Annotated in this window: 191 protein-coding genes and 2 tRNA genes (1 of these 193 cut by a window edge); 129 read left to right on the forward strand and 64 right to left on the reverse strand. The window is 45.8% G+C overall.

The window, feature by feature from the left end:
- The first annotated feature begins 128 nt into the window (after positions 1-128).
- A complete protein-coding gene (locus U1F02_RS03965) occupies positions 129-797 on the forward strand; it encodes a TorF family putative porin (protein ID WP_409989063.1) in 669 nt (222 codons plus the stop codon).
- A 141-nt stretch (positions 798-938) separates the two neighbouring features.
- Entirely contained in the window at positions 939-2,000 is a 1,062-nt protein-coding gene (gene galE / locus U1F02_RS03970; RefSeq protein WP_409989064.1) for a UDP-glucose 4-epimerase GalE, read from the forward strand.
- Between the two features lie 46 nt (positions 2,001-2,046).
- Here galE and U1F02_RS03975 read toward each other — a convergent pair whose 3' ends face one another.
- On the reverse strand, positions 2,047-4,011 hold the full coding sequence (locus U1F02_RS03975; RefSeq protein WP_409989065.1) for a type IV secretion system DNA-binding domain-containing protein: 1,965 nt from the start codon (positions 4,009-4,011) through the stop codon (positions 2,047-2,049).
- A gap of 352 nt (positions 4,012-4,363) precedes the next feature.
- Between U1F02_RS03975 and U1F02_RS03980 the strand changes: the two genes are divergently transcribed.
- From U1F02_RS03980 to U1F02_RS04090, 23 genes are all read left to right on the forward strand, one after another.
- Positions 4,364-4,786 (forward strand): lytic transglycosylase domain-containing protein, encoded by a 423-nt coding sequence (locus tag U1F02_RS03980; protein ID WP_409989066.1) that lies wholly within the window; start codon positions 4,364-4,366, stop codon positions 4,784-4,786.
- The gene (locus tag U1F02_RS03985) at positions 4,731-5,351 is read left to right on the forward strand and encodes an OmpA family protein (protein ID WP_409989067.1); all 621 of its coding nucleotides are present in this window, start codon (positions 4,731-4,733) and stop codon (positions 5,349-5,351) included. Before U1F02_RS03980 ends, U1F02_RS03985 begins: the two co-directional genes overlap by 56 nt.
- A 714-nt stretch (positions 5,352-6,065) precedes the next feature.
- Positions 6,066-6,392, forward strand: coding sequence for a TrbC/VirB2 family protein (locus U1F02_RS03990; protein WP_409989068.1), 327 nt, complete (start codon positions 6,066-6,068; stop codon positions 6,390-6,392).
- A 54-nt stretch (positions 6,393-6,446) separates the two neighbouring features.
- Complete coding sequence (gene traL, locus U1F02_RS03995) at positions 6,447-6,734, forward strand: type IV conjugative transfer system protein TraL (protein ID WP_409989069.1); 288 nt, start codon at positions 6,447-6,449, stop codon at positions 6,732-6,734.
- On the forward strand, positions 6,727-7,413 hold the full coding sequence (gene traE / locus U1F02_RS04000) for a type IV conjugative transfer system protein TraE (protein WP_409989070.1): 687 nt from the start codon (positions 6,727-6,729) through the stop codon (positions 7,411-7,413). The genes traL and traE overlap by 8 nt, the downstream gene beginning before the upstream one ends.
- Entirely contained in the window at positions 7,406-8,146 is a 741-nt protein-coding gene (locus U1F02_RS04005) for a type-F conjugative transfer system secretin TraK (RefSeq protein ID WP_409989071.1), read from the forward strand. The genes traE and U1F02_RS04005 overlap by 8 nt, the downstream gene beginning before the upstream one ends.
- Positions 8,147-8,205: 59 nt before the next feature.
- Positions 8,206-9,357, forward strand: a complete 1,152-nt coding sequence (locus tag U1F02_RS04010; protein WP_409989072.1) for a TraB/VirB10 family protein — start codon at positions 8,206-8,208, stop codon at positions 9,355-9,357.
- Positions 9,354-9,755, forward strand: coding sequence for a TraV family lipoprotein (locus U1F02_RS04015; protein WP_409989073.1), 402 nt, complete (start codon positions 9,354-9,356; stop codon positions 9,753-9,755). Before U1F02_RS04010 ends, U1F02_RS04015 begins: the two co-directional genes overlap by 4 nt.
- Positions 9,737-12,337, forward strand: a complete 2,601-nt coding sequence (gene traC / locus U1F02_RS04020; RefSeq protein ID WP_409989074.1) for a type IV secretion system protein TraC — start codon at positions 9,737-9,739, stop codon at positions 12,335-12,337. The genes U1F02_RS04015 and traC overlap by 19 nt, the downstream gene beginning before the upstream one ends.
- Before the next feature lie 37 nt (positions 12,338-12,374).
- Positions 12,375-12,794, forward strand: a complete 420-nt coding sequence (locus tag U1F02_RS04025) for a TrbI F-type domain-containing protein (protein WP_409989075.1) — start codon at positions 12,375-12,377, stop codon at positions 12,792-12,794.
- Positions 12,791-13,324 (forward strand): S26 family signal peptidase, encoded by a 534-nt coding sequence (locus U1F02_RS04030; RefSeq protein WP_409989076.1) that lies wholly within the window; start codon positions 12,791-12,793, stop codon positions 13,322-13,324. Before U1F02_RS04025 ends, U1F02_RS04030 begins: the two co-directional genes overlap by 4 nt.
- Positions 13,284-13,892: a type-F conjugative transfer system protein TraW gene (gene traW, locus U1F02_RS04035; protein ID WP_409989077.1), complete on the forward strand. Its 609-nt coding sequence runs from the start codon at positions 13,284-13,286 to the stop codon at positions 13,890-13,892. Before U1F02_RS04030 ends, traW begins: the two co-directional genes overlap by 41 nt.
- On the forward strand, positions 13,867-14,916 hold the full coding sequence (locus tag U1F02_RS04040) for a TraU family protein (protein WP_409989078.1): 1,050 nt from the start codon (positions 13,867-13,869) through the stop codon (positions 14,914-14,916). The genes traW and U1F02_RS04040 overlap by 26 nt, the downstream gene beginning before the upstream one ends.
- Positions 14,917-14,919: 3 nt before the next feature.
- Positions 14,920-15,684: a type-F conjugative transfer system pilin assembly protein TrbC gene (gene trbC, locus U1F02_RS04045; protein WP_409989079.1), complete on the forward strand. Its 765-nt coding sequence runs from the start codon at positions 14,920-14,922 to the stop codon at positions 15,682-15,684.
- Entirely contained in the window at positions 15,657-17,705 is a 2,049-nt protein-coding gene (gene traN / locus U1F02_RS04050) for a conjugal transfer protein TraN (RefSeq protein WP_409989080.1), read from the forward strand. The genes trbC and traN overlap by 28 nt, the downstream gene beginning before the upstream one ends.
- Positions 17,702-18,667, forward strand: a complete 966-nt coding sequence (locus tag U1F02_RS04055) for a conjugal transfer protein TraF (RefSeq protein ID WP_409989081.1) — start codon at positions 17,702-17,704, stop codon at positions 18,665-18,667. Before traN ends, U1F02_RS04055 begins: the two co-directional genes overlap by 4 nt.
- Positions 18,664-20,061, forward strand: a complete 1,398-nt coding sequence (locus U1F02_RS04060; RefSeq protein WP_409989082.1) for a conjugal transfer protein TraH — start codon at positions 18,664-18,666, stop codon at positions 20,059-20,061. Before U1F02_RS04055 ends, U1F02_RS04060 begins: the two co-directional genes overlap by 4 nt.
- 5 nt (positions 20,062-20,066) lie before the next feature.
- On the forward strand, positions 20,067-22,766 hold the full coding sequence (locus U1F02_RS04065; protein WP_409989083.1) for a conjugal transfer protein TraG N-terminal domain-containing protein: 2,700 nt from the start codon (positions 20,067-20,069) through the stop codon (positions 22,764-22,766).
- Between the two features lie 115 nt (positions 22,767-22,881).
- Entirely contained in the window at positions 22,882-23,478 is a 597-nt protein-coding gene (locus tag U1F02_RS04070; RefSeq protein WP_409989084.1) for a hypothetical protein, read from the forward strand.
- Between the two features lie 1,214 nt (positions 23,479-24,692).
- The gene (locus U1F02_RS04075) at positions 24,693-25,247 is read left to right on the forward strand and encodes a hypothetical protein (protein WP_409989085.1); all 555 of its coding nucleotides are present in this window, start codon (positions 24,693-24,695) and stop codon (positions 25,245-25,247) included.
- 685 nt (positions 25,248-25,932) lie between these two features.
- Positions 25,933-26,382 (forward strand): hypothetical protein, encoded by a 450-nt coding sequence (locus tag U1F02_RS04080; protein WP_409989086.1) that lies wholly within the window; start codon positions 25,933-25,935, stop codon positions 26,380-26,382.
- 333 nt (positions 26,383-26,715) lie between these two features.
- A complete protein-coding gene (locus U1F02_RS04085; protein WP_409989087.1) occupies positions 26,716-27,312 on the forward strand; it encodes a hypothetical protein in 597 nt (198 codons plus the stop codon).
- Between the two features lie 226 nt (positions 27,313-27,538).
- Positions 27,539-27,868 (forward strand): hypothetical protein, encoded by a 330-nt coding sequence (locus U1F02_RS04090; RefSeq protein ID WP_409989088.1) that lies wholly within the window; start codon positions 27,539-27,541, stop codon positions 27,866-27,868.
- Positions 27,869-28,025: 157 nt separating this feature from the next.
- Here U1F02_RS04090 and U1F02_RS04095 read toward each other — a convergent pair whose 3' ends face one another.
- The 5 genes from U1F02_RS04095 to U1F02_RS04115 all read right to left on the reverse strand — a co-directional run bounded on the left by U1F02_RS04095 (position 28,026) and on the right by U1F02_RS04115 (position 32,751).
- Positions 28,026-28,973 carry a DegV family protein gene (locus U1F02_RS04095; RefSeq protein WP_409989089.1) on the reverse strand — a complete coding sequence of 316 codons (948 nt, stop codon included), beginning with the start codon at positions 28,971-28,973 and terminating at the stop codon, positions 28,026-28,028.
- A gap of 220 nt (positions 28,974-29,193) precedes the next feature.
- Positions 29,194-30,585: an ATP-binding protein gene (locus U1F02_RS04100; RefSeq protein ID WP_409989090.1), complete on the reverse strand. Its 1,392-nt coding sequence runs from the start codon at positions 30,583-30,585 to the stop codon at positions 29,194-29,196.
- Positions 30,586-30,599: 14 nt separating this feature from the next.
- On the reverse strand, positions 30,600-31,277 hold the full coding sequence (locus U1F02_RS04105) for a response regulator transcription factor (RefSeq protein WP_409989091.1): 678 nt from the start codon (positions 31,275-31,277) through the stop codon (positions 30,600-30,602).
- A gap of 53 nt (positions 31,278-31,330) precedes the next feature.
- Positions 31,331-31,990, reverse strand: a complete 660-nt coding sequence (locus U1F02_RS04110; protein ID WP_409989092.1) for a PepSY domain-containing protein — start codon at positions 31,988-31,990, stop codon at positions 31,331-31,333.
- 191 nt (positions 31,991-32,181) lie between these two features.
- A complete protein-coding gene (locus tag U1F02_RS04115) occupies positions 32,182-32,751 on the reverse strand; it encodes a glycine zipper 2TM domain-containing protein (RefSeq protein ID WP_409989093.1) in 570 nt (189 codons plus the stop codon).
- Positions 32,752-32,973: 222 nt separating this feature from the next.
- On the opposite strand from U1F02_RS04115, the gene U1F02_RS04120 reads away from it, so the two are divergent.
- From U1F02_RS04120 to U1F02_RS04180, 13 genes are all read left to right on the forward strand, one after another.
- A complete protein-coding gene (locus U1F02_RS04120) occupies positions 32,974-34,239 on the forward strand; it encodes a glutamate-5-semialdehyde dehydrogenase (protein WP_409989094.1) in 1,266 nt (421 codons plus the stop codon).
- A 115-nt stretch (positions 34,240-34,354) separates the two neighbouring features.
- Positions 34,355-34,990, forward strand: a complete 636-nt coding sequence (nadD, locus tag U1F02_RS04125; protein WP_409989095.1) for a nicotinate-nucleotide adenylyltransferase — start codon at positions 34,355-34,357, stop codon at positions 34,988-34,990.
- A gap of 61 nt (positions 34,991-35,051) precedes the next feature.
- Positions 35,052-35,387: a ribosome silencing factor gene (gene rsfS / locus U1F02_RS04130; RefSeq protein ID WP_409989096.1), complete on the forward strand. Its 336-nt coding sequence runs from the start codon at positions 35,052-35,054 to the stop codon at positions 35,385-35,387.
- Positions 35,388-35,432: 45 nt separating this feature from the next.
- Entirely contained in the window at positions 35,433-35,900 is a 468-nt protein-coding gene (gene rlmH, locus U1F02_RS04135) for a 23S rRNA (pseudouridine(1915)-N(3))-methyltransferase RlmH (RefSeq protein ID WP_409989097.1), read from the forward strand.
- A 155-nt stretch (positions 35,901-36,055) separates the two neighbouring features.
- Positions 36,056-38,074 (forward strand): penicillin-binding protein 2, encoded by a 2,019-nt coding sequence (gene mrdA / locus U1F02_RS04140; RefSeq protein WP_409989098.1) that lies wholly within the window; start codon positions 36,056-36,058, stop codon positions 38,072-38,074.
- 22 nt (positions 38,075-38,096) lie between these two features.
- A complete protein-coding gene (gene rodA / locus U1F02_RS04145) occupies positions 38,097-39,251 on the forward strand; it encodes a rod shape-determining protein RodA (protein ID WP_409989099.1) in 1,155 nt (384 codons plus the stop codon).
- Between the two features lie 58 nt (positions 39,252-39,309).
- Positions 39,310-40,305, forward strand: a complete 996-nt coding sequence (gene mltB / locus U1F02_RS04150) for a lytic murein transglycosylase B (RefSeq protein ID WP_409989100.1) — start codon at positions 39,310-39,312, stop codon at positions 40,303-40,305.
- Positions 40,305-41,243, forward strand: a complete 939-nt coding sequence (locus U1F02_RS04155; RefSeq protein ID WP_409989101.1) for a septal ring lytic transglycosylase RlpA family protein — start codon at positions 40,305-40,307, stop codon at positions 41,241-41,243. The genes mltB and U1F02_RS04155 overlap by 1 nt, the downstream gene beginning before the upstream one ends.
- Positions 41,244-41,335: 92 nt before the next feature.
- Positions 41,336-42,592 (forward strand): D-alanyl-D-alanine carboxypeptidase family protein, encoded by a 1,257-nt coding sequence (locus tag U1F02_RS04160; RefSeq protein ID WP_409989102.1) that lies wholly within the window; start codon positions 41,336-41,338, stop codon positions 42,590-42,592.
- Between the two features lie 47 nt (positions 42,593-42,639).
- A complete protein-coding gene (locus U1F02_RS04165) occupies positions 42,640-42,924 on the forward strand; it encodes a YbeD family protein (RefSeq protein WP_409989103.1) in 285 nt (94 codons plus the stop codon).
- A 1-nt stretch (position 42,925) separates the two neighbouring features.
- Positions 42,926-43,585: a lipoyl(octanoyl) transferase LipB gene (gene lipB / locus U1F02_RS04170; RefSeq protein ID WP_409989104.1), complete on the forward strand. Its 660-nt coding sequence runs from the start codon at positions 42,926-42,928 to the stop codon at positions 43,583-43,585.
- Between the two features lie 66 nt (positions 43,586-43,651).
- Positions 43,652-44,680, forward strand: coding sequence for a lipoyl synthase (gene lipA, locus U1F02_RS04175; protein WP_409989105.1), 1,029 nt, complete (start codon positions 43,652-43,654; stop codon positions 44,678-44,680).
- A gap of 64 nt (positions 44,681-44,744) precedes the next feature.
- Entirely contained in the window at positions 44,745-45,293 is a 549-nt protein-coding gene (locus U1F02_RS04180; RefSeq protein ID WP_409989106.1) for a GNAT family N-acetyltransferase, read from the forward strand.
- A gap of 30 nt (positions 45,294-45,323) precedes the next feature.
- Here the strand turns inward: U1F02_RS04180 and U1F02_RS04185 are convergent, their stop codons facing one another.
- From U1F02_RS04185 to U1F02_RS04205, 5 genes are all read right to left on the reverse strand, one after another.
- Positions 45,324-45,782 carry a hypothetical protein gene (locus tag U1F02_RS04185; RefSeq protein WP_409989107.1) on the reverse strand — a complete coding sequence of 153 codons (459 nt, stop codon included), beginning with the start codon at positions 45,780-45,782 and terminating at the stop codon, positions 45,324-45,326.
- A gap of 522 nt (positions 45,783-46,304) precedes the next feature.
- Positions 46,305-48,455 carry a hypothetical protein gene (locus tag U1F02_RS04190; RefSeq protein WP_409989108.1) on the reverse strand — a complete coding sequence of 717 codons (2,151 nt, stop codon included), beginning with the start codon at positions 48,453-48,455 and terminating at the stop codon, positions 46,305-46,307.
- A 247-nt stretch (positions 48,456-48,702) separates the two neighbouring features.
- Positions 48,703-49,566, reverse strand: coding sequence for a sugar phosphate isomerase/epimerase family protein (locus U1F02_RS04195; protein WP_409989109.1), 864 nt, complete (start codon positions 49,564-49,566; stop codon positions 48,703-48,705).
- Positions 49,567-49,622: 56 nt separating this feature from the next.
- Positions 49,623-51,359: a GMC oxidoreductase gene (locus U1F02_RS04200; RefSeq protein WP_409989110.1), complete on the reverse strand. Its 1,737-nt coding sequence runs from the start codon at positions 51,357-51,359 to the stop codon at positions 49,623-49,625.
- Positions 51,360-51,385: 26 nt separating this feature from the next.
- Entirely contained in the window at positions 51,386-51,994 is a 609-nt protein-coding gene (locus tag U1F02_RS04205; RefSeq protein ID WP_409989111.1) for a gluconate 2-dehydrogenase subunit 3 family protein, read from the reverse strand.
- Positions 51,995-52,192: 198 nt separating this feature from the next.
- On the opposite strand from U1F02_RS04205, the gene U1F02_RS04210 reads away from it, so the two are divergent.
- Positions 52,193-52,333 (forward strand): hypothetical protein, encoded by a 141-nt coding sequence (locus U1F02_RS04210; RefSeq protein ID WP_409989112.1) that lies wholly within the window; start codon positions 52,193-52,195, stop codon positions 52,331-52,333.
- Positions 52,334-52,414: 81 nt separating this feature from the next.
- On the opposite strand, the gene U1F02_RS04215 is transcribed toward U1F02_RS04210, so the two are convergent.
- The 6 genes from U1F02_RS04215 to queG all read right to left on the reverse strand — a co-directional run bounded on the left by U1F02_RS04215 (position 52,415) and on the right by queG (position 61,466).
- Positions 52,415-53,725, reverse strand: a complete 1,311-nt coding sequence (locus tag U1F02_RS04215; RefSeq protein WP_409989113.1) for a GntP family permease — start codon at positions 53,723-53,725, stop codon at positions 52,415-52,417.
- A 179-nt stretch (positions 53,726-53,904) separates the two neighbouring features.
- The gene (locus tag U1F02_RS04220; RefSeq protein ID WP_409989114.1) at positions 53,905-54,741 is read right to left on the reverse strand and encodes a fumarylacetoacetate hydrolase family protein; all 837 of its coding nucleotides are present in this window, start codon (positions 54,739-54,741) and stop codon (positions 53,905-53,907) included.
- A gap of 233 nt (positions 54,742-54,974) precedes the next feature.
- A complete protein-coding gene (locus tag U1F02_RS04225) occupies positions 54,975-56,696 on the reverse strand; it encodes an IlvD/Edd family dehydratase (protein WP_409989115.1) in 1,722 nt (573 codons plus the stop codon).
- 91 nt (positions 56,697-56,787) lie between these two features.
- The gene (locus U1F02_RS04230) at positions 56,788-58,383 is read right to left on the reverse strand and encodes an aldehyde dehydrogenase (NADP(+)) (RefSeq protein WP_409989116.1); all 1,596 of its coding nucleotides are present in this window, start codon (positions 58,381-58,383) and stop codon (positions 56,788-56,790) included.
- 218 nt (positions 58,384-58,601) lie between these two features.
- Positions 58,602-60,056, reverse strand: coding sequence for a decarboxylating NADP(+)-dependent phosphogluconate dehydrogenase (gene gnd / locus U1F02_RS04235; protein WP_409989117.1), 1,455 nt, complete (start codon positions 60,054-60,056; stop codon positions 58,602-58,604).
- A gap of 282 nt (positions 60,057-60,338) precedes the next feature.
- Entirely contained in the window at positions 60,339-61,466 is a 1,128-nt protein-coding gene (queG, locus tag U1F02_RS04240) for a tRNA epoxyqueuosine(34) reductase QueG (RefSeq protein WP_409989118.1), read from the reverse strand.
- A gap of 150 nt (positions 61,467-61,616) precedes the next feature.
- Between queG and U1F02_RS04245 the strand changes: the two genes are divergently transcribed.
- Positions 61,617-62,351 (forward strand): SIMPL domain-containing protein, encoded by a 735-nt coding sequence (locus U1F02_RS04245; protein WP_409989119.1) that lies wholly within the window; start codon positions 61,617-61,619, stop codon positions 62,349-62,351.
- 3 nt (positions 62,352-62,354) lie between these two features.
- Here the strand turns inward: U1F02_RS04245 and U1F02_RS04250 are convergent, their stop codons facing one another.
- The 4 genes from U1F02_RS04250 to U1F02_RS04265 form a co-directional block, all read right to left on the reverse strand.
- Complete coding sequence (locus U1F02_RS04250; RefSeq protein WP_409989120.1) at positions 62,355-63,074, reverse strand: LytR/AlgR family response regulator transcription factor; 720 nt, start codon at positions 63,072-63,074, stop codon at positions 62,355-62,357.
- A complete protein-coding gene (locus U1F02_RS04255; protein WP_409989121.1) occupies positions 63,071-64,117 on the reverse strand; it encodes a sensor histidine kinase in 1,047 nt (348 codons plus the stop codon). The genes U1F02_RS04250 and U1F02_RS04255 overlap by 4 nt, the downstream gene beginning before the upstream one ends.
- Positions 64,118-64,210: 93 nt before the next feature.
- A complete protein-coding gene (locus U1F02_RS04260; protein ID WP_409989122.1) occupies positions 64,211-65,107 on the reverse strand; it encodes an alpha/beta fold hydrolase in 897 nt (298 codons plus the stop codon).
- A gap of 144 nt (positions 65,108-65,251) precedes the next feature.
- On the reverse strand, positions 65,252-66,127 hold the full coding sequence (locus U1F02_RS04265) for an alpha/beta hydrolase family protein (RefSeq protein ID WP_409989123.1): 876 nt from the start codon (positions 66,125-66,127) through the stop codon (positions 65,252-65,254).
- A gap of 102 nt (positions 66,128-66,229) precedes the next feature.
- Here U1F02_RS04265 and U1F02_RS04270 point away from each other — a divergent pair, with 102 nt between their 5' ends.
- Genes U1F02_RS04270 through U1F02_RS04280 form a run of 3 tightly spaced genes read left to right on the forward strand, consistent with a single transcriptional unit; the run spans position 66,230 to position 72,872 of the window.
- Positions 66,230-67,852, forward strand: a complete 1,623-nt coding sequence (locus U1F02_RS04270; RefSeq protein ID WP_409989124.1) for a caspase family protein — start codon at positions 66,230-66,232, stop codon at positions 67,850-67,852.
- Positions 67,853-67,908: 56 nt separating this feature from the next.
- Entirely contained in the window at positions 67,909-69,408 is a 1,500-nt protein-coding gene (locus U1F02_RS04275; RefSeq protein WP_409989125.1) for an autotransporter outer membrane beta-barrel domain-containing protein, read from the forward strand.
- Between the two features lie 38 nt (positions 69,409-69,446).
- Entirely contained in the window at positions 69,447-72,872 is a 3,426-nt protein-coding gene (locus tag U1F02_RS04280; RefSeq protein ID WP_409989552.1) for an Ig-like domain-containing protein, read from the forward strand.
- Here U1F02_RS04280 and U1F02_RS04285 read toward each other — a convergent pair.
- The gene (locus U1F02_RS04285; RefSeq protein WP_409989126.1) at positions 72,869-74,233 is read right to left on the reverse strand and encodes a serine/threonine-protein kinase; all 1,365 of its coding nucleotides are present in this window, start codon (positions 74,231-74,233) and stop codon (positions 72,869-72,871) included. The genes U1F02_RS04280 and U1F02_RS04285 overlap by 4 nt on opposite strands.
- Positions 74,234-74,409: 176 nt before the next feature.
- On the opposite strand from U1F02_RS04285, the gene U1F02_RS04290 reads away from it, so the two are divergent.
- Positions 74,410-75,909 carry an NAD(P)H-hydrate dehydratase gene (locus U1F02_RS04290; protein ID WP_409989127.1) on the forward strand — a complete coding sequence of 500 codons (1,500 nt, stop codon included), beginning with the start codon at positions 74,410-74,412 and terminating at the stop codon, positions 75,907-75,909.
- Position 75,910: 1 nt separating this feature from the next.
- Positions 75,911-76,360 carry a tRNA (adenosine(37)-N6)-threonylcarbamoyltransferase complex ATPase subunit type 1 TsaE gene (gene tsaE / locus U1F02_RS04295; RefSeq protein WP_409989128.1) on the forward strand — a complete coding sequence of 150 codons (450 nt, stop codon included), beginning with the start codon at positions 75,911-75,913 and terminating at the stop codon, positions 76,358-76,360.
- An 18-nt stretch (positions 76,361-76,378) separates the two neighbouring features.
- Here the strand turns inward: tsaE and U1F02_RS04300 are convergent, their stop codons facing one another.
- Positions 76,379-79,414 carry an EAL domain-containing protein gene (locus tag U1F02_RS04300; protein WP_409989129.1) on the reverse strand — a complete coding sequence of 1,012 codons (3,036 nt, stop codon included), beginning with the start codon at positions 79,412-79,414 and terminating at the stop codon, positions 76,379-76,381.
- 209 nt (positions 79,415-79,623) lie between these two features.
- On the opposite strand from U1F02_RS04300, the gene U1F02_RS04305 reads away from it, so the two are divergent.
- Complete coding sequence (locus tag U1F02_RS04305; RefSeq protein WP_409989130.1) at positions 79,624-80,088, forward strand: hypothetical protein; 465 nt, start codon at positions 79,624-79,626, stop codon at positions 80,086-80,088.
- A 64-nt stretch (positions 80,089-80,152) separates the two neighbouring features.
- Here the strand turns inward: U1F02_RS04305 and gcvH are convergent, their stop codons facing one another.
- The 3 genes from gcvH to U1F02_RS04320 all read right to left on the reverse strand — a co-directional run bounded on the left by gcvH (position 80,153) and on the right by U1F02_RS04320 (position 82,739).
- Complete coding sequence (gene gcvH, locus U1F02_RS04310; RefSeq protein WP_409989131.1) at positions 80,153-80,545, reverse strand: glycine cleavage system protein GcvH; 393 nt, start codon at positions 80,543-80,545, stop codon at positions 80,153-80,155.
- Positions 80,546-80,589: 44 nt separating this feature from the next.
- Entirely contained in the window at positions 80,590-81,690 is a 1,101-nt protein-coding gene (gcvT, locus tag U1F02_RS04315; RefSeq protein ID WP_409989132.1) for a glycine cleavage system aminomethyltransferase GcvT, read from the reverse strand.
- Between the two features lie 107 nt (positions 81,691-81,797).
- The gene (locus U1F02_RS04320) at positions 81,798-82,739 is read right to left on the reverse strand and encodes a hypothetical protein (protein ID WP_409989133.1); all 942 of its coding nucleotides are present in this window, start codon (positions 82,737-82,739) and stop codon (positions 81,798-81,800) included.
- A gap of 216 nt (positions 82,740-82,955) precedes the next feature.
- On the opposite strand from U1F02_RS04320, the gene U1F02_RS04325 reads away from it, so the two are divergent.
- From U1F02_RS04325 to U1F02_RS04375, 11 genes are all read left to right on the forward strand, one after another.
- Positions 82,956-85,142: an AsmA family protein gene (locus tag U1F02_RS04325; RefSeq protein ID WP_409989134.1), complete on the forward strand. Its 2,187-nt coding sequence runs from the start codon at positions 82,956-82,958 to the stop codon at positions 85,140-85,142.
- Complete coding sequence (mutY, locus tag U1F02_RS04330) at positions 85,132-86,187, forward strand: A/G-specific adenine glycosylase (RefSeq protein WP_409989135.1); 1,056 nt, start codon at positions 85,132-85,134, stop codon at positions 86,185-86,187. The genes U1F02_RS04325 and mutY overlap by 11 nt, the downstream gene beginning before the upstream one ends.
- A 159-nt stretch (positions 86,188-86,346) precedes the next feature.
- Positions 86,347-86,622 (forward strand): oxidative damage protection protein, encoded by a 276-nt coding sequence (locus U1F02_RS04335; protein ID WP_409989136.1) that lies wholly within the window; start codon positions 86,347-86,349, stop codon positions 86,620-86,622.
- 180 nt (positions 86,623-86,802) lie between these two features.
- Positions 86,803-86,878, forward strand: a tRNA-Phe gene (locus tag U1F02_RS04340).
- 202 nt (positions 86,879-87,080) lie between these two features.
- On the forward strand, positions 87,081-90,581 hold the full coding sequence (hsdR, locus tag U1F02_RS04345) for a type I restriction-modification system endonuclease (RefSeq protein WP_409989137.1): 3,501 nt from the start codon (positions 87,081-87,083) through the stop codon (positions 90,579-90,581).
- A 302-nt stretch (positions 90,582-90,883) separates the two neighbouring features.
- Entirely contained in the window at positions 90,884-91,960 is a 1,077-nt protein-coding gene (locus U1F02_RS04350) for a Fic family protein (protein ID WP_409989138.1), read from the forward strand.
- Positions 91,961-92,212: 252 nt separating this feature from the next.
- Complete coding sequence (locus U1F02_RS04355; RefSeq protein WP_409989139.1) at positions 92,213-93,820, forward strand: N-6 DNA methylase; 1,608 nt, start codon at positions 92,213-92,215, stop codon at positions 93,818-93,820.
- A complete protein-coding gene (locus tag U1F02_RS04360) occupies positions 93,817-95,271 on the forward strand; it encodes a restriction endonuclease subunit S (protein ID WP_409989140.1) in 1,455 nt (484 codons plus the stop codon). Before U1F02_RS04355 ends, U1F02_RS04360 begins: the two co-directional genes overlap by 4 nt.
- A 263-nt stretch (positions 95,272-95,534) precedes the next feature.
- Positions 95,535-95,891, forward strand: coding sequence for an endonuclease domain-containing protein (locus U1F02_RS04365; protein ID WP_409989141.1), 357 nt, complete (start codon positions 95,535-95,537; stop codon positions 95,889-95,891).
- Positions 95,892-95,929: 38 nt separating this feature from the next.
- Positions 95,930-96,388, forward strand: coding sequence for a GNAT family N-acetyltransferase (locus U1F02_RS04370; protein WP_409989142.1), 459 nt, complete (start codon positions 95,930-95,932; stop codon positions 96,386-96,388).
- Positions 96,389-96,486: 98 nt separating this feature from the next.
- Positions 96,487-96,987 (forward strand): hypothetical protein, encoded by a 501-nt coding sequence (locus tag U1F02_RS04375; protein WP_409989143.1) that lies wholly within the window; start codon positions 96,487-96,489, stop codon positions 96,985-96,987.
- A 78-nt stretch (positions 96,988-97,065) separates the two neighbouring features.
- On the opposite strand, the gene U1F02_RS04380 is transcribed toward U1F02_RS04375, so the two are convergent.
- Positions 97,066-98,118 carry a hypothetical protein gene (locus tag U1F02_RS04380; RefSeq protein WP_409989144.1) on the reverse strand — a complete coding sequence of 351 codons (1,053 nt, stop codon included), beginning with the start codon at positions 98,116-98,118 and terminating at the stop codon, positions 97,066-97,068.
- Positions 98,119-98,308: 190 nt separating this feature from the next.
- On the opposite strand from U1F02_RS04380, the gene U1F02_RS04385 reads away from it, so the two are divergent.
- From U1F02_RS04385 to U1F02_RS04395, 3 genes are all read left to right on the forward strand, one after another.
- The gene (locus tag U1F02_RS04385; RefSeq protein WP_409989145.1) at positions 98,309-99,310 is read left to right on the forward strand and encodes an alpha/beta hydrolase; all 1,002 of its coding nucleotides are present in this window, start codon (positions 98,309-98,311) and stop codon (positions 99,308-99,310) included.
- Between the two features lie 138 nt (positions 99,311-99,448).
- On the forward strand, positions 99,449-99,898 hold the full coding sequence (locus tag U1F02_RS04390; RefSeq protein WP_409989146.1) for a GyrI-like domain-containing protein: 450 nt from the start codon (positions 99,449-99,451) through the stop codon (positions 99,896-99,898).
- 51 nt (positions 99,899-99,949) lie between these two features.
- Entirely contained in the window at positions 99,950-100,357 is a 408-nt protein-coding gene (locus U1F02_RS04395; protein ID WP_409989147.1) for an SRPBCC family protein, read from the forward strand.
- Positions 100,358-100,370: 13 nt separating this feature from the next.
- On the opposite strand, the gene nhaA is transcribed toward U1F02_RS04395, so the two are convergent.
- Positions 100,371-101,531 (reverse strand): Na+/H+ antiporter NhaA, encoded by a 1,161-nt coding sequence (nhaA, locus tag U1F02_RS04400; RefSeq protein WP_409989148.1) that lies wholly within the window; start codon positions 101,529-101,531, stop codon positions 100,371-100,373.
- Positions 101,532-101,822: 291 nt separating this feature from the next.
- Between nhaA and U1F02_RS04405 the strand changes: the two genes are divergently transcribed.
- The 3 genes from U1F02_RS04405 to U1F02_RS04415 all read left to right on the forward strand — a co-directional run bounded on the left by U1F02_RS04405 (position 101,823) and on the right by U1F02_RS04415 (position 106,486).
- A complete protein-coding gene (locus U1F02_RS04405; RefSeq protein WP_409989149.1) occupies positions 101,823-102,938 on the forward strand; it encodes an outer membrane beta-barrel protein in 1,116 nt (371 codons plus the stop codon).
- Between the two features lie 212 nt (positions 102,939-103,150).
- On the forward strand, positions 103,151-105,346 hold the full coding sequence (locus tag U1F02_RS04410) for a putative bifunctional diguanylate cyclase/phosphodiesterase (RefSeq protein WP_409989150.1): 2,196 nt from the start codon (positions 103,151-103,153) through the stop codon (positions 105,344-105,346).
- Positions 105,347-105,556: 210 nt separating this feature from the next.
- Positions 105,557-106,486, forward strand: a complete 930-nt coding sequence (locus tag U1F02_RS04415; RefSeq protein WP_409989151.1) for an alpha/beta hydrolase — start codon at positions 105,557-105,559, stop codon at positions 106,484-106,486.
- 113 nt (positions 106,487-106,599) lie between these two features.
- On the opposite strand, the gene U1F02_RS04420 is transcribed toward U1F02_RS04415, so the two are convergent.
- Complete coding sequence (locus U1F02_RS04420; protein WP_409989152.1) at positions 106,600-107,373, reverse strand: ThuA domain-containing protein; 774 nt, start codon at positions 107,371-107,373, stop codon at positions 106,600-106,602.
- A gap of 295 nt (positions 107,374-107,668) precedes the next feature.
- On the opposite strand from U1F02_RS04420, the gene U1F02_RS04425 reads away from it, so the two are divergent.
- The gene (locus tag U1F02_RS04425) at positions 107,669-108,616 is read left to right on the forward strand and encodes an alpha/beta fold hydrolase (protein WP_409989153.1); all 948 of its coding nucleotides are present in this window, start codon (positions 107,669-107,671) and stop codon (positions 108,614-108,616) included.
- Between the two features lie 16 nt (positions 108,617-108,632).
- Here U1F02_RS04425 and U1F02_RS04430 read toward each other — a convergent pair whose 3' ends face one another.
- Positions 108,633-109,550, reverse strand: a complete 918-nt coding sequence (locus U1F02_RS04430; RefSeq protein ID WP_409989154.1) for a LysR family transcriptional regulator — start codon at positions 109,548-109,550, stop codon at positions 108,633-108,635.
- Positions 109,551-109,693: 143 nt separating this feature from the next.
- Between U1F02_RS04430 and U1F02_RS04435 the strand changes: the two genes are divergently transcribed.
- On the forward strand, positions 109,694-110,374 hold the full coding sequence (locus U1F02_RS04435; protein WP_409989155.1) for a hypothetical protein: 681 nt from the start codon (positions 109,694-109,696) through the stop codon (positions 110,372-110,374).
- A gap of 39 nt (positions 110,375-110,413) precedes the next feature.
- Here the strand turns inward: U1F02_RS04435 and U1F02_RS04440 are convergent, their stop codons facing one another.
- Both U1F02_RS04440 and U1F02_RS04445 read right to left on the reverse strand, forming a co-directional pair.
- Entirely contained in the window at positions 110,414-110,851 is a 438-nt protein-coding gene (locus tag U1F02_RS04440) for a hypothetical protein (protein WP_409989156.1), read from the reverse strand.
- A gap of 43 nt (positions 110,852-110,894) precedes the next feature.
- Positions 110,895-113,252, reverse strand: a complete 2,358-nt coding sequence (locus tag U1F02_RS04445; protein WP_409989157.1) for a Tex family protein — start codon at positions 113,250-113,252, stop codon at positions 110,895-110,897.
- A gap of 196 nt (positions 113,253-113,448) precedes the next feature.
- Here U1F02_RS04445 and U1F02_RS04450 point away from each other — a divergent pair, with 196 nt between their 5' ends.
- From U1F02_RS04450 to U1F02_RS04530, 17 genes are all read left to right on the forward strand, one after another.
- The gene (locus U1F02_RS04450; protein ID WP_409989158.1) at positions 113,449-114,249 is read left to right on the forward strand and encodes a GIN domain-containing protein; all 801 of its coding nucleotides are present in this window, start codon (positions 113,449-113,451) and stop codon (positions 114,247-114,249) included.
- Positions 114,250-114,391: 142 nt separating this feature from the next.
- Entirely contained in the window at positions 114,392-115,708 is a 1,317-nt protein-coding gene (locus U1F02_RS04455) for a hypothetical protein (protein ID WP_409989159.1), read from the forward strand.
- Between the two features lie 109 nt (positions 115,709-115,817).
- Positions 115,818-116,840 (forward strand): TraB/GumN family protein, encoded by a 1,023-nt coding sequence (locus U1F02_RS04460; protein ID WP_409989160.1) that lies wholly within the window; start codon positions 115,818-115,820, stop codon positions 116,838-116,840.
- Between the two features lie 216 nt (positions 116,841-117,056).
- Complete coding sequence (locus U1F02_RS04465; protein ID WP_409989161.1) at positions 117,057-117,605, forward strand: RNA polymerase sigma factor; 549 nt, start codon at positions 117,057-117,059, stop codon at positions 117,603-117,605.
- A 55-nt stretch (positions 117,606-117,660) separates the two neighbouring features.
- Positions 117,661-118,032 (forward strand): GntR family transcriptional regulator, encoded by a 372-nt coding sequence (locus tag U1F02_RS04470; protein ID WP_409989162.1) that lies wholly within the window; start codon positions 117,661-117,663, stop codon positions 118,030-118,032.
- Positions 118,033-118,893, forward strand: coding sequence for an ABC transporter ATP-binding protein (locus tag U1F02_RS04475; protein ID WP_409989163.1), 861 nt, complete (start codon positions 118,033-118,035; stop codon positions 118,891-118,893).
- Positions 118,894-118,903: 10 nt separating this feature from the next.
- Entirely contained in the window at positions 118,904-119,887 is a 984-nt protein-coding gene (locus U1F02_RS04480; RefSeq protein WP_409989164.1) for a hypothetical protein, read from the forward strand.
- A 119-nt stretch (positions 119,888-120,006) separates the two neighbouring features.
- On the forward strand, positions 120,007-120,198 hold the full coding sequence (locus U1F02_RS04485; RefSeq protein ID WP_409989553.1) for a PspC domain-containing protein: 192 nt from the start codon (positions 120,007-120,009) through the stop codon (positions 120,196-120,198).
- Positions 120,199-120,371: 173 nt separating this feature from the next.
- Positions 120,372-123,230 (forward strand): insulinase family protein, encoded by a 2,859-nt coding sequence (locus tag U1F02_RS04490; RefSeq protein ID WP_409989165.1) that lies wholly within the window; start codon positions 120,372-120,374, stop codon positions 123,228-123,230.
- A 71-nt stretch (positions 123,231-123,301) separates the two neighbouring features.
- Complete coding sequence (locus tag U1F02_RS04495; RefSeq protein WP_409989166.1) at positions 123,302-123,607, forward strand: DUF3144 domain-containing protein; 306 nt, start codon at positions 123,302-123,304, stop codon at positions 123,605-123,607.
- Between the two features lie 145 nt (positions 123,608-123,752).
- Complete coding sequence (locus tag U1F02_RS04500; RefSeq protein WP_409989167.1) at positions 123,753-125,678, forward strand: sialate O-acetylesterase; 1,926 nt, start codon at positions 123,753-123,755, stop codon at positions 125,676-125,678.
- Between the two features lie 39 nt (positions 125,679-125,717).
- Positions 125,718-126,989, forward strand: a complete 1,272-nt coding sequence (locus tag U1F02_RS04505) for a TIGR03862 family flavoprotein (RefSeq protein WP_409989168.1) — start codon at positions 125,718-125,720, stop codon at positions 126,987-126,989.
- Complete coding sequence (locus U1F02_RS04510; protein WP_409989169.1) at positions 126,982-128,268, forward strand: glycosyltransferase; 1,287 nt, start codon at positions 126,982-126,984, stop codon at positions 128,266-128,268. Before U1F02_RS04505 ends, U1F02_RS04510 begins: the two co-directional genes overlap by 8 nt.
- A 127-nt stretch (positions 128,269-128,395) precedes the next feature.
- The gene (locus tag U1F02_RS04515) at positions 128,396-128,869 is read left to right on the forward strand and encodes a DUF2799 domain-containing protein (protein ID WP_409989170.1); all 474 of its coding nucleotides are present in this window, start codon (positions 128,396-128,398) and stop codon (positions 128,867-128,869) included.
- A gap of 253 nt (positions 128,870-129,122) precedes the next feature.
- Positions 129,123-129,470: a hypothetical protein gene (locus U1F02_RS04520; protein WP_409989171.1), complete on the forward strand. Its 348-nt coding sequence runs from the start codon at positions 129,123-129,125 to the stop codon at positions 129,468-129,470.
- Between the two features lie 292 nt (positions 129,471-129,762).
- Complete coding sequence (locus U1F02_RS04525) at positions 129,763-130,635, forward strand: alpha/beta hydrolase (protein WP_409989172.1); 873 nt, start codon at positions 129,763-129,765, stop codon at positions 130,633-130,635.
- Between the two features lie 185 nt (positions 130,636-130,820).
- Complete coding sequence (locus U1F02_RS04530; protein ID WP_409989173.1) at positions 130,821-132,689, forward strand: hypothetical protein; 1,869 nt, start codon at positions 130,821-130,823, stop codon at positions 132,687-132,689.
- A 55-nt stretch (positions 132,690-132,744) separates the two neighbouring features.
- Here U1F02_RS04530 and U1F02_RS04535 read toward each other — a convergent pair whose 3' ends face one another.
- Positions 132,745-133,614, reverse strand: coding sequence for a diguanylate cyclase (locus U1F02_RS04535; RefSeq protein WP_409989174.1), 870 nt, complete (start codon positions 133,612-133,614; stop codon positions 132,745-132,747).
- A 209-nt stretch (positions 133,615-133,823) separates the two neighbouring features.
- Between U1F02_RS04535 and U1F02_RS04540 the strand changes: the two genes are divergently transcribed.
- Together U1F02_RS04540 and clpB are read left to right on the forward strand one after the other, a co-directional pair.
- Complete coding sequence (locus U1F02_RS04540; RefSeq protein WP_409989175.1) at positions 133,824-135,413, forward strand: ABC-F family ATPase; 1,590 nt, start codon at positions 133,824-133,826, stop codon at positions 135,411-135,413.
- Positions 135,414-135,625: 212 nt separating this feature from the next.
- Positions 135,626-138,283 (forward strand): ATP-dependent chaperone ClpB, encoded by a 2,658-nt coding sequence (gene clpB, locus U1F02_RS04545; RefSeq protein ID WP_409989176.1) that lies wholly within the window; start codon positions 135,626-135,628, stop codon positions 138,281-138,283.
- A gap of 50 nt (positions 138,284-138,333) precedes the next feature.
- Here the strand turns inward: clpB and U1F02_RS04550 are convergent, their stop codons facing one another.
- The gene (locus tag U1F02_RS04550; protein WP_409989177.1) at positions 138,334-138,747 is read right to left on the reverse strand and encodes a DUF4124 domain-containing protein; all 414 of its coding nucleotides are present in this window, start codon (positions 138,745-138,747) and stop codon (positions 138,334-138,336) included.
- A gap of 382 nt (positions 138,748-139,129) precedes the next feature.
- Here U1F02_RS04550 and U1F02_RS04555 point away from each other — a divergent pair, with 382 nt between their 5' ends.
- The 6 genes from U1F02_RS04555 (at position 139,130) to U1F02_RS04580 (ending at position 150,348) form a co-directional block, all read left to right on the forward strand.
- On the forward strand, positions 139,130-142,654 hold the full coding sequence (locus U1F02_RS04555) for a TonB-dependent receptor (RefSeq protein ID WP_409989178.1): 3,525 nt from the start codon (positions 139,130-139,132) through the stop codon (positions 142,652-142,654).
- 153 nt (positions 142,655-142,807) lie between these two features.
- Complete coding sequence (locus U1F02_RS04560) at positions 142,808-144,361, forward strand: tryptophan halogenase family protein (protein WP_409989179.1); 1,554 nt, start codon at positions 142,808-142,810, stop codon at positions 144,359-144,361.
- Positions 144,358-145,815 carry a tryptophan 7-halogenase gene (locus tag U1F02_RS04565; protein ID WP_409989180.1) on the forward strand — a complete coding sequence of 486 codons (1,458 nt, stop codon included), beginning with the start codon at positions 144,358-144,360 and terminating at the stop codon, positions 145,813-145,815. The genes U1F02_RS04560 and U1F02_RS04565 overlap by 4 nt, the downstream gene beginning before the upstream one ends.
- Before the next feature lie 27 nt (positions 145,816-145,842).
- The gene (locus U1F02_RS04570; RefSeq protein WP_409989181.1) at positions 145,843-147,357 is read left to right on the forward strand and encodes a tryptophan halogenase family protein; all 1,515 of its coding nucleotides are present in this window, start codon (positions 145,843-145,845) and stop codon (positions 147,355-147,357) included.
- 2 nt (positions 147,358-147,359) lie between these two features.
- Positions 147,360-148,811: a tryptophan 7-halogenase gene (locus tag U1F02_RS04575; protein ID WP_409989182.1), complete on the forward strand. Its 1,452-nt coding sequence runs from the start codon at positions 147,360-147,362 to the stop codon at positions 148,809-148,811.
- Between the two features lie 19 nt (positions 148,812-148,830).
- Positions 148,831-150,348: a tryptophan halogenase family protein gene (locus U1F02_RS04580; RefSeq protein WP_409989183.1), complete on the forward strand. Its 1,518-nt coding sequence runs from the start codon at positions 148,831-148,833 to the stop codon at positions 150,346-150,348.
- A gap of 75 nt (positions 150,349-150,423) precedes the next feature.
- Here the strand turns inward: U1F02_RS04580 and U1F02_RS04585 are convergent, their stop codons facing one another.
- From U1F02_RS04585 to U1F02_RS04610, 6 genes are all read right to left on the reverse strand, one after another.
- The gene (locus tag U1F02_RS04585) at positions 150,424-151,089 is read right to left on the reverse strand and encodes a putative glycoside hydrolase (protein ID WP_409989184.1); all 666 of its coding nucleotides are present in this window, start codon (positions 151,087-151,089) and stop codon (positions 150,424-150,426) included.
- Between the two features lie 201 nt (positions 151,090-151,290).
- Positions 151,291-152,499: a D-mannonate dehydratase ManD gene (gene manD / locus U1F02_RS04590; RefSeq protein ID WP_409989185.1), complete on the reverse strand. Its 1,209-nt coding sequence runs from the start codon at positions 152,497-152,499 to the stop codon at positions 151,291-151,293.
- A 356-nt stretch (positions 152,500-152,855) separates the two neighbouring features.
- Positions 152,856-154,544: a glycoside hydrolase family 43 protein gene (locus U1F02_RS04595; protein ID WP_409989186.1), complete on the reverse strand. Its 1,689-nt coding sequence runs from the start codon at positions 154,542-154,544 to the stop codon at positions 152,856-152,858.
- Between the two features lie 93 nt (positions 154,545-154,637).
- A complete protein-coding gene (locus U1F02_RS04600; RefSeq protein ID WP_409989187.1) occupies positions 154,638-156,467 on the reverse strand; it encodes an endo-1,4-beta-xylanase in 1,830 nt (609 codons plus the stop codon).
- 213 nt (positions 156,468-156,680) lie between these two features.
- Positions 156,681-158,123: a sugar porter family MFS transporter gene (locus U1F02_RS04605; RefSeq protein ID WP_409989188.1), complete on the reverse strand. Its 1,443-nt coding sequence runs from the start codon at positions 158,121-158,123 to the stop codon at positions 156,681-156,683.
- 288 nt (positions 158,124-158,411) lie between these two features.
- Complete coding sequence (locus U1F02_RS04610) at positions 158,412-159,140, reverse strand: NUDIX hydrolase (RefSeq protein WP_409989189.1); 729 nt, start codon at positions 159,138-159,140, stop codon at positions 158,412-158,414.
- A gap of 324 nt (positions 159,141-159,464) precedes the next feature.
- On the opposite strand from U1F02_RS04610, the gene U1F02_RS04615 reads away from it, so the two are divergent.
- From U1F02_RS04615 to U1F02_RS04625, 3 genes are all read left to right on the forward strand, one after another.
- Complete coding sequence (locus U1F02_RS04615; RefSeq protein WP_409989190.1) at positions 159,465-160,952, forward strand: xylulokinase; 1,488 nt, start codon at positions 159,465-159,467, stop codon at positions 160,950-160,952.
- Positions 160,953-161,055: 103 nt separating this feature from the next.
- Complete coding sequence (gene xylA / locus U1F02_RS04620; protein WP_409989191.1) at positions 161,056-162,387, forward strand: xylose isomerase; 1,332 nt, start codon at positions 161,056-161,058, stop codon at positions 162,385-162,387.
- 271 nt (positions 162,388-162,658) lie between these two features.
- Positions 162,659-165,127, forward strand: coding sequence for a glycoside hydrolase family 3 N-terminal domain-containing protein (locus U1F02_RS04625; protein ID WP_409989192.1), 2,469 nt, complete (start codon positions 162,659-162,661; stop codon positions 165,125-165,127).
- 83 nt (positions 165,128-165,210) lie between these two features.
- Here U1F02_RS04625 and U1F02_RS04630 read toward each other — a convergent pair whose 3' ends face one another.
- Positions 165,211-166,101 carry a DMT family transporter gene (locus tag U1F02_RS04630; protein WP_409989193.1) on the reverse strand — a complete coding sequence of 297 codons (891 nt, stop codon included), beginning with the start codon at positions 166,099-166,101 and terminating at the stop codon, positions 165,211-165,213.
- A 133-nt stretch (positions 166,102-166,234) separates the two neighbouring features.
- Here U1F02_RS04630 and U1F02_RS04635 point away from each other — a divergent pair, with 133 nt between their 5' ends.
- The 4 genes from U1F02_RS04635 to U1F02_RS04650 all read left to right on the forward strand — a co-directional run bounded on the left by U1F02_RS04635 (position 166,235) and on the right by U1F02_RS04650 (position 170,751).
- Positions 166,235-167,005 carry an arylamine N-acetyltransferase family protein gene (locus U1F02_RS04635; RefSeq protein WP_409989194.1) on the forward strand — a complete coding sequence of 257 codons (771 nt, stop codon included), beginning with the start codon at positions 166,235-166,237 and terminating at the stop codon, positions 167,003-167,005.
- A 16-nt stretch (positions 167,006-167,021) separates the two neighbouring features.
- Positions 167,022-167,555, forward strand: a complete 534-nt coding sequence (locus U1F02_RS04640) for a sugar O-acetyltransferase (protein WP_409989195.1) — start codon at positions 167,022-167,024, stop codon at positions 167,553-167,555.
- 143 nt (positions 167,556-167,698) lie between these two features.
- Positions 167,699-169,900: an alpha-glucuronidase family glycosyl hydrolase gene (locus tag U1F02_RS04645; protein ID WP_409989196.1), complete on the forward strand. Its 2,202-nt coding sequence runs from the start codon at positions 167,699-167,701 to the stop codon at positions 169,898-169,900.
- Between the two features lie 35 nt (positions 169,901-169,935).
- Positions 169,936-170,751 (forward strand): polysaccharide deacetylase family protein, encoded by an 816-nt coding sequence (locus U1F02_RS04650; RefSeq protein WP_409989197.1) that lies wholly within the window; start codon positions 169,936-169,938, stop codon positions 170,749-170,751.
- Between the two features lie 42 nt (positions 170,752-170,793).
- On the opposite strand, the gene U1F02_RS04655 is transcribed toward U1F02_RS04650, so the two are convergent.
- The 3 genes from U1F02_RS04655 to U1F02_RS04665 are packed head-to-tail and all read right to left on the reverse strand — an operon-like array spanning position 170,794 to position 175,340.
- A complete protein-coding gene (locus U1F02_RS04655) occupies positions 170,794-171,711 on the reverse strand; it encodes a response regulator (RefSeq protein ID WP_409989198.1) in 918 nt (305 codons plus the stop codon).
- Positions 171,712-171,747: 36 nt separating this feature from the next.
- On the reverse strand, positions 171,748-175,191 hold the full coding sequence (locus tag U1F02_RS04660) for an ATP-binding protein (protein WP_409989199.1): 3,444 nt from the start codon (positions 175,189-175,191) through the stop codon (positions 171,748-171,750).
- A complete protein-coding gene (locus U1F02_RS04665; protein WP_409989200.1) occupies positions 175,188-175,340 on the reverse strand; it encodes a hypothetical protein in 153 nt (50 codons plus the stop codon). The genes U1F02_RS04660 and U1F02_RS04665 overlap by 4 nt, the downstream gene beginning before the upstream one ends.
- Positions 175,341-175,639: 299 nt before the next feature.
- Here U1F02_RS04665 and urtA point away from each other — a divergent pair, with 299 nt between their 5' ends.
- The 5 genes from urtA (at position 175,640) to urtE (ending at position 180,621) form a co-directional block, all read left to right on the forward strand.
- Positions 175,640-176,899, forward strand: a complete 1,260-nt coding sequence (urtA, locus tag U1F02_RS04670; RefSeq protein ID WP_409989201.1) for an urea ABC transporter substrate-binding protein — start codon at positions 175,640-175,642, stop codon at positions 176,897-176,899.
- 108 nt (positions 176,900-177,007) lie between these two features.
- Positions 177,008-177,934, forward strand: a complete 927-nt coding sequence (urtB, locus tag U1F02_RS04675; protein ID WP_409989202.1) for an urea ABC transporter permease subunit UrtB — start codon at positions 177,008-177,010, stop codon at positions 177,932-177,934.
- Between the two features lie 10 nt (positions 177,935-177,944).
- On the forward strand, positions 177,945-179,168 hold the full coding sequence (gene urtC, locus U1F02_RS04680; protein WP_409989203.1) for an urea ABC transporter permease subunit UrtC: 1,224 nt from the start codon (positions 177,945-177,947) through the stop codon (positions 179,166-179,168).
- On the forward strand, positions 179,161-179,907 hold the full coding sequence (gene urtD / locus U1F02_RS04685) for an urea ABC transporter ATP-binding protein UrtD (RefSeq protein ID WP_409989204.1): 747 nt from the start codon (positions 179,161-179,163) through the stop codon (positions 179,905-179,907). Before urtC ends, urtD begins: the two co-directional genes overlap by 8 nt.
- A 24-nt stretch (positions 179,908-179,931) precedes the next feature.
- Positions 179,932-180,621, forward strand: coding sequence for an urea ABC transporter ATP-binding subunit UrtE (gene urtE / locus U1F02_RS04690; protein ID WP_409989205.1), 690 nt, complete (start codon positions 179,932-179,934; stop codon positions 180,619-180,621).
- A 149-nt stretch (positions 180,622-180,770) separates the two neighbouring features.
- Here the strand turns inward: urtE and U1F02_RS04695 are convergent, their stop codons facing one another.
- Positions 180,771-181,310, reverse strand: coding sequence for a glycine zipper 2TM domain-containing protein (locus U1F02_RS04695; RefSeq protein ID WP_409989206.1), 540 nt, complete (start codon positions 181,308-181,310; stop codon positions 180,771-180,773).
- A 382-nt stretch (positions 181,311-181,692) separates the two neighbouring features.
- Between U1F02_RS04695 and fmdA the strand changes: the two genes are divergently transcribed.
- Both fmdA and U1F02_RS04705 read left to right on the forward strand, forming a co-directional pair.
- Positions 181,693-182,922 (forward strand): formamidase, encoded by a 1,230-nt coding sequence (gene fmdA, locus U1F02_RS04700; protein WP_409989207.1) that lies wholly within the window; start codon positions 181,693-181,695, stop codon positions 182,920-182,922.
- A 331-nt stretch (positions 182,923-183,253) separates the two neighbouring features.
- Positions 183,254-183,622 (forward strand): zinc ribbon domain-containing protein, encoded by a 369-nt coding sequence (locus tag U1F02_RS04705; RefSeq protein WP_409989208.1) that lies wholly within the window; start codon positions 183,254-183,256, stop codon positions 183,620-183,622.
- Positions 183,623-183,624: 2 nt separating this feature from the next.
- Here U1F02_RS04705 and U1F02_RS04710 read toward each other — a convergent pair whose 3' ends face one another.
- Positions 183,625-184,161, reverse strand: a complete 537-nt coding sequence (locus tag U1F02_RS04710) for a lipocalin family protein (protein ID WP_409989209.1) — start codon at positions 184,159-184,161, stop codon at positions 183,625-183,627.
- Between the two features lie 119 nt (positions 184,162-184,280).
- On the reverse strand, positions 184,281-186,464 hold the full coding sequence (locus U1F02_RS04715; protein WP_409989210.1) for a lipopolysaccharide kinase InaA family protein: 2,184 nt from the start codon (positions 186,462-186,464) through the stop codon (positions 184,281-184,283).
- 153 nt (positions 186,465-186,617) lie between these two features.
- Between U1F02_RS04715 and U1F02_RS04720 the strand changes: the two genes are divergently transcribed.
- The 6 genes from U1F02_RS04720 to U1F02_RS04745 all read left to right on the forward strand — a co-directional run bounded on the left by U1F02_RS04720 (position 186,618) and on the right by U1F02_RS04745 (position 196,257).
- Positions 186,618-188,630, forward strand: a complete 2,013-nt coding sequence (locus U1F02_RS04720) for an LTA synthase family protein (protein WP_409989211.1) — start codon at positions 186,618-186,620, stop codon at positions 188,628-188,630.
- A gap of 11 nt (positions 188,631-188,641) precedes the next feature.
- Positions 188,642-189,553 (forward strand): cation diffusion facilitator family transporter, encoded by a 912-nt coding sequence (locus U1F02_RS04725; RefSeq protein ID WP_409989212.1) that lies wholly within the window; start codon positions 188,642-188,644, stop codon positions 189,551-189,553.
- 97 nt (positions 189,554-189,650) lie between these two features.
- On the forward strand, positions 189,651-191,987 hold the full coding sequence (locus U1F02_RS04730; protein WP_409989213.1) for a YfiR/HmsC family protein: 2,337 nt from the start codon (positions 189,651-189,653) through the stop codon (positions 191,985-191,987).
- Positions 191,988-192,329: 342 nt separating this feature from the next.
- Entirely contained in the window at positions 192,330-194,525 is a 2,196-nt protein-coding gene (locus tag U1F02_RS04735; protein ID WP_409989214.1) for a TonB-dependent receptor plug domain-containing protein, read from the forward strand.
- Positions 194,526-194,564: 39 nt separating this feature from the next.
- A complete protein-coding gene (locus U1F02_RS04740) occupies positions 194,565-195,410 on the forward strand; it encodes a citrate synthase (RefSeq protein WP_409989215.1) in 846 nt (281 codons plus the stop codon).
- On the forward strand, positions 195,394-196,257 hold the full coding sequence (locus U1F02_RS04745; RefSeq protein ID WP_409989216.1) for a hypothetical protein: 864 nt from the start codon (positions 195,394-195,396) through the stop codon (positions 196,255-196,257). Before U1F02_RS04740 ends, U1F02_RS04745 begins: the two co-directional genes overlap by 17 nt.
- Positions 196,258-196,297: 40 nt before the next feature.
- On the opposite strand, the gene U1F02_RS04750 is transcribed toward U1F02_RS04745, so the two are convergent.
- The 4 genes from U1F02_RS04750 to U1F02_RS04765 all read right to left on the reverse strand — a co-directional run bounded on the left by U1F02_RS04750 (position 196,298) and on the right by U1F02_RS04765 (position 203,303).
- Positions 196,298-198,823, reverse strand: a complete 2,526-nt coding sequence (locus U1F02_RS04750) for a putative bifunctional diguanylate cyclase/phosphodiesterase (protein ID WP_409989217.1) — start codon at positions 198,821-198,823, stop codon at positions 196,298-196,300.
- A 123-nt stretch (positions 198,824-198,946) separates the two neighbouring features.
- Positions 198,947-200,743 carry a thiamine pyrophosphate-binding protein gene (locus U1F02_RS04755; RefSeq protein ID WP_409989218.1) on the reverse strand — a complete coding sequence of 599 codons (1,797 nt, stop codon included), beginning with the start codon at positions 200,741-200,743 and terminating at the stop codon, positions 198,947-198,949.
- Between the two features lie 123 nt (positions 200,744-200,866).
- A complete protein-coding gene (locus tag U1F02_RS04760) occupies positions 200,867-201,790 on the reverse strand; it encodes a lysophospholipid acyltransferase family protein (RefSeq protein WP_409989219.1) in 924 nt (307 codons plus the stop codon).
- A gap of 295 nt (positions 201,791-202,085) precedes the next feature.
- Positions 202,086-203,303: a multidrug effflux MFS transporter gene (locus tag U1F02_RS04765; RefSeq protein ID WP_409989220.1), complete on the reverse strand. Its 1,218-nt coding sequence runs from the start codon at positions 203,301-203,303 to the stop codon at positions 202,086-202,088.
- A gap of 230 nt (positions 203,304-203,533) precedes the next feature.
- Here U1F02_RS04765 and U1F02_RS04770 point away from each other — a divergent pair, with 230 nt between their 5' ends.
- Positions 203,534-203,827, forward strand: a complete 294-nt coding sequence (locus U1F02_RS04770; protein ID WP_409989221.1) for a hypothetical protein — start codon at positions 203,534-203,536, stop codon at positions 203,825-203,827.
- A 6-nt stretch (positions 203,828-203,833) separates the two neighbouring features.
- Here the strand turns inward: U1F02_RS04770 and U1F02_RS04775 are convergent, their stop codons facing one another.
- The 4 genes from U1F02_RS04775 to U1F02_RS04790 are packed head-to-tail and all read right to left on the reverse strand — an operon-like array spanning position 203,834 to position 205,437.
- On the reverse strand, positions 203,834-204,286 hold the full coding sequence (locus U1F02_RS04775; RefSeq protein WP_409989222.1) for a glycine zipper 2TM domain-containing protein: 453 nt from the start codon (positions 204,284-204,286) through the stop codon (positions 203,834-203,836).
- A gap of 14 nt (positions 204,287-204,300) precedes the next feature.
- The gene (locus U1F02_RS04780; protein WP_409989223.1) at positions 204,301-204,618 is read right to left on the reverse strand and encodes a hypothetical protein; all 318 of its coding nucleotides are present in this window, start codon (positions 204,616-204,618) and stop codon (positions 204,301-204,303) included.
- Between the two features lie 20 nt (positions 204,619-204,638).
- Positions 204,639-205,061: a phage holin family protein gene (locus U1F02_RS04785; protein WP_409989224.1), complete on the reverse strand. Its 423-nt coding sequence runs from the start codon at positions 205,059-205,061 to the stop codon at positions 204,639-204,641.
- A 19-nt stretch (positions 205,062-205,080) separates the two neighbouring features.
- Positions 205,081-205,437 (reverse strand): YqjD family protein, encoded by a 357-nt coding sequence (locus tag U1F02_RS04790; RefSeq protein WP_409989225.1) that lies wholly within the window; start codon positions 205,435-205,437, stop codon positions 205,081-205,083.
- Between the two features lie 361 nt (positions 205,438-205,798).
- Here U1F02_RS04790 and U1F02_RS04795 point away from each other — a divergent pair, with 361 nt between their 5' ends.
- From U1F02_RS04795 to U1F02_RS04815, 5 genes are all read left to right on the forward strand, one after another.
- Positions 205,799-206,194 carry a DUF4398 domain-containing protein gene (locus U1F02_RS04795; RefSeq protein WP_409989226.1) on the forward strand — a complete coding sequence of 132 codons (396 nt, stop codon included), beginning with the start codon at positions 205,799-205,801 and terminating at the stop codon, positions 206,192-206,194.
- On the forward strand, positions 206,194-207,018 hold the full coding sequence (locus U1F02_RS04800) for an OmpA family protein (protein ID WP_409989227.1): 825 nt from the start codon (positions 206,194-206,196) through the stop codon (positions 207,016-207,018). Before U1F02_RS04795 ends, U1F02_RS04800 begins: the two co-directional genes overlap by 1 nt.
- A 15-nt stretch (positions 207,019-207,033) precedes the next feature.
- A complete protein-coding gene (locus U1F02_RS04805) occupies positions 207,034-207,192 on the forward strand; it encodes a DUF3309 family protein (RefSeq protein WP_409989228.1) in 159 nt (52 codons plus the stop codon).
- A 366-nt stretch (positions 207,193-207,558) separates the two neighbouring features.
- Positions 207,559-207,714 (forward strand): hypothetical protein, encoded by a 156-nt coding sequence (locus tag U1F02_RS04810; RefSeq protein WP_409989229.1) that lies wholly within the window; start codon positions 207,559-207,561, stop codon positions 207,712-207,714.
- Positions 207,715-207,792: 78 nt separating this feature from the next.
- Complete coding sequence (locus tag U1F02_RS04815) at positions 207,793-208,257, forward strand: OmpA family protein (protein WP_409989230.1); 465 nt, start codon at positions 207,793-207,795, stop codon at positions 208,255-208,257.
- A gap of 168 nt (positions 208,258-208,425) precedes the next feature.
- Here the strand turns inward: U1F02_RS04815 and U1F02_RS04820 are convergent, their stop codons facing one another.
- Both U1F02_RS04820 and U1F02_RS04825 read right to left on the reverse strand, forming a co-directional pair.
- Positions 208,426-209,796 carry a class II fumarate hydratase gene (locus U1F02_RS04820; RefSeq protein WP_409989231.1) on the reverse strand — a complete coding sequence of 457 codons (1,371 nt, stop codon included), beginning with the start codon at positions 209,794-209,796 and terminating at the stop codon, positions 208,426-208,428.
- Between the two features lie 173 nt (positions 209,797-209,969).
- Positions 209,970-210,054: transfer RNA gene (locus tag U1F02_RS04825), tRNA-Leu, on the reverse strand.
- Between the two features lie 193 nt (positions 210,055-210,247).
- Here U1F02_RS04825 and rnr point away from each other — a divergent pair.
- Positions 210,248-213,103 carry a ribonuclease R gene (gene rnr, locus U1F02_RS04830; RefSeq protein ID WP_409989232.1) on the forward strand — a complete coding sequence of 952 codons (2,856 nt, stop codon included), beginning with the start codon at positions 210,248-210,250 and terminating at the stop codon, positions 213,101-213,103.
- A gap of 64 nt (positions 213,104-213,167) precedes the next feature.
- Positions 213,168-213,908 carry a 23S rRNA (guanosine(2251)-2'-O)-methyltransferase RlmB gene (rlmB, locus tag U1F02_RS04835; RefSeq protein ID WP_409989233.1) on the forward strand — a complete coding sequence of 247 codons (741 nt, stop codon included), beginning with the start codon at positions 213,168-213,170 and terminating at the stop codon, positions 213,906-213,908.
- Between the two features lie 62 nt (positions 213,909-213,970).
- On the opposite strand, the gene U1F02_RS04840 is transcribed toward rlmB, so the two are convergent.
- Both U1F02_RS04840 and U1F02_RS04845 read right to left on the reverse strand, forming a co-directional pair.
- Positions 213,971-214,399 carry a DUF2141 domain-containing protein gene (locus U1F02_RS04840; RefSeq protein WP_409989234.1) on the reverse strand — a complete coding sequence of 143 codons (429 nt, stop codon included), beginning with the start codon at positions 214,397-214,399 and terminating at the stop codon, positions 213,971-213,973.
- A gap of 49 nt (positions 214,400-214,448) precedes the next feature.
- Entirely contained in the window at positions 214,449-215,042 is a 594-nt protein-coding gene (locus U1F02_RS04845; protein ID WP_409989235.1) for a hypothetical protein, read from the reverse strand.
- A 121-nt stretch (positions 215,043-215,163) separates the two neighbouring features.
- Here U1F02_RS04845 and U1F02_RS04850 point away from each other — a divergent pair, with 121 nt between their 5' ends.
- The 3 genes from U1F02_RS04850 to U1F02_RS04860 all read left to right on the forward strand — a co-directional run bounded on the left by U1F02_RS04850 (position 215,164) and on the right by U1F02_RS04860 (position 218,310).
- Positions 215,164-216,078, forward strand: a complete 915-nt coding sequence (locus U1F02_RS04850) for a LysR family transcriptional regulator (RefSeq protein ID WP_409989236.1) — start codon at positions 215,164-215,166, stop codon at positions 216,076-216,078.
- 211 nt (positions 216,079-216,289) lie between these two features.
- Positions 216,290-216,874, forward strand: a complete 585-nt coding sequence (locus U1F02_RS04855; RefSeq protein WP_409989237.1) for a TetR family transcriptional regulator C-terminal domain-containing protein — start codon at positions 216,290-216,292, stop codon at positions 216,872-216,874.
- 92 nt (positions 216,875-216,966) lie between these two features.
- Positions 216,967-218,310 carry a lipid A deacylase LpxR family protein gene (locus U1F02_RS04860; protein ID WP_409989238.1) on the forward strand — a complete coding sequence of 448 codons (1,344 nt, stop codon included), beginning with the start codon at positions 216,967-216,969 and terminating at the stop codon, positions 218,308-218,310.
- Positions 218,311-218,350: 40 nt separating this feature from the next.
- Here U1F02_RS04860 and U1F02_RS04865 read toward each other — a convergent pair whose 3' ends face one another.
- The 3 genes from U1F02_RS04865 to U1F02_RS04875 all read right to left on the reverse strand — a co-directional run bounded on the left by U1F02_RS04865 (position 218,351) and on the right by U1F02_RS04875 (position 220,164).
- The gene (locus U1F02_RS04865) at positions 218,351-218,647 is read right to left on the reverse strand and encodes a hypothetical protein (RefSeq protein ID WP_409989239.1); all 297 of its coding nucleotides are present in this window, start codon (positions 218,645-218,647) and stop codon (positions 218,351-218,353) included.
- A 29-nt stretch (positions 218,648-218,676) separates the two neighbouring features.
- Positions 218,677-219,372 carry a hypothetical protein gene (locus U1F02_RS04870; protein ID WP_409989240.1) on the reverse strand — a complete coding sequence of 232 codons (696 nt, stop codon included), beginning with the start codon at positions 219,370-219,372 and terminating at the stop codon, positions 218,677-218,679.
- Between the two features lie 159 nt (positions 219,373-219,531).
- Positions 219,532-220,164: a TetR family transcriptional regulator gene (locus tag U1F02_RS04875; protein WP_409989241.1), complete on the reverse strand. Its 633-nt coding sequence runs from the start codon at positions 220,162-220,164 to the stop codon at positions 219,532-219,534.
- 310 nt (positions 220,165-220,474) lie between these two features.
- On the opposite strand from U1F02_RS04875, the gene U1F02_RS04880 reads away from it, so the two are divergent.
- From U1F02_RS04880 to U1F02_RS04915, 8 genes are all read left to right on the forward strand, one after another.
- On the forward strand, positions 220,475-221,620 hold the full coding sequence (locus U1F02_RS04880) for an efflux RND transporter periplasmic adaptor subunit (RefSeq protein ID WP_409989242.1): 1,146 nt from the start codon (positions 220,475-220,477) through the stop codon (positions 221,618-221,620).
- 5 nt (positions 221,621-221,625) lie between these two features.
- Positions 221,626-224,742 (forward strand): efflux RND transporter permease subunit, encoded by a 3,117-nt coding sequence (locus U1F02_RS04885; protein WP_409989243.1) that lies wholly within the window; start codon positions 221,626-221,628, stop codon positions 224,740-224,742.
- Between the two features lie 337 nt (positions 224,743-225,079).
- A complete protein-coding gene (gene rpsF / locus U1F02_RS04890; protein WP_409989244.1) occupies positions 225,080-225,523 on the forward strand; it encodes a 30S ribosomal protein S6 in 444 nt (147 codons plus the stop codon).
- 2 nt (positions 225,524-225,525) lie between these two features.
- A complete protein-coding gene (rpsR, locus tag U1F02_RS04895) occupies positions 225,526-225,753 on the forward strand; it encodes a 30S ribosomal protein S18 (RefSeq protein WP_189418788.1) in 228 nt (75 codons plus the stop codon).
- A 12-nt stretch (positions 225,754-225,765) separates the two neighbouring features.
- Positions 225,766-226,212, forward strand: a complete 447-nt coding sequence (gene rplI, locus U1F02_RS04900) for a 50S ribosomal protein L9 (RefSeq protein ID WP_409989245.1) — start codon at positions 225,766-225,768, stop codon at positions 226,210-226,212.
- A gap of 128 nt (positions 226,213-226,340) precedes the next feature.
- Positions 226,341-227,732, forward strand: a complete 1,392-nt coding sequence (dnaB, locus tag U1F02_RS04905) for a replicative DNA helicase (protein ID WP_409989246.1) — start codon at positions 226,341-226,343, stop codon at positions 227,730-227,732.
- Between the two features lie 46 nt (positions 227,733-227,778).
- On the forward strand, positions 227,779-228,213 hold the full coding sequence (locus U1F02_RS04910) for a GNAT family N-acetyltransferase (protein ID WP_409989247.1): 435 nt from the start codon (positions 227,779-227,781) through the stop codon (positions 228,211-228,213).
- A gap of 53 nt (positions 228,214-228,266) precedes the next feature.
- Complete coding sequence (locus U1F02_RS04915; protein ID WP_409989248.1) at positions 228,267-228,806, forward strand: MOSC domain-containing protein; 540 nt, start codon at positions 228,267-228,269, stop codon at positions 228,804-228,806.
- A gap of 31 nt (positions 228,807-228,837) precedes the next feature.
- Here U1F02_RS04915 and U1F02_RS04920 read toward each other — a convergent pair whose 3' ends face one another.
- Complete coding sequence (locus tag U1F02_RS04920) at positions 228,838-230,403, reverse strand: DHA2 family efflux MFS transporter permease subunit (RefSeq protein ID WP_409989249.1); 1,566 nt, start codon at positions 230,401-230,403, stop codon at positions 228,838-228,840.
- Positions 230,403-230,686, reverse strand: partial view of an HlyD family efflux transporter periplasmic adaptor subunit gene (locus U1F02_RS04925; protein WP_409989250.1) — the final stretch only. Its footprint extends 904 nt past the window's final position; 284 of the gene's 1,188 nt are visible here — the last part of the coding sequence; its start codon lies beyond the right edge, outside the window — the gene reads right to left on this strand; the stop codon is at positions 230,403-230,405. Before U1F02_RS04925 ends, U1F02_RS04920 begins: the two co-directional genes overlap by 1 nt.

Genomic DNA, 230,686 nt, shown 5'->3' on the forward strand with positions numbered 1-230,686 from the left:
GTTTAAGTGAATGATAAACAAAGGAAATATAAAGTTGGCTTGCTAACTGCAATATCTCAGTCATGTCGTTCTAGTTGGTTCGGCTACCTCAAAAACTAAATGTAGAAACATACTGAGAGGATTTACTCATGAAGATGAAAAAGTTAGTTGCTGTTAGTGCCGCCCTGTCTGCCTTAGCTGGTTTTGCAGTTCCTGCTGCTCACGCTGAAGTTGCCGCATCTGTAAGTGCATCAAACATGTACTACTGGCGTGGTTTTGATTTGGGTGGTGGTGCAGCACTCGTAGCTGACGTACATGTTAGCGAAGCCGGCTTCTACACAGGTCTTTGGGCTTCTTCTGGTGATAAGGCTAACGGCACTGAATACGATTGGTACGCAGGTTACAACTTTGATTTAGGTGCGTTAAACGTTGACCTCAACTACACCACCTATATGTACCCGACACTCGCTAAGCCTTTAGGTTTTGATGACGTATCAGACGTTGCTATTACTCTGGGCTACAAAGTGTCAGACGATTTGTCATTCAAGGCAATGTTCCGTAACGGTGTAGGCGATGTATTGGCCGATGATAATTACACCTATACCACTTTGAGTGCGACCTATGGCAAGTTCACTGCGTTGGTAGGTAGACACTCTGATGACAGCGGCGCTCTTGATGGTGTGACCCACTTGGATCTTAGCTATGCGTACAGCGACAAGTTGTCATTCACTTTGGGTAAAGTAGTTGATAAAGGAACAGCTGACGCTGCAAACGACGAATTGAAATTCATCGCTACATTGTCACTGCCAATCAAATAAGTTTGAATTGCGAATTGAAAAGGCAAGCTTCGGCTTGCCTTTTTCATTTTGGGGTAAACGCACTCTAGGATTAATTTCCTGTGTAGGAGAAACAGGTATACTGCGCGCTCGCTCAGTGTCTCAGTATGCAAGGATATTCCCATGTCTCACCCCGATTTTTCTAAACGCCCAGCCATTTTAGTTACTGGTGGTGCGGGCTTTATTGGTAGTCACGTCTGTGTAGAACTGACTGACAGCGGTTACCTCCCCATCGTCGTCGATAACCTGTGTAACTCCAAAGAAGAATCACTAAAGCGTGTTGCGCGTATTACAGGTGTCGAGCCCGTTTTTTACCAAGTTGATATCAACGACAAAGACGCACTGCGCAAAGTGTTTGCCGCACACAAAATCGAAGCGGTAATGCACTTTGCTGGATTGAAAGCGGTGGGTGAGTCCAACCAAATTCCGCTGAAATATTATCGCTACAACGTTGCAGGTACCTTGAGCTTGGCTGAGGTGATGGAAGAATTTAAGGTTTGGAAACTGATATTCAGCTCATCTGCCACGGTTTATGGTGATCCGGTTAGTGTGCCCATCGACGAAAGTTTTGCGACTTCAGCGACCAACCCTTACGGCCGCAGCAAACTCATCGTGGAAGATATTTTGCGTGATGTCGCCAAAGCACCCGGTAATCAGTGGAACATTTCCCTATTGCGCTACTTCAACCCCGTTGGTGCGCACGAAAGCGGCTTAATTGGCGAAGATCCTGCCGGTATCCCTAACAATTTACTGCCTTATATTGCGCAGGTGGCGATTGGAAAACTGCCGCAACTGTCAGTGTTTGGCAATGACTACAACACACCAGATGGCACAGGCGTGCGCGACTATATCCACGTTGTCGATTTGGCCTTGGGTCACGTAGCAGCGCTAAAAGGGCTGGATAAAGTGGGCGCTGGATGCCGTGCCTACAATTTGGGCACAGGTACGGGCTACTCAGTACTCGAGATGGTAAAAGCCTTTGAGGATGCCAGTGGCCGTAAAGTGCCGTTCAAAATTTCCCCGCGTCGCCCCGGCGATATCGCCAGCTGCTATGCCAATGCAGACTTGGCGAAATCAGAGTTGGGGTGGGAAGCAAAATTCGGCTTGGAGCGCATGATGCAAGATGCTTGGCGCTGGCAGTCGCAAAATCCGAATGGATATGAATCATACGTTGGAGACCTTTAAAAAAGGTTTAGAAAAATTTTGCACGTTATTTATGTATAACGAAATTTTAAGGTAGTGAATTTTCCGTTTCGTTTTTATCTTGATCGGCTGTCATCATATTTTTCCTGTTTTCAATTAAAGAAACGATATTGTCTAGTGTTCTTTCGTCTGACTTTTCTTGGCGGTTATTTTTTTGAGTAGCATTTTTTTTGGGCAATTGCTGTATGTGCTTTTTAAAATTCTTTTGTTGCGGATTCTCATTTTGTTTAATCGGGTTAATATTCTCCTTGAGTGAGGGCGGCTCAAGTGTATCGGATTTTCTGGATGAATAAATTTGCTTCTTATGTTCAATGTATGTCTCTAAAGAGGATGTGTCCTTAACGGGCACAAAGGCTGTATAGTTAATTGATGCAATTTTGCGCGGTTGAATAAATACGCAAACTCTCGGTGGTAGCGTCAAAATAGTATTTTTATTTATGAAATTTTCCTCAACTGAACCTACGGATCTGGTGCCTTCCCAAATCTCCCCGCCGGCTTTGCTAATTTCAGCCCTTTCCATTTTGGTGACTTCTTTGATAATTGTTCCAGATAGATTGGAAGCCCATTCTGCAGTTTCAAAATCGGCGCCACCATAAACGGCCTTTAATTGACAGTTCACGTTGATGCTTTGATGGATATAGTTACCATTTACGGAGTTATCATCTAAATTTAACAGATCATTCTGCGATTGATAGGCAAGTACAAAATTGATATTAAATCCCAGCGATGTTGCGAGTGATTGAGCTAGATCTTTAGAAACGAGAAAGCTAACTTCGTCGATTGCAACTGTAAGATGATTTTTTCGCTCTTTATGCATATTCATAGCTTCTTGAACTAGCTCGACTATGAATATTTTTGTTGCAGTCCGGAGTACGGCATCTTTCAGATGTCCTTGAATATATACAACTGCATTTTCTTTGATTGCTTTTTGAATGCTAAATCCAGAACCATTCTTTGGTACAAGGCTTTTCACTCTAGACCAGCGAGCTAGTTCTGCGTTAATTCTATTGGCATCTGTTTCTTTTAACAGATTTTTTAATGACTCTATGTTCCTGGTTTGTGCGAAGGCTTTTTGAAACTCTTTAAGTTCCTGGGACTTGTAGTAATCGGTTCCTGGATCGCCAGTGAACTCAAGGCCAAAAGCAATTTCTGCTCGAACTAGTGCGTCTCCGTCTGATCCGCCTGCAAATGGTGCCCAGCTTCCAATATCATCATCATGTAATGCGACATAATAAAACTTACGGTTATTTAACTTTGCAGCCTGATACATGATATGCGGTGCAAAAGCATCTTTTTTAGGGTCAATATAAAACACGCAATCGTCTTGGCGAATAATTTGATCCAGAATATTCCCAATAATTACACCTTTACCGTAACGTGTAGGCCCAATAATTTGCATATTAGCTTCTCGCCACAAATCAATTGGAATTAGATTTGGTCCATTGTGTTCATTCAGTCCCACAAAAATAAATCCGGGTTTGTAATGCTTTTCAGGGAGATAATCTTTTGCTCTCAGTCGGCTACTTTCTTTTCTGATATCACTAAGTTCATCGCTAGTTCGTTTGTTGGAAATTTTCCTAAGAACTGAAGAGTACAAGGGGAGTGCGTAGCGACTGAAAGAGAATCTGAGCAACCAGCCGGATAGGCAGGCGACAGCGACAAAATAAAAATGTCTGTTTGCCAAATGAGTAAACCAATCCCAATAGGCTGTGGTGGTGTTTAATGAAGCATCTGTTCCCGTGATTTCATACAAAAAGCCTGATATCGGCGGTGCTAATAAGAGCAAGAAAAACAATCCGAGCAGCGCTTTTCGTATATAAATAAACAGCAGCTGATGAAATAGATGGTCCTTGTCGTATTTGAGCGGCGTCATTCCGATTAACGATCCAATAAAAAAAATAATAGATGCAGATTGCCAATACCAATTGTTCATTATTGCCATCAATGAGTAGTTAAGTCCTGCTACCCACTCCAGAAAAAAATTCTGCGTCATCAGTATGCCTCTCGGGTACCTAATTGGTTAAAAAATGAGATCCGCGTCAAGATTTGTAATTGTCGCATTTTACATCAATGGATGATTGCGCTAACGTTATTCCTCCCAAAATTTTCATACTGTTAATCTGTTAGCAAAAACAAACAGAATAAGACCTTTGTTAACACAAAATGATTTTTTTGGTTGTTTTTTGTGTGTATTTGACGTTTTTTATTCGTTAATTTTGAATTTTTTGATGAGCCGCAATCCTGCTTCGTGGAATGCGACGGCGTAATTTCGTCAAAATTTGATTGCGCAACCTTTTGAATAGAAGGTTTCTATGGGCATCGGGCGGTTATCTTGGGCGCTTTTGGTGAGTAGTTTTTGCTGTGTAGCGGAGTCAAATTGCTGGCAGGAGGCTGGTGCCCGCTACTCTGTTGATCCGTGGTTGCTCTATGCAATAGCTCAGCAGGAAAGTGGATTGAATCCACAGGCAGTACACAGAAACACAAACGGAACTACTGATATGGGTTTAATGCAAATTAACTCAAATTGGCTTCCTTCGCTTAAGGCCTATGGAATTACAGAGCAGAAGCTCTATGAGCCATGCATCAATATACATGTCGGTGCTTGGGTGTTGGCTCAGTCCATACAGTATTTTGGAAATAATTGGCGCGCTGTAGGTGCGTATAACGCGGGAACCGGTAATGCGGAGAAAAACGAGAGTTTGCGGCAACGTTATGCCGCTGATGTGCATAGGCGCTATCGTGCTTTTAGTGAGCGCATGCGCCGCTAAGCAGCATCGTGAGCCGTACATAGAAATGGATGTGATGCAGGCGCATGCTGACTCTGACTCAGCGAAAGAAGGGGAATATATATATTGCGATGTTGGTGGGCTTGGTGCTGCTGCATGTAAAAAAAATACACCGAAAACGACAGTAAATGTAATTGACAGTAGTAATGAGAACGGCGCAGTGCTGTCTGGAGAGTCGATCAATTTGAGTGCAAAAAATGCAATTGCTTCTGCGATGAAAAGAGAAAAAATCGCCAGTGTTTTATTTGATTTTGACAGCGCTGTCTTTAAGGAGGAGCAAAAGCAGTATTTAAAAGGTGCGTTACATGGATATTCGGGTGGACAGTTGTTAGCAATTGGTTATACGGATTCGTTTGGCGCAAAAGATTTAAACGCACGGTTATCAAAAAAGCGTGCTGAGAATGTGAAAGATTTTTTGATGAAGTTATTGGGTGATGCAGGAAAAATAGAGTCGAATGGGAAAGAGTTATGTTGCTATCTCGTTCCATTTGGCGGAATTAAGGAGCAGCAATCTAATCGGCGTGTAGAAGTTTATTTGGTTCACTAAAAGAAAATAAATATGGCTGGTGGGTGGTGCCAAGGATATTTCCTTTGGGGGGAAGGTAGGCAGGTTTGTAACAACTACTCGTTATAAATTGACAGCGCTGTCTAATCGATGGGCAAAGGCACACAAAGATGTCGCGAAAATTTTTGGTTCCCAAGAGTGCAACGCGGGCTTGTCAAATGATGCGCCTAAAAATGTAAAGTTTTTTTTGATGTCATTGTATGGGTGACATTAAAAAAGAAGCTCAAATGGATGTGGGTTGAGTTGCGTTGCTATCTCGTTTTGGCTGGCGGGATTAAGGGGCGGCGACTATATCGGCGTGTAGAAGTTTATTTGGTTCACTAAAAGCAAATATGGCTGGTGGGTGGTGCCAAGGATATTTCCTTTGGGGGAAGGCAGGCAGGTTTGTAACAGCTACTCGTTACAAATTGACAGCGCTGTCTAATCGATGGGCAAAGGCACAAAGAGATGTCGCGAAAATTTTTTGGTTCCCAAGAGTGCAATGCGGGCTTGTTAAATGGTGTGCATAAAAATGTAAAGTTTTTTTTGATGTCATTGTATGGGTGGCATTAAAAAACAGCTCAAATGGATGTGAGTTGAGTTGCGTTGCTATCTCGTTTTAGCTAGCGGGATTAAGGGGCGGCGACTATATCGGCGAGTGGAAATGTATATAGCCAATTAGAACATTAACTTTAACTCAAAAATTTAGGAAATCTTATGACTAATTTATTTAGAAAAAGCTTTACTCGAGAAGAAAAAGGCAGGCTATTAATCTTGGTATCCCTAATTGTATTTTTTGCTCTTCCTGAGTATGCGTTGGCTGCAACTTCAGGTGATTCATTTAAAGCTGTTTACACATTTGTGTACGATGCCGCCACAGGGTATCTCGGGCGTTCCATCGCGATTATAGGTGGCATCATCGGCATGGGATACGCTGCGGCCAGTGGCAAAGTGTTACCGGCAATCGTCGGTGTAATGCTGGCAATTTTTGGCAGTCTGGGGCCAGCAATTATCAATTCACTGTTTGCTAGTGCACTCATATAAAAATGTGAGAGGGATTTACTCCCTCTCAATTCATTGATTAAAGGGTTGTTTCAAATGCATAGCGCGTACTGGATTCCCAGAACTTTAGACGATCCACCTCTTATGTTTGTGTGGAACATGGATAGCTTTATGCTCGTCACTTTTTGGGTACTGATGGGGGCGATGATGAATATGTTTATCTTGGGTGTGGTAATGGCTGTAATTTTTGGGCGGGGCTATGCACGTCTGCGCGAAGAAGGTGGTAGAGGGTTGATCATAAAAATAATATTTTGGTATGGACCGTCAGATGTTTGGCTTTCGCCCCACTTGGCCTCTTGCAATAGGGAGTATGTCGGTGGATAAAAATAAATACGCGTCTTATTTTGTAAATGTATCCGCCCAAAATAAATTTTGGCTGCTGATGTCATGTGGGTTGCTAATAAGTAATTTGTTGCTGTCGATCACTTTACTTTTTATAGATAAGACCCAAAAAGTTGTTGTAACCCCGCCTGATTTCGATCGACCATTTTGGATAAAAGGTGGCGAAGCGAGTGCAGAATATATTGAAAGCATGGCTAGATACTTTTCGCAATTAATGCTTAGTTATAATAAAGAAAGTGCGAAGAGTCAATTTGAAATATTTTTAAAGTTTGCTAACCCAGAAGTGTATGGGCTGTTGAAAAATAAGTTGTATGACGATGTCGACCGAATCAAATTAAAAGAGATTAGTAGTGCTTTTTACTTGATGTCTATCCATGTAAAAAAGCAAACAGCTATTGTGGGTGGCGAACAGGTTACCATGATGGGGTCACAAATAGTGGCACGAAGTCAAAAGTATTATGAATTTAAAATGCAGTACACCTCTGCGGGAATAAGTGTTCTCGGATTTTCTGAGGTTAAGCCAACTAGTGATAAATCTGACGACTATCAAAATGTGGATTATAAAAGTGAAATGCTCCTTGAAACGCAACAGACGGCCACCACCGCCGAATCTCAAGGTGTGCATAGTGAAAGTAGTGAGAGTTCTGCGCATCATGAATAATATACAGTTGTTGTCAAAGTGGCTTGTGTTACTAACAATTTTTAGTGCTGGCTCTCCGGCTCTCGCAGTACAAGAGTTCAGGGCAAAAGATGGTGCGACTCTGAGCATTACAATTTCAAAAAATGACTTGACGCGTATTGCTATTCAAAATGGCGTAACAATAGAACGCGTTTGGCAAACACAAGGTGCTCTTGATATTCAGCCGGACAAAAAACGTGGTGAAATATTTGTTAAACCGCGTCTGGGATCAGCAGAGGTAGTTAGCTTTTTTGTGCGTGACACCGCGGGAGCAACTTATACCATAATTGCAAAACAGAGTGATATTCCTTCCGAAACGGTGCTGATTACACCTTTGACGTTGTCTTCTGGAAAAGCAGGCAAAGCTGATGTGACAAAGCTGAAAAGTCAGCCTTATGTGGAGTCCATTAAGGCTCTAATGAAAGCAATGGCGCTAATAACGCCTCTGGATAGTTATGCGACCCTCGAAGTCAACAAAAATGTTTCATTGTGGACAGAGGCGGATATCGTATTAACGACACAGTATAAAAATAATTATCTGGCGGGTGAGGTGTATCGTATTACTAATAAAACTGAACAGGATATGCAGCTTGATGAGCGTGAATTTACAAAATTTGGCGATTCAGTTGCTGCGGTAGCTATAGAGAATCAGTTGCTTCGTAGTGGTGAGTCGACACGATTTTTTATTGTGCGAAAAATAGGAGAAGTTCGTTAATGGATTCCCTACGCCAGATCAAGCTCAAGCAGAGAATATTTCTCTTTGGTGGGCTCGGGTTGTTTTTAATTGTTATGGTATTTGGTATGTGGATGAGTGACCCTAACAAGGGGAAGCCATCAGTAATTGAGGTGAATCGCGAAAAAGCGAAGGAGCTAAAAAAGAACTTCGCTACAGATTCAAAATCATTAGTGTCCGCTGAAGAAGTTTGGATTCAAATGTCTGAAAAGAAAATGGCCAATCTGCAAGCTCGAAATGCTGATCTAGAAAAAACAATTGATCAGCTGAAGCTCCGCTTGGATGCGCACGATGAAGCTCAAAAGAAATCGAAAGAACAAGCACCGACTATGGCAACGCCAGTCGATCTCAAGGAGTCTTTGCCTCCACCACCCGTTCGTCAGCTAAACGAATCTAGCGGAGCATTGCGCACAAGCGAACAATCAGTGCCGCCGCCACCAGTAGGTGCGCCTCTAAAACAGGAAGACAAAATTGAAGTAATAGAATTTGACTCAAAAGAGGAGGGTGAAAAGGATGCACCTGAAAAATCGTCAAAGAACATATCACACTACTTGCCAACTGGATCTTTTGGAACAGCTGTTCTTTTGTCCGGTGTCGATGCCCCTACTGGTGGGCAAGGGAAATCAAATCCTATGCCTGTACTTTTGCGTTTGATGGATAAAGGCCAGTTACCGAATTATTTTAACTCTGATATCAGAGATTGCCATGTAATTGGTGCTACCTATGGGGATCTATCAAGTGAGCGGGCCTACGTTCGTTTGGAAACATTGACCTGCGTGCTGGCAAATGGCGATGTAATTGAGGAGAGCGTGAAGGGTTATGTTGCTGGAGAAGACGGAAAGGCGGGTTTAAGAGGCAAGTTGGTAAGTAAGCAGGGTTCCGTTATTGCCAAATCAATGTTGGCGGGTATGGCGTCTGGTGCGGCAGATGTCTTAAAGCAACAAAACCAAACGGTATCAACTTCACCTTTAGGTCAGCTTACTACATTTGACCCCAACAAAACCGGACAAACCGCGTTAGCGAGTGGGACTGCAAATGCGCTCGAAAAAATATCCGATTTTTATATCGCAAGAGCAAATGAGATGTATCCCATCATTGAGGTAGATGCTAATCGAATTGGTGAAATAATCCTGACTGGTGGAACGGATTTAAAGCGTGACTTGGTCGGAAGTGCAAAAGAGATAAAACAATGAAAATTATTCCTATTACTTTATTGCTTGCGTTATTAATGAGCTGCTCCTCGAACTACTCATGTGGAATGTTTCCCCACACTGGTTGTAAACCCGTGTCCCGGGTGTATGCGGAAAACAGCAAAGGCTTGAATGACTATAGAGGTAGTCTTACAGAGAGCAATAATAAATCTGATCATGGTTTGGATTCGAAAGCGTCTGCTGAATCAAAAGAAATCAATATAAATATTGCACCAGTCAATAGCATCCTTGAACCTGTTCGTTCAGGCACTCCGTTGTTGTCGAAACCGTTAATCATGCGCGTATATTTAACTCCTTGGGAAGATAATGACAGAGATCTTAATATGGGTAGCTTTGTGTATGTTCGAGTGAGAGATGCAGAATGGCAGCTTCCCCAGTAGATTTATTAAGAACTTCATTACGCAAGTGCACTGAATATGTTCGTAGCGCACTAGTAAACGATAATCCTCCAGGAAAACGATTGGATGAAGGAGATGTTCCGCCTACCGTTGCGGAGTTTAGATCCCTATCTGAACGACATACGCTTGCGTCACTATTTCCCTATGAGTCCTATGATCCAGACACTGGTGTTTATTACAACAAAGATACGGTAGGTTTTATGCTTGTTGCTTCACCAGCAACGGGGTTGGGGGAAATAGAATTAAATGTATTGAATGGCATTTTTAATCAGTCGCATAGGGCTAATACCGTCATCCAAGTGAGTATAATTTCAGACACAAATATCGAATATATTTTAGAAAATTGGCAGGAAGGGAAAAGCAATGTGGATGATGCTGATATCGCAAAGATATTCAGGCTCCTCGCAAAAAACAGAGTAGATTACTTACAAAAGAGTAAGTGGGACTCTCTATTTAGAGATCAGGCTTTTTTGCTTAAAAATTTTCACTTGGTTGTTTCCTACGTTATTCCAGTGCCAGCTGGTATGAATCCAATCGATGTGCACAAGGACGATATAGATTTCCTGGAAAGAACTCGAGAGTCCATGGTTGGAACCTTGAGGTCTGCAAAGATCTTCGCGCAAAATATGTGGCCGGAATTGTTCATTAATATAATGAATTCAATAGTAAATCCCGGACGCAGTAAAGCTCCGGCTCTCGTATATGACGAAAAGCAGTTAATAAACAGTCAGATAGTTGATGCAGATACAATGGCTCTATTTGACTCAGGAACGTCGAGCTTGATACATAAGGGAGAATCGTTTTCGCTTATCCCCTTTCATGTAAGGCAATTTCCATCGCAGTGGGCCGGATTCAACAACGGAAGCCTAATTGGTTCCTTTACGAATAATATTCTACGTATACCTTGTCCTTTTATCGCAACTCTAACTGTAAATGTTCCAGACCAACTCTCGGCTCGTGGCATGGTAATGCGAAAATCCGCTCGTGCTACGCAGATGGCTGACTCTCCTATTGCCAAATATGCAACTCAATGGAGAGATAGAAAAATTGATTGGGATTACACATCGAAAAAAGTAGATGACGGAAATAAATTAACCGATGCATTTTACCAAATTTTATTGATAACACCGCAAGGAAAAGAAAAAGAATCTGAGCAAGCGTTAATTTCTACGTACGGATCACTAGGATGGGTTTTGTCTCGCAGTCGCTATACTCCCGTGCATAGTTTTTTGGGTGCCTTGCCTATGGGGATGTGTCAAGAAACAAATCGAGCGCTCAAATTGTTTGGACACTACAGATCGATGCTTTCTTGGAACTGTACAAATGTCGCGCCTTGGGTTGGTGAATGGAAGGGAACTCGTACGCCTATGATGATTTTTACAGGTAGGCGTGGACAGATTACCTATTTTGATCCCTTTGATAACGATAAGGGAAACTACAATCTCTCCTGTTGTGCAACATCCGGTTCAGGTAAATCCTTTTTAACACAAGAGTGGGTATTTAGTTGCCTAGGGTCAGGTGGACGAGCATTCATTATTGATGCAGGGCACAGTTACAAGAATCTCTGTAAATTACTTAAAGGGACCTATTTAGAGTTTGGTAGCGAGGCGGGACAAATCTGTTTAAACCCGTTTAGCAGCATTAACGATGGTGATCCAAAATATTTTAAAGAACAACTTCCTTTGTTAAAAATGTTAATCGCCCAGATGGCTTCCCCTGAAACTCCTCTGAGTGCGAAGCAACGAGCAGTATTGGAAAAAGCAATTCTTTCAGCGTGGGAAGTGCATAAAAATAAAGCAACAATTTCTAAGGTAGTTGATGCGTTGCTGGCAGATCAGTCGGATGATGGTCCGATGCACGCAACCGCAAAAGACTTGGCTGTAATGCTTCATTCATATACTCGAGGCGGAATGTTTAGCGAGTATTTTGAAGGTGAATCAAATGTGGATTTAAATAATAGATTTGTTGTGCTGGAACTTGATGCTCTCAATACTATGCCTGATTTGCAATCGGTAGTCCTGCTGATTTTGATGATGAGGATTACACAGGTTATGTATTTGTCCGGCAATAAAAAGCAAAGGAAGCTTTGTATTATTGATGAAGCCTGGCGGTTGTTGGGGCGGGGTCGGGCAGGATCATTCATCGAAGAGGGCTACCGTGTAGCACGTAAACATGGTGGCAGCTTTATGACCATCACTCAAAAGATATCGGACTACTACTCTTCGGAAACGGCGAAAGCGGCATACATGAATTCTGATTTTGCAATTTTTCTGAGACAGAAACCCGAGGAATTACAAAGCGCGGAGTTTAATGGGCACATCGATAATTCAGACGGAAAAGTAGATGTGCTGAAATCTCTTGAAACGGTGCAGGGGAAATATTCGGAGTTGGCAATTAGCTCGCCAGATGGTCTATCTGTTCTACGGTTTGTTGTAGATCCTATAACAGAAAAACTCTATTCGACTAAAGCAGATGAGGTTGATTATATTCGAGATGCCGAAGCAAGAGGCATCGATATTTTTGATGCGGTGCAAGACCTGATTAAAGCGACAAAATCGCGATAGTTAAGTTATTAAATAGCGGCTTTTAAAAGGTGGGAATATGAGCAACTCGACTGAAGACGATGGTGTAGTGAAATCCGACATACATTTTTCTGCTATTGGCGGCAATTCATTATTTAAAAAAAATGACTTTAAAAACGTCCTTATCTCATTTGTTTCGGGCTTAATGGGAGCCATGATTTTTGTTGTGTTGCAAAACCATATTTACGCCAAAACCTATGGTGTTGTTCAGCTGAACAACTTACTTACTCAGCATATCAAAGAGTATTCAGAAAAAAATATGGATAAGGAAAAAATTGCTGAAGTTACCGCCAAGTACGCTGCCGCACTTGAACAATCTATCAAGGATCTAGAGTCGAAGAATATTGTGTTGTTAGTGGATGCTGCCGTAATCACTAAGCTGCCGGATTATACCGATTATTTAAAGGCTGAAATAGATCGAAAGCTGGGGGCACAATGATCGCTAACCGTAGTTTTACCTCCCAAATTTCCGCAGACGAATCTAAACAATCTCTGAAGAGATTTAGAAGAAATTTTCTATTTTCGATAGTTGGAATTTTGTTAGTAATTTTAATTGTATACATCATATCCCCAGTAGCGATTATTGGAATAAGAACAACTGAAAGCGTCCCGGGTTATGTATTCCTCATTATTAAAAATAGAATGCCGATGCGAGATGATTACGTTGCATTTATGCCGCCACCCAATAAATATTACAAAAATATTAGGTTCATAAAATATTTGGGTGGAATGCCTGGAGATAAGGTGACGCAGGAAGGCCGACATTTTTTTATAAACGGTAAATACATTGGTTATGCAAAAGAAACGGCAATGAGCGGAGACTCGCTAGAAGTAAGTGGCTCAGGAGTAATTCCCGAGAAAAAATATTTCGTTAGGGGAACGCATCCAGATAGTTTCGATAGTCGTTACAAAGACATTGGGTTGATTGATGAAAAAAATATTCTTGGCACTGCTTATCGTATCTTTTAGCACAAATGCTAAAGATTACGGTGTCATAGGTGTAGCTTATCCAATTGCAGAGCGAGATATGATCGAACTGATGCAGGAGCGTATGCGTCAAAAAGTGGAGTCAGGAGAGGTTGCTGCAACGCAAAGGGATATGGTTGATAGAGCAAGAAAAATGGTAGCTAGACCGCAAGGAATTAAATTGCCTCGTGCACAAGTTTATAAGTCTTTCGAGATGGGGGTTTCCTACAAGCTTCCAAACAACATTCTTGATTCGTCAGGTAAAGTGCTTTTTTGGGCTGGGACTACAATAAATCCTCTCGATGTAAAAAGCCTCACGCAAGCATTTTGTTTTGTTGATGGCGATGATGATCTACAAATTAGCTGGTTAAGAAATAATTGTGCTGATCCATCGCGATATCGCGTTGTATTGGTCAATGGAAATTATTTGGACGTATCAGCTCGCTTGGGTCGACGAATTTATTTTGATCAAAGGTCGTATTTAACAAATCGATTTGGATTGCAGGCATTGCCAACCATAGTTAGCCAAAAAGGTAAATCGCTCAATGTGGAAGAAATTGCAATTAAATAGAAGGCTTTTTTTTCTTACATTGTTAAGTATAAGTCTTGAATCGAATGCACAGCTCTGTAACGGAAGGTTCCCAAATCCTATAACAGATGTCTGCTGGACCTGCATGTTCCCAATAAAAATTGGCAGTATCTCTATTTCTACTGGGCAGAGAGATAATGGTGATTCATCTCCTCCGCTTATTTGCAGCTGCTATCGTCCTCCGATTCCAGTAAAAATTCCCGGTGTTGGAGTTTCTTATTGGGAACCGGCTCGTGTCGCAGAAGTTGTCAGGGAGCCAATGTGCTCCCCAACATTAGGTGGAGTGAATTTAGGTGGATCTGGAGATTCTAGTGCAGGTTCAAATTCAGGGTCAGGCTCAAGCGGAAAGCTAATAGCACCTCGTGGAACAAATAGAGCTGGGGTTAATGAGGAAAATGATGCGTTTTATCACGTTCATTGGATTCAATTTCCAGTTCTCAATTGGTTGGGAATGGTGATGGGATCTGGCTGTGGAAAGGGGGAGACATTCGATATGGCTTATATGTCGGAACTTGATCCCTTATGGGATAGTGATGAAGCGTCTTTTGTTTTAAATCCAGATGCCGTCCTATTTGCTAACCCAGTTGCGCAATTAGCTTGCGTGCCTGACAGCTTGAAGGCCCTTACAACTAATTTTGGAATCGACTCTTTATTTTGGTGTTCAGGTTCGCATGGATCTGTATTCCCTCTTACTGGAAATACTTCGGGTCATTTGGGTGGACTGGAAACAACGTTAGCTCTAGCGCATCGCATGGTTTTTAAATTGCACCGCGAAGGTTTGGGTATGGATACATCAACACCTGCCGCAATTTGTTATAACTTGCCACAGCCGGTTTTAAGAAAGAACCAGTATAAAGAACACATTCTTTATCCTATTCCTCTCACATCAAAAGCATTTGGATTTGGAGTATCCACGGGCTTATGGGGGGCGGGTAGAGAGTTTCCCTACAAAGGTGAAGATTTTACCTACATGATTTGGAGAAAGGTTCGCTGCTGCGAGCTTTAAAATATGTATATCCGATTTAAGCCGACAACCTATATCTATACGATCTTAATAAGTTTAATTCTGATTGTTGCTAATTCCTACGCTGAAAAATATATAGAGCCTGACGCGAATATTTTGGAACAGCAAAAGAAAATGGCTCAAGACGTGTTTAAAAAGGTAGAAACACCGGCGGAAAAAAAAGAGATAGATAACGTATTCGGCGCTGAAAAAAAATCTATTGATTCTGTATCGGTGCCGGATACGAATAATTCAATAAATTTTCCTGAGGCGCGAGGTTTAACTTCAAATGAATGGAAAAAATTTGAAGCGGACTCTTTCACCGCAAAAAGTAACGTAGAGAAAAAAGAACAACGTGAAAAGTACCCAATTATATTTGTGAGCTTTTCAATGCCAGAGCAACAAATAAAAGCGCTAATTGAGGAGGCGCCGCATTATGGTGCTGCTGTTGTTATCCGAGGGCTTATTAAAGATGACTTCAAAGTCACGGTATCGAAATTGCGCCAGCTCGCGGGAACACCAGAACGTGCCAGCGGCATATTAATTGACCCAACACTGTTCAAAATGTTCGATATATCTACTGTTCCAAGCTTTGTGTTACCGCTGTCTGAATTTGATGCCTGTACTCCCGGTTCATGCGCTCCACCACAACACGTTAAGTTGGCAGGTTCGGCGACCTTAGCTTATGTATTAGATTTGATTTCTCGTACGGGTTCGGCAAGAGAAAAACAAGAAGCAAACTTTTGGCTAAATCAGAAAAGCGACAAATGAATATAAATAAACACATACTACTAATTTCTTTGTTGTTAATAGGCATTGCGACAGATGCTGCCAATTTAAGTGAGAAGCAAAAGTCTGCAAATGATGAAGGTAAGTCATTAGGGTTAACCTCTAGCGCGCAATATTTAGAGGGGATGAAAAACTATGACCCCAATAAGGAAGTTCCTGGCTACGCAAAAATGGAAAAAGATAAAGCAGACGGAAAAGTTAGCTCGCCCGAGCAATATTACGACTCTGGTCAAGATTTAAGGGATGTAGGCTATCAAAAATCAGGCTCTGATGAGACGGGAAAATACTATGCGGAGTCAGCGAAATCGAGAGCTAAATCGAATATAGATCCTGTTCACGACCCACTCTTTAAACGGCAGGATGAAATCGTAAACAAATCGGCATCGTTGGTAAAAAATAGCTATTCAGGATGTGTAGATTTACCTGTAGGTACCAAGGATATAAAAACTGAAACTCCTAAGTCTTGTGGGGTAACGAGTAGTTATGTCAAACATTCGGCAGAGTGTAATACTACAGTTACGGCCGTTTGCCAAAATGGCGGCGCTTATAACCAAGCTAAAATTGAATATAAAACGATTAATATATCCTCGCGTGGGCGAGATAAGCTAGCTATTGAATACCACATGACCGACCACACATGGGAAGTGATTGCTCCGTCTGATGCGCATTTGAATTCCCCTTGGGATGGTTTTTATTCGCCTAATTCGACTCAAAAAAGCACACTCTATGCGGTGCAAGCAAATTTTCCCGCAATGGATTATGACTATTACTGCGTAAAAAACACTACGACTGTAAAGAGTTATAACGAAAGTACAGATTGGGCCGCATGGTGGGAGGGGCCTGGTTTGGTTGGCTCACAATATGCTGACGGAAGTGGCGATCACTCCTATATTGATGCATTACCTACGTGTGAAAATAATTTTCGAGTTAAGTTGCGCGAGGAAGACGGAAATCAAGGAAAAAAATATTGGTATGACACTAAATATAATTTGGGAGGAAAGTTTACATTTGTATTTACGGTAACGCCTAAATGCAACCCTTCGTTCACAGAATCAACATCCTGTAGTGTGGGAGCGGGCTATCCTGATAGTCAATTAGTGTCCTCGCAGTGTCTTGAGTCAGGCGTAAAAATAATTAATGGATTTTCAATAGCTCGGCCGTGTTGGAATACACAAAAAAAATACGAGTATCAGGAGTTGATAACTGCCCCCTCAGCTGAATGTGAAAATTTGAAAGCGCAAGGGTGCATCTACAGTAATTCGGTTTGCCTAAATAAGTCACCTTTAGGAGGGTGCTTAAATGAACAACAGAATTTCACTTGCTTTGGTCTGAAGGCGGAAAGCAGTGTTAGTTTGTGTGGCAGTCAATTAATTTGCGAGGATGGGAATTGCTCGAAAGAAATAGGCCAAACTCAAGATACAAACCCAGAGGACTTCAAACGCGCAGCCGCTAGTACTGCTGTAGCGAACGAGTTAATTAAAACTATAAAGCCAGATTCAATTGAAATTTTTAGAGGTGAACGACATGCCTGTAAAATAGGAAGTCTGAGTAACTGCTGTACAGATTCTGGACTCTTGAATAAGTTAAATCTGGACGGGTGTACTCAAGAGGAAAAGGATCTGGCAGTTGCGATAGTCCAAGGGCGAACACATAAGTTCGATGATTACCAAAAAAAATCATCGGGAGTCGTGAGCGGGGCTTTGGGGGCCAAATCTACCTTTAAACCATTCTGTGTATACCCATCAAAAATTGCGCGCATTGTTGCGGAACAAGGTAGGCCGCAAATAGGTTTTCCGTTGGGAGATGGTAAGCCTGACAGCACAGATTGCTCTGGTTTCTCGATCAGTCAATTGGAGCAATTGGATTTCGATGCGATTGACTTCAAGGACTTGTACGATGAAGTTCTACAAAGGGCAATGAACGGGACTACACCTTCAGCAGCAGAAGCACTTGAGCGCGTGTCGGAAACGCTCAAAGCTAAATCAAGTGGTGCTACGCCGTGAAGTCACTTTACCTACTCTGCATCCTTCATCTTCTTTTCTATCCGACGCTCGCAGTTGCGGATGTAGATTCGATTTTGTCGAGCGCGTTCGAGGGTGATGCTGACACTGTAAGCGACGATGATATTGATGAGCAAAAAAATAGCCCACAATTCAATACTCGGAATAAAAAAGTACTCGCGGCTGACGTGATTGAATCGCCATCAATGAATAACCAGCAAAAGCAATATTATCAAGACCGTGAGCGCGGTTGGTTTTGGTATGAGACGGAAAAACAACCAGAGAAAAAAAAGAAGCCTACTAAGAAGGCAGAACCAAGCCCAGTGGAGCCCATGCCACAGCTAACTGCCAAAGAAATATTACGAGAGCAAGGTAAAAAAATGGAGGAGGCTTTGGCAACGGCCATGCTAAACCCTACTCGTGAAAATTACTTAGAATACATGCGGCAGATGAATGCAATCCAGGAGCGATCTATGCAGTTTGCCAACGGCTTTACTCAGGTGCTATGGAGTGCACCTCAATACGATAGGAATATTCAGGCTCCTTCCTCCCCGCAAGCGCGTTTTGTGGCAGAGCAACAGTCTAGCGAGAAAAAGGCTGCGAGTTTAATCGAGATATCAAAAAAGAATGGGTTGCTGTTTTTCTTTAGAAGTGACTGTCCCTTTTGCCACAAATTTGCACCAATCTTGGCGGACTTGGCCAAAGACTTTGGGTTCGATGTTGTGCCCGTTTCTTTGGATGGTGGGGGCTTACCTGAGTTTCCAAATCCAAAGGTTAACAACGAAATGGGACGAAAGCTTAATGTCCAGTCTGTTCCAGCTTTGTATTTGGTTGACCCCAAAAATAATAGTGTCTCAGCAGTAAGTTATGGTTTTAACAATAGAGTTGCGGTGATGGACAAAATAATTGCCGCGGCATCGCAATTTTCAGTAAGTGAAACAAAGAGATTGGGAGATGTGAGATGAGGAAATTCCTAATAGTGATTGGTCTTAGTATTGCCTCACAGAATCTTAATGCGAGCGTGGGAAGTCAGCTTGATTCCTGGTTTGATAATTCTAATGTCACCAATCCTGGTGTTTATCAAGGGCAGTCGGCGCGACAGTTATCCTTAGGTGGATTCTCTGCTCGTACACCAGTGGACCAAGTGTTTCATTTTGTAGACGTAACTTCCCCAAAAATGAGCGCTGGATGCGGCGGCATAGATTTTTATGCAGGTGGAGTCTCGGGGTTAGATGCTGATGCATTCATTCAATCATTGAGAAACATTGGGCAAAACGCCAAAGGTTTAGTCTTCATGCTAGGAATTAGCATTGTCTCCCCAACCTTAAAAAATGTCATGGCACAAATGAAAGGGTATGCCGACCAAATAAACCAACTGTCTAGTGATTCATGCGAGGCGGCAGTTAGGCTTGTTGGTGGCGCGATGGAGGGAATGGGTAAAGAAGACAGTACCTGTATTGTAAGAGAAATGAATGCGGGAGGGTTAACCTGGGATCAAGCCAAAGCAATATGCCCTAAAGCACCAAAAGAATCGCCCAAATCGGGCGACGCAAATTTCGCGTTTACGGAAGGAAATTTGGTGTGGGGTGTATTAATGGAAAATGACTATTTTAAAAATGAAAAGCAGCTAGCTGAAATTGTGATGAACATTACTGGAACTCTCATTATAACTAGGCCGAATGTAGATGATAAAGATTCACCATTGACCTTTCGGTATATAACGCCTTCTCTCGGGAGTAATGGTGGCAATAAACATTTTGAGAATATAAAAAACGCCATTCTTTTTGGTAAAAATGCACCGGACGCGCTCGTGATAAGGGAGTGTGCTGACACAGATAAAAAAATATGTATCCCTGTATCAGAGCTAAAGAGCGTGACCCCCACATGGGAAGGCCTTGAAGCAAAAGTTAATGCTCAGTTAAAAAGCATTGCAGCAAAAATAAAAAATGACGAAGCACTTTCAGACTCAGAAAAGGGGTTAATTGCCTTTTCTCGGTTACCAATTTATAGATTCATTGCAGCGGCTAGTGCAGCCAATTCAGTGGTTGATTTAAATACAATGGTAAATAAATACAGTTATTTGATTGCTGAGGATATTTTGTACAGTTATTTAGATGGCTTGCTAATGACTACCAATATGGGCGTAAGAAATTTGCGTGGTGGAGCGAGCGGCGATCCTGCAGTGAAAGAATTTTCGAAAAGTTTAGATGAATCGATTGATGGTTTGGCTAGCTTACAGCGTGATGTGAATCAAAAAGCCGATGATATGGAGAAAATGGTAATTAATATTCGCAATTATGAATCACAGCTCATTGCTAGAATATCTCCTCCATTACAACGCGCAGCGATGTATAGGTAAGCACAATGGCAACTACAGCGTTTGACGTAATTACTTATGGTAATGGCGATTTCCTCCGTATGGTGTTTAACGGGGTAGCGGCACTTTTCGGTGAGGATGATTATTTCATCGCGATGAAGACCGCTGTGTTATCGGGTTTTTTGGTAATTCTGTTTAAGGCAGCGTTTGGTCGGCAGATGTTGGCAAACTTCACTGCTTTTATTGGCACAATTGCTTTTTATATGGCGGTAGTTGTACCCAAAGTAGATGTTCAAGTAGTGGATCGAATCACAGGTGAAACTTTTAATGTAAATAATGTTCCCATTGGGCTTGGTGCTACAGCCAGTATTTTTTCTATAACAGGAGATTACCTTACTAAAAAATTTGAAACCATATTCTCGCTGCCCAATGGAATCAATTACAGTCAGGCTGGCATGCTATTTCCGCAATCTACGTTGCGATCTATGCAAGATCTAAAAATTAGCGACCCTGAGCTGCGAGAAAATATGCAAAAGTATTTACTCAATTGTGTATATTTTGATGGATTGGGACAAAATAGGTTTTCCCCAACTGATTTAATCCAATCTACTGATTTGATGGATTTCTTTGAGAAAAATACCAGTAAAAATGTTACGCAGTTTATTTATACGGAGGGTGGTGTTCCCAAAGCGCCGGTAACATGCTCGAAAGCAATAACGAATTATTTTAAGGATAAACTGAATAACAAAGACCAAATTAAAAAAATGATTGCCGAGTCTGGAGCAAGCTTTGCGGGGCGATCAGATTTTAGCGATGATGCTGTAGTAGCGGCGTACAAAGCTAAGAGTGAAACGGCTCTCAAGGATCAGTATTCTGCGAATCAGAAATTCGACTCTCTCGCAATACAGTTTGGGTTAATAAACGAGTTACAACCTGTAATGGAGCGATTTGGCCAAGAAGCTGGTGATCTTGGTTATATATTTAAGAAGGCAAAAGAAGAGCGGCGGCTCAAAAACACTACTGCGTTTGCAGAGGCGCTATGGACTCTGCCGAAAATGCGAGATTTATATGAGGCATTTCTGTATGCAATTTTTCCAGTGGTTGTGCTTATATCACTAGTTATGCCATCAAAGGTTCCCGTACCTTACATTTCGATGTTGGTTTGGATAAATTTGTGGGCTCCCATATATTCTATTATCCATTTTGCTATCAGTTATTGGACGCGTATTTCAATGGCGAACAGCGGAATGAATGTCGGTGGGTTTAGTGCGTTAAATGGTCCGCAAGTGGCAGAGCACGCCGCTGACATGGCAAACATTGCTGCATGGCTTGCTGCAAGCACACCAGTAATTGCTTATATGATTGTGTCACGTTCTGGCGCAATGATGGCGCAATTAACAACACGTGCAATGCAAGGTTATGAACAAGCGGCGGCTAAAGCCAGTGATGAAATTATTACAGGTAAGGGCATGTATCATGGACAAGGTTGGCAAACGGCTCAAACTAGTGCCAATACGGGCATGACTCCAGGAAACTCAGTATCTCAAGGCTTAAATACATCTGGTTCTATGATAACGCACGCGCCTGATGGGCATGCTTATTTCCAGGCAGCCAAATCAGATTTTGGTTCTGTATCTATTTCCAGCACACAAAAAGATACGGAAACTTTAAAGCACTCCTATAACAACGCGGTTAAAAATGAGCAGGAACGCGCCAGTGAGTTAGCAAATGCAAACATATCTGCTTTAAAAGCCGTAAGTGGAGCTATGCATCAGTTAGCTGCATCTGACAGCAAAGAGTCGGGCGTGTCCGGAGCTCAAACTCGTAGTGATGAGAAGATTTTCAATACGATAAAAGCTGCAGCAGAACAGTGGGGAAAGAATCAGTCTGTTAGCCAAATTAAAGATTATGCTACACAGATTGCGCAAAAAATTTCGGCTAGTTTTGGGCTCGGTGTGGGAGCTTCTGGGGTCGGAGTAAATGCGGGTGCCGGTGTGAGTGTAGAAAACAACTATACAAGAACCGATAAAGAGTCAGTATCAATTAGTGATACTGAAATGAATAACTTTATGAAATCAAGTCAGTTTTCAGAGGCGATTAAAAGTGTAGGGCAGCACGTGTTGGCTGACGCCTCGAAGAGCGGTCTGCAATATAATAATACAACAGTAGATAATCTTCAGAGAGGGTTGGATAAGATTACCCAATCCCAAGAATCCTTTAAAATGGCGACGAAGGAAGCTGAAGAGGCTAAAAGAGAGCTATCTAATGCGTCAGAAAAATCAGATATTAAACAAATAGATTTTGCTCAACGCTTACTTGATAAGGCTGGTGCTGGCAGGGTGCAAGAAATAGTCAATGGATTAAATTCCGAAGACCCAATCCGAAGAGATCAGGCGAATAAAGCGCTGAATGAACTGAAAATCGATGCGGGGGTGAGCCGCGTGGCACCTGCGAACGACAATGAATTCAACGCAATGCTGCAGCAATATAGAGTGACGGGGTCAGCAAATATCGATCGTTTTGCAAACGAAGCGAGAGACAGAGTTGATGCAGCAGATACCACACATATAAATGAAACTGGTTCAGTGGATTACCACGCGGTTGCAAAGCTAAAACGCGACGTGCAGCAATCTCATGAAGAGGAAAAGCACAATCAGCGCAGCGTCAAAAATCACGTAGAAGTTGATGGAGATGAACTCCAGCCGAAGGTTCATAAAACATCAGGAGCGGGAGTCTTTAAACGGTAGGGGTTAAAGCTAAAGAATTGCGGCATGTGCATCTTTAGTGGAACGGATAATTTTTTGTATCAACGAGTGATCTAAGAATTGCTCTTTTTGATTGCGTATTATGTGGGCTAATTGAATGCAGAATAATTCAATAAAAACAGAAATATCTACCTACGCAGGCCGATATTGGGCTGCGATTAAAGATAACGAAATTGTTAATTTGGTGGCCATGAATAATCCACAGTCGGGAGACTTTGATGAATATCGTGCGCGTGCTATTGAATTTCTGAGCTTGCTAGGAACACCCAAGGCGGGGGTCATCGAAATTCGCAACGGAAAGCGTTTTTTCCTGCAAAGGTTAACGCACGTGAATCGCGGTAAGCACCCGCGGGAACCCAAAATATTTCCGGTTTATGATCGGCTGACTATATTAGATAGTGATTTGGCTTTGCTGGGCGATTATTGGGGGGCTGTTAGAGGAAAATCAGTAATGGCAATAATTTCGGCTGATGCCCCCGTTGGGGTGGATAAAATAGAATTCGAATGTAAGGCAAAGGCATGCTTAGGGCTTCAGGGGACGGTTATTAAAGGCGATTTGATTGAAGAAAAAGGTGCGCACTTTTTAGTTTCGAATTCGTTATCAAAAAATTCACAAAGTAGATCCGAAAAATATGTGGTAGTAAAACCTAGAAAAACATTTCTGTTGGCCTCAGTCGAGAATGAGAGGAGTTGATTGGTTTGCATGTGATTTCATTTTTCGCGTGTAACGTCTGTCACAAATTTGAGTAAATTAATTCGGCTATTCATATTGTTGTTGAATTTAAATATTTTTTTTCACAAAATGCTACTGCACATACAAGTTCGATTTATTTGAATTTGTAGTGATTCAACTTCTTTGGGTTGGGTTCCGATAACTATTTCTCGGAGCCCTCTCCGAGAATTTGACCAGGTGACATTTGTGAAGAAATTTTTTCATAAAATGTGGAAATCTTGGGCTGAAGCGACTTTTCAGGAATCTCGTCTTGCAGACTTGACTCCTATGGAAAGAGGTATGGCTCAGCTCGTGATGTTTCAACTGCTATAACAAGTTTGTGGTAGTTGAGTTTTCGCACGAGGCTTAGTTCGCCTTGTGTTCACCTGCAAGGCACTCCTTAGGGAGTGTCTTTTTTTTATGGGAAGCAGTCTTTTTGGGGCTCTAAGTCCATGCTGAGGTGCCAGCATTGTAGGCTTTAGATGAAGTTATTTTTCGATCGTGTGTTTTTGCTCAGTTACCAATATCTCCGCAGTTCAAATTTTTTCAATCATCAATTGCGACCCCTGCTTTTTTTCGATAAATTCGTCGAGCGGTTTTAATCCGTAAGCTCCAACTTTGAATAGGGTTGGTCAAGTGACTAGACAGCTAGTCGCTTGACTGGCTGTATACATAAGAGGAACCTATGGAAGGTTATGATAACGCTGCGTACCTGAATTTAATCGTAAGACCAAATGTTTTTATGATTAAAGAATTGGTGCTGTCCAACGAGTCATGCTCGCATCCGTTTGCGGAAATATTGCATGTTGCATTATTGAAGCATATAAAAGAGTCTGGGGCGCAATACAGGCGTCTTAGAGCATCTTGCGGTTGTGGTCTTATTGTAACTCGTGAGCATGTATTTGTTTCCTACCCCTTACCGCCAAAGGTAAGGTGTTTGGAAATTATTACAAGTGTTAACTTTTATAAGCCTAACAAAACACGTGTTTTTGTTAGGTGATACCGCAACCACCTTTCGGGGTGGTTTTTTTTGCCTAAAATTATATTTCTTCTCTATCAAATTACCTGTAATGAAATTAATATAGGGATGCAAGATTATTCTTGCGCAAACTAGTTGGCAGAGGAATCTGCAAACTCCATGACTGTGTGAAGCCAGTCATGGAGTGACTGGTTGTGCACCTCCTAACAGGGGTTTTATGAGTATTCAAATTAATTTTGCGCCCAACACCAGAGAGCGGAGTTTTTTGCTTAATGGTGGTTCCAGAGAGTTGTTGCTCCTTGCGGAACAATATCTCGAGGAAGTTGATTCAGTTTCACTAATGCTCTACAAGGGTTATGTGTTTTCATATGCTCAAGGCGAAAGGGTAGTTGTTTATACATCCATTGAGAACTTGAGGATTGCACTAAATTTCGTTAAAAATTTAGATGTAGTTTATGTGGAGCTCATAACAAAAAGCAGGCAATACCTATTGACCTGCGAAATGAGATTGGTGGTTCGGGATGATGCTTTGATCAAGCAAGTTCCAATCGCGAAGTACATGCCGTTATTTTTGGCGGCGGAATTTGGTGGTTGGATTAATGGTGATGTTCGAAAGAAAAACTGGGAAACATTGCGATTAGGTTTTGGACCTTTTCGTACGGTACTTATTGCGAAAGGGTGTGTCATTACATTTAACTGTTTCATACGATCAGGTAAGATTAATGGTGCGTCAATTTCTTTGAGTAGAAAATCTAGGCCGACGCTGAGATAGCGTTTTCCTCTAAAGCCACTCTTCGGAGTGGCTTTTTTATTGTCACCCCAAAAGCACCTCTATGGAGGTGCGGTTAGCTACTCTTTGCTGTGTCTGAAAGGTGTCTATGCTAAAGATGCGCAATCGTTTTTTGCCAGCAAATGATCTGTAGTAAGAATCATGAGTAGATATGAATTTGCATCACACCTTTCTATCGCTATCAGCATCGCGTTATTTGGACACCAAAATATAGGTTCAATATACTGACTCTGCATATAAGAAAAGAAATGTATCGAAGTATTTATGTGTTATGTGTAATGAAAATTATAAGGTTGTTGAGTTGGCTGTGTAGGTTGATCATGCGCATTTAGTGGTAATGATGCCATCGAGCCTAAGTGAATCGGAGTTGGGTTGAGCGGACGAAGACAAGCAGTCGAGATAGAAAGAGGTGTGCCAGCTGGGGCTATAGGCAACGGTGTTTGCATCATAGTTCTTTGTTCAAACTTTTTTAGTTCGGTGAAATCTGTCTCAGCTTTGTGATGGGTTGATTTGGCCTGATTATAAGAAAAATAATTAATTTGTGTTAGCATATGAAAACGAGAATAAAATCTCGTAAATCGAAGCATTGTTTCGGCAGTGTAATGTTCTTGGTCGGCGAGCCGATCAAGAACATTGATCGGTGGCGCCTCTTGTTATGGGGCAATTTATGAAAATATACGATGCAACTGTGAAGGAAATTATCGGCTTTTTATGGGATCACCTTCCTGAGTCTAATGAGGAAACGTTACTCCATTTCATTTCCACCAGCGAAAAGGGATTCGTTATTAATGGTTCCCTGTATTCATTAAGTGAGCTTTTGTTGCTTGGTGATGATGTAACCTGTCAGGCTGAGTCTTTTGGTTTGACTGAGAGATTCTGTCCGCCAATCATTGAAGTTGAGGGTGGGTTAAATCTTGCAGAGTACATTACTGGTAATGTCAGGGAGTTCGTATCAAAAGTGTATCTCAAGGTGGGTGGAATGCTTGATCCAGTTGACGTTGAGGCAAACCGGGACACGCCGGTCTGGCTATCACGCTTTCCAGCTGGAAATGATCGCTATCTATGTATTGCTGGTGATAATAAAAAAGCTACCATCACGGTTGAACCTTTCTCATAGTAGATTGTGTTCAAGACAGGCCACCCTTTGGGGTGGCTTTTTTATTGGCCAATCTATCAAGCATAATGAAATTTTTTGTCTGGTTTTCCGTGAGTCATCGGTCTGCCGATGCAAACCACATAATAGTAGGCTCATGAATTTATGAGTTTTTGTAAATATGTGTGATCTAGGCATCATTGCTAGGATTGTGAATAACTAATAAATAACTATAATTTTGTGCGCGAGCTCCTTTGTGTGTTTGCAATAACTGGTCGTGCAGTAGCGCGATTTTTTTGATCAGCAAAAACTGATCAAGAAAATCGATCAGTTTTTGCAACTCCTTATGGGGATACTATGAAAACATTTAAATTGAAGGCATCGTCAACAGCTCTCGTAAAAGATAAGCGTCTTTCGAACCTTGGTAATATTGATATCGACCAGCTCCATGAAGTGGCGACCTCGTTACTTCATAGGGGAATGGTGGGGTCTTGGTCAAATGCTAAGGATGGAGAAGCTGTATTTTATTTGGAGGGTAAAGAGTATTTTACCCGCTATGACTTTATAGAAGCTGCTCGGTCGTTACCGGACGGTAATCATCTGGTAATTATAGAGGTATTCTCAAAAAGAATTAGCGTGTCTCTAGAGAATATAAACGACAATAAAATTTCAATTGAAAATCGGACGATCATGGATGATATAAGTTTGCAGAAATATATTCGGCGCTTATTGGCGCTGGATTATTCTGGAAATGTTGATATTTCCCAAAAGGAAAATAACTGGAGGTTCTATGAGCGCCAACTTTTTAATTCCAGAGGTGGTGCGTCTCTTGATCCTTTTGTTTGTGTAGTCAAAGATTGGGGTCTGAGTATTGAGCTCAAACTTGATTGGATATTGGACGGTACTTACAGTTTGAATGTAATTGCCAAGCCAGATTCAGATTCTCAATTGTAGAAGTTGAATCTAAAAATCTCACTCAGCTTTGCTGAGTGAGATTTTTTTTGCCTATTTTTTGTGAATAGGTTTGCTTTTTTTATTTTCATAAGGCATGCCTGTTGTGTTAATCTTTTTTGGCGGGATTTATCCTGTAGAACCGATATATTGCAATGCAATGTATTATCTTGATCGGCTCACCGATCAAGATAATTGATCGGTGGCGCCTCCTTTTTAGGGGCTATATATGAAAATCTTAGATGCAACACCTGCTAAACTTTTGGAATTATTCTGGAAGGCAAATCCAAAAACAATCAACGGAACCTTATTAGACTTTATTTCTAATAATAATTTTGGTTTGATTGCTGATGGATGTTTTTACTCTGTTTCAGAAGTAATGAAGCTCAGTGATGAGGTGCCCCACTTTGTGGAGCGTTTTTCGCTGGAGCGTAAGTACTCAGGAGCTATAAATATTGAAGGTAATTTGGCTATCCATGATTACATCGATTGTAGTGTCAGGACTTTGTATCAAAGGTGTTTCATAAGGTCGGTGGCGTGCTTCGTCCTGAAGAGGTAGAGGCAAATCGGGATGGGCCGAATTGGCTTTCGCGATTTATAGCAGATCCAAACACTTATTTAGTGATAGAGGGTGATTGCTCTGCTATAACCATCAAGTGTGAACCTATTTCATCGTAAAATATGTTCATATCAAGCCACCTAAGGGTGGCTTTTTTTTAAGCTAAATTCTTATCTGTCGCGAAGGACAATGCAAAAGATTTTGGCCCCACATTAATCGCACCCGTCATACTCATCATGGATAGCATGGTTTTAATATCATGCTCCTTGCAAAATTCGCGGAATTCCGCCAACACGGGCTCGTCTTTAATCTCCTCCAGTAAACCGCCGTAGCTCATGGCGATCACATCGCTCGTTAAACCCTGGGTAATTTGTTTGCGAACATGGGCAAACAACTTTTCCAGTGCACCCAAAAAGCCTTTGCCAGTATCAATCTTGTCGGTTTTGCCGCGATGCAACTGCACTATAGGGCGCAAATTTAAGGCGCTCGCCAATTTAAAATTGATCCACGAAATGTTGTTGTCGCCCTTACGCAAATGGCGGCGGTCACGCATGTAAGAAAGATCGTTGGGAATCAAATAGCCGTAAACCTGGTCGCGCATGTTGTCGATTGCGCGAATAGATTTGTTCAGCGGCATATTTTCCACATGGATTTTCTTCACTAATTCATAAACCAACAAGGCGTGACCGGTGAACATGGACATGCTGTCGTACAAACGAATTCTAAAGGGCGCGCGTCCTTCGCTTTTTTCCATCTCGCGAAACTTAGGTTCGTTTACCAGAGCGGCCTCTGATACGCGTTTGTAAACATCGCTCTTTTTGCTGTTGATGGTTACAACCTGTACTAAATCGTAATTCGGCAAAAGGCGTTCCTTCAAAATATGCGTCATATCGCTGACCGATAGCGGATCAGATTGCGCCAAACCAAACTGCTCTTTTGAGTGATTTTTGTAAAAATCCAGCATGGTTTGTGGATCGCGATAATCCAGCGCCTGGCCGCCGTCATAGTTGATATAAATAGGCAGCACTTCAATGTTGTGTTGTTGGATAAATTTAGCGGGCAGATCGCAAGTTGAATCTACCGCAATGCAAGTTCTTGATGTCATGGTGTCTTCTCCGTGATCTGATCTCTCAACAGGATCTAAAACGTTTGCGCAGCCATCGAAGATTCCTTGGTGGCTTGCTGTGTTGCCATTATTGGCTTGAAGCCGCTAATTCAATAGTCGCTAAAGCGGAGTTTTGTGTAAGGAAGATGACCGACGTCGTGTAAGACATATCGCACAAGCGGCGGAATTCAGGAGGTTTTGGTTAAAGCAGATACAGGCGTTAGCTGGCGAGCGGCAAACTCAATTCAAATTGGGCGCCGCCAAAGGCTGATTGGTTTACGGTCAATTTGCCGCCATAGCTGTGAATAATATCGGCGGCTACGGCGAGGCCAATTCCTTGGCCGGGCAAGCTGGTATCGAGCCGGTGGCCGCGCTCTAAAATTCGGGTTTGTTGCTCTGGCGGAACGCCGGGGCCGTCATCGCCAATGCTAATCAGCAGATGTTTGTCTTTCGTTTGGCTGCGCAAATGTACGCGGGATTTACCGTACTTGAACGCGTTTTCGGTGATGTTGCCGATCACTTCCATCAGGTCTTGTTCGTCGCCAGCAAAAATGGAGTGAGGCGCGAGCTCGTAATCAGCGTGAATGTTTTTATCGGCATAAACTTTTTGCAGAGCGTTAAACAGGCGATGAACAATTGGCTCCAAATCGGCGCGTTGATGGCTGCCAAGCTGCTGGCTAGAAACAGCGCGTTGTAATTGATAGGTGACGACTTGATTCATGCGCGCAACTTGTTCAGCTGCCAGTTGTTGCAATTCTTCATCTGCAGATGAATGGCTGAGTTTTGCTTGCATGACTGCGAGCGGCGTTTTCAAACTGTGGGCAAGATCGCTCAAACTGTTGCGATAACGCTGCCGCAAAGCTTGTTCGCGCGCGAGCACTTGGTTGAGGTTGTCGACAATATCTTGCAGCTCGTCCGGGTGGTCGCCTTGAATGTCGCTCGTGTCGCCGCTTTGCATGGCTTTCAGTGCTACTGCTAATTTTTTCAGCGGGTTCAAACCCCAACGCAAAATAGCGGTTTGTGCAATCAGTAGCAAAACACCCACCGCGCCCAGCCATTGCCAAAGTTGATTGCGATAGGCATTGCGTTCTGCAATAAAGTCTTCGCTGTCATGCACGGCCACAAAGCGAAAAGGTACTTCGCGGTTCTTGGCAACTTCCCAAAAAATATCGGAGTAGGCGATAAAATAATTTTCGTTTTCAAACTCAAAAATAATCTCTGCTGATTGATCGGCATTGAGCTTGGGTGAAATTTGGTCGTAAGTAGGCGGCGTTTGCAGTGATGTAGAGTTGGATTGCCAGATGAGTTCTTTTTTGTCGTTAAACAAATAAGCATACAAGCCTGAATTGATGCGTTCGAAATCCTTATCACGCAACTCTTTTGGCATCACCAAGCGCGGCTTTTCATTTTTTCTGAGCGGTTTGGTGGGGAGATCGGCTGCGCTGTAGAGTAAATAGATATTGCGTTCCAGCCGTGTTTTTTCCGCAGTAATTAAGCTGGTTTGAAAGGCGCGATCCAGAAAAAATCCGGTCACGCCCAAAAATATAGGCAGTAAGAGTGCCGACGCAAAAAACAGCCGCGCCCGAATCGAAGTCAGTTTTTTGCTTAGCACAAAAGGCTGCCCGCTTAGTCTTTACTTGCGTTGAATCGGTAACCCAAACCGCGCTGGGTGCTAATCAAATTCAAGCTGCCATCCGGGTCGAGTTTTTTGCGCAGGCGGCCGACGAACACCTCAATAACGTTGCTGTCGCGATCATAATCTTGCGCGTATAAGTGCTCGGTTAATTCGGTTTTGGAAATATTTTTTCCGGCGTGCATCGCCAAATAAGTCAGTGTGTTGTACTCAAAACTGGTGAGTTCCACTTCCTGATCGTTGCGGTGCACGCGGCGTGCGCTGGTGTCAATGGAAACAGGGCCGTAACGCAAAACCGGAGCGGCGTGGCCGCTGGCGCGGCGCAAAAGTGCATGCAGGCGAGCGCGGAGCTCTTCCGGGTGAAAAGGTTTGGTGAGGTAGTCATCTGCGCCCGCTTCCAAGCCTTCCACTTTATCCTGCCAGTTGCCGCGTGCGGTTAAAATCAAAATAGGGAAGTTGCGATCTTTTGCGCGTAGTTGTTTGATGAGTTGGGTTCCATCGAGCAAGGGCAGGCCGAGATCAATGATGGCGAGATCGTAATCGTATTCGCTGCCCAGAAATAAACCTTCACGTCCATCAGCGGCGGTGTCGCACGCGTATTTTTCGCTGACAACAATTTGCTCGATTTGCTCGCGTAAACTTTTTTCATCTTCAACAATTAATAAACGCATGATGCAATTTCCTTGTGTGTGCAATTCGCCATTATTGTGGCGTGGCTTCTACATTACTGTGGCGTGGGTTCTAGGGGTGAATCTTCAATCAGCGTGCCGCTCACCGCATCCAAATTAATGGTTTTCATGCGGCCATTTTTTTGCAGCAACTTCACCGCGTAGCGTGGTTTGTCTTCTTCTACATATTTGCGCACGTTAATGACTTGGCCTTCCGCCAAGGCTTGCGCACGCTGCGCAGCTTCCGTAGCGCTAATAGTTGGCACTTTAATCTCTTCGCTTGAGTTTGCATTTTCGCCGTTCAGTGTTTCTGTGGGTTGCGGTACAGAAGCGGCTTCTTTTTTGGTGGACTTTTTATTGTTGCCAAATAAGTCGTCTTTCGCTTCCGCTAGATTGGATTTGAAACGGGAAAATTGTTGCTCGAGGTAAGAGGGCGGTTTTTCGGCCCCTTTTGCTTTGGGTTTTGCTTTGGGTTTTGCTTCAGCAGCTTCTTTCTCTTTGTTATCGATTGTATGTTCGGCGTTTTGATTGTGAATGGATTCGGATGATACCGAGCTGCTGGAACTGGCAACCAATTGTTCAGTATGTGGTGCTTGTTTTGAGCTGGGATCATCGCCAAACAAGTCCTTTTTGGCAAAAACCTCAGGCGCAGCCAACAGCAGAGCCACCGCGATTAGCGATAGCAGGGCTTTTCCTGATTTTTGGGAAACTTGCATAGGATTCCTCGCAACTCTTTATATCTCTTAACCGCGCTGGTTATCTTTTGGCTGCACCGGAAACTGGTCATCTTCCTGTGCAGTTTTACTTCATGCATCACGCTACCGCCGCGGGCGAGTTTGCAGAACACTATCGCTTCCAAACCGCTAAAATTCAATCGCCATTTTGCGAAAAATAATAGCGCGGCAAATTAATCATCCCTTGAGCGTACTGCAACAGATACGGGGATGCGGTCGCCCGGATGGCGGTCGGTACGGGTTTGGTAAGTTCGACCGTTGTAACGGTAAGTCACATCATAGCCAACGATACGGTTTTCATATTCGGTGCGGTACTGAGTGCGGCACACTTCCTCATCGCGGTAACTTACACGACGATCGCTGGCTGCGTCGTTGCCGATGCTTGCACCAATCAATCCGCCCACAGCCGTAGCTCCACCGCGACCATTACCGATTTCGTGGCCAATAGCGGCACCCACTAAACCACCGACCACTGTGCCGGCGAAAGAGTCTCCGCTGCGGCGTTCGTGAGCAACGGTTCTTACGCGGCAAGATTCGCGCGGAACATCAATCGCAACCTGGCGATAGATCGGGCGGGCGTCTACCACTCGGCCATAGTCGCCATAATCGTAGGCGTCATAAGTCGAATACACGTAATCGTCGTGGTAATGGCGTCTGTAGCCGTGGTCGGCAGAGGCGCAGCCAGCAACGAACATGCTCATGCTTATGGCCAAGATACTGCGAGCAAACAGACGATTTTTCATGATGGTTTTCCTTGAACAAAGACGTTAACAAGAAACTAACTACCGCTTTTTAAAGCTCACTTGCAGATTAAGTCTGTGAAGCTGAATCTTTGCTGAAACCCGGCGGGACTTTTTATTGTTTTTGGATAATAAATACACAGCAATAGCCCCAAACCCGACGCTTATTCAGGGTATAATCGCCGCCCTGTTAACTTTATATTTTTGGAAGTGGATTTGCGGGTTATGGCAGAAGTAGCGAACGTAAAAGAGTATATGGCTCAGCTGGGGCGTAACGCCCGTGCGGCTTCCCGCGCAATTGCAGCAGCCTCTACTGGCGTGAAAAACAAAGCCTTATTGGCGATTGCGGATGCGTTGGACAACAACCGCATCACCCTGGTGGCAGAAAACCAAAAAGATTTGGCAGCAGCCAAGGCAAATGGTTTGGAGCCGGCCATGGTGGATCGTCTTGCCGTAAAACCCGCCACTATAGACGCCATGATCGAAGGTTTGCGTCAAGTGGCCGCTTTGCCAGACCCATGCGGTGCTATCACCGATATGAATTACCGCCCAACCGGCATTCAGGTGGGAAAAATGCGCGTGCCACTCGGCGTGGTAGGCATTATTTACGAATCTCGTCCTAACGTGACGATTGATGCGGCGAGCCTTTGCCTGAAATCGGGCAACGCAGCCATTTTGCGTGGCGGCAGCGAATCCATCCACTCAAACCGTGCCATTGCGGCTTGTTTGGCGGAAGGCTTGAAGGTGGCTGGCTTGCCAGCATCGGTTGTGCAAATCGTGGAAACGACTGATCGCGCTGCGGTGGGTGAGCTTATTGCTATGCCTGAATTTGTGGACGTCATTGTTCCTCGCGGAGGCAAAAGCTTGATTGAGCGCATCAGCAAAGACGCCAAAGTGCCTGTTATCAAGCATTTGGATGGTATCTGCCATGTGTTTATCGACAGCAAAGCTGATTTAGACAAAGCCTTTGATATCGCCATGAACGCCAAAACCCATCGTTACGGCGTGTGTAACGCTATGGAAACGCTCTTGGTTGATGAACAGGTTGCTGCTCAGATATTGCCTCGCCTTGCGGCAGCTTATGCAGAAAAAGGTGTGGAATTGCGCGGTGACGAAAAAACCCGCGCAATTATTCAGGCGAATGCCGCAACCGAAGAAGATTGGGCAACCGAATACCTTGCGCCAATTTTGTCGATTAAAGTTGTGTCTGGTTTGGATGAAGCTATTGATCACATCACTCGCTACAGCTCACAGCACACAGACGCGATTGTCACCGAAGATTTCACGCGCGCTCGTCGCTTCATTAACGAAGTGGACTCAAGTTCGGTCATGGTGAATGCGTCCACGCGTTTTGCAGATGGTTTTGAATATGGCCTCGGTGCTGAGATCGGTATTTCAACCGACAAAATCCACGCGCGCGGCCCAGTGGGCTTGGAAGGTTTAACGTCACAGAAGTGGGTTGTGTTTGGCGACGGGCACGTTCGTGTATAAGGGCAACCCCCTCTTAATCTCCCCCTTAAAAAGGGGGAGAGATAAAAGCGTCTCCCTAAAGTGGTTGGGCGTAAGCTCCTCCCCCTTTTTAAGGGGGAGGTCGGGAGGGGGGTAAGTGCGTAAAACAATCGGTATTTTTGGCGGTACTTTTGATCCCATTCATATCGGTCATTTGCGCATGGCGCTGGAGCTAAAACAGCAGCTCGGTTTGGATGAAATGCGCCTGCTGCCGTGCCACAAACCGCCACATCGTGACGCGCCGCAAGTCAGTAGTGCGCAGCGTGCAGATATGTTGCGAATTGCATTAAAAGCTTGCCCGGAATTGCAGTTGGATGAGCGCGAGTTGGCCCGCGATAAGCCTTCTTACACTTTCGATACCTTGCAGGATTTTCGTAAGGAGTTGGGGGCGGATGTCAGCTTGGTCTTATGCATGGGTGAAGATGCGTTTGCGGGCTTGTCCAGTTGGCATCGCTGGCAAGAATTAATTCAGTTCGCGCACATTGTGGTAATTGCTCGCCCTGGCTGGACGCTGCCGCAAACTGGAGAAGTACGCGATCTTATTAATCTTCACGCTGGCAAGGCTGACGCTCTGACGCAGCAACCGACGGGTTCTATTGTGTTGCAATCTCTGCGGTTGCTGCCCATTTCGGCAACGGAGATTCGCCAGCAAATATCGGCGGGTCATTCAGCGCAATTTTTAGTGCCTGAGGGTGTGTGGGATTACATCAAAGCGAATCAGTTGTATCGCTGATGTGTTCATTGCATCAGCAAGCGCAAATTGAATTTTATTTTTTTATTTTATAGGTAATTGAATGTCTGATTTAAACAACGCCATCATCGAAGCTCTGGAAAACCTCAAGGGCAAAAACATAGTGACGCTCGATGTGCGTGAACTGAGCGATGTGATGGACACCCTGATTATCGTAAGTGGTACCTCGAATCGCCACACGCGTTCGCTGGCAGAAAATTTGGTTGAAGAAACCAAAGCAAAAGGTTTTCGTGCAAACGGCATTGAAGGTATGGAAGCGGGCGACTGGGTGTTGGTGGATTACATCGATACCGTAGTTCACGTGATGCAAGAGGAAACTCGCGCCTACTACGAACTGGAAAAGCTCTGGTCACTCAAGCCAGCAAGCCGCGCAGAATAATTTTCAGGTGGGCAGAGATTTATAGGTAGATAGGTAGAGAGTGCTGTGCGTATTCGAATTATTGCCGTAGGCACCAAAATGCCCGATTGGGTTGAGGCAGGTTACGCCGAATACGCCAAGCGTATGCCGCGCGATTTGGTGGTTGAGATGGTGGAATTGCCGCTCGCGCAACGCTCAAAAAATTCCGATATTGCCGGCGCCATGAAAAAAGAAGGCGAAGCCATAATGGCGGCCATTGGTAAGGGCGAGCAAATTATTGCGCTGGAAGTCAAAGGCAAAGCCTGGAGCACCGAACAGCTGGCGGAAAACATGGCGAGCTGGAAAATGAGCGGTTCAAATTATTGTTTACTCATTGGCGGCCCCGACGGTTTGGCGCCCGAGGTGTCGGCCATGGCCTCGGTAAAATGGTCGCTCTCACCCTTAACGTTGCCGCATCCTCTGGTGAGAATTTTGGTCATTGAGCAGCTCTACCGCGCCTGTACCATTTTGCAAAACCATCCGTACCACAAATAACTGAAGCCCAATAAACTTATTTCAAAAAGCGAAGTCACAAATCGCGTATTTTCTTCAATCTTGATTTGCCTATTGGGTTTGAAAAATTTACATTGCGGTTCGCTACGACATAAAAATTTTAATATTGAGTTTTTCTTTTTAGAGTCTTCCCCCGCATGTTTGAAAGCCACCACTTTAAAGATCATCAACGCGAGGCGCGGATATTTAAATTCCGTTTAGGCGTGATGGTGGCCGTGATGGCAATACTGTTCTGCGTGTTGATTTACCGCTACTACAGTTTGCAAGTTATTAATTACCTTGAGTACGCCACCCAATCTGAGCACAACCGTGTGCATGTGGAACCTATTCCGCCCACGCGTGGCATTATTTACGACCGCAATGGTGAAGTGCTCGCTGACAACCGCGCGAGCTTTACGCTTTCATTGGTCGTCAATAAAACCATGGATTTGGATGCAACGCTCAGTGTGTTGCGCACGCTGGTGGAAATTACGCCGGCCGATTTGGAAAAATTCTACAAACTCAAAAAGCAACAAATCCATCCGCTTGAGCCCATACCGCTGCGTTACCGTTTAACTGAAGATGAAATTGCGCGGCTTGCGGTAAATGAATATCGCCTCGAAGGCGTTCAGGTTGATGCTGAATTGGTTCGCTATTATCCCTACGGTGATGCCTTCGCTCATACCATCGGTTATGTGAGCCGCATCAGCGAATCGGATTTGGAGAAATTCACTGAAGAGCAAGTGCGTCTATACAGTGGCACGCACTCCATCGGTAAATCCGGCATTGAAGCCAGTTACGAAAGCGAATTGCTCGGCCAAGTGGGCAGCAAAAACGTAGAGACCAATGCGCGCGGCCGCGAAATTCGCGTTCTGGATCGTATTGACCCGACGCCCGGTAAAAACGTCACACTCAATCTCGATTTAAAAATGCAGCAGCAAGCCGAAACGACCTTGAAGGGGCGTCGCGGCTCGGTGGTGGCGATTGAAGTCAAAACCGGTGCGGTAGTCACGGCGGTGAGTAACCCGGGCTTTGACCCCAACTTGTTTGTTACCGGAATCAGCTTTGCGGATTACAAAGCGCTGAACGAATCGCCCGAAACGCCGCTGATCAACCGCTTTATTCAAGGTCAATTTCCCTCGGGTTCAACCATTAAACCGCTGATGGGATTGATGGGGCTCCACTTGGGTTTTACCGATGTAAACCGCACCATCAGCGACCCCGGCTATTTCACCTTGGCGGGCAGTTCACACCGCTACCGCGACTGGACGCTTGCCAGCTTGGGCGGCGGCCACGGCAGTGTGAATTTGAAGAAAGCCATTTCAGAATCTTGCGATACCTACTTTTACGAGCTGGCGTGGCGTATGGGGGTGGATAACATTCATCCCTTTGGTAACCGCTTCGGTTTGGGGATTCGCACAGGTATCGACATCCCCAACGAGCGTATTGGCGTATGGCCGTCACGAGCGTGGAAGCGCGCCAAAACTAAACAGCCTTGGTACCCGGGCGATAACGTGAGTATCGGAATCGGGCAGGGTTATGTATCAGTTACGCCTTTGCAGTTGGGTGTGATGGTGGCGACCATGGCTAGCCGTGGCGACCGTTATCGCCCGCGTTTGGTGAAGGCGATTGATGGAGTTGAAACCAAACCGATCCTTGAGGATCACATCGAAATCAAAAAAGAATACTGGGATGCCGTCTTTGAGGGCATGGAAGACGCTGTGTACGGCGGCGGTTTAGCTACCTTCCGCCAATATCACCTAGGCATGGGCGCGGATTACCGAATCGCAGCCAAGTCGGGTACTGCGCAGGTGGTCAATATCGCCCAGGACGCAAAATACACCAAGGGCGCGCTCAAGGTTAATCAGCGTGACCACGTATTGTTTGTGGGCTTCGCCCCGGCAGATGACCCCAAGCTGGCTATTGCCATTATTTTGGAAAACGACGACCACCTTAAATCGTCTGAAAACCCCAGTTTGTTAGCGCGCCGCTTGTTTGATGGTTACTTGCGCGGCATTTTTGTGGGCGATGGCCCGGTGCATGGCTTCCCGGAAGACAAAACCGCGGTTGCACCTGTAGCGCCTGTACCTACAGAAACCTATGAGGCGCCGGACGAGACTGACGATGATCAAAAACCGGCGGCGCCAAGCGCGGATACCGAGCCAAAACCGGAATAAGTATGTGGATGAGTAAACTTGCATGAGTAGCCAAGATTTCCTGCGGCGTATGCCTAAAACCGGTTATGAATTTAGCCGTTCGTACCGCATTGCCCAGCGTTTCCACATAGATTTTGTGCTCTTGTTTTTGCTTCTGGGTATTGCGACTTTCGGCATGATTGTTCTGTACAGTGCGAGCAGTAGCAGCATTTTGGCGCTGCAAAAGCAAGGTAGTTTTTTCGCAATCGCCTTTTGCGCCATGTTCGTGATTGCTCAGGTACCAGTGGATTTTATGCGTAGGGCGGCGCCTTGGATGTACGCCTTGGGTGTCGTTCTCCTGCTCTTGGTGCTTGTGGTGGGGATCGGTGCAAAAGGCGCGCAACGCTGGCTGGGGGTAGGGGGAATTCGCTTTCAGCCTTCAGAAATTATGAAGCTTGCCATGCCCATCACCATTGCTGCCTTTCTCAGTCGCCAGTATTTACCGCCGCGTTTGCTGCACATTGTGATTACGCTTGCGCTCATCGCAGTGCCTACGGCGCTCATCATCAAACAGCCGGATTTGGGAACTGCGATTCTAGTGTTGGTGTCCGGCATGGTGGTGCTGTTCTACGCGGGCTTGCAGTGGTGGTACATAGGGGCGGCGGTTGCTATAGGCGGGGCGAGCTTGTGGCCAATTTGGCATTACATGATGCATGACTACCAGCAAAAGCGTGTGTTGATGCTGTTTGACCCCGAGAGCGATCCCTTGGGTGCGGGCTGGAACATCATTCAATCGAAAACCGCCATTGGGTCGGGCGGGATTTACGGCAAAGGCTGGTTGGAGGGCACGCAATCGCGTCTCGATTTCCTTCCTGAAGGTCATACGGATTTCATTATTGCGGTTATGTCGGAAGAGTTCGGTCTCATCGGTGTGATCCTGTTGATTTTGGCTTACATCCTTGTGATTGCGCGCGGAATGTATATCGCCATCAACGCCCAAGACAACTTCGGCCGCCTTTTGGCGGCGAGTATTTCCACCACCTTTTTCGTGTATGTATTCGTGAATATGGGTATGGTGGCTGGCATGTTGCCGGTGGTGGGGGTGCCTTTGCCCTTTATCAGCCAAGGCGGAACTGCGATTGTGGCACTTATGTCTGGTTTTGGAATCCTAATGGCTATAGCAACAGAACCCAAGCGGGTGATGAATCCGCAGAAGTGACCGGTGAAGTGAGAGATAAATGGTTTATTTGAGATTGGCAAAACAGCGTGGTTTTTTGATGATTAATCGGTTTTCACAAAAACTGGGTTTGTGTGCCCTGTTGTTGGCAGCGGCTGCGTTGCCCTGTAAAGCGGATTACACCCAGCACCCCGAAGCTAAAAAGTTTATGGCGGAGATGGTGTCCAAAAACGGGTTTACCCGCGCCGAATTAAATGGCTGGTTCGAAAAAGCCGAGAAAAAGCAGGCAATTTTGGATGCAATCTCTCGCCCTGCTGAAGCGTCCAAAACCTGGAAAGAATATCGCCCTATTTTCCTCATGCCGGCGCGGGTGGAAAACGGCGTTAAGTTTTGGCGAGAGAACAGTGCGGAATTGGCTCGCGCTGAAAAAGAGTATGGTGTTCCGGCAGAAATTATCGTTGCCATTATTGGCGTGGAGACGAGTTATGGCCGTATTACAGGCAACTACAACGTTATAGATGCACTTTCCACGCTCGCCTTTGATTATCCGCCCCGCGCTCCGTTTTTCCGCTCGGAATTGGAAAATTACTTGTTACTGACACGTGAGCAAAAACATAATCCATTGGAGTTTAAAGGTTCCTATGCGGGAGCAATGGGCTTCGGACAATTTATGCCGTCCAGCTATCGCAAATGGGCAGTCGATTTTAGTGGCGATGGTTTTACGGATATTTGGAAAAACCCAACAGACGCTATTGGTAGCGTAGCGAATTACTTTAAAGAGCACGGCTGGAAAACCGGCGAACCCGTGACCGTGGAAGCCCACGCAGCGGACGATATGAACGCGCCCCAGCTGAACAGCATAGTGCCACCAACATTAACCATCGACCAATGGCGCGCCCAAGGCATTAATCCCATCTCTTGGTTACCGCCCACCACGCGTGTTATCGCCTTTCAATTTGAAGGCGCAAACGGGGCTGAGTATTGGTTTGGTTTGCAAAATTTCTACACTATCACTCGCTACAACCGTAGCCCCATGTATGCCATGGCGGTTTACCAGCTGAGCCAAGCCATTAAGTTTGATATGGGGAAAAACTAGTGCGGGCACAGGGCAAATCTAACTGGGTGCTGGTGGGAGTTTTGGTGGTGTTAGCAGCGCTGCTAAACGCCTGCTCTAGCGCGAACAAGAAAGGCGACGCTGGCGATTCGTCTTCCTCGTCATCTTCCGGCGGGCGCTACAAGGGTAAAGATAAAGATTGGGGGCCGGACAAAGAAATTGACATGTCCAAAGTGCCTGATGCCGTGCCGCGCTACGAAAACCGCACCATCGCCGGTAATAAAAACCCTTATACAGTGTTGGGCAAAACCTATTACCTCATGGAAGACGAGCGCGCGTACAAAGAGCGCGGAACTGCGTCTTGGTATGGCTACAAATTCAACGGTGAGCGCACGTCGAACGGCGAGCTATACGACATGTTCGCTATGACCGGTGCCCATAAAACGCTGCCGATCCCGTCTTACGTTCGCGTTACCAATATCGATAATGGAAAAAGCGTGGTGGTTCGAATCAATGATCGCGGCCCTTTTCACGATGGTCGAATTATTGATTTGAGTTACGCCGCCGCCCAGCGCCTAGGTATTACGCGCATGGGAACGGGAAATGTCGAAGTGGAAATTGTGGTACCCGATGGCGATCCTCGTGCGCCTTTGCGTTCGCGCAAAACTGAGTTGACGGCGAGTGCGAAAGAAGCGGGTATTGTGAGCAAATCCGAAGCGGGTGTGATCGCGCAGGATACCAAAATTCCTGAAGGCACTTACCTGCAAATCGGTGCCTTTGGTGTAGAAGCCTCGGCCAAACAATTTGCGAACAGCGTGAAAAGTGCGTTGAACCTGCCGGTTGTTATCAGTGCAACCAAAGCGCCGGGCAAATTGTACCGTGTTCGCGTAGGTCCCTTTAATGACGCGCAAAGCATGCAAAACGCACGGGATCAGCTGCAAAAAATCAATATTTTACAAAGCCATGTCGTTTATCAATAAGTAATTCCGGAATTAGGGGTGGTACAATTCCGCCCAATTCCGGTTCTAAGCGACCACTACTTTTTAGCCATTTATTCTTAAGTGATTTATCTATGCTCAAAATGACTTCTTCACCTAACTCGATAGCATCGCGCCTCATCAAATCGCTCAGCTGCGCCGCGTTCGTATTTAGCTTGGGTGCAGTTGCTGCACCTCCAACACCAACGGCAGCATCAACGCCAGTACCGGGCCAAGCTGCGCCTGCGGGTGCTGCGCCAGCTCCAAAAGTCTCCATTCCCGAAGCGCCAAGCTTGGCCGCAACAGGTTACATTTTGGTAGATGGTGAAACCGGCGAGACGCTGGCGCAGTTCAATGCTGACGAACGCTTACCCCCCGCTAGTTTGACCAAAATGATGTCGAGCTATTTGGTGATCGATGAATTGGTTCGCGGTCGCATCAACGAAACCAATCTCGTGAATATCAGCGTGAAAGCCTGGAAAATGGAAGGCTCGCGCATGTACGTGAAAGAGGGCACCCAAGTTCCGGTTATTGATCTGTTGCGCGGCGAGATCATCCAATCGGGTAACGATGCCACCGTTGCCTTGGCCGAATACGTTGGCGGCAACGAAGATGCCTTCGTGGATATGATGAACAAAAAAGCCAAAGAGCTGGGCATGAACTCCACGCATTACCAAAATGCCGCCGGTTTGCCAGCGCCGGAGCACTACACTACAGCGCGTGATTTGGCGACTCTGGCGCGTGCGGTTATCTATAACCACCCACAACACTACCCGCTCTACGCGGAAAAAGAATTCAAGTACAACAATATTCGTCAGCCTAACCGCAACAAGTTGTTGTATCTCGACCCAACGGTAGATGGTTTGAAAACCGGCCACACTGAAGAAGCGGGCTATTGCTTGGTTGCTTCGTCCAAGCGTGAAAACACTCGTTTGATTGCGGTGGTGTTGGGCACCAAGAGCGATAACGCGCGCGCCGAAGAAACCCAAAAGCTGCTTGCTTATGGCTTCCGCTACTTTGAAACCGTAAACCTTTACAAAGCCAACACTGAAATCACCAAGGCACGTGTTTGGTCAGGTAAAGCACATGAAGTGTCCTTAGGTTTGGCAAAAGATGTGCGTATGTCTTTACCGCGCGGCCACTTAGATGATGTAAAGGCTAATGTTCACGTTAACGAAACTATTAAAGCGCCCATTTTGGCCGGTCAGGAATTGGGTAGTTTGACCATAGAGTTGGATGGCAAAGTCATTAACACCCAACCTTTGGTTGCTTTGCAGCCAGTTGAAGAAGCCAGTTTCTTCGCTCGCCTGTGGGACAAGATCAAACTCTTCTTCCGCGGTCTTTTTAGCTAGTCCTTCCTGAATTGAGAGCGGAATCAGCCGCTCTTATGGAGTTTCCCATGTCTGACAAACAGCCAGAACAACAACCTCCCAAAATCGAATTCCCCTGCGAGAATTACCCTATCAAAGTCTTGGGCGATGCCGACCATGAAATGCATAGCTTGGTGATTGAAGTGATGGAGCGCCATGCGCCCGGATTCGACCAAACGCGCATCACGGTCAACCAATCCAGCAAAGGTCGTTTCCAGTCGGTGACTGTTTGGATTACGGCGACTGGCATAGATCAGCTATCTGCAATTCATGACGATTTGCGCGTGAGCAAAAAAATCAAAATGGTGATTTGAGTTGGTGAGCCAACCACTTCTAGAAGTAACCAACCTTGGTCTGCAGCCCTACGAGCAAGTCTGGGCGGCCATGACCGAGTTCACCAACACCCGCACCGCGGATACGACGGACCAGCTTTGGTTGGTGGAGCATCCCCCCGTATTTACCCAAGGCCAGGCCGGTAAGGCTGAACATCTTCTGGTGCCGGGCGATATTCCAGTACTGCAGTCTGATCGTGGTGGGCAGGTGACTTATCACGGCCCCGGCCAGCTGGTGGCTTATCCTTTACTGGATTTGCGCCGCTTGAAAATGGGGGTGCGCGAGCTGGTGACAGCCATCGAGCAAACGCTGGTGGCGACCTTGGCGCATTACGATATAGAAGCTTTTCCCAAGCCGGACGCGCCCGGCGTATATGTGAATCAACAAGGGCGTGTCGATAAGATTGCGTCCCTCGGTTTGCGCGTGCGTCGCGGTTGCAGTTTCCACGGTCTAGCCTTGAACGTGGCCATGGATTTATCGCCGTTTTTGCGGATTAACCCCTGCGGTTACCAAGGTTTGGCGATGACACAAATGCGTGATCTCTTACCAAATCCACCATCGCTAGCAGAGGTACAAGAACAACTTGTTATCCAATTTGCGCAGAAATTAGGTTACGGAACCTGTACAATGCGCGCCAGCTAAGGCGTTTGCAGCCTTCACCCGATTTCCTCTGAAACATCGCAACTCAAGCGAAACAAAGAGCCTTTTATGTCTGATCTACCTCCCGTCCAAATTCAGGAATTGCAACCCGTTAAACGCACCGAACGCCACAAGCAGGGCGAAAAGCTGCGTGATGCCGACAAGGTTGAACGTATTCCGGTTAAGGTAATTGCCAGTGACCGCGATGAATTGCCGCGCAAGCCGGATTGGATTCGCGTGCGTATTCCCGCATCGCCGGAAGTGGATCGCATTAAAAATATCCTGCGCAAAAACAAGTTGTCGTCGGTGTGCGAAGAAGCTAACTGCCCAAACTTGGGTGAATGTTTTAGCGGCGGCACCGCGACTTTTATGATCATGGGCGACATCTGTACCCGTCGTTGTCCTTTCTGCGACGTTGGCCACGGCAAACCCAATCCGCTCGATGTGAACGAACCGCGCCAGTTAGCAGAAGCCATTGCTGAAATGCGTTTGAAATACGTGGTGATTACCTCGGTAGATCGCGATGACCTGCGCGATGGCGGCGCTCAGCATTTTGCCGATTGTATCCGCGAAGCGCGTGCGCTTAGCCCCAATCTACAAGTTGAAGTGCTAGTTCCAGATTTCCGCGGTCGTATGGACATTGCGTTGGATATTCTCGAACAAGAAGCCCCCGATGTGTTCAACCATAATATGGAAACCGTGAGCCGTTTGTATCGTCAGGCGCGCCCAGGCGCTAACTACAATTGGTCTTTGGAACTGCTGAAACAATACAAAGCGCGTCGCCCTGATGTGTTGACCAAATCTGGCCTCATGGTTGGCTTGGGTGAAACCAAGGAAGAAATCATCGAAGTGATGCAACACATGCGCGATCACGACATTGACATGCTGACCATCGGCCAGTATCTGCAGCCCTCAAAAGACCACTTGCCCGTTGCGCGTTACGTGCATCCGGACGAGTTTGCGGAATACACGCGTCTTGCAGAAGAAATGGGCTTTAAACATGCGGCTTGCGGCCCGCTAGTGCGTTCTTCTTACCATGCCGACAAGCAGGCGCACGGCGAAGATATCAGCAACCTCTTGCCCGCCAAAAGCGTTTAACTCGCCTAAAGCAAAACAGGTTCTGGCAGCTATGCTGTAAGAACCTGTTCTTTGGTTTATTCCTGTGACCCGAAAATCCAATATTAAGATTCGTTTGCTGCAGCAAGCACCTGAGCATTTCGCACAGGTGGCGGCGTGGCATCATCAGGAATGTGAACGACAGGGTTTGCAATCCACTCTTGCTATTCGTCAGCAGCGCTTACTGCTGCACGTCCAACAAAATGTGCTTCCTAAGACTATTGTCGCGCTCGATGGTGATCAGCTTGTCGGTTGTGTGAGTCTCGTGAACTATAGCTATCGCACCGACAGTTCCGTTTTAATTCCCTCAAACTCGGCCGCAGTTTGGTTGAGCAATCTTTACGTCACTTCTGAACAACGTCAGCGAGGTATCGGTAATCTGCTCATAGAAGCTGCGAAAAAATACGCTGCCGATTTTGGAGCAAATGAACTCTGGTTATCTGCGGCGGAGTTTACCGACTATTACCAAAAACGCGACTGGGAAATTGTGCGTAAAACACGTTTGGGCGGTCGCCCGGTAAATGTGATGCGAATTGCGCTGAAGAGTTTGGCAGTTATCGAAACGCAACCTTTAAATAAGATTGCGACAGCTTAAGTTGCGGCGAATCACGGCTTGGGTGCGGTTCTATTTAACGTATAAATAAACCCATTGTGTTGGAGATTTAGTGTTAATAGATAGGCGTATGTCTCTATTGTGTTTCCAGGAAAATGTTTGCTTTTCCGTATCTTCTTTTGCGCGGTAGTTAATCCCAAAAACCTCCACACATTTTTTCTTCACCTTTTCTAAATCTTGATACTTAAAGAAGACACGCACGTGATTTAATTTTAACTTCGGCGAATATGTAAAATATATTTCCTGTGTTGGAATACCGTACCAAGTCATTGAAATATCACTAACAACAAATGAGATGTCATTGTCTTCCGAGTGTAAAGGTCTGAAATTTCCCGTTGGAAATAGAAACTGTGCGTCATTAATGTCGCTATTCCATTGCAAGTTGAAAACACTGTTTGCAAAGTTATCTGAGTAGTCATCTGCAAAACATGAAAGCGAAAGAAAAAGCCACGATATAATAAAGTGCTTCATTTTAACTCCATTTACTTTTTGCCAATCAACTGACTATGAGTGATGCATGAATTTAATGAGCGGTGCTACTCAACAGGTAGAGTCTCAATAAAAAAAGATAACAAGCAACAAGATTTATTAAAATTGGTGCTCTAATTTTCTTAAGAGTGATCGCATCTTTCCAGCTTGAGTTAAAGGCATTCTTTAGAATCATACCAATTGCAATTGCCTGTAGTATTAATCCTATGATCGCGATTTCTTGCTCATAATTTAATAGGATATTCGTGATAGCACCCATCTAATTACCTCCGTTCCACATGCCCATGTATACCTAGCTGGTTCAACTCGTCCCAACCTAAGTCAGTTTATTAAACTCTAGCACAAGTGTCACTGTCAGAGCGTATGCCGTGCGGTAATGGACGCCTGATGTTATGAATTGAATCAGAAACCCGGCGATAAACAATTGAAAAGTTTATTCGCCATCAGTTGTTCATCGGTTTTGTACCCACTAACCATATCAGACGGTTAGTGGGTTAGCAGCTCTCAGTGGGTGAATTGACTGCTGCGTGCAAGCTCTATATCAGCCTTAACTTGGTCGCGAATCAGCGCCCAGTGGAAAAGGTTATTTTTATTTTCGTCGTATGAGTTGTGGTTATAGTGCGTCAAGGGCATATCGCGGTAGATGGGGCGTGTAATGCGAACCACTTCATCCCAGTAGGCCAATGCTTGCTCCAAGTGTTTAACGGCCTCTTGCTGGTATTCAATCTTGCCGGTAAGTCTGAATTGCTTGAGCGCCACTGCACCTTTTATTTTTTCGGCGAGATGCAACCCAAGATTTGCCCAGGTTTTAATATCGGCAACTTCATACATTAAACTCGCGTTTCCAGTTGTATCTATTCCGTTAACGAGTTGCAGTGCTTGATTGTTGTCGCGTTCAAGCATTGCAACCAGTTTGGGCGGTGTTATTTTTCCATCAGAAAATGTTTCACCTTTATTTATTTTTTCAACATAGTTGCCAATAGAAACATATTCGCTTGCCATGGTTGGTTGGTTGATAAGCCGATCAACCGAAATATATTTTGTTGTGTCACCCTGCAAAGCCAAAAAGCCTTCGCTGTATAACATAAAGTCCCAGGTTGAATCGTACAGCGATGCTAAACGTAATTGTGTATTTGAAGCCAGCGAATAGGCTTGTAACAGGTTGTCACCCTTGGCACCAAAACGACGGTTAAACTCTGCTTGAAAAACGCTATCTGGTGTATTGGCATCGTAAAGCAAACGTCCCCATAACTTGTAAAACAACCACTGCCGTTGAAATGCCCATTTCCAATTAACTTTGTCTTTGGTAGCCGTGAAATAATCTAACGCGGGAATGTAGGTTTCCGAACCAATAAAATAACCGCCGACATAATTTTGGTGGCCATTGAGTGCAATATGGCTGCGAATAAATTCGGGTACACCCCAGCGCAAAGCAAAGAAATCTTCGTTTCGTACTTGCCACACGACTTTGTAATTTTTCGGTTCGGGAAAAAAATAGGTATCGCCCAATTTACCGCCATGCACTTTTTCCAATTTGGGCGTAGAGTGGCCATGGGACCAATTAAATTTCATTTCTACCCAGATAGGGCCTGCAAAACGATCTTCCAACTTCTCCATAGCTGCACGAGTAACCTGTTCCACATTTTTACTTACGCCTGGTTCGGAGGACAAGCCGGAGGAAAAAGGCACTCGGTGAATAAGTTTTACGGGGCGCTTTACTTCTAGCATACCTGCAATCAATACATCATCCATCCATTGTTGGCGTTGCAGTGGTGTCATTTCCGCCATGCCTTCGCCGTGTGAGATGCCAATGCCATCGAGATTAGGATATTCTTCCAATGTCTGTTTGACACTCTCGCGCAAATAGCGGCGCACAATTTCCGAGGTGTCTCCCGGTACAAAATAGTGCGGGTAAAAGTTTTGTTTTGCTACGCCGTGCGCTTCAGCAAATTCTTTACTGACAAAAATACTCCAGTGAACAATATAAGTATCCAGTGCGCGCTCTTTCGCCATTTGAAAAATACCGCGATACAACTTTTGCCACTCGGCGAATTCTTTTTCTGACCAAGGGCTCGCTTCAGGAAAATTTTTGGGTTTTATCATGAATGTGTATGGATTCAAATTCCATAAACTCACCACATTAAAACGGTTCTCCACCATCATGTCTAAAAAAGCTTCCCAATATTTCAGATCGCGGACGGTGGGTGTATGTTGCGTGATGGCAGTGCTGGCGCGGTAGGTTTCCCAAGGCAAATTATATTTAATGCCGCGAAATGCTAACTGCGGTGTTTGGTTTTCTGCCGAAATTTTTGCCAGTGCAGTGTGATTGCGCACTTGCTCGGCCAGCGCCAGCGAACCATAAATCATGCCGCGATTATCGCCCCCGAGTACGGTGATTATTTTATCTTGCGGAATAATTGAAAAGGCTTCGGGTTTTAAACGTTCAGGGTGGGTGGCAATACTAATCAGATAATCATAACCGACATGTTCGTGCTGCAGTTGGTGTCCTTCGCTTTTAAGCGCCTCGGAGATTTTGCGGGCAGCGTATTTTGCTTGGGGGGAATCCTCATCATAAATAATGGCTACTTTTTCTGCCCAACTCGTAGCAGTAAAACAGCAAGCGACAGCGACCAATAATACTAATAGTTTCTTCACTCGTTTTTTCTCCGCTTTTCAATGTGATAGCAAATTCAATCTGCCAGCGAAGTATATAGCGGTCAATCAACCCAATCGCGCTACTTTACAAAACATAAATGCTTTCGATTTATTGTACATTGCGCATCAGTAACTATGTCTCTTTAATATGCAGCGAAACCTATAGCTAATATAATTTTGCAGTCTCGGTTTTGCGCTAAGAGTGGCGCGTAAAAAAGCCAGTGTTTCCACTGGCTTCTGGCGAAAATTACTTTTTCTTATCGAGCTCTGCAATTTCTTTCTGCAAACCCTTCAACGACGCTTCCACACTTTGCATGGGCGTCATACCTTCGGGATAGACTTCCTGCTCTACCGTCAACCAAAGCGTGCCGCCAATTTTACGGTTGGCATCGATCAAGGCTTTCCAATCGGTAGTGTCTTTTCCAATGATCGGATTTTCATTTTTGTCGTCGCCCGGTGCAGCGGCCTTGTAGTGAGTGGTAATCGTACGGCCGGGGAAAGCTTTAATAATATCTACCGGGTTTTTATTAGCCGCTTCTGTCCAGCCCACATCTTGCTGCAACACGACACCGGAAGATGTACTTGTGCCAATTACATCCCAAGGTGTTTTACCGGCATCGCCCAGCATTTCTGGTTTGTGGTTGTGGTAGCCCGTGTGCATGCCGTGTGGTGCCAGCTTTTTCTCGATTGCTTCTAATTCGGCAGCAACAACTTTGGCGCCTTCTGGAGTGGCGGCGCGTTTATCCATGGGGATGATTAAATAATTGCAGCCGATGGCTTTGTAGAAGGCGACAGTCTTGTCAAAATTTTCTGGCGATAATTTATCGAAAGGCACATGCGCAGCTGATGCTTTCAACCCTGTCTTGTCTAAAAATGCTTTTAGGCCTTTTGCGTCGTCCGCGTACTTACCAAAAATTCCCGCAAATTCTACGCCTTGAAAACCGTAGGCTTTCAGTTGCTTTAAGGTGCCTTCAAAGTCTGCGCTAACTGCATCTTTTACGGACCAAAGTTGAACGCTGAGTTGCGGTTGTGTTGGCGCGGCTGCAAAAGAGTAGCTTGCCATTAATGCTGCGGTTGAAATAACAGCAGCTGCTAATGTTTTTAATTTCATAAAATGATTCCTAATGGAGTTATTGATGATTATTTTTACGTTAAGAAAGTTTCAGGTTAAATTTTTCCAAGCTTCATTTGTTTCACAGCAAAATCACATGCACGAGCGGTAATTGCCATATAAGTCAGCGATGGATTTTGCCAAGCATTGGAGGTCATGCAGGCGCCGTCAGTCACAAACAGGTTTGGAATGTCGTGCGTTTGATTGTTGCCATTCAATACTGATGTCTTTGGATCGCGCCCCATGCGGGCAGTTCCCATTTCGTGGATGGATAAACCAAACGGGCGATCTTCGTTACGGCGGATTACGTGCTTTTGAATATCTTTTGCGCCAACGGCCTCTAAAATCTCAGCGGCAGTGTTAGCAATATCCTCATTCATTTTGTAATCATTTTCGGTGAAGCTGGCTTCAATATGTAATTGCGGCATGCCCCACTTATCTTTCAATGTTGGGTGCAAGCTCACTTGGTTGTCGTAACGTGGAAGCATCTCGCCCGAACCCTGTAGGCTGAAGTACCAACTACCACCTTGTTGGATTCGCTTTTTAAAATCTGCGCCCAATCCGTCTTTATAGGCAAAGCTTCCCCAGCCTTCGCGCGAAGCTCCACCAGAAAGCGAATAGCCGCGTAAAAAGTCCGGATGTTTTTCTGTCACGTTTCTAAAGTTGGGAATGTAGGGGCCTGTAGGGCGGCGGCCTGAATAATAATCTTCTTCAAAACCTTCGATTCGCCCGCTAGCTCCTGAGCCATACAAATGGTCCATTAAATAATGGCCGAGCACACCGGACGAGTTGGCAATGCCATTTGGAAACCGTTCGCTTTTTGAATTCAACATAATTTGCGTTGTAGCTAGCGTGGACGCGCATAAGAAAACCATTTTTCCGAAATACTCGGTTGTCTCCATGGTTTCGCTATCAATTACATTAACCCCTTTGGCGCGATTTGTTTTTGGATCATAAATTACACTGTGAACGATCGCGTTAGTGGCGATGCTCAAATTGTTAGTTTTGAGCGCAGCAGGCAGCGTTGAACTTTGTGTAGTGAAGTTTGCGCCGAAAGAACAGCCTTTGTGACATTCGCTACGCGCTTGGCATTGCAAACGGCCTTGCTCTAAATGGTGCGGTGCAGGTTGAGTCAAATGCGCGCAGCGCCCCATAATCATTTTGCGATCAGGAAAAGTAGCTTCAATTTTTTTCTTAATCGCTAACTCAACGGTGTTGAATTCAAATGGCGGTAAGAATTCACTGTCAGGTAATACGGGAATATTTTCTTTTGAACCGCTGATGCCTGCGTGGCGTTCAACATAGGAATACCATGGTTCCAGATCTTTGTAACGAATCGGCCAATCTACACCGTGACCGTCTTTGAGGTTTGCTGTGAAATCATAATCGCTCAAGCGATAAGACTGGCGAGCCCATAACAAAGATTTACCGCCCAATTGATTACCGCGAATCCAGCTAAAGGGTTTTCCCTCTGGCGTGCTGTAGGGGTAATCGCGGTCATTCATAAAGAAGTTTTTAGAGGTATCACCAAATGCATAACATTGGCGCTGTATAAAATACTGATCTTCCACCAGTTGGTAATTCATGGCGTTACGAAAGGGGAGTTTCCAAGTGGGTACGCCTTCGCCAACATAATCTTTGCGGTGCTCAACGGGTCTGCCGCGTTCGACCATCAATACTTTCAAACCTTTTTCGGTAAGTTCTTTGGCTGCCCAGCCGCCAGTAATACCGGAACCTACGACGATCGCATCAAATATTTTTGCGGATTTTTTAATATAAACGTTGTTATCCATTATTTTTTCTCGCTCTACACAGCTGATTAATTGAGTGCCCAGGGTTTGCCAATTTTGGCGAAGGGGACGTTGCCTTTGTAACCGCCGGGAACAGCAAGGTAGGCTAGCTCTTGGGTTGCGCCAACTTCAGAGGTGTAATAACCAAACAAGGTGAGTGACTTAAATTTTTTGAAAAAATCTTTATCGTCTTTGGTGAAGCCCAACTCATTTTTTTCGATAGCGGTAAGCAGTTGAACCTGTTGCTTTTGGTTGATACTTAAAAATACTTTTCCGAATTTTTCTTTCGCCACCTTATTGATGCGATCCAAGCCTGCTAAGAAATTTTTCTGGTCATCTTTACTGACGCATTCCGCGAGGTAAGCATCCATAAAGCCGTGAACATTTACCGCTAAAGCGCCCGGAGTATCTGTGGTGGGAATAATAATGTCCGCCATAAGACCGGTCATTTGCAGCTGATCTGGCGAAAGGAATTTCGTCGTGTGCGGCATAGTCGCTTTTACGGTTGTTGCCAAGGCGTCCAGCGACTGAGCTGAGAGCGTTAGGCCAAACATAAGCGCCATGTGTTTGAGCGCTGTGCGGCGAGGATTGTCGGTCTCAGCCTCGGCGCTGTGGTTGATTTTATCTTTCTGAAGCATAGATATTCTCCGGTTTGAAAAGAGAGGCTTGGTAGTTATGTGTGGAGCTTATTAGAGTTGATTTCGGCAGAATCTGGCTGTTAAGCAGTGCAAAGCAGCATTGGTTATTGTAAAGCCCAAAACTAGCGATTTAATCGAATGTAAACGGTTACATTTGCGCATAACTATATAGAGATTTGTAGGGGTAGGGAAGCATGAATGATGTTTACCTTTGTTGGGTTGGTTGTGCTGATTAACGAAAGAGCGAAAAGAGCGGATTTTTTATGGTTTGGTGAAAAAGGAGTTCAACGCCGATTCATTCCGATCTCTAGTACTGGCGTTATTGAAGCGAACGCCTGAGAAGCTTAAATGCTAACTCAGGCGAGGACGCTTTTAATCTGAATTTACAAAACATTAAACACTGATGAACCGCGGTGGGTTTTAAATAAATGCATCCAAAATCAACACGCCGATAATGCCCATGACGCCGATAACAGTTTCCATGAGCGACCATGACTTAAAGGTGTCTTTCAGGCTTAGGTTGAAATATTCCTTGTACATCCAAAAGCCGGAATCGTTAACGTGAGAGCACATCAAGCTACCCGCACCTACAGCCAATACCATGAGGTTGGGGTTGGCACCAGAGCTAACGACCAAGGGGGCAACGATACCGGCGGCGGTAATGCCTGCAACTGTGGCTGAACCGAGCGCGATGCGAATAACCGTCGCAATTAACCACGCGAGAACGAGTGGGTTTAGTGGAATTTGTTGCAGCATTGAGCCCAATTCATTGCTTACACCACTGGTGACAAACACTTGCTTGAGCGCACCCGCGCCTGCAAGGATTAATACAATAATTGAAATATCTTTCAGGCCATCAGTGAAAGACTGCATGATTTTTTCAATACTCACTCCACGCGCTATACCCAAGCTGTAAGTGGCAACGATCAATCCCAGCAACAACACAATTGAAGGATTGCTTAAAAAAATCACCCAAGAATTTTTTGCAACACCGGGTGCAATTACCGGTAATAAACTTGCTGCCGCAATTAACAAAACAGGTAGCAGCGCGCAGAAAAAACTGGTGAATGGGGTAGGTAGTGATTCTTCAGGTAATGGTTGTGCGCAAAAGGTTTTGAGAGGATTTACTTGAATATGTTTGAGACGAGTTGCTAATAAAGGGCCCGCAATAATCACGGTAGGAATTGCGATTATCAATCCATAAAGCAAGGTTGCACCAATGCTTGCACCGAATTGTGGAATTAAAGCCACGGGGGATGGGTGTGGTGGCAAAAAGCCGTGAGTTGTTGAGAGGCCGGCAAGCAAAGGAATTGCAAGATACACACCGGGTAACTTGGATTGGTACATCACGGAAAATACCAAGGGAACCAGCAACACAAATCCCACGTTGTAATACAGCGGAATACCAACGATAAAGCCGGTGATCATGAGCGCCCAAGTAATATTTTTTTGACCGAAAGCGGCAATGAGGGTGCGGCTAATTTGTTGCGCGGCACCGCTTTCGGAAATTAATTTTCCAAACATGGCGCCAACACACAAAATAATAGCAAGCGAACCCAGCATTGAACCTATGCCCGCTTCCAATACACCGGGAATTTGCTCTGGTGGTATGCCGGATATACAAGCGGCGACTATGGCTGCAGCTAAAAATCCTAAAAAGGGATTGGTTTTAAGCCATCCCACCAAGACAACTAATAAAAAAATTGCCACGAGAATTGCGAAAATTGCCATGATACAACTGTCCTCGCTAGATTTATTATGGACAAGCAGAACTATTATTTTTGTGAGACGGCTAGAAGTTCAGGTTGAATAATACTTGCTTAAGAATGTGAAATTTATGTGTCGCGCGCGTGAAACATTATTATCCTCACAGGCCTGTGAGGATAATAATCTTGATGCTTACTTATCTCTTAGGCGACCTTATTGGTTAAAGTTCCAATAGCCGCTACGTGAATAACAATTTCATCACCAGATTGCAGTGTAAAGCTGCTGTCTGGAACTATGCCTGTGCCAGTCATTAAGAGCGCACCATTCGGGAATGAGCATTCACGGAACAGGAAGCCCGCCAACTCTTCAAAGCCGCGTTTGATTTGATTGATTTCAATATCGCCCGCAAAAACGTTTTTCCCGCCGCGATTAATTTGCAATTCGATTTTGGTGTCTTTTGGCAAAGGTTGTTCGGCCACCAAAATGCATGGGCCAACAGCGGCGCAACCGTCGTAGGTTTTTGCTTGTGGCAAATAGAGTGGGTTTTCGCCCTCAATACTGCGCGAGCTCATATCATTGCCAATGCTGTAGCCGATAATTTTGCCGCTGCTGCTCATGACCAACACTAATTCAGGTTCTGGTACATCCCAAGTCGAGTCTTTGCGGATGCGAACTAAACCGCCGCTACCAACGGTGCGGTTGCGAGTTGCTTTAAAAAATAATTCGGGGCGTTCTGCTTCGTAAACGCGACCGTAAAAATCAGCACCGCCTGCGCTTTTGCTTTCTTCCTGGCGGCCTTGTTTGCTGCGGAAATAGGTTACACCGCTCGCCCATAATTCTTGGCCAGACATGGGGGCATCTAATTGAGTGGTCAATAAATCTTGTGCGTTAGAAATAGGTGTCAAGCTAGCAATAGTGCGTAATGCTTTTGCGTGCAGCTCATCGTCGTTGATAAAGCTATCCCAATTGCTGCCGTCCGCTTTGAAAAATTGGTTGTCGTTTTCAATGAGGATGCTGTTGGTTAATTTATAAATTCTCATGTCTCTCACCTGCAATTTTAAATTGTTGTTTGTTTTTAACCCACTCTAGCTCTCCCTTGGAAAGGGGGAGAACTGGAGCATCGCATCAATGCAAATGTCTCTAATTGAATGGAGCAACTTCCAATTCATTGCTCCTAAATTAAGAGCGGCTACCCAGCTCCTCATTATTGTTCGGAGTGGCTTCCAATCCCTCCCCCTTTCCAAGGGGGAGGTTAGGAGGGGGTTAGTTTTATTTAGTGCAAATCGCGCTCTACAACCGATCCAGATTTACCAACAAGCACATCCATATCTGCACCCAAATGCGCTTGCTCAACGTGGTCTATATAAAGCTTCACGTAACCGCGGTCGGCCAAAGGTTCGGGTGCTTGCCATGCGGCGCGGCGTTTTGCGAGCTCTTCGTCACTCACATGTAAATGCAGTAAACGGCGTTCAACATCCAATTCAATTTCGTCACCGTCTTGAACGAATGCGAGTGTTCCGCCTACTGAAGATTCAGGAGAAACGTGCAAAATCACTGTGCCGTATGCGGTACCGCTCATGCGACCATCTGAAATACGCACCATGTCTTTTACGCCTTGCAGCACTAATTTTTTCGGCAGATCAACGTTGCCAACTTCTGGCATGCCTGGGTAGCCTTTAGGGCCAACGCCTTGTAAAACAATTACGCTGTCTTTATCGATATCCAGATCCGGCAAATCAATACGCGCGTGGTAGTCTTCCATGCTGGAGAACACAACTGCGCGGCCGCGATGCTTCATCAACGCAGGTGTTGCCGCTGATGGTTTGATCACTGCGCCGTTTTCACACAAGTTACCTTTCAGAACCGCAATGCCTGCAGCTGGGTTCAACGGATTTGCGCGAGTACGAATCACTTCGGGGTTGTAGCAAACGGCTTTTGCGTAACTTTCTGCAAAGGTTTTGCCGTTGATGGTCATAATATTTTGATGCAACAAATCGCCGAGCTCTTTAATCACTACGCCTAAACCGCCTGCGTAGTAATAATCTTCCATCAAATATTTTCCGGAAGGCATGAGGTTAAGCAGTAGAGGAATTTGGCTGCCTAATTTATCGAAATCGTCCAGCTCCAATTGCACGCCAATACGGCCTGCAATTGCTTGAAGATGGATAATAAAGTTAGTGGAACCACCAACCGCTGCGTTTACCTTAATCGCGTTTTCGAAGGCTTCGCGGGTTAAAATTTGGGACAGCTTCATATCTTCGCGCACCATTTCCACGATGCGACGGCCAGATAATTGCGCCATAACTTTTTTGCGTGCGTCTACCGCAGGAATCGAAGAGGCGCCAGCCAAGGTTAAGCCCAACACTTCGGCCATGGTGGCCATGGTAGAAGCGGTGCCCATGGTGTTGCAGTGACCGGCACTGCGTGCTGCGCCAATTTCCGCTTCCTGTAAATCGGCATCAGAAAATTCACCAGTATCTTGTTTGGCTTTGATTTGCCAGTTGAACGAACCAGAACCAATTTCCCCACCGCGGAATTTACCGTTGAGCATTGGGCCGCCGGGTACAACGAGTGTGGGCAGGTCTACCGAACAAGCACCCATGATGAGCGATGGGGTGGTCTTATCGCAGCCGGTGAGCAGCACAATGCCGTCTAAGGGGTTAGCGCGAATGCTTTCTTCCACATCCATACTCGCTAGGTTGCGGAACAACATGGATGTTGGCTTCATGATGGTTTCGCCGAGCGACATCACGGGAAACTCAAAGGGAACGCCGCCCGCTTCCAACACACCGCGTTTTACAATTTCGGCAACGTCGCGGAAGTGGCCATTACAAGGGGTCAGTTCAGACCAGGTGTTACAAATACCGATAACGGGCTTTCCTTCGAAATAATCGTTGGGGTAGCCTTGGTTGCGCAACCATGAGCGATGCACAAACCCCATTTTATCTTTGCCACCGAACCACTCCTGGCTGCGCAGCTTTACTGGTTTTTTCATGTTGAAATCCGACGTTGGTTGAATCGATTTGCTTGTTATTTTAGAGCCGCTTGTTGGTAAGGCGGCTCATCATATCGCGTTGCTCAGCTTATTAGGTCAGTGCCGCGTCAGATGGCGCGCCGTTAACTAAACGGTTGAGTTTAAGCGGGTTACTGTTTTTGAGCGCGTCGGGCAGAAGCGCATCGGGGAAGTTCTGGTAGCACACGGGGCGCTGGAAGCGTTGGATTGCTGCCGTACCCACTGCGGTAAAGCGCATGTCAGACGATGCGGGGAAAGGACCGCCGTGAACCATCGAAGGACAAACCTCTACGCCGGTTGGGAATCCATTGATAACCAAGCGGCCTGCTTTTGCGGTCAATGCATCAATAATTTCGACGTGTTGCCCGAGTTCGCTTTCAGTGCCGTGAACGGTGCCAGTCAATTGACCGCCCAGCACAGATAAGGCCTGTGGAATTTCGTCGATGCTTTTGCATTTTACGAGCATGGATGCTGGGCCAAAGACTTCTTCATGGATATCCGGCTGGGCCACAAAGTTTTGGCCGCTGGTGCCCAACAGATAAGCTTGTGCTCTGAAGCCTGCAGCGTCAGAAACCGCTTGACCTTGAGCCAGAACGTCCACGCCGGGAACTTGTTTAAAGTGGTTTACGCCGTTGGAATATGAGTGGCAAATACGTTCGTTCAGCATAACGCCAGCGCCCACAGCGCCCAGCTCGGCTTGTACGGCGGTAATGAATTCCTGCAATTCCGGACCATCAACAGCGATTACCAAGCCCGGGTTTACGCAGAATTGGCCGGTGCCCAGTGTGAGCGATGCTACAAAACCTTTCGCAATGGTAGCCGCTTGGGTTTTTAAGGCTTCGGGCAGGAGAACAACAGGGTTGATGCTACCCATTTCGGCAAAGACAGGGATAGGTTCTGGTCGAGCGTTAGCCATTTTCATCAAGGCGGTGCCGCCAGCGATAGAGCCAGTGAAGCCAACTGCTTTAACGGCAGGCGCTTTTACCAATGTTGCACCAACCTCCGCATCATCACCCATCAAATAAGCAAAAATTCCCTTAGGCATTTTGCAGATTTCGATGGCTTTAATGATTGCGCTAGCAACGAGTTCGCCGGTGCCAGGATGCGAGTTGTGACCCTTGGCTAATACTGGGCAACCTGCCGCAAGTGCAGCTGCGCTATCACCACCGGCGGTTGAATAGGCTAAAGGAAAATTGCTGACGCTGAATACCGCAACCGGGCCAATGGCTTGTTGCATAAAGCGAATATCGGGTTTGGGAACCGGTTTGCGATCGGGTTGTGCTGTGTCGATACGAGCATCAACAAACTCGCCATTATCGAGCGAGGTCGCGAACATACGCAGTTGGCCGCAGGTGCGGGCGCGCTCGCCCTCGCCGCGGGCCTTGGGATAGCCGGTTTCTGCGCTAATGCGGTCAACCAGCTCATCGCCCAAGGCTTCAATCTGAGTGGCGCATTCGCGCAGGAAGTTTGCGCGTTGGGCAGCAGAGGTTTTGGCGAAGGCCAGTGAGTCGCGTTGAGCGGCGGCTACCGCTAATTCAACTTGCGCTTTGGTGGCTTTGGTCATGACAGGTTCAAGGAGTTGGGCGGTGGCAGGGTTAACGGCTTGGTAGGTACCGCCCATGCCTTGATGCCAGGCTCCATCAAAATACAGTTTGCCGGAAATACTCATCTCATCTCCAAAAGATAGCGCAATCATAAGACATAAAAGTATATGCCTGTGGGGAATCTATGGGAAGTCTTTTGTCGCGTCCAAAGGACATCTGACCACCGAAATTAACCTGGCATTTGATGAATTTTCCAGCAATCGTTCCTCTTTAGGCAATCTTCAGGCAATAAAAAAGCCCGATCTGCGCAAACAGACCGGGCTTTTGACGTGCATTTAAACGCTTAAACGTTGTAGGTCGATGACGAGGTATTGCCGCCGCGACCTGTCCAGTTAGTGTGGAAGAACTCACCGCGTGGCTTGTCAGTGCGCTCGTAGGTGTGCGCACCGAAGTAGTCGCGCTGGGCTTGCAGCAGGTTAGCTGGCAAGCGGGCAGTGCGGTAACCGTCGAAATAGGTCAATGCAGAGGTGATGGTTGGGGCGGGAATCCCGTTCACAATGGCCGCTGCAGAAACACGACGCCAGCCAGCTTGAGCTGCATCGACAGTTTTCGCAAAGTAGTCATCCAGCAAGAGGTTTTTGAGGTCAGGATTCTTGTCGAACGCTTCTTTAATGTTGCCCAAGAATGATGAGCGAATGATACAACCACCGCGCCACATCAATGCGATACCGCCGTAGTTGAGGTTCCAGCCGTATTCTTTCGCGGCTTCACGCATCAACAAATAACCTTGCGCGTAAGAAATGATTTTTGATGCGAACACAGCATTGCGCAAATCATTGATAAAGGCTTGCTTGTCGCCGGTGAAATTCACTGCTGGGCCTTTCAATACTTTAGCGGCTTCAACGCGCTCGGCTTTTTGCGAAGACAAGCAACGGGCGAATACTGCTTCAGAGATCAGGGTAAGCGGTACGCCCAAATCCAAGGCGATTACACCTGTCCACTTACCTGTGCCTTTTTGGCCAGCGGTGTCGAGGATTTTTTCTACCAGCGGAGAGCCGTCTTCATCTTTATAGGCAAGGATGTCGCGGGTAATCTCGATCAGGTAAGAATCGAGTTCGCCCTTGTTCCAATCGGCGAAGACTTCGTGCATTTCATCTGCGCTCAAACCAACTACTTCTTTCAACAATTGGTAGGCTTCGCAAATCAGCTGCATATCGCCGTATTCAATACCGTTGTGAACCATTTTGACAAAGTGGCCAGCGCCGTTCTCGCCAACCCAATCACAGCATGGGCTGCCGTCGTCAACTTTAGCGGCGATGCTTTGGAAAATATCTTTCACATAAGGCCATGCTTCCGGTGAACCGCCGGGCATGATGGATGGGCCAGTCAAGGCGCCTTCTTCACCGCCGGAAACGCCTGTGCCGATGAAACGCAGACCTTTGCTCGCCAAATAAGCGGTGCGACGGTCAGTGTCTGGGAAGTGTGTGTTGCCGCCGTCGATGATGATATCGCCAGCTTCCAAGTGCGGAATCAATTGCTCAATAAAGTCATCAACCGGCTTGCCTGCTTTAACCATCAGCATAATTTTGCGTGGTTTAGAGAGTGAGGCAACCAGCTCATCAATGGAGTGCGCGCCGCGAATTGTCTTGCCAGCAGCGCGGCCAGCCAAGAAATTGTCAACCTTGTCAACGGAACGGTTGTACGCGGTAACGGTGTAGCCTTTGCTGGCCATATTCAGGATGAGGTTTTCGCCCATTACGGCGAGGCCAACCAAGCCTATATCGGAAAGAGGTTTCATAAAATTTGTAGCCTATCGTCTGTGGTTGATACGTCAGGGTTTAACTTGGGTGCGACCGAAGCTTAATTCTTGCGCGTCAATCTTTGTGTTTTGGCAAGGTTTTAAACACCCTTTTGTATGCGGCCTCGCTACCTTGAAACTCTCTTGTGCGGCGCGATGCTCTTGTGGGGGCGCTATTATTCACGTTTAGAGGGTAAATTCCTAGTAACAATTCTGTGACTTATGGCTATGCGGGCGATTGTTTTTCGCAATTTATATATGGTCTAAACGACATTTAGTTGTTTAGGTTGATGGCAGCCTTGCGGGATTTTGAATTTTTCGTTTTCGGCGATGATTAATTTTGGCTTGCTGGGCCAGCGCCCAGTCGATGTGTTCTCTGACCAAATCAGAACAGCTTTCGCGCTTTGAGTTCAGCGCAGCAATGATGTTTTCGTCATGCGGGGCATTCCCCAATCCCACCGCAATATTGCGCAGCCAGCCCTCGTAGCCAATGCGGCGGATTGCTGAGCCTTCGGTATTGTCCAAGTATTCCTGCTCCGTCCAATTAAAGAGCGTGACTAGGTCGCTATCGGCCAAGCCGTGGCGTGGTAAAAAATCGGTTTCGCCGGTGAATTGCGCGTATTTATTCCAGGGGCAAATGGCTTGGCAATCATCGCAACCAAAAATGCGGTTGCCTATAGGTTCGCGGAACTCCTCGGGAATTGCCCCTTTGTTTTCAATGGTGAGGTAGGAAATGCAGCGGCGCGCATCTAATTTGTAGGGTTCGATAAACGCATCGGTTGGGCAGACTTTTAAGCAAGCTGAACACTCGCCGCATTGATTGGGTTGGTTGGGGGTATCTATCGGCAAGGGGACGAAAGTAAAAATTTCGCCGAGAAAAAACCAGCTGCCAGCGCTGCTATTAATGATGAGTGTATGTTTACCTTGCCAGCCCAAGCCCGCTTTCTCTGCAAGTGGGCGCTCCATGACCGGCGCGCTATCGACAAAGGCGCGGTTTTGGCCTTTGAATTCATAATCCTCGGGTAATGCATCATCAATTTGTTTGGCGAGAATGCTCAAGCGTTTGCGAATTAATTTGTGATAATCGCGCCCCAAGGTGTAACGCGATACGTAAGCTTTGGTTGGATCTTTGAGAGTGGCGATTTGATTGGTGTCTCCCGGTAAATAATCCATTCGAACGGAAATGACGCGAACTGTGCCGGGTAATAACTCATTCGGCCGAGAGCGTTTATTGCCATGTGCGGCCATCCATTCCATCGAGCCTTGATAACCTTTTGCCAGCCATTCTTTCAAGCGAACTTCCGCCTGCGATAAATCAATATCGGCAATACCAACTTGCTGGAAACCCAATTCACGGCCCCACACTTTGATGTCGGTGGCGAGTTGGTTTAGGTTGATGGGAGTATGCATGGTGAAATTCAATAATTAACCAGCGCCTATTTTGCCAGAAATGCTTGGAGCTTAGTGAGCGCGAGGGAAACATTTAGTTACAAACGCTGTCTTCTTATTAAGTTACAGTGTTTAAGTAAAAGTAGTTAATTAATGATGGAGAGTAATGGGATGAAAAAGTTAATCGCACTTGTGGGCGTATGTGTGTTAAGTCAATTAGCGGCGGCATCGCCATTACCGGATAAGCCACATGTTTATGTAGAGGGCTCAGCTGAAGTTGAAGTGACTCCAGATTTAATGACGTTTAGCCTGTTAATTGAGAAGAGCGATTTAGATCTTGCCACTGCTAAAGCGGATGTTGATGCGCGTTCCACCTTGCTTATCAATACCTGCAAAAAATTAGGCATCAAACCCGATGCCATTGCCACTACCGCTTTATCCATTTTTCCCGAATACGATTATAGAGATCAGCAGCGTGTGTTCAGTGGCAATCGCGTTTCACGTCAGGTGGACATAAAACTGAAAGATCTCAGTAAATACGCACAGGTGATGAAAGCCTTTGTAGATGCCAAAATTACGCAAACGATTACGACCAAATTATCGTTAGCCGACGAAAAGACTTTGGAAGATAAAGTGTTGATAAGTGCAATGGCTGATGCAAAGGCGCGCGCAGAACGTTTGGCTGCCTCTCAAGGCAAAACTTTGGGTGAACCTTTTTCGATCTCTGAATTTAATACGCGCGCGGAAGAGACTTACAGCTTGCGCGTCAGTCGCGCCATTGTTGGGGATTCTGCGGCCGATGCATCTCCCCAAGTGCGGCTGTCAAAAATGGAATCTGGCGAGCCCTTTGAACCGGGCGTTATGAAAGCTAAAGCGCAAGTTTATGTGGTTTATCTTTTGAAATAATTCTTAGACTTCAAGTCGCTGCTTTAAGTCTCGCGCTTGTCGGCGCGAGACTTCCACTTCTGTTCCGTCCGTTAACTTGATGAGTAATCCTTCATTGAGCCAAGGTTCAATCGAGGCGACGTAATCCATATTAATAATTTGCTGACGATTTGCGCGAAAAAATAGTTTAGGGTCAAGTCGTTCTTCCACGTAACTGACTGAGCGTGCCAACATCGCCTTCTTATTGAGAAAAAATAGCCGCACGTAATTTCCCTCAACATTAATCAAACGTAAATCACTCAAACGAATAAAATGGCAATGCTCTCCGTCGCGCACAAAAATCTGATCATTACGTGTTTTAAAGACGGGTTCTGTTTGCTCTGGTTGTGGTGTTTGCTTTTTGCTTTGGCAGCGTTGAATAGCCGCCTCCAATCGTTCACGCGTAACGGGTTTTAATAAGTAGTCCAGCGCGTTGACTTCAAATGCGCGCAACGCGTGTTGCTCGTAAGCAGTGGTGAAAATCACCTGTGGTGTGAAGTCGCAGTTTTCAAGAACGTCGAAGCCGTCGCCATCGGGTAAATGAATATCCAATAGTACCAAGTCAGGTTTGTGTGAGTTTATAGCGGCAACGGCGGAGCTTACATCAATGGCTTCAGCAATGACGTGTGTGTCGGGTATTTCACTTAAGAGTTCAACCAGCTCCTTTCGTGCCAAACGCGAGTCATCCACAATTAATAAATTCACAAAGGTATCTCCACAGTTGCGGTAACTTGCTGGGCAATGTCCAAATTCATGCTGGCTTTATCGCCGTAGGCCAGCTGCAAGCGTTCGCGTACATTGCGCAAACCAATTTTGTTGCCTTGGTGGGTTGGCTGAAATTCTGGTAAAGGATTAGTGACTTTTATTTGCCAGTGAGTCGCGCTTATTTTTTGAATGTTAATCTCTAAATGGCCACCGGAACGACGAGCCGCTATGCCGTGTTTGATCGCGTTTTCAACCAATGTCTGCAAAACAAGTGGCGGTATTTTAGCTGTGAGAAGGTCATCATCAATATGTATAGAAGTTGTAAGGCGGTTCTCAAACTGAAGTGACTCAAGTGAAAGGTAGCCTTTTACCCATTCCATCTCATCGCGCATACATACAAGCTGCTGATTATCGCTTTGTAAGAGCCCCCGCAATAACACAGAGAGATTTGCCAAGCCGTCGCGCGCAGCTTTCGGATCTTCGTTAATCAAGCTCCGTAAGTTGTTAATGGCGTTAAACAAAAAATGTGAATTGATTTGGCTGCGTAAAAACTGCAATTCATTTTCTTTAAGTTGAGCCTGCAGTTGCCAATAAGCAATTTCTGAATTACGGCGCTTGTTAAATTCGGCGCGGAGCAAATAAATTGTGCACCATAAGCTGAACAAAATGCAGTAGTTAATTGTGTAGCCGAGTAGTCCGCCTGCGCTTACAGGTTGCGCACCTGATGTAATGCTTGGGAATAAATCACCGATCAAAAAAATAAACCCGCTGATAATTGCTTGTGCACATAAAGCGGTGATAGGTATGAGCCATATAAGATGCAAGCTGGTTTTTAATAACGACCAATGCGTGGCATAGGTTTTGTAGAGATAGCGAAATCCGTGGCTTGTAAAACCCAGCACGAGCGAGAGCCAAAAAAACATCCCCACCAAAAACAGTGTTAAATGCGCGCCCCATAAACGCATGAAGAGCAAATTCAAAATAAAATAAGCTCCCCAGAATAGGAACTGGGCGCGAAGGTAGTAAGCAGATGATTTTTCCATAATCTCGTTATTCGTGGATTTGTTAACTTAGTGTAAGTTTATCTAAAGCGCGTTCTAAAGAGCTGCGCGCTGCACATCCTTGTGCTTCGTTTTTTATTTTTTAAGCGCAGCAGCAATTTGTTTATTTACCCAATCCGCATCATCCCACATCAGGAAATGGTAGCCCGTTTCCGACATTTGAATGTCAGTTTGTTTGAGCGCCGCATATTGATTGGCAAATATCGCTTTGGTGGATTCTTTGGTTGCGCCGAAATTTTTATAGGCTGCCCAAGATCCTAACACCAGCGTCGGTGCTTTAATGGTTGCAATCGATTGGCGCAAATCTGTGACCATCATACTGTACATGGCTGCTGCGGTGGTGGCGCGATCGCTGGTTTTAAACCATTCGCTTAACAACTTAACGCGCTCTGGGTTGTTGCTCATACCGTTTAAATTTTGCGTGCCGTATTTCAAGTAGTCATCCATGGGTTGACTCAACATCATGGCGCGCATTTGCGTTGCTTGTGGCTTCATTATTTCTGGAGTGGCTGCTGGATTTTGAATGGCAGCATAGTAGGGCAGTGCGTCAATAATAACGAGACTGCGTACTTTATCCGGTGCGTGTTGCGCAATCATCAAGCTAAGAGTACCGCCCAAACTGTGGCCAACCAAGGTTACATTTTTTAAATGTTTTGCTTGCAGGTAGTGCTCAATGCGGTCGCGCATGTTTGCCAGGAAATCTGTGTCATCAGCGGCTAAAGGAGCTGCTCCCGCAAAACCGGGCAGGGTTAATAAATGACATTCGTTGTTTGCTTTAACGGCGTTACAAGTATCGGTAAAAACGCTTGAGTTGCTGTTTAAACCAGGAATGAAAAGAACGGCCGCTCCCTTTCCTTCGACTTTTACATCCAAAGCTTCAAAGGTTTCTGCATGAGATTTATAGGAAACCCAAAACGATATTAATACACCAATAAAAATTGCTATATACCCACCATTTTTTTTGCAAAACATGATCTTCTCCTCGCGCCCGCAGGCCTGTTAAGTGAGGTTGTAGAATAAGGGTGTGCTTTGCGATGGACTTGATAATTCGTGAGAACGGTCGCTACCGGCGGCGAATGGCGGAAACCTGTGGCGAGTGGCGGAATGTTTTTGCGGCTATTGCTCTATTTGCGCATCCATTTGGTGGAGTAACTGCGGCCAATGATTGATCCAGCAGCAGTTATGGTCTGCGTTTGGGATTATCACCATTGCCAAGCCCAGGCGACTCAACACTGGTTGCGCCAGCGCAGGTGGGATATTCGTATCTTTGTCTCCCCCAATATGCAGCTGATGGCGCGGCAATTGGTCGATTGAAAGGTTTACAGGGTTAAGGGATTCTTTGAGCGGTGTGTAGCGGTGCAGCCTTGTCCATGCATCGGTATCGAGATTGCCTGCAATAGTCACGACCTGATCGACCTCCGGCATGCGTGCCGCCATCAACATTGCCAAGGTTCCGCCGCCACTGTGCCCGATCAGGGTGATGCCCCTTGCGGGGTGCGACACCAAATGATTGCGCAACGCCTTGGTCATGCTTTCGACTACTTCATCGGAATAGCGAGCGCTCGTCCAAATACGGGGATTGCAGCGATCATCGGCAAGTTGGGGCAGCGAGCGATTGAAGTAGCAGGGACGTCCTAGATAAAGGCTTTGGGTCTTATCCAGCCCCATGAGTTGCAGCATTAACGGGCGCACGGGCGTGGGATCTTGGGCAATCACGAACCTGCTTTCAAAGGGGATCCCATCGCCCTCAACGTAAACATGCAGCCGCGTTGTTATGCCCGCTTTGCTGACCATCGCGTGGTTAAAGTTGGCGGTAGTTACGGTGGCTTCGGCTGGCAAGCTCACAGGTTGGCGCAGCTGTGTGCTTTGGCAGGCGCTGATCAAAAGCGTCTGAACAATCATTAAAAGCCGATATTTTTTTACAGATAAAAATAACCAGCTTTTCCCTAAAAAAGGGTTGCAGCTTTTATCCAAAAATTTGAACCAGGTCATAATGATAGCGCTGTCATAAAATAAGGTTTTTGTTTAACATTTGATCAGGCGAAATAATGCGCGCCAAAAAAATCAATAATAAACGTTAGCAAAGGTAATTAAATGGAATCGGTTCTTAAAGGAAGAACGCTTTTAGCGGGATCTTTCACAGCTATTGGTTTGGGGTTGTTGCTTTCAGCATGCAGTTCATCCCAAGTGTCAAAAACACCTTCAACATCATCCACACCAGCTCTTGCCGATCTGTATGTGGTGGATTGCCTTCTACCCGGCCAAGTACGGCAGTTGGGGGGAGGGGCATACCTTACACCACGGCGTCCGATTATGACGACCGCAGCGGATTGTCGCATTCGCGGTGGCGAGTATGTTGCTTACGACCGCGCCAACTACAAAACGGCACTGCAAGTGTGGCTTCCAACCGCCGAGCAAGGCGATGCTGAAGCCCAGACCAATGTCGGCGAAATTTTTGAGCGTGGCTTAGGTGGTGAACCTAATTATCAGGCGGCCTTGATTTGGTACCAAAAAGCTGCGGAGCAAGGTAACGCACGAGCACAGTTCAATTTGGGTACGCTTTACGAACAAGGCTTGGGGGTGACCAAAGATAAAATGCAAGCACTCAACTGGTACCGTAAAGCCTGGGGTATGCCGCAAGATGATTTGATTTATCAATCGGCCGCGAATCGCGCGCAGGCTGAAACGCGCGAACAACTGCAAAAAGTGCTCGATGAAAAAAGCGCGCAAATCAGTTTGCTGAATAAACAATTACAAGCCTTAGCGGTAAATTCAAAAAAAGCGGAAGAAGAAGCGAAGCGCCAGGCGGAAGTTGCGCAACTCAAAAAATGGATCACCGGTATAGATGCTGAGCGAGCAGGGGTCATTAAAGAGCTAAACACGCTTGCTCAGATTCGTGAGCCGCAAATCAATCCCGCCGCCGTCACAGCTAGCAAAACAACAGCGCCAGACATTAAAAAAGGCAACTTGCAGTTTGGGAAATATTACGCGCTTATTATTGCGAATCAGGAGTATCAACACATCGATAGCCTGAAAACACCTCATGCCGATGCCAAGCGTGCGAAGCAAATTCTGGAAAATGATTACGGCTTTGAAGTCACTATGGTGCTGGATGGAAATAACAGCACTGTGATGCGTGCGATTAACGACATGGATGCACGTTTAGGTGATGCCGATAATTTATTAATTTTCTATGCGGGTCACGGTAGTCGCGTACAGGCCGGCGGAATTGAAACAGGTTACTGGCTGCCGAGTAATGCCACGCCACCGCCAGATGATACATTCTGGGTTTCGAACGAATTTGTGAACCGCCATTTAGCCCGTTTAAAAGCAAAACGTGTTCTGGTTGTGGCGGATTCTTGTTATGCGGGTCTGCTGTCATCTGAACCCGGCTATTTGTTTATGGGCGACAAGCAAACATTTTCCGAAGATTACATCCGTTACAAACTTCCCAAAAAATCACGCTTACTTTTATCGTCTGGCGGCGATCTGCCCGTGCTCGATAACGCAGGCAACGGACACTCAGTGTTCGCGCGCGCGTTCCTTGATGCATTGGAATCTGCCAAAGGTGTTGTCAGTGGCCCAGAACTCTTTTTGAAAATAAAAGATCAAGTTACTGAGCGTGCCAAGAGCGTTAACTTCGTACAACTTCCGGAGTTTAAAGCCATTAAAGGCACAGGCCATGAGGTTGGTGATTTCTTTTTTGTTCACAAATAAGACATCGACTCAACATTAACGACCTTAACAGACAAATGTGAAATTAAAAGATTGCTATGAAAAAGATAACGGGATTCTTGTGTCTCGCGACGAGCGGGCTATTTTTACCATCCACATCGCACGCCGGAATGGCGCAGCTCATTAATACGTTTTCCAATGAATTGGAGAATCGAAGTGCGCGAGCGGCGTTGCAAACCTACCAAGATCTAATTGCCAATGCGGGCTGTTTTGATGCAATGCGCGCCCCCGCAATCGTGAGCGCAAGCGGTAACACAACACCGACAGCGAGCTGTACTGGGCAAACCTATCAATTATTTAAAAACGTGCGTGCCATTGTGCATACGGCCAACGAATTAACAAACGATGGCCCAACTCAATTTAGTTTAGGCTTGGATAAGCGCGGCTTGGGGTTTGCGTTGCGTTGGGATGCGGCGGAGGAATATTCGGCGCAAGGATCTCTTGCGGGTGATTATTTGCGTGGGCAAATTTCTAATTTGGGTTCTCGTTTAACGGCGTTGCGTTTTGGTGCGCAAGGTTTTCATTTAAACGCTATGGGTCTTTACAATGATGGCTCCTCCATCGTGCAGAATGATGAGGTGATTCAAGGTGGTGGCGCGGGTGATGAGCGCGAGGAATATAGCCCTTGGGGTGGATTTATTAATTACTCTGGCGCTAAAGGCAATAAAGCACCAACGAGTTTAGAAGATGCTTTTAGCTTTAGGGGTAACCAATTCAATGGCGGCTTTGATTATCGTTTTAACCCGCGTTGGGTTGCAGGTAGCTTAGTCAGTTACATTGACCAACGTGTGGATTTTGATAGCTCAAAAAGTATTGTGTCCGGCCATGTTGATGCAACCGGATTTAGCATTTTTCCGTTTGTGATGTATCAGCGTGAACATTTTTACGCGAGTGGGTCTGTAGGCTATCAGGAGTTAAGTTTTGACAGCTTGCGCGCAATTCGATACCCGTCGTTAAATCCCGACATCCCAAGTCCCAATACCCAGACACTTGCATCCACAACAGCAAAAAATCTTTCTGCGTTTTTATCGGCAGGTTATAACCTTTCCTACAAAAAAATAAGCCTAGAGCCGTTTGTGAACATCAACGCAACGCAGGTAAAAATTGATAGCTTTGTCGAGCGAGATGCAAATAAAGCGGCGTTTGATTTAGTGGTTGACGCACAAAATATACATTCCGCAACAGCAACAGTAGGTGCGAGTTTAAGGTACACCTTCACGCCGAGTTTTGCCGTTATAACGCCTTATGCAAATTACGAACTCGTCAAGCAACGCCAAGACGATCCACACGCAATTGCGGCTCGATATCTCTATGCTCCGAGTGAAACCAACGCTTTTTCAATTCCCACTGACATAACAGATGATGCCTACAACATAAATACTCTCGGTGTATCTGCGGTGCTAATGGGTGGGCACCAAAAAGCAGTGGGTGGCGATGTGGCGGGAGGGCTACAAGCCTTTGCGCAATATAAGCAAATAAAAAATCTAGCGAACTATGAGATCAGTATGGTTGAGCTTGGTTTGCGTTACGAATTTTAACTTGGGCTTCAGAAAAAGATTAAAGGTTTGATGTTGTGATGGTCAGTCAAAAGATTCAAGTCAGTTGTGTGTTAAGTGCATGCTTTTTTTTATTGGTAGCGTGTGGTGGAGGTGCCGGTGGTAAAGCTGATTTACCGGTGGATGCAGCACCGGTAGCGGTGGCAGAAGTTCTTGGTGCGAGCGTAAATGCGGGTGTTGTGAATGTGCGTGCCGGCTCGGAAGTGGTGCTCACTGGTGTCAATAGCAAGGGGTTCGATGATCCTATATTGCAGTATCAGTGGCAGCAGATAGATGAGTCGGGATTTAAAGTGGAGCTGTATGAGCGTTCAACCAACTCAGCAGCATTTACCGCCCCCTCAATTCCTATGGGTAACACGGATGGCGTAAAGCTTAAATTCCGGCTAACAATAACTGATGCCGATGGAGTGAAAGCTACCAATGATATTGAAACGCTAGTGCAAGCAATAAAAGACTCCAACCATTTTCTTACCTTGCCGGGTGTTGAAAATAAGTTGCAAGCATTTATTACAACCCAGAAAGATGACCTAATTACTAGTGATATTCCTGTCACTCTAATCGTAAACGGTATTGCAAAGTGGATGGGGCGCGACGGTAACGCCCATGAAGCCACGATTATGGAAAAGCGTTTGAGTGGGACGGTGCCAGCCGGAAAGGTTGAAGCCATTAATAGCAGCAATAACCTATCTTTTACTATTCCTATTCCGGAATTAAATCTCGATGAGATCAACAAGCAATTCAAAGGCGCGCTACGTTTGGCTCGCCTGGAGTTCGAAAACCTTCAGGATGCTCAGGTTTCGCTGAGCTTTCAATTGCAGCAATCCAATGGTTCGCCATTGAATGTTTACTTGACGGACATGGAAGGTGATGAGGTTTTTGGTGCAAATACCAATAAGCAAAAGCTCGTTGAATTCCCCGCGAAATTCAGTAAGCCGATTGTGCAATCCGGTGCAGCACCGACTTTTGTTGATGTGGAAAATATACGACAAGCGCTAGCGCTCGAGTCAAAACTAAGTGCAACCAACTATTACAAATGCATCGATCCAGCCGAAAAAGCCAAAACGTTTGCAGGTTGGCTAGCAAGCGCAGGTTTTACCGGAAAAGATGATGGCGATGTAAACACCAAATATATCAACAATTATGATCTCGGCTTTGGGCGCGATATGCACATGCGCCAGGATGCAAACGGAAATGTTTATTCCTACGTAACTAATTACACGACGCTGGACAATACTTTAAGTAACCGCAATGAATTTGCGATAGTTGTCATGGAGTATAGCCCTGCGCCTACTGGCGCGTGCGGTGATGCCGCGGCAGTTCCTTCGGATAAAAAAATCGTTAAATTTTACGCTTATGTTCCCGATCAAAAAAATGGTGGATATATTCGCGCAGAGTCAATGAATTTTGATGGTCGTGGTGAAAAATATCTTCCGGGCGTATGCACAGCCTGTCACTCAGGAAATAACCACACAAAAGAATTTAATTCGATGGGAGTAATTCCTGCCGAAAATGCAGATTTAGACGCGGGCTTTATGCCATGGGATTTGGATGCGTTTTTATATACCCAAGCGAGCAATACAAAATTAATAGACCCAGCCTACGCAGCTTTAGCGAAGTCGAACGGCGTGCCCACGGCGGAGCAAAGCAAATACAGTCGCGAAAATCAGGAACCTCTGTTTAAACTGCAAAACCAAATGGTGTTGCATACATTAACGGAAAATTCCAATCGCCTCCTAAGTCACACGCAAGCGATCAAGCAACTTCACGGGTGGTACGGTAGCGCCAGCGAGCGTGCTGCAATGGAATCCTTGGATTTTGGGGGCGACACACGCAACCTACCTGTGGAAAAAATCGCGCTTTTACAACAAACGCTAAAAACCTTACCGTCCGGTAAATTTGACGGAAGTTATATTCCTTTGGGGTGGAGGGGGAATAGCTCGCAAGAATCGCTTTACACTAACGTGTACGAGCGCAACTGTCGTATGTGCCATTTATTCACCGCTAATGTGAAATTTGATTTCGATAATTACGCTGAATTTGTTAATCATCCATCGTTAAAAAATTATGTTTATGAACGTGGCCTCATGCCAATGTCTCGTTTAACAATGGATCGGTTTTGGTTAAGTTTTAATGGCGGTGATTCTGCCGCAAAACTGTTGCGCGACCATTTAAATTCAGATGCTAATCCGGCGAATGATGTACCCGTTACATTAATTCCCGGTGCTCCTATTGCAATTATCCTCCCTGCCCAAACGGCTGACACACCGTCGGAATTGAAGCTTGATTTTGATGAAACGGTCACCTTTGACGGAGGTATGAGTTTATTTGCAGATAATTATAAATGGATGTTGGATGATCGCTCAGTTAGTGCCGGTAGAAAATACACCTTTAAACCCGCTGCACCGGGTGAGAGTCACAAAGTCGGTTTGCTGGTATCGAATAGCGACGGAGAATCACCTGTGACTAACAGGCAAATATCAGTTGCTAACTACAAGCCCAGTCTTTCGGATCTTCCGTCGCAATCTGTTATTGAAGGTGGTGAGGTTAGCATGAATTTGTTTTTGTCCTTGTGCCCCAATGCGCCGGTTGATGATAAAGCTTGTCGATCAATATTCGGTGATATCCAAAAAGGCAAAACACCGCAAATTATTATTGGTGATAGGGTCAAACACGGCGTGGTAAAAAATGTTGATACGGTAAATGGAAATATTACCTTTCAGTCGACTGAAGCCAAGGCTGCGGGAGACGGTGAGTTCTCTGTTGCAATCAAGGATTCGTTTGGTGAACAATCTGAATTTAAAACCGTAAATATTGTTATCAATTCATTGGCTGCGCCTACGATTGGTGGGCCAGATGTTTGCGTTTTGTCGGCACGTACTTCCGTAAACACTAGTCAATTCCCAATTCAAATGAATAGTGTTAATTGCCCAGACCCAACCGCAAATGACTCTGCGGCCCCGGGTTTGGCTTTCAAGTTGGATTCGGTTGATAAAACTTCAGCGAAGGGCGGTACGCTCAGCGTGAGCAATGGAGTTATTTCCTATACACCACCCTTCGGTCTTGTCGGTAATGATTCTTTCTCTTACCGTATTCGCGACAACTCCTTAACCGGAAGAGTGAGCGAGGGCACAGTACAGGTTACGCTGAATGCTAAAGCGAGTTTCGCAACAATCAGTAGTGGTATTACCACATCGTGCCCATCGTGCCACAGAGTAAACACCAACGCGTTTGGCCCTAATTGGCGAGTCTATTCGGTGCTCTCCTCTAAGGCTGGAGGTTTAGGGTCGCCGTTTATGGCTTATGCATGTGGTGATCCAAATCATTCGGGTGGTAATCGGTTGTGTAACACCGATTTGGAAGGTGTGCCTCCGTCCTCGGCTGATCAATTAAATGCTTTTGGTCAAACCATTTTGACCTGGTTCGAAGAAGGCGCGCTTAATAATTAGCGCGCCTCGATTCTGGCAAATGCGGGATAGGATTTGAGTTGAGCTAGCTGTTGCTCGTAAAAATGGCGTGAGGCTTCTGAATCAGCGTTGTTGATATTGTGTTTAAGAATGGCGACAACGCGATCCCGTAGTTTTAGCAACCGATTTTCGGTTTGATGAATTTTAAACGCTTGGTCAATATTCACTACAGCACCTTGTAAGTCATTAAAATTTAAGGCTAGCTCCGCTTCTTGCAAAAATTGATTAAAGGATTTTTGTGCACTCACGGGCAAATCATTAAAGGCGACTTCGTGTTTGCCAAAGTAATGCCAGTAACTGAAGTTTGCCGCTAAGGCGATTAAAATAACTGCGGCCGCGCTTGCCAAGGTTTTAATTCCCCGTCGCGCAAATTTCAGTTGTTTTAAAAATTCGTTTGCAGTTTGAATACGATCTTCGCGTTTTATTGCGATGGATTTTATCAACAACTTACGTAGAAAAGGATTCTTAAGTGGCGGCAGTTCGGGTGTTATCGCGTCGTGCAAAACTTGCTGTGCATTAATGCGTTGATAGGGGTGTTTGTTACCTAATAGTTCACACGCAATAATCCCAAGTGCATAAATATCATCACTGGGGTGCGGCGGCTCAAAGTTCAGCATTTCCAAGCTGCCATATGCAAAGGTTACTGCACCAAGTCGCCCTGCATCAAAGTTGTCTTCATACATCTCCTGATTAGCTGCACGAGCAATACCAAAGTCCAATAACTTTACGGTGTTTTTTTCTGTAATAAAAACATTTGCGGGTTTTAAATCTGAGTGGACGATTCCTTTTGAATGTGCATAGGCCAAGCCTTGTGCAATTTGCTGAAGTACATCTAATTTTTGTTTGAGCGATAAAGTGTCGCGCGAGTTTTCAATCAATTCGTCCAAGGATTGGCCGCGCAATTCCTCCATGGTGAGATAAATCAAATCACCGTCGCGATCAAAATCATACACGGTCACAATATTCGGGTGTGCAAGCTCTTGGGTTTTGCGAGCCTCTCGCTGCAAGGTAACTAGCGCATGCGGGTGGTGTTTAAATTCATCACCCAATAATTTAATCGCAACATAAGGTTTGTTATCGCCCGCTTCCTTTTTGCGTAAATCTAATGCGCGATAAACAGAACCCATGCCGCCTTTGCCCAAGAGTTCATCGAGCACAAAGCGCGATTTTATGGTGTCGCCTGGTTGTGGATCTTTGTGTTTTGCTGAGGTGCTTGTTAAATCAGAGGTTGGGTGATGCGCGGGTAGTATGTCCAGCGTGAGATTTTCAATATTGGGGGAATTAGGGTTAATGGCGGTAAGATCAGATGCTGCGCCGTTTACGATAGTCGGATCAGTGCTCATTATTATTGATGGTCCTTTGCTGTTATCGAGTCAGTGTAATCACCTGGTTGCCCATTATCCACCAAGCCCGCTTCGGGTTACCGGAACAAAATCCCAGCTTCGATAGCTCCACCAACTTGCGTATAATCGCCGCCATTGCCTGCGCATCAGCGCCAACAAACCCATTTGAGTGCTCTATGAAAATTACCGCTCCCGATTCCAATTTATACACAAGCGCGCAAGTTTACGCGCTGGATGCAGCCGCCATCGCCAGCGGAATTCCCGGCATTCAGCTGATGAAGCGCGCAGGGCGCGCCGCTTTTGAATTGCTGGTTGAGCGTTACCCATCACCGGAATTAATTACGGTTTATTGTGGCGCGGGTAAAAACGGTGGCGATGGCCTAATCGTGGCGGCATTGGCGGCGCAAAAGAAAGTCCCGGTTCAGGTGATTTTATTGGCTTCGCCAGACAAGTATGAGGGCGAAGCGCGCTTGGCCTACGACTACTCCCTACAAGAAGGTGTAAAAATCACCCGTGCAGCCGAAACGCAGCCCCCTCAAGTTGGTGTGGTAGTGGATGCTCTGGTTGGGCTTGGTCTGAATGTTCAAGTGCGCCCCGAGTGCGCTCATCTCATTGAACAAATTAACCAAACTGGTTTGCCTGTTTTGGCCATCGACCTACCGTCTGGATTGGACGCTGATACAGGCGCTGATCACGGAGCAGTAGTCAAAGCAGATATCACCATAACCTTTATCGGCGTTAAACGCGGGCTTCTTACAGGTCGTGGTCCTGCGGTGTGTGGTCAGGTTGTGTTGGCGGATTTGGATATTCCTGCCGATCTTTATGCGCAACAAGATGTAAGTTATGAGCAGCTGCATTTGATCGATTTGCTGGAACTTTTACCTCCACGCAGTGCAGATGCGCACAAAGGCAACTTTGGTCACGTGTTAGTGATTGGCGGTGATCATGGTTATGGCGGCGCGGTGATTATGGCTGCCGAGGCTGCGGCGCGTTCCGGCGCCGGATTGGTGAGTGTTGCCACTCGCCCTGAACACATTCCTGCGATTCTTACTCGCAGCCCAGAAATTATCGCGCGCGGTGTAGCCTCCGGGCAGGAACTTGAATTGCTATTGAGCCGTGCCACTGTGTTGGTTGTTGGCCCCGGCCTTGGTCGTTCACCCTGGTCAGAGCAACTCCTGCAAGTCGCCGCAAAGTCTGGCTTGCCCATGGTGGTGGATGCCGACGCGCTCAATATTATTGCCGAAGGCCGCGTACTTCCCGATTGGCCAAGCCATGCCAATTGCATTTACACGCCGCACCCAACCGAAGCAGGCCGCTTGCTCGGCTCAACCAATGTGATAGTCAATCAAAACCGTTTTGATGCCATCGCACAGCTGCAACAAAAACTGGGTGGCACTGTGATTTTAAAAGGTGCAGGCAGTTTGGTATTAGGCGAATCTGGCGTGACAGGTGTGGTGACTGCGGGTAACCCCGGCATGGCAACCGGCGGTATGGGCGATGTGCTGAGCGGAATTTTAGGCGCGCTTATCGCACAAGGTTTGGCGGTTGAAGATGCCGCACAACTCGGTGCTGTGTTGCATGCGAGTGCCGCCGATTTAGCTGCAGAAAAAATCGGTCAACGCGGATTAATGGCGACCGATATCATTCCTTACGTTGCACAATTACTGAGTGAATAACGTGTCTTCTGTACAAGAATTTTATATCGACAACGAAGCTGATATGGTTGTCTTTGGTGAACGTATTGGCCGCAGCTTGCGTGCGCAATCTGCTTTTCAGTGCGTATTTTTAAATGGCGATTTGGGCGCAGGAAAAACCACATTATCGCGCGGTATTTTGCGCGCCTTTGGTCATCAAGGTGCGGTTAAAAGCCCGACCTATACGCTGGTGGAAATTTACGAATTCGCCGATCGTCGGTTGTACCATTTTGATTTGTATCGCTTAGGTGATCCCGAAGAATTGGAATACATGGGCATTCGCGATTATTTCACCGAAGGCAGTGTTTGCTTGATGGAATGGCCTGAGCGTGGGCAGGGCGTATTACCCAAGCCCAACGTGCTTATCGATATAAAGGTTGAAGGCGCAGGGCGCAAAGTTTTAATTACTGGTTTGGATGATATTAAAGCCTAATGCACAAATAAATATATCTCAGTGCAATTTGCTCCACGCCTTTTCACCTCGCCACTGTGCGCACCAATTAGGAAATTGATTGGCAGGCATAGGCTTCGCAATGCCATAGCCTTGTACCTGCGGGCAGCCCATTTCAATTAGCATTTTTCCGTGATCCATAGTTTCAACACCTTCTGCAATGACCTTGCGATTAAACGCAGCGGCGAGTTGAATCACGCCCCGTACGATGCCCATATCATCGTTATCCACTAACATATCGCGCACAAAGCTCTGGTCAATTTTGAGCGTGTCTACAGGTAACCTGCGTAAGTGTGTGAGTGACGAATAACCTGTTCCGAAATCGTCGAGTGAGAGTTGCACGCCGAGATCGCGGCAGTATTGGAGAATGCCAATTGCCTGATCAATATCGGCAATTGCAGCGGATTCCAAAATTTCCAATTCAAGACTATTTTCCGGCAAATCCGGGTAACGCATGAGCGCGCTGTAGAGCTGTTCTTTAAAGCCGGGTTTTAATAAATGGTTAGCAGTAATATTGACGCTGATGTGATTATTAATGCCCAAACGATGCCACTGATCTGATTGCGCGAGTGCAGTATTGATAACCCACTGGCCAAATGCGCTTTCGAGTTCACTGCCGTTGATATAGGAAAGAAAATGAACGGGCGATAACAAGCCGCGCTCTGGGTGTTGCCAGCGAATCAAGGCTTCTGAACCCGTCACAGCGCCCGTCGTTAAATCAACTTTGGGTTGATAGAAAAGCACAAACTCTTCGCGCGAAAGCGCGTGCTCAAGCACTTCTACAAATTGACGATGTTGTTGCGCTTTGCGGTCATTTTCGGGGTCGAATAATTGGTAGCGGTTTTTACCTGCTTTTTTGGCGAGATACATAGCCTGATCTGCGTGGCGCAACAAAGTATCGGGGTCGGCATTGTCTTCGGGGTAGAGGCTCACACCGATACTCGCCGTAGTAGAAAGGCGCAAATCATCGATGTGCATGTCTCTGTTTATCGTGCGCAAGATACGGTTGAGAATGAGCGCGCATTCTTCAGTCGAATTGATGTCTGCCAAGAGCAACACAAATTCGTCGCCGCCCAAGCGTGCAATTGTGTCTTCGTCGCGCAACACGGTTTTTAAATTGTCGCTAACGCCTATCAAAAGTCGATCGCCGACATTGTGACCATATTGATCGTTAATCGCTTTAAAATTATCCAAATCCAAAAAACACACTGCCACAGATTTTCCGTTGCGCTGCGCATGTCTGAGTGTTTGTTGTAAGCGATCTGCCAATAAGCGGCGATTGGGAATGCCTGTCAACGTATCGTAGTGGGCGATGCGTTCCAGTTCTGCCTCATGTGCTTTCACTTGGCTAATATCCGTGAACACACCAACGTAATGTTGAATGTCCCCAAGGCTATTGCGAACAACGGAAATAGATAACATTTCAATATACATTTCGCCATCGCGACGGCGATTCCAAATCTCGCCGCGCCAAAAATTTTGTGTGTTGATCGCATGCCACATGTCGCGATAAAAATGTTCGTCATGTAAACCAGACGACAATATATTTGGCTTTTGTCCAAGCACTTCATCGCTTTGGTAACCAGTAATGCGAATGAATGCGGGGTTCACTTTGGTAATGGATAAATCAGGGCCCACAATCATGATGCCCTCGTAACAATTATTAAACACCACGGCGGCTTGTGCCTGTTCAAGTTCAAGTTGTTTTCGGTCACTCACGTCCGATACAGTGCCCGCAATACGTAATACGCGGTTGGTCGCTCTGTCCCATTCCACTGCACGACCGTTAATACGCAGCCAGCGCGCAGGTTCACCGGCTAGTTGAATATCGCACTCCATGTGCGTGCTTAAACCGCGCAAATGTAAGCGTGTGGCTTCTTGAACAGCGGCAAATTCTTCTTGTGACAAAAGTGATGCAAAGAACTCCGGTGAATTCAATTCCGCTGCTGCTGGCTGGTTAATCACTTGCAAAAGTTTTGGCGATGAATAAATCGTGTTTTTCGTTAAATCCCAATCCCAAAAGCCATCACTGGTGGCGCTGATAACGGAGTGCAGGCGTGCTTCATTAAGCAACATTTTGCTTTCATTTTTTTTGAGCTGCGTAATGTCACGCGCAATTCCAAACAGCCCAATAATTTTTCCGCTGCTATCCGTAATGGGGCCTTTAGTCGTGTGGAATACAACCAGTTCTCCCTTAGGATCTATAACTGGATCCTCCAATGTTTGTACTTGCTGCGAGGCGAGTATGGCTCTGTCTCTTTCCATAACAATCTTGGCAGTACTGCTATCAAAAAGTGAATTGTCATCTTTGCCAATAATGTCGTCAGCCGTTTTCCCTAAAAAAGCCGCACCTGCTGCATTAATTAATTGATATTGGCCGTTCAAATCTTTAACAAAAATTGAATCAGATGTACTTGAAACAATCGATTCCAAAAGTTGGCGTTTGTGTTGTAGGTGCGTTACCGCGCTCCGTAACATTTCACCGAAAGCACTGATTGCAATGCCATTAACAATCAGGAAAGCCCATTCCAACTTTACCGAAAGCGGTGCGGCAGCATTACCTAAATGTGATTGATAAAACGCACCCGCACTTGCCACTAAGGTTGCAATTAAGCCTGCGCCCCAACCGCCGTAGAGCGCGCTGAGGATTATAGGAAGCATATAAATGGTGAATATGTCTTGATCTATATTCGACGGTAAAAAATGGCGCAACCAAAAGGTACAAAAGGTAGTTGCTAATGCCAAACCGTAACCGCGCCAGCGCGACCTTTGTGTTTGATGCAGGCTTACCGTTAGGGTGTCGAAAATGGGCGTGCCGGGATTTGTTGTTTCTGGCGGCACAGCGCGTAAGGCAAAAAAGAAAAAAGTGCCGGTAATTGCAATAAAGAAAATGCCTTTGGCGGTAGATAGCCAATAAATTTCCTCTAAATTCACCAAGGCGGTTAACAACTTATCGGAAAAAAATATCCATGCGGTTGCGAGTAGCACGTAGCTGATCACAGTGGTCAAAATAAATCGCTGTCGAAGACGGGTCATGGGAAGGCTTCTGGCAGATGAATGTAAGAGTATTTTATAGCACAGCGAGTTAGCTAAGGCCTGCCTTTACGTTTTTTACAATTTGAATTGTTTATTGAGGTGACAAAAGTTGATAATTGTCCGCTGCATAGCGCACTAACAATTGCTTACTGGGAGAATCTTCCCTGTTTTGGTATAACACGCAACAAAAACGACTAACGAGTAAATCTATGAATATTCTTGAATTTCAATCCCTTGCTAACTCGATTGCTGATGAAGTAGGACGCTTGTTGCCTGGCGTTTTAGCAGTGCCAGAGGAAATGCAAATTGCCAATGGTAATTGCGTGTTGTGTGTGATGAACGCGGCGGGTGATTCCATTGTGCGCATGTACGGAAGTAATCCGGTTCGTCAACGCCAAATAGCGCAAGTCGCGACCAAAAAAGCCTTACAAGTGTGGCGCACTGGTTACGCTACAGGTGCTTACGAAAAGCGTGTTTATAACGATGAAGTCAATGCTGAAGAATTTGGTATTCCGCACCCGGAATTTATTGGTTGGTTGGGTGGATTAGAAGCAAAAACCGCGAGCGGCGAACGTTTAATTGTGGCCTTTAGCGGTGTGCGCGGCGAACAAGATCAAGGCATTTTGCGCGCGGCGGCAACGAACTTAAAAACTTTTTCCATCGTTGAGCAATGATTGGAAAATTAAGACAAAAAACGCAGCCTAGGCTGCGTTTTCGTTTTGGCGTGACTTACGAAAATTACTCTTCGCTTTCAATCAATTCGCGGTAATCGGCAGCATCAAGTGCTTCATCCAATTCTGCCAAATCGTCTGGCTTAACGCGGAAGAACCAGCCGTCGTCGTAAGGTGACGCGTTTACAGTTTCAGGTGCATCTTGAAGAGCTTCGTTTACAGCGATCACTTCGCCCGAAACCAATGAGTAAATATCAGAAGCGGCTTTAACAGATTCAACTACGCCGGCCTCTTCGCCCACGGATACGCGGCTGCCCACCTCTGGGGTTTCAACGTAAACCACATCGCCCAAGGCTTCTTGTGCGTGATCGGTAATGCCGATAGTGACGGTGCCGTCTTCTTCAATGCGTGCCCACTCGTGGCTGCTGAGGTATTTCAGTTCTTTGCGGATGTCGCTCATGATGTTTTCCTGTGCTTCAAAAAGTGTTCTGATCTTTAAATGGTTTAAACAAGAGGTTTGCCGTTGCGCACAAAGTTGGGAGCAACCACATCCACTAAAACTTGCTTGCCGCGCATCTCAACATGGCACTGTTTACCAATGTTCGTCGGTACGCGGGCGAGGGCAATAGAATAGCCTAAAGTTGGCGAAAAAGTCCCACTGGTAATAAGGCCTTTTTGATCGCTACCGTCTACCGACACCACTTGCTCAGCGCGCATTACGCCGCGCTCACGCAGTACCAAACCGACTAACTTAAAGGCGGGGCCGGCGTTCTTTTCGGCTTCAATGGCGCTGCGGCCAATAAAATTGCGCTCGGCGGGTTGCCAGGCAATGGTCCAACCCATGTTGGCGGCCAGCGGGGAAACGCTGTCATCCATTTCGTGACCGTAAAGGTTCATCCCGGCTTCCAAGCGCAGAGTATCGCGCGCGGCCAAGCCGCAGGCGGGAACACCTGCTTGGTTCAACGCAGTCCAAAAGCTTTCCACTTCGGCGTTAGGCAACATAATCTCCAGACCGTCTTCACCGGTGTAGCCGGTGCGGGCAATAAACCAGTCGCCTTCCGGTAAACCTTGGAATACTTTCAAACCGTCAATCAACGCAGCGCGGGCAGGGCTAACCACGGTTTTGGTGAGTTCAATAGCTTTGGGGCCTTGAATGGCCACCATCGCCAAGTCGTCGCGCTCGGTCAGTTCTACTTTGAAATCGGCAGCGATTTTATTCATCCACGCGAGATCTTTTTCACGGGTGCCGCAGTTCACAACGGTTCTAAACCAGGCTCCTGATGAATCTTGCATGTTGTACACGATCAAATCGTCAATCACGCCGCCTTCTGGGTTCAGCATGCCGCTGTACAGCGCTTTGCCGGGAACGGCGTCAATTTTGGCAACATCGTTTGCCAGCAAATATTGCAGGTAAGCCTTGGCATCAGCGCCTTTCACGTCCACTACGGTCATGTGGGAAACATCGAACATACCGGCGTTTTGGCGCACGTGGTTATGTTCTTCAATTTGCGAGCCGTAGTGCAAGGGCATATCCCAGCCGCCAAAGTCGACCAGCTTGCCGCCCATAGCTTGGTGGGTGGCGTAGAGCGCGGTTTTAAAACCCATGAGGTGCCTCGAGAGTAAATGTAATTGGGATGGGGAGAGGAAAGGCCGCTATTCTAACGGCGCGACCTTCGTTTCACCAGTTCAGCTTAGGGGTTTGGCCTGAAGTGCTAATGCGGAGCCGGGTGTGTGGTATCCCAAGTTTCTGGATTGAACCAGAAGTGTTCAAAGCGGCGATAGGTTTCTTCGCTCATATAGGGGTTTTTTACGCGAATTAGGTGGCGGTTTTTAAGGTTGGCTTTGGCGATGAGCTCGCCGTTGTATTGCATAAACAGGCGGTCAAAACTGCCGTCATGCATCATGGCTTCCAAGCCGCGTTGAATATCCTCGGCGAGCACCTTGTTGGTTTTTGTTACGTGGTAAAAGTAGGCGATGGGGTAGTGCAGAACTAGATTTTGCTCAATCACCACGTCATTCAGCATCGACTTTTGATTCTCCTGCTCTGACCAAATCTCCGCCACAGAGCGTGGAAAAAAGTTGAAGCGTTTAGACATGAGCATTTTGAAGGTGCCAGTGTAAGAGGGCGTCTCCACAATATTAAATTTATTGGCGCGCAGAATAGAGGTGTCATGCCAATACTTAACTTGCCCAAGGGGGATTTTCTTGAGTTCTTCTTCGGTCGTCACCTTGGAAAACATCGGCTGGTCTTCAGCATTGATAAAAAAAATCCGCCAGCCAATAAGACCCTTGTCGATGGGAATTTCAATGGGCATTAAGCGTTTATCTACCTCCGGGCCGGGTGCATCCCAGAGCACGTCGATCAAACCATCCACCACCATTTGCATTTGGCGGGCATGAGTTGCGCCGCGAACTTTCATCACCGCTTTATAAGGTTTGCCCGAGCGGGCCAGTGCTTGTTTAAGCAGCTCGATAAAAAAAAGATTGCGGTCGTCCTGAATACCAACAGAGTCTGTGCCCGTATAACCCACTTCAATTGAGTTGTCTGCTTTACACGGCAATGCTATCGCGCATAGCAAGGCGGTAACCAAGCTTAATCGCTTAAGCGAGCAAAAATGTAAGAATGAAATGTGTAGAAGTTGCAAACTTCTCATTGAGGTTTCCCGCGTCATATTATCCGTTATTTGGAAAGTATAGCCGCGATTAGCAACTAGGTGATTGGGAGTGATGGCGTTTGGCTTGAGAGCTGTAGGGCACTTAACGTTGCGTTAAGGTGTCATAACATAGCCTGAGCAACCTAGCGCAGTGAACCGGTCTTTGCAGTATCAACAGGTTATACTGCCCGCCCAACTGATTGAAGGAGTATGCCAATGAGTGTGAAATCTGTATTAAAAATAACCGGATTTGTGTGCGCAACAATAGTTAGCGCGATCATTATTTTGATACTTGTTGTTGACGCCAATACCTTCAAGCCACGCATACAAGCCCTAGCCGCCGACCATGGTGTTGCGCTCAATATGCGCGGAGATTTGCGTTGGGCATTTTGGCCGTCCATCGGTCTTGCGGTAAAAGATGTATCCGTTGCGCCGCAAGAAAACCCGCAAGCTATTTTGGCGGATGTAAAAAGCGCGAGCCTACTAGTGGCATTCATTCCATTATTGAAAGGCGATGTACAAGTAAAACATGTGCTGGTTGATGGCGCTGTTGTAAATCTTTCTGTAAACGAACAAGGCGTTGGAAATTGGGAAACGCTTGTTAAGAAAAAAGAATTAACAACACCCACAGCTTCAGCGCCCGCGCCTGCAGCGAATGATAAGGTGAATGGTAAAAAGGATCTGCAGCTTTCAATCGAAAAAATCAGCATTCATGACACGCGAATTAACTATGAAGATCTCGCAAAACATTCAAAGTTAACGCTCAACAAGATTAATCTGGATGTAAAAGACGTAAACCTCAAAAACAAGCCTTTCGAGCTTAATGCAGAGTGGCAAACGCTTATCGAGAAAGCCGCCAACCCTTTGGAAATCAACAGCAAGCTGAAAACTGAAATTGCGGTAGATGAAAATTTCAGCGCGCTCAATCTGGATAAGGGTGAGTTGAGCTTGGATATTCGCGCAAAAGACTCTACCGCCCTAAAACTGCAATACTCGCTGAACTTAAAAGACCTCAAAAATAACCTGAGCTACAACGGGAAGCTGATCGTTTCATCGCTCAACGCAAAAGAGTTTATGACAGCCTTTGGCGTTCACTACAAAACAGCCAACGAAAAAGCGCTTACCGATATTAGCCTCACAACCGATCTTGCGGGTGATAAGAAACAACTAGCCTTAACCAACACCAATGTGAAGGTGGATAAAACCAACCTCAACGGCAGCATTGCAGTTACTGATTTTTCAACGCAAAAGCTCGTCATTAATTTAAAGGGTGATGACATCAATGCAGACGATTACCTGCCACCACCTTTACCCACGCCAGTCCCTGCTCAGAACCAAACCGCAACCGCCAACACTGCTACCCCTGTGCCCGCAGCGGTAGCTAAAACCACCGGAGATGAACCCCTCGTTCCCGTGGAATTGCTGCGCAAATTAAATGGTGACGCCAAGCTTGCGCTCAACAGTCTTGTGTTTTCAAAAATTCGCATGGAAAAAGTGTTATTAGATGTGGACGCAAAACAAGGCGTGGTTCAACAAAGCCTTAATGCCAATGTTTATTCAGGCAGCCTTCACACCAAAAATAGTGTGGACGCGCGCTCTGCTAATCCTCAGCTGCATTTTGACGTGATTCTCAAAGGTGTGGATATTGCGCCCATCCTAAAAGAAAAAGGTTTCGATAAAAAAATGCAACTCACTGGAATTCTGCATGCTAATGCAAGCGGTCAGGCGAGTGGTGTGAGTATTAATCAAATTATGGACTCGCTCGTCGGCAGCTTTAATTTCTCTGGCGATAAAATGCGTTTAGCTCCCTTAAATGTTGAGCAACAATTCTGTAAAGCCGTCACTTTGGTTACGCAAGAAGATTTATCGCAAACCACATGGAATGCTTATACAGAATTGCAAAAGCTCTCCGGCAAGGCGAGCATTGCGAAACGCATCATTACTGTTGAAAGCGTGAGTGGTAATGTAGAAAAACTAAACCTCGGTACAACGGGTACAATCAATCTTGTGAGCGGCAGTTACGACTTCCTTCTGCCGCTTAAGCTTAATCGTGACGCTAATGACACGCCCACTAGCATCACCACCAGTGCGCAAGGTTGTAAGGTCAATAGCAACTATTGGGTAGAACGCAGTATGACGCTCCTGCGTTGCAAAGGTGCCTACGCACAAATGGAGCCTACAAAAGATTGCCGCCCAGACAAAGATCAACTCAACGGTTTAATTAAAGATTTCGCAGCCTATAAACTAAAAGAAAAGCACGGCGCAAAAATTGAAGAGAAAAAGTCAGAGCTGCTGAAAAAGCTGGATGAAAAACTCGGTGGTGAAGGCAAAGCCGAAAAAACCAAAGATTTATTAAAAAGTCTATTTAAGAAAAAAGAAGATAAACCAAAAGATGCCCAATAATTTTTCGCAAGCAGTTTTAAAGTGGTTTGATAAAAACGGTCGCAAACATTTGCCTTGGCAACAAAACATCACGCCGTACCGCGTGTGGTTGTCAGAAATTATGTTGCAACAAACGCAGGTGGCGACCGTGATTCCTTACTTCGAGCGCTTCACCCAAAAATTCCCCACGGTACAAGCGCTCGCCGCTGCACCTATAGATGAAGTTCTGCATTTATGGACAGGCCTGGGCTACTACGCACGTGCGCGCAATTTGCACCGCTGCGCAAAAACCGTGGTTGAGCAATATGGCGGCGAATTTCCCAGTACGGTGGAAGAACTCGCAGAATTAACTGGCATTGGCCGTTCAACCGCTGGCGCTATCGTCAGCATCGCCTTTCAAAAGCGTGCAGCGATTTTAGATGGCAACGTGAAACGCGTGCTCGCACGCTATCGCGCAATCGATGGCTGGCCGGGGCAAACGGATACGCTCGCGCAGCTATGGGAAATCGCCGAAGAATACACGCCTAAAAAGCGAACCAACGATTACACCCAAGCCATGATGGATATGGGCGCAACACTCTGTACGCGCAGCAAACCCAAGTGCGATATTTGCCCGCTGCAATCGGGCTGCCTCGCTTACGCGCAAGGCGAACAAACGCGCTACCCCGGCAAAAAGCCTAAAAAAGAATTACCGGAAAAATCCGTTCAGCTACTTATGTTTCGCAACCCCAACGGCGAGATTTTCCTGCAGCAGCGCCCGCCGCAAGGGATATGGGGCGGGCTTTGGAGCTTCCCCGAACTCGCCATAGACGCAGACCCGCTCGCCCACGCGCAAGACCAGTTCGGCAAAGTCCTGCACACCGAAACCTGGAACAGCTACAGGCACACCTTTAGCCACTATCATTTAGACATTACGCCCGTGCTCATCCAACTCGCCAAAACACCGGGCGCCGTCGCCAGCGGCGGCAGCCATTGGTACAGCCTGCACGCGCCAGAAGCTTTGGGTTTGGCGGCGCCGGTAAAGAAACTGCTGGAAAAACTCAGCCAGCTAGATCCCCTAAGGTGATCGCTATCAATCCCTAATCGCCCTACAATAGCCGCCTACCTTTCTTGTCCCCCCTTAGAAAAAGGGGGTTAGGGGGATTTAAAGTGGTAAGTAGGTCTTTCAAATCTCCCCTAACCCCTCTTTGATAAAGAGGGGAATTACCGTCTATTAGGAATCCCCATGGCTCGACTCGTTTTTTGCCGAAAATATAAAGAAGAACTCGAAGGTCTGGATCAACCGCCATACCCCGGCGCCAAAGGTCAGGATATTTTCGACAACGTCTCCAAAAAAGCCTGGCAAGAGTGGATGGCCCACCAAACCATGCTCATCAACGAAAAGCGTCTGAACATGATGGACATGGGCACCCGCGTATACCTGAACGAGCAAATGCTAAAGTTCCTCTCGGGCGACAATTACGACCAAGCCGACGGCTACGTTCCCCCTCCAAAAGCCTAAGCGCACAGCGCCCATAAAGAATTGCGCAATAAATGCCCAATCGGTTCAGCAATTAATTAACCCTTGATAAAAAAGGACTTTTTTTACCAGCGAGTATTGACTCAAAACCTTTCAACGGGTTTAATACGCGCCTCTTGCAGCTAGCGCCAACGGCCTTCTTAGTAGCAAGAAAGACGACACGCCCAGATAGCTCAGTCGGTAGAGCAGTGGATTGAAAATCCTCGTGTCCCTGGTTCGATTCCGGGTCTGGGCACCATATTCAAAACCCGAAGTTCGCAAGAACTTCGGGTTTTTTATTGCCTGTGATTTTGTTTCTGTTTATTCATTTCTTAGCGCACTACGGCCTGGTAGTGTCTATGCAAGTCATTTGTATTTTTAAAATCTCCGAACGGTAGTTTTTAACGCCTGAGTTCGTTAGCATCCTGCTCTTATAACAACGTGGCAGCCGGGTAGGAAGCATGGCAGATACAACTAATTTTGATTACCTCAAAGAGCACGATCCCATATTTCATCAATTGGCGGCTGCTGCGGAACGATCATTCATCAGTGACCCCAATACAACGCTCATTAAGTTGCGTCAGTTAGGCGAAGCTATTGCCCAAGATCTAGCCTCTCGTTGCGGTCTTAAGTTTGATGAGCGCACCAGTCAGTTGGATCTACTTCACCAAATCCACCAAGAAATTCGCCTTGAACAAAGCACGCTAGAGTTATTTCATGTATTGCGTGTGGAAGGGAATAAAGCCACTCATCGCTTTAGAACGCAACACAAAGAAGCAATATCAGGATTGATCGTCGCGCGCGAGTTAACGGTGTGGTATCACCGCGCTTTTGGTAAGCAGGGTGCGAGTTTTAAACCTGGGCCATATTTGCCGCCGCAAGATCCATCTAAAGAATTGCGAGATTTACAAGCGCAAATCGAAAACTTAAAAATTGAATTACAAGAAACCAGCCAACAGGTAAATAGCAATTCACAGCTTTCCGATTTAATTCAACGCGAAAAAGAAGAATACGAAGTACTTGCGCACCAAATGGATGTGGAAGCCCGCAAGTTTGAGCAACAAGCCAAGGAAAACGAACAAAAATTAATTGCGCAACAACAAGCATTTGATGAACAACTAAAAAAAATACAAACAGAACTTGCCAAGCAAACAGAAGAAAATAAAAAAATATTGCAACTACAAGTTGCGCAACTTGGCCAGAAAACACAAAAAGCCAGTTCTCAAATAACGCTAAATGAAGAACTCACTCGAATTATTATCGACCAGCATTTAGTGGATGCAGGTTGGGAAGCTGATACACAAGAGCTCACTTACAAAAAAGGCGCTCGCCCAGAGAAAGGCAAAAACAAAGCAATCGCCGAGTGGCCCACAATTGGTAAGCAAGCTGCTGATTATGTGTTGTTTGTCGGATTAACCCCAATTGCAGTGGTAGAAGCAAAACGCGAAAACGAAAATGTTGCCGGCAAAATTCACCAAGCCGAACGTTACTCTCGCGGCTTTAAAGTCATTGAACCCATGCAAGCAGCTTGGGTTGTGCAGGGCAGAACCATCGCTTGGGCCGATGCCGAAGACGGCCACTTCCATATTCCCTTTGTGTATTCCTGCAATGGCCGCCCTTTTGTAAAACAACTGAAAGAGCAATCGGGCACCTGGTTTCGTGATGTACGCGAGCCATCCAATACTGCCGAGCCCAATGAAAAATTTCACTCACCAGAAGGCTTGCTCGATAGATTAAAACGCAGCCGTGAACTTGCAGAACAAAAATTAAAGGCAGAAGGCTTTGATTATTTAAAGCTGCGCGACTATCAACAAAAAGCCATTGCAGCTGTTGAAGCGGCGCTCGCCAATAATCAAAAAAATTGTTTGCTTGCCATGGCGACGGGTACAGGTAAAACGCGCACCATTATTGGTTTAATGTATCGCTTCTTAAAAGCCGAGCGTTTCAAACGAATTTTATTTTTAGTGGATAGAACCTCACTCGGTAATCAAGCTCTGGATTCTTTTAAAGAAGCCCAGTTGGAAGAAAACAAAACTCTTTGGGTTAATTACAATATTGCCGAGTTGGGCGATATGGCTGCTGAGGCCGAAACTCGTGTTCAAGTTGCAACAGTCCAAGCAATGGTTAAACGCTTGTTTGTATCCGATAACCCACAAAACATCGACACTTACGATTGCATTATCGTAGACGAAGCCCACCGTGGTTACACACTCGATCAAGAGATGACAGAAGGGGAGCTTCAGCATCGCGATGCGGCACAGTATTTATCAAGCTATCGCCGTGTGTTGGATTATTTTGATGCAGTAAAAATAGGCCTAACCGCAACACCTGCAAAACATACCACTGAAATTTTTGGCAAACCGGTTTACACCTATTCCTATCGTGAAGCCGTTGCAGATGATTGGCTGATCGACCACGAGCCGCCCATTCGCTATCAAACCTTGCTCAGCAAAAATGGTATCAAATTTGATAAGGGTGAAACCGTAAGTGCTATTAATACGCTGACAGGTGAAATTGAGTCAGCTGAGCTGGATGATGAAATTAATTACGATGTGGAGTCTTTCAATCGCGCAGTAATTACCGAAGGTTTCAACAAAGTTATTTGCGAGCAACTTGCAAAAGAGTTAGATCCCTTCGGCGACGAAAAAACCATGATCTTCTGCGCAACCGATTTGCATGCAGATATGGTCAAACGATTACTCGATGAAGCCTTTAAAGAAATATATAACGGTAGCTACAACGAAGCCGCAGTGCGCAAAATTACCGGCAAAAGCGATAAGGTTGATCAACTCATTCGCAACTACAAAAACGAACGCTACCCCAGCATTGCCATCACCGTAGATTTATTAACAACGGGTATTGATGTTCCAAAAATTTGCCACTTGGTATTTTTGCGCCGCGTAAAATCGCGCATTCTTTACGAACAAATGATTGGTCGCGCCACGCGCCGTTGCGATGAAATTGGTAAAACTGTATTTAAAATTTACGACCCTGTGGATATTTACGCCGCCCTGCAAGACGTAAGTACCATGAAGTCTTTGGTGCGCGATCCCAATATTACCATTGAACAACTTGTTGAAGAATTAAGTGATCCCAACGTATTAGAGGGCAGCTTAAATACGGCAGGCGTACAAGCAGGTACAAGTCATGCAGATGATGTGCTCGCGGAACTCAGCCAAATAGTCATGCGCGTAATGCGTAAGGCCACCAAGCTTGCAGAAAATAAACCGGCACTAAAACAAAAGTTAGATGAGTTGGAAAGCATATGGGGCGTAGCACCTGCAAAGTTACATCAACATTTGCATGAGATGGGGCCTAAACAAGCGGTGCACTTTATTCAGCGAATCGGCGGATTAATTAATCACGTCAATGAAATAAAACTCATTGTTGGCTCAGAACGCATGCCGCTGATTTATGAAGGTGCCGATGAATTTTTAGATCGCCAGCAAAACTTTGGTGTAAACGAAAAGCCCGCCGATTATTTACTCAGCTTTAATGATTTTATAAAAAATAATCTTAACCAATCGGCCGCGCTCGCCGTGGTGATTAACAAACCCAAAGATTTAACCCGCGAGCAATTAAAAGAAATTAAATTGCTGCTCGACAACAACGGCTACACCGAAACCAAGCTCAAAGCCGCGTGGCGCAACAGCACCAACCAAGAAATTGCCGCCAGCATTATCGGCCACATTCGCCAAGCGGCATTGGGCGAGCCGCTTATTCCATTCGAACAACGTGTACACAACGCCCTGCAAAAAATTCTCGCCTCCCACGCGTGGCTGCCGCCCCAGCGTAAATGCCTTGAGCGTTTAGGTAAACAGTTAGTGCATGAAGTCATTATTGACCACAACTTCGTCAATACTGCCTTTGCGCAAGAGGGCGGCGCCAAACGGGTAGATAGGCTGCTGGATAACCAGTTAGATGAAGTGCTAAACACCTTGGCCGATGGGCTTTGGGGGTAGTAAATCCCTCCTCAGCCCTCCCTTTTTCACGACTGCATGGATGCAGGGGGTAGTAACCCACTTTGAAAAGGGGGTCGCCAAAGGCGGGGGGATTTGCTTTTCAAAGGGAGGGTTGGAGAGAGATTTATACACAAAACCCCGTTTTCTATACATGAAGGTAGCGATATGTATATTTTTTTAAGTTTTCTATACATGTAGCTGATGATATGTATAGATTTTTGCGGTTTTCTATACATAATGGCTCCCATATACATAAAGAAAAGCCATTTTTATGCATGGCGCCCAACCTAAGAGCTTGATAAATGACCAGCTTCCCCCTGCGCGATTTACCTTTTGCCGATATAGACCAAATCGAGACTCGCGCGGTGCTTAAAAAAGTAGCCGAGGCAAACCGCTACCTTGCTGAGTTAAAGGGTGTCGGCAGTACTATTCCTAACGAAGCAATTTTAATCAGCACCTTGTCGCTACAAGAGGCCAAACATAGCTCGGCGATTGAAAATATCGTCACCACCCACGATGAAATGTACAAAGCAGAGCTATTTAACGACATGCCCATAAACCCTGCCGCCAAAGAGGTTCAAGATTACGCTCTTGCATTGCGTGAAGGTTTTGTCGCTGTGCGTTCTACAGGCCTAATTCGTTTGGCCGACATTTTATTTGTTCAGCAAACCTTAGAAAAAAATAACGCCGGTTTTCGTAAATTGCCCGGCACAGAATTAAAAAATGCAGTAACGGGGCAAGTAGTTTACACACCACCACAACACCCAGCCGATATTGAACGCCTAATGCAAAACCTCGTGAATTATATAAACGATAATGCAATGTGCGATGCAGATCCCTTGGTAAAAATGGCCTTGATTCATCATCAATTCGAAAGCATCCATCCCTTTTACGATGGCAATGGCCGCACGGGGCGCATCATCAATATGCTTTACCTTGTCTCTCAAGGTCTATTAGATTTACCTATTCTTTATCTCAGCCGTTACTTAATTAACACCAAATCTGAATACTATCGCCAGCTACAAGCCGTGCGCGAAACCAACAACTGGGAAGCATGGGTGCTTTACATGTTAGAAGGCGTAGTTCAAACAGCGCAAGAAACCATTGAGTTAGTCAAAGCCATTAAAATGCTTATGCAAGACTATAAAAATACGCTGCGTGAAAAATTACCCAAAATTTATAGCCAAGAATTATTAAATAACTTGTTTAGTCACCCCTACACAAAAATAGAATTTGTGATGAATGATTTACAAGTAAGCCGTTTAACCGCAACCAAATATTTAGATCAGCTAGTGGCCATTGGGCTCATTAAAAAAGAAAAAATTGGCCGAGCCAATTACTACATTAACCAACCCTTATTCACGCTATTTACCGCGTAAATCCCTCCCCAGCCCTCCCTTTTTCTAAGGGAGGGAGTAGTAACCCACTTTGAACGACTGCATGGATGCAGGAGGTAGAGCAACGCAGGAGCAGTTGCCGAAAAGGGGGTCGCCAAAGGCGGGGGGATTTGTCCCCCCTTTGAAACGGGGCGCGCAGCCAGGGGGCTAGGGGGATTTGTTCCCCCTTTGAAAAAGGGGGCTAGGGGGATTTGCTTTTAGCGTTTAAACAGAATCACAACAGCGAGCAATAACATGACCAACAACGATATAGTCCAAAAACTCTGGAACCTCTGCGACGTACTGCGCGACGACGGCATTAACTACAGCGACTACGTAACCGAATTAGTTTTATTGCTATTTATTAAAATGGAATTTGAAAACACCGAAGCGGGTTTGCTCAACAAACACAAATTGCCCGAAGGCTGCCGTTGGGGCGATTTAAATGCAAAGTCTGGTTTAAATTTATTAAACGACTACAAACGCATTTTACTCACGCTCTCAACGGGAAAAGATTTAGAAGGCAACCCCGTTGTTACAGACCCATTAATTTTAGCGATATATAACGATGCCCAAACCCGCCTGCGCGAGCCGCGCCATTTAGAGCAACTCATAAAAACGCTCGATGGCATCGACTGGTTCAGCGCACAAAAAGATGGCCTTGGCGATTTATACGAAGGCTTATTAGAAAAAAACGCTAACGAAACCAAGTCGGGCGCAGGGCAATATTTTACCCCGCGCGCACTTATCGATAGCATCGTCCGCTGCATAAAACCCCAAGCGGGCGAAACCATACAAGACCCAGCCGCAGGCACCGCAGGCTTTTTAATTGCTGCTGATCAATATATTCGGAATGAAACCGACAACTTAATGCTCCTTTCGCAAAAAGATCGAGAGTTTCAATGGCACCAAGCATATGTTGGTATCGAACTAGTACCCAGCACCCGCCGCCTTGCGTTAATGAATTGTCTCTTGCATGGCATGGAAGGCGATGACGAAGGTGTAGTGCATTTAGGCAACGCACTGGGCGATGTCGGCAAAAGTTTAGATAAGGTGGATGTAGTACTCGCCAACCCACCTTTCGGCACCGCAAAGGGCGGCGAAGCCTCCATTACGCGCGACGATTTAACCTACAAAACCAGCAACAAACAGCTTGCGTTTTTACAACACATTTACCGCACCCTAAAACCCGGTGGCCGCGCTGCCGTGGTATTGCCAGACAATGTATTATTTGAAGCAGGCCAAGGCACCGACATTCGCCGCGACCTAATGGACAAATGCAACCTGCACACCATTTTGCGTTTACCCACCGGCATTTTTTACGCGGCGGGTGTAAAAACCAACGTATTATTTTTCACCAAAGGCACAACCCAAAACCCCAAACAAGAAGAAGGCTGTACCAAAAATGTATGGGTTTATGACCTACGCACCAACATGCCCAGCTTCGGCAAGCGTACCCCTTTTGGTGAACAACATTTAAAACCTTTTGAAGCCGCCGCTTTTCCCCCCTCTCCCCTTGGGGGAGAGGGCTGGGGTGAGGGGAAAAGGATAGAAGGCGAATGGTCTTTCACTGAAGAAACCACAGAAAAAACGCTAGAAAATTCCCGCTGGCGCATGTTCACCCGCGATTACATCCGCGATACCAAAGGCGACTCGCTGGATATTTCATGGTTAAAAGATAATGACTCGGTAGATGCCGCGAGTTTGCCCGAGCCAGATGTATTGGCTGCAGAGGCGATGAGTGAATTAACGGAAGCCTTGAGAGAGTTAGATGGTTTGCTTGCGGCCTTGGGTGCGGGGGATCAAGCTAAGGTGCAGAAGGATTTGTTGGCAGAGGTGTTGGGGTTGGGGGATAAGGTGTGACAAATTTTTCGGGAAAAAATTTGGACAACGCTGAAAGCGTTGGTCGTAAGACCGAGCATCAGGATGATGCGAGTCAGCGAGTTGGGTTGCCGGAAGGGTGGATTGAAACATCTCTCGATAGTATTTCGAGTGATGTTAGCTATGGTTACACCGCTAAATCTACAACTGAGAAAGTTGGCCCACATTTACTTCGAATTACCGATATTCAAGATAATCAAGTTGATTGGAAAGCTGTGCCTTTTTGTGAGATAGAAAAGGGAAAAACTGATCAGTATCTATTGAAAGCAGACGATTTGGTTTTTGCGAGAACTGGTGCAACTGTTGGAAAGAGTTTTTTAATCAAAGGCAATATTCCTGAGTCAGTATTTGCTTCGTATTTAATTCGAGTAAGAAGCGTCAAGCAAATAGGCATTAAATACTTGGCTCATTTCTTTAACAGTGCATCTTACTGGAATCAAATTACTGAATTCAGTTCTGGTATTGGTCAGCCGAATGTTAATGGAACAAAACTAAAAGAGTTAAATCTTCCGCTCGCCCCCCTCGCCGAACAAAAACAAATCGCCCAAAAACTCGATGAACTACTCGCGCAGGTAGACACCCTAAAAACCCGCCTCGACGCCATCCCCAACATCCTAAAACGCTTCCGCCAATCGGTGCTAGCGGCTGCGGTTAGTGGGAGGTTGACGGAGGAGTGGAGACGGCCACGAAAGATTAAGTTGACTGTTGAAGAATATGAGTGCGCAATCTCAGTTGATAAATTTAAAGTTAAATTTACTTCTGACAATCCAGTTGTTGAAACTGAAAATGACTGGTTGAAGCTTGCTTTAGGGCAGCTATTAACAGTTAGTTCTGGTGATGGTTTAACATCGAAGGAGATGCAGAAAGGAAATATTCCTGTTTACGGTGGTAATGGAATTAACGGCTATCACAATAAAGCAAATTTTACTGAGCAAAAAGTCGTTATAGGTAGGGTCGGCTTTTATTGTGGTTCTGTCCATTTTACGCAAGAGCGATCATGGGTTACTGATAATGCATTGGTTGTAAACTTCCCCAAATCCTTGGTCGATATAAAGTTTATTTATAACTTATTGCGCGCTACAAACTTACGTGAGGATTCAGCTTCAACAGCTCAACCGGTAATAAGTGGTTCGAAAATCTATCCAATAGAGTTGATGTTGCCACCACTTGAAGAACAAACCGAAATCGTCCGCCGAGTAGAACAACTTTTCACCTACGCCGACCAAATCGAACAACGCGTAAAAGACGCCCAAGCCCGCGTAAACCACCTAACCCAAAGCATCCTAGCCAAAGCCTTCCGCGGCGAACTCACCGCCGACTGGCGCGCGCAGAATCCAGAATTAATTTCTGGCGAAAATTCTGCAGCGGCGTTGTTGGAGAGGATTAAGGCGGAGCGGGAGGTGGTGGGTAAGGCGAAAAAGAAAAAGGCGTAGAGCAAATCCCCCTAACCCCCTGGCTACGCGCCCCGTTTCAAAGGGGGAACGACTCCCCCTTGTAGCAGAGTGAGATGCGGCTCCCTCCCTTTCGGCAACTGCTCCTGCGTTGCTCTGCCTCCTGCATCCATGCAGTCGTGAAAAAGGGAGGGTTGGGGAGGGATTTATACCCACTTTGAAAAAGGGGGTCGCCGCAGGCGGGGGGATTTGCTTTTAGGCATTTGCAGTTGAGGTATTTGCTTTTAACATTACAAGGAGAATGTATGTTGCCTTACAAGCCCACACTTAAACCTTTTGCGCGTAAGTTGCGCAGCAATATGACTAACGCAGAAATAATTTTATGGTCACGGTTGCGGCGTAAACAAATAATGGGCGTTCAGTTTTACAGACAAAAACCCATAGCCGGTTACGTAGCGGATTTTTATTGCGCGTCTTGCTCCTTAGTTATTGAGCTTGATGGTGACAGTCATTATCAAGATGATGCACAAGAGTACGATCGCGTTCGTGACGAATTGATGCGTTCAATGGGGTTAAGTATTTTGCGTTTTACAAATCAAGATGTTGAACAAAATCTTGATGCAGTGTTACTGAAAATAATTGAGAACTTAAAATCCCCCTAGGCTTTCGCTAACCCGCCCTACAAAATAAGGATAATTAAATGAAAATCATCGTTGACGATTTAAATGGTGAGGAAATCTTTAATTTACTCAATGAGCATTTAAAGGATATGTATGCTGTTTCTCCCGCTGAAAGTGTTCATGCATTAGATATTGATGAACTCAAACATCCGAACATTACCTTTTGGTCTATTTGGGAAAATGAAAAGCTCGCAGGCTGCGGTGCGATTAAAGAGCTTTCAAACACAGAGGCTGAAATAAAATCCATGCGGACATCTGCTGAATTTCGTCGCAGGGGCGTGGCCTCAACAATGTTAAGTCACATTGTGGGTGAAGCGAGCAAACGCAATTACCAAACTCTCTATTTAGAAACTGGCCCAGTGGATTACTTTCGCCCGGCGGTAGAGCTCTATAAGCGTTTTGGTTTTGAAGAATGCGGGCCTTTTGCGGATTATGAGCTTGATCCTTTTAGTTTGTTTATGAAGAAAGATCTTCAGTAAGTTTGTTATATCTCATCTTAAAGCTAGCCACTTTTGCACGAGTGTCGTTTTTATGAAAATTTCCTCCCGCGATCTTTATAAAAAAAATGAATGAGCACTTGTCTGCGGAACTTAAAAACCGTGGTTACCAACGTGCTAAAGGCGGTGTGTTAGGTTGGTACAAACCATGTGGAAATAATTACATTGTATTTTGGTTTCAGTGCGACAAATGGGGTTGGGATGAAGGCTGGGGCTCAAGCTTCACCATTGAGTTTCAAATTTCCTTATCTAAAGAAATTGCCGCAGGCAGCTTCACCGAAAGAGAAAGAATGACTCGCATGCTCGGCGACCATGACCTCGAATTAATGCGGCAACGAAATGACGCGGTCATTAAATCTACCGATGGTTTCAAAGAGAATTCTTTAAAAACCATGGAAATGGACGGGCTTATTATTCCAATCAGTGGAAAAATGGTTTCTACAGAACCTTATCAACGCAACTGTGATTACTGGTTTAATTATTATACTTACGACGATGTGGGGTTTTGGTCAAAGTTCTTTATAGAGCGTGTTGATCTATGTGAAGCAAAAATAATGCAGCTCAAGGGAGCTGGTCATTGAGTGTTCTAATCAAAAACCTTGAATCAAAGGCCCACCCCAAAAACTTGCGCAAAAGGATGAATTAATTTAACGCTTTAATTATTGCCCCACGCGCAAATTTACTTGAACTTGGTAATGCAACTTTTCATTCTCTGATCGCGTTTCCAATATTTCTACTGTGTCTACCACGGGATCTTTTTCTAATGCTTGGATAGTGCTGTTTGCTTGAGCGCTATTGCTACTCGTGAAGCCGATAAGTATCGAAGCCCGTGTGCAAGCCCCGTCTTTTATCGTACTTCGGTTAAGTGAAAATCGTTCGATTGTTAGTCCGCTATGAATCAAGTTCTGGTTTAAATTGAGTATGCCATTTTCGGATAAATGGCATTCATTTGCATCGTGAACAGGTTTTGTTATGGTCGGTAAATCCGCTTCAGTCCATGTCGTTGTAAAGTTTGCATCTGAGGCTTTTTTAATTTTATCCCATTGGTCGTTAATGCGAATTAATCGAGTGCCTGCGCCGCCAGCCGCCCAAAATGTCCAACCAGGTTTTTGTTGGTAGCTAATGGTGCGAATTAACAAATTACCGTATTTGTCCCGCGCTAACCAAACATCGTCCTGTTTAATAAAAGATTGTTCGCTTTTGGTATCTGTTGCGCTTGTTTCTATCTCCTGAATTTTTACCCATCCTTTGCTGCATCCATAAACGTGAAATTGCCCCTGCTGCTCGTAAGCTGAACCATATTGCAGAACATCAGCAAGATTTTTAGCGGAGTAAGTCTTGCTTAGCCGCACAGCATTTTCACGCCAGTGAAAATACTTTTCCGGGTCGCTATTCTTTAGCTCTTGTGCTTTGCTAATAAAATGATTTCTATCCATGCGTAGCGAGTAGTTATAGGCCTGATCTGCGACTAATGAGCTGATAATAAAGTAGCTATAATCTTTTCCATTTGTAGGCTCCTTGAGTAGTCTATTATGTTCCTGAGCCGAGCTGAGGCGATAAGTATCTATCAGATTAGGGCAGCCCAGTCGCATAGGGTCTTGTTCAGCTGGTTCGACAGCTTCAAAACCTGAAGGCGGCGCCTGTTCAAAGCAACCGGATATGCATAAACTCATCGCTAACAATAAATACATATTCAAATGGGCGCGATTCATGGAGTGTCCTGAGTGATGAAAAACGTGATGCTATTCTAGCCTATGGGCTTTGCGTTTGTTGCCGCGCTTAATGATGGCTTTCTACAATGGGAGCCGGGCCACATAATTTAGCTGAGGGAATAAGTTGATGACTTGCTGAAGCTAATAGTGATTAATTGCTTTTTAATAATGATGATAAAGAGAGACTTCTATGAACAAATGGCTAACCACAACTACTGCAGTTTGCTTAATGGCATTTGCTTCTCTTGCTGTTAACGCGGCAGAAAAAAATACCAAGGCCGCACCTGAGCAAAAAACAGAAAAGCCGGCGAATGACCCGTCTTATTTTTTCCCGCCAAAAATGCAGAGCTTTAAATTATACGGCGATGCTGCAGTTCCAAATTCAAAACCTGCGCCTGATGAAGAAACCGGTGCCGATAAAGGCTGGATTCAAAAAGTTTCTCAGCCGCAAATTCAGGTTTACTTGCCTGCAAAAGTAAAAACGACTGGCGCGAGCGTGGTGATATTTCCGGGTGGGGCTTATTGGGGATTAACCTTTGATTACGAAGGTGTGCAGCAAGCAACTTATTTTGTAGACCACGGCATTGCGGCCTTTGTTGTTAAATACCGTATTCCAAACGATGCGTGGATGGTGGATAAATCTGTCGGCCCAATTCAAGATGCGCAACAGGCAATGAAGTTTGCGCGTCAACACGCAAGCGAGTGGGGTTTGGATCCAAATCGCATGGGCGCAGTGGGTTTCTCTGCGGGCGGTCACCTTGCATCAACCTTGGCAACGCATTTCGATAAGCTGCAAATAGAAAATCCTGACAATGTTAATTTGCGCCCAGATTTTCTTGTGCTTGTGTATCCTGTTATCAGCATGGATTCAAAAGTGACGCATTTAGATTCGCGCAAAGCCTTGCTGGGCGAAAAGCCAACTGCTGAGCGCATTAATTACTTCTCCAACGAATTACAAGTCACCGCAAATACTCCACCTACTTTGTTGCTTCATGCTGTGGATGACAAATTGGTGGATGTAAAAAATTCCATTTTATTTTTGGAAGCGCTTAAAAAAGAAAAAGTTCCGGTAGAGGCGCGATTCTTTGAAAAAGGCGACCACGGTTTCTTTTTGCTCCCGCGCGACCGTTGGCAATCGCCCATTATGGAATGGCTTACCACAAACGGTTGGCTGAATCTGAAGAAGAGCTAACTTTTACGTGCGAGCGGGTCATTGATCCGCTCGCAGGCGCAATTCCTTTTCAATTGTTTCTTTCCCGCTCTATTGCTTGAACGCGGCTTTACCCTTAGGCTCTGCAAATCCATATTTGAATAAGATTAGAGATTTGATATGAGCCCTGTTCACCTAAAAGCAAAATCCATTTTTGGATTGACCGCTCGCACCAATAACGCCGCGGAAATGAATCCGAGTACGGGCAAGATTGGCCCCTTGGTTCATAAATTCGATAGTCAGGTTGAAGTGAATTATCGCGAAGGGGCCAGAGTTTATAGCGTTTATTACAACTACGAATCTGACGTGACGGGTGATTACTCAGTGCTTGTCGGCGCTGATGCAGTTGCATCTTCCTCCGTAGAATTAAGCGAAATAAAAATACAGGAAGGTGATTACCTTGTGTTCTCGGGCAGCGGGCAGGTTCCGCAAATGGTTATCGAGACTTGGCAGAAAATATGGAGCTACTTTGCCAGCCCTGGTTGCCCCCATACCAGAGCCTATGAAACTGATTTTGAGTTTTACAAAAGCCAAAACCATATCGAGATCTATATTGGCGTAAAACAATAACTGTCTGGCGAGCATCTTCTCGCGCACTTAATTAATCCTGTAGAGGCATTTATGAAAATTACTGTAGAAACTGTTGTAAACGCACCCATTGAAACTGTATGGAATGCTTACAATTCTCCCGAACATATCGTGAAGTGGAATGCCGCATCTGACGATTGGCATACAACCGCATCAACTGTTGATTTGCGAGTGGGTGGAAATTTTTCATCACGCATGGAGGCAAAAGACGGAAGCTTTGGTTTTGATTTTGCTGGGACTTACACCAAGGTTGAAGAAAATAAGCTGATTGAATACGCCTTTGGTGACCGTACCGCCCAAGTAGAATTTTCTGCAGCGCCAGATGGCGTTAAGGTGCGCGTATCCTTTGACAGCGAAGAAACTCATTCCATTGAGCAGCAAGAGCAAGGCTGGCAGGCGATTCTTAATAACTTTAAACGTCATGTTGAACATCTGGGCTGAATAGTTAACCGATTTATTTATTCGCCACAAATCTTAGCCACAGGTATCCCGCCAAGCCCGCGCAAAGCGACGCCAGTAATACTGCAATTTTGGATGCTGTAATTTCGTGGGCATTGCCGGTGAAGGCTAAGTTGGTGATGAAAATCGACATGGTAAAACCGATCCCCCCTAACATTCCAGCACCAAAAATATGCCTCCAGTTTAATCCTGATGGCAACTTACAAATGCCTATAGCAACTGCGATAAAACTCAGCAGTGTAATCCCAATTGGTTTGCCGATTATCAGCCCGCCCATAATCCCCAAGCTGTTATTGTGTGTTAGTTCTTGCGCCCAATTTGCACCAATCACTATTCCTGTGTTTGCCAGTGCAAAAATCGGCAGAATAATAAAGGCAACCGGTTTGTGAAGCAGGTGTTCGAGTCGATGGGATGGAGATTCTTCATCGTCATCTTTGCTCGAGAACGGAATGGCGAGAGCGAGCAGAACACCGGCAATGGTGGCGTGAATTCCGGATTGCAGCATGCAGAACCAGAGCAATGCTCCACCGATTAAATAAGGGAAAAGTTTTTTGATGCGGAAAATTCGATTGAAAACCAATAGCGCTAGAAAAACCAGCGCGGCACCCATGAGGTAAATTAACGAAAGTTTGGCTGTATAGAAAACAGCGATCACTATAATGGCTGCGAGATCATCCATAACGGCGAGTGCCGCTAAAAAAATCTTGAGTGTGGAGGGAACGCGATTTCCTAAAAGCGCCAAGGCTCCCAGTGCAAAGGCTATATCGGTTGCCATTGGAATGCCAATACCGTTTTGCGTTGGGGTGCCTGCGTTAAACGAAAAATGAATAGCAGCTGGAACACAAACGCCGCCAGCCGCCGCAATGATCGGCAAAAGTGCATTTTTTATATTGGAAAGCTCGCCAATATAAAGTTCGCGTTTAAGCTCAAGGCCAATCAATAAAAAGAAAATTGCCATTAACCCATCGTTAATCCAATGCTCAACACTCAAGCCGCCAAGATAGGCGTGAAAAAAATTCAAGTAACCCGTGCCCAGCGCAGAATTTGCGATTAGCAATGAAACAATCGTGCAAGCAATGAGCATAATTCCGCTGGCTTTTTCTGATTCAAAAAATTGTGTGAAAGTTTTCGACAATGTATTTGTTTGAAGGGACATGTTAATCCACGCTGCAGTGTTTTTTTGGGCTATTCATTGGAAATTGGGTATCCCAAGGTGCAATTGATCTATTGGCTGTTGCCATGCAAGGTCAGGCTCGAGATACAAAGCCGGAGGTATCGAGTCAGTATAGTGGTTTGCGCTTAATGTTTCTATTCGGGTTGAGGTGTGCTAACGAACAGACCTTTGCATCGCCTTTAGCGGATGCTCGTTCGGACTTGTGACTTGTTTTCGTTTAATGCGAAACAAATTGTAAGTTCAAGCGCTTAAAAATATGAGGAGGAAACACACATGAAAATGAAGAAACGGTTAAATATTTTAGTTTGTGCTTTGCTGGCCGCGTCTGCTGCTCAGGTTGCTGTTGCAGATGAACCGCGCTGGTATTTGGGTGCCAATGTTGGCGAAACTGAAAGCGATCTCGATGTGGAGCGTCAAGCGCGCGACCTGACCGATGTTGGTGCGAATCATACGCTTATTAATTTGGACGACACCGATCGCGGCTTTAAGTTGTACGGTGGTTATGAATTTAATCGATGGTTCGCTGTGGAAGCGGGGATTTTTGATTTAGGTGATTTTGTTTACAACACCGCTGTTGCTACACCAGATGGATCGTTTAACGGCTTGCTGAAACTGCGCGGTATTAATGTGGATTTAGTGGCTTCTGTGCCTTTTACCGAAAGACTGTCGGGTTTTGCCAAGGTGGGTGTGAATTATGCTGAAGCAAGAAATTCATTTGGCAGCACCGGTGCGGTAACGCTTGCGCGAGCGAGCGAAAAAGAGCGCGATTTAAATGGCAAAATCGGTGCCGGTTTGCAATACGCGTTTAACGATAATTGGGCGCTGCGCGTTGAGGCAGAAAGATATCGCTTTAATGATGGCGTGAGCCAAATGGCCGACGCCAATATGTACTCGGTCGGTGTTGTTTACAAGTTTGGTGCAGCACCTGCACCAGCACCGGTTGTGGTTGCCCCTGCGCCAGTGCCTGCTCCCGTTGTTGAGCCACCGCCGCCACCTGCCCCCAAGTTTGAAAAATTCACTATGTCAGCCACGGAGCTTTTTTCGTTTGATAGTGATGCCGTGAATATGCCACAGCCGAAACTACAAGAGCTTGCCACTGCAATAAAAGGCCCCGGTGCTCCAGAGCGAATTGTCATTACAGGTTATACAGATCGCTTGGGTTCCGAGCAGTACAATCAAAAATTATCTGAACGCAGAGCCCAAGCTGTTAAAAATTATATTGTTGAGCAAGGCGTTACTGCCGATCGCTTGGTTGCTGAAGGCAAGGGTGAGGCAGATCCTATTGTGCAATGTAACGACAAAAACAAAGCCGATCTTATTAAATGCCTCGCGCCTAATCGTCGCGTTGAAATTGATGAGGTAAAAATTGTGCGTCAAGTTGCACCTTAAATTTGCAGATGTTTATGTTTAAAAATGGGCGCCATGTGCGCTCATTTTTTTGCGGTTTAATCAACAAAGCGAAGTGCATATTTGCCCGGATACTTGAAAGGAAAATTTTCGGGAGAGCGCTGTGTGGGCAAGCTAACGGAAGAGCTATATGCCATGCGCTAGGCTGATGAACTTTGCGTGATTGGTTCAGCTCGATATGAGGATTTACTTGAATGCTGTGCCCCGAGATTTTTCCCAACGAAGCGGAACGTTTAAAAGCCTTAAGCGAATATGGGCTTGATAGTGAACATTTGCTCAACAGCCTTGATCCCGTGGTTCGCATTGCAGCGCGTATGTTTGGTGTGCCCATAGCTGCGGTAAATATGATTGGCGACGATCACGTTTTTTTTGCAGCGAGCCATGGGGTGCAAAAAGTCGACATGCGGCGCGATGTCTCTTTTTGCGCGCATGCCATTAACCAGCAGAGCGTTATGTGTGTACCTGATGCACGAGCCGATGTGCGATTTCACGATAATCCGCTTGTCATTGGAAATCCCCATATTCGGTTTTACGCGGGCGTACCGCTGCGCTCGCCAGACGGATTAGCCTTAGGTGTTTTGTGTATTTTGGATGAAAAACTTCACCCCGATTTTGCGAAAGAAGATTGCGAGCGTTTACTCGAGCTCGCAAAAATGGCTTCTGATCGCCTCGAATTGCGGCGCATAGATATTTCGTCCCAACGCACACGCCCGGCGTTTGATGTTTATGCCGGCGGATCGCAAATCCCCGTTATTTGGTTTGATGGAACTTTGCAGATCGTGGAGTGGAATAGCGCGGCGGCGGCAACCTACGGTTATCCGTCAGAGGATAAAAATCGATTAAGTTTCGATAGGTTATTGGCTGAATCTGAGCGCGCGCGTTTTAGTGCAATCATCACGCAAGCTATAGCAACCAACTCATTGGAAAACATCGAGCTGCCTTCACGTAGTGTCGGTCAGCGTAAGGACGGCAGCTTGTTTCAATTTGGCTTTGCGCTATTTGGTTGGATAGACACTGGTGGTATGAAATTTGAAGTGGTGCTGAAAGATTTATCGCAGCAAAAGCTGGCGGAAGATGAGTTGCGTCGACAGGCCAATCAAGATGCGCTGACGGGGCTTGCAAATCGCGCGAGATTTTATCGCTGTGTAGAAGAATCCATCGTGGAAGGGCAGGCGCTTGCGGTGCTGGTGATTGATCTGGATGCGTTTAAGGATACCAATGACACACTCGGACACACCTTCGGTGATGCAATCCTGAAAGAGGTGGCGAAACGCTTGCAAGAGAGTGTGCGGAGCTTTGATCTGGCGGCGCGTATGGGCGGGGATGAATTTGCGGTATTGCTTAGGGATGTCGGCGATCCGCAGTTTGCCTTAAGTCAGGCTAGTGCGCTCATCGATGCCATAGGTCGGCCTATTGATATTGAGGGGCAACAGTTGCGTGTGGCGGCCAGCTGCGGTTTAGCGCTGGCGCCCGCTCAGGCGCAAGAGCCGTTGGAATTGGTTGGTAACGCCGACCTCGCGCTGTTTAAGGCAAAAAGCTTGGGGCGCGGCCGCATAGCCTTGTTCTCTCCTGAGCTACGCGCGAATGCTCTTACGCGTCGTCGCAATGGGCTTGAGTTGCACAGGGCTGTCGATCAAGGCGAGTTTCTGTTGTTTTATCAGCCCCAGGTTAACTTGCGTACGGGGGCTATCACCGGGGCAGAGGCGCTGATTCGCTGGCATCACCCCGAGCGCGGTTTGCTAGCGCCCGCTGCGTTTTTGTCATCGCTTGAAGGTGGGACGCTTGCTGCGACTGTAGGCTCGTGGGCGCTCGATCAGGCGTGTGCCCAAGCGTCGTACTGGCGGCGCAAAGGCGCCACAGATTTTCGTATAGGCGTTAATTTGTTTGGGGCGCAATTTCGCGTGGGCGACTTGGCCGGTGAGGTCATAGCGCTTTTACAGCGCCACGGTTTGCCGCCTGCCGCGCTCGAACTCGAGATTACCGAAAACATCGTATTGGACAACGATAGCATTGTGCTTGAGGTTGTCGATCGCCTGCGCAAGCTAGGTGTTGGTGTCGCTTTTGACGATTTTGGTACGGGTTACGCCTCCCTGAGTCTGTTAAAAACCTACCCGCTTACGCGCATCAAAATCGATCAATCCTTTGTGCGTGGCATATTGGAATCCCGGCGGGATGCTTCAGTCATACGCGCTATTCTGGATATGGCGCGCGGCTTTGAGCTCGAAACCATCGCAGAAGGCATAGAGGCTGAAGATGTTAAGAATTACCTGAAACGCGAGCGTTGTGACGAAGGACAGGGGTATTTGTTTGGAGCGGCCATGCCCGCCCATGAATTTGAGGCGCTGCTCGGGTTAGATGTTGCGGTGGAGCCCCAGCGGTCGCAGGGGTGAGCGATTGCTCAACGGGAACGCAGAGATTGCACAAAGCTTACACATTCCAAGCTTGATCCGCAGTTGTCATATAATATAACTTGTTGCCGTCTCACAGGCAGCGCAGCTGCTTGGCGTGGCCATATTCCAACAATAAATCAGGTTCTGGACTCTCCGTTCATTTCGCAGAATTAACCTAAACAACGATAAAAACCCAACCGGAGATTTACTATGCAGCGGCAAATTAAACACTTAACAACTCTTGTGGCGGCAGGCTGTATTTGGCTTGGCGGTGCTGTGGCTTGGGCGCAAGACGGCAAAATGTACCCGATGGACGCACCTAAAGAGCCAAACGCTATTCCGCTCAATACCGGGGGCGTTGCCAACCAGCCTGCGAAGGAATCCTGGTTCCGTCAATGGGGCGACCCAATGGCGCGCAACATTTCCAAGGCAACCCTTACTCCTTTCTTAGCGGACCCCAAAAAAGCTAATGGCACCAGCGTGATCGTTGCGCCGGGTGGTGGCTTTATGTGGTTGTCTATGGGTAATGAAGGTTGGGAAGTCGCCGAAGCGCTCGCTGCCCGTGGTATTAACGCCTTCGTATTAAAGTATCGCCTGCAACCCACGGTAGATTCGTTGGAAGCTTTTGAAGTGCAAATGAGCCAGCGTACGCCAGCTCCAGCAAATGCCGCTACAGCTACTCCGCCACCAAAACCAAGTAACGATTTCACCAATCAACTCCAAGACGTCGAAGCTGCCTATGAGATGATTAAAGCGCGCGCCAAAGAGTGGAATGTAAACACCGATAAAATCGGCATGATGGGCTTCTCTGCCGGTGCACGTTTAACTCTGCAAACCGTGCTTAAATCGCAGAAAGCCAAGCTGGCGTTTATCTCCCCGATTTACGGCAGTTTAGACGCGGTAGACGTCCCCAAAAATGCGCCGCCGATGTTCTTTGTTATAGCTTCGGACGATTTTCGTTTTCAGGGTGATACCGCACTTATCAAATCTTGGTACGACGCAAAAATTCCGGTTGAATTTCATCTCTACCAAAATGGTGGTCATGGGTTCGGTTTAGGCAACCCCAATCGCACCAGTAATAAATGGTTTGATTCCTATATGTACTGGCTAGAAATAAATGGATTTGTGAACGCCAAATAAAGTTTTTTTAAAACCCTTGCTTTGAAAATAAAAAAGCCCGCATCAAACAATGCGGGCTTTTTCTTGCAAATTTTTCACGCTCATTATGAGAGCGGAAAGCAATGGCGCGTTACTTATTTCGCTTTTAAACCTTTACCGGTCGCAGCCCAATAAATACCGCCGTACACGTGCTCAAGGAATAATGGATCAGAATAATCTGCTGCGACGTGGCCAAGTGCTGTGTAGAACGAGCGGCCGCCATCGTATTCGTGGTACCAGGCAATGGGGTGGAATTTGCCCATGCCTTTACCTTGCTTCACTTTCCAATCGGTTACTGGGTCATAAGTTTTTTCATCAACAGCCAAAATGTAATTCAAGCCTTTGATATTTTCTGGGCCAAACTCATACCATTCTTCCGTCCACAACAAACGATCTGGCATGCGTTCCAAGCCTGGGAATTTGCGGTCGGTAACTTGTAATTCCGCCGTTTGAATAACCGGGTGAATATGGAAGCTGCGACCAACCAATTTGGTATACCACTCCCATTGATATTCAGTATCAGACGCACTGTGAATGCCCACAAAGCCTTTGCCAGATTTGATAAAGCGCTCCATAGCGGCTTTTTGTTCTGGGTTCAGAATGTCGCCCGTTGTAGAAAGGAAAACAATGGCCTGAAACTTCTCTAAATTTTTGTCATTGAATACCGCGGGGTCTTCTTGCCAATCCACTTTAAAAAAGTGTTTGTCAGCCAATTGGCGCATGGCGGCAACACCTTCCAGTTGCGATTGGTGGTGGAAACCTTGGGTCATGGTAAAGAGTAGAACATTGAATTGTTCCGCGTAGCTGCTAAGGCTCACACCGAGCAGGCAAATGCAAAGAGAGACTTTTGATAAGGCGCGTTTCAACATAATCAACCTCGTTATTGGTATGTGGTAAATGAAAGCCGCGAATAGACTATAGCAGTCGCGACTAGTGTGAGGATAATTTTTGTAAAGCTAAACCTAATGTTGCGGCTTTCGATTTGACGGGATAGTTATTTTGTAAAGGCGCTAATTAATGCAAAAAAAGAGAATGTGTTTCTCTAAAGGCGGCATATATCAACCTGGTGTTTGAATTTAGACTTTATTCATGGCGCTCCAGGGATATCTTTCTCTGGTCGGTACACCGTGATAACAACGAATAATTCAAATGAGGTCGATACAAATGAAATTTTTACAACGGAGCTTTATCAGTAGCATTGCTGCATTTGTGTGTGGATGTTCAAGCATGCCTAAGTCAGTAGAACAGTGGCGTACAGGTTTACAATATCAAAAAGTAGGTGGCGAAACTATGGCCTACAGATGCTACGGAGATAAAACAAAACCTGTGGTTGTGTTACTGCACGGGTTGCCCACTTCAAGTTATCTTTATCGCAGGATTGCGCCCAAAATAGCAGAGCAGGGCTTTTACGTAATTACCCCCGATTTTATTGGATTTGGCGCTAGTACAAAGCCAGTAGATGATGCCGCTTATAATATGGATTTACAGGCAAAGCGTTTAAGCCAACTACTATTAAATTTAAATATTCAGCATTACAGTGTGGTTGCTCATGATATGGGCGGATTAGTAGGCTTCGAGCTTTTAATAAGTCATTCAGATCAAATTCAATCGTTTTTTGTTTTAAATACTACGGCGTATGTCGACGGTTTCACCCCTCCGCCTGAAATGAGCATGATAGCGGGAAGTATGGGAGGCGTCATGACATCGATGATGTCAAATCCTGTGACGGGAGAGCTTCTGACTGCAAAATTTATCAAAGACAATATGGGGCATCCGGAGCGCTTAACTAAAGAAGCCAAAGAAAATTATTGGTGGCCCATGCATGAAGGTGCTACTAAACCTATGCGCGCTACCGCTAAAAACTTTAGTAGCATCATGGCGCGTTACCCTGTTTATCAGGCAGCATTAACTGCCTATCGGGGGCCAAGTCGTATTTTGTGGGGAGCAAAAGATAAAGTGCTCAATTTTGAAAAGCTTAGTGCGCAATTTTCGCGTGATTTGAAACTGACTTCTGCTAAGGTTCAGCGTATTGATGATGCAGGTCATTTTTTGCAGGAAGATTATCCGGATTTAGTTGCATCAAATATTTTATACTTATTGGGCGATATTTAGAGAGAACACAGAGTACCTATTTAAATAAATCTGCAGATCCCATTTTGGCAACTACCTTTATTAACGCATCTTCAATAAGCCGTAGACGGGGGTCGTCCTTTTTTTCTTTTGCTTTTACGCACCAAACTGAAATAAAGGGCAGGGTGTAGTCGGGTAGTACTCGCACTAGTTTCCCCTCTTCGGCTTTCTTTTTCACTTCCGCAATAGGAAGGGCTCCAACTCCTAACCCCGCGTACACCGCAGCTGCTCGTGTTCGTACATCATTTGACTGAAAACGAGATTGAGGTGTGATTTGAGTTATATCGCCATTTTTGTGTCTCAAGCTTAGGCGAAAATCTAATTTCTTTTGCCACGGCAATATGTAGTTGTAGTGCGTAAGCTGCTCGGGTGTGGTGATGCTGGTTGAAGCTGCCAGATATTTGGGCGCGGCACATAAACAGAAAACCACCTCACCAATTTTTTTTGCAACTAGCAGAGAGTCGGGAAGTTCTCCTATAAGCAATGCTAAATCTATCCCTTCACCAACAATATCGCGTGGAGTATCTGAAACGATTAATTGAATTTCTAACGATGAATGTTCTGTTAATAAGTGGGTAATTGCGTCCAGTAGGCCAAATTCTACAGTAGTAGTTCGCACGGCTATTCGAATGGTTCCGCAAATGTCGGTTTGTGTTTTCGATAGTTCTTGTGCTAGAGAATCAAAGTGTTGTAATAGCTCTATTGAACGATTAAACAACAGATCCCCTTCAGATGTTAATGATATCTTTCGAGTGGTTCGATTTAATAATTTGACGCCAAGTTGATTTTCCAGCGCCGCAACTTTTCTACTGACTATATTGGTGGGTATGCGCAATATCTCAGATGCGGCACTAAACCCCTTTGATAACACAACCTGATTAAAAATTCTGATCTCTTCAAGATTATTAAAGCCCATTGGATCCCCCTTAACGGCTTAGAAATTCCTTTGTCCCAAATTGCATCCAAAAATGAGAAAGTCTTTCCCATTGGGTGCGATATATCCATCTTACACACATCTATACAATAGTTTTTCTTATTTATACTCAAGGGATAACATCTATGTCAGCAAATAACTCCATTATTCTAGTTATGCTTGTATCTATTAAATCAGGGCAAGAATCGGTGTTTGCCGATTTCGCAAAACAGAACGCACCTTTATTACAACAATATCAAATTCAACCGGTTAAAAGTATTGCGGTAAAAATGAAAGGCCAAATTGTGGGGCAAAATGAAATTCCGCAGCCGGATTTTATTACCCTTTTTAGCATATCGTCTATGGAGCAATTTATGGCTTATATGGCGGATTTTCGCTATGCAAAAATTAGTGCGCTGCGCGCTCAATCCACAACCAGTGTTATAGGGTATTTTACGTACGAGCAAAATATTCCAGCGCAATTTATATCTGAGTCACCTGCCGCCGATCGCCTATACATGGTTGGCCTGGCTAATTTTAAAAATCAGGATGCTGAAGGTTTGGAAAAGTTTAATAAAGCCGCAATTGAAAATGGCTTATTTAGTAAGCATGGTATGCATATCGAATATCAATTAGTACCTTTTAAAGTGGCGACTGTGGTGGGAGATACAACAGCGGTTATTCCGGAAAGAATACAAGTCTTCTTTATTGATAAGGCGGAAAGTTTTAGGGAGTATGTATCGGATCCCGTATATAAAAATCTATCGCCCTTACGGGATAACACGCTGACTAAATATGATTTTTTCGCAGGAGGGATTAAACCGTAATAGAGAGTGGCGCCCGCTCCCTATTACAGTTGGTGACTTTTACTCAGTGACAACCAAATCGCCAGAAATAGAAACGCCTGATTTCAACATGCCAGAATCGCATGCATAAATTTCTTTGCTAGAAACAGCCTTTCCTTTAGCGTTGGATTTAATATTGATAACCGCTGTTGCACCTTCTTTTTTTGCTGCTTCACGGAATTCTTTTAGGGCCACAACGAGTGCCGAATGGCAGGCAGAAATTTGTGACTTTAATGAAGCGTTAATTTCGCGGTCAAAGGTGTAGGTACCAATGGTTTTGGTGACTGTGCCGGTAGGTGCAGCATCGCCAAAATAAAATTTAACGTCGTCGGGTAAACCTAATTTTGCGTCGTCTGAATTGAGCGCATCTTGAATGGAAATGTTTTTTAATTCGCGCGCTTCAGCTTGGAAAGCGAAAGCACACAGGGTTGTCATCAGAACAATAAATACCTTTTTCATAAGCACCTCATGGTTAAGTATCAAAAATAAATCCGGCTTAAGCTTACTTCTTCTTCATGGCCTGTTGCAATAACGCACCCATGCTGCCCATGGCGGCTGGAGCTGGGTTATTGCGTTGTGCATTGCGCTGTTGGTTTTGCGATTGTGGGCGCTCGCCCCCTTTCTTGCCTTCTACCTTTTCACCGGGTGTGTCATCCAAGCGCAATGAGAGTGCGATACGCTTGCGCGGCACGTCCACTTCCATAACTTTTGCTTTGACAATATCGCCAGCTTTAACTGCTTCGCGTGGATCTTTCACGAAGGTGTGCGACAAGGCAGAGATATGCACTAAGCCATCTTGATGCACGCCAATATCCACGAATGCACCAAAGTTGGTTACGTTGGTTACTGTGCCTTCCAGAATCATGCCGGGAACCAAATCGGTAATTTCATTTACGCCATCTTGGAAATTTGCCGTTTTGAATTCAGGGCGCGGGTCACGGCCTGGTTTGTCCAGTTCCTTAATAATGTCAGTAACGGTAGGAACACCAAATTTTTCATCGGTGTAATCAGCTGGTTTTAATCCACGCAAAAAGCTCGAATCACCAATTAAGCCTTTTACTTCGCGTGCATGTTTTTCAGCGATTTTTTCTACCACTGAATAAGCCTCTGGGTGAACGCCCGATGCATCCAATGGGTTATTGCCACCTGCGACACGTAAAAATCCTGCTGCTTGTTCAAAGGTTTTTTCGCCGAAGCGCGGTACTTTCTTCAAAGCAGCGCGTGAGGGAAATGCGCCGTTTTGGTTGCGGAATTCCACAATATTGTTAGCGATGGTGGTGTTTAAACCGGAAACGCGCGCGAGCAATGCAGCAGATGCGGTGTTCACTTCTACACCCACCGCGTTCACACAGTCTTCTACCACCGCATCAAGCGAGCGAGCCAATTGGGATTGAGAAACGTCGTGTTGATATTGGCCCACACCAATGGATTTAGGATCAATTTTTACCAATTCAGCGAGTGGGTCTTGCAAGCGACGCGCAATAGAAATGGCGCCACGAATAGTTACGTCTAGATCAGGAAATTCTTTTGCCGCATATTCAGAAGCAGAGTAAACCGACGCACCGGCTTCACTCACAATCACTGTGGTAGCAGTAATATCTTTGTGCGCTTTGAGTACATCTTTCGCAAATTTTTCTGTCTCGCGTGACGCTGTGCCGTTACCAATAGCAATTAAACCCACGTTATATTTTTTGCATAGGTGAACCAGAATGGCTTCTGACTCGGCAATTTTGTTGAGTGGGGGTGTGGGGTACATTACGGTGTGATCGAGCACTTTGCCGGTTGCATCCACCACGGCGACTTTTACACCGGTACGCATGCCGGGGTCTAAGCCTATTGTCGCTTTTTGACCAGCAGGTGCGGCGAGCAACAAATCTTTTAAATTCGATGCGAACACTTTGATCGCACCGTCTTCCGCTTTTTCACGCAATTCGCTGAGCAAATCCGTTTCAAGATGCGTTAATAATTTAACGCGCCATGTCCAGCGCACAACTTCGGCAAGCCATGCATCGGCTGCGCGACCTTTGTCCTGAATTTGCCAATGTTCGCCAATCATGGTTTCGCAAGGGTGACCTGCTTGCTTATTGAGGGCGAGGACGGTTGTTTCATCGCCCACTTTAATGGCGAGGGTTAACACGCCTTCGTTGCGGCCACGGAACATAGCGAGTGCACGGTGTGAGGGAACTGATTTAAGGGGTTCGTCGTGCTCAAAATAGTCGCGGAATTTTTGTACTTCTTGTGTGGTGTCTGTTTCTTTACCTGCAACAGCGCGCGCACTTAAGGTGCCTTCTTGAGTGAGGAAGTTGCGTAAGCGGCCCAACAATTCAGCATCTTCACTGAATTTTTCCATAAGGATGTATTTAGCGCCGTCGAGCGCTGCTTTAGTGTCATCAATTTTATGTTCTGCGTTGAGGTATTTAGCGGCTTCAACTTCTGGGTTGAGTGTTGGGTCGGCCATCAGCGCTTCAGCCAAAGGTTCCAATCCAGCTTCTTTGGCGATTTGGCCTTTGGTGCGACGTTTAGGTTTGTAGGGGAGGTAGAGGTCTTCCAATCGGTTTTTGGTGTCGGCCAGGTTAATGTCGCGCTCAAGCTCGGGCGTTAATTTTTCTTGCTCGATGATGGATTTCAGAATGCTCGCGCGGCGCTCCTCCAGCTCGCGCAAATAACGCAAGCGCTCTTCCAACACACGCATTTGGCCGTCGTCCAAGCCGCCCGTCACTTCCTTACGGTAGCGCGAGATAAAGGGAACCGTTGCGCCTTCATCCAAGAGCGCCACGGCAGCGCTAACTTGTTGTTCCTGAACGGTTAATTCATCGGCAATGCGTTTAAAAATGCTGGGTAAGCTGGTCGGGCTGGTCATAAAGCGAACTCGTGTTGCGGTGGAAAGAGAAGGCAAGCATTATCCCTAAATTAGCGATGTTCGCCAGTCTTGCTTTTTAGCTTCGCGGGGTATTTTTTGAAAATGTGAATGCTATTTTTAAAAGCCTGAATCCAAATGTTGGCTATCTGTGTCTTAGAGGTATCGATTAACAAAACTACATTGAACAGGAAAGGCTATGAAAACTTTATCTATACCTTCGTTTACCACCTTGACCTTGGTTGCGCTCATGCTGTCTACCGAAGCCGCTTATTCCGCCGAAACGGTGGCGCGCTCATACGATATAAAAAATGTGTCTGAAGTTGTGGTAGGTGACGGCGGCCAAATTCAAATTACCCAAGGCGATTCCGAAAGCTTGCGTGTTGAAGCAGCTGCGGATGTTATCGATCGAGTAAAAGTGGATTTGAACGGAAACCGTCTTTCCCTCAGCATGAAAAGAGGTGCTGGTAGTGGCGGCTTGTTGAGCTTCCTTTACCACAAAAATGAAGAAGTACATTACATACTGCAAGTTAAACGTTTGAAGTATTTAGGGCTCTCAGGCGCGTCGCGAGCGAACTTGAGTGACTGGAAAGATAACAATATGGTTGTGAGTGTGAGTGGTGCAGGTGTTGCAAATTTCGCCAGTCTTTCTGTGGATGAGTTGTTTGTTGATTTGTCTGGCGCAAGTAATAGCAACATCCAAAGCTTGGGGGCAAACAAATTAAAGTTCGAGCTTTCCGGTGCAGCTAACGCGAATATCAAGGGTCAAAGTCAGGCGAAATTTTTACAGGTGGGCTGTAGCGGTGCCAGTAATTTCCGCGGAAAATTGTTAGGCGTTAATCAAGCAGATGTTAATGCGAGTGGCGCTTCAAATATTGAAGTGAACGCCACGGAATTTTTAAAGGCAATCGCTAGCGGTGCATCCAACGTTCGTTACATGGGCCAACCAAGATTGGAGAGCAACTCCAGTGGCGCGAGCAACATTAACTCCATCAAGTAGGGATTCCGAAAGATTCATTTACATTGTGAGCTGGTAGCCTGTCGCAGGAGCTGGATGGCTGCTATAGTTTTGAGCGCGGTTAATGCCGCGCTTTTTTTGTTTTTTAACTCTGATTACTTCACCCATTTAAAGGAAATACAGGATGCAATTTCCACTGGTTAAAACCTGTCAATCCCTCTTTGTGATTGCACTGCTTACCGCTTGTGGCGGTGGGGGTGGCGGTTCATCAAATACTTTTGGTGGCAATAGCTCGTCAAACTCTAGTGGTACACCCGCTGACGGAATATTCCGCCCCGCTGTGGCCGATTCACCCTACAAGGCCGATATTGTTAATTGTTCGAAGATTGTTAACGACCGGCCGGTAACATCGTGCAAGTTAGGTACTCTACCTTTTATCGGCCAAAAAAATTCTACTCCCACCAAAGCGGATGTTCTCGCGCAAACGGTGGTGTCCCATCCGTGGATGGCAACGCGCTTCGAACAATTATTGGATCAAATGCCGCAAGATATTTTCTTGTTGTTTCGCGGCGTAACAGCCGTGGTCATTGGTGCCGATATTCGTCCATCACATTATCGTTCTGACAGCGGCGCAATTTATTTAGACCCCGCCGATTTGTGGCTTAATGCCACTGAGCGAGCAACTATTTCGAAAGCGGAAGATTTTCGCAGTGGTTTTTCAAATGGCTTGGCGTTCCGCAGTTTGTGGCGATATGTGCAAGGTAAAGCAGACGCTTTTGGCTATTTCCCGTTAGATGGCCCTATTAGTTCCCGTTCGATTAATGACATTGTTCGCCCTATGGCTGATTTGCTTTTTCATGAGTTAGCGCATGCCAACGACTTTATGCCTCCAGCTTATGTTGGGCAGGCAAATCCTCAATCAACGCCGCAGTCGGCCATCGACGCCTTGTCCAGTGTGCGCATCTCCACCGGTTTAAGGGCACAGGCGCCGCTTAACTCGCAAATGCAATTTGATTTAGCCAACGTAATGTTTCGCGGTGTAAAAGCCACAGATGCACAAAAGCAATTGTCGGCAGAGCAAGTTGGTTTGGATTTTTCGATTGACGGTGCTAACGATTCCTACAACTACTCCAGCCAATACGAAGACGTTGCCATGTTGTTCGAAGAAGTCATGATGAAAGCTCATTACAATGTAGATCGCGAATTAGCCTTTACCGATGCACCGCCCGCAACCGGGGCGACCTGTGCAAACTATGTGGTGCGTTGGGGGGTGAGAAATCGCATCGGCAATCCGCTGGTGAAATCGCGTGCGCAAATTATTGTGCAGAAGCTACTGGGTGTAACTGACACCACTGCTTACTTTGCAACCTTACCCCCACCCAGTTCAATGCAAATCGGTGTGGATTGGTGCACAAACCTAATTGCTATGAGTCGCGATGGTGCTATGCAAAAGATGTCGTTTGAGCGTTTACCAGAACGAAATTTATTGCCCATAGATTAACGGCTGTGGGTTAGGTTTATGCAATGGCCGCCAAGTATTTTTGGCGGCTTTTTTTTGCAACCTGATTGTGTGATAACCTGCGCAGAATATTTTCATCTTGGGTCTGTCCATGCTGTTCAATAAATTCAAATTTGGAGTTGCCATTTTTTTTCTATCGGTGCTGAGCGCAGTGCTTGCTGCACAAGAACCCGCTACCGTCACGGAAAGCACGCCCGCAAGTTCGGGTAACGAGGTGGAAGAAGTGCTGGTTGTAGGTGAACAACCCGGCCCGAGTATGTGGCGGGTCTACAAGGGCGAACACGTGCTGTGGATTTTGGGAACCATCTCGCCGCTTCCAAAAAATATGCAGTGGCATTCCAAGCAAGTTGAAACGGTTGTTGCCAACTCACAGGAGTTTTTGTTACCACCGAGAGTGAGGATGGAAGTTGGCTTTTGGAGCAAAATGAGCTTACTGCCTTCGCTGATTGGCGTAAAACATAATCCAGATGGAAAAAAACTGGTAGATATTTTACCGCCGGAGATCTACGCGCGCTGGGCCACATTAAAAGAAAAGTATATTGGTAAAGATACGGATATCGAAAAAAACCGCCCCATATTTGTTGCCACCGAATTGTTTAAGAAGTCTATCGATAAATCAGACATGGCGCCGGATGACAGCATTCGTTGGGCTATCGAAAATATAGTACGCGTCCACAACATCAAAACAACAAAACCGACGTTGATGCACGAGTTAAAAAATGCACGCGCCACAGTTAAAAAATTCAAAAAATCTTCTGTGGATGACACCGAATGTTTTGCGCGAACTATTGAACGTTTAGAAACTGATCTGGGTGCGATGCGCGTGCGCGCAAATGCATGGGCAAAAGGTGATTTAGAAACCCTGCGCAATTTGCCCTACCACAACGAGCGAGAGGACTGCGAAACCGCGGTGCTTAACTCCGAAATTGCGCAGGATTTGGGCATGCAGAATCTCAAACAAGTTTTAAAAGAACAATGGTTGGCAGCCGCTGAACTCGCGTTGGCAAATAACGAGTCCACCTTCGCCATGCTGCCCATGGCTGAAATTTACAAATCAGACGGTTACTTGGCGGCTCTGGCTGCTAAGGGTTACTCAATCGAACACCCCGAATAACATCAAGTTTCTGATAAGCACACTCAACGGTTCCTTAGCAGAAGCACGAGCCGACCTTCCTCTTCGTCTTTACCTTCTCGTCGCTGAATAAAAAATAGACCGGACTCGCTTGCAAGGGGTTGCGTTTCGTTGTTTTAGTGTTATAGTTATGTATAACAGTAAGTCAGTGATGATTTGAGCTGACTTTAGGGTTCTATTAACAGGGGTGGTAGAGCGATGAGTGAAGTAGGTTCTGATGCGGTTTTGGTAGAGCGGGTTTTGGTTTTCAAGGATCAGCAAGCGTTTACACGGTTGGTTTTGCGTCATCAACTTTTGGTACGTAGTGTTATTGCTCGTCACTGCCGCAAGGATTTCCACTGTGTAGATGATTTGGTGCAAGAAACCTTTTTGCGTGCTTACTTATCCTTGGCGAGTTTTCGGCAAGAATCAAAATTCTCCACGTGGCTTTATCGCATTGCGCTCAATCTGGTAACCGATAAGTTTCGTCGTAAATCCTTGGACTATTGCGATTTGGATTCCATTGAAAGTATCGCGGCTAGTTGCGGCATGTTGAACCAAAGTGACTTACGCGGTGATCTTGCCAAAGCACTAAACCATATTAGTGCGCAGCAAAAAATTGCTGTGCGTTTGTGCTTGCAAGAGGGGTATACGCATATAGATGCGGCGGCCGAAATGAAAATTCCTTTGGGTACGGTTAAATCGCATGTGTCTCGTGGCCGAGCGCAACTTCAACAACTCTTGGCACACTGGGCCGAGGTTGCCTAATGGCAGACATTAATTATTTTTTTTCACGCGATTTCATTTCCTGTGCAGGTAATTTATGACTCATTCGTGGAATGACGATCAACCTATTTACCGACAACTGCGCGAGCGGATTGTCAGCTTGATGCTGGAAGGTGTTTTTAAAGAAGGTGATGCATTGCCTTCGGTGCGCCAAGTAGCAAGTGATTATCAAATTAATCATCTCACCGTAAGCAAGGCTTATCAGGAGTTGGTGGATATGCAATTAGTTGAAAGCAGGCGCGGTATGGGTATGTATGTGGTGCCGGGTGCACAAGAAAAATTACATAGCATTGAGAAGGATAAATTTCTGAACAGCGAACTTCCAGCGTTGCTAGCGCGCATTAAAAATTTAGGTATTAGTGCAAATGAACTTTTTGCTGCCATTATGAAAGCCGACGAGGAAAAATAGATGAATGCGGTTATCAATGCGAAAGGACTGTATAAATCCTACGGTAAAAAAGTGGCACTCGATCATATTGATTTGCAAATTCCGGCGGGCCGTATTGTTGGGCTTATAGGTCCCAATGGCGCAGGCAAAACAACGTTGCTTAAAGGGATTTTAGGTTTGGCCACCGTGGGCGGAGATTTGCAGGTGTTGGATCTCAATCCGTTTACGGATCGTGTGAAATTGCTGGAGGATGTCTCGTTTATTGCAGACACTGCAATTTTACCGCGTTGGCTAAAAGTGAGTGAAGCGTTGGATTATGTGGAGGGCGTACATCCAAAATTTAGTCGCGAAAAAGCCATGGGATTTTTGGCAAAAACTCAAATTCAGTTAAACCACAAGGTGAAAGATCTTTCCAAGGGCATGGTTACTCAGTTGCACCTTGCGTTAATTATGGCGATTGATAGCAAATTACTGGTGTTGGATGAGCCTACGTTGGGTTTGGATATTCTCTATCGCAAGCAATTTTATGAGGCTTTGCTCAACGATTATTACGATGCGCAAAAAACCATACTTATTACAACGCATCAAGTAGAGGAGATCGAGGGAATACTGACCGATCTAATTTTTATCAATAATGGAAAAATTTTATTGGAAACTCCCATGGATAACGTGCCGGAAAAATTTGTTGAATTGCAGGTCGACCTCGCCCAAAAAGATGCGGCCTTAGCCTTAAAACCCATTCACACCAAAACCATATTGGGTGGATTTAAGATGATTTTTGAAAATGTTGATGCGGCGCAGCTGAAAACTTTGGGCAGGGTTTCCACTCCAAGCGTTGCTGATTTGTTTGTGGCAAAAATGCAATCTACGGTGCAACAGTGAGGCGAGCAGCATGAATATTTATAAAGTCTTAATTAAAAGAGAGCTATGGGAAAACAAAGTTAGTTTTATTTATGCGCCTGTGGTTGTTTCGTTGTTGATTTTAGCCTTGGTTGCCAGTGCAGCCCTTTACACCAAAGGCGTTATTAATGGTAACGGCGTGCATTTCAATACCACCTCCAACGGAGTGCCCATAGAGGCGGGTGTTAGTGTGGATGGCGGTGCAGGGCTACGCCCAATCACTGGTGAAAAAGCGACTAGCGATCAGATTGATATGAAAGCGGCAGTGCTCGCAAATCCCGCCTACTTTAGTGGCATTGTCACCGGTGTTATGTATGCAAACTGCGTGATGTTGTACTTGGTGTTCTCAATTGTTCTGGGTGCTTATGCGTTGAGGTGCTTGTTCGATGATCGAAAAAATAAAGACATCTTATTTTGGCGATCTATGCCTGTAAGCGAAAGCGCGAATGTATTAACCAAGCTGGTAATGATATTTTTGGTGGGGCCAAGTGTCATTTTAGTGCTCAACACCTTGGTCGCACTGGTCGTATTTCTGGCTGCTATTGTCTATTTCACTTTACATGGGGTTGGCTTTGGCTATCTTATAGCCTCTGTGATTAACGGCGGTGCTTATTACATCCCTTTGCAAATATTCTATGAGTTAATTTTTAGTTTGTTGATGCTCGCACCGGTTATTGGGCTTGCGCTAGTGTCCTCTGCCTTTGCGAAAAAAACTCCGTTCTATCTTTTTATGGTGCCGTTTTTATTGGTGGGTGCCGATAAAGTCATGGGTGCAACTTTTGGCATAACCTTGGGGTTGTCGAAGCTGACAAAAATGTACGGCGATGCGCTTGAGCTCACGCAAGATGCATTTATGCTGCAGCACCCACTTCACTTTACCTCGGCGATGATTCTACCGCTGTTGACCTGCATTGCCGTAGGCGCAGCCTTAATTGCGGGTGCAGTTTGGTTGCGAAATAATCGGTACGAGATTTAAAAAGGTCGTTCGAGATGATAGGGGAGTTGATCTAAGTTCCAAAACCTTTGGCCCAAAAAGTTCGGACAGAACAGCAATGAATACTGAGCCAAAATTTAGAGACTTAAGAAAATCTGTTGTTGATTCAAAACTGGCGGGGTGTATGCGGGGGCTTTGGCGAATACACGCCTTTGCCTTCATTGTTATGGCGCGTCATTTTTTTGGTATCACTCTTTATTGGCGGCTTGGGATTAATCACCTATATTATTCTGTGGGTATGCATGCCAGCAGCTGTAACGCCATCGCGATCCGAGCGGGTTATTAATCCGTAGAAGGTTATCCTGCGGGTGTTATTTGCTAGGGATGGGTAGATAAAGGCTCCGCGCAAAATACCGGAGTCATTTTGCATTTTGGGCTGGAGTATCTTTGCAACATAAAGAAGATTTGCATGTCTAAGCACAACCGATAAATTCGTCGCGTTGTTTACACCTTAAAAGAATACTTTATGAAATTGAACAAGCCAGGTTGGTTGTCTGCAATTTTCTTTGCTGGATTATTGCTGAGCTCCTGCCAACACGAACCAAAGATCAAAACGGGTAGTGTCACTGGTCAAGCGGCTGCAATCAATACTGCAGTGATTCAAAAAAGCCCTAACGATAACCGCAACTATGCTGCGATGATGCTGGCCAATAACCTGCAAGTGGTGCTGGTGTCTGACCGTGGCTTGGAAAATTCCGCTGCATCCCTTGCAGTGGGAGTAGGTAGCGCGCAAGATCCGGTGGAGCACCAAGGGTTAGCTCACTACCTAGAGCACATGTTGTTTTTAGGAACCAAAAAGTTTCCTGAGCCAGATGGTTTTATGAAGTTCACGCAGGCGAACGGTGGTATGACCAACGCCTTTACGGCCTACGATAAAACCAACTTTTTATTCCAAGTGAATGCCCGCAAGTTTGATGAAGCCTTGGATAGATTTAGCGATTATTTCAAATCGCCAACCTTTGATGCGCACTATTCAGATAAGGAAAGGCAAGCGGTAAATAACGAATGGTCTATGCAAAAGCAGCAAGATGGTTGGATTCTGAACAGGTTGGATGCCATCACGGGCAATCCACAAAGCCCGCGCGCAAAATTTAATATCGGCAATTTGGATACGCTGGTAGATACACCAACATCCAAGTTGAATGATGCGATGAAGGCTTTCTACAACCAGTACTATTCGTCAAACATTATGCGTTTGACACTTGTGGGCAAACAATCAATTCCTGAGTTAAAGGTCTTGGCCGAAAAATATTTTTCAGACATCCCCAATAAAAAAATTCAACGGCCAGAGGTAAAAATTCCAGGTTTAACTGAGGCGGAGACCGGAAAAAGTATTTACTACAAACCCAATAAAAATATTAAAGCCCTCTATGTGGATTTCCCGTTAAAGTCCAATAAGGATCAATGGCGTTTGAAGCCAAATGAATATGTGCGAAATTTGCTGACCACAGAAGAAGCAGGAACTTTGTGCGAACAATTGCGTAAAAAAGGCTTGGCGGTAAATACAACGGCATATTTTGCGTCAGATGTTTATGGTCCTGATGGCTATATGCGAGTTCAGGTGGAGCTAAGTGATCTTGGTCTAAAACGTCAGGACGATGTTGTGGCCGCAATTTTTTCCTATGTAGATTTGATCAAGCGTGAAGGGTTAAACGAAAACTACTTCCGCGAATTGCAAGCCATGCGCACAAAAGATTTTTTGAATGCGAGCAAGCCTAATCCGCTTCAGCAGGCTGTGCAGCTCACAAGTTTGCAATTCGATTTTCCGGTTGAAAATTTGCTCAACGCTAATTATGTCTATGAGCGCTATGACGAAACGGCTATTAAAGCTGTATTGGAACAATTGGATACAAAGCGTGTACGAATTTGGCATGTCAGCCAACAGGAAAAAGTAACCAAACCGATTAGCTATTTCGATGGAAACTATGAAATTCAAGCTATAAATGAAGAAAAATATGCCGAGCTTTCCAAGCTTGCAAAGAGCTTTAGTTTCAACTTGCCCCCCTTGAATGATTTGTTTACCGACAAAGCTGCCCCAATTGTAGATAGCAAATATTTAAAGCCGCATTCGATCATTAGCGCAGCAGGGGTAGAGGCGTTTTTGCAACATCCGGAATTCTACCGTGAAGATAAAGGGCAAATCTCCATCGAAATAAATTCTGGTTACGGCGTGAAAAGTGCGAAAAATGCGGTATTGGCTAATTTGTTATTGGAGATGTATAAAAAACAAAATACGTCTTTGATGGATAGGGCGCACAACGCTTCTTTGGGAATCACTCTTTCCTTGAGCGGTTCCAATTCTCCGGCTATTACTATTTCTGGTTATACAACAAAACACCCACTTCTGACTGAGCAACTGTTAAAAAGTTTTGCAAAGCTTGATTTCATCCAGTCTGAGTTTGACGAGGCTCTTGCATCTTATAAACAGGATCTTGCCAACAAAGCTAAAGATCATGTGTACCGGCAGATGTTTGGTCAACTGGGGCGTCTTACTAACAAAGTGCAGTGGACTGATAAGGAATATTTAGATGCAGCGCAAACCGTCTCGCTAAAAGATGTTATTGCATACTATAAATTGGTCAAAGCGGATCCACTCATTCGTTTGCTTGTGGTAGGTAATTACAGCGAAGAAACGGTGAAGCAAATAGCGCAATCAGCCACAAGTATTTTGCCGGGTAAACGTTTACCGAAAGATCGCGTGGTATCGCAGTTCGTAACGCCTTCCTCTGGCAAAGCCTTTGAATTTAAAGAAGCGCATGATTTGGCTGACAATGGAATACTTATCGTCAGATTCCGCGACAAAAAATCAGATGATGAACAAGCGCAGTTAACGGTATTGAATGCGTTTATGGATAAAGTATTTTTTGCGCAGTTGCGTACGCAAGATCAATTGGGTTATGTGGTGCAGAGTTTCCCTTATGCGGTGGATGAAGTGCCCGCTTATGCGATGATGGTGCAAAGTTCGAACACAGATTTGGAAAAAATTAAAGCGCGCATGGATAAGTTCCGTCAGGATTATTACGCAGAATTAAAGTCGCTTGATCCGGCCACGCTTGAAGCAACCAAACAAGCCATTATTGCCAATATTATGCAGAAACCAACCGACTTCTATCGTGAAGCGAGCCTCTACGCCGGTGAGTTCTGGCAAGGAAAATATGAATTCGACAAACGTGATCGCCAACTAACGGCGTTGAAAATGGTAACCAAGGACGACCTGATTAAAATGTACGAACAACTGATATTGAGTGATGCCGTACCAAGTGCGGTTGTTCAAATGAAAGGCGCCAATTTTAAAGATTCAGGTTTCGCGCCCTTAAAGCCTTAACTCTCGCTGATTTATCGTTATAATTAAGCACCGCCTACAGCGCGGTGCTTTTTTCTTGCCGTGAGTAAATTATGAATAAGACTGAAGAAGGTCAATTTTGGGATTTGGTGGATGCTTTTATCGAACAGGCTAACAATGCTTGTGATGAGGCAGACCCCGGAATGGTGAGTGCAGCATTACTTAATGCAGCGGCGAGGTTCAACGCGTTTGTAGTGGCGAGTTCCTCGCTCGATCGCAAAGAATTTATCGACGAAATTGAAAGTGCTCAGAAGTACCTCACCGGCCGCTACGCCGAATTGGTGCGCGATAATTTAGACGACTACCGCGACAACTTTAAAGTCTATATCCGCCCTGATGAAGAAGAGTCTAATACCTAACCAGCCAAGCGCTGGTTTTTTTACCTCTCTAGTTTGCGAAAGTGTAAAAGTGTGCATATCTTGTATGCAAGTCTGGATTGCTATTGCAAAATCAACCTTAAAAACCAGATTAGTTAAATTGGATCAATAATAAAGAGAGCTGAGAATGAAAATACTACTACGTGTTATGTGTGCTTCCCTTGCGGCTTTCGCCGTTGGGGCAACCGCAGATGTAAAACTGCCAAGATTAGTTAGCGATGGAATGGTTTTGCAGCGTGATAAACCCGCTACCCTCTGGGGTTGGGCTGACGAGGGCGAGCAAGTTACCGTTGCTATCGGCAAACAAAAAGTAACCGCAACAACCCAGGATGGTCGTTGGCAGGTGAAATTGAAACCTCTAGCTGCTGGCGGCCCTTATGTTTTGGATATTCAAGGCAAAAATCATATTCAAGTAAAAGATGTGTTGATGGGCGATGTGTGGATTGCATCGGGTCAGTCAAATATGGAGCTGCCTTTAAGACGCGTTCAATATCAATATCCCAATTTAATTGAATCAACATACCTGCCGCAAATTCGCGAATTTAATGTTCCTACTATTTATAATTTCAAAGGCCCTGCGGATGATTTTGCTGTGGGTGCTTGGAAAAAGGCTGAGCCAGAAAATCTTGCAGGATTTTCTGCGGTCGGTTTTTTCTTCTCGCGTTACCTTCACGAAAAGCAAAACACGCCCATAGGTTTAATTACGCTTCCTGTAGGTGGTTCACCTGCTGAAGCATGGGTGAGTGAAGCGGGCTTGGCAAAATATCCTCATTACCTCGCGCAGCTTCAGCCGTTTAAAAGTGATGATTACGTGGCAAAAACTATCGCCACAGATAAAGCTGCGAGCGCAGCTTGGTATTCAGATTTGGCGGCAAAAGATGAAGGTTTGAAAGGTAATTGGTCCAATGAAACCTTGGATACTAAAGATTGGAAAAACTTCACTGTGCCCGGCTATTTAAAAGAGCAGGGTAGCGATTTTGTTCAAGGTGCCGTGTGGTTTCGCAAAACCTTTGACCTTACTGCAGAGCAAGCGAGTAAAACAGCAACGCTGTGGTTAGGCGTGATTGTGGATGGCGACCAAGTCTTTTTAAACGGAAAAGAAATTGGACAAACCGGCTACAAATATCCGCCACGAATTTATAGCGTTCCCGCGGGCTTATTAAAAGCGGGTAAAAATACCATCAGCATTCGCGTAACCAGTTACACCGCCAACGCAGGCTTCGTAAAAGAAAAACGCTACGAGTTGGATTTGGGTAAAGAATCAATTCCATTAGCGGGTGAATGGCAATATAAAATTGCAGCACGCACCGGCGATATGCCAAAAACCACAACCTTGCATTATCAACCAGCCTCTTTGTTTAACGCTAAGTTAGCGCCGACCTTGGGCATTGCGATGAAAGGCGTAATTTGGTACCAAGGTGAATCCAATACGGATCGCGCTAAAGAATATGAAAGCCTAATGGCAGATTTGGTTGCGGATTGGCGCGGCCAATATAAGCAAGGCGATTTCCCATTCATTTTTGTTCAGCTCGCAAACTTTATGGATGCTTACCCAGAGCCACGTGAAAGTAACTGGGCGGCAACCCGTGAAGCACAACGTAAACTATTGAATATTAAAAATACCGCTATGGCTGTTGCTATTGATGTAGGTGAGTGGAATGACATTCACCCCTTGAACAAGCAAGCGGTTGGTGAACGTCTGGCTTTAGGTGCGCAGCGTATTGCTTACGGCAATAAGAAAATAGTTGCGTCTGGCCCTAACGCCATTAGCATCAAGCGCGACAAGAACAGTTTGATTATTGGTTTTGATAAAGCCGGTGGTGAATTATCCATTGCGAAAGACGGTGTTCTTCACCATATAGCGATTGCTGGTGCAGATAAAAAGTACGTGTGGGCCAAGGCCAAGATTCAAGGTAACAAACTCGTGGTGTGGAGTGACGATATCGCTGAACCTGTGAGCGTTCGTTATGCGTGGGCAGATAACCCAGAAGGCGCAAACCTGTATAATAAAGCTGGTTTGCCTGCATCGCCGTTCGAGTTGTCTCTCCAATAAACTTTCGGCTGGGCATTAACAATTAAAAAGGTAATGCCCTTGCCCCGTTTAAAAAATACATCTACCTCTTCTTCGCAGGTCGCCATTGTTGGTGGCGGCCCTGCGGGTTTAATGGCAGCAGAAATTATTGCCAGCGCTGGTTTCTCCGTTTCAATTTACGATGCAATGCCATCCGTTGGGCGAAAATTTTTGCTCGCAGGTGTTGGCGGAATGAATATCACCCATTCCGAATCCCATGAAAAATTAATACAGCGATACAGCCATTCTTCAAAACATCTAAAACCCTATCTCGATCAATTTTGTGCAAATGATTTACGCGAATGGATTCACGGCTTGGGTATAGAAACCTTTGTGGGTTCATCTGGTCGCGTTTTTCCGCGCGATATGAAAGCGGCTCCTTTGCTACGTGCATGGTTGCACAGGCTGCGTGAATTGGGTGTACAGATTTATCCTCGTCACCGTTGGTTAGGTTGGGGTGATAAAGGCACATTGAAACTCATTGAAAAAAGAGAACAGCAGGAAACTGAAAAGTGGGTTAATGCCGATGCGGTTGTTTTAGCTCTCGGCGGTGCAAGTTGGCAGCGTCTGGGGTCAGATGGTGCTTGGGTTGAAATCCTGCGCGAAAAATCTATAGAAGTCGCAGAACTTGTGCCCAGCAATTGTGGCTTTGAGTTTTCCTGGAGTGACTATTTTCGTGAACATTTTGGCGGCGCGCCTTTACAAACTATTAATTTGACCGTAACAGATGAAGACGGAAAACACCATTCTGTTCGCGGCGAAGCTATGATTGCGAAAACCGGTATTGAAGGTACGAGTGTCTATGCGCTTTCCAGTGTGTTGCGCAACAATATTCTTACGGGTAAGAAAGCCGAGCTAGTGATTGATCTCTTGCCGGATTTGTCAGAAGAAAAAATCATTACTTTGCTCAATAAGCCGCGCGGTAAAAATTCCATCAGCAATTTTTTGCGAAAGCAATTTAATCTTCCTCCAGTAAAAATGGCGCTGCTTCGTGAATTGACATCACCCAGTATTTGGCAAGACAACAAAGCAATTTCACAAGCACTAAAAGCTCTTTGCTTGCCTTTAACAGGCTTTCGCCCGATTGATGAAGCCATCAGCTCTGCTGGTGGTGTTAAATTCTCTGAGATTGATACTCGTTTTATGCTGAAAAATTTACCCGGTGTATTTTGCGCAGGTGAAATGTTGGATTGGGAAGCGCCAACGGGCGGCTACTTATTAACAGCATGCTTCGCAACTGGGCGAGCGACCGGTTTGGGTGTAATTGATTATTTGCGAGAGTGTCATGCGTAAATTATTAGTGATTGGTTATGTATGGCCAGAACCAAAATCATCCGCCGCCGGTAGCCGTATGCTGGAGCTTATCCATGTGTTTCTTTCGCAACATTGGGAAGTTGTGTTTGCATCTGCCGCTGCGCTCTCCGAACATAGATTTAATTTGGAAACCATAGGTGTTCAAGAAAAATCAATCCAATTAAATGATTCCGGTTTTAATGAATATTTGGCAAACCTGAAACCTGATGCCGTTTTATTTGATCGTTTTTTTACAGAAGAACAATTTGGTTGGCGTGTGGAGCAAGAGTGCCCCGGCGCGCTGCGGATTTTAGATACAGAAGATTTACACAGCTTACGGCATGCGCGCCATCATTTACTTAGGGCTTCCCAAAAAAAATGTGAAACTGAAGTAGATCGTCATAAGCTTGGCCCTGTTTTGGCTAGTGCGGAACAGCTTTATGAGTGCATGTCGAATGATGACATGGCCAAGCGCGAAATTGCGTCGATTTTTCGTTGTGATCTCACGCTTATGATTTCTACATTCGAGATTGAACTTCTCACCCAATTTTTTTCTGTGCCAGCACAACTTTTACATTACTGCCCGTTTCTAACAATCGATAAAACAACAACGCCAAAAAGCTTTGATGAACGCCAGCATTTTATTAGCATCGGAAATTTCCGCCACGAACCTAATTGGGACGCGGTGCTTTATTTAAAGCATGCAATCTGGCCGTTAATTCGAGCGCAGCTTCCGCAAGCGGAACTGCACATCTACGGCGCGTATCCACCACCCAAGGCAACGCAATTACATAATCCCAAACAGGGGTTTTATATAAAGGGTTGGGCAGATGACGCGCTTGAGGTGATGGGGCAAGCCAGAGTGTGCCTTGCCCCCTTGCGCTTTGGCGCAGGCATAAAAGGAAAGTTGATGGATGCAATGTTGTGCGGCACTCCTAGCATCACCACGAGCATAGGCGCGGAAGCAATGTGTGACGGAAATGTGTGGGGTGGTTCAATTGAAAATAACGCAGAAGATTTCGTAGCGGCCGCCATTAGTTTCTATACGCGCGAGGATGCATGGGCCAAAGCGCAAAAAAATGGATTCCATGTTTTGGAAAGTTATTTCCAAAACACCGATTACCAAGAGCAGCTGGTTAAAAGGCTGAACGAATTGCAGGAAAAGCTTGAGCTTGAGCGAAAACAGAATTTCATTGGGGCGATGTTGCGCCATCATTCACTAAAAAGCACACAATACATGTCGCAATGGATAGAAGCGAAGAATAGCACCAGAAGTTAAATCAGAAAATTCTAGACAAATCGCAAAATTGAGATTAAAAAATCAGCCACGCCTGTGTGCTTTCATGCGTATTGTTGAAGTCAAGTTAGATTTAATTAATGCTAATAACTAAATAAGAAGGAATATCATGATGAATGTATCAAAAATAGCACTCCGGTTAGCGGCTTTTTCTTTAATTGGCTTTTGTGCGTTAAGTTTTGCTAAGGAAAAACATCAGCCTCTCACCAATTGCGCGAGTATCAATTGGGCGGATAAGGGTAAAGAAGACGCCATCGCCGGATTACCATTTACCAAAATCGATGAGTACACGGTTGATTGCAAAGCAGAAAATGTTGTACCTGGCGATAAGCTCTACGTGTCTGGTTACTTAAAAGGGCTTGAAATTTATTGTACGGCCGATAGAGGTTATCAACTCGGACGAACTGGCGGAGCATCAGATCGGTACTGTGCTAAAACCGAAGTTTATATGACTGCTTTTGAGAAAGGACAAAAGGAATTTACTGAACGAGTGGAGCGCGAAAAAATTGAGCGTCTAACCCGCCCTCGTTCTGGTGGCGGTTTCGGCCCAAATGTTGCCACGCCTAATGGAACCCCAAACTAATTGATAATAGTGGTTAAACAATCGGGGCCAGTGTAAAGCAAGGTGTCTGCCCGTCCAGAGGTTTCGTTCTTTGATTTACTCTGACCCCGATTAATTCTACTTCTGGATACGGAAACGCTTTTGTTCACAAAGGCTTAACTGAAGGCTGGTATACAGAGAATGAGGATCTCGCTCTTACAATTGATGGCAACCATATGCGATCCGGGCTTAGTATTGGGATTTCATCAGGAGTTGACATTGGGAGTTATACAAATTGGTAAGCAATAAAAAAATAGTCTTTCTTATAATTGCTCTATTGGTATTTATTGCTTCGCTTGTAATATCGCAAAAATTTACCGCCACCTCTCCCAGTTTTAAGCTGGCATCCGAATTTATTTCAACAAACGAAGATTTGTCAGCAAAATTCGGGGAAATTAAAGGTATAACTCCCATCAAAACATTAAATTATATGGGGGCCGCCAATGAAAAACCATATGTGAGATATACACTGAAAGTCAGTGGGACTAAGGCGGAAGCATATATTACAATACGGATTGTAAACTTTGATCAAAATACCAATAGATATCAAAGTATTTATATTGAGGATTTAGATATTCGCTAGCCTTGTAGGACGGGCTAACGAAAAGTGTAACTCTAATATTTCATTCGCTGTGACTATTAAAAATTTTAATTAATGGCGAAAAAGTAGCGGGTTAGGTTGCGCTGCAAGTAACCCGCACTACGTATCTTATGAATTCCCGCAACATTAAACTCTTACCGCGTATTAAGCTTCGCTTATAAATACGCCTCACCTTTTTCATCCATATCCAACCGTAAATTTTCGTAAGTTATCCCCAAAAATATCTCGCCTAAACCTACACTGCCTCTCTTAATCAAATCTGTGAGGAAGTTTTATGGGTAATAAAATGCTTTTAGGGTTTGTATTGTTTGTAACGGGAGCCATTTCTGCATGGGCTGACAATTACAAACCCTTTGTCATCAACAACACGCAAATAGTGCCAATACATTCCAAATTTACCGGCCGCGATCACGAGCTGGTTGTGGTGCTGCCGTCCAGCTACGCGAGTAACCCCGATAAAAAATATCCTGTGCTTTATTATCTGGATGCTTATTGGGATACGCCTTTGTTAGCTTCTACCTACGGCAATTTGGTTTACGACAATGTGGTGCCAGAATTTATTATGGTGGGATTATCCTATCCCTCCAATGCCAACTACGATAAGGAGCGCCGTATTGATTACACAATTACTGCGGAGGAAGAAAACTCGGGTAAAGCGGACTTGTTTTTGAATTTCATTCAAAAGGAAGTAGCCCCCTTGGTGGAATCAAAATTTCGTGGCTTGGCGACCGATCGCGTGCTCTCTGGTAATTCTCTCGGCGGACTTTTTACAGTGGCCGCCGCATACAAAGCGCCAGATTTCTTTGCGGGTTTTGTTGCCCTTAGCCCTGCGGCCAGTTGGGATAAGGGTGCGCTGTTAAAATTAGATGAAGATTACGCGAAGCAACATAAACGATTAAATGGCCGCATGTTTATTTCTTATGGCTCGACCGAATATCCATCGTTTCGTGACCCTATTATTAAATTACAAAAGCAGCTCGCCGCGCGCCAGTACCAAGGTTTTGACTTGTTAAACTATGCGATGGAAGGTCTTGACCACACTAGCGTAAAAGGCGATGGCTACGTGCGTGGTTTGATGTGGGTATGGAAACCGAAAAAGCCCGCCGGTCCCAGTGGTTTGGAAAAGGCCATTACGGGCGCAAAATAATTGCCTGCCGTTAACAAACGTTTACCTGAATTAAGTTTTGTGATTTTTCATAAAGATTGCCCATAGCAGCTATACCGAAAGGTCTAGCTGCTTATAATTTCCGCGCTCCATTGCATGTGAAGGATCTAGCTTGCACCTCCGCTTTATCCCTCATTTCCATAAACTCCCCAAAAAAGATGATCATCATGTTAAAAATAAATCACGTGATCTTGGCTTTTATGCTTGTGGTTATTGGCTTGCCAGCACAAGCACAACAATATAAAAATTTTAAAGTGGCCATCTATTCGCGGTCATACGAAACCAAGCTTATGGCTGACGAGCAATGGTTGGACAAAACCTGGACTGAAGTTACCAACCAACTTAAGGTCGATAAAATTTATCTCGAAACCCATCGGGATTTGGTGATGGTGGATCAAAAAACACTAGATATCGCCAAAGCCTATTTCAAGAAAAAAGGCGTTGAGGTAGCAGGTGGTATTACTTGGACCATTGACGAAAGTAATAATTTTGAAACCTTTTGCTACAGCAATCCGGAGCATCGCAAAAAAGTACAAGACATTATTGAATTCACCGCAAAGAATTTCGATGAAGTCATTTTTGACGATTTCTTTTTTACCAGTTGCAAATCCGATATTGAAATTAAAGCCAAAGGCAACAAAAGTTGGACTCAGTACCGTTTGGATCTAATGACGGAAGTGGCCAAAAACGTGATGATTGCGTCTGCAAAAAAGGTTAACCCCAATGTTAAAGTAATTGTGAAATATCCGAACTGGTACGAGCACTTCCAAGGCCTAGGTTTTAATTTAGAAACTGAACCCAAATTATTTGATGGTATTTATACCGGCACTGAAACGCGCGATGCCACTTTGAGTGCGCAGCATTTGCAGGAATATCTTGGTTACGAAGTTATTCGCTATTTCGAAAATATCGCTCCCGGTCGCAACGGAGGTGGATGGGTTGATCCTTTTGGCAGCAAAACTTATGACCGTTATGGAGAGCAGTTGTGGTTAACTCTTTTTGCGAAGGCTAAACAAGTCGCCTTGTTTGATTTGAAAAATATCCAGACGCCACTGGACGAAAAATATAAAGCGCCATGGCAAGGCACGGGCACTAGTTTTGACTACGCCCAAATGATGAAGCCTGTTCAAGTGAACGGAAAATCCGTTAAGCCCACCACTATTGCGAGAGTGGCTGGTGTGACTTTTGAGGAGGTGGATAAATTCCTTGGCGAATTAGGTAAACCTGTTGGGTTGAAGAGTTACAAGCCATTCCATTCCACGGGTGAAGACTTTTTACAAAATTTCTTGGGCAACGCGGGCATCCCAATCGAAATGGTGCCTTACTTTCCAAAAGACGACAGCATTATTTTGCTGACCGAGTCCGCTAAGTCTGACCCGCAACTTGTCCCGCAAATTAAAGCGCAGTTAACGGCGGGTAAAAAAGTGGTGATTACGTCTGGCTTGCTTAAAGCTATTCAAGACAAGTTGAACGATATTGTTGAGTTACAATACACCGATAGGAAAGCGCTGGTTAAAGATTTTTTCTTTAACGGAAAATCCTATCATGGCAATAAAGCTATTTTGATTCCTCAAATTCAATACTTGACCAACGATTCCTGGGAAGTTATTTCCAGCTACGATGGCCCCAATGGTTGGCCACTTTTGCACGGAGCAGATTATTCCAAAGGCCGGTTGTTGGTGTTGGCTGTTCCAGAAAATTTTGCTGATATATCGCAGTTACCGGTTGAGGTTCTAACAAAACTTAAACGTGAATTAAGCGATGATAAAACGGTATTGGAAGCCCCGGGTCAAATGAGTTTGTTCCTGTACGATAACAATACACTCATTGTGCAAAGTTATCGCGATGAACCCGTTGATGTAAAAATATCAACCTTGAAAGAATTTACGCAATTAAAAGATTTGCGCACCAGTGAGGTATTGAAAGCTGAAATACGCAATCCTGATATGCATTGGGGTAAGGCTGTTGGTAATGAGAAAAGTGTATTCTCTTTGAGCCTAAAGCCGCATTCTTATAGGGTATTTAAGTTGCAGTAAATTTTATCCTGTAAAAAGGCAGCATTTACCATGCTGCTTTTTTCTTTTTGTATGTTTATTCTTTTAGCGGTTCAAGTTTTAAAACTAACCGCTTTTTATGGGCTATTTCTTCGTAGCCGCGTTTATGCCCGGGGACGCTATAAAATAATTTGTCGAAGCTTCCGTCCGCAATGGCTATGCGTAAGCCGCGTTCAATTCTCTCGGCGAGTTTTGGATTGTTTTTGTTAACAAAGAAATATCTAGCCGTTTCATAGTTCAGCATCAGGTGTTGTTCAATCACAATACCTTTGGGCTCAAACATTTCCGCTTCACTCCATATTTCATCTAATCCGCGTGGAAAATAATCAAATCGCTTCCCCAATAACATATTAAATAGAGGCTCAAACAACGGCGAGGTTGTAACCGGTAGATGATTAGCGGTTAAAACCTCGGTGTCAGTCCAGCGCGCGCCTTGACCGGCTTTAAATGTGCTCAGGTCATTCAGGCTTTTAACGCGGCTAAATTTTTCCTGATCTCCCTTGCGGATTAAAAAAACCCGATAGTTGGTTAAATCTTTTAGTAAAGAAATACGAATGGGTATAAGTGCCGATTCCAGATCCTTGTTGGTGTTTGACCATATAACATTAATCAAGCCATTATTCTTACGCTTTACTTCGGCTTCGAAGCGCGCTTTGGTTAGCATTTGGCTGAGCTGCACAACTTCAAAGGGGCCGTCGGTTTTTTCTGTTTTACTGAGTGCCAGCTGCAAAACCTGCGGGTAGTACACCGCGGTTGGAGCGCTTTGCTCAATGTGTGGAATGGTGATTCTCAGGGTTTCTGCGTAGCTGCAACTGGCTATTGTCGCGCTGGTGATAAATGTTAAGAGTGCACCAGCTCGAGCGAGTAATTGGGTAGATTGTGCAAGGAATGCTTTAGTTGTCTGCATGGGCGCCTGAATGTGGAGAAACGACTTGCTAATCTCATCAGTTTAGCTGTGCTGGTGGTTATGTTGTAAGAAACGCCGAGAAAAAGTTTATCCACACAAAATCAACTCCCGATGCATGCATTAAGGGCAATTGCCGCTCGATTTCAGTAGAATGGCCGCCCTTATTCTGTGTCCCGGCTTTTCCATCATTTATTTAGGTAGTCTCCCTCGTGATCTCCACCGCAAATATCACCATGCAATTCGGCGCCAAGCCGCTCTTTGAAAACGTTTCAGTCAAATTTAACAACGGTAACCGCTACGGCTTAATTGGTGCCAACGGCTGTGGAAAGTCTACCTTTATGAAGATTTTGGGCGGCGATCTTGTGCCATCTGCCGGCCAAGTCATGCTGGAACCCAATGTTCGCCTTGGTAAATTGAAGCAAGATCAATTCGCCTACGAGGAATTCACGGTACTGGATACGGTTATCATGGGGCACGCCGAACTGTGGAAAGTAAAGGCTGAGCGCGACCGTATTTATAGCTTGCCGGAGATGAGCGAAGCGGACGGTATGGCAGTTGCTGAGCTGGAAGTCCAGTTTGCCGAAATGGATGGCTATACCGCCGAAGCGCGTGCTGGCGAACTTCTGTTGGGGCTGGAGATTCCCATCGAACAGCACACCGGCCTTATGAGTGCGGTTGCACCGGGCTGGAAGCTGCGCGTTTTGCTGGCGCAAGCCTTGTTTGCCGACCCGGATGTGCTTCTCCTCGACGAACCTACCAACAACTTGGATATCAACACCATTCGCTGGCTGGAAAACGTGCTCAACCAGCGCAATAGCACCATCATTATCATCTCGCACGACCGTCACTTCTTGAACGCGGTCTGCACCCACATGGCAGATTTGGATTACGGCGAGCTGCGCGTTTACCCCGGCAACTATGATGACTACATGATGGCCTCAACGCAGGCGCGCGAAAAACTCCTGTCTGAAAACGCCAAAAAGAAAGCGCAAATTGCCGAGCTGCAAACCTTCGTTAGCCGTTTCTCTGCCAACGCGTCCAAAGCCAAGCAGGCAACGTCTCGAGCTCGCCAAATTGAGAAAATTCAACTTGATGACATCAAGCCTTCTAGCCGTGTAAGCCCTTACATCAAGTTTGTGCAAAACAAAAAACTGCATCGCCAAGCCGTTACGGTTGAAGGCATCAGCAAGGCGTTTGATCGTCCACTGTTTACTAACCTGAGTATGCAGGTCGAGGCAGGCGAGCGCATCGCCATCATCGGCCCTAACGGCGCCGGTAAAACGACTTTGTTGCGCTGTTTATACGGCGACTTGGCGCCTGATACCGGAACCGTCAAATGGGCGGAACAAGCCGAGATCGGCTACTTCGCGCAAGATCACGCCGATGATTTCGCGACCGACGAAAACCTGTTTGATTGGATGAAGCAATGGACTAAAGGCGACGAGCAGCTTGTGCGCGGCGCGCTCGGCAGAATGCTGTTCTCCAACGATGAAGTTAAAAAATCTGTGAAAGTAATTTCTGGTGGCGAACAAGGCCGTATGTTGTTCGGCAAACTTAGTTTGATCAATCCTAACGTTATGTTGATGGACGAACCAACAAACCACTTGGATATGGAATCTATTGAAGCGCTTAACCTCGCTTTGGAAAACTATCCCGGCACCTTGATCTTCGTGAGCCATGACCGGGAATTTGTATCCTCGCTGGCCACCCGAATTATCGACATGCAACCAACCGGCTTAGTGGATTTCAGTGGAACCTACGAAGAGTATTTGCGCTCGCAGGGTATTTTCACCAATTAATTTTAAAGTCTCCCTCAGCCCCTCTTTTTCTAAAGAGGGGCTGCACCCTCTCTCGCATTTCCTTTCTAAAAATTTCTGCCTTTTGCATTTGATCTAACTCAACTTCTATCTCATCTGTAGCTCTTCGCTTCTATACTCATGCTCGCTGCGCTTGAAATGTACTCACGCGCCCCCACGTCTGTACCAACTGTTAATTCATTCCAGAGGTTTTCATGCGTATAGATCGTTTAACCAATCAATTGCAGCTGGTGCTTGCCGATGCTCAATCGCTTGCGGTTGGGCGCGATCATAGTCAGCTCGAACCTATTCATTTGCTCGCTGCCATGATCGATCAAAAAGGTGCGGGCAGCGTACGCTTGCTACTCAATCAAGCCGGTTTCGATGTGGCTGGGTTGCGCGATGCGCTTAGCAAAAAATTGGACGATCTTCCCAGTATTAAAAATCCTACGGGTGAAGTGGCAATGTCGCCAGATATGGGGCGCTTATTAAACTTGGCAGATCGTTACGCGCAAAAAATCGGCGACAAATTTGTTTCCAGTGATGCGGTTCTAATTGTTGCCATGAAAGATCCGCAAAGCAGCATCAATGAATTGCTTAAACAATTTGGTAATGAACAGCGGTTGCAACAAGCCATCGATAAAATTCGTGGCGGCGAATCTGTGGATGATGCGGATTCAGAAGGTAATCGCCAAGCACTGGAAAAATACACGGTCGATTTAACCGCACGCGCGGAATCGGGCAAGCTCGATCCAGTCATTGGGCGCGATGATGAAATTCGGCGAACCATTCAAGTATTGCAACGTCGCACCAAAAATAACCCTGTGTTAATTGGGGAACCTGGCGTAGGTAAAACCGCCATTGTTGAAGGCTTAGCTCAGCGTATTGTGAATGGAGAAGTTCCAGAAGGGTTGAAGAACAAGCGCTTGCTTGCACTGGATTTGGGCGCTTTATTAGCGGGCGCAAAATTCCGTGGCGATTTTGAAGAGCGCTTAAAATCTGTGATTAACGAGTTGGGTAAACAAGAAGGCAAAATCATTTTATTTATCGACGAAATCCACACCATGGTTGGCGCTGGTAAAGCCGAAGGTGCTATGGATGCAGGTAACATGTTGAAGCCTGCACTTGCGCGTGGCGAGTTGCATTGCGTGGGCGCAACTACCTTGGATGAATACCGCAAATTTATTGAAAAAGATGCAGCGCTTGAACGCCGCTTCCAAAAAGTTCAGGTTGATGAACCTAATGAATCAGACACCATTGCGATTCTGCGCGGTTTAAAAGAGCGCTATGAAGTTCACCACGGCGTGGATATTACCGACTCAGCGATTATCGCTGCAGCAAAGCTGTCGCAGCGCTATATCACTGATCGTCAATTACCGGACAAGGCGATCGATTTAATCGATGAGGCCGCAAGCCGTATTCGCATGGAAATCGATTCCAAACCGGAAGAAATGGATCGTCTTGAACGTCGCCTCATTCAGTTAAAAATTGAGCGCGAAGCGGTTAAAAAAGACGAAGACGAAGGCAGTAAAAAACGCCTCGCCAAAATCGATTTAGATATTGATAAGTATGAGCGCGAGCTCAATGACTTGGAGGAAATCTGGCGCGCAGAAAAAGCCGCGTTGCACGGTTCGCAAGAAATTAAAAGTCAGTTGGAGCAAGCGCGCTTAGAGCTTGAAGAAAAACGCCGTAAAGGTGACTTGGCGCGCATGAGTGAATTGCAATACGGTGTTATTCCGCAACTGGAAAAGCAACTCGATATGGCGAGCCAAGCGGAAATGATGGAGATGAAATTACTCCGCAATAAAGTAACCGATGAAGAAATTGCAGAAGTCGTTTCCAAGTGGACTGGAATCCCTGTCTCCAAAATGCTAGAAGGCGAACGCGAAAAATTGCTGCGTATGGAAGAGGCTTTGCATAAACGCGTTATCGGCCAGCATGAAGCTGTTGTTGCCGTTGCTAACGCGGTGCGTCGTTCGCGTGCGGGCTTGAGTGATGCAAATCGCCCTAACGGTTCATTTTTATTTTTAGGCCCAACCGGTGTTGGTAAAACAGAACTCTGTAAATCACTGGCGGAATTTTTGTTTGATTCCAGCGATGCCATGGTTCGTATCGACATGTCCGAGTTTATGGAGAAACATTCCGTCGCTCGTTTGATTGGCGCACCACCAGGCTATGTAGGTTACGAAGAGGGCGGTTACCTCACCGAAGCTGTTCGTCGTAAGCCTTACTCGGTACTTTTGCTGGACGAAGTTGAAAAGGCGCACCCAGATGTTTTCAACATTTTGTTGCAAGTGTTGGAAGATGGTCGCTTAACGGATGGCCAAGGCCGCACAGTGGATTTCCGTAATACGGTGATAGTGATGACGTCCAACTTGGGCTCAGATCGCATTCAGGAATTGGCGGAAGACAAGTCTTTCGATACCGTGAGTTTCGATTCATTCGTCACCGGCGACATGAATAACTCGCTGAACAACGAGAACCGTTACAACGCCATGAAAGACGCTGTGATGGAAGTGGTCGGAGCCCATTTCCGCCCAGAGTTCATCAACCGTATCGACGAGGTGGTGGTATTCCATCCATTGGGTCGTGAGCAAATCCGAGGTATTGCGGATATCCAACTTGAGCTGCTACGTAAACGCTTAGCTGAACGTGATTTGAGCTTGGAGCTGGATGAGGCGGTAATGAACAAGTTGGCAGCGGTAGGCTTTGACCCTGTTTACGGGGCTCGTCCGTTAAAACGAGCCATACAGCAGTTAGTTGAGAACCCGCTAGCCAACGACATACTGTCAGGTAAATTTATGCCAGGTTCGATCATCCATGGCACCCTGCAAGGCGACAAGTTAATCTTTGAGCCTAAACGTTTGCAGTAAAAACAAAAAGGCCGTCAATTGACGGCCTTTTTTATCGATTCAGTACTTATCTACTCGCAACTCTCTTCAATCGCTTTGTTAGCTTCCGCGAGCTTCTGGCTATGTTCTTCTTGGGTTATGAAGCGAAACTCCCCGTCATCTCCCTTCACTCTTATACGAGCATAGGTCTTAAGTGTTTCAACATTCTTCCGAGCATTTTCACAGCGTTCTTTATCTTTGGTCGGACCGGCCTGAGCAGTATCTGCTTTTTTCTCCGCATTAGCTGACGACGCAGAGTAAGTGACTGGATCGCTATGTCCAGTCTGGGGCTTAAGCACTTCGGTGTCTGTGTTGTAGGGAGGATTTTGCGCGTAGTGCGTCTGCCCTTTGCTATCTGTCCATTTATACACCTTGCTTGGAGCCGCAAGTGCAGCCACAGAGATGGAAAACGCAACACAGACTGTTAAAACTGACTTTAAATTCATAGCTCAAGCTCGTGAATAACCTGTAGTTAGTCAACTATAGCGTCAATATTGGATTGGTAAAACATCGAGAAAAATGTAACCGGTGCAATTGTCGACTATAACTGTTTTTGTGTTGAAAGAAGTGACATATTTTTTTACAATATGAAATAAATTCCATTAATAAACAAATTTACAAAAATTTACAAAGTCGCCTTTTGTCTAATCATTTCTTTACTTGAGCCTTTGTTGAACCTCGCCAAGGACACCTATAACATGGAAAAGTTGCGAGAAGTTTCAAACTTCTTGCATCAAATGGCTTAAATAAAATCAATAAATCGTCATTTAAGTCATTCGAAAGACACAAATAATTACCTAAATCATAATGTTAACAAAGGGGTTGGCTATGGATTACAAGAGACGTAATCAGGGCGAAGCATTCAAAAGCGTGAGATTCAAACGATCAGTGCTTGCAATGTGTGTGATGGCTATAAGTGCACCATCATTAGCTCAAGATGCAAAAAAAGACGAAACGTCTGTTGATGAAGTTGTTATCACCGGACAACGTGCAAACCTGCAAAACGCGCAAGAAATCAAAAAGAACGCAAGCACCTTCGTGGACTCAGTGTCTTCTGAGGATATTGGCTCGCTTCCTGATCGCAGTGTTCTTGAAGCTATGCAACGCATTCCCGGTGTATCTATCGAACGTTTTGCTGCGGCTAACGACCCAGACCACTTTGGTGTGGAAGGTTCGGGTGCAACAATCCGTGGTATGAGTCAAACTCGCTCGGAGTTCAACGGCCGTGATTCATTCACTGCTAACTCAGGTCGTGGCTTGAGCTTCCAAGACGTTCCACCAGAGCTGATGGCTGGTGTGGATATTTATAAAAACCAATCTGCCGACATGATCGAAGGTGGTATCGGTGGTACCGTGAGTTTGCGGACTCGTAAGCCTTTCGATCAACCTGGCCGCAAATTGGCATTTACTGCTGACGTGTCTTACGGCGACATGGTGGATAAATACTCTCCAACAGGTTCGCTGTTGTATAGCGATCGTTGGGAGACAGATGCGGGTGAATTCGGCGTTTTGGTTAACCTCACTAACTCTGAATTGAAGGGGCAATCTAACGGTATCCAATCTGACGCATACGTTGAGTATCGTGATGATTACACTGGTTTCTACAGACCATTAACGGGTGGAAATGCGGCGGCCGCCGGTCCAAACGACATCAAAGGTGCAGAGGCGTTTATAGGTAAATCAATTTGGATGCCGAACGGTTCCAACTTGACGATGAAGACCGACGACCGTACACGTAAGGGTTATTACACTGACATTCAATGGGAAAGCTCTGATCAAACGCTGAGTAACAACTTCCAATTCTTGCGTTCTGATGCGTTGCTGTCTTGGAAAGAGAACGCTGTTAAATACCAATCAGGTTATGACAGAAGACAATCTATTCCGTTGAAGGGAACAGAGTTTACCTTCAATGATAAAGGCTTGTTCCAAAGCGGTATCATTACTCAAGACGGTAGTTTCAGTGATGGTGGTTGGCGTTCTGCGGATCCTGATAATCCAAACTTCTTGCGCTTACCTCATGCAGCAAGCTGGGCGAACCCATACGTTCAGCAATATGGTAATCGCTTCCAAACTGATACCCGTGTAAAAGACACCCGTACTCTTATCGATGACTTCAGTGATACCTTCAAATGGTCTCCGAACGAGAAGTGGGATTTCAGCCTTGATTTGCAATACATCAAAGCGAAGACTGACGATGATGACGTAACTGTAATGATGGCGACTCACGCTATTCAGCAGTTCGATCTTACTCATGGCACTCCAAAGCTTACCCTTATAGAGCCATGGCACGGTATTCGTGATCAGAACATGGATAACAATGGTGTAGCTGGCAAAGGTCCTTATGGTAAAGCCGGTACTGGAACTAAGGTAAACGGTAAGCTGTTACCAGGCTTCTCGGATGATCCGGCGGGCGATTCTAACTACTTCCAAGACGTGACTTCGTATTGGTGGCAGTCAGCGATGGACCACTATGAACGTTCTCAGGGTACCTCTAAAGCGGGCCGTTTCGACGTTGTTTATCACTTCGATGATGATGCCGGCTTGCTTAAAGCGGTTAAAGCTGGTGTTCGCTATGCGGATCGTGAGCAAACTGTGAAAAAAAGTACTTACAACTGGGGTCAGTTGGCACCAATTTGGGCTCAACCTTATGACCAAATTGGTTGGTTGGATACGCCAGTTGTAAAAGATATTGCCGACCAGTATGAGCAAGTGGACTGGAGTAAGTTCTACCGTGGCGATGGTGTGTTGAATGTACCTGGCAATTACATGTTGCATCCAAAAACATCTTTGGTTCAGTCAATTATCGATACCCAGCGTAAACTACCAACCGGCGGTAGCGGCAACCTTTGGGAGAACGTACAAGATCGTCCTGGTGTAATTCCAGGTACCAAATTCCTGCCTTCTGAAGTGTTTGTGACCAAAGAAGTCAACGAAGCAGCATATGTTCGTTTCGATTTCGAGTCGGATATTGGCGAGCGTACCTTGAAGGGTAACGTTGGTTTGCGTGTAGTGCAGTTGGATCGTACTGCTACAGGTTCTGTACAGTATCCAGATCTGGCTGCTCGTACACCTGTGCCAGCTGGTGCTCCAGATCCACGTAATACAGCGGCTCACTTGGCGTATCTGCAAGCTAAGCGTGACTCTCTGTTAGCTGCTGCCAAAACTCAGCCAACTTATGCTAGCGGCTTGGCTGCTGAGCTGGCTAAGTTACCTGCAACAGCGACGCAAGCTGAAAAAGATACTGCTACTAACAACTACAATGATTCAGTTATCAAAACTGATTACGATGCATTTGCTAAGTATGCTGGCGATATGGGTAACTTCTTGTCCCAGACTGAGCTTGGTTTTGGTAACAACGCTGCATCAGTTGAATCAGCAGAAAGCAGCTATACCAAGGTGTTACCAAGCTTGAACTTGGCATACAACATTACTGATGATTTGATTGGTCGTTTTGCTTGGTCGAAAGCACTCGCTAACCCAGATATGAGTGATGTGAGAAACACAACAAGTTTGAGTGCGCTGCAGATGAACCAAACCTTTGTGCGTGATCTCAGCGTTAACCCACCAAGAAGTACGTTGATTGGAGCTAAGGTAGATAGTTGGGCTGGTTCAGCAGGTAACCCATACTTGAAGCCAATGGAGTCCAAGCAAATGGACGCCGCGTTGGAATGGTATTTTGCTAAGAGCAGTTCTTTGACCTTTACTGTGTTCAAGAAAGATCTTAGTGATTTCTGGATTCAGGGTGCATTCGATCGTACCTATACCAACCCAACATCAGGCATAACGCAAACGGCTTTGGTTACAGGTACAATCAACAACGGTGAAGGTACTCTGAAAGGCTTCGAATTGGCGTATCAACAATTCTTCGACTTCTTGCCAGCTCCATTTGATGGTTTAGGTGCACAGTTCAACTATAGTTATATTAAGTCTGAATCCTTCCCCAATTCTGGGGCGGTTGCAGGAACAACAAACGATACAGGTGCTCCGGTAGATTTGGCAGCGACGGCAGGATTGCCGCTGCAAGGTCAATCCAAAAACACCTACAACGTAACTGCAATGTATGAGAAGGGTGATTGGTCTGCGCGTTTGGCTTACAACTGGCGTTCACGTTATTTGCTGACTACACGCGATGTAATTAGTAAATATCCATTGTGGAATGACGAAAACGGCTTCCTTGATGGTAGTGTGAACTACAAAATCAATGACAACTTCACAGTCGGTTTGCAATTTACCAACCTGTTGAACACCCAAACCAAAACTATCATGATTCTTGATGGCAAAGGTTTGGAGGCAGGCCGCTCGTGGTTCGAGAACGATCGCCGTGCTGCGTTGACATTGAAAGGCAATTTCTAATAGTTTAAAACCTATTAGAATCGAAATGCGCGCCACGAAAGTGGCGCGCATTTTTTTTGCGAAAAATGCAAATTATTGCAATAAATCAATTCTGCGTGTTTGTGTTATCGGATATGCTTTATCCACTATAAAAATTAATACATGAGAGTGCTTATGCCATCCACTCAAATTAAAACAATAACAATTGTTGGTGGGGGTACTGCGGGCTGGATGACAGCTGCGGCCTTGATACGCTTTTTCCCCAAAGACCACTACCGAATTAAATTAATAGAATCTGATCTTATAGGCACTGTGGGTGTCGGTGAGGCTACGGTTCCTCACATCCGCTTTTTTAACAATATGCTCGGAATAGACGAGCGAGATTTCATTCAGGCAACTCAGGCAACTTATAAGCTTGGTATCCAATTTGAGAATTGGGGGGAAATTGGTGACTCCTACATCCATCCTTTTGGTAGCCACGGTTATTCGCTCGGCGGTATAGGATTTCATCATTACTGGATTAAACTGAAACAGGAAAACCGAGCAATACCTTTTGATAAATTTTCCATGGCAGTAGCTGCCGCGGAAGGTGGAAAATTTGCTTACCCTTCTGCGGATTTAAATTCGCCACTCTCGACTTACACCTATGCCTTCCACATCAATGCGAGCGCTTACGCACGTTACCTACGCGAATATGCAGAGGCCAGAGGCATAATTCGCATTGAAGGAAAAATTGATCAGGTAACGACTAATCCGTGTGGTGAAATAAGAGGCTTGATGCTGGGCTCGGGGCAAAAAATTGAGAGCGATTTCTTTATTGACTGTTCAGGTTTCACCGGCCTATTGATTGAAAAAACTTTGGGCACTGGATACGAAAATTGGAGTCAGTGGTTGTTGTGTGATAGGGCGGTCGCAATACCAAGTGAGTCAACGCAGGATATTAAACTCTACACGCGCTCTATTGCGCGCGAATGCGGTTGGCAATGGCAGATTCCATTGCAAAATAGAACCGGTAACGGTTATGTCTATTCCAGTCAGTTGTTGACGGAGGATGCAGCCTACCAAGGTCTGCTTTCTAATTTGGAAGGAGCGCCTTTGGCAGAGCCAAACTTTTTACGTTTTACGCCTGGGCGCAGGTTAAAAAGCTGGAATAAAAACTGTGTGGCTATTGGCTTGTCCAGTGGTTTTTTGGAGCCGCTTGAATCAACCAGTATTTATCTTATTCAAGTTGCAATCCTAAAACTTATAGAGTTTTTTCCACATGATTCTGATTCGGTTGCACAGCAAACTGAATTTAATCGTCAAATTAAAAACGAATACGAAAAAGTTCGTGACTTTATAGTGCTTCACTACCATCTAAATCGCCGAACTGATTCAGATCTTTGGACTCATTGTGCTCATATGACGCTGCCGGATGAGTTGGAAAGAAAAAAGCAATTGTTCTACGCATCGGGCCATGTGGAGAAATATCAACACGGTCTCTTCATGGAGCCAAGCTGGTTGGCTGTGTATTTAGGACAAGCCAAACCACCTACGAATTATGATGTAAGGGTTGATCGATTTAATACGGACCAGCTGGACGCACATTTTGTGCGGCTCGCACGCGAATTGGCGAATGCGGTGCAGGCTATGCCGACTATAACGAGGGATTCTTATTCAATGCTGAGCTCGTTCTCCCAAGAAGATGCGGCAGCAACCATGTCACTATACGGTGGGGCATTCCGATGAATTCTCCTTTGAACAAAGTCGTTATTGTGGGTGGTGGGTTGATTGCTTGGTGGGCGAGTATTTTTATAAAAAAAACCAATCCTCAGATTGAAATTATTCTGGTTAACACCGGTAAAGAGTTGGACTGCGTAACGACAGTGGAGGAAGACTTTCCGTATTTGCTAAAGCTTATTGGTGTTTCAGTTAAAGATTTATTTCGTTATGCCGACGGAAACTACGCCATTGCTCAAGCCTATTTTAATTGGTCGCCCCAAGTTGAGCATTATTTTCACTCCTCTTTTGTGGCAGAGATGGATTATGAGCTCGCACCATACAATCAATGGCTACTCAAGTTAAAGCAAGCTGGAAATTCAATTCAGCTTGATGACTATTTGCCTGCGTCCGCTGCTGCCAAACAGGGGAAGGTGGCACTTACAAGCAACCAAGATATTGTTAATGGCAACTTGAGCTTTGATTCTGAAAAATTTTTAGGATTCCTCAAGTCCTATGCGCAACAGCTTTTGATAAGCAAAATTGATGGTTGCTTGAGTCGCGTCTGTTTAACTGAGGATGGTTTCATTGAGTCACTAGAGCTCAAGGATGGAAGCTGTATTCATGGTGATTTTTTCATAGACGCAACTGGCGGTGATTCCTTACTGCTTGGCTCAGCACTGAATATTGCCTATGAATCTTGGTCCGAGTATTTACCCTTTGACTGCAAAAAAACACTGACGACCGCGCCGAGAAGTCAGCGGCGCATTCCCTTTGTCGCCATTCAACCTGAAGAATATGGCTGGATTAAAAATATTCCCCTCGGTTCGCAATTAGTAGCTGAGTTTAGGTTTAGTAGCGCCGTTGAAAAAATGGGTGAACGCGATGCACTTGAACGAATGTTTTCATCCTCTGAGTCGCATCCATATTCGCCCGGCATGCGTAAAAAATCATGGACTAAGAATTGCCTTGCGCTTGGTGAAGCGGCTGTCACTTTTGATGGATTTAGCCATTCCTCGCTCTACATGGCGGCGGTAAGTCTTAAGCGGTTTACTGAGTTTTGGCCGAGCACTTCAAAGGCAGCTTTAGTCGCGGATGAGTATAACCGGCTTATGAAAATAGAATATGAGGTTATCCGCGACTTTCATTGCTTGCATTATTTTTTGGCAAAAAAAACAGATTCTCCCGTGGGCAGATTATTGGGTGATCTAAAAATATCGAGTTCATTGCAGTACCGTGTTGATTTATTTTGCGACACGGGGCATTTGTGTACCGATGAGTCAACCTTGGTGACACCATCGCAATGGACGAATTTATTTTTAGGGTTAGGATGCTGGCCAAAAAAATACGATTATTTGTTAAGCCATGTGCCGCTTCAATCATTGGAAAGCTGGCGGTCAAAAGTTAAAGAGAAACTAAACCAAGAGCTCAATAAAGCCCCTGAATACACACCGTACATTACACGTGTGATCTTAGGTTCATAAAAATCTATCCGGTATTAAGAGATAAGAATGAATCCAGATGCGATAAAAAGAATAGTGATCGTTGGCGGCGGAACGGCTGGTTGGATGACTGCTGCGGCTTGTGCCAAAAAATTCGGTCAAGCTATGGAAGTTGTTTTGGTCGAAAGCGAATCTATTGGCACAGTGGGGGTTGGCGAATCTACCATTCCAAGCATCAGAGACTTCAATAGATTCTTAGGTATAGATGAAAATGTTTTTGTTGCTGAGACTAAGGCAACATTTAAATTAGGCATAGCGTTTAAAAACTGGGGGTATCTCGGCAGCGATTATATTCACCCCTTTGGTCCACTCGGGCATGATATAAACGGTACTGAATTCCATCACTTCTGGTTGCGTATGCAGCAGGAAGGTGTTCAGGTTCCATTAGACGAATATTCTGTTGCCGCTACTGCAGCACGAGCTGGAAAATTTCAGCACCCATCTTCCGATAGCGAAAATTTACTGTCCAACTATAGCTACGCGTTTCATTTTGATGCAGCCTTGTATGCAAAATATTTGCGTCAATATTCAGAAGCAAGAGGCGTTTTGCGGTATGAAGGAATTCTAGTAGAAACGAATCAGGATCCAACAACCGGATTTATAAATTCCATATGCATGGATTCTGGTTTGGTCATTGAAGGTGATGTATTCATTGACTGTATGGGCTTTAAAGGTTTGCTGATTGATAAAGTACTTGGTGCCGAGTTTGAAGACTGGAGTCACTGGCTCGCGTGCGATCGCGCTGTTGCGGTGCCGTGTGCATCTGGCGGTGAAGCATTAACACCCTACACAATTTCTACAGCACATAGCGCAGGCTGGCAATGGCGTATTCCCTTGCAACACCGCACGGGTAATGGGCATGTCTATGCCAGCGAGTATATGAGCGATGATGAGGCGATTGCGATTTTGCTCGGTAATTTGGATGGTGAGCCGCTTGCTGATCCAAAACCATTTCGCTTTAAGGCTGGAAAGCGTAAGCAGAATTGGAGAAAAAATTGTGTAGCCATAGGTCTGGCGAGTGGCTTTTTAGAACCCTTGGAATCTACAAGTATCTATTTAATTCAGGTGGGTATCCAAAAATTTCTGGAACTATTTCCCGACAAAAATTTTTGTGAGGCCAATACGCGCGAATTCAATCGTCAATTAGATGCTGAATATGTCCGTATTCGCGATTTTATTATTATGCATTACAAAGAAACTCAGCGCGAAGACTCACCATTTTGGCGGCGGTGTAAGAATATGACTGTGCCGACAGAGCTTGAACACAGGCAAAAACTTTTTGGTAGTTCAGGCCATGTTGATCGCGAACAATACGGTGTTTATGAATCTGTTTGCATTGGTCAAGGTTTAATTCCAACTAATTACGATTTTAGAATAGCTCGTTTTTCAAGTCAGGATATTGAAAAATACTTGCAGAAAATTCGTACCGATATTCGTGCAGTGGTTTCCACTATGCCCTCTGCCAGGCAAACGATTGATGCCATGATTGCAGCTGGTTTAAATCCAGCACAAAAGGGGCAATGAGAGTGAAAAAGAAGATTATTGTGTTGGGTGATGGCGTTGCCGGTGTGTCAGTGGCTTGTTTATTGGCCAAACAACTCCCGCGGGATTCAGTGTCAATACAAGTGATTCGTGACAGAGAAGCAAACGCTGAATTACCGGAATTTGCGCGCTCCACAATTCACCGCTTTCACGATCTGATAGGTCTGCCGGAAAGGAATGTTGTTTTCAATTCAAATGCAAATTTCGGTTTTGGGGTTTGGTATCAGTCGGATAAACGTAATTACATTCTTGCAGAGGGAATATACGGTTCTCCTTTAGATGGTGCGGATTTTCTTTCCGCATTTTTCACAGGTTTAGAATTGGGGATTCCTTACCGTCTCGATGATTTTTCGTTGAATGCTGTGGCGGCGCGTAGCGGCCGTTTCGGGCACCCCATAGCAGATCCAGCATCCATTTACTCAGTTATTCAGTATGGCTTACATTTGGAGCCAATTTCTTACGCGCATTTACTGAAGCATCACGCGCTTTCGCTGGGTGTGCAATTTTTAGCAAGTGAATCAAAGTCTATTAAATTCTCTGGCGATGAATTGATGTCCATCGAGCTTGCTGACGGAGAAGTCATCGAAGGTGACCTTTACATCAATTGCTCACGCCACATGAGTCAACAATCGCAAAATTTGATGGTTGGTGAGTCCGGTAGCATTGAAACTATTTTTGATTCAATCGCTTATGGACATCGTCCGCTGTCTCGCGATACTAAAAGAACGGTTCAATTACAAGAAGATGAAAATGGATTTTTACAGTCTATCCCATTAAGGAATACTGAGTATCTGGCTTATGCTTACTCAAGCCGCCACACAGACTCAGTTGCCGTACATAAAAAGTTGAATCTTATGGGGGCTGATAGTGTTGCTGTTAAACAGCTGGCGCAGATTCCGATTTCGCAGCGCTGGATAAGAAATTGTGTAGATCTTATTGTAGAGCCAAGTTTATACGATCTATTTATGTCGCCATTGAGCCGAGTTAGAGATGGAGCCGTTCGCTTGTTGGATTTGCTCACCAGCTTTGAAGATTATTCAGACGCTGCGTATGAATTCAATCGCTTAACTAATAGAGATAATAATCAAGTGCGGGAGTTTGTAGAGTTGAATCTATACAGTGTGAGAAACACGGTGATTGCGGCCGGAGATTATTTTCAAGCCAACGCGTTATCCGAATCTGCGCAGCATAGATTGGATCTATTCGCTGCTTATGGGCGGCACCCGCAGCACGCTGGCGCAATCTTGAGTGACGTTGAATGGTCTGTGTTTTGGTCGGGTAATCAATTTCTCCCCAAAACAACAAATCCTGGTTTGTTCAAGCCTGAGCCTGAGTCGGTGAAAAATCATTTATATCAATTAAAAGAATTTATTTATAAAGCAGTCGACAAAATGCCTATGCATGTCGATTACCTGTCACGTGTAACTCATTCATAATAAATTAGGGTAGAGAGAAATGGCTGATAATAGTATTAAAAATGTGGTTATTGTTGGTGGCGGAACATCTGGTTGGATGGCAGCTGCAGGCTTATCAAAAATAGTTAAAAAAAATAACTTTTGTAATGTTCGCCTTATCGAATCTGAAGATATTGGAACCGTTGGTGTGGGTGAAGCAACCATTCCACAAATTCAATTATTTAATAAGTTTTTGGATTTGGACGAAAACGAATTTGTTCGAAAAACCCAAGGTACTTTTAAGTTAGGCATTCAATTTGTTAACTGGCATAGAATTGGCGAGAAATATATTCATGCCTTCGGCGACGTTGGCAAAGATATAGAGTCTATTCAGTTTTACCATTATTGGTTGAAAATGTCACAACAAGGAAAAGCCGCAAATCTGGGAGACTACACCATAAGTGGTTTAGCCTCTGACAAAGGCAAATTCATGCGGCCAATCGATGCTGGTAATTCACCTCTGTCAAATATCGCCTACGCGTTTCATTTTGATGCGGGTCTTTACGCGCGTTTTTTGCGTGAATATGCAGAAAAGCGCGGTGTTATTCGCACCGAAGGAAAAGTGGTAAGTACACAGATCAATGTACAGACGGGTTTTATTGAAGCCGTTGTTCTTGAAAGCGGTGAGCGCGTAGAAGCAGATTTGTTTGTAGACTGCTCCGGCTTTCGCGGTTTGCTTATTGAGCAGGCGTTGCACACGGGTTATGAGGATTGGACGCATTGGTTGCCCTGTGACAGAGCTTGGGCAGTCCCCTGCGAGAGCGTTTCGCCGCTGACACCATACACGCGCTCAACGGCACACAGTGCCGGCTGGCAATGGCGAATTCCGTTGCAGCACCGTATCGGAAATGGTCACGTATTTTCCAGCAAGTTTATGAGCGAAGATGAAGCGCGCAGTATTCTGCTTAATAATCTGGACGGCAAACCTTTGGCTGAACCACGCATGTTAAAGTTCGTGACAGGAAAACGTAAACAATTCTGGAATAAAAACTGTGTTGCTATTGGTTTAGCAAGCGGTTTCATGGAACCGCTCGAATCAACTAGTATTCATTTGGTGCAATCTGCTGTCGCACGTTTGTTAAATTTCTTTCCCAATAAAAATTTTGATCAAGAGGATATTGATGAATTTAATCGTCAATCCCATTTTGAGTTCGACCGAATTCGTGATTTCCTGATTTTGCATTATCACGCCACCGAGCGTACGGATTCAGATTTCTGGAATTACTGCAGAACCATGTCAATTCCCGATACGCTCACACAAAAGATTGAGCAGTTCAAACGCAACGGTCGAATCTTCCGTACCAATAACGAAATGTTTAATGATTTAAGTTGGTTGGAAGTGATGCACGGGCAGGGCATTCGCCCGGCGGCTTATCATCCGTTGGTTGATGTCTTGTCAGAAGAAGAGATAGAAAAGCGTCTTGCATCTGTGCAAGCCGTTATTGAACGTTCCGTAGAAGTCATGCCCACTCATGAGGAATTTATTGCGGAAAATTGTGCTGCTGAGAAAATAATGTAAATTCTGCTTCGGGTTGCGCAAATAAAAACGGGGCCAATGATAGCCCCGTTTTTATTTGCATCTACTTACTGTCGCTTACTGGGTTTTAGCGCAACCTTTTTCGCCCTCAGGTAACTTTTGCAAACGCACATTGGCGATGGTAAGTCCCAGCTTTCCATCTGTGCCAATGCTAATTGGTCCGCTTACCTTTTTAATATCAAGCCCTTCTTTGGTAAAGCAGTTCAGTGGAATGGGTAGTGTTGTCCATTCATCTTTCTTTAAATCTTTTAAGATTTTTGAAACGTGCATTTCACCATGACAGGGATATCCGCAATCCATGGCGAAGGTAACGTCTTTATCGGGCTTCATGTCCATTCTCATATCGAACACAATTGCACCTTCGTTTTCAAACTTGCTTAAATCGATAGGCGCGCCGGATACTGCAAAAGTTCCTTTGGCTGGGTTGCGTGGTGACCAGGATATTTTTAATGCGTCGCCTTTATCGGCACGATCAGCGGGTTCAATGGAGACTTTACCAGAGGCTGACTTGCCTTTTCTGCTTGCATCCATGGGTAAAGACCAATTTTCAGGATCACCCAATTGAATTCCCCAACCAGTGACAGCTTGGCCATCGTTAACATAAACAAAGTTGGGATTGATATTGGGCTTTGCACCGTCTGCGGCTATAACTGCTTGCGAAGATAAAACAGCAAGTGCGCAACACAAAAAGCGTTTAAGGGATTGATTGTTTACACGTGACATTTTTGCTACCTCTCTTGTTATTAGTTATTAATGAGATTTATCCATAAATCAATTCTCATATTTGCAAGAAGGGTGACAATTGTCAAATCAAGAAGTTTACCCTGTGCTTTTTTGTAAGGTTAAAAAATGTAAAAGCCCAGCTTACTAGGCTGGGCTCTTCATGTTTTTATCAGGCTTATTTGCTTGTAATTGGATCGATGATTACCAATTCCAAAGAGTGCCATCCTCCAAACGGTTTACCGGTAAGCAGGCGCGTTTGTAGGGGTATTTCGCGGCCAATGCCTCGTCAATATCCACACCGTGTCCCGGCGTTTCACCCGGGGTAAAAAATCCGTCTTTAAATTCGTAGGCGTGTGTGAATACCTGTTCGGTTAATTCGTTGTGCGCCATGTGCTCCTGAATACCAAAGTTCGGCACCCAGTAATCAAAATGCAAAGCGGCGCCCATGCACACGGGCGATAAATCGGTTGCGCCGTGGAATCCGGTACGAACATTAAACAAGCTTGCAAAATCGGCAATGCGACGTACATGCGTAATACCACCTGCATGAACTATAGTCGTGCGAATATAGTCAATCAGTTGGTTTTGAATCAGCTCTCTACAATCGTGAATGCTGTTAAACACTTCACCCACCGCGATGGGGGTGGTGGTGTGCTGACGAATTAGTTTAAAGGATTCCTGATTTTCCGCTGGCACTGCATCTTCCATCCAAAACAGGCGATAGGGTTCCAAATCTTTTCCTAAGCGCGCAGCTTCTATCGGAGTTAAGCGATGATGCACGTCGTGCAGCAAATGGAGTTCACTGCCAAACTCTTTGCGAACCGCTGCAAAAAGCTCCGGTACGAAGTTTAAATATTTTTCGGTAGACCAGACTTCAGTTGAGGGTAAATCTGCATCCGCAGGCTCGTAATTTTTTTGCGTTGTGGATACGCCATAAGTTTTTGCAATGCCTGGAATACCGGATTGCACACGAATAGCTTTGTAGCCTTTTGCTTTCGCTTTTGCGACGGCCTCTAGAGTGCTTTCCAAATCTTTCCCATTGGCGTGGGTGTAGGCCATGATGCGATCGCGGCTGCGGCCGCCCAGCAATTGATAAAGCGGCATATTGGCGGCTTTGGCTTTGATGTCCCAAAGCGCAACGTCGATAGCAGCTAAAGCGGTCATGCCCACTGGGCCGCGTCGCCAATAAGCGCCGCGATAAAAAAACTGCCAGATGTCTTCAATTTGATGTGGATCGCGACCAATCAGTGCGGGAATTAAATAGTCTTCCAAGTAGGAAACCACGGATTTTTCACGGCCATTTAGCGTTGCGTCACCTATGCCGTAAATACCTTGATCGGTAACAATTTTAAGGGTTACAAAATTTCTGCCGGGGCAGGTGACAATTACCTTAGCTTCAATAATTTTCATCGGTACTACTCAATCGTGTTCAAAAATTATGTAAAAGGGGTATTGAATAGCTACCCCTGTGACGGCGTAAGGATAACGCCGCCCAAGACGAACAGCCGGGTGGCAAACTTACTCTCAACGCCGTATGAGTCTGTCGTACACATCAATCGTGCACTTCAGAAAGAGATGCTGTTAATGGCTCTTTCTGAGTTCGGCTATCTTGTATACTAGTGTATCCAATTTTTGCCCGAGGGTCGCTAGTTTTTGCGTAAAACGTGAAAGATTCAGTCCTTTGTTGATCTCGTTGTGTGTATCTCTGAACCCAGTAAGCGCCAAACCAGTGCCGCTCACGAGCGAGCGGCACTGGCCATTTCAGTCTATTTGGGCTCAGTACGTGCGTGCATCCCCAAATAAGTTCCGGTAAAGCCGCCAGCGATCTCTGTGCTTAGCAATTTGGCATCCGCTCCTTCCACGATATTGATGCGTTTCCCTGCTTTGTTTTGATAATAAAAATCAATTTTGCCAGCATCGCCTTCGGTACCGAGAACAATATTTTTATCCACATCTTTTTTAGCGAGCGTAGCGCTTGCAATAATTTTAGGCGGGTTTTGTTTGCTAGTTTGCTCAACAAACAAGGTGTACTTGTCTGCTTGTCGTTGAATGGCTAAATAGTAATTAGCTTCATGACTTTGGAATGCGGCTATACCCGCAGAGATGCCATCTTCATCGGGTAACTTTAAGGTAGTGCGTGCATCAAAGTGCATGTGTTGTTGGCGACGACCAATAAACGCCGGTTGCGCCAAACCTGAAAGGCGATTTTCTCCCGCATTGATGGTTATATTTTTCTTATCGGGATTTAACTTGTACCAATCGGTTTCAACAGTTCCCAGCGTGTTCCAGTCACTTAGCAGTTTGTTGGTGGTGAATTTATCTTTCCAGACAAAATTGCCGGTAGTCGGTTGAGAGGCAGCAGTTGATTTTTCCGTACGTGGTGCGGGTAAACGGTAGGAAACTTCTTTGCCATTTTCCAAGATAATGGGCCATTCGTTTTTCCACGTTACAGGCAATAAGAATGTCTCGCGGCCGGTGTTGAAATATTTTTTCTCGTAAGAACGGGTACCTAAAAATACCGCCCACCATTCGCCTTCTTTTGTTTGTACTAAGTCGGCGTGACCAACGGTTGTAATCGGATTTGGACGTGCGTCATCCAAACCGCGCTGAGTGAGAATCGGGTTATTTTCGTAAGGAACAAATTTATCTTTCAATGTGCGTGCTCGGAAAATTACCGCGGAGTGATCAAACGAGGTGCCGCCTTCTGCGCACAACAAATAATACCAACCGTTAATTTTGTAAATGTGCGGGCCTTCAATCCAAACTGGCTTCTTGGAAATATCGGTTCCGCCGTTGACGATGACGTGACCAGAACCTTTGACAACAGTTTTGGTTTTTAAATCGAACTCCCACTGCCAAATTGCGCGATGACCTGAGTAAAGCGGTTCGCCGATGGGTGCTTCATTGTGGGTGATATAGGCGCGGCCATCGTCGTCAAAGAAAATGTCGGGATCAATGCCGCCAATCTCTGGCAATTCAATAGGGTCTGACCATGGGCCAGCGGGGTTGGTTGCGGTGACTAAAAAATTTCCGCGCACATCCACCAGTGTCGTGATCATGTAAAACACACCATCGTGATAGCGAATGGTGGGTGCATAAATGCCGCGCGATACACGTTGGTTTTTAAGCGGCAATTGTTTGGGGGTGACGAGTACGTGGCCGAGAGATTCCCAGTGCACTAAATCTTTACTGTGGAAAATGGGTACACCGGGCGAATAGGAAAAAGATGAGTTTACGAGGTAATAATCATCACCCGCGCGCGTAATGCTTGGGTCAGGAAAAAAGCCCGCAAGAATCGGGTTTTGGTATTCGCCTTTCGCTAAAGGTTGAGAAAAAATGGCGTCTTTACCTTCATAGGTAAAGTCTAAAAAGGTGGCAGATTTTTCGGCTGAACAAAAACTGCTGAGAGTTAAAACGAAGCCACCGATCAGTGATGATAAAGGAGATAATTTCATAGGCATGTCCTGATATTTTTATGAAATAAAAATCGCAGGCTTCTCCAAATAATCTTCAGAGAAGCCTGCGATTCAGGTACAGCCTTTTACGAATTACAAATTAGTACAGGCTGTACCGATTAAACCATCCGCAAAACCGCGCAGAGCGGGCTTGTCGTTATAGTTATTGTCAAACAACAATGGCCACGCAAGTGCCTGACCGTTGTATTGCGAGGTCGCAGTCGTCAACCAGGTGCCTGCGTCCGTTGTGCCCCACACGGTAATGCCGCCGCGTTGTGCTTCTGGCACCACTTCTTTGTAGCCAGCAACTATGTCGCAATAACGTTTTTTCTGAGCCAGTGCAGAGGTGTTGTTGTACTGGGTCGCAGTACTCACAGACCAACCGCTGCTGTACGGATTGTTAATCGCAACATCCAGCTCTGAAATTTTTACTTTCAAGCCTTTGTCGGCAATCTTTTTCATCGCCGCTTTAATATTCTCAATGCTTGGGTAATCCATGAATACGTGCATTTGGAAGCCCACGCCAGTAATCGGAATATTGCGTGCTTGGAAGTCCGCTACCATTTCCACCAGTTTGGTGGTTTTGGCGTTGTTCTGGTCGATGTTGTAGTCATTGTAGTAAAGATCTACGTTTGCATCGGCCAATCTCGCGGCTTTAAAAGCGCGCTCGATATACACGGCGCTGTTTCCACTTTTTACGTAGAAGGTGGAATCGGTTGAGCGGAAAGTGGATGGCGAACCATCAGTAAGCGCTTCGTTGACCACATCCCAACTTACAACATTGCCCAAGTCTTTGTAGTGCGTGACTATGGTGGTCACGTGATTGTCGAGCATGGTTAGAAACTCTTCGGAGGTTCCTGCCCAATTTTTCATAAAGTTAGGGACTTGGTAGCTTGCATGCCAAATAAGTGCGTGGCCGTGCACTTTTATATCTTTCGATTTTGCGTAGTCCACAAATGCATCTGCATTGGCGAAGGTAAAGTCATTTGCATTGCCGTTATTGTTCGGATGCAAGTAACTCACTTTCATGATGTTGCCAGCCGTCATTTGGCTGAAGTGCTTCTCAACCACAGCTTGTTCAGAGGTGTTGGTAAGAATGTTGTAGGTCGGAGAATCGGTATTGGATACGGCCGCGCCTATGGGGAAGGTCGCCAAATCTCTCAAGCGTGCAACGTTAGCCGAATAGGAAGATGTACTGCCTGAGCTGGTGGAGCTTGAGCTTGACTGAGTTTGAGCCAAGGTGATTTTGGCACTTTTAATGGTAACAGTACCTGCCGGTGTGCCCTTGGCTTGAATCCCCACCTGAACGTCATTAGCTGATTGGTTAAAGCGGTTGTCAGCCTCGCTGATCGTACAGGTAACTTTACTATCAGTGCCTGCGGTTAAGTCGCCATTACTGCTCCAACAATCCCACTCGCCGGCCCAAGTATTTTTAACTTGAGCGTAAATTTGAAGGTTGGCGCCGCTCGCTTTGAACTCACTGCTCACGTTTACCACCATATCGACCACCGCTTTTTCAAGCTGGGTTGGTTTGAGTACATCAAACACAGCGCCAACACCGTCGCCACTCGCGGTAAACACTACACCGTTGTTGTAGGTTACGCCGGAGTTCGCGTTGCTGCCGGTTGAGTTACCGCGCCAGCCGGCAGTCATATCGATAGTGAGTACTTGCGGTGCCACGGAGCTTGAAGAGCTGGTTGCTACCGAGCTGGAGCTGCTGCTAACAGACACCGAGCTGGAAGACGAGCTCGTCGTCACACTGGAGCTTGAAGAACTGGTGGTTGAAGTGCTGGATGATGAGCTACTGCTCACAACAGCAGTTGAACTTGAAGTGGTTGGAGGATTGCTGGAACTCCCGCCCCCACCGCCGCCGCAGGCGGACATAATTAAACCGAGAACAACTAAGGATGATAGGTTACGCATTTTTGTTAACTCCCATTATTTTTATGTGGATGCGATCTTCTGGTCGATCGCACTATAAGGGTGTCAGTTTGTATGCGAAGATGAAAGTGTGAAAGTGTAAGGATTTATTAAAATAAACGTCTTAGCAGGGTTTAGCGACAACAATAAAAAAGCCGCCCCACTGTTTAAGCTGGGGCGCTTTTCGCTATGACTCGGTGAAAATGGAAGCGCGAATTAGCCTTCCATTTTTTCCAGTTCCACACCTTTGGTTTCTTTTACCCACCAGATGACGAAAAACACTGAGAACAACGAGCAGCCCGCATAGATGCTATAAGCGCCCGCCAAACCGAGAGCAGAGGCCAACAGCATCGGGAAGGTCCAAGTGATTAGGAAGTTAGCTGCCCATTGCGCCAAGCCCGCAATCGCCAAACCTGTACCGCGAATTTGGTTGGGGAACATTTCGCCCAACATAATCCACACCACCGGGCCCCAAGACATGTTGAAGAAAATCACATAAAGGTTTGCTGCAACCAAGGCGGTAATACCCATGGTGCCGCTCAATATCAATGCGCCTTTGTCATCCAAAGGTGCGCCCGCAAAGGCGTAGGCCACTATAGCCAAGGTAATGGTCATGCCCACAGAGCCAATCAGCAAAAGTGGTTTACGGCCAATTTTATCCACCAGGAAGAAGGTGATAAAACATGCGCCAATAGATACCGCACCTGACACAACGCTAATCGCCAATGAATCGCTTTCAGAGAAGCCAGCCGCGCGCCAAAGTACAGAGCCGTAATAGAACACCACGTTAATACCAACAAACTGTTGCAGTACGGCCAAACCAATACCCACCCAAACAATCGGGCGAACGCGGTTTTTGGCTTTATCGATCAAGTCTGCAAAACGTGGTTTATGGTCGTGTTCGAGAGAAGCATAAATATCGGCAACGGTTTTTTCCGCCGCTCTTGCACCGTATAACTTGGTCAATACGCTCAAGGCTTTGTCTTTTTTACCGCTAGCAACCAGGAAGCGAGGGCTTTCTGGAATGGTCAGCAAGGTCAAGAGGAAGATAACACCGGGGATGGCGCCTACCCAGAACATCCAACGCCATGAAGCATGACCCAACCATAATTCATTGATGGCGGAGCCAGCAGCGGTAGCCAAGCAGTAGTTACTCAGTGCGGCAGCAGTTAAGCCGGTGATAATGGCGATTTGCTGCATAGAGCTAAGCTTGCCGCGGTACTCCGCAGGTACCAGCTCACTGATATAGGCAGGGCAAATGATACTGGCCGCACCAATCGCCAAACCACCAATCAAACGATAAATCACAAATTCTGTTGAAGAGGTTGCAACACCCGCGCCCCAAGCGGACAAAACGAACAGCACGGAGGCCATAATCAAAATGCCACGGCGGCCATAAGTGTCTGCCCATGAACCCGCGAAGAAAGCACCTACCGCGCAACCCAACAAAATGGATGCAACGTTAAAACCGGTACCGGCGGATTCAGATTTAAAGGCAAGTTGAAGACCTTCTACAGTGCCGTTGATTACACCACTGTCAAAACCAAACAAGAATCCGCCGATGGTGGCGATAATGCTGATGATGACGATGGAGGTCATATTTCTTTCGCTGGCGTCGAGCGAAATACCGACCTCATTGTTGGAGGATGAAGAGTGCATGTTGATGTACCTATTATGGGTTTATTGAAATTATGAGTAACAAGCTGTCAGTTGGAGTCCTCTCGGCGACACGGCCAAAAAAGGATGCGCGACCATACCATAAGGCGGCTTTTTAGCATACGGGTGACACCAGACATGGCCGCTGAATTTAGTCTGAAATTGCGGCCAAATCAGATGTCGAAATCATGGTAAACCAATATGGTTTTAGTGACTATATGACGAAGTGTTAAGGAGAGTGAAAATAGAAATGTTTGAACAAAGGGAGCGCTACCGCTCCCTGTAAGTGCGTTAAATCTCGAACGAAAACCCGCTCTCGGTAAGTTGCTTATAGGCATCTGCGTCAAAGCGATAGAGATTGGCGGCGCGGTGGGGTACGCCTTGTTGTTTTTCATTGCATGGGGTTAATAAATCCATTTTCATAATTTTGCGGCGGAAGTTGGGTTTATCCAGCTTGGTATTGAGGATTGCCTCATAGAGCGCCTGCAGCTGCAACAAGGTGAATTTTTCCGGCAAAAGATTGAAACCAATAGGTTGGTGGCAAACCTGGTGACGCAAAAATTTCATACCGTAGTCGATGATTTCGGCGTGGTCATAAATAAGCTCAGGAAGGTTATTAACACTTTGCCAACTCACATCGGCAGCGCTTTGTCCTGCGACCAGTGAATAATGTTCTGCGCTCACCAAAGCGTAATAGGCAATGGTCACCACGCGCTCGGTTGGGAAACGGTCAACGCGACCAAAGGTCTTCAGTTGTTCCAGGTACAGCTGCTTTACGCCAGTAAGCTCTTCAAGCAAACGATAAGCTGCATCGCGCAGGTTCTCGTCATAGCGAATCCAACCGCCGGGTAGGGCCCACTTGCCTTGGTGCATGGGGTCGGTTTGCTTAACCAGCAGGATTTTTAGCTGGTCGTTATCCAAACCAAAAATAAGGTTATCAATGGAAAGGGCCTTAATCACATTTTGGGGCGACTGAACGGGCTCCACATGACTATTGGGTGGCGTCGCGATGTTTGTCACAGTGAATTCCTGAGCGAATTATTATTAAACGGCTATTCTAGAACCCATGGGTAATATTTTGTAAAAATGGCGTGGAAATTCTTTTTACATCAGGCCAGAAGCCTCATTGTAACCATGCTCATGTTTTTGTCCATAAAAAATAAAGGGTTAAGATTTTTAGATAAAATAACTTGTGGTCATTAAGACAATAAGCTAAGCTTGTGGTCAATGAGACAATAAGATATGCTATCAGCATCAAAAATAATAAGTATCCAAAGCTCTGTTGTTTTTGCTGGCGAATGGAATTTATTGCTCCCTACATTATTTCACTGAAAGAGATTCATTATGTTGTTTCTAGGCATTGACGTTGGAAGCTCCTCCACCAAGTTATCTGTACTCGACGGTAAGACAGGAAAATGCGTGGGCGCATTGTCTTACCCAGAATCTGAGTTGGCGATCGAAAGCCCTGAAGTAGGCTTTGCGGAGCAGGACCCGGAAGTGTGGTGGGACTGTATCCAAAAGGGTGCAGCCAAGTTATTTGCTAGCGGCAAGTTCGATAGCAAACAAATCCAAGCTATTGGTATTTCTTACCAAATGCACGGCTTGGTGGTAGTAGATGCCGATCAGAAAGTATTGCGTCCATCGATTATTTGGTGCGACAGCCGCGCCGTTCCGCTAGGTAACGCCGCTTTGGCTGAAATGGGCACTGATTACTGCTTTGGTCACTTGTTGAATTCGCCCGGTAACTTTACTGCGGCAAAACTGCGCTGGGTACAGCAAAACCAGCCAGAGATTTTCAGTAAAATCCATAAAATTATGTTGCCGGGTGACTTTATTGCCATGAAGTTGACCGGTGAAATCACCACAACAGCCTCGGGTTTGTCTGAAGGCACCTTGTGGGATTTTAAAGAGCAACGCGTTGCGACTGAGTTGCTGAGCCATTGGGGTATAGACGCTGGCCTTATTCCTAATTTGGTTCCAAGCTTTGGCGAGCAAGGCACCGTACGTGCTGACGTAGCCGCTGCCTTGGGCTTAGGTCCGAACGTGAAAGTGTGCTATCGCGGTGGCGATCAACCAAACAATGCATTCAGCTTGAACGTGTTGGAGCCGGGTGAAGTTGCTGCAACGGCGGGAACTTCTGGCGTTATTTATGGTGTAACAGATAAGCCTGCGGCCGACGTTGAATCACGCGTGAACACGTTCTTGCACGTAACCAGCACAGCTGAGAAAAACCGCAATGGCGTACTGGTGTGCGTGAATGGTTGTGGACGTTTGTACTCGTGGTTGCGTCAAACCATCAGCGCTGCTGGCGCAACACCGTCTTACCCAGTGTTGAACGGTTTGGCCGAACAAGTTGCTGTGGGCAGCGATGGCTTGGTTTTCCATCCCTTCGGTAACGGCGCTGAACGTATTTTCCAAAATAGAAATTTGGGTGCGCAATTGCGCAATCTGGATTTTAACCGTCACGGTTTGGGTCACATGGTTCGCGCAGCGCAAGAAGGTATTGTGTTCTCCTTGAACCAAGGTTTCGATGTATTGAAATCTTTGGGCGGTAGTTGCGATGTGGTGCGTGCAGGCAAAGGCAACATGTTCCTGAGTGATGTGTTCACGCAAGCCTTTGCAAATACTACGCAAGCGGCCGTGGAATTATATGAAACAGATGGTGCCGAAGGTGCAGCCCGTGCCGCGGCTTTAGGTGTTGGTTTTTACGCTTCCCAAAAAGAAGCGTTTGGTGGCTTGACCCGTTTAGGTGTTATTGAACCTAATGCTGGTTTGTTGGCGCAGTATCAAGATGCTTACAAGCATTGGGTAGATTTGTTGCCTGCACAATAATCAATAAATGCTAAGAAATTGAATGGTTAAGTGTTTTAAAAAATAGCTTTATAGAAAATCAATTGTTGTTTAAATATTTAAAGAAAACGAAGAGGTTAAAATTATGAGTATTGTTCTTGGTAGCAAAGAATATTTTCCCGGTATCGGAAAAATCGGTTATGAAGGCCCAGATTCCGATAACCCATTAGCATTCAAATACTACGACGAAAACCGCGTAGTTGCTGGCAAAACCTTGAAAGAGCATTTCAAGTTTGCAACTTGTTACTGGCACAGCTTCTGCGGCGCTGGTCACGATCCATTCGGTCCAGGCACCAAAATTTTCCCATGGTCTGCAACTCAAGATCCAATCGCTCGCGCTCGTGAAAAAATGGACGCTGCGTTTGAATTCATCACCAAAATCGGCACTCCATACTACTGCTTCCATGACGTAGATTTGGTTGACGAAGGTTCATCACGTGCAGAAACGTCTTCACGTTTGCAATCTATTGTTGAGTACGCAAAAGAGAAACAAAAAGCATCTGGCGTGAAATTGTTGTGGGGTACTGCAAACCTCTTCTCTAACCCACGTTACATGAACGGTGCTTCTACTAACCCAGATTTCAACGTAGTTGCTTACGCTGGTGCGCAGTTGAAAGATGCAATTGATGCAACTATCGCTTTGAACGGTGAAAACTATGTGTTCTGGGGCGGTCGTGAAGGTTACATGAGCTTGCTCAACACTGACATGAAGCGCGAACAAGAGCACATGGCTCGCTTCTTGACCATGGCTCGCGATTACGCTCGTGGCCAAGGCTTTAAAGGTGTGTTCTTCATTGAACCAAAACCAATGGAGCCTTCAAAGCACCAATACGACTTCGATGCTGAAACTGTAATTGGCTTCTTGCGTCACCACGGTTTGGACAAAGACTTCAAGCTTAATCTAGAGACCAACCACGCTACTTTGGCTGGCCACACCATGTGCCACGATATGCAAGCTGCTGCAAACGCTGGCATGTTGGGTTCATTGGACGCTAACCGCGGCGACTACCAAAACGCATGGGATACCGACCAGTTCCCATACAACCTGAACGAAACTGTTGAGATGATGTTGGTATTCTTGCGCGCTGGTGGCTTGCAAGGTGGTGGTGTTAACTTCGATGCGAAAGTTCGTCGTAACTCTCCAGATCCAGTAGACATGTTCTACGGCCACATCGGTGGTATGGATACATTTGCTCGTGCGTTGATTATCGCTGACAACTTGATTCAAAAATCTAAGTTGGAAGGTATGCGTAAAGAGCGTTATGCAACTTTCGATGCGGGCAACGGTGCTGCTTATGAAGCTGGCAAGTTGACTCTGCAACAATTGGCTGACATCGGTAACAACGGTGGTGAAGTGACTTTGCAAAGCGGTCGTCAAGAGTTGTACGAAAACATCATCAACCAATACATTCGTTAATTGAACTAGCTTAAATCTGGCCGGCGGCTGGCTTATTTGCCGATGCTTGCTAGATTATCCTAAGCAATTAGCGCTGGTGTATAGCGTTTAAAAGCTGCTGATCGGGAGGGCACTCAAGCCCAAGCGATCGGCAGTTTTTATTTGTAGATCTCGTTTTATTTGGAGATCTCGTTTTATTTGTAAGTCCCGTTTTAATAATAATCAGCCGTTGCGGGGATGTATGAGAGCCGCGGTTGCAAATTTCAGCTACTAACATCAGTAGAGACTCAATATGAAAAAAAATCCCTCCAAGCTCATTCTTTCCGTTGCCATAGGACTCGTGAGTGCAAGCCTCAGTGTATTTGCCTTAGCTGATGCTAGTGTCGGCAAAGACGCCCTTTATAAAGACGCTAAACAACCTACCGAAGCTCGCGTAAAAGATCTTTTGGCGCGCATGACGCTGGAAGAAAAAGTTGCTCAGTTGACCACAGTTTGGGAAAAGAGAAAGTTGCTGGAGACGGATGGGGGTGAATTCACCACCGAGCACGCCAAAGAATTATTGAATCTGGGCATAGGTGAAATTGCCCGGCCTGCCGAAAATAAAACTGCACCCAGCAAATCGCCTGCGCAAACAGCAGCGTTTACTAACGCGATTCAGAAATGGGTTGTGGAAAATACCCGTTTGGGTATTCCTGTGATTTTTCACGAAGAGGCGTTGCACGGTCACGCAGGCCGTTATTCCACGAGTTTCCCGCAGGCAATTGGTTTAGCAAGTACTTGGGACCCGGATTTACTTCGTAATGTGTTTTCAGTTGTTGGTCAGGAAGTGCGTGTGCGTGGTGCTCAGCAAGCCTTGGCGCCTGTGCTTGATGTGGCACGTGATCCGCGCTGGGGACGTATAGAAGAAACCATGGGTGAAGACCCTTACCTGATTGCTTCGCTCGGTGTGTCTGTCATTAAAGGCTTTCAAGGTGGTGAAAACGGTGTTGCACAAAACCACGTCGGTACAACCCTAAAACATTTAGCGGGTCACGGTGAGCCTACAGGTGGTTTAAATACAGCGCCTGCACCGGTGGGCGAACGCGGTTTGCGCGAGACATTTTTATTTCCGTTCGAAGCAGCGGTGAAGCTATCTCATCCACGCAGCGTGATGGCGTCTTACAACGAAGTTGATGGCGTTCCTTCGCATGCAAACGGAAAAATGCTCAACGGGATTTTGCGCGGTGAGTGGGGCTTCGATGGTTTGTTGGTGAGCGATTATTTTGCGATTGGTGAGTTGGTAAATCGCCATCACCTTGCAGCTAATCACAAAGATGCAGCGTTGATTGCGTTTAACGCGGGTGTAGATGTTGAAACGCCTGATCGCGAAACTTATCCATTTTTGATTGATTGGGTGAAAGAAGGAAAAATTACCAACACACAACTCGATGTTGCTGTTGCACGTGTATTGCGCGAGAAATTTAGTTTGGGTTTGTTTGAAAATCCGTACGTAAAAACCCAAGGTGTTGATCAATTTGTGGGTAATGCAAAACATCGCGCACTGGCACAGGAAGCTGCAGAAAAAACTGTGGTTCTGTTAAAGAACGATAAAAATATTCTGCCGTTGGATGTTAAAAAATTAAAATCTATTGCGGTAATTGGTCCTCATGTTAATGAAACCTTGTTAGGTGGTTATAGTGATATCCCCAAACAAACTGTGACGATTTTGCAAGGCATTAAAGAATACGTAGGAAGCAAGGTTCAAGTTAACTATGCAAAGGGCACTTTGCTGACTTTAGATAACTGGACACCAAGCGCGGATTCCATCGCGGCGAATAGCCTTTCTAAAGAGCGTTGGAATACCGATAAAATTAGTTTGGCTACACCCGCTGATACCAAAGGGATGATTGAAGAAGCCGTTGCCGCAGCGCAAAAAAGTGATGTGGCTTTAGTTGTGGTTGGCGATAACGAAGCAACTTCACGCGAAGCTTGGTCTGATGGTCATTTGGGTGATCGCACTGATTTAAATCTCATGGGGCAACAACAAGAATTGGTTGATGCGGTGCTCGCTACCGGTAAGCCAACGATTGTGTTGTTGATTAACGGTCGTCCACTTTCGATTACAAAAATTGCTGAAACCGCTCCCGCAATTTTGGAAGGTTGGTATCTTGGCCAAGAAACCGGCCGCGCTGTTGCGCGCGTTGTGTTTGGCGATGTTAACCCTGGTGGCAAACTCCCTGTGAGTATTGCGCGTTCGGTCGGCCATCTGCCGGTTTACTATAACTACAAACCAGCGGCAAAACGCGGATATGCGTTTACCGAAACCACTTCGCTTTATCCGTTTGGTTATGGTTTGAGTTACACCACGTTCAGCTATTCTGATTTCGCGATTAAAAAGTCAGATGCAAAAGTGGGTGAGACAGTTGATGTGAGCGTAAAAGTGACCAACACCGGAGCGCGTACAGGTGATGAAGTTGTTCAGCTGTACACGCATGATGCTGTTGCAAGCTTGACGCGCCCCGTACAAGAGTTGAAAGGCTTTAAGCGCATTACCTTAAAGCCAAAAGAATCTGCCGTTGTTACTTTTGGGCTTGCTGTTAACCAGCTCGGTTTTTACAACACTGATATGAATTACGTTGTTGAGCCTGGCAAGTTTGAAGTTATGGTGGGTTCATCCTCACGTGATATTCAAGCCAAGGGCGAGTTCAATGTGGTGGGTGAAATAACAGATATTAGTAAGCAAAAAGTGTTCTTTAGCGATGTAAAAGTCGCGAAGAAATAATCACGAAAGAAACCTATTAAGACATAAAAAAACCGCAGCATAGCTGCGGTTTTTTTATGAGTCGGTATTTTACTTTACAAAGATTATGCGGATTTTTTCTTCCAACCAGTCGAGATTAAAACGCCCGTTAGTACTAGCACTAGCCCCATAATTTGCGCAGTGTTTGGAATTGAGCCAAACGCCAAACTCACTAAAAGTGTAAAAACGGGAACCAAGTTAAATGCAATCGCAGACTTATCTGGCCCAAGGAAAAACACACCTTTCAACCAATAGATGTACGCGAGCACTGAGCCGCATACACCCATATACATAAGAATTGCATGGGTTGTTAATGACAATTGCGGAATGCTCAGCAGCGGTTGTTCAATTAGCAAGGCTGCGATAATCAATGCAACTGAACCAACGCTTACCGTCCAGCGCGCAAATTGCAGTGGCGGAATTCGCGGCGCAAACTTTTTCGAGCCGACGCTATAAAGGCTCCATACACCGCAGGCGAGCAGCATCCATAAATCACCAACTGCCGCATGCAACACGCTAAAGTGCCCGCCGGTGATCACGAAGGTCACGCCAATAAACGCGATAAGCATGCCTGTGTATTGGAAAAGGCGAATTTTTGCGTTCAATAAAATAATGGATAAAAGTGTGGAAACCATTGGCGACAAAGCCATAATCAAAGCGGCGTTTAGTGCGGATGTGGTATGAAGCGCCGTAAAAAATGCATAATTAAAACCGAATACACCCACAAGTCCTAAGGGGATAAGCACACAAAAATCGCGTAGACTAAGTTGCGACTCTGCTTTCCCAAAACTAAATCTTATCGCCCAAAATAATACCAAAGCTATCGCAAATCGCTCCGCTGCTGCGGTTAATGGCGTAACATCACCTGCCACAGCGTGGCCAGCGTTGAAATTACTGCCCCAAAAAAATGTGCTGATAACAACCATTAGCCAAATAAGGCCGACATTAGTTTTCATAGATAGACTCTACTGGTACAAATTCGCGCGAAGTGAAAGCGGTTGAGCGAATGCGGGGGAGCCATTATAGGGTAAGGTCTCGCACAAAAAGTAGTGACGTTTGTCTCCAGTTAACGCTTATTAGGATTTTAAGATGTATGTTGAGAATTTTATTTTTGAAGATTATTGCAAACGAATTGGATTTACGGGTGATGCACAGGCAACTGAGCAAACACTAAACGCACTGATGCGCGCGCATTTGTTTAGCATAGCCTTTGAAAATTTGGATGTTCAGGCAGGCAAGCTCGTATCTATTGCGCCGCAGGATATAGTCAACAAAATTGTCTATCAGCCGCGTGGCGGTTACTGCTATGAGGTGAATAGCTTGTTTGCTATGGCCTTGGCGCATCTCAACATTGATTATGATTTAATCGGCGCTCGTCCTATGTTTTACGCCACGCGTTGGGCGAAAACACATATGGTGGTGCTGGCCAAACTCGGCGGTGATTCTTATTTGTGCGATGTTGGCTTCGGTAGTTTTGGCTTGCGCGCGCCATATCCGCTCAGCAAAGTGAATCAAATAGTTCAGCAGGACGACGATTATTTTCAATTGCTGTCATCAGATGGGAAAAACTTTATTTTGCAAGCCAAAGTGGATGGTGAATGGGTAAATCAGTTTGAGTTTGATTTATATCCGCACGATTTGGTGGATTTTATTCCCGCTAACTTTTTCAATTCCAAAAATCCCGATACGGTTTTCGTACAAAAGCTTTTGGTGGTTAAGCACAATCCGCGCGGTCGAAAGATTTTATTGGGAGATCGTTTGAAAATCATTGAAGCAGGCGTCACTACTCTTAAAGATTATCCTCCTCACGAGATCCCGAAACTGCTGAAAGACGAGTTCGGTTTAGTTCAAGAATCTTAATTTAATTAGGGTAGCTATGAAAAGATTTACTGAAGTTGATCCATTTTTGCCCGAGCTGGTTGCAGCCCGAAAACGCGCCAAACTTTTATGTCAGCAGTTAAATGCATTGCGGGCTGATCAACATAAGGCGCGCAAGCCCATCTATAAAGAATTATTCGGCAAAGTATCTACTGCCTACATAGAACCTAATTTCTTTTGTGATTATGGGAGCAATATTTTTTTAGGCGAAAATTTTTACGCTAACCACAATTGCGTGATTTTAGATGTTGGCGAAGTACACATTGGGGACAGGGTGTTGTTGGGGCCGAATGTACAAATTTATGGCACTACGCATCCGCTAGACCCAGTTGAGCGGGCCAGCGGGAAAGAGTTTCATGCTCCCATTGTGATTGGTGATGACTGCTGGATCGGCGGGGGAGCTATCATCATGGCGGGCGTCACTATAGGTAAGGGGGCGGTGATTGGTGCCGGTAGCGTGGTAACGGGCGATATACCCGAAGGCATGGTTGCGGTGGGGAATCCTTGTCGGGTCATAAAACCTGCAAAGTGAGGGCTGTATTAAAAAACATTTCTTAATAACGACAACTTGTATGCAAGTGCTATAGTTAGTGTCTGAAATAAAAACATTAGTATCAAAGTCAACTAACCATGGCGAGCTTTACCGCTGGCCTTTGAATATGCAGTGGGATTCTTATGCGTAAATTCAGTCTGCTCATCCTTTTGGGTTGCTTTTTAACCTCTTTTTCCCATGCAGAAGATGGCTACGATATGTGGCTACGTTATCAGCCAGTCGCCAACGAGAGTTTGCGACAGGATTACCAATCAAAAATTCGCCAGGTTATTGCGGAGGGAAATTCTCAAACTATTAAGATTGCTGCTAGCGAATTGCAGCGTGGATTATCCGGCCTTTTGGCAACTTCCGTTAACCGAGCATCAACTTCTAACTCCGGCGTGCCCGGCGTTGTGATAGGTACTCCCGCAAACTCCAAGCTCATTGCATCGTTAAATTTAAAAAAGCGTTTGGCGTCTTTGGGCGATGAAGGTTTCCTCATCGAAAAAACCCGCGTTGCTAACACCGAGCAAATTGTAATTGCCGCCAACACAGATGTTGGTGTGCTTTACGGCAGTTTTCATTTGTTGCGTTTGCTGCAAACCGAACAATCATTAAATAAGCTATCAATCGCTAGCTCACCAAAATTGCAATACCGGGTGGTGAACCATTGGGATAACGTGAATCGTTTGGTAGAACGCGGTTACGCCGGTTTGTCCTTGTGGGATTGGGGCACTTTACCTGAGCTGAAAAGTCCGCGTTACGCCGATTACGCGCGCATCAACGCATCGCTCGGTATCAATGGTACGGTAATCAATAACGTAAATGCCGATCCACGTTTAATGAGCGATCAATTCTTGAAAAAGATCGCGGCGCTTGCAGATGTGTTTCGCCCTTACGGCATTAAATTATATTTGTCGATTAACTATAACGCGCCGCGTGCCTACGGCGATTTAGATACGGCTGATCCGCTCGATCCACGCGTTCAAGCTTGGTGGAAGGCGCGCGCAGAAAAAATTTATTCTTACATTCCTGATTTTGGTGGCTATTTAGTTAAAGCCGACTCAGAAGGGCAGCCCGGCCCGCAAGGTTATGGTCGCAATCACGCCGATGGCGCCAACATGCTTGCCGATACTTTAAAACCCTTTAAAGGCGTGGTGTTTTGGCGCGCATTTGTTTATCACCCCGATATAGGCGATCGCTTCCGCGGTGCTTACGATGAATTCACCCCGCTCGACGGAAAATTCAAAGAAAACGTCATTTTGCAAATCAAAAATGGTCCTATAGATTTCCAGCCACGCGAACCCGTATCGCCACTTTTTGCCTCGTTGAAAAAAACCAACATGATGATGGAGGTACAGGTCACTCAGGAATATTTTGGTTTTGCGACGCATCTTGCTTACCAAGGCCCTTTATTTGAAGAGGCTTTAAAAACAGATTTGCTCGTTAAAGGAAAAGGTTCAACGCTCGCGAATATTTTGAGTGGAGAATTGAATAAGGCGACTAATAAAAATCCGCGTACAGGTATGGCAGCCGTTATTAACCCGGGCACAGATCGTAACTGGACGGGGCATCCGTTTGTACAATCTAGCTGGTACGCGTTTGGTCGTATGGCGTGGGATTATTCCTTAATGTCTGATGCGATTGCTGATGAATGGTTGCGCATGACTTTTTCCAATCAGGAAAAATTTATTGCACCGGTTAAAAAGATCATGATGGATTCGCGCGAAGCAGGTGTGAATTATCGTTCGCCATTAGGTTTGACCCATTTATATTCGCAAGGTGATCATTATGGTCCGGCGCCTTGGACAGCGGACATGGGGCGCGCTGATTGGAACGCTGTTTATTATCACCGTGCAGCGGAAGATGGTATTGGCTTTAACCGTACCGCAACTGGCTCAAATGCATTAGCGCAATACCCCGCGGAGCTTGCAAAGCAATACGCCGATCTCAATACAGTGCCAGAAGATTTAATCTTGTGGTTCCACCATTTACCATGGGATTACAAAATGAAATCCGGTAAAACTTTGTGGGTGGAGTTGGTTGATAAATATTATTCAGGTGTTGCGCAAGTACGCAACATGCAAGCTGAATGGAATAAAATGGAAGGTCAAATCGACACAGAACGTTTTGAGCAAGTCAAAGCATTACTGGCTGTTCAAGAGCGCGATGCGGTTCGTTGGCGCGATTCCTGTGTTGTATATTTCCAAAGTATTTCAAAACTGCCAATTCCTGATGCTTACGAAAAACCCGCTCACGATTTGGAATATTATAAAATGTTAGCGCGTACAACCTATGTTCCTGATCCGTGGCATCCGGCGGGCGCGAGTCGTGTTCTAAAATAAACAAAAAATGATAGGTCAAACACAAGGTAAATAAAATGAACAAAAACAAAATCATGTTAAGTGTTTTATTAAGTGGCATTTTGGGTGCTTCAAGCGTTTACGCTGCTGATGGCGATACATCTTTTAAATGGCCAAAAGGTCAAAAGGCTGCGGTAAGTTTGTCTTACGACGACGCGCTGGATTCGCAATTAGATCACGCGATCCCAACGCTGAATAAGTATGGATTGAAAGGCACTTTTTATTTGCAGTTAAATAGCCCCGCAATTGATAAGCGTCTACCAGAATGGCGGGCCGCTGCAAAAAAAGGCCATGAGTTGGGTAACCACAGTTTGTTTCACCAATGTTCTAAATCAAAAGCCGGACGCGACTGGGTGGAGCCGGGGCACGATCTCGATAAACTCACCGTTGCACAAATGAAAGAGCAAGTTGTCTTGGCGAACACAGTGCTTTATGCAATAGATGGTAAACGTGAGCGAACCTTCACTGCTCCTTGTGTTGATAAAGAGGCCGGTGGCCAAAATTATATTGATGCAGTCAAATCAGAATTTGTGGCAATTAAAGTGGAGAGCGGTGGCGTTACGCCCGACATGAACAAGCTTGACCCATACGGAGTTGGCGTTGCTTTTCCAACTAACGTAACCGGCCAACAACTAATTGATATTGTCAAAGAAGCCGCCGAAAAGGGCACCATGGCCAACTTTACCTTTCATGGTGTTGGTGGCGATCACTTGTCTACGTCGGTAGAGGCGCATGAAGAGCTGATTAAATATTTGGCTGCGCATAAAGATATCTATTGGGTAGATACCTTTGTAAACGAAATGAAGTATGTAAAAGCGAACCAGAAAAAATAACTATTGGTACGTGATAAAAGAGCAGCTTTGGCTGCTCTTTTTTTAATTTTTAGCTAAACACTTAATTGCGATCGCTGCGGCTGAGGTTCTATTTTCCACACCGAGTTTTCGAAAAATTTGCTCAAGATGTTTATTTACCGTGCGCGGGCTCATCTCAAGAATTTGACCAATTTCGCGATTGGTTTTTCCGTTAGCAATCCATAACAACACATCGGCCTCACGCCCCGTTACGCCAAATTGATCTCTTAACGCGGTTGTATCATCAGCGGGTTTGTGGGGATTGGATAATCGCAAAAGATATTCGCGATTATCAATAAAGTTCAGCATTTCTATGGTGAGTGGCTGGGTGAGTTTTGGTAATTTGAGTTGATGCCCTGTCTCAGGTTTGTGCTTTAACCATTCCAATAAAAGCACCGGCAGCCGCGAACTTAGTGGCTCTGTATCCGTTTCACTCTGCGCATAGCCGAGTAATTGATTAACCTGTGGTGTTGCCCACAACAATTGCCCATTTAAATCAACCGTAAATAAAAATTGGCCGGCCGTATCTAGCGCCATACGCGCGCTTTGAGTCATACGCGCGTTGGTGAGGTGCACGCGCATGCGTGCAATAAGTTCTTCGGCGTTAATTGGTTTTGTTACGTAATCCACACCGCCTGCTGTTAAACCCATAACGACGTGTTCGGTATCACTCAAGCCCGTCATAAAAATAATGGGGACATCGATAAGTTGTGGGTTTTGCTTTAAATGTTTGCAGGTTTCAAAGCCGTCCATATTGGGCATTATGGCATCCAGCAAAATAATATCAGGCGTAATATTTTTGGTAATCGTAAGCGCTTGCGAGCCTTCCAGTGCTACCAGTACGGTAAATCCTGCTTCTTCAAGCACATCGTTCAGCATGTGAATGCTGGCAATACTGTCGTCTACAACGAGTACTACGTTGCGTTGTGCTTTCGTATTCATCTCAAGCTACTCTATCTATAGGGTTAATAGTCGCGCCTATCCTGTTGGCAATAACTCATCATTTTCTTCAACAAACTCTCCGTCAATCCATTGAATAATTTTGTCAAATTGAAAATTGTTGGTGAACTTTTTCAGTTGTGTTAAAAATTCGGCAGAAGCTGCACCATTGGCTTCCATTTGAGTGATTTTTTCCTGCAAGCCTTTTTTATGCCCGATGCGCGCCAGTTCTACAATTTGGTCTAAATAATCATCATTTGGGAAAGTAAAGTCGGTTGCTGCTCGCTCTTCATGTTTGACTGATTGCTGATAGCGCCACTGCAAATTTAATAATTCCTGCACTTTATCGAGTACAACTTGGAGTTGAATAGGTTTTGTTATGTAGGCATCGTGAACCTTGGGTGCGTCTTGCGACTGCAATTGATTACGGCCTTCGCTGGCATCAGCGGAAATCATCATGATGGGAGAGTTGTAACCGTGCTCGCGTAATTGTTTGGCGACTTGCCATCCGTTTAATTCGGGCATGGATACATCCAGCATAACCAAATCGGGGCCGTTATTATTGTTGGTGTGTAATTGAAGTGTCTCTAAAGCCAATAAAGGATTTCCTACTTCAATAATATTGAATCCTAGTGGTGACAACAGTGTATTCATTAGCTGGCGATGGGTTTGTTCATCGTCAACAATCATGATGGTTTTGGGCGCACCCTCATAACCATAAATAGTTTGGGTGGGCTGATGAATGGGTTCCACTAATGCGGTGGTAAGGCTTGGCAACATTAGGCTTACTTTAAAGGTGCTGCCTTCGCTGGGAGCGCTGGTTACGGCTATATCGCCGCCCATAATTTCGGTAAGTAAACGAGTGATGGTTAGACCTAGCCCCGTGCCCGTTGCCGTGGAGCCGGGGCGACGAACGCGTTCAAATGGCCGAAATATTTTTTCTAAATTTTCAGGTGCAATGCCTTCGCCAGTATCCTTTACAGTAAATTCCGCAACTTCACTGCGGTAGCGTAACTTCAGGCTAACGCTGCCTTTTTCGGTATATTTAATCGCGTTGGACAAAACATTAATTAAAATTTGCCGTAAACGTTTTTCGTCGGTGCGAATAAATTCAGGTAGCCGATCTTTACATTCGTAGATAAATTCTAATCCTTTGGTTTCTGCCTGAATGCGAAACATATTGACTAGCTGGTTCATTAGCGCAGGTAACCTGACTTGATCTTTATGCAAATCAAATTTACCGGCTTCTATTTTGGATATATCTAACAAACCTTCAATTAAATCAGCGAGGTGTTCACTGCTGCGACGAATAACACCCAATGCATCTTTTCGGTTCGCTGGCATGTCAGGATCTTTTTCAAGCAGCTGGGCGTAACCTAAAACGGCATTAAGAGGCGAGCGCAGTTCATGACTAATACCCGTTAAATAACGGCTCTTGGCTTGGTTGGCAGCTTCCGCCTGCTCTTTGGCAAGTTGCAGTGCTTTGTCAGTGCGTTCGTGCGCTTCAATTTCTTCCATAAGCAAACGCGTTTGGCGCTGGGATTCTTCTTGTGCAACGTGTCTGCTTTCATGTGCGAGCACAAATAGCCAGCTCACAACGCCCGTAATAATGACCAACAAGAAAAATACTTTCCATAAAGTGTTTTCGAGTAGCAGAGCTGTTTGGCTATCGTTTATGGGTGTTTGAAAATAGATAAGCGATAAGAGCAGGGCGGATAGGCCGTTGATAACCACAACTAAACCGATAAATTGCCCGATCTGCGAGCTGATTTTTGATGTAACAAAATCTGGCAGGATTCGTATAAATATTTTTTGCAACTGCTCCCGATAATTGGCACCGGGTTTGCAATGATCGTGACAGCGCGCATCGAGTGAGCAACACAGCGAGCAAATATCGCCGGCATAAGCAGGGCAGTAGGTAACATCTTCCCGCTCAAATTTATGTTCGCAGATGCAACAGGTGAGCGTGCTATGAGCGTGGTCATAGTTTCCAAAGCGTAAAACTTTCGCATCCAGACTTGGGCGAGCGATATAAAATCGTCCACGAGTAAAAAAGGCAATGAGGGGCGCGGTGATAAGAGCGCAGGCAAGCGCGATAAAATGTGAGAGTGCTTGCGCCACATCACCCAGCAAACCTGCGTGGCACACAATACCGAGGAGCGATGCCATCAGCATTGCACCGAATCCCACGGGATTAATATCGTAAAGGTGTGCGCGTTTAAATTCGATATGTTTCGGGCTAAGCCCCAGTGGTTTGTTAATCACAAGATCGGCGACTAAAGCGCCCAGCCACGCAACCGCTACGATTCCGTAAAATCCAAGTGTTTGTTCCAGCGCGTGATAAACACCAAGTTCCATGAGCAGTAGCGCAATGGCTACGTTAAAAACCAACCACACAACGCGGCCGGGGTGGCTATGCGTTAGGCGCGAGAAAAAATTTGACCACGCGATTGAGCCAGCATAAGCATTGGTAACATTAATTTTTAACTGACTCAAAATAACAAATATGCCCGCAAAGGCTAAGGCAATTTCCGGCGAGTGTGTGAGATAACCAAACGCGACCATGTACATGCGTGTAGGGTCAGCTGCTTCACTGGCGGGAACACTGTGGTTTAACGCCAGTACAGCAAGGAAAGAACCCGCCATAATTTTTATAGCACCAATTACAATCCAACCTGGCCCACCAGCAATGAGCGCGGCCCACCATCGCCATTCTTTTCCTTTTTTTGCGGGCGGTAAAAAGCGCAGAAAATCAACCTGCTCGCCAATTTGTGCAATCAGTGAAAACACCACTGCCGATGCAGCGCCAAAAAATAAAATATTGGTCGCCTTTTGTGTGTTGGGCGCAATTGAATTTCCTGCAAAGCTTGTCCAGTTTTCTACCGCACTCGCATCGGTGTAAATGATGAAAATAAATGGAATTAACTGAAGCGCCACCCACAGTGGTTGGCTCCACAATTGAAAGCGGCTGATAACGGTTATACCGTGTGTGACAAGGGGAATGATGGCAACGGAACTTAATAAATAGCCAAGCGCCAAGGGAATATGAAAAAGTAATTCTAGGGCCATAGCCATAATGGCCGCTTCAAGTGCAAAGAAAATAAAGGTAAATGAGGCGTATATCAGCGACGTGATCGTTGAGCCTATATAACCAAAGCCGGCACCTCGCGTCAGCAAATCAATATCTACCCCATATTTTGCCGCATAGTAGCTTATGGGGATGGCGCTCAAAAAAATAATCAAACTCACAATGCAAATAGCGGCAATCGCATTATTAAAACCGTAGTGCAAAGTGATGGCGCCGCCAATTGCTTCTAAAGCAAGAAATGAAATTGCGCCTAGAGCAGTTGTAGCGACACGCGCATAGCTCCAACGACGCGCGCTTTTTGCGGTAAAGCGTAATGCGTAGTCCTCCAGTGTTTGGTTGGCCACCCATTGATTGTAATTTCGCCTAACTCTAAATATATGTTGCTTGGCGGTCATTCTGTATCTGCTGTTTTGGTTTCAATGTAAGTTTGTGGTGCTTGGGTGTAAAAACTTGTCTCTATTTGGTGCGCGGTTAATTTTTCCAACTTCTCCGACTGAGTTGTTTCAGGCAAGCCCAGTGTTTGCATGCTCCACCAAAGTTCCATTTTTTATCCTTACAACTCCTGTGCCAGCTCATGGAGCACTTATAGTTGCTGTTTATTTCTATGCCCTTCGTTTGAAGAAACTGTCTCCCTTCTTTATTTCAAGATGAAAATACGTGCGCCAGAAAAAGTGCGCTATGCGTTAAATGACGTAGTGGTCTGCGCTATTTATCGAATGGGTTAACGGGAGTGATGTGCGTAGATTGCAGGCTGTGGGTAGAACTCAAATCGGTTGAAAGATTTTACCCAGCGGGAATGTTCGAGCACTTCAATAGCCTGAAAAATTTATTTGAGGATAGACCATGAAGACACTATTTTTTAAAGGCGAGCAATCGCACGCGACAAAAGCCAGCGTAGCTGGCTGGAAAGCTTGTTTATTCACCTTGGCTGCCTCATTTGCATTCAGCAATGTACACGCCGCTGATGCAGTGAACACCACCGGCCTTGCAGTTACCGATAAAACAGTAAAGGTCGGTATTCTGCACTCAGTGACAGGCACCATGGCAATCAGTGAAACAGGTTCGGTTCAAGCCGAGAAACTTGCGATTGAGCAAATTAACGCAATGGGCGGCGTACTGGGACGCAAAATTGAATTTATTCAGGAAGACGGCGCGAGTGACTGGCCGACATTCGCGGAGAAATCAAAAAAATTATTGGTAAATGATAAAGCAGCTGCTGTATTTGGTTGCTGGACATCTGCATCGCGCAAAGCGGTGTTACCTATCTTTGAACAATACAACGGCATGTTGTACTACCCAACTTTCTACGAAGGTTTGGAACAATCTCCTAACGTTATTTACACCGGTCAAGAAGCAACGCAACAAATTCTTGCGGGTATTGATTGGGTAACAAAAGCCAAGGGCGCCAAGTCATTTTACCTGTTAGGCTCCGATTATATTTGGCCACGTACCTCAAACAAAATTGCGCGCAAGCACATTGAAAAATTGGGCTTGAAAGTCGTGGGTGAGGAATACTATCCACTCGGTCACACGCAATTTAACTCTGTGATTAACAAAATCAAATTGACCAAACCCGACGTAATTTACGCGATTGTTGTGGGTGGTTCTAACGTGGCCTTCTACAAACAATTGAAAGCGGCGGGTATTGATATGACCAAAGAGAAGCCACTTGTATTAACCATCTCCGTAACAGAAGACGAAGTTCTTGGTATTGGTGGTGAGAACATGCAAGGTGCTTATGCGTCAATGAAATACTTCCAAAGTTTAACCAACGACAACAACAAGAAATTTGTTGAAGCCTTCAAAGCGCGTTGGGGCAAAGACGTGGTTATCGGTGACGTAACTCAAGCAGCTTACCTCGGCCCATGGTTGTGGAAAGCAGCGGTAGAAAAAGCAGGCTCATTTGATATCGACAAAGTGAAAGCAGCTTCGCCTGGTATTGAATTGAAAACTGCACCAGAAGGTTATGTGAAAGTTCACCCCAACCACCACCTCTGGTCAAAAACTCGTATCGGTCACGCCCGTGCTGACGGTCAATACGATGTGATCTACGAAACCAAAGACTTGATTGAACCTAATCCGTTCCCTGCGGGTTATCAATAAAGTGAGTAAGAAGGGCCGCTTCGCGGCTCTTCTTTTCTTCAGCTAATCAAGGTTGTTGCTAATCAAAGTTGTTTCGTAAACGCGTTTGTCACCTAAGAGGATTACGCAATGTTCGCAGAATATAGCACCTCAGATTTACTCTCCATCTTCGCCATGCAAGGCGTTGCCGGTTTAATTCTGTTTTCCGTATTTGTGTTAATGGCGCTTGGCCTTGCAATTATTTTTGGTCAAATGGGCGTGATTAATATGGCGCACGGTGAATTTATGATTCTCGGTGCCTACGTAACTTATTTAACGTCTCATGTATTTGAAACTTATCTACCAAGTCTGTTCAGTATTTATTTTATTCTCGCGATGATTCTCGCCTTTATTGCCGCAGGCGCACTTGGGGCGCTAGTTGAATGGGCGATGATACGACATCTCTACAACCGCCCCTTGGATACTTTGTTGGCAACCTGGGGTTTAAGTTTAATTCTGCAACAAACGTATCGCAGCGTGTTTGGTGCGCGCGAAGTGGGTGTGACATTGCCGGATTGGTTAATGGGTTCGGTAAAAGTGAGTGAGACAATCGAACTACCTATTAACGGGTTGTTTGTTATGTGCCTTGCGCTGGGCATTTCGACTGCCGTGGGAATTTTAATGTATCGCTCGCGTTGGGGCACACGTGTGCGCGCTGTTGTGCAGAACCGCCCTATGGCTGGCGCTGTGGGTATTAACACCGCGAAGGTTGACCGCATTACTTTTGCATTGGGCTGTGGCATTGCCGGTGTTGCAGGTAGCGCCTTTACCATGATTGGTTCTACTGGCCCAACATCTGGTCAACTTTATATTGTGGATACCTTCCTCGTGGTTGTGTTCGGTGGCGCAACGAGTTTGCTCGGCACCATTGCATCCGCATTCAGTATTTCGCAAGCGCAATCGACAATGGAATTCTTTATGAGCGGTTCCATGGCAAAAGTTTTAACACTCTTGTTTGTGGTGTTCATCTTAATGTTGCGCCCACAAGGTTTGTTCACGCTGAAAGTTCGCCGTTGAGGAGTTCATCATGTCTTATCAAGGCTTGGCATCACTGTTTCCCAAAAAAGAAATTTCCGGTTTTGTGGTACTGGCAGTTCTATTAATTCTGGTGCTGCCTTTATCGCTGGATATTTTTCGTTTGAACTTAATGGGTAAGTATTTAACTTACGCCTTTGTCGCCATAGGTTTGGTGTTGTGCTGGGGGTACGGAGGAATTTTAAGTCTCGGACAGGGAATATTTTTTGGATTGGGTGGCTACGCGATGGCGATGTTTCTGAAATTAGAAGCGTCTGATCCCGTGACCACAAAAATCCAGTCAACACCGGGCATTCCTGATTTTATGGATTGGAACCAGATAACGGCGCTGCCGTTTTTTTGGAAACCCTTTTATAGCTTTCCTTTTACCATTGCTGCAATTTTTATCTTGCCCGCGTTAATTGCGTACGTGCTTGGTGCCGCTATGTTTAAGCGTCGCGTAGGTGGTGTTTACTTCGCGATTATTACGCAAGCAATTGCAGCAATTTTGACGATTCTAATTATCGGGCAACAAGGTTACACCGGTGGTGTGAACGGTATGACCGACTTGCGCACATTACTGGGTTGGGATATTCGTACCGATCAAGCGAAATATATTCTTTACTTTGTGTGTGTAGGCATGTTGTTTCTGTGTTTGTTTACAGCGCAATTTGTTCGCAAAAGCAAATTTGGTCGTTTGCTCGTTGCTATGCGTGATAAGGAAGATCGCGTTAGGTTTTCCGGATACGACGTTTCTAACTTCAAAATCTTTGTGTTCTGTTTAGGTGCGGTTTTCTCAGCGATTGGCGGTGCGTTGTTTACGCTGCAAGTAGGTTTTATGTCACCTACGCTGGTCGGTATTGTGCCTTCGATTGAAATGGTGATCTTCTGCGCAGTTGGCGGCCGCATGTCAATCATAGGCGCTGTTTACGGTGCTGTATTGGTTAACTGGGCAAAATCAAGCTTGTCAGAAAACTTCCCGGAATTGTGGTTGTTCGCTTTGGGTGGATTGTTTATCGCGGTAGTTATGGCATTCCCTAATGGACTAGCCGGTCTCTACGCAACTTATATTGCGCCTAAAATTTCCAAGTGGATTGCAGACCTAAAAGCGCCAAAAAAAATTGAACCTGTAGTAACAGAACCGCAAAAAAAAATGGACGTTAAACCTGTAAGTAAACCAGAAAGTTCCGGCAATGTTGGCGTGTCACCTTTGACCCAAGGAGTTGTCCATGAGTAACAACACAGATTTTTTGTTGGCGGTGGAAGGCTTGACCGTTTCTTTTGACGGATTTAAAGCGGTTAACGACCTCACCTTTTATGTGGATGAAAATGAAATTCGCGTCATCATAGGTCCTAATGGCGCGGGTAAAACGACTGTTCTGGATTTAATTTGTGGAAGAACAAAAGCCACGGAAGGTTCTATCAAGTTCCGCAATGAAGAGCTCACCAAAAAGAAAGAGCACGATATTGTAAAAGCCGGTGTAGGCCGTAAATTTCAAACGCCTTCTATTTATGGCGACCTTACCGTATTTGAAAATTTGGAAATTTCATTCCCGCGCGGGCGTTCCGTATTTGGCGCGCTCGCTTTCAAGCGCGATGCCGAAGTCATCAGCAAAGTGCACGAAATTGCGGACATGATTTTCCTCACTGAATTTTTGGATAAACAGGCCGAATTATTAAGTCACGGACAGAAGCAGTGGCTGGAAATTGGGATGTTGCTTATTCAAGACCCCGAGTTATTAATGTTGGATGAACCTGTGGCGGGTATGTCCGTAGCAGAGCGCCAACAAACAGCGGAATTGTTGCGGCGTATCACCAAAGACAGATCAGTCATTGTGATCGAGCACGATATGCAATTTGTTGCGCAAATTGCTGACCGAGTTACGGTGCTGCATCAAGGCAAAATTCTGGCCGAAGGCTCCATCGACAAAGTTAAAGCTGATCCCCATGTAATTGAAGTTTACCTGGGGCACTAAGTATATTGAGAAGAGGGCATTATCATGCTAGCAGTTTCCGATTACCGCGTATGTTATGGGCAAAGTGAAGTCTTGCATGGCTTGAATTTTAAAATACAGCCCAACGAAATTGTGGCCATCATGGGGCGCAACGGCATGGGTAAAACCACGCTCATGAAATCCTTGATGGGTGTTATCCCTAGTGCGTCAGGTAGCGTTAAGTTGAACGAAACGGAAGTGAGTAATTTAAAAAGCTATCAACGTGTGGCCAATGGTTTTGGGTTTGTACCACAAGGCCGAATGATTTTTTCGAGTATGACCGTTAAAGAAAATATAGAAACGGGATTAACCTCCACCAATAAAAAATCCGTTCCACAAGAACTTTACGATATGTTCCCTGTGTTACACGAAATGCGCAGCAGACGTGGCGGCAACCTATCGGGTGGACAGCAGCAACAATTGGCTATTGCACGTGCCTTGGCAAGCGATCCTAAATTGTTGTTACTTGATGAGCCTACAGAGGGTATACAGCCGTCTATTATTCGCGAGATGGGGCGCACCTTAAAAGCAATTCGTGATAAGCGCGGCTTATCCATTATTGTTTCAGAGCAAGTACTGAGTTTTGCGCTGGATATTGCGGATAGAATTCTGGTAATAGAAAAAGGTGAAATCGTGCATGAAGAGCTACGTTCTTCTGTAGACGAAGCCAAGGTCGCTTCTTATCTATCTGTTTAGCAATTATCTATCGATTTAATATTTATCTATCGGTTTAACACTTTATTGAAATATGGGCGTTGCTCTTCCAACCCTTAATGCTCCGATTAATGGTTGGTTTTTTCATTGCCCAAAAAAAGCCCTCGTTAAATGAGGGCTTGAAATGTTATTTATTGCGATTCTGCTTGGCTTAATACCAACTGACCATCCTTCACCGGAATTTTTTCACCCGGGTCATAAGACATGCGCGTGGTAGATTCCTTGCCTTTTAGACGATAAGTAACATCGTAGCCTTCAATATCTTCACGCGTTGTGTATTTAGTGGTACACACATTTTCCACTGTGGTGTAAGTATCCTTTTTCTGCATGTTATTTTGCACGCGATCACCGGCGTAACCACCCGCAACGGCTCCGGCAACAGTCGCTACTTTTTTTCCGTCGCCACCACCTACTTGATGACCCAATACACCGCCTAAAACAGCACCAATTGCTTTACCCGCAACGCGATTTTCATCTTTTACAGGGCGTTGGTGTACAACCGTTTTATCTTCACACTCTTTGTGAGGAATTTTAACTTGTTTGGTAACCGGTTGGACTTTAAGTACGTCAGCGGAATCTGGTTCTTTAAAAATTTTGTAGCCCGCTATGGCTCCGCCCGCAGTCGCAACGCCAGCACCTAAAACCACACCTATAATCATTGATTTGTTCATAAATTTATCCTCTTGCGTGTTGTTCGCGAGCCCAGTGTAAACAATTTCTGTATTAACAAATCCTTAACAAGTGCGAACAACCACCCTGTTTGAGAACTAGGTTTTGAAATAGGTTTTTAAACGAAAACTTTGTCGACTAGCTAACATAAATGACGAATTCCCACTTGTCAGTGCGCTTGCGTACCTACTTATCGTTTATCAAAGTGCATGCGCATATTCGCTGAATTCAACGTCTATACGTCAAATAACGCAGTTGTCTTGGCTATTTATCGTATGGTTTGACCGTAAGGCTAAATAGATACTGATCCTGACCGCTAGCTTAGGCTTTTTCAAAAAGCTTCAGCGTTTGTTAGCACTTAGCCACTAATAGCAGGAGTCAGTTATGACAGAAACGATTATTAAAGTAGATTTAAAAAAATCGCCTTACGAAAACGACATGATTCATAACCGTTGGCATCCCGATATCCCCATGGTGAAAACCGTAAAGCCGGGTGATGATTTTATTATTGAATGCTACGACTGGACCGGCGGACAAATTGCTAACAATGACAGTGCAGATGACGTGCGCGATGTGGATTTATCTCAAGTGCATTTTCTCTCCGGCCCAGTGGGCGTTGAAGGCGCTGAGCCTGGCGACTTACTGGTGGTTGATATTTTAGATATAGGTGCCTTCCAGGAAAGTTTATGGGGCTTTAATGGATTTTTCTCCAAACAAAATGGCGGCGGTTTTTTAACAGAGCATTTCCCTGAAGCCCAAAAATCTATTTGGGATATTAACGGCATGTTTACGAGTTCACGCCATGTTCCTAATGTTGAATTCGCAGGCTTGGTTCACCCGGGGTTGATCGGTTGCTTACCATCCAAAGAAATGTTGCTTGAATGGAACAAGCGTGAAAAAGAACTCTACGAAACAGAACCTGATCGTGTTCCTGCGCTCGCAACACTTCCCTACGCAGATACAGCACACATGGGACGCATGGCTCCCGACGCTGCCAAGATAGCAGCGGCCGAAGGCGCGCGCACAGTGCCGCCGCGCGAACACGGCGGTAACTGCGACATTAAGGATTTATCGCGCGGCTCCAAAATTTATTTTCCTGTTTACGTGAAAGGCGGCGGTTTATCCGTAGGTGATTTGCACTTCAGTCAGGGCGACGGTGAGATTACTTTCTGTGGTGCAATTGAAATGGCGGGTTGGATTCACTTGCGTGTGAATTTAATTAAAGATGGTATGGCGAAGTACGCAATCAAAAATCCAATCTTCAAGCCTAGCCCCATCACACCCAAGTATGACGACTACCTGATCTTTGAAGGTATTTCTGTCGACGAATACGGTGAACAACATTATCTCGACGTTCACGTCGCTTATCGTCAAGCATGCTTGAATGCCATTAATTATTTAACCAAGTTTGGCTACAGCAAAGCACAAGCTTACGCCATTTTGGGTTGTGCTCCGGTGCAAGGGCATATCAGTGGCGTCGTGGATATACCAAACGCGTGCGCGACCTTGTGGCTGCCCACAGATATTTTCGACTTCGATGTGAACCCGAGTGCAGAAGGCCCAACGAAGAAAGTTACACCGGGGATAGATATTCCTTTATCGAAAGATAAATAGTTCGTTTAATTTTGGTTACCCCTGCGAGCCCCCGAGCATTGGAAGAAATTTTCCGTAAAACAAACAGGAAGTTTGTTTTAGTGACGATGCGACATGGATGTCGCACCGGAACGACGGGAAATTTCTGAAACGCGGAGGAAATAGGGCGAGAGGGGTGTCTTTTCTTTTGGTTACTTTTGTTCATGAAAGCCATCCTTGGCTTTCACCCCGCTGGGGCAGTTTCGTTGTGCAAAATTGCTCTCCTGCAATTTTGTGGACAAGCAACGAAAAGTGACTCGCCAACAGGCGAAAAAGATATGAAATTATATTTATTGGAATTGGGAAAATAATCATGCCAGTCTACGATTACAAATGCACAGAACATGGTTTATTTCACGAGTTAAACACCTTGGAAAACTCCAGCCAACCCTGCGCTTGCCCAACTTGCGGTGCTTTATCGGCGCGTGTCATTATGGTTGCGCCAGAATTTTTGGATATGAAAAAAGAAAATCGGGCAGCACATGCGCGTAATGAAAAGGCGATGAATGAGCCAGTCTTTTCCACGCCGGAATACCGCGCAGAGCAAAAAGCTCGGCATCAGCATAAGCATGGGAAAGGATGCGGTTGTGGTGATAAGCCAATCCGTAAATCAGCCTTAATGTATACGGCAGAGGGAAATAAAATGTTTCCCTCTATGAGACCTTGGATGATTAGCCACTAAATTTATTCTGCTGGCTTTTCGGTTTGCTCGACATAGACCAACTTGTTTGTGTCAAAACCGAGTGCAGCCGCTTTTGCGAGCATGCTGGCTTTAACTTCACCAGAGATACTAGGGGTTCTAGCCAGCAGCCATAGATTAGATTTACTAGAGCTTGTGACTAAAGCGTACTGATAGTTTTCATCCAAATCGAAAACAATGTAGGAACTATAGAAAGGGCCCCAGAAAGATACTTTTAAATAAGCGGTATTTCTGTCTTCAACAAAGTAGGCTTTCCCTTCGGCTTCGCGCCAACGGCCTTTCTCCGCAAGATAACCACGATTTAATACTTTAATCCCACCATCTTCCCGCAAGCTGTAATTGGCGGTTACGTGGGTCATGCCTTTTTCGTGGTAAAAATCCAGTCGCGCAATTTCATACCAAGTTCCCAAATAGCGGTCAGCCTGAAATTTGGTTACAGGTACAATTTTCTCAGGTTTACCCAAACAACTTGTTAGGGAAACGGTGATCAACATTAAAATAAAAAGGCCGATGCTTTTCATGATTTGTTCTCCCTTAACCCTTTTTAATTATATTGCGCTGAGGTTGCTGGTAATTCTGTGGGGTGCCGTACTTATTTTGGCAAAGCCCATTGTGTCGCTGTAGTGCGTGCTTATACGTCTTAAAGCAGCCCTCGGACCAAATAAATAGGTGATTCAGATATGACTGCTGTCTTTAGCAAATTTCCATCCCGGTCATATATTTTTTGCGGCTCAAAATTTGGCAAAGTGGTTGATTCACCTTTTTTACACCACAGCATCAGTATTTGCTGGGTGTCGTTCTGAAATTCCATGACATAAGTGTCTTTTGCTGACGGCCAGCGCTTGATAAAGGTGGAATCACCCAACCGAACAAAAAAGTATTGTAAGGCGGAATAGGCGAGACGCGGTTTAAATTGATTTTGATCGTCAACTAAACCATAACCTTTTGCGGATAAACGCCACCAGAATACTTGATCTATATGGCCTGAGCAGATTGCAATCACCATGTAGCGCAACATGTAATTAGCGTAATCTGAATCGGATTCGCCAGAGGGCTTGTCTTTCCATTTTGGTGTGACATAGGGGCAAACAATCGGAGACCAAATATCCGTATGTTCGATTGGCCAATTCACTTCAGAGATAATTACCTTGTCTTCACAGTTCGGCGTTACCTTGGTCAATGCTTTTAATAAGATACATTTTTCTAAGGTAGAAAAAGGGCCTTGCGGATTCTCCGGTGCGCCACGTCTATCTACGTATAAAAGATGTGACAGCGCTGAAAATCTTTGCCCTGCTTTTAAAGATTTGAGCGCTCCTATAACAGGCATATATTCAAAATCGATACATGTGGGGCCTGTCAGTTTTATTTGCGGAAATTGCTTTTGTAATTCAAATACGGGGTCAACAAGTTGCTGCCACTCAGCTAAATTCCATACCCCCCATTTTATGCGATTAAATGCATGGGTAATTTCAATGTGTTGGGTGTAATTGGCAATGGATGGAATTATTTTATGCAAGAATTCAGACCAAAGTTCCGGTTGCAAAACAGCTTGGCGGTCTTGCAGCAACGCAACCATGATCTCCACATCTTGATTGTGAAGTTGCTGGATTAAAGCAATGGTTTGATCCCAAATGGTTGGAGATTCGTGTCTACAAAAACGAATAAGCACCGGCGGGTTGCCCAAATCACTAAGTAACGTGAGTTCGTGATTGATGTATTCACTGTGCGGATGTAGCGCCACGCCGATGCGGTTCTTCAATACAACAGGCTGTTTAAAGCTGTGCTTCTTCAAAGCGTAATAGCGCGAAATAATCTTGGGCAGGGCACTAAGTGTGCTGCCAATAATTCTTAATGAGTTCAGAAAAAAGCGCTGTTGATTTTTTTCTTTGCGAGAAAGCGCAATCATAGGTTGAGCTGTTTTTTCATCCCATAACCAATAATCTTTCGGGTCAGGATAAGAGTGCGCCGGTTTTTTATGGCGATTTTTCAAAAAGCGAATAGGGTGACGAAAGTGCTTGGATTTTCGATGAAATGCAAACCGCTTGCGATAAGTTGTTTCACTTTCCTCAAGCGTTTTTGACGGCATTTGGTGATTACAATAAATGTATTTGAAAAAATTTAAGTAATTCCCGGGCAATATCGGGCGAGACAAATCAAATGCACGCTCTTTATCGGTGAGTGGTCGCCCGGGTATGGTACAACGATTCAAATCAATAAATTGTGGCTGCCCCCAAGATCCGTCTGCATTTTTAGGCAACAGGATATTTTGGTTGCCCAAGTCACCATGCATAAATTGGTTGTCATGCATTTGCTTTATTGCTGGTGCGACCAGATGCAAGAGCTCCATCAAAAGCGCGTTATCACGTGGGCCGTTATATAGCTCAGTGAGTGCGTCCCTAAAACAAATTGCAGGTTGGAAAACACTTAAAAAGTAGCTTTCGATCAAACGGTTATTTTCCCAACGATCTAGCCAGGCAATAGGTGCCGGAGTTCCGATTCCATGTGCTTTTAAATAAATTGCCGCATTAAACGAGCGCTCAGCTTTGGATTTGTTCTTGCGGTCAAAACGATCCTTGAGCAGCCCTTGGCGCTTAAAGACCTTGAGCGCAACCATTTGTTCAACGGAAGTGCCGCCTTTATTAAGACCTCTAATGGGCACCTTGACCACGTAGTCCACACCATTTGATAGGCGCACAGCGTGTGGGCTTTTTAACAAATCAACAACACGAACCAAATTAGCTCGCAAAGTTTCGTTGTCATATTCAGGTGCAATATTTCCCTGATAAGGGCCTATGTTAAGCGTGGTATAAGGTAGATGCGTCAAGCTGGTGACCCTTGGTGCTGGAATGTTGGGCTTTGGGGTATAATCGGTTTTATTATGAAGATGTAAGTCGTGAAATTATAACGATTAATCATTCGCTAGCCTAGTTTGCAGTCATTCCCCTATATTAGTAGAAGCCGTTTCAGGAAATTGAAAATGATAAAGATAATCGGTGCAATAAAGCAGCGACTTGCTAAATTTGCTGCGGGCATTTCATCCGTCACCGCTTGGGCTGGCCCTTACGCGACAATTGTGCAGATGTTGATGATAGGCTTGATTGTTCTGTCTGTTTCGCGCATAGGCCTTATGGCATGGCAGTGGGATCGTGTCAGTGCTGCCGGTATCCTCAGCGATATGATCTTACAAGGCGTCCGTGCGGATCTAATCTTGCTGGGTTATTTTGTTGCAATAGTGGTGTTAGTTGCTCCTTTTCTTGCGCACCGAATAACGGCTCGTGCATGGCGCTTGTTCAACGTATGTTGGGCGACATTTGCGTTGGTTTTTGTGATTTTTTTGGAGTTGTCAACGCCGCCATTTATGGCTCAATTTGATTTGCGCCCCAATCGCTTGTTTATTGAATACCTCTCCTATCCAAAAGAAGTTTTATCGACTTTGTGGAACGGCTTTCGTTTGGCGCTTATTTTAGGTGTCGGCTTTACCATCTTGTTGGGTTTGGGGATTTACAATATTTTTAAAATGGCATCGGCGGATGTAAAGCTTTGGTCGTCGAAGAAACTTTTGTTGTCTTGGCCATTAATTTTTATCATCGTATTTTTTCAGGTGAGATCTACCACCGATCATCGCCCTGCCAACCCGGCGTTGTTCGCTTTATCCGGCGACGCTCTGGTTAATTCGTTGATTATTAATTCCGGTTGGTCTGTGTTTGATGCCCTAATAGGTATGCGTCGCGAGGCAAATTCCTCAGAGATTTATGGCGCATTCCCTCGCGAAAAGGTATTTCAGCAAGTTAAAGCAGCGCCTTGGTTAAGCGGATACGAATTTACATCAAAAGATTACCCGACCTTGCATCGTCAAGTTCCCGCAGTACAACGCGAAAAGCCTTTGAATCTTGTTATTATTTTGCAAGAAAGTTTAGGGGCAACTTTTGTAGAATCCCTTGGAGGTTTACCCGTTACGCCGGAGCTTGAAAAACTTAAAAATGAAGGCTGGTGGTTTGAACAACTCTACGCGACGGGTACACGCTCTGTACGCGGCATTGAAGCCGTTGTGTCCGGTTATGCCCCAACGCCAGCGCGTAGCGTGGTTAAGCTCTCGCTCGCACAACACAATTTTTATACCTTGGCGCTTGGGTTGGGTGAGCAAGGTTATCACACGGAATTTGTTTACGGCGGCGAAGCGCATTTCGATAACATGCGTGGATTTTTTACGGGCAACGGTTTTCAACAAGTGGTTGATCGTGACGATATAAAGAACCCCGTATTTGTGGGCAGCTGGGGCGCGAGCGATGAAGATTTATTTAACAAATCACTTGAGCGGTTGCAGCAACTCCATTCAGAAGGAAAACCGTTTTTCAGTTTAATTTTTAGCTCATCAAACCACGAGCCTTTTGAATTTCCTGATGGCCGTATAGAGTTGCACGACTCTACTAAGCAAACGGTTAACAACGCCGTAAAATACGCGGACTACGCGCTGGGCAAGTTTATTAGCGAAGCGAAAAAGCAACCTTACTGGAAAGACACTGTGTTCTTAATTGTTGCGGATCATGATAACCGTGTTTACGGAGATAGCTTGGTGCCCATCAAAAAATTCCACATCCCCGGTTTGATTATGGGTGCAGATGTACAACCTAAGCGCATAGCAAATCTGGCCAGTCAAATTGATTTGGCGCCGACACTTTTATCATTAATGGGTATTACTAGCGATCATCCTATGATTGGGCGCGATTTCGCTAAAGACAGCGAAACGCCGGGGCGTGCATTAATGCAATTTGATAATTACTTTGCGTGGCTTGAAGGGGATGCAGCTACCATTCTTCGTCCGAACAAAAGTCCGCTCCTTGGTCGCTACGATGCATCCAAGGGCGAACTGACGATGGAAAAAGAAAGTCCATCCCAAGCACAAGTTGATAAGGCAATGGCGCACGTTATATTGCCGTCCGTGTTGTATCGTGAACAAAGATACAAAATTCCGATGCAAACGCGAGAGTAGAAAACCTAAAAATGAATCCCGTCAGTTCCACAAATATTCAGGATAAGTCAGCGATGGAAAATCATCGCGCAGCGCAGCGCTGCACTTGGATCAGTGTTGCGGTAAATCTTGTTTTAAGTGTATTGCAAGTTGCTGTAGGTCTCTTCGCAAGTTCACAAGCCTTAATCGCTGATGGCATTCATTCGCTCTCTGATTTAGTTTCAGATTTTGTTGTGTTGTTTGCTGGGCACCACAGCAAAGCGGGCCCGGATGAGGATCATCATTACGGCCATTACCGTTACGAAAATGCAGCATCACTCGTGTTAGGGATGATATTGCTCGGCGTGGGTTTAAGCATGTTATGGGCTGCAGTTCATAAGTTGTCAGATCCGGCAGCAATTCCATCCGTGCACATGATTGCGCTTTACGTTGCAGCAATTGCGCTTATGGTGAAGGAATTATTATTTCGCTACATGTTTGCCGTTGGGCAACGCCTTCGTTCCACGTTGCTAATTGCTAACGCGTGGCATGCGCGCTCTGACGCGGCGTCCTCCCTTGTTGTAGCTTTGGGTATTGGTGGTAATTTATTAGGATTTCCGCTGCTTGATCCTATCGCTGCTCTGGTGGTGGGATTGATGGTTATTAAAATGGGGTGGAGTTTCGCGTGGAATTCACTACATGATCTGATGGATCGCGCCGCAGATATGGAAGAGATCGAAAAAATTCGGGCGATTATTTTGGAGACACCCGGTGTCCAAGGATTGCACGAGTTGCGCACACGTAAAACGGGCGACTTGATTATGGTGGACGTTCACCTCGAAATTCTCGGCCATATAAGCGTTACAGAAGGCCATGCTATTGCTGTTGAAGCTCGACGGCGAGTGATGGAGGAGTTGCCTGTATTGGATGTTATGACACATGTAGATCCTGTCGAAGCCGCTTAGCTCCCGCTATCAAGATATAAATTTACAGGTTATGCTAGGCCAACATGTTTTTGATGCTAACTATGTCAGGGATGGCAACAAATAGAGCTTTCTTAAGATGTTTAGATGCCAATTGCATAGTTATTTATTGGATAGATTGATTTCCCTCGATTTCTTTTCGCGCCACCTGCTCTTCCGATTGTCATGGTTGTTGGTTCTGGTTTTGTTAGGCGGCGAAAGCGCAGCACAAGCCCAGCAAGCTAACAAACAACGCATCACCGCTTCCTACATTTATAATTTTGCCAAAAATATCGAGTGGCCCAATGAAGCGGCCATATCCTCATTCAACATTGCGGTTTATGGTGGTGAAAAAACACCTGTTTATGCAGAACTGCAATTGCTCGCTGAAAAAGTCACGCTCAGGAATCTGCCTATTAGTGTTTCAACTGTGAGCACACCAAAAGCCTTGGGTAAATACCAACTTTTGTATGTGGAAAATGCGGACAGCCAAACCATAACCGATATCTACAGCGCCATCGAAGGTAAACCCGTTTTGCTAGTCACCTTCGATGCTTCCAACAAGCAATTAGTCATGATTAATTTGCTAACCGCTGCCAATGATCGATTGCGGTTCGAGGTGAACAAATCCAATCTTATTAATCAAGGGCTAAAGCCATTGCCGGAATTAATCCTGAATGGCGGTACCGAAATTGACGTAGCGAAATTGTTTCGAGAGGGACAAACATCTCTGGTTAATTTGCAAAAGCAATTGCAGTTGCGTGAAAAAAATTTGCAGGAGTTGACGGCGAATATCCAAAATCAGGAAGCCATAACTGCGCGCTTGGAAAAGCAAATGGCTGATTTGAACAAAGATATTCAAAAAAGTGACGCGCTGATTGCTGCACAGAATGAACAGCTGGAAAAAAGTCGGCAGGAACGATTATCCTTAGTCAATGAGGTTGAGCAGCGCACTAAAGAGCTAAGTGTTCAACAGCAAGAGTTAAGCAAAATTGTAAAAGAAATTGATGCTCGCGAGAAACGCGTGCTGGAGTTGGACTGGACGATAAAAAATCAGGAAGTGGAACTTAAAAATCAGAAAGATGCTATCGCGAGTTTGGATGAAACCGTAGTGGCTCAGAAAAAAGCGCTCATGTATGCATGGGGGCTGGTCATTCTTGGGTTGGCGTTAGTGGTAACCATTTGGATAGCCTACAACATAAAACGGCGCGATAACAAAAGGCTGGCTGCGCACGCGCTAGAATTGCAATTTGCAAAAGATCGATTGGCAATTGCAAAACGTAAGGCGGAAGATGCAAGCCAGGCCAAGGGTGAATTTTTGTCACTCATGAGCCATGAATTGCGCACACCGCTGCAAGCAATCATTGGCTATACCGAAGTTGTAATTGAAGATTTGAAATTACATAACGACGAAATCCATATTAAAGATCTATTACGTGTTATTAATAACTCGGAGCGATTATTAAAACTTATTAACGGCGTACTGGATTTGGCGAAAATTGAATCCGGCCGCATGCGCTTGGATTTAACCGACGTAAAACTTTCTAGCTTGGTTGATGATGCAGTAGGCACAGTAATGCCTCTTTTGGAAAAAAACGCAACGCAGCTAAAGCTTGACGTGGATGATGGCGCAACTTTACCCGTAGCAGACCCTGAAAAGCTTTTGCATATCATGATTAATTTGCTCGGCAATGCGAGTAAATTTTCACCGGGAGGTATAGTTACATTGCGTGCGCATCATGAGCCGCAACGAATTTATATTGCCGTTAGTGATACAGGAATAGGAATATCGGCAGATCAACAAGAACATATTTTCGATCCATTCAGGCAGGCAGATAGCGGCTCCACACGGAAATATCAAGGTAGTGGACTCGGACTGTCCATCACGCGTCAACTCTGTGAGTTAATGGGCGGAACCATAGCGGTGGAAAGCCAATTAGGAAATGGGTCTACTTTTACTGTGGATATCCCGCTACCTATTAATTCAGGCGCAGCTTTTGACAGCAGTTCTGCAGAAAATAGTTCGGATATAAAAGAGCCGGAGCAGAATTTGGAGTTGAACGGCAATCATATTGTTATGATCGACGATGACCCCGCATTTCTGGATATTATGGCTCGCACTATGCGTCAAGAGGGCTATCTTGTGCATACTGCATATGACGCAGAATCGGGCTTTGATTTGCTCAAGAAAATCAAGCCGCAGGTTATGACTCTTGATTTACTTTTACCTGACCAGCACGGATGGCAATTGTTCGAACGAATCAAAGAGGAACCAGCTTTAAAAGATATTCCTGTGATAATTATTTCAATTGCCGATGATCGCAAATATGGCAATAGAGATAAGGCAGAAGAATATTTAACCAAACCTATAAGACGCGAAACCTTGAAGTTGGCGGTACAACGATTAGTACCTGTGGATAAAAACGCTAAATCCTAGTTGCGACTATCCTATGCCAATTAAATCAAGTTTCGGTTATAGATTGCACAGACTTGCTTGCACCGAGATATCGCAGGTGCTTTTGTTTAATAGTGAAAACAAAAAGCACCCTATTTATAAGTAGCTTATGCGATGATTTTTATCGGGATATTAGTTTGCTTTCATGGAAACTTAGGCTATCTTAAAGGGCGTTTCGCGCAAAAATGGCGATGCGTATTTATACCTATCTGTTGAGCCAATACCGACGATTTGGCATTCAAAAAGTAGATGTAGTAGATAAATATCACCTTAGTAAAAATATAAACAGGAGTAAGGTTTTTACTAAATTTACGGATTGTTGCTATGAATGCTCCTGCAATGAAAGCTTCTGTAATAAAAGCTTCTGTAATGAAAGCTCCGTACCGCCGCGCCTTACTCCCCGCACTTGTTTGCGCCATCTCTGCTACAACCCACGCGGAAAATAAATCTGCAGCTCCATTGGATGTTTACAACCTATCACTTGCCGAGTTAGGGCAAGTGCAAATTTCAATCGCTACGGGTAACAGTACATCTCTTGAAAAAGCTCCAGCGACAGCGTCAGTCATATACGCTGCGGAAATTGAGGCAATGGGAGCTCGCAACCTCGATGAAATACTTGAAACTGTGCCCGGTCTGCATGTGGGTCTTTCCGCTCTTAGCCGATTGGATTCGGTCTATTCCATTCGCGGAATACATACCGGATTTAATTCTCAGGTTTTGCTGCTATTAAATGGTGTGCCCGTGCAATCCACTTTGCAGGGAGGCCACCCCACTATGTTTCGTTTACCCGTATCGAGCATTGCACGTGTTGAAGTTATGCGTGGTCCGGGTTCTGCAATTTACGGTGCTGATGCCTATGCGGGCGTTATCAACGTTATTACGAAGGACGCAGCTGCCATAGACGCCCCACAAATGAGTGTGCGCACTGGATCTTTTGGTTACCGCGAAGCGTCTTTACAGGGAGCATCCAATTGGCAAGGGTTGGGCGTAGCGCTGGATATGTCCTATCAAGAGTCGGATGGAGATCCTAGCCGTCGTGTTGAAGCAGATTTTCAGTCTAGCTTGGATGCCAGTTTAAAGACTAAAGCTTCGCTTGCTCCTGGTCATCTTTCTACTCGTTATCACGTATGGGATACGCATTTGGCTTTGAGCAGCGAACACTGGCGCATTAATTTATGGAATTGGTTGTCAAAGGATGCCGGAGTGGGTGCTGGCGCTGCACAAGCACTGGATATGGATGGTTATGATGATAACCACCTCATCATGGGTGACGCGACTTATCAGTTTGGCGCCGACAGCGGCAATTGGGATAACAGTGTTCGGCTAAGTCATCTCTTCTCTGATCATACGACTAAATTTAATTTGTTGCCTCCTGGTGTGAAGGTGCCCATTGGCAGTGACGGTAATATCAATTTTGCCAAGCCTTCGGGCTTGGTGACTTTTCCCGAGGGACTGAAAGGTCATCCCGGTCAAACTACCAATGATACCCAATTGGAACTTGTTTCCATCTATAACGGTTTTGAATCCCATCGTATTCGTTTTTCGGTTGGTTCTCGTCGACAATCATTCGAGGGTAGCGAGCAAAAAAATTTCGGGCCTGGTGTTATTGATGGAACACAACCGGTTGTCAGCGGGGCTCTTACAGATGTGACCGGCACTCCTTTTGTATATTTAAACGATGGATCCCGCAATGTAAGCTTTCTATCTTTGCAGGATGAATGGAAATTAAACAAGGATTTAACCCTGACCTCTGGTGTACGTTATGATAAATATTCAGATTTTGGCGGTACTACTAACCCCCGCTTGGCATTGGTCTATGCGTTAAACGAAAATTTAACGACGAAGCTTTTATTCGGCAGCGCCTTCCGTGCACCGTCTATCTCTGAATTGTATTTTAAGAACAATCCTGTCTCTTTGGGTAATCCGGATTTAAATCCAGAGACAATTAATACAATTGAGTGGTCGTTCAATTATCGTTTTAATCCTAATTTGCAAACCACGCTGACGTTGTTCCGTTATCAGTCAAAAGACATGATTGAATTTTTAGCTGATGCGAATGGTGTTACCAAAACTGCGCAGAATGCGAGAGATCAAGATGGTCATGGATACGAGCTAGAAGTTAGCTGGAAACCCCTTTCGCAATTCCGCATGGGCACGAGTTATTCGTTTAATAATCCTACAGATGCGAAAACGGGGGCAACAGTCCCTGATGCTCCTGGTCGGCAGCTCAAATTGAATGCGGACTGGGAATTCACCAAAAACTGGTTTTTCAATACGCAAGTGGAACTTGTTGCAGATCGTGTGCGTGCCCCAATTGATAATCGCCCTGAAATTCAAGACTACACCTGGGTTAATTTTACATTGAGAGCAAAAGATTTATTCCAGGATTTGGATTTGTCGCTCGCTGTTCGTAACGCCGCAAATGCAAATGCGCGTGAACCCAGTAGTGGTCGAATCGCAAGAGATTATCCACTGGAGTCGCGCAGTGGATGGGTGGAGTTCAAGTATTCATTTAAATAACCGGCTTTTGTCCGCTTTAACAGTAGCTAGAGATTTTTCATGACAGATCAAGCCCCGTTTGATGAAGCCAATTCAAGCTCATTGGATTTATCAGCGCCAAAGCGCATAAAGGTGCAGAGCCGCAACGAACCTTTTAGCAAACGCGCCAGCACGCGTATATGGTCGGAAGAACCCAGTAGCGATAACCCCTACATCGCGCAAGCAGCACTTTGCCATGGCTACGATTTATTTGAGCTTATGGAAAAACGTTCGTTTGTCGATGTGTTCTATCTTTTATTTCGCGGAGAGCTTCCCTCACAAGCGCAAGCACAATTGTTGCAGACATTGATGGTGGCATTGATAAATCCAGGCCCTCGTCATCCAGCGACACGCGCGGCTATGAATGTTGGTGTTGGCAAAACCAATCCTCTGCATATTTTACCGATTGCGTCATCCGTTTTGGGTGGCGAATATTTGGGTGGCGGAGAAATAGAAAACGCGATGCGTTTTTTTCGAAAATATCAACACACGGATCCCGCGCAGCTGAGTGAATTATCGGCTCGTGACGAGGAATTATTAACGCCCGGCTTTGGCAGGCGTCACGGTGGTGTTGATTTACTTGCAAAAGGTATAGCAGATCGTTTGGTTGCCATGGCCGGAGCAGGGGACGCACTTAAATGGGGAAATCAATTTGCGCGACTGCAAGAACTGAACGGGATAGGTTGGTTCACTACAGGAATTGCTGCTGCTGTTTTTGCAGACCTTGGTTTTCAACCCAAATATGGTGGTGCGTTATTTCAATTGCTGGGTGCTCCGGGTTTGATAGCTCATGGGATGGAAGTAGCCAATAAACCGATTACAGCAATGCCTTATGTGAGCGATGATAATTATGTCCTTGAACGATGATATTTTAAAAAATATTGTGGCAACGAATAGTGATACAGCTGTTGTCGATTATCTTGATCAGCACAGAGGCAAGGTGTTCAGTAGTACGGGCGGTTGGTTTCCAGGTAAAGGAGTTTTTAGCCACGGTTATTCCATGTTGGAAGAATTGGTGGGCGAAAAATCTTATTTTCAAATACTCATTTTAAATGCGACCGGAAAAATGGTGGACCGTCCGCTGGCAGATTGGGTGGAGGCAATTTACGGCTGTATGAGTTGGCCTGATCCGCGCATCTGGTGCAATCAAATTGGTGCGCTTGCTGGTGCTGCGCGTACATCTGTAATTGCCGCGACCACAATTGGTGCTATGGCAGCAGATTCGCGTACATACGGCCCTCGCACTCGTTTGGAAGGCGTAAAGTTCATACAAGGCGCACTCAAACAATACAAGATGGGCGCAACGCCAGAGGAAATTGTCGCCGCTGCGGCTGAAAAAACACGGGGTAAACCCTATATTGTTGGTTATATTCGCCCCATTGCTAAAGGTGATGAACGCATTGAAGCAATGGAAAAAATCAGCAAAAAATTAAATTTAACTGCCGGCGAACATTTAGAACTTGCTTACAAAATCGAACAGGTTTTGATTGATAAATATGACGAGCGTATGAATATCAATGGCTATGTGTGTGCATTTTTATCGGATTACGGTTTTACGGGACAAGAGATGTATCAAATGTTTGCAGCTATGGTAGCCAGTGGTGTGACAGCTTGTTATGTGGATACCTATAAACGTCCACCAGATACTTTCTTACCCTTGCGTTGCGATGATATTGACTACCAAGGACCCGCAAGGCGCGCTGTTCCAGATTAATTTAGCTTTTTACTGTTGAATATGGTCTAGTGAATTTTTCCTAGGCCATTGTTTTTTTTGCGAGTATCTTTTCCACGGGAATTGGTCGGCCAATGTGGTAACCCTGAACAAAATCTATTCCCATTTTTTTTAAAATATTCAATATTTCTTCATTTTCAACATATTCCGCAACAGCTTTTTTTCCGAGTGCTTGAATGACTTGAATCATGGCTTTTACGAGTGCTTGGTCAATGCTGTCTTTGTGAAGGTTTTTAATGAAGGAGCCATCAAGCTTTATGTAATCGGCGGGCAAATCTTTTAAGTAGGCGAAGCTGCTGAATCCTGAGCCGAAATCATCTACTGAAAAACTGCAGCCCAAACGGTGTAGCTCCGCGATTACCCGCTGGGTAATATGTAAATTGAACAAGCTCGCGCTTTCGGTGAGTTCGAATGTGAGTCGCTGTGGATTTACGCCGGTGTTTTTCAGGCTCTCTAGAATGGTTGGTACTAAAGTTTCATCTTTAAATGCTTGAGCGGAAAGGTTGATGGCAATGTGGTTGAGTTCCGGATGATCCCGCAGTGTGCGCGTGGCTAATTTAATAATCCAGCGATCGAGCAAATGCATTTCACCGGCGGCTTCAAGTGCAGGAATAAATTCAGCGGGCGTGATGATAGTACCGTCTGGCTCGCGTAAACGAATCAAGGATTCGTAATAGGAAATTTTATCTTTACTGACGTCATAAATCGGTTGGAAATAAAGCACCATTCGGTCTTCTGAAATGGCTTTACGAACTTTTTGTGAGACATTGATGCGCAGGCGTAGCTCGTCGCTTTCGTTATCTTTGGCATCGTACAAATGAATCAGGTTACGACCGCGACCTTTGGCAACGTAAAGTGCAATATCGGCGCGCATGAAATGTTCTTCTGCGGTGTGTGCGCTGCCATCAATGACAGTTACGCCAATACTGCAACCGAGATTGATGCGCTGCTCCTGAAGTTGAAAACTGAATTCACCAATTGTTTTTTGGATGTCGCGCGCAAAATCTTGCGCGTTTTGTGCTGTAACGTTGCGCAAGAGCACGGCGAACTCATCTCCACCTAAACGACATAAAGTGTCAGGCTTACGGACACGGCGTCCCAGCATAGCCGACATTTCCCGCAGCACTTCGTCGCCTTTTTGGTGGCCGAAGGTGTCGTTAATGACTTTAAAGTGATCCAGATCCAAATATACCAGACCATGTTGTCGCTGGTTACGCGCGGCATCTTTGTAGAGTTGTTCGAGCGTCAATTCAAAATGGTGGCGGTTGTATAATCCGGTTAGCGAGTCGTGCATCGCCAAATATTGCAACTGCTCTTGCGATTTGCGGCGTTCGGTAATGTTGTCCAGGCATACAGTGAATGTTGAAAATTCTTCGCTGCGGGTGGAGCGGCTGATTTTAAGCTGCGTCCAAATTTTTTGATGATGCACATCGCGCAAACAAAGTTCAATTTCGGTGTTCGTTTTCTTTTCGCGAATCGCTGCGGTGATTTTTTCTTTAAAGGCTGCAAATTGGTTCGCGTCCTCGGACGAGGTGAAATCTTCCAGCGGACGTCCGATAGAGTCTTCGATGGGGTAACCCATTAAGGTTTCCCAAGTGCGGTTTAGGAACGCGATATTTAAATTTTCATCCAGTTCCATGACAACGGATTGAAGGTCATCCAGCAATTGGTGATGGCTTTCATAGAGTTGACGAAACTCACGTTCGCGCGCTTCGAGTGTTTTTACGCGTTCGGCGAATTGTGCATTGCTGACGAGGTAGTCTTCGCGGTGAATGGCGATATCACATACTTTACGTAGCTGCTCGGCGCGAAATGGTTTGGGCAGAAAATCCACTGCCCCCGATAACATGAGTTCTTCGGCATGCTCGATGGAAGCATGTGCTGTCATAATTACCACGGGTTGGTTGGGCTCTATGCGTGTTATCTCAAGCAAAATGTCGTGGCCGTTCATGGTTGGAAGTGCAACGTCTAGCAATACTAGGTCGTGGCGCTTTTCTTGCCAGATTGCCAAGCCCAAAGCGCCATCAGCGGCAACTTCAATGTTGAAATGTGCACTTAGTACGCGTTGGATTAAATCGGAGGTATCGGGGGAGTCTTCTACTACGAGTAAACGCGGCTTTGGTGGTTCATCACTCGTTTGCTGCATCAGGTTTTGAATCAGGTTGGGCAGCTTGTTTAAGTGATTTAGCGGTAGTAAATAGTTGATGCCGTACTCTTTTGCGGTGACTTCTGCAATTCGCTCGCACCACGTTTTGGCCAGGATAACAATGGGCAGGTCAGATCGGCATTTTAGAATTCCACTGCGAACAAGGCGTGAGAGCCGCCAACCGTCCAGATCAGGAATATCAATGTCAACAATAATGAGATCTATAGGGTGGTTGCGTAAAAACCGGAGGGCGTTTTGTGCGTCGTCCACAATGGTGAAGTGATTATAGCCAGACGTTGTCAGGCAATCTCTGATTTTCCGCTGTGCCGCCTCGTCGCTATTAACAACAAGAATGCGGGTCGCAGCAGCAGATGGAATAGTCTTGTTAGTATTTGATAACACGCATGGCTCTCCAATTTAGAGTTCATGCTAGCTCAATAAACACAGCGGCGCCATTTTCTAACTTAAAAAACTGAATATCGAGGCCGTTTTAAATCCACCTTAGGCATAAAGGTAAGTTGCATCCTATCCACCTGGTGTGGCCGAGTCGAGCATAGCAAGACCCCGCACTCGATCCTGCATGGGGGGAACTTCGTTACGGTCAATTCGTATATCAACCAAGGTCGGCCCGCTTTTGCTGAAGAGGTGATCAAAATCGAGTTTATCCAGCTCGTGTGGTGATTGAATGACAATACCATCCACGCCCATGGCATGAGCAAGTGCGGCGTAGTCAATCGTGTTTAGTTCCCACCCGATAGATTCTTGATTGCCCAGACGTTGACCGTGCATGACCATGCCCATGGCAGCATCGTTCAATACAAGAAATACGACTGGGAGTTGATGCTGGGCGGCGACAGTTATTTCTTGTGCGCTCATGAGGTAAGAGCCATCTCCCACAATGCAAAGGGTTGGTGCCTCGCGATTACCCAAGGCAGAACCTATAGCTGCGCCTATGGACCAAGCCATTGAACCGTAGCCCATAGCGATACGGTACAGCCCCTCGTTATTAGCTCGTTCAAGATAATGTGTTGCCCAGGACCAACTGTTACCGGCGTCGATGAATATGCGAGTCTTCTCAGGCAACTTTTGTGATAAATGAGCCATTAGGCGCTGGGGTTTGACAGGGCTGTCATTCGAAAAACATTTTTCGGGCTCGCGCAGGGTTGCATAGCCGCCATTGAAATTAGGTATGGCAATGGGGTCCAAGGTATCCCAGCTCTTGCCCTGCGCGCGGGCATTGCGAACGTAGACAAGTAACTGCTCAAAGGTTGCGTCTATGTTACCGAAGACATGGAGGTTGGCCATGGGGGAGCGAGTAAAGTGCTCAATGGAGGAATCTATGTGCACTAACTTGGTATTTAACAAATCACCTTTCCAACCACTGGTACCGAGTTCGCCTAAATCGGTTCCTATAGCCACAATCAAGTTCACATTAGGATCTTGTAGCAAAGCGGTGGCGCTCTCGTGACCGGCAAATCCATACACGCCGCGGTAGAGTGGATGGGTCTCGTCCACCCAGCCTTTTCCTGTGGGGCTGGTAACAAAGTTTGCGCAGGTAAGTTCAATAAATTCCATGATCTGTTTGCTAGCTTTGCCTACGCCGCTACCTATATAGAGCACTAGATTATCCACACGAGCCAATTTTTCGCACAGGCGGGCGATGGATTGTGCGTCTGACATGGAAAAATCGTGAACTAACAAATCGCTGTGGATGCGGGCTTTCATTTTGGCTGGAGCGCGCAAAATGTCGGACGGAATGCTTATATGGGCCGGTCCGTGAGGTTTGCGGTGCGCAGCCATGATGGCTGATACCAATTTGCTTTCCAGCTGTTCCTGATGCGAAACCAGCGTGTTGAAATGGGTAACGTAGCGAAAAATGCCCACAGTATCTGTCGCTGTACAGCTGGACTCTTGCAGCGCGCACTTACCAAATTTGGGTAAGGGCGTTTGCGCGGTGATGACCAGCATGGGGGTCTCGTCGGCGAGGGCGGAGGCAACGCCGGTCAGCAGATTGGTCGCGCCGGGGCCAGTGGTGCTGCATACCGCCCCCATCTTGCCGGTTTCACGGTAATAACCATCGGCCATAAAAGCCGCGCCACATTCGTGGCGTGCCACCACCAAGCGAGGGCCGCCTTCACGTTCGCTGCGTGCGAGTGCATTTAACAGGGGTTCGATTGCGCCACCCGGAACACCGAAGACCTTGTCGATTCCCAATTTGGCAAGATAACTTACGATTAAATCCGCGCTCGTATCTTGAAAGGACTTTTCGCCGCTACTCTTTGCGAGATATGACGAAGGTTCAGTAGAAACAACGTTTAGCATGAAGGGCGCCTTGGCTGTTAAGTGATCCTTCACTTGGAGATTGGAATTTTGTCACAGAAGGTAACATGACTCTGGTGAGTGTGCCAGAGCTAGTCGCATGTAGGGTTTTTAAAGCTTAGTGGCTCAGTGGGGATCCGCGCCTTTTTCGCAGGGCCTGCAAGCCAGCCGTCTTTGCTCACGTGCTTGCTGGTGGGATTTAGGTAACCGAAAGCGGTTGTACTCCCATTGGTATTGCGCCGGAGCAAGGTGAACACAATTTTCCACGCTCGCGTTTAAACCGTGAAGAGAAGCGATCTGATCCTGGCTATAAATGCGTTCATCGGCGGGCAAAACTACCATACTAAAACCACCCGCTACGCGCTTGGCAAAAACAGCCACGCAGCGCGCTTCGGTTCGGGATATCAGCGAATGCACAAGGCTCATGGTCAATGTTTCATGGCCGAAGAAGGGAGCCATTTCTGCGCCGGCATCTTTTTTGGGAAGCTGGTCTGGGAGGATTCCTACGATATTGCCCTGCTGCAACGCCTTAAGCAGCATGGCAACACCCTTGCGGTTGGTGGGTGCCATGGTGATGTTATTCTTGCTGCGCCCATCTAAGACTATTTTATCCATAGCTGGGATGGCGAGTGGTTGATACATAGCCGTAAGCGGTGCGATGCTTGCAAGATAAGGTGCAACCACTTCCCAATTACCGAGGTGCGGAGCCAGCACGATCAGGCCTTTGCCTTTTGCCAATTCTGCCCGAAGTAAATCTTCGCCTTCTACCGAAAGGATTTTGCCACTAAGCCAGGACCAAGGGCGGCGCCATATCAAACCCACTTCAGCAGCTGTTTTCGCTGTTTCGATAAGACTCTCCCGCGCTAGCTTATTAACGTCACTTGGTGAAAGTTGCGGAAAGCACGCGCGAATATTTTTGAGTGTAATTCGACGACCGCGTGAACGGGTAAACCACATGCAGTGGCCAATAAACACGCCTAACGCGCGTGCGACTTTCAAGGGTAAGCAGGAAAGGCATTTAAAAAGCTGAGGAACAATAATGTTTCTCATAAAATCACCTTGTTAAAACGGGAAGCTATGCCTCGATTGGCATGCGGTTTAATTATTATGAGCGCTCGCTGGGGCGCCAAATTTGCCGGCATTGTATAGGCGACGTGCGTTTAATGTCTGCATATTTTCGGCGGCGGTCTTGTATTTTGTGAATCCGAATCTTGCGACCTGTTTTTGGTTTCAGAAGTTCCCACCTGAGAGGGCGAGATGAAAGAAGTGTTACCGCACGCCAAACTGACTGCTTGAGTGCAGTCAGTTTGGAATAATAGAAGGGGATGGATTCAAAAAGAGCAGCCTAGCTTGCCGCGTTAGGATTGTTGCTATCTGCTATTTTCATCATCACCAGCGCCAAGCTTGTCATTGTCAGAAATCCGAGTGTCATAGGTATCAGGGTGTTGTTATACATTTGGCCAATGAAAGTGCCAATTACCATGGAAATAATAGACGATACGGAGCCAATAACAGCAGATGCAATACCCGCAACATGTCCCATGGGTTCCATCGCCATAGCATTAACGTTACCGAAAATGAGGCCGAACGCAAAAAACAGCAGCGCGATGTAGGTCATAAACATCCACAGTTGTATATCGCAAAGCGCGTTTATCCCCAAAAACAACGCGGAACTGAGCACAACACCCTGTACCGCGCGCTGACTAATAAAATGCATACCCCACTTCTCGACAAAGCGAGAATTAATTAACGACGACACACCAAACACCAGCGCAAGCACACCAAAGTAAACGGTAAACATTTTGCCCGTGTTAAACAGCCCCTGAAAAATTTGTTGTGACGAGTTGAGGTAGCCGATAAAACTGCCAAAAAACAAACCCATGCAAAGCGTGTAGCCCATGGTGACGCGATTGCCGATCACCTCCTTAAAGCCTTCGTAAAACCCTTTCGCACTCAGCGGAATTCGGTTTTCAATGGGAAGCGTTTCTTCCAGTCGTAGAAAAATCCAAAGTCCTATGGTCAGTGCGTAAGCGATATAAAGTACAAATACGTAACGCCAGGATGCTAACCATAAAATTGATTGGCCAAGGCTCGGTGCAATTGCAGGAACCAAAATAAAAATCATCATCACCAGCGACATAACCTTCGCCATCTCGCGACCCACATACTTGTCGCGCACAATTGAAATGGCCGAGACGTAAGGGCCGGATACGCCGAGCCCCTGAATGAAGCGGCCAACCAGCAAGGTGTTAATGTCTTGCGCAAAAAAACACAAAGTGCTGCCAATCAAAAAAAGCAAAATACCGCTGTATAACACCTTTTTGCGTCCCGTTGCGTCGGACATAGGGCCGCAGACTAATTGACCGAACGCCATTCCCAAAAAAAGCGCGCTGATAATAAGTTGTGCCTGATTGGGATAGGCGAGAGGGATATCGCGTGGGATGACCCCTAAGGCTGGCAGTAAAGCGTCAATGGATATAGCGACGATTGACATGAGTAGGGCTACGAGCAGCGTGAATTCTCCGCTGGAAATGCGAGATACCTGAGAAGAGCTTGACGTCATTGAATTAAATCCGCTGGGAAATTAAAGGTGGGAAAGTGGCGCTGCAAAAACTCACCATAACCAAAATTACACGAATTAGTCGAGCCAAACAGGCCCCAATCGACGGGAACGGGAAAATAAATTCGCGGGTACGAAGTTGGCGGTTAGGTAAAGAATTCGAGAGGTGGGAATAATTGGCTATACTGCTCACTTATTAACCCATTAGTCAGCATAGGTTGCAATTGGGATAAATGGTCATCGGAGAGTTCACAGGCTATTCGGCATACGGAACTGGCGCAAACTATGCGCAGCGTTCACAGGTGCAGGCTCGTCCTGCCGTTACCTTGGAGGCTGAGCGAGACCCCCAAATTCCTCACCAATATCGAGTTGCGGCTACTGCGCAAGTGATTCCGCCTGTGGAACCAGCAACTGAAGCGAAATCCGGTGGAAAAAAAGCCCCTCAAAATAACGACCCGGTGAGCCGCGCATTTCTTGCAGTTGCAAACTATCAACCCAGTCGCTCGCGTATTGATATAAAGGTCTGAGAAAACTTAGAGGCGTTCGAGTTGCCCGCCTCGTAGTTTTACGCGATCACCTACGCGCAAATCCTCGATGTGTTCGTAATCGAAATATTCTCTACTTCCGTCTTCAAATGCGACGGTTATGCGATAGATTTCATCGCCAGAAGCGCGCTGCTTTTCAATGCGGTTACCGGCAATAGCCCCACCTACTACCCCCGCACCTGTCGCCAAATCGCGTCCGTTTCCACTACCGATCTGATGTCCCAATACACCGCCGATAACGGCTCCCAAAGCGGCACCTCCGCCCGACGTGCGCGATTTGCGGGACACAACTTCAATATCCGTAACTCGCCCGTACTGCTCGGCAGCAACGCGCGATGACACGTGGGAGCGAGGTAGTGAATCCTGACGAGAAGAATAGCTGGAGCAAGCCGTTAGGCTTGTAGCCAAAACCAAACACATAGCAGTCGTTAAGATTTTCATAGCACTTCTCCGATTTATTTGCGTGTGAACCCTCTGCCTATGAATCTCACAAGCCCCAACCCCCAGCGCAGTGCGCGAAAGGTTTGCAGCCCCAAGGCGGCGTTAGCTGCTTTATGGAGTATTTCACGAGTGCTGTGATTGGAAATAAAACGCATGGCAGCGCTTCGTGGAAACTGATCGTGGCGGTCTGAACCAACCAGTTGTAATGCGAGAGCTTGGCGGTTTTCACGCAGTTTCTCGCAAATTTCTTGCCGCCTGAACTCCAAGGAGCTCGTGGCATCACTTGAGAGATGAACGCGGGCGGAGGTGTTTTTTTCGTGCGCAGTGTTCATGTTGAATTCCCCTATTTATTTCAAAGGGCGCTTTTAAGCAAAGCAATGTCGGAAGCAATTTCAGCCCGCGTTGCAGCGAAACTATGTTTGCTTAATGCGGTGAATTTTTTGACGCAAAATACCGCCCACACCAATCCTAAAAAATGAAGCAAGGTCACACCGATGAATGCGTGGATGCGGTAAGGCGTGTCCCAACACGAGGCGATTATCAGAGCGCTCGCGAAGGTGACGAAGCTTAAAAAAAAGATAAAGCCCAGCACGCCAGCTAACGCCAATTTAACGAGGCGTTGTTTTTCTTCTTGCCACTCAACTTGGGCTAACTCAAGGTGTAAAGCTGCTTGCGAAAACAAAGCTGCTTTAGCTGAGCGAAATATCTTGATCCATTCCCAAAGCCCTGGAGATCCGGGATCCTTCCCGTGGCTTCCGCTGTTTGCAATTGCCATAATCAACTTCCACATAGCGCTAATCGCGGCGTGAAACCAACAGGCCAATTAGTAAACCAATCGCCGCTCCAGCTCCCACTGCAGTCCAAGGTTGTTCGTGTACATAGTTATTGGTCGCTACTGCGCCTTTACGTGCCTTATCAACCAAACTGGTGCTGAGTTGATTCAGAGACGTTTTCGCCAAACTAATGCGTTCATTTAGCGAGTTTTTTAACTTGGCTAAGTCGTCTCCGGTTAAGGAAGTTGCTTGCGACAGGAGATCTTCTATATCCGTTAAGAAGCGCTGAAACTCCAATGAAATACTGCTTGGTTTTTCCAATGATTCGAAAGGTTCCGTCTGTTCATAAGTTTGTGCGTTTTGGCTATCGGCGTTCATAGTTTTAGCTCCTGTTTTAAAGTTGGTCACACGTATCAAAATGGTCTTACGTCATCTTTAAATTGTTGCTTCTCGAGTTTAAAGAAATATGGAAATTTGCTTGGTTGCGCATGTTCGTACAATCTTGGTCGCAATCAATCGCATCATCTGTACGTCACCCCACACAAAAAATTTTGCCAGCTTTAGTAATTCGGTAATTAGAATTCAGCTGCCACGAATTCTAATTGTCTCGCTTAAAAAAGGTGCGTTAACGCACCGAAAAGTCAGTAGCGCTTAACCAAGATAGACTCGCCTCCTAAGTTTTCTGAATCTGTGTTTACGTCAGGAGTTTTTCATTTGGGCGAATTACGCGAGGACTACCATGATGTGGAATATCAAGTTTAACAATGCGAATACATTAAAGACCTTCTGTGCAGCTGGGACATTAATTTTTATTTCCGGTTGTGCTTCAACACCACCGCCAGATAGTCAGATCACAGCCGCTGAAACAGCAATAAAGCTCGCCGAGCAAGCGCAGGTGACTGACTATGCGTCGCCAGAATTGGTTGAGGCGCGCAAATATCTTGCTGATGCTAGAACTGAAATATCTGAAAAAAATATGACGCGCGCAGCACGCTTTGCACAGCGAGCCCAACTAAATGCTGAGCTTGCAACGGCGAAAACAGCCGCTGTAAAAGCGAAGGAAGTGAATGATGAGTTACAAAAAGGCACGAGCGTTATCAAACAAGAGTTACAACGTAATGAAGGAGCTCAATAATGAACAGACTCAATAACGCCGTTAAGTTTTATCTTGTAATCACACTGAGTGTGCTGGCTTTTTCAGGTTGCGCAACTTCATCAAAAATTCCACCGGAAGTCGCTGCCGTGCGCAGCAAATTAAGCAGTTTACAAGCGGATCCGCAGTTGGCTGGTCGTGCACCCGTTGCGTTCAAAGACGCGGAAGCTGCGGTTCAAGCCGCAGAGAAAGTACCTAAAGATGAAGCGCATCTTGAGCAGTTAGTATGGGTTGCGGACCACAAAATTGATATTGCTGCTGCACAAGCGCAAACGCGCTATCTGGAAGATCAACGTAAAGAACTGGCAGATGCCCGCGAAAGAGCTCGACTGGATTCGCGCACGCGTGAGGCAGATGCCGCAAAAGCAGACGCAGAGCAAGCGCGTCGCCAAGCGGAAGAACTTCAACGTCAAATTGCGGAACTCAATGCTAAATCGACCGAACGTGGCCTGGTCGTAACCTTGGGTGATGTTTTGTTTGAAACTGCAAAATCGGATTTGAAAGCAGGTGCGATCGCAAATATTTCCAAGCTTGCTGTGTTTTTAAATCAGTATCCAGATCGCACAGTAACTATCGAAGGTCATACAGATAACGTTGGCAATGAAGATTACAACCTCGGCTTATCGCAACGCCGCGCAAACGCAGTGCAACAATATTTAATTTCGCAGGGAATTGCTTCCAATCGTTTAACGGCAACGGGCAAAGGCGAAAACTTTCCGGTAGCCGGTAATGAAACACCCTCCGGTCGTCAAATGAATCGGCGAGTGGAAGTCATTATTTCCAATAACAAAGCGGTTACACAATAGCAGAGGTAAATTCTAATGACCTTCGGAACAATTTTATTAGTTGTGCTAATTCTTGCGCTCATTGGCGCTATTCCAAGCTGGCCACACAGCCGGGGTTGGGGTTATGGCCCCAGCGGTGGCATAGGGCTGGTCATTGTGATTTTGATCATTCTGTTATTAACCGGCAATGTGTAAATTTTTCGGCGACGCTGCGGTACTGCCTTCGGTCGCCGAGAGATTTTCCATATTTATTCGCGCTTGGAAATGACTAGCGGAATAGTTTAATGGGGGTTGGTTTATGAATACTCGTGTCAATAACTATGAGCATTCTCAGCAAACGCAGGCGGTGAATGAGGTGGATTTGTCTAGCATTTATCCATCACCTGAGGATGTGCCTATGAGCAAAATTTTCCTTAAGGCTTTGCTAATAAACGTACCGCTTTTTTTGGTGACTTTGTGCCTTATATTGTTATTGTCCAGTGCTTCATAGGCTCTGTTAGTTAAGAGTGAAGCTTTTTGAACCAAGACTACATCGAGGATTTCAGCTCCAAGGAGAAGATCATGAAACTAAACGGTAAATTCAATATCTCTTTCGCTACACTTAAACCCTATTTACTAATGCTGATTTTTATCTTGTGTATTTTGAATGCAGGCATAGTGCGCGCAGACGAAGGCGGCGGATCTTGCGATTTTTTTGCACAAATCCATTGCAACTAAGCACTTAATTGCGTGTCCTACAAGCGGTGTTGGAGTTGCCAACAGAAGAATAATTTATTTCAACGCAGGGCTAAGACCATGGTTGATTACTTGGTCACTCATGACAACAGTAGTAATAATCGTTCAGTAACAGGCTACTGTGAGGCGCAGTTTGTTCCGAATGCCAAGGCAGCTAAGCAATCTTCGGCTGCTCGTGTAATTATGGGGTTACGTATGGAATACGGGCTTGATCAATCAGATATTGCTGAAAAATATTATTCAGAATTAAACCGCGTTGGAAAATTTCTTAATAGCAACCCTGAAGTGACCGCGACTATTCAGGCTCCTGCTGACAATGCCACACCAAATGATGCACAGAAAATTTCTTTGGAGCGAGCTCAGAGCCTCGTCGATTATTTGGTTGATAGAACCGGGGTAAGCCGATCGCGCTTAAGAGCACAGGAAATCGGGTTATTTCACGGCTATCCGTGCAACACTATTGACGATGCGCGTGTGCGTAACCGCAGGGTTAACATCATTATCAATTACCCAAACCTTAGCTAATTAAGTTTCTGCTTGATTCTTAAATATTCAAGCGTGAATTTTGCTGAGCAAAGCTGGATAATGGCGAGGCTTTTATGACAGCACGTAAATTATCAGGAATGGCACTTGCTGCGTTTTGTTTATTCTTTGTTAGCGTATATGTTTACGCCTTATTTCATCTTGCGTGAATCATGGACTGTTTGTCAGTAGCGCAGGGTTTAATAAACGTTCTAGTTCTTCGCGGCTAATATTCGTTTCTGCTTGCGCCACATCTATGATCGGTTTTCCTTCCTGATACGCTTTTTTCGCAATAGCGGCCGCTTTTTCGTAGCCGATGATGGAGTTAAGCGCAGTGATTAATATCGGGTTCTTGGCCAGCGCATGTTCGATATTGTTGTGGTTCACGGTGAAGCCGCTAATAACCTCGGCTAGCCGATTACAGCCGTTGCTTAAAAGCTGAATAGATTGCAGCAGGTTATGAGCAACCAGCGGCAACATTACATTCAATTGAAAGTTTCCCGACTGACCCGCGAGCGTGATGCTTGCGTCATTTCCTATAACTTGTGCGCAGGCCATGCACAAAGCTTCTGGTATAACTGGATTTACCTTTCCCGGCATAATTGATGAGCCCGGTTGTAAAGCCGGCAGGTTAATTTCTGCAATCCCGGCCAAAGGGCCTGAGTTCATCCAGCGCAAGTCATTTGCAATTTTCATTAAACTGACGGCGAGTGTTTTGAGTTGCCCTGAGGCTGCTACTGCAGTGTCTTGCGCGCTCATCAATGCAAAAAAATTATCCGACGGAATAAACGTTAATCCTGTGTTATCGCTTAGGTGTTGCGCAAAGAGAATAGCAAATTGTGGATGCGCATTTACGCCGGTGCCTACCGCAGTGCCGCCTTGCACTAAATGCAAAAGTTGAGGAAATAAAGTTTTCAGCCGTACGTAGTTGCTTTCAATTTGACTTGCCCAACCGCTAATTTCTTGTCCGAAGGTAAGCGGCATTGCATCCATCAAATGTGTGCGGCCGGTTTTAACAACATGATTCAGCTGTTCTGCTTTTCCGAGCAAATGTGTATGCAGGTTTTCCAGCGCTGGAAATAATAGATGTTCAAAGGCTATTGCCGCACTGATGTGAATGGCGCTTGGGATAGTATCGTTACTGCTTTGGCTCATGTTCACATGGTCGTTAGGGTGCACCTGAGTTCCAGCCGCCGCGCTTGCCAAGTGTGCAATAACTTCATTCACATTCATGTTGGTGCTCGTACCAGATCCCGTTTGAAAAACATCAACAGGAAATTGGTCTGCATGCTGCCCAGCAATAATGACATCACTCGCATTCAAGATGCCCTTGGCAATTTCTGCATCCAGTAAACCCAATTGCAGATTCGTTTGTGCAGCTGCCTTTTTAATGTGAGCAATCGCACGAATAAATTCATTCGGCAATTGCAAACTGCTCAGCTGAAAGTTGTTCACGGCTCGTTGCGTTTGCGCACCATAAAGTGCTTCCACTGGAACCTGAAGTTCACCCATGGTGTCGCGCTCGGTACGAAATTGAGACATGGTGTTTTCCTGATGCGTGGCTTAGTGATGAAACGAAAGGTAATGATGGTGTGACGGATTTTACGGCGAGAAGTTCTATGGAAGTCAACGAGACTGAAGGAGCTTGAAAACAAAAAGCCCCGATGCATTTGCATCGAGGCTTTTTGAGGAGGCCTTAAAGGCCAATTTGAATTTGGTGCCCAGGGTCGGACTCGAACCGACACAGCTTGCGCCACCAACACCTGAAGCTGGCGTGTCTACCAATTTCACCACCTGGGCAGCTCGGCTAGCGCCTGAATCTCTGGCGTTTGCTGAGGCCGCGAACTATAAATAGCGACTCAAGGCTTGTCAACGCGCAAACTGGATATATTTGTGGGTTTGTCATAATGACTACCCTATAATTGGATGCAGATGGCATCCAGCCAATGATAGGCAGCCAGATGGTTGCTTTTTTCACTACAGGACAATTCCTTTGACCAAACGTAAAGCCCCGCATCAAGACGCTTTTGCCGCTCGCGAAGCTGAGAAATACGAAAATCCCATTCCCAGCCGCGAGTACATTTTGGATCTGCTCGATAGCGCTTCAGAGCCTATCACCCACCCGCAAATGTGCGAGATTCTCAACCTTACGGATGAAGACCAGATTGAAGCGCTGCGCCGTCGCCTTATCGCCATGGCACGCGATGGTCAGCTGATTAGCAACCGCAAAGATGCTTATCTCCGTCTCGATAAAATTGATGTGATTCGCGGGCGTGTTCAAGGCCATAAAGATGGTTATGGTTTCGTGATTCCAGCAAATGGCGGCGAAGATATTTATTTGCACAATCGCCAAATGCGACGCGTATTTGATGGCGATGAAGTCTTGGTGCGTTTGTCCGGAGAGCAATATCGCGGTAAAGAAGAGGGTGCGATAGTTGAGGTCTTAGCGCGTAATACCACGCAATTGGCGGGGCGCTTTTTTAATGAAGATGGCGTGCAGTTTGTGCGGCCGGAAAATGCGCGCATCACGCAAGATATTATGATTCCATTCGGTGCCTACGGTGGCGCCATTCACGGCCAAATCGTGGTGGCGGAAATCACCCAGCAACCCGATAAAAATCGTTTGCCTATGGGGCGCGTCATTCAAGTGCTCGGCGATCACATGGCGCCGGGTATGGAAATCGAATTAGCGATTCAAGCGCATGGTATTCCCCACGTATGGCCGCAGGATGTAGCGGCAGAAGCTTCCGTTCTTCCGGCCGAAGTTGATGAAGGCGATAAATTGCATCGCATTGATGTTCGCCACTTACCTTTTGTCACTATCGACGGCGAAGATGCGCGCGACTTTGACGACGCAGTTCTGTGTGAGCGTCGCCGCGGCGGCTGGCGTTTGTATGTTGCTATTGCCGATGTATCGCATTACGTGAAAGTAAATAGCGCGCTTGATATGGAAGCGCGCAGTCGCGGCAACTCCGTTTATTTTCCAGACTACGTTGTGCCCATGCTGCCAGAAGCACTTTCAAACGGATTGTGTTCGTTGAACCCGCAGGTAGATCGTCTTTGCATGGTATGCGAAATGACAATCACCGATGCAGGAAAAATTACGGGTTATGAATTTTACGAAGGCGTAATGTATTCCCACGCGCGTTTAACCTATACCAAAGTTGGAAAAATTCTCACTGAAACTGATGATGAATCAAAAGTTCTGCGTGAAGAGTACAAACATGTAGTGCCGCAGTTGGAGTTGTTGCATAAGTTGTATCAATGTTTGCGTATTGCACGCGATGAACGCGGCGCAATTGATTTTGATACGGTAGAAACGCGCATTCAATTTAATGAAGATCGCAAAATTGAACGCATTGTTCCGGTAAAGCGCAATGATGCGCATAAACTTATTGAAGAATGTATGTTGTGCGCCAACGTGTGTGCAGCAAGATTTTTGGAAAAGCATAACCTTGTAGGACTCTATCGCGTACATGAAGGTCCAACCGAGCAAAAGCTTACTAACCTGCGTGAATTTTTGGCAGAACTTGGCTTAGGTTTGGGTGGCGGAGCAGATCCAACGTCAGGCGATTACCAACAACTAATGCAATACATTGAAGGTCGCAGCGATTCAAACATGATTCAAACCGTCATGCTGCGCAGCTTGCGTCAGGCAATGTACCAAGTGGAAAATCGTGGGCATTTTGGTTTGGGTTACGATGCTTATACACACTTCACATCGCCTATTCGCCGCTATCCTGATCTGTTGGTGCATCGTGCTATTCGCTCAGTAATTCGTAGCGAGACACCCACCACTCATGTTCGACGCGCCGCTGGCGCAATGCCAATTCCAACTCGCCAAATTTATCCCTACAACGCTAACGACATGGTGGTATTTGGTGAGCAATGTTCAATGACCGAGCGCCGCGCCGATGAAGCAACGCGTGATGTGGTGAGCTGGTTGAAGTGCGAATACCTGCGCGACCAAGTGGGCGCTGTATTTGAAGGTCATGTAAGTGCGGTGACCGGATTTGGTTTGTTTGTTGAATTAAAAGATCTGTATGTAGATGGCTTGGTGCACATCACAGCCTTGCCCCATGATTACTATCGCTTTGAGGCTGCGCAACACAGATTGGTGGGGGATCGTACCCGTCGCGTGTTTGGTTTAGGTGATGAGCTTGTAGTACGTGTTGTTCGTGTCGATTTGGAAAATCGCAAAATTGATTTCGAATTGGAATCGGATAACGCTATTCGTCGCCCTAAAAAGTCCATCGTTCCTATTGTGGTTAAAAAGGCCGAGAAGAAAAAAGCGCGCGCTGAAGATGCTAAGTCTGCGGCTGGCAAATCAAACAGCGCAAAATCGGCAACAAAAAAAGCTGCGACAGAGAAAGCAGCTACAAAAAAGTCGACTGGCCTATCCAAGGCGGAAAAGCCCACAAAGGCGCCCAAAAAATCCGCAGGTAAAAACCCAACAGCTAAAACTCCCTCCGGTAAATCTTTAGTCAGTAAAATTGCATCTGCAAAAACGGGCGCTGCTAAAAAAGCCACGAGCAAATCTCCTGCACAGACCAAAGCGGAGAAAATAGCGGCAGCCAAGAAAGCGGCTGAGGCTTTGGCTCCAGAAAAATCGCGGTCAACCGCAAAAGCGGTTAGTAAATCATTGGATAAAAGCGGTGGAGTAAAATCTGCACCGGCTAAAGCGAAAAAATCCAGCGAGGCAGAAAATGGTGAGCAAACAAAAAAAGCTTCACGCAAGAAGGCGGTACCACCAGTTCAAGAATCTTCCCCAAGCGCGGCTTCGTCACTCGTTGCTAAGGCGAAAGCTGCTGTTAAAAAAGCGCTGGGCAAATCTAACGACAAGGCTTAACCGTTGGCTGAAAGACGACGAACATATTAAAACTCAGCAAGAGTTATTTTAAAGAGTAAATTTTTTGAAAAACGAACATATTTTTGGCCTGCATTCGGTGCAGGCACTTTTAAAAAGCGCACCGCAGCGCGTGTTAGAAATTTTTATGGTGCAGGGCAGAAATGACCAGCGCCTAACCAAAATTTTGAACCTTGCTCAAAGTAATGACATCAGCTGCAAAGTCGTCGAGCGTAAAAAGCTGGATGAACTGGTTGGCGATGAAAACCACCAAGGCGTTGTTGCGGTGTGTACTCCCGGCGAAGTCCACGATGAAAAATTTCTGTTCGAGCTTATCGATAAGCTCAGCGAACCCGCCTTTATTTTAATTTTGGATGGCGTGACCGATCCTCATAATCTCGGTGCCTGTATGCGCACGGCAGAGGCCGCCGGTGTCCACGTGGTGGTTGTGCCCAAAGATAAATCTGTTGGTCTTACCCCGGTTGCTCGTAAAGTTGCGTGCGGCGCGGCGGAAGTATTGCCACTGGTACCAGTAACTAACCTTGCCCGCACGTTAAAAAAACTGCAGGAAAAAGGCGTGTGGTTATTTGGTGCTGCGGGCGAAGCTGAGCAATCCGTCTACCAAGCAAATCTAACCGGAAATGTAGGGATTCTTATGGGAGCAGAAGGCGATGGGTTGCGTCGATTAACCCAAGAAACTTGCGATCATCTCGTTAATATCCCAATGGCAGGTACTGTAAGTAGTTTGAATGTTTCTGTGGCAACAGGTGTCGTGCTTTTTGAAGCGGTTCGTCAGCGTTCAAAATAGTTGGGCTTGCTGTCAACAACAGAGTAAAAAAAGCCGGAGACAATATCTCCGGCTTTTTTTTACTATCTCAGTAAATTGATATTTACTTTTTGGCTCTTAGAAAAAGCAATTTTTGCTTCATTGTAAGTGGGTGGCGCCAACTCTTTACTGCTACCGCTCGATCCAAACGATTCACTAGGCGCACCTGTATTGCTGAAGTCTAATCTGCCGTTGTCGTTCTCATCGTGGTAAGCCTTTAGAGCATATTCTCCTGAAGGTAAATCACCCAAGCTGACATTCATAGTAGTTGCATCGACATTCACTTTTTTGCGAGTCACTGGATTTTCATTGCGTTGAAAATTAGCCTCATTGTTGTAAAGGGATACGTACAAGCTGCCTTTGACTTCTTTAATATTGGTTATTACGGCAACGAGCTCTTCTGCGAAGATGCTTGGGCTAGCTAGGCTAGTTAAAAGGGTTGTTAGTGCAACTAAGTGTTTAGTGTTTTTCATGGTGATTCCTTAAGAATATATTGTGTAGTGGATTTTTTGGGAATGAGTGTTAAATGTTTTGATGTTTTATAAAAGTGGATTTTGTACGCAAAGCTAGGCTAATGAGTCCTGCAATCAAACCGATGATGGCGGTAATATAGGCAAATACGAAGAACGCAAATTTTAACGCTGCAAAGCTTGAGTACACATAAGCGAGCCCGCCAAAGAAATGAGTTGGATTCATAAGCATCACGTAGGAAATTACGTTTTCCAATTGATCGCTAATTGGCGCTAAAGCCGAAATCAAAGCGCATACCACCATGATCTTTCTGCCTTTTGAATACTTACTAAAAAGGCGTGATAACATCACTAAGCCTAAACCGTGAAGCAGTAGAGTAGAAATAATAAATAGCGTATCTATGTGTTGAGTTCTCAAATAAATATCGAGCGTCCCTTCGTTGATTAAAAAGCTATACCAGCCTTTCAGTTTTTCTGGATTGAAAGATAATTGAGCAACAAAATAAGGTACGGGGAATTTGGATTCTATATAACTCGCCATTAAGATCTTTGATGCCCAATAATTAAACATAAAAGAAATGGCAGTGAAGGCAACAAGCATTCTGGTTGTTGGTCTTTCGAGAAGGTAACGATAAAGCGTTTTCATGTTTGGATCCTCGCTGTGTTGTCTCGGTTAACGTGATTTGAAAAAGTGTTTTTGTTGAGTTCATTGTGGTTGGAGAGGGCTTCTCCAACAATATCGAAAGTGGCATAGGAGCTATGCAAAATTGGATAACTCGAATCGGTTAAATTTTGACTGGGGCTTGATTCAGGCTTTTCTTGCAGTTGTAGAGCATGGAGCTGTTGCGCGCGCAGCGGAGGCTATAGGTGCAACTCAGCCAACTTTAAGTCGGCAAATCGCGGCCCTTGAAGCGGAGATAGGCGCTGCACTATTTACTCGTGGTGCCCGTGGTAGCGTGCTCACTGCAGCGGGGGAGGCGCTGGTTTATCCCGCCAGACAAATGCAGCAGGCAGCACATGCATTGCAATTGGCAGCATCGGGACAAAGCCAATCTCTTAAGGGGACTGTACGAATTACAGCGAGTGAAAACACAAGTGTGTATCTCTTGCCACCAATATTGGCGAGTTTGCGAATTAAGTACCCTGACATTCAGCTAGAAATTGTGGCCAACAATGCGGTAGATAATTTGTTAGAAAGAGAGGCCGATATCGCTATACGTATGTCCAAGCCTCAGCAGGACACTTTGGTAGCCCGTCATTTGGGCGGATTAAAAATGGGTGGCTATGCGAGCAAAGAGTATCTGGCGAGAAAAGAAGTGCCTTTTTCTCCAGCGACAATGGGCGAGTTTGATTGGATTGGCTACGATAAAAACCCAGCGATTGTGAACAGTACGCGAGCGCTGGGAATTGAACTTACGCGCGAATCCTTTGCGATTCGTTGCGATAATCAGTTGGTGTGTTGGCAGGCCATGTTAGATGGCATGGGTATTGGATTTGGCTTCGCGTTATTAGCCGAGCGATATTCTCAGCTAGTGAGAGTATTACCCGAAAATTGGATTCCAGACACGCAAGTGTGGTTAACAGCTCCATTGGAATTACGTTCAAATCCGCGTATTCGCGCTGTCTACGATCATTTGGCAGAACATCTCATTCAGTTGATTCAAGGTCAAAACAAAGTCTGAAAATAAACATTATCGGTTGATTTAAAAGTATTTGTAGACAGACAGGGTGGCAAGGACGCATTGCTCCTCTTTTTTGCTTTAGCGAGAGCCCAGTTTGAAAGAAATGGCTTGTAAGCTCCGTGTATAAGAACGGAATACAAGATATTAATCCCTGCATAAATTTTATCTTCAGCTACTTGTGTTTACAGACGACTGGTCATATTATTATCCCATGAGCAAACGCGAACTTAAAAAAGACTATCTACTGGAAGCCGGTATTAAGGTTATGGCCACTCGTGGTTATAACGGCACCAGTATTCAGGACATAGTCGATGCTGCCTCGGTGCCCAAAGGTTCCTTTTACACCTATTTCAAAAGCAAAGAGGATTTTGCCCTTGCTGCAATTGAAATGGTGGCAGATGAGCGCATGTCAGCGACCAAAAAATTAGTGGGTGACCGCAAGGTTCCGCCACTTGAGCGTTTGAAAAACTTCTTTGAAAACAGTATTCCGGGGTGCGAATCCAACCTTAATGGCGGCTGCTTTATTGGCAATATGTGCCAGGAGATGTCGGATTCCAACGAAGCTATTCGAATCAAGGTGCGGCAAATGATGCGCAACAAGACTCAAATAGTGGAAGACCTGCTCGAAGAAGCGCGGCTTGACGGAAGCCTTAAAAACTCAATTTCTGCCAGCTTGCTTGCAGAATTCTTGTTTAACGCGTGGGAAGGCACCTTGATGCGCATGAAAGCCACCAAGTGTCGCGAGCCTCTCGACGCGTTTTTAGCAGCCTTGCCCAGTATTTTGGGTAACAACTAAGTCATTCAGCGTACTTAGTTATTTTTTTAAGACCTATATCCTTCGTCCTAATGGATGTTCCCTAAACATCGTGGCCAAAAGCCGCGTTCGTTTTGGTTCAAAAAGAAGACGACTGGTCATTTAATGGTGGTTTTATGAATGGTTTGATTGACTCCAAGGAATACACCCTTGCATCAGCCGGATTCTCCGCAGCGCATACCCAGTCGCGACCAGAATTCAGCACAACATCGCCCGATGCGTCTGCAAAAGCGTCACCTCTAAGCAAGACGCGTTTGGGTTTCTTATCAGATAGTCTGTTTTACCTGCGCGCCGTGTTGGTTCAGGTATTCGCGGCTGTACTGCTGATCTCCACCGCCCATTACGCCAAGGCGGATACCAGCGATTATTTGGCGACTAAGCCGCACAATCAATGGTTGCAACTAGCCGCTTTGGTTGAGGATGAAAAGCGCCCTTTGTTAACAGCAGAAGTGAAAAAATCCAAAACCAGTTGGGCCTTGTCTTTTGATAACGACCTGTTGGCTCCTGGCCATCGCGATCGCGATTACACCTACGGTACCAATCTCACTTATTCAGGTGAAAGTGCGGTGGATGCGCCCATTTCGCTGAAAGCACCGCTCGCCGCAATTGATTCACTGCTGGGCGTGCAAAAGCTTTCCGGCGCTGGCGCAATTGACAACTACAGTGTCGAAATTGGTTTGTACGGTTTCACACCAAAAGAGTTAGATCGCACCACTATTAACGAAACAGATCGCCCCTATGCGAGCCTCGTTTATTTCTCCAGTTCTCATGAACAGATTGATACGGACAAAAACCTAGCGTGGAATACGACGCTTACTTTGGGTGTTTTGGGTTTAGGAATCGTGGGTGATTTGCAAAACGCGGCGCACCGTGAAACTCAAAGTAGTGACGCGCGCGGTTGGAATCATCAAATCAGCGACGGGGGCGAATTAACCGGGCGCTATGTGATTGCACGGCAGTCATACATCGCAACAGGTTCTGATTCGGTTGAATTAAAAAGTACGGTGCAGGCATCCGTCGGTTATTTAACGGAAACCAGCTGGGGCTTGAGTTTGCGCACGGGAAAAATTATTAGCCCTTGGGCAAGCTTCAATCCCGATTTAATCAGCTACGGCGAAAAATCCACCTACAGCAACAATACAGCGAGTACGAACGAACATTATTTTTGGGCAGGCTTTAGCCTAAAGGCGCGTTTTTATAACGCTTTTCTGCAAGGGCAATTCAGAGATTCCGATTTCTCGTATCACTATTCTGATTTGCGCCCCCTTATCGTAGAAGGCTGGGCAGGTTACACCTACGCATTTCGCCAAGGTTATCGCGTGAGTTATGTTTTGCGCGCGCAATCCTCGGAAATTAGAGAGGGCGATGGCGACAGGAATGTCGTCTGGGGTGGATTAATATTTGCGAAGACAATTTAAACCAAAACAAGCCGCTGAGAATTTCAAGCGGCTTTTTTGTTTATGCTTTAAGTTTTAAAGCCACAAATGCGATAAATGGAAAAACAAATGCAAGGAAGGTGAATACCGCGTCGAACCGATTAAATTCTTTGCCTATAGCTCGCTGACGCCAAACATGTAAGCCTCCCAAAATAAATACGGCAGGTGCTAGGTACATCCAATAAGCCACCAGGTTCCAGCCGCGCCCCCAACCTTCACCTGTGGGTTTTATAAAAATGAGAGATATGTAGGCGCAGAGGATGAGAAGCCTGAATATCAATAAAGCAATATCAATAAATGGCTTTGTTTTCAGAGACATGTTTTACTAATCTCTTTGGTATGAGGGGGCTAATGGCAACTGACTTTTGTTTTAAATCTAATAAACAAAATTAATTCATCGATTGCTACCCGTTCCCACTCAACACGCCCTGTAAGTCCATCAGATTCAGTAGAGCAATTTGATCCAAAGGTTTCTTTGAGTTTGGTATTTTCTTTTGCAATGAGTGATAAAACTTCATACCGATATTGCTCAGGATTAACAATGCTCAATCCAATATCACCTTTTTCTTCAAGTAATGTTCTTCCTACCAAATTAGCATTTTTCAAGAATTTCTTTAGTTCGTCTATTTTTTCTTTTGCTATTTCCTTTGCTGTTATTGCTATTTTAATCGATATATTTATCCGGCTAGTGTCGCTAGATTTTTTGTCTTCCATGATTTTTAACGCATCATCATTAATGTTGATTGGAGTTAAAAATCCTTCGCCATAGGAAAGTTCAATTCCTTTGATTTTTTTTGAGGCTATTATCAAGTTTTTAATCGTATTGGTTATTTCGCTTTTTCTAAGCTCTGGCGATCTGCTGTCATTGATCAATTGAACGCTTTGAACAAGAAAGTCAGCTTTTTTCTTAAAAGTAACTGAGGGTATTTCGGTGTACTCTCCGGCGCGTTCGCCGGTAACGACGATCTCTTCAACGGCCTGAGAAAAGCAGTTGATTGAGATACTTGCGGCCAATCCCAAAAATGCGATTTTAACTACTTTCATTGTGGCTCCTATTTGTGATTACGAATATTCGTTTTTTTTCAGGTACAAAGTACGCTTTTTGACTCGATATTTCGTTATCTGTCTTAAGCTTTCACGCAGAGCCAATATACAGCTGTTTAGAGGGGGATATCCTTGAGCCGCTTCGAAATTCTTGCTGGATTAGTTTTGAAAACCAGAATTCTCTCTAAGCATAAACAAATACCCATCAACCATAGTCTCCGCGTACTTATCCAAATCAAAACTGCCGGGTAGGAATAGCCAGTTGCTAATTAAGCCGGTGATGAGCGCATGGTTGGCAGTGGCGGCTTGGTGTACGTTAAGGTTGGCGGGGAGCTGACCTTTGTCTATAGCGTTTTTCAGGCATTGCTCAATGCCTTGAATGTATTCGAGGGTTGCGGTCTGGCGGCGAATTTCCAGCTGCTTGGCTTCGCTGTTTAGCTCGCATTTAAAGAACAGAATACTGAGGACGCGTTTGCGGCGTGGGTTGCGGGTGGTTTCTTTGAGTACTTGAACCCAGAAGTCACGTAGCTTGCCTAGAGGGTTAGGTTCCTTTTCGTCTGCACAAGCGTCGGTCAGGTTTTCCAAGGGGAGGCGAATACGGTCTGCCATGGCTTCGAATAAATCGCTCTTGTTTTTAAAGTGCCAATAAATGGCGCCGCGCGAGAGTCCAGCCGCTTCGGCGATGTCCATGAGGCTGGTTAGGCTAAAGCCTTTGTCAAAAAATACCCTTTCCGCCGCATCTAAGAGCTGGTTGCGGGTTTCGAGAGCATCTTCTTTGGTTTTTCGTGCCACAAAGTTTCCTTCGATCAATAACAAATCTAAACATTCATTGGTGCATGTATTTTACAGGTGTAGACTATAATTTCGTCAATACTACTGACAATCTGTCGCCCATTTAAACTGAGTTAATATGTGCAAAGATTGTTAAGTTTGTGAATATATTCATCGTTTTTGTTGAAAACGGCGTACTTATTGGCTGTAATACAAAATACATTCATAGATGTATGTTTACCTGATTTTTATTGTTCTTGTCTCAATAGTTGATGCTGGGGTTGTGTGATCGGCATTGTTATAGGGATCGCGTTTTTGGAAGAGGTGTACCATGTCGCGCAGCAAATATTTAACCCTTTCGGTTGCAGTATCCATCGGGCTTTTAACGGCATGTGGACCCAAGGCTCCCGCCGGGGGCGACGTACCACCAATTGAAGTCGGCGTAGTCGTGGTAAGCGAATCGACCGCGGCTATTACATCTGAACTACCTGGACGTACATCTGCCTTCCGCAAAGCTGAGGTTCGCCCGCAAGTGAGCGGGATTATCCAGAAGCGTTTATTTACCGAGGGCGCCGAAGTCAAAGCAGGCACGCCTTTGTACCAAATTGATCCAGCCCCGTTTGAAGCCGCGCTAACGAGTGCCCAAGCGGAGCAATCCCGCGCTGAAGCTAACTATGCGACCGCGAAAGCACGCAACGCGCGCTTCCAAAGTTTGATTGCCTCTAAAGCGATTAGCCAACAGGATTTCGATGATGTGCAAGCTGCCTTCTCCCAAGCGCGGGCGAATCTGGAGATTGGCAAAGCGGCGGTAGAGAACGCACGCATTAATCTTAAATACACCAAAGTTCTCGCGCCGATTAGCGGCGTGATCGGTAAATCCAGCGTGACCGAAGGCGCTTTGGTGAGTGCTGGCCAATCGCAAGTCTTGGCAACTATTCAACAACTCGACCCAATCTATGTCGATGTTTCCCAATCGGTTGATGAAATGCTAAAGCTGCGTCGCCAAATGATGAGCGGCAAGTTGTCCGCACCTGGCGAGACCAAAGTGAAGCTCGTGTTGAGCGATGGCTCTCGTTATGCGCAGGAAGGTCGCTTGCAGTTCTCAGAAGTCGGCGTTAGCGAATCCACGGGAACGGTAGTGCTGCGCGCACTTTTTCCCAATCCCGATAAATTGCTTCTACCAGGCATGTTCGTGCGCACTGAATTGCAAGATGGTGTGCACGCAAAAGCCATCTTAATTCCGCAACAAGGCGTAACGCGTGATCGTTCCGGCGGGGCAACAACGCTGGTGGTAAATAAAGAAAACAAAGTGGAACTTCGCCCCATAAAAACGAGCACCGCCGTTGGCGACAAATGGTTGGTGGATGAAGGTTTGGCGGTCGGCGATCAGGTCATTGTGGACGGTTTGCAAAAAGCAAAACCGGGTGCGACTGTGAAAGCGGTTCCTGCAAAAATCGCGACTAAGACCGGGGAGTAACCAGCATGGCGAAGTTCTTTATTGATCGCCCGGTGTTCGCTTGGGTAATCGCAATTTTAATTATGCTGGCCGGTGCGCTGTCGATTTTTAAATTGCCCATCGCCCAGTACCCGGAAGTAGCGCCACCGTCCGTAAGTATTAACGCGAATTATCCCGGCGCTTCCGCACAGACTGTTCAAGATACTGTGATTCAAATTATCGAACAGGGTCTAACGGGAATCGACAATGTGCAATACATGTCGTCTACCAGTGAATCCAGCGGGTCGGGTAGTGTGACGCTAACTTTTTTGGCGGGCACCAATCCTGATATCGCACAAGTTCAAGTGCAAAATAAATTGCAAACCGTAATGCCTTTGTTGCCGCAAGAGGTGCAACAGCAAGGTATTCGCGTAACAAAATCTTCTGCGGGCTTTTTATTGATTATCGGTTTTGTATCTGCCGATGGTCGCATGGATAAATACGATATTGCCGATTACGTTGCCGCCAATGTGCAAGATCAACTGAGCCGCGTAAACGGTGTTGGGCAAATCACTTTGTTTGGTTCGCAATACGCCATGCGCGTGTGGTTGGACGCCAATAAACTCGCCACCTTCAATTTAACCGCAACCGATGTTACCGCTGCGATTAAAGCGCAAAACGCGCAAATTGCCGCGGGTGAGTTAGGTGGCACACCAGCGCTTCCTGGCCAACAAGTCAACGCGAGCATTGTTGTGCAAACACGCTTGTCCACGCCGGAACAATTTAAAAATATTTTGTTGCGTGTGAATAACGATGGTTCGCAAATTCGCTTGGGTGATGTGGCACGTGTTGAGCTTGGTGGTGAGAATTATCAATTCGAAACCGAGTACAACAATCGCCCCGCAACGGGTATGGCAATTACCCTCGCTGCTGGTGCAAACGCATTAGAAACTGCGGATGCGGTGCGTGCGCGTATCACGGAACTCTCGCAATTTTTTCCGCAGGGAATGGAAGTGGTTTATCCCATGGATACCACACCTTTCGTTCGTCTTTCTATTAAAGCCGTAGTTGAAACGCTGGTTGAAGCGATCATCCTTGTGTTTTTGGTGATGTATTTATTCCTGCAAAATTTCCGCGCGACTTTAATTCCTACGATTGCTGTGCCTGTGGTTTTGTTGGGTACTTTTGGTGTGCTTTCTGTGTGCGGGTTTTCCATCAATACGCTAACTATGTTTGCCATGGTGCTCGCCATTGGTTTGCTGGTGGATGATGCGATTGTGGTGGTGGAGAACGTCGAGCGGGTCATGGCGGAAGAAGGCTTATCACCGCGCGAAGCCACGCGAAAATCCATGGGACAAATTACCAGTGCGCTGATTGGAATTGCGTTGGTGTTAGCGGCGGTGTTCGTACCTATGGCATTTTTTGGTGGATCAACCGGCGTTATTTATCGCCAATTTTCTATCACCATTGTGTCGGCCATGTTGTTGTCTGTTGTTGTGGCTCTAACGCTCACACCTGCGCTTTGCGCCACCTTGTTAAAACCTGTTGATCACGATCATTACGAGAAAAAAGGTTTCTTCGGTTGGTTTAATCGCAACTTCAACAAAGCAACAACGCGCTATCAATCTACCGTGCGCGGCATGCTCGGTCGCACCAGTCGTTTTATGGTGATTTATGTTGCGATTGTGATTGTGTTGGGGCTGTTGTTCACGCGTTTGCCGTCATCGTTTTTGCCCGACGAAGACCAAGGCTACATGTATACGCAAATGTCTCTGCCAGTAGGCTCCACCAAAGAGCGCTCGATTGCTGTGATGAACCAAATTGAAAAACATTATTTGGAAACAGAAAAAGACAATATACGTTCTGTGTTTTCGGTAATTGGTTTTAGCTTTAGTGGTCGTGGTCAAAATAACGGTATCGCTTTTGTCAGTTTAAAAGATTGGAGCGAGCGCACGCATTCAGGTCAGGATGTGCAAAGCGTTGCCAAGCGCGCCATGGGAACCTTCTCCAAAATTAAAGAAGCCATGGTATTCCCCTTTGTGCCCCCAGCCATTACGCAGTTGGGCACATCAACGGGTTTCAATTTGCAGTTACAAGATCTCGGTGGTATTGGGCACGATGCGATGATTGAAGCGCGCAATCAATTTTTGGGCATGGCTTCAAAAGATGCGCGCTTGGTCAATGTTCGCCCCAACGGTCAGGACGATACGCCGCAATTTAAATTGGATGTGAATCAAGAAAAGGCAGCGGCTTTGGGTGTTTCGCTCAGTGATATCAACAGCATTTTCAACACCGCTTGGGCCGCATCTTATGTGAATGATTTTATCGACCGCGGGCGCGTCAAAAAGGTGTTCGTGCAGGGAGATGCGCAATTCCGTATGTTGCCGGAGGATGTTAGCAACTGGTATGCGCGTAACAACAAAGGCGAGATGGTTCCTTTCTCGGCCTTTACGACGGGACGCTGGATTTTCGGTTCACCGCGTTTAGAGCGTTACAACGGTGTTGCTTCCATCAATATCAACGGGCAGGGCGCTCCCGGTGTAAGCTCCGGCGATGCCATGCTAGCGGTGGAAGAAATCATTAAAAAGCTTCCGGCGGGTGTGGGCTACCAATGGACGGGCATGTCATTTCAAGAGCGCCAGTCCGGCAATCAAGCACCTATGCTTTACGCGGTATCCATCTTGGTGGTGTTCCTTTGCCTTGCTGCGCTCTATGAGAGTTGGTCGGTGCCCTTTGCGGTTATGTTGGTGGTTCCGCTCGGTGTGCTCGGCGCGGTACTGTTTGCAATTGGGCGCGGGCTTTCCAATGACGTTTATTTCCAAGTTGGTTTGCTAACGACGATTGGTCTCGCCTCCAAAAACGCGATTTTAATTGTGGAGTTTGCCAAGTCCCTGAATGAACAAGGTATGAGTTTGTTTGATGCCACCATGGACGCCGTGCGCATGCGCTTGCGTCCTATCATCATGACATCGCTCGCGTTTATGCTGGGTGTAACTCCTCTGGTGATTGCCCATGGGGCAGGTTCCGGTAGCCAAAATGCAATCGGTACGGGCGTGTTCGGGGGAATGCTATCGGCAACAGTTTTGGCGATTTTCTTCGTGCCGGTGTTCTTTGTGGTGGTGTTTCAGTTGGCGAAGAAGTGGTTTCCGAAGAAGGGTGAATGACCCTTAACCCCAATCCTCCCCTTGAAAAAGGGAGGGGGCTAGCTGTACCTCGTAATTAAACAGGGAGTACAGCTCCTCCCTCTTTTCAAGGGGGGAGGTTGGGAGGGGGTTATGCTCTCTACCTTTGCAGGAGCAGTTACTGAGGGGGTTGCCGTTACCGTAAATCCTGCCCCAAAAGCCTGCTTTTTATCCTCCATCCCGCTTTTATCCTTGCATCTCCCCCACTAAATCCCTAGTATACGCACCCCCAACCGGCCCGAAGTGTTTTGATAGATAAGTCGGGCTACTCCTTGTCTCACCGCATCCAGTGGGAGACTTAACCCGTAAGGAGCTATACATGCGTCATTACGAAATCGTTTTTTTGGTTCACCCGGACCAAAGCGAACAAGTTCCAGCAATGGTAGAGCGTTACACCTCTGCTGTTAAATCTAGCGGTGGTCAAGTTCACCGTTTGGAAGACTGGGGCCGTCGCCAATTGGCTTACTCCATCAACAAAATCCACAAAGCTCACTACGTTTTGATGAACATCGAAGCTAGCGAAACCGTGTTGGAAGAGTTGACCACCAACTTCCGTTACAACGATGCGATCCTGCGCAGCTTGGTAATCCGCGAAGACGCGGCTATCACTGAAGAATCGTTCATCCTCAAGGCTGAGAAAGAAGGCCGTGAGCGTAAAGCACGTCCACCACGCGCAGAGCGTCGTGACGACCTGGATGCAGATGACTTGTCTGATGAAGACGATGTTGATGCTGATGAACTTGATGAAGAGCAGGAGGTTTAACCATGGCACGTTTTTTCCGTCGTCGTAAATTCTGCCGTTTCACTGCTGAAGGCACCAAGCAAATCGACTACAAAGATGTTGAAACCTTGAAAGCCTACATCACCGAAACCGGTAAAATCGTTCCAAGCCGTATCACTGGCACTAAAGCTAAATACCAACGTCAGTTGGCTACTGCTATCAAGCGTGCTCGTTACTTGGCTTTGATTCCATACACTGACAGCCACGAGTAAGGGGTAATAGAGATGGAAGTTATTCTGCTCGATAAAGTAGGTAAATTAGGCGCTATCGGTGACAAAGTTACCGTTAAGTCTGGTTACGGCCGTAACTACCTCTTGCCACAAGGCAAAGCGGTTGCTGCTACTGCAAAAAACGTTGCTGATTTTGAAGCTCGTCGCGCTGAATTAGAAGCCGCTGCTGCTGCCAAAATCGCTGAAGCAACTGCTCGCGCTGAGAAGTTGGCTGAGTTGACTGTAACTATCGCTGCTAACGCTGGTGACGAAGGCCGTTTGTTCGGTTCTATCGGTACTCGCGATATTGCTGAAGCTATCACCGCTGCTGGTGTTGCTGTTGCGAAATCAGAAGTACGTTTGCCACAAGGCGTTCTGCGTGAAACTGGTGCGTACGAAATCGACGTTCAGTTGCACGCTGAAGTGTTACAAGCTGTTAAATTGAACGTAATCGCTGAGTAATTAGCGGGTCTCAATAGCAGTTTTGTTTGTCGCAGTTTGCTGACAAGCAAGTGAAAATCGGGCACTATCGACAACCTTTCGGTTGACGTTAGCGCCCGATTTTTTTTGCCCATATAAAACCAATATCTATGTCCGACACCACTTTCGAAGAGACGCTCGCCAGCGAGCTGTCAGGAAAATCCACCTTACCCCATTCGGTAGAAGCCGAGCAGTCAGTGCTTGGCGGGTTAATGCTGGACAACAATCGTCTGGACGCGGTTTTGGAGGTCGTGAGTGAATCCGATTTCTTCCGCGAAGACCACCGCCTGATCTTCCGTATGATGGTTCACTTGCAAGAAGCCGGTGAACCGCTGGACGTTATCACCCTCTCCGAAGAGCTCCACAAACACAATGAGTTGGAGCGCGTTGGTGGCTTGGGCTATTTGGTGGAAATGGCCAACAACACGCCAAGCTCCGCAAATATAGTTGCCTACGCCAAGATCGTGCGCGAGCGTTCCACGCTGCGCCAACTGATTGCAGCCACATCGGAAATCAGCAAATCGAGTTTTAATCCCGCCGGTTTGGATTCCGACGATCTTTTGCAAATTGCTGAAAAACGCATTGCCGATATCGCGGAAGATCGCCCCAAAGAAGGTGGTTTGGTAGGCGTAAACGATCTGCTGAAAGCCACCGTTCAGCGTATCGACGAACTTTTTCGTTCGGGCAGCGACATTACCGGCGTGCCCTCCGGCATCACCGATTTGGATACGCGTACCTCCGGCTGGCAACCAGGCGAACTCATTATTCTCGCAGCGCGTCCTTCTATGGGTAAAACCGCACTCGCGCTTAACTTTGTAGAAGGCGCGCTCTTTAGTCAGCCAAAACCCGTACTCATCTTCAGTATGGAAATGCCCTCAGCGGCTTTGATTATGAGGATGATGTCGTCCCTCGGTCGCATCGACCAAGGCAAAATGCGTAACGGAAAATTAACCGAAGAAGACTGGCCGAAACTTTCCGCCGCCGTGCAAAAAATGAAAGACAAGCTGCTGTTTATCGACGATACCGGCGGTTTGAATCCGCAGGAAATGCGCGCCCGCATTCGCCGCATCGCACGCGAACACGGCAACCCCGGCATGATCATGGTCGACTATTTACAGTTGATGACCGTCGCTGGCGGTGGTGAAGGCCGTACGCAAGAAATTTCAGAAATTTCGCGCTCGCTCAAAGGTATCGCCAAAGAATTTGAATGCCCGGTGATCGCACTTTCACAGTTAAACCGCGGCGTGGAACAACGCCCCAACAAACGCCCCATGAACTCCGACTTGCGTGAATCGGGTGCGATTGAACAGGACGCCGACGTAATTCTGTTTATCTACCGCGATGAATACTACAACGAAGACAGCCCCGACAAAGGCACCGCCGAATTAATTATCGGCAAGCAACGTAACGGCGAAATCGGCACCTGCCGCGCCGCGTTTATCGGAAAATACACGCGCTTTGATAATTTGGCGCCAGAGTATTTCCAGAACAGTGATTATTAATGGGTTGAAGAAATTTAAATCTTTTTCGTTGAGCAGTAATCCAGTTATGAATATTGAAATTTGCGCAGCGAAAAATGAAAACGTTGCAGAAATATCCAGCTTAACGGCTGAACTTGGTTACACGACTAATGAAACGCACACAAAAGAATGGTTAGGTTATTTATTAGATTCAGAAAATCACGGTGTGTTTGTTGCAATTAATAGCGGTAAATCAGTGTGTGGTTGGGTTGTCGTAGAAAAGCGAATTTCATTGGAGACTGGATTTAAGGCGGAAATTACCGGCCTTATTGTAGGTCAGAAATATCGGCGTCTAGGTATTGGCCAACAATTAATTACGGCCGCAGTGCGTTGGGCAAGGGATGCAAAACTTACAAAATTAGTTGTTCGCTCCAATATTCAAAGAGAAGAGTCTCACGTGTTTTATCAGTGCATTGGTTTTAAATTTAAAAAAACAGCACATAACTATGAGTTGAGTCTTTAGAAAGTATCTTTCATCTCCACTTCATTGCTCCGTCCTCAGGTAACAATATTTTCATGGACCGTGATACCCGATTCCTAGAAAAACTTCGCCGAGAAATTGCGCCGGGAACGCTCGAGTGGATTGGTTTACGTACGGAACGTCGCGGTGAAATTAAAATTGTTGAATCCGTTCAGGCGTTAGTTGGTTTGGGTTTGGAAGGTGATCATCGCTGTTTAAAATCCCCCGGTTCTGCGCGACAAGTAACTATTATCAGCAGCGAATATATTCATCAAATCGCACAGCAATTAGGTAAAGATTTTATCGACCCAACACTCTTGCGCCGCAATCTTGTTATTTCAGGAATGAATTTAAATCTGCTGCGTTTTCAGCGTTTGCAAATCGGTGAGGCCATTTTGGAAACCTCCGCGCTCTGCGACCCTTGTTCGCGGATGGATGAAAATTTAGGAACGGGCGGCGCGGCTGCTATGTTTGGTTATGGTGGTTTGTGTGCGAAAGTGGTGAAAGGCGGCTTGATTAAATTGGGGGATGCAGTCGTGCGATTGGAATCCGAAAAATCATCTAACCCAAGATCACTTAATCTCTTCGACAATTAAAAAGGCGCCCTAAGGCGCCTTTTAAACATCATCAATCTGCCGCCGCAGCCGGTGGCTTCCCACCTTGCGGTCTGCGCGTGAACAAGACCAATCCTGCAATTCCCCAGCACAACCAACCCGCAATCCAGAAGAAATCCAATGCGGACATTAAATGCGCCTGATTTCCCAGCTCGCGGCTAAGTACCGCGAGTGATTGGGTTTGGTTGAGTCCAGTTGCAGCGAGCTGGTTCAAGGATTCGCGCACGTTGGAGTCGTAAATGCTGGACATCTCGGCCAATCGGGTTTGATGTAGCGCTGCGTGGTCATCCCAAAAGGTGGTGGTGATGGAGGTTGCGAAGCTTCCGGTCACAATCCTCAAAAAGTTGGACAGGCCGGAGGCTGCGGGGATTTGGTGAGGTGGAACCCCATCCAAAATAATCGTCAGTAACGCGATAAAGAAGATAGCCATAGCGATTCCCTGTACGAGTAAAGGCATTATGTAAGCGCTGTAGCTCGCATCGGCGGTGTAGCCGGCACGCATAAAATAGGAGACACCGAACACGAAGAAAGCAAAGAGCGCAAAGAGTCGAGTATCAAATTTGCTGATGTATTTCCCCACAAAGGGCGAGATAAACACCGCAACCATACCGCTGGGCGCGGCGATTAAACCTGCCCAGGTAGCGTTGTAACCAAGCCAGGTTTGCATCCACAAAGGCTGCAGCACCACAGCGCCGAAGAACACGCCGTAACCAAGGCACAGGGCGAGTGTCCCAATGCTGAAGTTACGGTTTTTGAACAACGAAAGATCGATGATGGGATGCTTTTGGCTAAACTCCCAAATCAAAAAGGTAATGAAGCCAACCAGCGCAACCAAGCCCATAACGATGATGAAGCTGGAGTGGAACCAGTCGGCGTCTTTCCCTTTATCCAGCATGATTTGCAACGCGCCAACCCAAACCACCAGCAGGCCGAGGCCGATACCGTCCACCGGCAATTTGCGGGTGGGGGTTTCTTTGTGTTTCATGCCCTGCCAGCAAATGAATGCGCAGAACAAACCCACAGGCACGTTAATCAGGAAGATCCAGGGCCACGCGTAGTTGTCGGAAATAAACCCGCCCAAAATGGGGCCGCAGATGGGGGCAACTAGCGTTGTCATAGACCATACAGCCAGCGCCGCGCCTTTCTTTTCGGGCGGAAATAGCGCCAGTAACAGTGCTTGCGAGCCGGGGATCATGGGGCCGGAAACAGCGCCTTGTAACACCCGGAAAGCGATGAGCGATGGCAAACTCCAAGCAATACCGCACAGGAATGACGCCAGCGTAAACAGGAGCACGGAGGCAACGAAGGTACGTACCACGCCGAACCGTTGCATCAGCCAGCCAGTCAGCGGAACGGAAATACCATTCGCCACTGCGAAAGAGGTAATTACCCATGTGCCTTGGTCGGGCGAAACGCCCAAATTACCGGCGATGGTTGGAATGGACACGTTAGCGATGGTGGTATCCAGCACCTGCATAAAGGTGCCGAGCGCCAGCGCGGTTGCCACCAAACCCATAGGTAGCCCGGCGCCAGATGTACTTGGTGCGCCGGAAGTTGGTTGTGCCGCAGCGGTGCTCATTAGAGAACTCCGCTCGCGGTTTTAGGTTCACGGCTGTTGCGTTTGATGATGTCCGCAATTTTGAGGTCGAGCTGGCTGTCATGCTCGCCGCTCACGACGACCTGTTGCGGCGCTGTGCGAACCTGAGTGGCAACCAGTGAGCCGTCGGTGTTGTGCATATCCACGCTCACACGCATGGAAAGACCAATACGCAGCGGGTTTTTGGCCAGTTCTTGCGGATCAAGCGCGATGCGCACAGGTACGCGTTGTACGATTTTAATCCAGTTACCTGAGGCGTTCTGCG

Origin of the sequence: Cellvibrio sp. (assembly GCF_046347455.1) — a bacterium.
Taxonomy (GTDB): domain Bacteria; phylum Pseudomonadota; class Gammaproteobacteria; order Pseudomonadales; family Cellvibrionaceae; genus Cellvibrio.

Coding starts and splice junctions, on each gene's coding strand:
- U1F02_RS03965 (WP_409989063.1), top strand. CDS start 129: ATGAAGATGAAAAAGTTAGTTGCTGTTAGTGCCGCCCTGTCTGCCTTA.
- galE (WP_409989064.1), top strand. CDS start 939: ATGTCTCACCCCGATTTTTCTAAACGCCCAGCCATTTTAGTTACTGGT.
- U1F02_RS03975 (WP_409989065.1), bottom strand. CDS start 4,011: ATGACGCAGAATTTTTTTCTGGAGTGGGTAGCAGGACTTAACTACTCA.
- U1F02_RS03985 (WP_409989067.1), top strand. CDS start 4,731: ATGCCGCTGATGTGCATAGGCGCTATCGTGCTTTTAGTGAGCGCATGC.
- U1F02_RS03990 (WP_409989068.1), top strand. CDS start 6,066: ATGACTAATTTATTTAGAAAAAGCTTTACTCGAGAAGAAAAAGGCAGG.
- traL (WP_409989069.1), top strand. CDS start 6,447: ATGCATAGCGCGTACTGGATTCCCAGAACTTTAGACGATCCACCTCTT.
- U1F02_RS04005 (WP_409989071.1), top strand. CDS start 7,406: ATGAATAATATACAGTTGTTGTCAAAGTGGCTTGTGTTACTAACAATT.
- U1F02_RS04015 (WP_409989073.1), top strand. CDS start 9,354: ATGAAAATTATTCCTATTACTTTATTGCTTGCGTTATTAATGAGCTGC.
- traC (WP_409989074.1), top strand. CDS start 9,737: ATGGCAGCTTCCCCAGTAGATTTATTAAGAACTTCATTACGCAAGTGC.
- U1F02_RS04025 (WP_409989075.1), top strand. CDS start 12,375: ATGAGCAACTCGACTGAAGACGATGGTGTAGTGAAATCCGACATACAT.
- U1F02_RS04030 (WP_409989076.1), top strand. CDS start 12,791: ATGATCGCTAACCGTAGTTTTACCTCCCAAATTTCCGCAGACGAATCT.
- traW (WP_409989077.1), top strand. CDS start 13,284: ATGAAAAAAATATTCTTGGCACTGCTTATCGTATCTTTTAGCACAAAT.
- U1F02_RS04040 (WP_409989078.1), top strand. CDS start 13,867: ATGTGGAAGAAATTGCAATTAAATAGAAGGCTTTTTTTTCTTACATTG.
- trbC (WP_409989079.1), top strand. CDS start 14,920: ATGTATATCCGATTTAAGCCGACAACCTATATCTATACGATCTTAATA.
- U1F02_RS04060 (WP_409989082.1), top strand. CDS start 18,664: ATGAGGAAATTCCTAATAGTGATTGGTCTTAGTATTGCCTCACAGAAT.
- U1F02_RS04065 (WP_409989083.1), top strand. CDS start 20,067: ATGGCAACTACAGCGTTTGACGTAATTACTTATGGTAATGGCGATTTC.
- U1F02_RS04070 (WP_409989084.1), top strand. CDS start 22,882: ATGCAGAATAATTCAATAAAAACAGAAATATCTACCTACGCAGGCCGA.
- U1F02_RS04075 (WP_409989085.1), top strand. CDS start 24,693: ATGAGTATTCAAATTAATTTTGCGCCCAACACCAGAGAGCGGAGTTTT.
- U1F02_RS04080 (WP_409989086.1), top strand. CDS start 25,933: ATGAAAATATACGATGCAACTGTGAAGGAAATTATCGGCTTTTTATGG.
- U1F02_RS04085 (WP_409989087.1), top strand. CDS start 26,716: ATGAAAACATTTAAATTGAAGGCATCGTCAACAGCTCTCGTAAAAGAT.
- U1F02_RS04090 (WP_409989088.1), top strand. CDS start 27,539: ATGAAAATCTTAGATGCAACACCTGCTAAACTTTTGGAATTATTCTGG.
- U1F02_RS04095 (WP_409989089.1), bottom strand. CDS start 28,973: ATGACATCAAGAACTTGCATTGCGGTAGATTCAACTTGCGATCTGCCC.
- U1F02_RS04105 (WP_409989091.1), bottom strand. CDS start 31,277: ATGCGTTTATTAATTGTTGAAGATGAAAAAAGTTTACGCGAGCAAATC.
- U1F02_RS04110 (WP_409989092.1), bottom strand. CDS start 31,990: ATGCAAGTTTCCCAAAAATCAGGAAAAGCCCTGCTATCGCTAATCGCG.
- U1F02_RS04115 (WP_409989093.1), bottom strand. CDS start 32,751: ATGAAAAATCGTCTGTTTGCTCGCAGTATCTTGGCCATAAGCATGAGC.
- U1F02_RS04120 (WP_409989094.1), top strand. CDS start 32,974: ATGGCAGAAGTAGCGAACGTAAAAGAGTATATGGCTCAGCTGGGGCGT.
- rsfS (WP_409989096.1), top strand. CDS start 35,052: ATGTCTGATTTAAACAACGCCATCATCGAAGCTCTGGAAAACCTCAAG.
- mrdA (WP_409989098.1), top strand. CDS start 36,056: ATGTTTGAAAGCCACCACTTTAAAGATCATCAACGCGAGGCGCGGATA.
- rodA (WP_409989099.1), top strand. CDS start 38,097: ATGAGTAGCCAAGATTTCCTGCGGCGTATGCCTAAAACCGGTTATGAA.
- mltB (WP_409989100.1), top strand. CDS start 39,310: ATGATTAATCGGTTTTCACAAAAACTGGGTTTGTGTGCCCTGTTGTTG.
- U1F02_RS04160 (WP_409989102.1), top strand. CDS start 41,336: ATGCTCAAAATGACTTCTTCACCTAACTCGATAGCATCGCGCCTCATC.
- U1F02_RS04165 (WP_409989103.1), top strand. CDS start 42,640: ATGTCTGACAAACAGCCAGAACAACAACCTCCCAAAATCGAATTCCCC.
- lipA (WP_409989105.1), top strand. CDS start 43,652: ATGTCTGATCTACCTCCCGTCCAAATTCAGGAATTGCAACCCGTTAAA.
- U1F02_RS04185 (WP_409989107.1), bottom strand. CDS start 45,782: ATGAAGCACTTTATTATATCGTGGCTTTTTCTTTCGCTTTCATGTTTT.
- U1F02_RS04195 (WP_409989109.1), bottom strand. CDS start 49,566: ATGAAATTAAAAACATTAGCAGCTGCTGTTATTTCAACCGCAGCATTA.
- U1F02_RS04200 (WP_409989110.1), bottom strand. CDS start 51,359: ATGGATAACAACGTTTATATTAAAAAATCCGCAAAAATATTTGATGCG.
- U1F02_RS04205 (WP_409989111.1), bottom strand. CDS start 51,994: ATGCTTCAGAAAGATAAAATCAACCACAGCGCCGAGGCTGAGACCGAC.
- U1F02_RS04210 (WP_409989112.1), top strand. CDS start 52,193: ATGATGTTTACCTTTGTTGGGTTGGTTGTGCTGATTAACGAAAGAGCG.
- U1F02_RS04215 (WP_409989113.1), bottom strand. CDS start 53,725: ATGGCAATTTTCGCAATTCTCGTGGCAATTTTTTTATTAGTTGTCTTG.
- U1F02_RS04220 (WP_409989114.1), bottom strand. CDS start 54,741: ATGAGAATTTATAAATTAACCAACAGCATCCTCATTGAAAACGACAAC.
- U1F02_RS04225 (WP_409989115.1), bottom strand. CDS start 56,696: ATGAAAAAACCAGTAAAGCTGCGCAGCCAGGAGTGGTTCGGTGGCAAA.
- U1F02_RS04230 (WP_409989116.1), bottom strand. CDS start 58,383: ATGAGTATTTCCGGCAAACTGTATTTTGATGGAGCCTGGCATCAAGGC.
- gnd (WP_409989117.1), bottom strand. CDS start 60,056: ATGAAACCTCTTTCCGATATAGGCTTGGTTGGCCTCGCCGTAATGGGC.
- queG (WP_409989118.1), bottom strand. CDS start 61,466: ATGCATACTCCCATCAACCTAAACCAACTCGCCACCGACATCAAAGTG.
- U1F02_RS04245 (WP_409989119.1), top strand. CDS start 61,617: ATGAAAAAGTTAATCGCACTTGTGGGCGTATGTGTGTTAAGTCAATTA.
- U1F02_RS04255 (WP_409989121.1), bottom strand. CDS start 64,117: ATGGAAAAATCATCTGCTTACTACCTTCGCGCCCAGTTCCTATTCTGG.
- U1F02_RS04260 (WP_409989122.1), bottom strand. CDS start 65,107: ATGTTTTGCAAAAAAAATGGTGGGTATATAGCAATTTTTATTGGTGTA.
- U1F02_RS04265 (WP_409989123.1), bottom strand. CDS start 66,127: ATGACCTGGTTCAAATTTTTGGATAAAAGCTGCAACCCTTTTTTAGGG.
- U1F02_RS04270 (WP_409989124.1), top strand. CDS start 66,230: ATGGAATCGGTTCTTAAAGGAAGAACGCTTTTAGCGGGATCTTTCACA.
- U1F02_RS04275 (WP_409989125.1), top strand. CDS start 67,909: ATGAAAAAGATAACGGGATTCTTGTGTCTCGCGACGAGCGGGCTATTT.
- U1F02_RS04280 (WP_409989552.1), top strand. CDS start 69,447: ATGGTCAGTCAAAAGATTCAAGTCAGTTGTGTGTTAAGTGCATGCTTT.
- U1F02_RS04285 (WP_409989126.1), bottom strand. CDS start 74,233: ATGAGCACTGATCCGACTATCGTAAACGGCGCAGCATCTGATCTTACC.
- U1F02_RS04290 (WP_409989127.1), top strand. CDS start 74,410: ATGAAAATTACCGCTCCCGATTCCAATTTATACACAAGCGCGCAAGTT.
- U1F02_RS04300 (WP_409989129.1), bottom strand. CDS start 79,414: ATGACCCGTCTTCGACAGCGATTTATTTTGACCACTGTGATCAGCTAC.
- U1F02_RS04305 (WP_409989130.1), top strand. CDS start 79,624: ATGAATATTCTTGAATTTCAATCCCTTGCTAACTCGATTGCTGATGAA.
- gcvH (WP_409989131.1), bottom strand. CDS start 80,545: ATGAGCGACATCCGCAAAGAACTGAAATACCTCAGCAGCCACGAGTGG.
- gcvT (WP_409989132.1), bottom strand. CDS start 81,690: ATGGGTTTTAAAACCGCGCTCTACGCCACCCACCAAGCTATGGGCGGC.
- U1F02_RS04320 (WP_409989133.1), bottom strand. CDS start 82,739: ATGAGAAGTTTGCAACTTCTACACATTTCATTCTTACATTTTTGCTCG.
- U1F02_RS04325 (WP_409989134.1), top strand. CDS start 82,956: ATGAGTGTGAAATCTGTATTAAAAATAACCGGATTTGTGTGCGCAACA.
- mutY (WP_409989135.1), top strand. CDS start 85,132: ATGCCCAATAATTTTTCGCAAGCAGTTTTAAAGTGGTTTGATAAAAAC.
- U1F02_RS04335 (WP_409989136.1), top strand. CDS start 86,347: ATGGCTCGACTCGTTTTTTGCCGAAAATATAAAGAAGAACTCGAAGGT.
- hsdR (WP_409989137.1), top strand. CDS start 87,081: ATGGCAGATACAACTAATTTTGATTACCTCAAAGAGCACGATCCCATA.
- U1F02_RS04350 (WP_409989138.1), top strand. CDS start 90,884: ATGACCAGCTTCCCCCTGCGCGATTTACCTTTTGCCGATATAGACCAA.
- U1F02_RS04355 (WP_409989139.1), top strand. CDS start 92,213: ATGACCAACAACGATATAGTCCAAAAACTCTGGAACCTCTGCGACGTA.
- U1F02_RS04365 (WP_409989141.1), top strand. CDS start 95,535: ATGTTGCCTTACAAGCCCACACTTAAACCTTTTGCGCGTAAGTTGCGC.
- U1F02_RS04370 (WP_409989142.1), top strand. CDS start 95,930: ATGAAAATCATCGTTGACGATTTAAATGGTGAGGAAATCTTTAATTTA.
- U1F02_RS04380 (WP_409989144.1), bottom strand. CDS start 98,118: ATGAATCGCGCCCATTTGAATATGTATTTATTGTTAGCGATGAGTTTA.
- U1F02_RS04385 (WP_409989145.1), top strand. CDS start 98,309: ATGAACAAATGGCTAACCACAACTACTGCAGTTTGCTTAATGGCATTT.
- U1F02_RS04390 (WP_409989146.1), top strand. CDS start 99,449: ATGAGCCCTGTTCACCTAAAAGCAAAATCCATTTTTGGATTGACCGCT.
- U1F02_RS04395 (WP_409989147.1), top strand. CDS start 99,950: ATGAAAATTACTGTAGAAACTGTTGTAAACGCACCCATTGAAACTGTA.
- nhaA (WP_409989148.1), bottom strand. CDS start 101,531: ATGTCCCTTCAAACAAATACATTGTCGAAAACTTTCACACAATTTTTT.
- U1F02_RS04405 (WP_409989149.1), top strand. CDS start 101,823: ATGAAAATGAAGAAACGGTTAAATATTTTAGTTTGTGCTTTGCTGGCC.
- U1F02_RS04410 (WP_409989150.1), top strand. CDS start 103,151: ATGCTGTGCCCCGAGATTTTTCCCAACGAAGCGGAACGTTTAAAAGCC.
- U1F02_RS04415 (WP_409989151.1), top strand. CDS start 105,557: ATGCAGCGGCAAATTAAACACTTAACAACTCTTGTGGCGGCAGGCTGT.
- U1F02_RS04420 (WP_409989152.1), bottom strand. CDS start 107,373: ATGTTGAAACGCGCCTTATCAAAAGTCTCTCTTTGCATTTGCCTGCTC.
- U1F02_RS04425 (WP_409989153.1), top strand. CDS start 107,669: ATGAAATTTTTACAACGGAGCTTTATCAGTAGCATTGCTGCATTTGTG.
- U1F02_RS04430 (WP_409989154.1), bottom strand. CDS start 109,550: ATGGGCTTTAATAATCTTGAAGAGATCAGAATTTTTAATCAGGTTGTG.
- U1F02_RS04435 (WP_409989155.1), top strand. CDS start 109,694: ATGTCAGCAAATAACTCCATTATTCTAGTTATGCTTGTATCTATTAAA.
- U1F02_RS04440 (WP_409989156.1), bottom strand. CDS start 110,851: ATGAAAAAGGTATTTATTGTTCTGATGACAACCCTGTGTGCTTTCGCT.
- U1F02_RS04445 (WP_409989157.1), bottom strand. CDS start 113,252: ATGACCAGCCCGACCAGCTTACCCAGCATTTTTAAACGCATTGCCGAT.
- U1F02_RS04450 (WP_409989158.1), top strand. CDS start 113,449: ATGAAAACTTTATCTATACCTTCGTTTACCACCTTGACCTTGGTTGCG.
- U1F02_RS04455 (WP_409989159.1), top strand. CDS start 114,392: ATGCAATTTCCACTGGTTAAAACCTGTCAATCCCTCTTTGTGATTGCA.
- U1F02_RS04460 (WP_409989160.1), top strand. CDS start 115,818: ATGCTGTTCAATAAATTCAAATTTGGAGTTGCCATTTTTTTTCTATCG.
- U1F02_RS04465 (WP_409989161.1), top strand. CDS start 117,057: ATGAGTGAAGTAGGTTCTGATGCGGTTTTGGTAGAGCGGGTTTTGGTT.
- U1F02_RS04470 (WP_409989162.1), top strand. CDS start 117,661: ATGACTCATTCGTGGAATGACGATCAACCTATTTACCGACAACTGCGC.
- U1F02_RS04475 (WP_409989163.1), top strand. CDS start 118,033: ATGAATGCGGTTATCAATGCGAAAGGACTGTATAAATCCTACGGTAAA.
- U1F02_RS04480 (WP_409989164.1), top strand. CDS start 118,904: ATGAATATTTATAAAGTCTTAATTAAAAGAGAGCTATGGGAAAACAAA.
- U1F02_RS04490 (WP_409989165.1), top strand. CDS start 120,372: ATGAAATTGAACAAGCCAGGTTGGTTGTCTGCAATTTTCTTTGCTGGA.
- U1F02_RS04495 (WP_409989166.1), top strand. CDS start 123,302: ATGAATAAGACTGAAGAAGGTCAATTTTGGGATTTGGTGGATGCTTTT.
- U1F02_RS04500 (WP_409989167.1), top strand. CDS start 123,753: ATGAAAATACTACTACGTGTTATGTGTGCTTCCCTTGCGGCTTTCGCC.
- U1F02_RS04510 (WP_409989169.1), top strand. CDS start 126,982: ATGCGTAAATTATTAGTGATTGGTTATGTATGGCCAGAACCAAAATCA.
- U1F02_RS04515 (WP_409989170.1), top strand. CDS start 128,396: ATGATGAATGTATCAAAAATAGCACTCCGGTTAGCGGCTTTTTCTTTA.
- U1F02_RS04525 (WP_409989172.1), top strand. CDS start 129,763: ATGGGTAATAAAATGCTTTTAGGGTTTGTATTGTTTGTAACGGGAGCC.
- U1F02_RS04530 (WP_409989173.1), top strand. CDS start 130,821: ATGTTAAAAATAAATCACGTGATCTTGGCTTTTATGCTTGTGGTTATT.
- U1F02_RS04535 (WP_409989174.1), bottom strand. CDS start 133,614: ATGCAGACAACTAAAGCATTCCTTGCACAATCTACCCAATTACTCGCT.
- clpB (WP_409989176.1), top strand. CDS start 135,626: ATGCGTATAGATCGTTTAACCAATCAATTGCAGCTGGTGCTTGCCGAT.
- U1F02_RS04550 (WP_409989177.1), bottom strand. CDS start 138,747: ATGAATTTAAAGTCAGTTTTAACAGTCTGTGTTGCGTTTTCCATCTCT.
- U1F02_RS04555 (WP_409989178.1), top strand. CDS start 139,130: ATGGATTACAAGAGACGTAATCAGGGCGAAGCATTCAAAAGCGTGAGA.
- U1F02_RS04560 (WP_409989179.1), top strand. CDS start 142,808: ATGCCATCCACTCAAATTAAAACAATAACAATTGTTGGTGGGGGTACT.
- U1F02_RS04565 (WP_409989180.1), top strand. CDS start 144,358: ATGAATTCTCCTTTGAACAAAGTCGTTATTGTGGGTGGTGGGTTGATT.
- U1F02_RS04570 (WP_409989181.1), top strand. CDS start 145,843: ATGAATCCAGATGCGATAAAAAGAATAGTGATCGTTGGCGGCGGAACG.
- U1F02_RS04580 (WP_409989183.1), top strand. CDS start 148,831: ATGGCTGATAATAGTATTAAAAATGTGGTTATTGTTGGTGGCGGAACA.
- U1F02_RS04585 (WP_409989184.1), bottom strand. CDS start 151,089: ATGTCACGTGTAAACAATCAATCCCTTAAACGCTTTTTGTGTTGCGCA.
- manD (WP_409989185.1), bottom strand. CDS start 152,499: ATGAAAATTATTGAAGCTAAGGTAATTGTCACCTGCCCCGGCAGAAAT.
- U1F02_RS04595 (WP_409989186.1), bottom strand. CDS start 154,544: ATGAAATTATCTCCTTTATCATCACTGATCGGTGGCTTCGTTTTAACT.
- U1F02_RS04600 (WP_409989187.1), bottom strand. CDS start 156,467: ATGCGTAACCTATCATCCTTAGTTGTTCTCGGTTTAATTATGTCCGCC.
- U1F02_RS04605 (WP_409989188.1), bottom strand. CDS start 158,123: ATGCACTCTTCATCCTCCAACAATGAGGTCGGTATTTCGCTCGACGCC.
- U1F02_RS04615 (WP_409989190.1), top strand. CDS start 159,465: ATGTTGTTTCTAGGCATTGACGTTGGAAGCTCCTCCACCAAGTTATCT.
- xylA (WP_409989191.1), top strand. CDS start 161,056: ATGAGTATTGTTCTTGGTAGCAAAGAATATTTTCCCGGTATCGGAAAA.
- U1F02_RS04625 (WP_409989192.1), top strand. CDS start 162,659: ATGAAAAAAAATCCCTCCAAGCTCATTCTTTCCGTTGCCATAGGACTC.
- U1F02_RS04630 (WP_409989193.1), bottom strand. CDS start 166,101: ATGAAAACTAATGTCGGCCTTATTTGGCTAATGGTTGTTATCAGCACA.
- U1F02_RS04635 (WP_409989194.1), top strand. CDS start 166,235: ATGTATGTTGAGAATTTTATTTTTGAAGATTATTGCAAACGAATTGGA.
- U1F02_RS04640 (WP_409989195.1), top strand. CDS start 167,022: ATGAAAAGATTTACTGAAGTTGATCCATTTTTGCCCGAGCTGGTTGCA.
- U1F02_RS04645 (WP_409989196.1), top strand. CDS start 167,699: ATGCGTAAATTCAGTCTGCTCATCCTTTTGGGTTGCTTTTTAACCTCT.
- U1F02_RS04650 (WP_409989197.1), top strand. CDS start 169,936: ATGAACAAAAACAAAATCATGTTAAGTGTTTTATTAAGTGGCATTTTG.
- U1F02_RS04655 (WP_409989198.1), bottom strand. CDS start 171,711: ATGAATACGAAAGCACAACGCAACGTAGTACTCGTTGTAGACGACAGT.
- U1F02_RS04660 (WP_409989199.1), bottom strand. CDS start 175,191: ATGACCGCCAAGCAACATATATTTAGAGTTAGGCGAAATTACAATCAA.
- U1F02_RS04665 (WP_409989200.1), bottom strand. CDS start 175,340: ATGGAACTTTGGTGGAGCATGCAAACACTGGGCTTGCCTGAAACAACT.
- urtA (WP_409989201.1), top strand. CDS start 175,640: ATGAAGACACTATTTTTTAAAGGCGAGCAATCGCACGCGACAAAAGCC.
- urtB (WP_409989202.1), top strand. CDS start 177,008: ATGTTCGCAGAATATAGCACCTCAGATTTACTCTCCATCTTCGCCATG.
- urtC (WP_409989203.1), top strand. CDS start 177,945: ATGTCTTATCAAGGCTTGGCATCACTGTTTCCCAAAAAAGAAATTTCC.
- urtD (WP_409989204.1), top strand. CDS start 179,161: ATGAGTAACAACACAGATTTTTTGTTGGCGGTGGAAGGCTTGACCGTT.
- urtE (WP_409989205.1), top strand. CDS start 179,932: ATGCTAGCAGTTTCCGATTACCGCGTATGTTATGGGCAAAGTGAAGTC.
- U1F02_RS04695 (WP_409989206.1), bottom strand. CDS start 181,310: ATGAACAAATCAATGATTATAGGTGTGGTTTTAGGTGCTGGCGTTGCG.
- fmdA (WP_409989207.1), top strand. CDS start 181,693: ATGACAGAAACGATTATTAAAGTAGATTTAAAAAAATCGCCTTACGAA.
- U1F02_RS04705 (WP_409989208.1), top strand. CDS start 183,254: ATGCCAGTCTACGATTACAAATGCACAGAACATGGTTTATTTCACGAG.
- U1F02_RS04710 (WP_409989209.1), bottom strand. CDS start 184,161: ATGAAAAGCATCGGCCTTTTTATTTTAATGTTGATCACCGTTTCCCTA.
- U1F02_RS04720 (WP_409989211.1), top strand. CDS start 186,618: ATGATAAAGATAATCGGTGCAATAAAGCAGCGACTTGCTAAATTTGCT.
- U1F02_RS04725 (WP_409989212.1), top strand. CDS start 188,642: ATGAATCCCGTCAGTTCCACAAATATTCAGGATAAGTCAGCGATGGAA.
- U1F02_RS04730 (WP_409989213.1), top strand. CDS start 189,651: ATGTTTAGATGCCAATTGCATAGTTATTTATTGGATAGATTGATTTCC.
- U1F02_RS04735 (WP_409989214.1), top strand. CDS start 192,330: ATGAATGCTCCTGCAATGAAAGCTTCTGTAATAAAAGCTTCTGTAATG.
- U1F02_RS04740 (WP_409989215.1), top strand. CDS start 194,565: ATGACAGATCAAGCCCCGTTTGATGAAGCCAATTCAAGCTCATTGGAT.
- U1F02_RS04745 (WP_409989216.1), top strand. CDS start 195,394: ATGTCCTTGAACGATGATATTTTAAAAAATATTGTGGCAACGAATAGT.
- U1F02_RS04755 (WP_409989218.1), bottom strand. CDS start 200,743: ATGCTAAACGTTGTTTCTACTGAACCTTCGTCATATCTCGCAAAGAGT.
- U1F02_RS04760 (WP_409989219.1), bottom strand. CDS start 201,790: ATGAGAAACATTATTGTTCCTCAGCTTTTTAAATGCCTTTCCTGCTTA.
- U1F02_RS04765 (WP_409989220.1), bottom strand. CDS start 203,303: ATGACGTCAAGCTCTTCTCAGGTATCTCGCATTTCCAGCGGAGAATTC.
- U1F02_RS04770 (WP_409989221.1), top strand. CDS start 203,534: ATGGTCATCGGAGAGTTCACAGGCTATTCGGCATACGGAACTGGCGCA.
- U1F02_RS04775 (WP_409989222.1), bottom strand. CDS start 204,286: ATGAAAATCTTAACGACTGCTATGTGTTTGGTTTTGGCTACAAGCCTA.
- U1F02_RS04780 (WP_409989223.1), bottom strand. CDS start 204,618: ATGAACACTGCGCACGAAAAAAACACCTCCGCCCGCGTTCATCTCTCA.
- U1F02_RS04785 (WP_409989224.1), bottom strand. CDS start 205,061: ATGGCAATTGCAAACAGCGGAAGCCACGGGAAGGATCCCGGATCTCCA.
- U1F02_RS04790 (WP_409989225.1), bottom strand. CDS start 205,437: ATGAACGCCGATAGCCAAAACGCACAAACTTATGAACAGACGGAACCT.
- U1F02_RS04795 (WP_409989226.1), top strand. CDS start 205,799: ATGATGTGGAATATCAAGTTTAACAATGCGAATACATTAAAGACCTTC.
- U1F02_RS04800 (WP_409989227.1), top strand. CDS start 206,194: ATGAACAGACTCAATAACGCCGTTAAGTTTTATCTTGTAATCACACTG.
- U1F02_RS04805 (WP_409989228.1), top strand. CDS start 207,034: ATGACCTTCGGAACAATTTTATTAGTTGTGCTAATTCTTGCGCTCATT.
- U1F02_RS04810 (WP_409989229.1), top strand. CDS start 207,559: ATGAAACTAAACGGTAAATTCAATATCTCTTTCGCTACACTTAAACCC.
- U1F02_RS04815 (WP_409989230.1), top strand. CDS start 207,793: ATGGTTGATTACTTGGTCACTCATGACAACAGTAGTAATAATCGTTCA.
- U1F02_RS04820 (WP_409989231.1), bottom strand. CDS start 209,796: ATGTCTCAATTTCGTACCGAGCGCGACACCATGGGTGAACTTCAGGTT.
- U1F02_RS04840 (WP_409989234.1), bottom strand. CDS start 214,399: ATGAAAAACACTAAACACTTAGTTGCACTAACAACCCTTTTAACTAGC.
- U1F02_RS04845 (WP_409989235.1), bottom strand. CDS start 215,042: ATGAAAACGCTTTATCGTTACCTTCTCGAAAGACCAACAACCAGAATG.
- U1F02_RS04855 (WP_409989237.1), top strand. CDS start 216,290: ATGAGCAAACGCGAACTTAAAAAAGACTATCTACTGGAAGCCGGTATT.
- U1F02_RS04865 (WP_409989239.1), bottom strand. CDS start 218,647: ATGTCTCTGAAAACAAAGCCATTTATTGATATTGCTTTATTGATATTC.
- U1F02_RS04870 (WP_409989240.1), bottom strand. CDS start 219,372: ATGAAAGTAGTTAAAATCGCATTTTTGGGATTGGCCGCAAGTATCTCA.
- U1F02_RS04880 (WP_409989242.1), top strand. CDS start 220,475: ATGTCGCGCAGCAAATATTTAACCCTTTCGGTTGCAGTATCCATCGGG.
- U1F02_RS04885 (WP_409989243.1), top strand. CDS start 221,626: ATGGCGAAGTTCTTTATTGATCGCCCGGTGTTCGCTTGGGTAATCGCA.
- rpsF (WP_409989244.1), top strand. CDS start 225,080: ATGCGTCATTACGAAATCGTTTTTTTGGTTCACCCGGACCAAAGCGAA.
- rpsR (WP_189418788.1), top strand. CDS start 225,526: ATGGCACGTTTTTTCCGTCGTCGTAAATTCTGCCGTTTCACTGCTGAA.
- rplI (WP_409989245.1), top strand. CDS start 225,766: ATGGAAGTTATTCTGCTCGATAAAGTAGGTAAATTAGGCGCTATCGGT.
- dnaB (WP_409989246.1), top strand. CDS start 226,341: ATGTCCGACACCACTTTCGAAGAGACGCTCGCCAGCGAGCTGTCAGGA.
- U1F02_RS04910 (WP_409989247.1), top strand. CDS start 227,779: ATGAATATTGAAATTTGCGCAGCGAAAAATGAAAACGTTGCAGAAATA.
- U1F02_RS04915 (WP_409989248.1), top strand. CDS start 228,267: ATGGACCGTGATACCCGATTCCTAGAAAAACTTCGCCGAGAAATTGCG.
- U1F02_RS04920 (WP_409989249.1), bottom strand. CDS start 230,403: ATGAGCACCGCTGCGGCACAACCAACTTCCGGCGCACCAAGTACATCT.